Origin of the sequence: Pseudomonas sp. IPO3747 (assembly GCF_013385245.1) — a bacterium.
Taxonomy (GTDB): Bacteria; Pseudomonadota; Gammaproteobacteria; order Pseudomonadales; family Pseudomonadaceae; genus Aquipseudomonas; species Aquipseudomonas edaphica.
In genome coordinates this window covers 1-219984 of record NZ_JACAQL010000015.1, presented here as the reverse complement: position 1 = coordinate 219984, position 219984 = coordinate 1, and the positions used below count along the sequence as shown (strand labels likewise).

Genomic DNA, 219984 nt, shown 5'->3' with positions numbered 1-219984 from the left:
ACGAGCTGACTGCCGTCGTCGCCGTGTTCGGTTTTTTCCGCCAGGTTGCCGTTGAGGTCATACACGTAAGCCGTGCGCTGGCCGTCAAAGCCGATTTCCTGCTGGATCAGGCCGTTGGGGTGGTAAGCGAGTCGGTAGGTTTCGCCCACCTCGTTTTCGATCGAGGTCAGCAGCAGGCGCGCATTGTCGTAGCGGTACTTGACGTGGGTGCCATCGGCGTTGATACGGCGGCTGATCAGGTGCAGGCCGTCGGCGTATTCGTAGCGGGTGACGTGGGTAAGTTCGTCGTGTTCGGCGGTGATTTTTCCGTAGGCGTTGTAGCTGTATTCGCGTGTTGCACCGCCTGGCAATACGACACGAATCAACCGACCCACGCTGTCCCACTGAAACTGGGTCAGCGCTCCCTGTTCATCCTCGCGGGCAACCTGCCGACCAAGGTCGTCATAGCGATAACGCTTGATACCCCCATTGGGCAGCAGCTCCTCAAGCAACTGCCCACGCTCATTCCAAACCAGCCGATGGCAACTGTTATCGGGAAACCAAACCCCCGTCAGCTGCCCATATTTGTTGTAGCTGTAGTCCGTAATATTGCCGTCAGGATCGGTCTTGCGAATGACGTCGCCCTGATCGTTACGCTCATACTTCCAAACGGCCTCACCACGGCGTACAACCCGCACGAAACCGTTGTCATGCTCGTAGGACGTCGGCTCATCGTCCCCCGGAAACAGCGCCACCAAGCGTCCGGCGTCGTCGTACTGATACGCCGTCACCGCCCCAAGCGGGTCCTGCTCGACCGTCAGCCGGCCCTTGTCGTCATAAGACTTGAAGTGCTCAGCACCGTCCGGATCAATGCGCTGCACCAGCCGCGCACGGTCATCGTGGACATACACTTCCCGGCTGCCATCAGCGTTATGCACCGTGACACGGCCGTCATCCCCCCAGGCATACCGCGTATCCATCTGCGAGAAGCTGGCCCAGTGCCGAACACACCGCGCCGCCTTGCCAGCCCGTTCCCATGCCCAAAAGAAGCTCGCCCCACCGGCCAACCCACGCTCAAGAATGACGTGCTGCTCGTCGTAGCGATAAACCTCGCTTTCACCCACGGCATTGGTCGCAGAAACCAGTCGGCCAAGGTCGTCATAGGCGTAGGAAACAACCTTCTGCTCCGTCACCCATTCAAACGGTTCGTGCCCCTTGGCCCGATGAACCTGATAGTCCACCGCCACAATGCGGCCCAGCTCATAACGCAGAAACAGCGAGCGACCCACACCGTTATCCAGCCGCTCAACCCGCCCCAAACGATCGCGGAAAACCCGCAACCGGTTGTCATACGCATCGCTGATGGCGGTCAGCACACCCTCTTGAAAGTGGTAGAACAGCGACGCCTGGGCCAGCACCAGTTCATCGGGCAATTCACCCAAATAGATCGCCGCTTCAGCCAAGCTATTGGTAATCGCCGGTCGATTAGCGGTAGGCAGCACAAACTCAGTACGGCGGTTCTCATGATCCGTCCACACCACCGAATCACCCGAAACCACCAACCGCTGCGCCAGCGAATGACTCCAGCCAAACCCCAACCCGCAATCGACTTCCACCGCACTGGTGCGATACACCCGCGTCCACTCAAACGGCAAAACCCCATCCAGCGTGCCGTCTGTGAGCGTCAGCAATTCCTCGCCGGTGACCATCGAAACGGGGCAACCGTGGGTGACGGTTTTGTCCGCAGGGGCCGCCGCATCGCCGTTCAGGTTCTTGCCAGAAGCCGGCACATCATCCACAGGTTCCTGGCGCACCAACGCGGTCTGCTGCGTCTTGCCGCGCACCGCCGGCACCGGGTTGGCAACCAACTGATCCCCAGCCTTCAGCGGCGCAACCGGCACGGTCTTGATCGGCGTCGGGGCACTGCTCAGCAACAAGGGTTTAACCGCCGCTACATGTGGCTCCAACGTCGGCCCCACATGCTGTTTTGCCAGCAACTCGAGCAAACTCCGCGCCCGTCCAGACTTGATGTGCCCGAGGACTTGAGTGCCCAGGCGTACCGCCACGCCCATGCCCGCCGTCGCCCGAATCAACAGCAAGTTAATCAACACCTCGCCGGTGATTTCGCCCATCAGCTCCTGCATGTCTTGCGGCGGCAGCAGGCGCATCCAGCTGACCATCGCCGACACGTAAATGAACAACAGCGGCTCATCGCTGAGTACCAGCAGGCCGTTGGCGATCGCGTCATTGCTGAGTGTCAGCAGCTCATCAAGCTCGGCCTGGGAGATGTACTTGAGCAACTTTTCGCTGTTGGGCTTGATGTCCGCCAACATGTCAAACAGCTGCGTCAAGTTGTCCCAAAGGGTGTAGAGCGCCGTGCCCATGCCATTGAGAGCCGCTTTCTCCAGCATCCTGCGTTGATCAAGCGGTTTGGCGTCGGTATAAATTCTCCACTGCGCTTGGAAGGTGTCGTTCCACTCTTTACGCAGGCGCTCTTCCAACCCCGCAATCACTGACTGATAAGACGCGTACAGTGCCTTGACGTGATCTTTGGAAACATCGGGGTAAAAACTGATTCGGTACGATTGATTACGATCACACTCGGTGATTTCGAGAATGCCGCTGGGGCCGATGGTGTGGTGGATCGGCTCGCCCAATGGGCCGCCGTTGGGATCGACGCGTTGCAGCACCACCGGCGTATTGCCGATGGGCACAAAACGCGTGCTTTGGAACATATGCACCAGGGTCAACGTGCCATTGGCCTGGCACGTGGCAACGGTGCTACTGGGAATGATGGAGCGGTTGATCGGGGCGACCAGCGCCACCTCATCCCCGACCTTGAACACCTGCTCGACATCCAGCGCCGAGAAGCTCCAGAAGCTCGACGCCCATTCGTCAAAGGTATTCAGGCATTCGCGAAAATCACGGAAGACGCTTTCAACGTCGACCGTCTTCACGTCCATTGGGGTCAGGGCCAGCCTGCCAATGGCCGGGTTCAAGCGCTAGCCCCTTTGGCCCGGGCTCTAACTAACAAAACCATCTGCAATCCCTCGCACTGTGTGATCAGGCGAAGGACTTTGCAGCGGTTTTCAGGAAGGATCTGTAGAGCTTATCCGGGTGTTGGGTAGGAGGTTTCGCTAGTTCTTGTCAGCGCTGCGCAAACGCCAGGTTCAACCCCAACCCCGCAAAGGCTGCGGCAAAACTGCGGCGCAACCAATTCTGTACCCGTGGTGACTCGATCACGGCACGGCGAAACACATTGGCCAGCAGGCCGTACACCACAAACACCGCAAACGTCATCGCCATGAAAACGCCACTTAGTACCAGCATCTGCACAGCGGGCGCCGTGCTGCCGGGGGTGACGAATTGCGGCAGGAAGGCCAGGAAGAAAATCGTCAGCTTGGGGTTCAGGATATTCAGCAGAAAGCCGCGCAGCATCAGGCTGCGTGCAGTCGCGACCGCTGGTGTGTCGCTCATGGCGAAGGCCGAGCGGTCACGCCAGGTGGCATAGGCCAGATACAAAAGGTAGGCCGCCCCAGCGAATTTCAACGCCTCAAAGGCCAGGGCGCTGGTATGCAGCAGGGCGGAAAGGCCCAATATCGATGCGAGCAAGTGGGGAATGATCCCGGCAGTACAGCCCAACGCGGCGAACAGGCTGGCACGCTTGCCGGCAGTGAGGCCGGTGGACACGGTAAAGATCACCCCAGTGCCGGGGATCAGCACGACGATCAGGCAGGTGACGAAGAAGTTCAGGCTGAGCATGGCATTCAAACTCCTTGTACGAATGGTCGATGACCGATCCTGTCACGTTCAGTGATAACTGGCGAGTGCAACAGGTCGGCGAACCCCGGTTAGACTTACCTGTCGATATCCGCACAACCGGCCCGTCGTTATTCAAGGAAACCCCATGTATTCAAGCCGCCTGATCCTGTGCCTCACCACCTTGCTGGTGCTGGCCGGCTGCTCCACTCCACGCGGCCCGCAGCAGCCTGAGCGCAGCGAGGCCGAGGTGAAGGCGCAGATTGTGCGGCTGTTACCGGCCACGGTGGCGGACCGCAACGGCTGGGCCAAAGACATCTACACCGCCTTCGACACCCAGAAAATCTACCCCAGCAGCGAAAATATCTGCGCTGTGCTGGCGGTGACCGAGCAAGAGTCCACCTATCAGGTAGACCCGCCGGTGCCGAACATGGGCAAGATCGCCCAGGATGAAATCCTGCGCCGCGCCGGCAAGGTCCATGTGCCGGCCTTTGTGGTGCGTACCACGCTGCAACTGCGTTCGCCGACCGGCAAGACTTACGCCGAGCGCCTGAATGCCGCGCGCACAGAGAAGGACTTGAGCGGCATTTTTGACGATTTCATCAGCATGGTGCCACTGGGTAATACCTTGTTCGGCGGCTTTAACCCGGTGCACACCGCCGGCCCCATGCAGGTCAGCATCGATTTTGCGCAGCAACACGCCCGCGATTATCCCTACACCGTGGATGGCACAATTCGTCGCGAAGTCTTCACCCGTCGTGGCGGCATGTACTTCGGTATCACGCATCTTCTCGGTTACCCGGTGAGCTACGACCAGCCGCTGTACCGCTTTGCCGATTTCAACGCGGGGTGGTATGCCAGCCGCAATGCCGCGTTCCAGGCTGCTGTCAGCCGAGTCAGCGGCACCGAGCTGGCGCTGGATGGGGACCTGATTCGTTATGGCTCACTGCTGCCCGGCACCACCGAGTTGGCGGTGCGTTCCCTGGGCGCGAAGCTGGATATGCGCAACCCCAGCATCCGCAGCCAGCTGGAAAAGGGCGAGCAGCTCGACTTCGAAGAAACCACCCTCTACAAACGCGTATTTGCCCTGGCCGACAAAGCTGCCGGCAAGCCTGTGCCGCGCGCGATTTTGCCGGGCATCGTGCTCAAGAGTCCGAAGATCACCCGCAACCTCACCACCGCGTGGTTTGCCAAGCGTGTGGATGAGCGCTATCAGCGTTGCATGAAGCGTTAGCTGATTGTTGATCATTGGCTTGGCTGATCTTGATGGTGAACTTGGGGAGGCTGGGGTACACCTCGTGTTTTGGCCAAGGAAGAGCTCGCCATGATCACTTACACCGTGCCCGAAGGCTTTGTCTCGCTGCCACGCAGCAGCCCGTTGCTCGACCTGTTAGGTCCGGCGTATTGCCGGGGTGAAGGGTTGCAACTGGAAATCGGCCTGCGTGCCGACAACCGCCACGCCAATGGGCGCGGCACGGTGCACGGTGGGGTGTTGGCAACGCTGGCGGATGTCGGCATGGGCTATGCGATGGCGTTTTCCAGCGAACCGCCGTTACCGCTGATAACCGCTAGCATGACCCTGGACTACCTGGGTGTCGTGCAGGTGGGGGAGTGGATTGTTGTGCGGCTGGAGCACCACAAGCGTGGCAGGCAGATGGCGTTTGCCACCGTGAGCCTGCAAGTGGGGGACAAGGTGGTGGCACGGGCGAATGCGGTGTTTGCGGTACCTCACTCTGACGATGAAGATTAAATGTGGGAGCTGGCTTGCCTGCGATAGCGGTGTGTCAGCCAAGCAGTTGTTACCTGATACACCGCTATCGCAGGCAAGCCAGCTCCCACATGAGTATTGTTTTTTTTCAGGAAAACCGGGCAAAGAAAAGGCCCGATTTTTCGTGGAATCGAGCCTTTTCTCATGTTGCTCTTGTCGACAGGGGCTGCTGCGCAGCCCAACGGGAGCAAGCTCCCTCGCCACAATTAGCCTGTTGCTCTTTAGATCAACTGCGCTCGAGGGCCAGCGCTACGCCTTGGCCGCCGCCGATGCACAAGGTGGCCAGGCCTTTCTTGGCGTCGCGCTTGATCATTTCATGCAGCAGGGTCACCAGCACGCGGCAGCCTGAGGCACCGATCGGGTGGCCGATGGCGATGGCGCCGCCGTTGACGTTGACCTTGTTCGCATCCCACTCCAGCTCTTTGCCCACCGCCAGAGATTGCGCGGCGAAGGCTTCGTTGGCTTCGATCAGGTCCAGGTCACCCAGGCTCCAACCGGCTTTGTCCAGGCAGCGGCGGGTAGCCGAGACCGGGCCGATGCCCATGATCGCAGGGTCCACGCCGGCGTTGGCATAGCTGGCGATACGCGCCAGCACCGGCAGGCCGAGAGCCTTGGCTTTTTCGGCGCTCATCAACAAGACAGCGGCGGCGCCGTCATTGAGGCTGGAGGCGTTGCCGGCGGTGACGCTACCCTCTTTCTTGAACGCGGGCTTGAGCTTGGCCAGCGACTCGGCTGTGGTGCCGGCGCGCGGTTGCTCATCCACGGCGAAGGACAACGGATCACCCTTGCGCTGTGGAATCAGGATCGGAGTGATCTCATCGACAAACCGGCCGGCTTCGATAGCGGCGGCGGCTTTCTGCTGGGAGGCGGCGGCGAAGGCGTCCTGGGCTTCACGGCTTATGCCGTACTTGTCCACCAGGTTCTCGGCGGTGATGCCCATGTGGTAGTCGTTGAACGCATCCCACAGGCCGTCAGTGATCATGCTGTCGAGCATCTTGGCGTGGCCCATGCGCAAACCGGTGCGCGCAGCGGGTAATACGTACGGCGCCAGGCTCATGTTCTCCATGCCGCCGGCGATGATCACCTCAGCGTCACCACAACGGATGGCTTGGGCACCCAGGTGCAGGGCTTTGAGGCCCGAGCCGCAGACCTTGTTCAGGGTCAAAGCCGGCACCGCATGGGGCAGACCCGCCAGAATAGAGGCCTGGCGCGCCGGGTTCTGGCCGCTGCCTGCGGTCAGTACCTGGCCGAGGATCACTTCATCGACCTGAGCCGGGTCCAGACCGGTCTGCTCCAGCAGGCGACGGATCACGGCCGCGCCCAACTCCGGTGCCGGAATGCTGGCCAGCGCTCCTTGAAAGCTGCCCACGGCGGTGCGGGTGGCAGCAACAATCACGACGTCTTGCATGGAATCTGTCCTCACTGGAAGTGCATTTCTGGAACGTGGTCCGGGACGATCAGTTTACCGGCGGTCTTGCTCACAATCTCTTCAACGCTGACGCCAGGTGCGCGTTCCTTGAGGACAAAAGCGCCATTTTCGATTTCCAGGTACGCAAGGTCTGTCAGCACGCGCTTGATGCACTTGGCGCCGGTCAGCGGCAGGCTGCATTGGCTGAGCAGTTTGGACTCCCCGTCCTTGGACGCGTGGGTCATGATCACGATGATGTTTTCTGCACCGGCCACCAGGTCCATGGCGCCGCCCATGCCCTTGACCAGCTTGCCGGGGATCATCCACGACGCGATGTTGCCTTGCACGTCCACTTCAAATGCGCCGAGCACGGTGAGGTCGACATGCCCGCCGCGAATCATTGCGAAGGACTCGGCAGAGGAGAAGATCGAGGCGCCGATGCGTGCGGTCACAGTTTGTTTGCCGGCGTTGATCATGTCGGCATCGATGGTTTCTTCGGTCGGAAACGGGCCCATGCCGAGCAGGCCGTTTTCCGATTGCAGCATCACTTCCATGCCTTCGGGGATGTAGTTGGCCACCAGGGTCGGGATGCCGATGCCGAGGTTGACGTAGAAACCGTCCTGCATTTCGCGGGCGACGCGTTGAGCCATTTGTTCGCGGGTAAGAGCCATGTGTTGTCTCCTTATTATTTGGGCTGGCGGATTATTTGCGGACGGTGCGCTGTTCGATGCGCTTCTCGAAGGTGCCGCAAATGACTCGGTCGACGTAAATCCCTGGGGTGTGGATATGCGCCGGGTCCAGCTCGCCCGGTTCGACGATTTCTTCAACTTCGACCACGGTGATCTTGCCCGCAGTAGCCGCCAGCGGGTTGAAGTTCTGCGCGGTATGGCGGTAGATGACGTTGCCGAAGTGGTCGGCTTTCCAGCCTTTGACAATGGCGAAGTCGCCGGTGATGGACTCTTCCATCAAGTACGGGCGACCGTTGAACTCGCGGGTCTCCTTGCCTTCGGCCACCGGAGTGCCGACGCCGGTGGCGGTGAAGAAGGCCGGGATGCCGGCGCCGCCTGCGCGCATTTTTTCGGCCAGGGTGCCTTGGGGCGTGAGCACCACTTCGATTTCGCCGCTGAGCAGTTGCTTCTCGAACAGCGCGTTTTCACCGACGTAGGAGGCGATTACCTTGCTGATCTGCTTTTCTTCCAGCAGTACGCCCAGGCCAAACCCGTCAACGCCGCAGTTGTTGGAAACCACGGTCAGGTCGCGGGTGCCTTTGCGCTTGATCTCGGCGATGAGGTTTTCTGGAATGCCGCACAGGCCAAAACCACCGGAGAGCACGGTCATGCCGTCTTCCAGGCCTGCCAGTGCTTCTTCATAGGACGCCACGCGTTTATCGAAACCTGCCATATGCACCTCTTTTATTGTTTGTGGGCCAGCCAATGAACTGAGTGTTGCGCCGACGGATTGATTTGTTAAGTTGTTTTTTAAGGTTGATTGATTTAGAAAACAGCATAGTCCAATCGCCGCCCGGAGCAGCCTCATGACCGTCAAACAGATGCGCGCCTTTCTCGCCGTGGCCCAAAGCCTGAGTTTTGCCGCCGCCTGCGAGCGCCTGCACCTTTCCCAATCGGCGCTGAGCCTGACCATCAAGGGCTTGGAGGAGGGCCTGGGTGGGCGCCTGTTCAGCCGCAATACCCGCAACGTCGCACTGACACCCGAAGGTGAATCGCTGCTGCCGTTGGCGCGCCGGTTGATTGCCGACTGGGACAATGCCGAAGACGAACTGCGTCAGCGTTTCACCCTGCAGCGTGGCCGCGTCACCGTGGCGGCGATGCCTTCGTTTGCGGGCAACCTGCTGCCACCGATTCTTAAGATATTCCGCGCACGTTACCCGCAGGTGAATGTGACGGTGCATGACCTGATCAATGAACAGGTGCTGGAAATGGTCCGCGATCGCCAAGTGGAGCTGGGCGTGGCGTTCGAGCCATCCGAAGGTTCGTCCCTGGCATTCACGCCTTTATACCTGGACCGGTTTATTGCGGTGGTGCCCGGTGATTCGCCCTTGGCGCAATGTACCGAAGTCGACTGGAAAACCCTGTTGGAACACCCGTTCATCACCCTGCAACGGCCCTCGACGGTGCGCGTGATGCTGGAGGAGCACCTTGGGGCCTTGCAGATGAAATTGCCGGTGGCGTTGGAAAGCCATCAATTGGCCACGGTCGGCAAGATGGTTGCCAGTGGCCTGGGTGTCAGCGCCGTGCCTGCATTGTGCGCACGTCAGATGGAGGAGGCGGGCGCCCATTGCATCACCTTGAGCGATCCGGTGATCGAGCGGCCGATTGGCGTACTCACCAAACCCGGTCATGAACTGTCGGCGGCGGCGCAGGTGTTGTTTGATATTTTTCGCGACGAAGCCGCGAAGGGACGTTTCCCGACGTTTTGAGCGTGCCACAAAACAAATGTGGGAGCTGGCTTGCCTGCGATAGCCAGTTAACATTCAACAAAAGTGTTGGCAGTTAAACCGTTATCGCCGGCAAGCCAGCTCCCACAGTGGGCAAGTTTTACTTAGTAGTAGCGGTCGATCACTTTAACTTGCGAGTTATCCTTGAAAGATGCCCAGGCATTGTTAAGTGTGTCGAATACTTGCTCAATGAAGTTTCGATCGGCCGCCGCTTTCTTGCCGACATAACCCTGGCCGCGGCGGTACATCTTCAGGCGCGCCGCGAGTTCACGGTGAGTGCGGTCAAACTCGGCTTCTTCGGTGTGGGGCGCCAGGCAGTCAATTTTGACTTCGCCCGACTTGCCAACCCACAGGATATGGTCGTCGAGTTTGTCTTTTTGCGCTGCGAACATCTCAGCCAATTCATCGATAGTTGGTTGGTTGTTCAGATTCATGTGTAAGCCCCTTGACCAGTTGGCGATCTATCAGTTGGTTCGTTAAAACTGCTTAGTTGTCTCCGGTTGCGAAAACCGGGCGTCAGTAACGGTCTGCCGAATACGGGCAGGGTCTTGAACCTGATGCATGTAGTCTTGCTGATGAGCGGCTACGTAATGGTTTCATCACGAAGACAAGCAGCGTTTGAGCTCCTTGTACCGATCCTTGCGGGCCGGTCAGCTTCATCAATCTGCCTTGTGGGCAGTGCACATCCGGAAAAAACAGCTCGGCGGTCAGACGAGCTTGTTCAAAACGCGTGTTACCAACGCTCCCGATCCGGGAGACGTCTCGATAATGCAAGGACAAAAAGGTTACGTCAACGATTATGTAGTGATTATTTTTAGTCACTACATAAATTGCTGTGGGGACGGGAGAATGCGGGAAAACGTGACTTGGGCGTCATTTTTTGTGCGGTGGGTCGTGGTGGGCAGGTAGTCAATACGACGCGAGAACCCTGTGGGAGCTGGCTTGCCTGCGATCGCGGTGTGTCAGCCAAAGAGTTGTTAACTGATACACCGCTATCGCAGGCAAGCCAGCTCCCACAATTGAATTTGCAGTGTGCCTACTGACGCAATCGCTCGGCCAGCAGAGGCAACAACCGCTCGCATGACGCCTCGATTTTCACCTGCAACAGCTCATCCCCACGGGTCTTGCCCAGGTTGATGGCAATTACCGGCTTGCCTTGCTCCACCATCGCCTTGCACAGACGAAACGCCGAATAGGCCATTAGCGAAGAACCCACCACCAGCAGCCCGTCTGCATGCTCCACGGCGGCCATGGCCCTGGCTGCCGTAGCCGGTGCCACGTTCTCGCCAAAAAACACAACGTCTGGCTTCAAGCGCTCGCCATTGCAATGGGGGCAGCGCGGCACCTGGAAGCGTTCTTCAAAGGTCGGATCGAGCAGGGTGTCACCGTCGGGCGCCTGCACCGCGTGGACCTGCACCAGGTAAGGATTGTCGATTTCCATTTGCCGCTGAATCACATCGCGGGTACTGCGCTGCTGGCAGTCCAGGCACAGCACACGATGCAGGCTGCCATGCAGTTCGATCACATCATGGCTGCCGGCCTGATCATGCAGGGTGTCGACGTTTTGCGTGATTAGCCCGCTGATACGGCCACGCTGCTGCAGCGTGGCCAGCGCCAGATGAGCCTGGTTCGGCTGCGCAATACGCACCCGTGGCCAACCCAGCATGGCGCGTGCCCAATAGCGGCGACGCGCTTGCGCGGTGGCGAGGAATTCCTGGTACATCATCGGCGCCTTGCCACGGCGCACGCCTTCGCTGTCGCGATAATCCGGGATGCCCGATGACGTGCTGATACCTGCACCGGTCAAGACCAAAAAGCGTCGTTCAGCCATGGCCCGGTACAGGGTGTCGAGGTGATTTTCTTGATGGTCCAGCGTATCGAGCATGGGTTCCCCTATTCGCCGCGGATGTACTGCTCCAGCTGTTTGATCAGGTCGGTCTGTTCGGCAATGGCCTCTTTTACCAAGTCACCGATGGACAGCAGGCCCTTCAGTTCGCCGTCTTCGACCACTGGGAGGTGGCGCAAGTGACTGTCGGTCATGATGTTCATGCATTCTTCGACACTTTTATGGGTATCCACGGTGATGACCGGTGAACTCATCACCTCATGGACCTTTGTGGTAACCGAAGAGAGTCCCTTGAGGATGAGTTTGCGGGCGTAATCACGTTCGCTGATGATTCCGACAACCGCGCCGTCTTTGACCACCGGCAAGGCCCCGACGTTTTTCTCTGACATCCGCACCAGCGCCTCAAAGACCGTGTGGTCCCATTGAATGGTATGGACGTCCTGGTTCTTCTGGTCCTTGGCTTTGAGCAGTTGTGCAACGGTTTTCATGGCGGCCACTCCGGTGTTGTTATTAGGAAGTCAGCGAGTCCCTTACAGAATCCTAGACGGGCTACAGCGCCGCAAGGCCCAAAGCGGCGTTAAACCCGTCGAAAAACGTCATTCGCCGGATTATTTCGCTATTCAGCCGGCACTTTTCGGCTTTTTCGCCCGCTTTGGAGCGCCTGTCGTCTTGCGCGGTGCAGCCTTGCGCTTGTTTTTCCACGGCGTAGCACCTCGGCCTGCCGGGCTGGCTGGGCCGGTGATGGTCATGCGCATGCCATTGCAGCGTGCCACTTGTTTGCTCATCCAGGCCGCCTGCTTGGCGACGAATTCTTCCAGGCTCATTTCACCGCTTTGCACCATGTCCAGCGCCTGCTCCCAGATCGCGGTGGTGCCTGGGTCGGCAATCGCCCGAGGCACCGCGTCGATCAGGCTGAACGCCGCCGGAGTGGCTGACAGTGCCTTGCCGTTTTTGACCAGATAACCCCGGTCGAGCAAACCCTGGATAATCCCCGCGCGGGTGGCTTCGGTGCCGATGCCGGTGGTGTCCTTGAGCTTTTGCTTGAGCAGTGGGTCTTCCACCAGTTTGGCGACGTTTTTCATCGCCTTGATCAGGTCGCCCTCGGTGAAGGGCTTGGGCGGCTGGGTCCAGAGGTCCTTGAGGTTGACCTTGGCCACCGCGTAATTCTGGCCTTGCACCAAGGTCGGCAAGGCCTGCGGTGCAGGAGCTTCACGGCCTTTGGCAGGCGCCAGCGCCTCGGGCAGGGCGCGTTTCCAGCCCGGCTCGATGATGACTTTGCCTACCGCGCGCAAGGCTTGGCCGGCGCAATCGAAATCCGCCTGGGTGCGATCGTATTCATGGTTGGGCAGGAACTGCGCCAGGTAACGCGCGCGAATCAGCGTGTAGACCGCACGGTGTTTGCCGGCCAGTTGCGCGACGTCCTTACCGGCACCCGTAGGAATGATGCCGTGGTGCGCGCTGACCTTGGCGTCGTTCCAGGCCCGCGAGCGGCGTTGCGGGTTGATATGCGGCATCAACTCATTCACCGCCGCATCCGCGCGGGCCAGCGCGGCCAAGATCTTCGGCGCATCACTGTGTTGGCTGAGCGGCAGGTAGCCGCAATCACTGCGAGGGTAGGTGATGACTTTGTGGGTTTCGTAAAGGGACTGCGCGATGTCCAGGGTTTCCTGGGCGCCGAGGCCGAGCTTCTTGGAACAGATTTCCTGCAACGTGCCGAGGTCGAAGGGCAGGGGCGCCACCTCGCGCACGCGTTCGGTACGCAGTTTGACCAACCTGGCGCTGGCGGCGTTGGTCATCGCATCGGCAGCATCGCGAGCCAGTTGTGGGTTAAGACAGCGGCCTTGATCGTCGCAGGCATCCTCAGCGGCCCGCCATTGAGCCGTAAAGGTCATGCGCTCATGCCGCAAGTCGACATCAATGGCCCAGTAAGCCACCGGCACAAAGTCGGCGATGCTGCGGTCGCGGTCCACCACCAGGCGCAAGGTCGGGGTTTGCACGCGGCCCACCGGCAATACGCCTTGATACCCGGATTGACGCCCGAGCAAGGTAAACAAGCGACTCATGTTCATGCCGATCAACCAGTCGGCGCGTGAGCGGCCGAGGGCCGAGTGATACAGGCTGAAGGTTTCGGCGCCGGGTTTGAGGGCGGCGAGGGCTTTGCGAATGGAGGCGTCATCCAGCGCCGACAGCCACAAACGCTGGATCGGCCCGCGATAGCGGCAATGCTCCACCAACTCACGGGCGATCATTTCGCCTTCGCGGTCGGCGTCGGTGGCGATCACCAGTTCCTGGGCTTCCCCGAGCAAACGCTTGACGGCCTTGAACTGGCTGGCGGTCTTGGGCTTGACCAACATCTTCCATTTTTCCGGCACGATTGGCAGGTCGGCCAGCACCCAGCGCTTGTATTTGGCGTCGTAGGCGTCGGGTGGGGCGGTTTCCAACAGGTGACCGATGCACCAGGTGACTGTGACCCCGTTACCCAGCCAGCACCCGTCGCCACGCCGACTGGCGCCGAGCACGGCCGCGATATCCTTGGCCTGGGAGGGTTTTTCACAGAGGTACAGCCGCATGGTCATCACATCAGATCGGGTCGATGCCTTGCAGGATGCTCAGTCAAAGGCAATTGAGCAACTGTTATCTGTATGGATGTACAGCAATTTGTGTGGTCAGCACTCAGAAAAATGTGGGCACTAGCCTGCCTGCGATACGGACAACTCGGCACATCTGACACTCCGAGGTGATGCAATCGCAGGCAAGCCAGCTCCCACAGGGGGCTTCAGCGTTTTGAAGATCAGTTGTTATTGATATCCACGTTCTTGGTTTCTTTCAGGCAGAACAACCCCACAATCAAGCTCACGCCGGTTACCACCACCGGGTACCACAAGCCGTAGAAGATATCGCCGGTGTACACCACCAAGGCAAACGACACGGTCGGCAGGAACCCGCCAAACCAGCCGTTACCGATGTGGTAGGGCAGCGACATCGAGGTGTAGCGGATGCGCGTCGGGAACAGTTCCACCATCAGTGCTGCCAACGGGCCGTAGCACATGGCGGCGATCAGGATCAGCACCACGATCAGCACCACCACCATCACTTTGTTGACCTGGGCCACATCCGCCGAAGTCGGGTAGCCGGCCAGGGTTACCGCGCCGCGCAGGGCCGCTTCATCGTAACCGTCGATACGCACATCACCCACGCTCACCTGTACCGGGCTGCCGGCTGGCGCGGCGGCGCTGCTGTATGGCAGACCTTGCTTGACCAGGAAGGTCTTGACCTTGTCACACGGGCTGTCAAAACGCGCCTTGCCCACCGGGTCGAACTGGAAGGTGCAGGTGGCCGGGTCGGCCAATACGGTAATCGGCGCCTGGTGGCTGGCCTGGTCCATCGCCGGGTTGGTGTAATGCGCCAGCCCTTTGAAGATCGGAAAGTACAGTGCGGTGGCCAACAGCAAGCCGAGCATCAGCACCGGTTTGCGCCCAACCTTGTCCGACAGCCAGCCGAACAGGATGAAGAACGGCGCGCCGATCACTACGCTGATAATCAACAGCATATTGGCCAGGGCCGGGTCCATCTTCAGGAACTGCGTGAGGAAGAACAGCACATAGAACTGCGCCGCATAGAAGGTCACTGCCTGCCCGCCGTTGATGCTGAACAGCGCAATCAGCACCACCTTGAGGTTTTCCCATTTACCGAAGGATTCGCGGATCGGCGACTTGCTGGCCTTGCCTTCCTCTTTCATCTTCAGGAATGCCGGCGACTCATGCAGGCTCATGCGGATCCAGGTGGAAATGCCCAGCAGCACAATCGAGAACAGGAACGGAATGCGCCAGCCCCACACCTCGAACTGGTCGCCGGTGAAGTAACGGCAAGCCAGTACCACCAGCAGCGACAGCAGCAAGCCAAGGGTGGCTGTGGATTGAATCCAGCTGGTGTGCAGGCCGCGTTTGCCGGCCGGTGCGTGCTCGGCCACATAGGTGGCTGCGCCGCCATATTCACCGCCTAACGCCAGGCCTTGCAGCATGCGCAGCACGATCAGAATGATCGGCGCCGCAATGCCGATGCTGGCATAGGTCGGCAATAGCCCGACACAGAAGGTCGCGACACCCATCAGGATGATGGTGACCAAAAACGTGTACTTGCGCCCGATCATGTCGCCCAGGCGGCCGAACACCAACGCGCCGAACGGCCGCACCACAAAGCCTGCGGCAAAGGCCATCAAGGCGAAGATGAACGCCGTGGTGTCGTTGACCCCGGCAAAAAATTGCTTGCTGATCACCGCCGCCAGGGCGCCGTAGAGGAAAAAGTCGTACCACTCGAACACCGTCCCTAAAGACGAGGCGAAGATGACTTTCCTTGATTCGCTGCCGGTGCTCGCCTTGACGGCCGAGCCCAGGGGTTGAGCATGTTCTGACATCGGGTATCCCTCACAGTGATTATTTATTGTTGTTCCACTGTCGGCGCCGGGTGCGGCGCCGCTATTCAGATTGCATGAACCGTTTCTCTCTGCGGGGCGAGACTCCTTGTGTTCGGCGAAAGCATCAGCTGCGCTGCCTTTTCCGCAATCATCAGTGTAGGTGAGCAGGTGTTGCCGGATGTAATGCGTGGCATCACCGAGGCATCGGCAATACGCAGGCCCGGCACGCCATGTACGCGCAGTTGCGCATCGACCACTGCATCTTGGTCATCGCCCATGCGGCAAGTGCCCACCGGGTGGAAAATCGTCGTGCCGATACGCGCGGCGGCTTCATGCAGTTGTTCTTCGGTTTGCAGCGCGTCGCCCGGCAGGTATTCCACCGGCTTGAACTGGCTCAAGGCCGGTGCGGCGACGATGCGGCGGGTCAGGCGGATCGCGTCGGCGGCCACGCGCAAATCTTCGGGATGGCTGAGGTAGTTGGGCCGTATCAGGGGTGCATCCGCCGGGTTGGCGGAGCGAATATCAATGCGGCCACGGCTTTGCGGGCGCAGGTCGCACACCGACGCGGTGAATGCCGGGAAGGCATGCAACGGCTCGCCAAAACGCTCCAGTGACAGCGGCTGCACGTGGTATTCAAGATTGGCCGTAGTCTGTTCCGGGCCGGAGCGGGCGAAGGCGCCAAGCTGGCTGGGCGCCATGGACAACGGGCCGCTGCGGTCATACAGGTAGCGCAGGCCCATGCCCATTTTGCCCAACAGGGTGCCGGCGATCTGGTTCAAGGTGCGTGCGTTTTCCAGCTTGTAGATCAGGCGCAGTTGCAGGTGGTCCTGCAGGTTGCCACCGACACCCGGCAGTTCATGCAGCACGTTGATGCCCAATGGCTTGAGCACATGGGACGGGCCAATCCCCGAGCGTTGCAGGATACCCGGCGAGCCGACAGAACCGGCGCACAGGACGATTTCCTTGCGTGCCTTCCAGCTCAGTTGTTGCCCATGTTGACGCCCGACCACGGCCGAAGCGCGACCGTTTTCCAGCACTACACGATCGACTTCCACTTCGGTCAGCACGGTAAGGTTGGGGCGCTGGCGGATCGGCTTGAGAAACGCCTTCGCCGCGTTCCAGCGCACCCCGGCCTTTTGGTTGACCTGGAAGTAGCCGCAACCTTCATTGTCGCCCTGGTTGAAATCGCTGATCGGCGCGATACCACTCTGCGCCGCCGCATCGCGAAAGGCATCGAGGATCGGCCAGTGCAGGCGCTGTTGCTCCACGCGCCATTCACCGCCGTCGCTGTGAAATTCCGAGCCGCCGGCAAAATGGTTTTCGCTCTGTTTGAACAGTGGCAGCACGTCTTTCCAGGCCCAGCCGGGGTTGCCTGCGGCGGCCCAGCCGTCGTAATCCTGGGCTTGGCCGCGCATATAGATCATGCCGTTGATGGACGAGCAGCCGCCCAGCACTTTACCGCGTGGGTAACTCAGTGCACGGCCTTGCAGGCCTTCCTGGGCTTCGGTCTTGAAGCACCAGTCGGTGCGCGGGTTGCCGATGCAGAACAGGTAGCCGACGGGGATGTGGATCCAGGGGTAATTGTCGCGGCCACCGGCTTCGAGTAGCAGCACGCGGTGGGCGGGGTTGGCGGACAATCGATTAGCCAGCAGGCAGCCTGCGGGGCCGGCGCCTACGACGATGTAATCGTATTCAGCAGTTGCAATGGGCATCTGAGGTCTCGCTTGTTTTTCTTATTGGGCCCATCCTAGTTGTTAGTTTTCGTCTTAAAAATGTTAGTTTTTACCCAGCTGCTGTGCGTTTTTAAACAGCGGCACTTAAACCTCGAAGCAACGTTAGCCTGTGGCGAGCGAGCTTGCTCGCGCTGGGGCGCGAAGCGGCCCCCTCAGAGTAAGCGCGATGGTTCAGATGAAGTGTAGTGGCAGGCATTGGGGCCGCTGCGCAGCCCAGCGCGAGCAAGCTCGCTCGCCACAGTAAGCGCCAGCCACAGGTGCCGGGCCAGGCATTAGAAGGTACATTTGTCCAAGGGAGGCGACATGTTCGACTGGAATGACCTGCGGTTTTTTCTTGAGCTGCAACGCAGCGGCCGCCTGCTCACCGCTGCACAGCGCCTGAAAACCACGCACGCTACCGTGGCCCGGCATATCGAGGCCATCGAGAAAAGCCTCGGCACCGCGCTGTTCGTGCAGCATGCCCAGGGTTACGAACTGACGCCTTCCGGTGAAGCCCTGCTCAAGCACGCCGAGGCCATGGAAAACGTCGCGTTGCTGGCCGAAGACGAACTCACCCATTCCGCTGCGCCGCTGGGCAAGATCCGCCTTGGCGTGGCTGAGGGGTTGGGCGTGATGTTCCTCGCCAGCCGCATGGGCGGGCTGTTCGAGCGTTATCCGGGGCTGGAAGTGGAACTGGTGGCGGTGCCGCGCTTTGTGAGCATTCTCAACCGCGAAGCGGAAATCAGCATCCACCTCGAACGCCCCAGCGTCGACCAACTCGTCACGCGCAAACTCACCGACTACCGCCTGGCGCTCTACGCCAGCCGCGCCTACCTTGCGCGCAATCCGCCGATTGAAAAACGTGAAGACCTCGCCGCCCATGCATGGATCGATTACGTGGATGACCTGCTGTTCAGCCAGGAACTCAAGTTCCTCAGCAGCTTTTGCCGCAACCCCAAAGTGGTGTTCCACAGCACCAGCGTGATTGCTCAACACCAGGCGGCGCGTTCGGGATTGGGCATTGCGGTGCTGCCGTGCTTTATGGCTGCTGGCGACCCGGACCTGGTGCCTTTGCTGCCGGCAGAAAGCATCCAGCGCAGCTACTGGATCAGCTCGCGCCGGGAGCTGCACAAGTCAGTGCGGTTGCGGGTGTTGTGGGATTATGTGGTGGAGTTGTGTGCGCGCGAGCAAAGCTTGCTGTTAGGCGAAACCCACTGAAGAAACCGGATAAAAAAATGTGGGAGCTGGCTTGCCTGCGATGAGTCCCTGTCAGTCAACTTATTTGTTGAATGACACACTGCAATCGCAGGCAAGCCAGCTCCCACATTGGGTTTGTGTTGTGTCAGTTAGGGGTCAGAGCTTCACCACCTGATGCACCTGCTCAGCACACGCCCGCGCCTCGTCAATCATCTTGCCAAACGCTTCACTGGCGACTTCTGCATGGGGCAGCCAGCGTATCTTCTGGCTCAGGCGATAGTGATACTGCAGGCCGTTATCCGTGCGCTTGCCATCCAGATCCAGATCATACCAGGGCGAACGCACCTGGCAGCCGGGGATGGCTTTTTCCATCTGCCCACCGGTCAGCGTGAAACGGTAGTCGTAGGTTTCGGGGTTGCCCAGGTAAAGGTCGGCTTGTTGATCATGGCGACGGTAGTTGATGAAACCATCCCAACGGCCTTTGAGTGACTCGTCGGTGTAGACGTAGTCGTTCGCGAGCTTTTCCAGCGCGCGCTGGTCGTTCATGCTGGCGTTGACGGTGTAGCCGTCGTGCACCACGAAGGCGGTGGGTTGGCGGGTGATTTTGCAGTCGCTGATTTCGTTGCCAAAGTTGCCGCAGATGTTCTGGTCGGTGGCGGTGGTGCCTTGCTGGCGGTCGGCGACGCTCATTTGCATCAGCGGCAGGCGGCTGAAGGTGATGGTGGCCTGGGTGGCGCCATTGCCTTGCTTGTCGAAGTGCACTTTTTTGTCCAGGCGCAGGGTAGTTTCCGGGCGTTCCAGCGGGGTCTGTTCTTCGCGTACCTGGCCCTGAGCATCATTGACCAGCACCCAGCGGTCTTGAATGTCGGGCATGGTCTGGCCGGGTGCGAACACCGGGTTGGTCGGGTCGAGCCACCAGACCTGGCCATCGACTTCGGCACGCACGATGGCGTGGTTCGCTGCATTGGTGCCGGGGATCAACAATGAGAACGCCACGTCGCCACGGCTGACCCAGGCGGTTTCGGCCTTGATGCCGCTGGCCTTGAGCATTGCGGTCAGCAGGATCGCCAGGTCTTTGCAGTCGCCATAACCATGCTGCTCGATTTCCGCCAGGTTGAACGGCACATAACCGCGCTCGGTGGCGCGCCAGTCGCCCAGGTAGCGGTAGTGATCGTTGATGTGCTGCATCAGCGCTTCGACCTGTTGTGCCGGCGCCAGGTTGCGTGCGGCAGCTACGGCCGCGGCCGCTTGCGCCGGCAGGTTGGCGCCGAGGATCTGGTTGTAACGCTGGGCGAAATCACCGAAATACGCCTGGCGCTCCAGGGCGCTGCCCACTTCCAGGCGCGGGATGCGTTGCAGCGCGGCGCTGGAGGATTCGTTGATGTAATTGAGATAGGTCGGTTTTTTTTGCACCACGTCCAGGGTTTTGCCGTTGGCAGATGCCGTTACTTTGAAACCGTCGAACAACTCACTGCGCCACTGGATCGGGCGCTCGGCGGTAAAGCGCGCCTTGACGTGGTCGCGCCGGAATGCGCTGGGGCCAAACATGATTGCGTAGTGAAACTGGGTCACCAACGGTTTGGCGGCGCGACGTTCGCGCACGGTGTAGCGAATTTGCGTGCCTACGCGCAGGTTCGGGAAGGCCAGCGAGGTTTGCTTGTAGCGGCTGAAGCCCTGGTCCGGGTTGGGCGCGGTGCGCGTGTCGATTTGCGCGGCGTCCAGCGCGACCGGCTTGGCGCCTGGTTGGGTGGATTGCGCGCTGATCACTTCAAAGGTGTCCCCTTCGGAGTAATCGAAGTCGATGCGCGAGAGCATTTCGCGGCCGTTGGGCTTGAGGATGGTGTAGTGCTGGGTGGTGGTGCAGTCGGTGCTGGCGTCGCGGTTGAAGTGGCAGTGCAGCTCGGTGTCGCTGGCCAGCGGGGCTTCGGCCATGGGTTGCAGGGCGGCACTGACACCGTGGGAAACCAGCCCCAGGCTCAGGGCAAGCAAGGGTCTTTGAAACGAAAAACGATACAAACGATACAAACGGTACAAACGGTACATGGGCGCCTCGGGTGACACAGTGGAACAACTACCCGATGGGTAGTGAGAAGGCGCCGGATGATAATGGATCGCAACAACAAAAGCCAGGATTGTCTGACAATTAATGTGTCTGAAAGGCCCGTTCTAGAGCCTTTTGGTTGATTTTTGTCAGGGTTTTAGCAGTTCAAATTCGGCACTGGCGAGCTTTTCGCCGTTCACCAGCACATGCACCCAGTGCTTGCCTGCGTAATGCTTGCGCGTGGTCAACTCGCGAATATGTTGTTCGCGGCGGATGCTCTGATGTTCGCCCGCGCCCAGGGTAAATGCCTTGAGCTTGAACACTTTGGCCGCGCTATGGCCGGCACTTTTTACGTAGTCGATGGCGTAGTCGACCACCAGCTTCTGCGCGGCGGTGGCGGTGGATTCCAGACTGAACGACAGGTTGATCCGCTCGCCCAGGTTGATCACCGCCGGTGTGACTTTCAGGTGGTGAATGTTTACCTCGGCCTTGGCGCCGGCGCCCATGATCGTGAGTGCGCGGGTATTGCCTTGCTTGATCAGGCTGCGCAAGGCGTGCCGGGCGATCCAGGCCGTGTGCGGGTTGTCCAGGTTCCAGCCTTCGATCAGGCTGAGCACCCAGTCCGGGTGGTCCTTGGTGATGTCGTTGAGGTGGTTGGCCACCGACTTGCGCACATACAGGCTGCTGTCGGCCTTGAGGTTATCCAGGATCGAGGCGCACAGCTGCGGGTTGGCCTGCACCGCCGCCAAGCGAAAGGACCAGGGCAGGCGAGGGCGCGAGCCTTCACTGGCAAGGCGCCGCACATGTTCGTTGGCGTCCAGCGACCACTGCTGCATCACGGCCAGGGTACGCTCGAAGTCGTTCAACAAGAACGGGCGAATGGCGAACTCGGCCGAGCCAAATACGGTGAAGTATTTGAGCGCGGCCATGGAGCGCTTGAAGTCACTTTGCCCGTAACTGGCCACGTAGTGCGGCAGAAACAGGCACACAAATGAACTGTTCAGTCGCGGAGCCAGCGCATGCAGCAGCTTGAGGGTTTGCGCGTAATCCAGTGGGATTACCGCATGCAGGCTCTCACTGACCCGCGCCATGCGCTGCATCACCGACAACTCGGCCAGCCCGGCTTTGGCGTGCTTTAGAAACCCTTTTGCATCAAAGGCCGGGTACACCGCTGTCATTTCACTGGCGATGTGTTGCAGGCGTTCAACGTTGAAGATTTCCTTGAGGGCCGGGGCGCTTTGGTCGGTCATCGGTGATTCCATGGCTAGAGAAACCAGCGGTATTCCCGCGCGTTGATCTCTTGTTGAAAGGCCAAGTGGTCCTGGCGTTTGTTTTCGCAGTACACGTCGATAAATTCGGCGCCCAGCTTATCGCGCAATACCGCTTGATGCTGCATGGCGCGCACGGCATCGAGCATTTCCAGGGGGAAGTCGGCGCCGCTGTTACGGTCCTCATTCAGCGGGGCGATGGGTTCTTGCCTGGCTTCAAGGCCATGCTCCAACCCTGCCAGGATCGCTGCCAGCACCAGGTAGGGGTTGGCATCGGCACTGGCCAGGCGGTGTTCGATGCGCAGGTTGCGCGGGTCGGAATCGGGAATACGCACGCACGCGTCGCGGTCTTCAAAGCCCCAGCTGGCACGCGTTGCCGCGTTCACGGTGCCACCCAAGCGGCGGAAGGCGTTGTGGTTGGGCGAGAAAATCGGCATGCAGTGCGGCAACAATTCCAGGCAACCGGCCACCGCGTGGCGCAGCGGTTGCTGCTGGTGCGCCGCGAGTAAATTATTGCCCGCGCCGTCATACAGGCTGACATGCACATGCATGCCGCTGCCGGGAAATTGCAGGTAAGGCTTGGCCATAAAGCTGGCGCGGTAGCCATGCTTGAGTGCCACGCCACGCGTGCTACGGCAGAACAGCGCGGCCCAGTCGGCGGCGCGCAGGCCGTCGTCGCAGTGGCCGAAGTTGATCTCGAACTGGCCAGGGCCGAGTTCGGCGGTGATCACCGTGATGTCGATGCCTTGGGCCTGGGCGGTTTGCGCCATGTCGTCGAGCACTTCGCTGAAGCGCGACAACCGCTCGATGTGCAGGTTGGGCTGGTCGTCAGCGTCATCACTGAGCGGGTCGCGGGCGAATTGCGGCAGGCCGTCGTCGAGCTTTTTATCGAACAGGTAAAACTCCAGCTCAAACGCCACCACCGGGTGAATGCCCTTGTGCTGCAGGCGCTCCAGCACCTTGGCCAGGACTTCACGTGGTTCAAACTCGATGGGCGCTTCAGTGCCATCCGAGGTGATCAGCATCTGCCCCAGCGGTTGCGCTTCCCAGCTCACCGGCTTGAGCGTGCCCGGCACCAGGCGGCGATTGGCATCCGGGTCGCCGTCGTGGAAGCAATAGTCACCAATTTTGAACAGCCCGCCCTGGGCGCCCAGCAGCACGGCATTTTGCGGCAGCTTCAACGGGCTGCCGGCGGCGACTTTTTCGAGCATCTCCACCGGGTAGCGCTTGCCGTAGAAATGCCCGGGAATGTCCAGGGCGATCAGGTCGACGTAACGCACCTCGGGGTGGTTCTGGCGAAAGGTCCGTACTTCGGCCAGCAACGTGGAGGGTTGGCTTTTCACGGGTGTTGCTCCTAGTTGTAAACCCACAATACGCGGGCGGGCAGATCAGTCAGGTTGGCGTAGCGGCAATGGGCAAAACTGGCCAGGTGGAAGCTGTCGCCTTGGCCGAGGGTGACCGAATCGGCTTCACCTTCCACCCACAGCGTCAACTCGCCCTCCAGTACAAAACCGGCCTGTTCGGCGCGGTCGCTCATGGTGTGCTCGCCACTGTTGGCGCCGGGCGCCAACAGGCTGTCGAGCATCGAAAAGGCGCCGTGCATGCTTGGCGAAACCAGAATGTCGGTGATGCCATTGGCGTAATACACCGTGCGCCGCTCGTTGGGGCGTGTGACCCAGTCGACGGCCTTGGGTTTGGGCAGGCTGTAGAAGTAGGTGGTGGGCACATCCAGGGCGTGGCTGATGGCAGTCAGGTCGGCCACAGTAGGGCGTGACAGGCCGCGTTCGACTTGAGACAAAAAGCCCACCGAGCGCTCGATTTTTTGCGCGAGTTGGGCAAGGGTGAGTTTCTTGTGCTTGCGCAGATCGTGGATGAGCACAGCCAGGGCGTCGAGTTCTTGTTGTTGGTTCATGAAATTTATGTCGAGAAATTTCATGAAAAATTACACGGATTATTTCACGGTGGCAATGGGTGTGGCATAGCTTTTGTGGCGAGGGAGCTTGCTCCCGCTGGGCCGCGAAGCGGCCCCAATCGATCCACTGCGTTGGTTCAGGTATTACTCGGCCAGCCTTTTTGGGGCTGCTGCGCAGCCCAGCAGGAGCAAGCTCCCTCGCCACAGTGGGGGGCATGACATAGTGGGAAACTGAATGGTCCAGACCAGTGGAGGAGGGTGTTTTATCAGCGCACACCTGCTGCCTAGGCTTTTGTGGCGAGGGAGCTTGCTCCCGCTGGGCCGCGAAGCGGCCCCAATCGATCCACTGCGTTCGTTCAGGTGTTACTCGGCCAGCCTTTTTAGGGCCGCTGCGCAGCCCAGCGGGAGCAAGCTCCCTCGCCACAGTGGAGGGGCGTGACATATTGGGAAACTGAATTGAACGGAGGTATTGCTGTGGCTTGCTAGGGTGAATGGATCATTCATTCAATCGGAGAGCAAAGGATTGCTTCAGAAACCCAATTCTCACCTATTGCGACGTGGCCGTTATTCAGAGGCGGGTCGGGCTTACTTGGTAACTGCTGTGGTCTATCAGCGCCGCCCGGTGTTTGCCAATTTTCGCTTGGGGCGGTTGTTGGTGGCAGAGTTCAAACAGGCTCATGACCTTGAGATGGTTAACTCTTTGGCTTGGGTCATCATGCCAGACCATTTCCATTGGCTATTTGAACTCAGAGCCGCATCGTTGCCGCAAGTGATGAAAAGGGTGAAGTCGCGCAGCACATTGACCATCAATCGAGCCTGTCATGCACGGGGCGCGTTCTGGCAGTGCGGGTACCATGATCGCGCAGCGCGCGCTGAGGAGGATCTTATAAAGATCGCACGCTACATAATTGGCAACCCATTGCGCGCTGGGTTGGCTGAACATATCGGCGATTATCCGCTCTGGGACGCAGCCTGGTTATAGACCCGGCGCCCTTGTGGCGAGGGAGCAAGCTCCCTTGCCACAGGAAGGGTGCAAACTTGAATGATTCCATGCGCCTGCGGTCGGAACCTGGGTACGCATCAATCATTGAAGGAGCACCCATGAAGTCCAAGACCCTAGCCGCTTGCCTGCTGCTCACCGCTGGCCTGTCCACCGTCAGCTTTGTCGTGCAGGCCGGTGATACACCCCAGGAAACCGTGCAGCCTTCCAGCATCAATACGCGGGATCTGAAAGAAGGTGATCGCGCCCCGGATATCCTGATGCGCAAGGAATCGGCGGTCAGCGACTGGAAAAAACGCGGCCTCAAGCAGCCTGAGGCAGACAGCCAATGGGCGCGGGTGGGTGACAAGTTTGTGCTGCTCAAAACCACCAACGGCACCATTCTTGAGATCACCCCCGTCAAGCGGTGATCGGTCTGTTTTCCTCGCTCTTGCGTTAAGGTAACCGGCCACACCGGTCGTGTTACCTCACCCATCACTTCGGCCTCGGCGTCACCCAGGTCGACCTGGATATAAGCCTGCCTTCATTTTCATTGGGCCGTCGTTGAAGGCAGATCATCCAGTGTGAGCTTGCCGACGTTGTTGCTTTGCAGTTCGTAGCGCAACTCTTCAACCATCTTGGCCACTTCTTGCGCGGTTTGCAGCCGGTTGGTGCTGATGCCTGTCACCACCAGATCAACACGGCCGGTTTCGGCGTCGTAGACCTTGAGGGTCAGGGACGCGTCCCGGCACAGGGTGAACTCGCAGGTCAGCGGTGACAAACCTTCTTCGATGCAGTTGCGCAATTGAGAGAGGGTAAACATGGGCCTCTGCCTCCTCAACGACGACGCAGCAACAGACCCACGAGCAGGCCGATACCGGCGACGACCGCCACGGTAGTCAGGGGTTTGTTTTTGGCAAAATCACTGACAGTGTCCAGCGCGTCGCCGTACGTTTGCTGCAGTTGACCTGCGGCCTGACGCGCCACACCTTCAGCCTGCAATTGTTCATCGCCGGTGAGGTCGCCGATAAAACCCTGGGCCTTGCCGGCAACCTTCTCTACGGCGCCTTTGACTTGTTCGCTTTTCATCGTGCTTTCCTTGGAAGAGATCAAACCATTACGGCACGGGACCAAAGGCCCTGTGCCCACCCTTCAAGGTTAAGCAGCGTACGCCAGCGCAATAAGGCGAATTTGCACTGGTCGCACTAGTGCATTTGCACTCTATGGTTTGCTTTTGACGCGCAGTTCGCCGGCAAACAAGCCGCGCTCCCTGGCCCATACAATGGCCGCGCTGCGGCTGTGCACACCGAGTTTGGAGTACACCGTGGCCACATGATTACGCACCGTGTTGGGCGCAAGCTTCAGGCGCGAGGCAATTTCCTTGTCGGCCAGGCCTTCGCAGATCAAACCCAGCACATCACGCTCACGGGCGGTAAGGTCGGTGAAGGCTACGTTCGGCAGGTTGGGGCTGTTGACGCTCTTGGCGTTGGCCAGTTTCTCGATCAGGGTCTGGCTGAACCAGGAGGCGTCTTGCATCACCTCCTCAATGGCCGCCACCAGCTCCAGCTCCGAGCGTTTGCGTTCGGTGATGTTCATCAGCACCAACAGGTAGCAGGGCACGTCCTCGATAATCACTGTGTCGGCGGAGACCACGCAGTCGATCACCTCGTTGCCTTTCTTGCGCACCTTGAGGTCCTGGCCTTCGAGGTTGCCGGCTTTTTCCAGGGTGGCGAACAACTGCGCTCCAGCAGGGGCGCTGTCGATGAAGTTGATGTCCTCAACGTTCTTGCCGATCAGCTCTTCGCTGATGTAACCGGTGATGTTCATGAACGCTTCGTTGATGTCCACCACTTGCCGGTTGGCGGCGTTGCACACCAGGGTCGGCACCGGCGTGAGGCGAAAGGATTTGGCGAACCGTTCTTCGCTCTGGCGCAGGGCGATTTCTGCCTTGCGCCTTGGCTCCAGGTCGGTAAAGGAAAACAGCATGCAGTCTTCCTCGTTCATGTCCAACGGCTGGCCGGCGACAATCACCAGTTTGCTGCCGCCCTCGGGCAGGCGCAGTTCAGCCTGCATCTGCGGGATGGTCGCACCTTCGCTCAGGCGCTGAATGGCCAGGTCCTTGCGATCGGCGTGTTCCAGTACATCCAGTTCATAGACGGATTTGCCGATGACCTGATCGCGGTTGTAACCGGTCATCTCCAGGAAACCCTGGTTAACCTTGATGTAGCGCAGGTCGCTGAGGCGGCAGATCACCGCGGGTGCCGGGTTGGCGTTGAAGGTTTTTTCGAAGCGCTGCTCGGCGCTGGCCCACTCGGTGGCGTCGCTGAGGATCAGCACCAGCAGTTCCGGTTCACCGTGGGCGTCCGTCAGCACCAGGCTGCGCAAGCGATGCACCCAACTGCGGTCCTCGTCGTCAACGGGGGTGACTTCCACCACCACATCGCTGAATTCTTCACCGGCTGCGATTCGGCTGAGCGGGTAGCTGTCCAGCGGCAAGGGGTGGTTGTTGCGATAGCGCAAGGCGAAGCGCTTGGCGTATTGCTCGGTATTGGCGCCGAGCTGCTCGACCTCACTGACCCCGTGCATGGCCAGCGCGGCTTCGTTGGCCCACAGAATGGTCTGGTCGACTTCGGCCAGGATCACACCGTCCGATAACCCGGAGATGATCTGCTGCAATTGGCGGCGGTTGGTTTCTTTGGCAAGAACGTCCTGGGTCATGGTCTCTCCGGGGATGGGCGCATGAAGGGTACGACACCCAGGCATCAGGATAGTGCACACAGAGTGCCCGTTGAGGGGTGCGAATGCACCAGATGCTCTGGTGCATTTGAGCGGGGACGACCGGCAGCGGTCTCGCCAGACTGATACGGTCAACCACTCAAAGGATTAATCATGACAACTGTCTATGAAACCAACCGTTCACCGTTTCGCGTGTCCTGGAGCTCTGTGCTGGCCGGTAGTGCAATTGCCCTGGTGACCTACCTGGTACTCAGCGTGCTCGGCACGGCCATCGGCGCCAGTGCCGTCAACCCGATGGAAGCGGGCAACCCCCTGAGCGGCTTCGGCACCGGCGCCGGGATCTGGCTGTTTGTCTCCACCCTGGTGGCTGTCGGCCTCGGCGCCTTTGTGGCCGGGCGCACTGCACCGGACCGTGGCGGCTTGCACGGCGTATTGACCTGGACCTTCACCACCTTGCTCACCACCTGGCTGCTGGCTGGCCTGGCCGCCAGCGTGGTCGGCACCGCCGGTAACGTAGTAGGCAAAGGCTTGTCCGCCGCCGGCAGTGGTATCGCCGCTGCTGCGCCTGGGATCGGCAACAGCATCAAGCAGCAGTTGAACGAGCAGGGTATCCAACTGGACTGGAACAGCCTGCAAGGCCAACTCGACACCTTGCTCAAGCAAAGCGGCAAGCCTGAGCTGGACCCTGCCAACGTCGAGCAGAAAACCGACCAGGCCGCCGCCGACGGCAAGCAATCGGCCAAGGACGCCGCGACCAACCCTGCCCAGGCCGGTGATGAGTTGAAGCAGTGGTTCGAACGCGTCAAAGCCTCCGGCGAGCCTGCGTTGAATGCTGCGGACAAAGACGCGCTGGTCAACATCGTGGCCGCCCGTACCGGCAAGAGCAAAGCCGAAGCCACGCAGATCGTCGACAACTATGCCCAGGCTTATCAGCAAGCCATGCAGAAGGTCGATGAGCTGAAACAGCAAGCCGAACAGAAAGCCCGTGAAGCCGGTGAAGTAGCGGCTAAGCAGCTGTCCCGCGCTGCATGGAGCACCTTGGCCATGTTGCTGCTGGGTGCAGCCTTGAGCTTCTTTGTGGGTCGTACCGCGCTGACCACGCGTCGCGTGCCGTTGGCTTAAGCTGAGCATGTGCGGCATGGATGCCGCCTGTGGAAGCTGGTTATGGAGTGAACTCGCTACCCCCTGCGCTCGAATGAATGCGTAAAATACCGGCCTTTTACGTGTATCACGCAAAGGTGCCCCTTGAGCGCAGGCAAAGCTGTCGGACTGTTATTACTCACCTCCCTGTTGGCGGCGTGCGGTACTTCGCCGCCACGCACGCCAAACGACATCTGCGGCATCTTCCGTGAAAAAGATGACTGGTACGACGCCGCCAAGGTCACGCAAAAGCGCTGGGGCGTGCCGATCCAGGTGCCGTTCGCGATCATGTATCAAGAGTCGGGCTTCCGCCAGGATGCCAAGACACCACGCAAATACCTGCTATGGATCATCCCCTGGGGGCGCGTGTCCACCGCCGAAGGCTATTCCCAGGCCAAGGATGAAGTGTGGAACGACTACCGCAAGAGCACCGGCCGCAGCGGTGCGAGCCGTCAGGATTTCGATGACTCCATCGACTTTGTGGGTTGGTACATGGACAAGACCTACACCATCAACGGCGTGTACAAATACGACGCCTACGGCCAATACCTGAACTACCACGAAGGCTGGGGCGGCTATCGCCAGCGTACCTATGCGGCCAAAGCCTGGCTGCCGCCGGTGGCGAGCAAGGTGCAGGCGCGCTCGCAGATGTACGCGGCGCAATATGCGCGCTGTAAGGATGATTTGGGCCGGGGTTTCTGGAGCCGGTTCTGGCATTGGTTGTAATGAACGCTCGGCTGATCGCTCCCACGCTCCACGTGGTAATGCATCCAGAGACGCTCCGCGCCCGGCTGCCAGCGTAAGGCTCAAGCCTTGCACAAGGGTGACGCGGAGCGTCACAGACGGCATTCCCACGCAGAGCGTGGGAACGATCAGAGGTCACTTGCCACAAGAGTTACTCAGTGTGGCTGCATGCACTCCAATGATCGGTCGACCATCACACTGGCCATGTCCACCAAGTGCAATACCGAGATCACCAAGGCGCGTGTATCACCGGCCAGATGATCACTCGCCGTCTGCGCCGCGACAGCTGCGCAACGGAGTACGCTGCTGGCATGTGCCAGGGCGTCTTCAAAGCTAAGATCTTGGGTGGTGGTGAAGAAGTGCGGTTCTGATGCGGGTGGTGCAGGGACTAATTTGTCCATGGTTTCAACTCCTAACCAAAGCTGGAATGTCACCACCATCGCTACCAAACGACTTTAGGGTGGTGACCGTGCGCAGATTGGTAGACCGGTGATTAGGACCCGGTGCACCCGAAGGTGCCCTACGCACGGCCGCCATAACGCACGGCCGCCATAACGCAGGGCCGAAAAAAAGCGCCTTGCAGAAGGGGGCGCTTAGCGCCTAATCACTCGTGGTCTACCAAACCCCGAATCACTGAATTGCAGTGACCGACGCAGACTAGCCATGTAAGTTGAGCGGCGCAAGCGCTCGGGATTCTCTCGGAAACGTCCTGCAAATTAAAGGGAAATATCGCTAATTCCGCCTTTTTGATCGTTCCCACGCTCCGCGTGGTAATGCATCCAGAGACGCTCCGCGTCCGGCTGCCAGCGTAAGGCTCAAGCCTTGCACAAGGGTGACGCGGAGCGTCACAGGCGGCATTCCCACGCAGAGCGCGGGAACGCTCGGCATAAGGGTGTGGCGAGGGCGCACTTGCCAAGCTCATTTTATTCTGGGAAAACCCAGTCTTAACTCATCCAACGAGAGCCCCATGAGCAACGATGAACTCCAGATCACCGACACCCGCCTGGGCACCGGCAAAGCCGTGGTCAAGGGGGCGCTGATCACCACCCAATACACCGGCACCCTCGAAGACGGCACCGTGTTCGATTCGTCCTGGGAGCGCGGCAAGCCGTTCCAGTGCGTGATCGGCACCGGGCGCGTAATCAAGGGCTGGGACCAGGGCTTGATGGGCATGCAGGTGGGTGGCGTGCGCACACTGTTTGTGCCGGCGCACCTGGCCTATGGCGAGCGTTCGATGGGCGCGCATATCACGCCCAACAGCAATCTGCGCTTTGAAATCGAGTTGCTGGAAGTGCTGACGCGCGACGATTGAAGGAGAAGTAAACATGGAGGTTGATTGCGCACTCGAAGGTATTCGAGTGGTTGAACTGCACGACGGCGACGCGGCCGAACTGCAGTGTTTTTTTGACCAGGCACCCGAATATTTCATCGCGGTCAATGGTGAACCGGCCACACCGACCGAAGCGCACGAAGAGTTACAGGGTCAGTTGCCGGCAGGTTGGCGTTGCAGCCGGATGTACTGGCTGGGTTATCGCGATACGCAGGACCAACTGGCCGCCGTCGTAAACATCGCGGCCGACTTGCTGGCCGTCGGCGTGTGGCATATCGGTTTGCTGCTGGTGCATACGCGCCTGCATGGCACCGGGTTCGCGCGACAATTGCATGCCGATCTTGAAGCGTGGGCGGTGAGCAACGGTGCCCAGTGGCTGCGGTTGACGGTGGTGGTCGGCAATACCAAGGCCGAGCGCTTCTGGCCCAAGCTTGGGTATGTGCAGGTGCGCACGCGTGAAGGCATCAGGATGGGACGGCAGGTCAACAGGGTGTCTATTCAGGTCAAGCCGCTGGCAGGTGGGCAGATGGACGAGTACTTGAAACGGGTTGAGCGGGATCGGCCCGATATGCCGTAATAGCGGACGTGCACACTCCTTGTGGGAGCTGGCTTGCCTGCGATGACGCAGTGTCAGGCAATAAACCTCCAGCAGACAGACCGCCATCGCAGGCAAGCCAGCTCCCACAGTTGATCTTCGGCGTGACCCAAAAAACAGTTGCTGAACTCACCCTGAACAATCCACCTAAACCCCTATGGTAAATTCTCCTACGGTTTACTCCCTCGAAAACGCGGCGTAAACTCCGCGCGTTTTCATCAATAGCGGAGACCCTCAGTGGGTACTTGTTCGAGCGACAGTCGTCGGCCGGTTTCGGTAACTGGCACATACTTGGCAAGGTAACGCGCATTTTTCCTGATGCCGTTGTCTCGCCTCAAAAAGCGAGAAGCGGTATTCCGGCAGCGGCCAGTCCTGGCACCTGCCTGCATCCCTCTCATCGACGCTGACCAGCACCTCAAATCACTTGGGATGCTACGGACGCGCCTGCCTTTTACGGCGGGCGGGCCAAGCTGACCGTGCCTTTAAACGGGGACGGTGCAGTCGGTCGTACCTGCACTAAGGTTTCTGGCATGCGCAGCAGTCATGGAGAATTTTTATGCAGGCAATCAACAACATCAACCTCAACTCTTTAGTCGATACCGTGGTCAGCCTTACCGCGGCGTTTATCCTCGGTGGCTTGATCGGTTTCGAACGCCAGTACCGCCAGCGCACGGCGGGCTTGCGCACTAATGTGCTGGTGGCAGTGGGCGCGGCGATCTTCGTCGACATGGCCAACCGCCTGGGTGGCGCGGAAGGCGCGGTGCGGGTGGTTGCGTACGTGGTCTCGGGCATCGGCTTTTTGGGCGCTGGCGTGATCATGCGTGAGGAAGGCAACGTGCGTGGGCTCAACACTGCTGCGACGTTGTGGGCTTCGGCAGCGGTGGGGGCGTGTGCGGGGGCTGACCTGATCCTCGAAGCACTGTTGGGCACGCTATTTGTGCTGGCGGCCAACACCTTGCTGCGGCCGATCGTCAATAACATCAACCGTCAGCCTTTGGACGTGGTGTCGGCGGAGGTCACCAACATCCTCTATGTCATCGCCCAGCGCAGCCAGCAGCAGGCAGTGATGGTGCTGCTGGAGGCCGAACTGGCGCGGTGCAACTACCCGGCCAGCGACGTCGATGTGCGGCCGTTCGGCAGCGAAGAAGTGGAGATCGAGGCCACCCTGGCCGCGACCTCGGTAGACGGCGACGAACTGGACGCGCTGGTGGCGCGAATTTCCACCTCGACACTGGTGGTGCAAGCGTTCTGGAGCCCGAGTACCACTGACTGACACGCGCTCAACGGCTACTTTTGTGAAGAAAAATCCTACATCTGATTGGGATTGCCCCTTCGGTCAATACGTCATTTCGTTGTTAAGGTTGCGCACTTGCAGCTAGCCGGTGGTCACGGTTTGGCTATACGTGCTCGATGTGACTTCGATAGAAGCGGACCACCTGAGTGACGGCAGTACCGCTGGTCGAAACTGTCATTTCTCACAGGTAGTGGTGTCCCGTGTGATGTGTAAGGGTACTTATTCTTTTCAGGGTAGTGATATGAGCAAAGCGCTAAGTAGTGGGACCGTGTTAGTTGTGGACGATCATCCGTTTATACGGGCAACCGTCAAGCATTTGCTCAAGTGCGAAGGCTTCACTGACATCGAGGAAGCCGGTACGGGGGCGGACGCGCTTCAGAAGGTTAGAGAGAAGCGTCCAGTCTTGATTATTCTCGACCTGGCCATTCCAAAACTGGGTGGGCTGGAGGTGATCAGCCGGGTCAAGGCGCTGGGTGTGCCGTGCAAAATTCTGGTACTGACGTCGTATCTGCCGGAGTTTTTTTCCACGCGGTGCATGCGTGCAGGCGCCATGGGGTTTGTCGCCAAGACCGGAGAGCTGGAGGAGCTGCAAAAAGCCATTAAGGCGGTGATGTCCAACTACAACTGCTTCCCCAGTCTGCCGAGCAGTTCGGTGCGTCGTGATGATTTGCAGACCACCGAGCACGAACTGGTGCACTCGCTTTCAGACCGCGAGCTGGCAGTGCTGAGGATGTTGGCGTTGGGTTTTACCAACAACAAAATTGCTGCAGATATGCTGCTGAGCCACAAGACCATCAGCACCTACAAGACCCGGCTCAAGGAGAAGCTGCGGATGACGTCTGTGGTGCACATGGCCAAGTTTGCCCAGCGTAATCATCTGATCTGAATCGACATGATCCTTGCCCAGGTCCGACGGTTGATCATGCTGGTGTTGATGAGCCTGCTGCCGTTGCTCGCTGCGGCCCTTGATGAGCCCCACACCTTGCGGTTGCTGGGGCATTCCAGCCTCGACGAGAATGGCCCGCCCGTGGTGCTGGGGGACGCTGACTGGCACTGGCTGCGTGAGCGCCGCACGCTGTGGATGGGGGTTTCTGCGCCCGATTACGGGCCTTTCGAACTGACCAACAATAACGATGAACTGGAAGGCGTCACCGCCGACTATGCCAAGTTGCTTGCCCAGGCGCTCAACGTCAGCGTTGAAGTGCGCCGCTATGACACCCGTGATGAAGTGATTGAGGCGCTCAAGCAGGGCTCTATCGATTTCTTGGGGTCGGCCAACGGGTTTGAAGCGGGGGACCCGCAACTCGTCCTTTCGCGCTCCTATGCCAATGATCAGCCCATCCTGGTCACCCGTACCGGAGACACCCAGTCCCTGAGTGTCGACCTGGCCGGCAAGCGTGTGGCGATGCTTTATCACTATATGCCGCCCGATGTGGTCGAGGCGTTTTACCCCAAGGCCCATGTGGAACTGTTTGCGTCGGTCTTCGAAGCCATCGGCGCCGTGGCCTTTGGCCGTGCCGATGTCTACCTCGGAGACGCCATCACCGCCCACTACCAGATCAACCGCAACCACCTCAACAATGTACAGCTGGCGGACTTTTCCACTTTGGAGTCCAACGCCTTTGCGTTCGCGCTGGCCCGGGACAATATTCGCTTGCTGCGCATCATCAACAGCGCGCTGAGGTCGATTCCGGCTAACCAGCAGCTGGATATTTTGCGCCGTTGGAGTGCTGGCAATCTTGGTGTTCTGGGTACCGAGCGCCTGCGCTTAAGCACCAGCGAGCAACGCTGGCTGGAAAAACACCCACGGGTGAGGGTGGTAGCGTCCGACCAGATGTTGCCGTTGGCATCCTTCACGGCACAAGGGCAATCAGAGGGCTTGAGTGCAGACGTTCTATCCCGGATCAGCTTGCGCACCGGCTTGAAGTTCGATGTGGTCCCGGGCGGCTCAATGCCTCAGCAAATAGAGGCGGTCCGTTCCGGCCGGGCGGACATGATGGCGGTGGTCACGCCCAGCCTCGAAGGCTCTGACCAGGTGCGTTTTACGCGGCCCTACTTGACCAATCCACTGGTGCTGGTCACCCGTACCGACACGCCTGGTACCATGACACTGGAAAATATGCTGGGTAAACGCCTGGTAATACCCAGCGGCAATGCGCTGCGTGACGTCATCAATCGCGACTATCCCGGTATCCAGTTTGTGGAGGCGAAAAATCCTACGGATGCCATGGCTCTGGTGGCCAATGGCAGCGCCGAGGGTGCCGTCAGTTCACTGATCTATGCGCGTTACCTGATCGCCTTTGAGTACCGCGATCGCTTGCACGTGACCAGCACCGTCGGCTCTGAACCTGTGCGTATGACGTTCGGGGTCAACCGGGGGCAGTTGGAGCTGTACTCGATACTGGACAAGGCGTTGCTGAGCATCCCGCCTCAGGAAATGGATGAACTGATCAGCCAATGGCGCACCGATGTCATCATCGAAGACCATTGGCTACGCCATCGCCGCACGATTATCCAAGGATTCGGCCTGGCAGCGGTATTGCTGCTGATCACCCTGGGATGGGCGATTTACCTGCGCAGCCTGATACGCAAGCGTGCTCAGGCCGAACGCGCGTTAAGTGACCAGATGCGCTTTATGGGCGTGCTGATCGACGGTACGCCCCACCCGATCTACGTGCGTGATCGCCAGGGGCGGCTGATGGCCTGCAACAGTGCCTACCTGGACGTGTTTGGCTTCAAGCTTGAAGCGGTGATCGGCAAGACGGTGATCGAGACCGACACCGGCAACCCGCCGCAGGCCCAGTCATTCCATGAGGACTATCTGCGGTTGATGGAGCGGGGCGAACCGCAGATTCATGATCGGGTGCTCAGGTTGCCTGCGGGCAAGGTGTTGACCATTTACCACTGGATGCTGCCGTACCGTGATGGCGACGAAAATGTCGTGGGCATGATTGCCGGTTGGGTCGATGTGAGCGAGCGCCAGCGGCTGCTGGGCCAGTTGCAGGAAGCCAAGGAGGACGCTGACGCCGCCAACCGTGCCAAGACCACGTTCCTGGCGACCATGAGCCACGAAATTCGCACCCCCATGAACGCGGTGATCGGCATGATCGAGCTGGCGCTGGCCAACGCTGAACAAGGGCGCGCCGACCGTGACGCCCTGGAAGTCGCTTCGGTGGCCTCCCACGGCATGCTGGACCTGATCGGCGACATTTTGGATATTGCCCGAATTGAGTCCGGCCATTTGTCTTTGTCCCTTGAACCGGCCAACCTGCATGAGCTATTGAAGTCGGTGGCGCGGGTATTCGAAGGGTTGGCGCGCGCGAAAGGCCTGGCGCTGCAAGTAGAGCTTGATCCGCAGATGGATTGCGCGGTGTTGATCGACCCGTTGCGATTCAAGCAGGTAGTGTCCAACCTGCTGAGCAATGCCATCAAGTTTACCGACCACGGCCGGGTGCGCTTGGGCGGCCGCTGTGGGTTGGCATCGGACCCCGGCCAATTGAACCTCACCTTGTGGGTAGAAGACACCGGCATAGGCATCAGTGCCGAGGACCAGCAGCGGCTGTTCAACCCGTTTATCCAGGGCAGCAATACCGAGCAGTCGGCGCGCAGCGGCTCGGGCCTGGGGTTGGTGATCAGCCGCACGCTATGCGAAATGATGGCGGGGAAACTGCAGTTGAGCAGTACGCTGGGGCAGGGGACACGGGTGGACGTAGCACTCACGTTGGCCACCACAGCAGCAATAGCGGCCGAGGTTTCGGCTACGCCGGAACCTACCCGTCCCGTGCGTGTTTTGGACATTCTGGTGGTGGATGACTACCCGGCCAATCGCCTGCTGCTGGCCCGGCAGCTGAGCTTTCTGGGGCATCGCATCAGCACCGCCGAAGATGGCGTCCAGGGCTTGGAACGCTGGCAAACCCAGCGGCCGGATGTGGTAATCACCGATTGCAACATGCCCCTCAAGGATGGCTATGCCTTGGCGCGTGAAATCCGTGCGCAAGAGCGTGAGCATGGCTTGCCCGCCTGCCTGCTGCTGGGGTTTACCGCCAATGCCCAGCCGGAAGAAACCGAGCGCTGCCGGCAGGCGGGCATGGATGGTTGCCTGTTCAAGCCTGCCGGGCTTGAGGACTTGCGCTCTGCGCTGAGCGTCTATGCGCTCGGCCCTGAGTCACCCGACGCTGGTCCAGGGTTTGATTTAAAGGCTTTGAAGGTCGTCACGGGAGACGATCACGCCGCGCTCAATGAGCTTTTGAGCGCCTTGCTCGACAGTTTGGAGGCAGACCGCGCGATGCTGGCGTTGCTGGCGCGTCAGCATAGTTTTAGTGGGCTGCATGACCTCGCACACCGCGTCAAAGGTGGGGCGCGAATGGTCAAGGCCGAGCCATTGATAGCCAGTTGCGAAATGCTGGAGGCGGTGTGTGAGCGACAGGAGCGCAGCACATTAGGCGCGGCTGTTGCAACAATTGACACGGCAATTGCTGATTTGCACCAGCGCATGGGTGACTATTGCAAGCAGGCCTGACTGCAGTTGAGGGGCATTCGGTGAATTTGGGAGAACTCCTACATGAAGGGGGAACATGCCTGATTTTGTCTTCGGTATATGTCTGGAGAATGGGGCTCGCTCACTGACGAGCGCTGCCAGCCCAGGGGTTCGCCATGCCGAACAAAGCACTGACCATCCTGATTGCCGATGAACAACACCTGCAACGACTGTACATAGAAAAAATGCTCAATCAGTTGGGTTACCACCGCATTGTGCCGGTGCAAACCTACCAGGAAGTCCAGATACTCACCGCGATCCCTGCCGAGCCCTTCGACGTATTGATCATTAATGCGGGGCTGGCGCTGCAGGCTTGCGGGCCGCAGCCTCAGGTGCGGCATGTGCTGCTCTATGACCATCAGGAACTGGGCGAACCGGCTGATATTCAGCCTGCGGTGCTGGTGCGGTTGCCGGGTGTGCCGGACAGCGTCAACCTCGAACACTTCATGGACATCATCGACCCACCCGCAGCCACGGCGGGCCTGCGGGTGTTGCCATGGCTGCGGGAGTTATCGCGCAAACCGCTGGCCGGGGTTTAGTCCCACTTTGGCGCAATGCCCTTGGGGCTGGTCAAGCGGTGGCCACGCTCCAGGGCGGCAATCTGCGCCATGTCGGCAGCGCTCAAGGTCAGGTGCAGTGCCTTGAGATTGCTTTGCAGGTTGGCGCGTTTGGTCGACGACGGGATCACCGCGTAACCCAACTGCATGGCCCAGGCCAGCGTGACCTGCGCCGGTGTGGCTTGATGGCGCTCGGCGATCTGCTGGATCACCGGGTCTTTGAGCACTTCGCCGTAGGCCAGGGTCATGTACGAGGTGATCTGGATACCCTGGGCGGTGGCAAAATCCACAACCTTCTGGTTTTGCAGGTAGGGGTGCAACTCGATCTGGTTGGTGGCGATGTTCTCGGCACCCACCGCAGCGATTGCCTGCTTCATCAGGTCAATGGTGAAGTTGGAAATGCCGATCTGGCGTGTCAGTCCCAAGCGCTTGGCTTCCAGCAACTGGCCCATGAATTCGGCGACCGGCACCTGGTCTTCCGGCGATGGCCAGTGGATCAGCGTCAGGTCGAGATAATCGGTTTTGAGTTTGCGCAGGCTTTCGCGCAGGCTCGCAATCAACTGGCCTTCGGCGAAATTGGCGATCCAGATCTTGCTGGTGATAAACAGCTCATCACGCGCTACGCCGCTGTCGGCAATGGCTTGGCCGACATCGGCTTCGTTCTCGTAGATCTGCGCAGTGTCGATGACGCGGTAGCCCAGTTCCAGGCCGGTGCTCACCGAGTCGATCACCACCTGGCCTTGCAGGCGGAAGGTGCCGAGGCCGAAGGCGGGGACGTTTGGGGTTGGGGTAGACATCAGTAACTCCAGAGGGGGTGTGAACAATGGAGTCGAGTATCCGCCCGTCGTTCACTCGGAAAAACCGCCCATTGCGAAAAGGACTCTTAACCACAAGTCACGAATACCCGCGGCCTTGTCAGGGTGAGCAGGCTGTGCCCAGCACGCTGATTCACAACAGCACGGGTTCGCATGACCGCTGGTCAACTTTGTCACCCGATGCTTACCGGCTTCACTTGCCAGCCATGGGTGTGGCGCGGTATTCCAGAATGCTTTATGCCAGCCTTGGAAAGACCATGACCCAACACCTCACCGAATACGCCGACGCCAGCCCTGAAGTGCGTGCGGTTTACGACGACATCATGCAAACACGCAAGGTCGACCAGGTGAACAACTTCTGGAAATGCCTGGCCGCCCACCCGCCGACGTTGCGCCGCACCTGGGAAAGCCTCAAGGAAATCATGGCACCAGGAGCTCTCGACCCGCTGACCAAGGAGTTGCTGTATGTGGCGGTCAGCGTGACCAACAATTGCCCGTATTGCATCGCCTCCCACACCGCCGCCGCACGCAAGGCCGGCATGACAGACGAGATGTTTGGCGAATTGCAGGCCGTGGTCGGCATGGCCAATGAGACCAACCGCCTGGCTACCGGCTACCGTGTACCAGTGGACGATATGTTCAAGTGGCCGTGATACCCAGCTTCATGCGCAGATGCGCGACGCTTCTGCCGAGCGCGCAGGGCGGTGGTGATAGAACTGCCCCTGCTGCGCCTTTCGGCTTCTGCGGGACTGGGAACGGATCCATGTGGTGAAGTCAAAACGAGTGGCCGACACGACGTTTTCCTGAACCAGCAGGATCGGCCTGGGGCGGTTTATAGGGGCGTGGTGAGTGTGGAGCGTGACCTCCAATGTGTCCTTGTCCCGGTACCCGCTGAGTATGGGCACCAGGCTGAACCCCTGGCCAACGCCCTCGGACTCCGTGGGGGTGCCTGCGAACAATACAATCCCGACGTAGACCTTCCTGTCGCTCAAACTGAACATGCACGGCACACACTTGACGATGGACTCTCTCAATAAAAGCTTGAATGGCGTGCCCTCAAGAATACCCAGCGAAAGCACATGGTAGAGCTGCGTGTCGGTTTCCAGCTTCAGCATTTTCTTCTTCGCGCGTACATATAGCCTTGCCCAGAAAAAAGGAATCGCCAGAGTGGTCATACCCGCCTGCAACATGAAAACCCATAGCGTGCAGTTTTTCTCATTGGCAATGTCGAGTTGTACCAATAGCGTACCCAGTTTTTGGCTGTAGTCCGCCGCAACTTCATGCCCGGCGATAAAGGCTGCTTGTTTTGATAACGTCAGCAGGGCAGCACTCAAAAACGTGGCAACGATTAGGCAGAGCATTCCGAGCCTTGCTACCTGCAGGTAAAGCAACTGTCCCTGGAATCGGTGCAATCGCAAGTAGAAAAACGGGTGCCTGAGGCAGACCAGATAGCCACTGACCAGTAACGGCACAATGATCAGCAGGCCCATGAGTCGTCTGACTCCATTTTTTGCACTTGGCGCAGAGCGTCCTTGTAACCCTCTGACGCGATAACCTCATCGATGTCCAGGCCGATGCCTCCACGTACGACCTTCCAGGTTTTACGGGATTTGACATCCCTTACTCGATCCCAATCGTCCTGAGTCGGTTTCCCAAACAACAAATGCAATAAAGACATGGCGACAACCTCGAAAAGAAGTAGCCATTTTTATAGCAAGCGACTGGGTGCCTCACCACTGATGGCAAGCCGCGCCACTGTCGCCAGTTCCCGTAGGAAACGTCTGCATTTGCTACAGCGGTCTAAAATGTCGGGGGTGTAATCACCCAGATCACCACTGTATCCACCTTGCCCGGGTTGCCATACCGGTGCGGCTCGCTGCTGGCAAAGCTGAAACTGTCGCCTTCAGCCAGCAGAAAATGCAGCTCACCGACCCACAGCTCAAAGGTGCCGCTCAACACATAGCCCGCTTCTTCGCCTTCATGGCTGTAGCTTTGATGGCTGTAGGTGCCGGGTGGGAAGCATGAGTGCAGGATCTCCAGTTGGTGGTTGGGCAATGGCGTCAGCAGTTGGTCGACGATGCCATCTTCATAACGGATGCTTTGACGATTGTTTTTACGTACCACATAGCCTTCATCCGCTGGGGCAGGGGCGGCCTCGCTGGCAAAAAACCACTGGATAGTCACGCCCAGGCTGCGGGCGATATTGAACAGCGCCGGGATCGATGGGTACGCCAGGTTGCGCTCCAACTGGCTGAGATAGCCGGCGGTCAGTTCACTCAGTTGCGCCAGTTCGGTCAGCGTCAGGCCGCGTGCCTTGCGCAGGCCGCGAATGCGGGTGCCGAGAAACAGTGGCTGCGGTTCGTCGTTCAGAGTTTCCACGCTACCTTGAGTCCTTCGTAGATCGCCTCTTCGGCGGTGCGCGGCGCCAGGCAGTCGCCGATGCGTTCAAACGGCACCAGCCCGGCAAGCGCCGTGCCCAGAGTGTCCACTGGCTGATGGCCCTGGCACAACACCAGGCTGTCGACGTTCTCCAGCAGCATCGGTTCGCCGCTGGCGCTGTGTTGCAAGTAAACCGTGCTGTCGTCGCAGCCGTAGAGGCGGGCATAAGGGATGATGGGGATGCCCAGGCGGTGCAGCTCGCCCGCCAGTTGATCGCGCACATAGAGCGGCAGGTTTTCCCCGCAGTGCGTGCCATTGACCGCCAGTTGCACCTGATGGCCGGCGCGCACCAGACGCTCGGCGATGCCGGGGCCGATCCAGTCGCAGCGCCAGTCGACCACCACCACCGAGCGCCCCAAGGTGACCTGATTGCGCAACACCTGCCAGGCATCGACTACTTGCAGCTCGCCGCCTCGCTCGAACGCTGGCCAATAGGGTTCGGCGCCGGTGGCGATGATGACGTGATCAGGTCGCTGTTGTTCCACCAGGGCGCGGTCGACGCGGGTATTGCGCAGCACACGCACGCCTGCCAGCGTCATCTCTCGTTGCAGGTTGGTACTGGCGCCGCCGAATTCGCTGCGCCGTGGCAGCAACTGCGCCAACAGCACTTGCCCGCCCAATTGCCCGCTGGCTTCAAACAAGGTCACGTCGTGGCCGCGTTGCGCGGCCACAGCGGCAGCTTTCATGCCGGCCGGGCCACCGCCGACCACCATGATGCGGCGGCGTTTCAACGTCGGTTGCAGGTTACCAAAGTGCAGCTCGCGCCCCGTCTCGGGGTGCTGGATGCAGGAGATTGGCAAGCCCTTGTGAAAGTGCCCGATACAGGCCTGATTGCAGGCGATGCACGCGCGCACGTCTTCAGCGCGGCCGTCGAGGGTTTTGGCCGGCATCAGCGGGTCGCAGATCAGTGCGCGGGTCATGCCGCACACATCGGCCTGGCCGCGCGCCAGGATCAGCTCGGCCTCCTGCGGCTGGTTGATCCGCCCGGTGACAAACAGGGGTATCGACAGGCTGGCTTTGAACGTCGCGGCCGCATCGGTCAGGTACGCGGCGGCGATGGCCATGGGCGGCACGATATGCACTGCGCCGCCCGTGGACGCCGAGGTGCCGGCGACGATATGCACATAATCCAGCTGCGTTTGCAGGTGTTGCACGGCCTCCAGGGATTCGCTTTCGGTAAGGCCTTCGCTGTCGCGCTCATCGGCAGAAATGCGCAGGCCGATGATGAACTGCGCGTCGGTCGCGGCCCGCACGGCCGCAATAATTTCCCGCAGGAATCTCAGGCGTTGTTCAAGCACGCCGTTGTAGTCATCGGTGCGCCGGTTAACCCGTGGGTTGAGAAACTGCGCGGGCAGATAGCCGTGGCTGGCGACCACTTCCACGCCGTCAATTCCCGCCTGATGCAGGCGCCTGGCCGCCGCTGCGTAACCGCTGACGATCTCATCGATCATCGCCTGGTCGAGCGCCCGTGGCATCACCCGAAACCGCTCATTAGGCACTCCCGACGCCGAGTACGCCACCGCCAGCAACCCGTCTGCCGACTCCATGATCTCGCGGCCCGGGTGGAATATTTGCGACAGCACCACGGTGCCCTGAGCGTGGCAAATATCGGCTAACTCACGATAGCCGTCGATGCATTCGTCGTCGGTGGCCATCAGCACATGGGAGGTGTACCGCGCACTGTCATGCACGCCCGCCACCTGCAACACAATCAGCCCCACACCGCCTTCGGCGCGCGCACGGTGATAAGCGATCAATTGCGCATTGACCCGGTTATCCGTCGGCATCGAGGTGTCATGCCCGCTGGACATGATGCGGTTCTTCAGACGTTTGCCACGCAATACCAAGGGTTCGAACAGATGCGGGAAGGCAGCGTGCGACATGGTGCGGATACTCCAGGCGCTGTTATTGTTATTTTTCTAGTAAGAGGCGAGCGCCAGTAAAAAATCAACTTGTTTTTTTACTGACGGCTGGCTTAGCGTCGCCTTTACCAACCCCGTGCCTGGAGAATAAAAATGACTCACTCCACCGAGCAGCAACTGCGCGAAGAGCTCGCGGCCTGCTATCGATTGGTCGCGCACTACCGCATGAGCGACCTGATCTTCACGCATATTTCGGTGCGTATTCCCGGGCCGGAACATCACTTTCTGATCAATCCTTATGGGCTGATGTTCGATGAAATCACCGCCTCCAACCTGGTCAAGATCGGCCTGGACGGGCAGGCGGTCGAACCTTCTGCTTATGCCGTAAACCCGGCTGGTTTTGTCATTCACAGCGCCATTCATGGCGCTCGCGAAGACGCCCAGTGCGTGCTGCATACCCACACCCGCGCCGGCTGTGCGGTGGCGGCGCTGGAGTGCGGTTTGTTGCCGGTCAATCAGATCTCGATGGAGTTCTACGGCAAGGTTGCCTACCACGACTATGAAGGCGTCGCCCTGGACATGCACGAGCAACGCCGGCTGGTGCAGGACCTTGGCGACAAGCCGGTGCTGATGCTGCGCAACCATGGTTTGTTGACGGTGGGCGAGACGGTTGGTGAGGCGTTTCTGCGCATGTATTACCTGGACAAGGCCTGCGATATCCAGATCGCCGCGCAGGCCTGCGGCAAGCTGATCCTGCCGCCGGCTGAGGTTTGCGCTTACACCGAGCAGCAATTCAATAACCCCAACCGAGCGCTGGAGGAGGGCGAGCTGACCGATGTGAATGCCATGCAGCTGGCATGGGCGGCGTTGCTGCGGATGCTGGATCGGGTGTCGCCCGGTTACCGCGACTGAGGTAGAGTCGTGCAGCCGACTCAACCGAAGGACACCGCCCCATGACTCAGGAATCGCGTTTCTCCCGCATGGAGCCGCAATTGCGCAAGGCCAACCTGGTTCAGGCGACGCTGACGTGCCTCAAGCGCGATGGCTTCCAGGGCGCTTCGATCCGCAAGATCAGTGCTGAGGCCGGGGTGTCGGTAGGGCTGATCAGCCATCACTATTCGGGCAAGGATGAGTTGGTGGCCGAGGCCTATCGCACCATCACCGCCCAAGTCATGAGCCTGTTGCGCGAGACCATGGCCAAGGCGCCGCCGCAGCCGCGTGAGCGTTTATCGGCGCTGTTCCGTGGCTCCTTTTCAGATGAACTGCTCGACCCACAGCTGCTGGACGCCTGGCTGGTGTTCTGGGGCGCGGTCAAGACCGCGCCGGCGATCAACCAGGCCCACGAGCATTCCTATGGCGAGTACCGCACCATCATGCGTTCGGCGTTGGCGGACATGGCCAGGGAGGAAGGCTGGGAGCAATTCGACGCTGATTTGGCCGCCATCGGCTTGAGCGCGTTGCTCGATGGCTTGTGGCTGGAGTCGGGGCTCAACCCCGGCACGTTCACGCCGCAGCAGGGCATCCAGATCTGCGAAGCCTGGGTGGACGGCCTGCAAGGCGGCGGTCGCGCGCGCTACCAGCTCAAAGCCTGAACCTTCCCTTCAGCGCCTGAACGCTCTATTCGGGCGTTTTTTTTCGCCCTGAAAATATTTGCAGTTTGCCGATTGCCTCCTTGCTGAACACTCGTTTAGTATCTCGCCATGTCGCACCCCTCACGCCAATTAAAATAATTCGAGGAAGCCATGACTACCGATTCGCCCGTGCTCACTCAGGTGCAAGCTGGCGTTGCCTGGATCACGCTCAACCGTGGCCCGCAGCGCAATGCACTCGACATCCCGACCCTCAACTACCTGCATGCGGTGCTCGACGCGTTCAACACCGACCCCAGCGTGCGGGTGGTGGTGCTCACCGGCAGCGGCCGTAGTTTCTGCGCCGGTGCCGACCTGGCTGAGTGGGCCGACGCCGAGTCCCGTGGCTCCCTGGAAACCTACGGCTGGACCGAAACCGCTCACGCCCTGATGACCCGTCTGCATACCCTCGACAAACCTACGATTGCTGCGATCAACGGCACCGCCGTCGGCGCGGGCATGGACCTGACCCTGTGCTGCGACCTGCGCATCGCCGCCCAGTCGGCGCGGTTCAAGGCCGGCTACACCAGCATGGCGTATTCGCCGGACGCTGGCGCCAGTTGGCACTTGCCGCGCTTGATCGGCAGCGAGCAGGCCAAGCGCCTGCTGTTCCTCGATGAGCTGTGGAGCGCCGAGCGTGCACTGGCCGCCGGGCTGGTGGGCGAAGTGGTCGCCGATGAGCAACTGCATGCCCACGCAAGCGAGCTGGCCACGCGCCTGGCCAACGGGCCGACCTTCGCTTTCGCCCAGACTAAAACCCTGATCCGCGAAGGCGCCGGGCGCAGCCTGCCTGAACAGCTTGAGGCCGAACTGGCCGCCGGACTGTTGTGCGGGCGCAGCGACGACGGCGCCGAGGCGCTGCGTGCCTCGATGGAAAAACGCCTGCCGGTTTTCTCCGGTCGCTAAGCACACACACAGGTAGCGCCATGAATTTCCAACTCAGCCAAGAACAAGACATGTTGGTGGACGCGGTACGCAGCTTTGTTGCCAAGGAATTGCTGCCCCATGAGGACGCGGTGGACCGCGCCGACGCGGTTTCGCCCGAGCTGGCCGCGCAGATTCGCGACAAGGCTGTCGCTGCCGGCTTCTATGCTTTCAACATGCCCGAAGAGGTGGGCGGTGGTGGCCTGGATTACCTGTCCCAGGCGTTGATCGAACGCGAGTTGTCCAAAGTCTCGTGGGCGCTGCATGTGTTTGTCGCGCGCCCGTCCAAGATTCTCATGGCCTGCACCGGCGCGCAGGTCGAGGACTACCTGTTGCCGTGCGTGCAAGGCAAGAAAATTGACTGTTTCGCGCTGACCGAACCCGGCGCCGGCTCCGACGCCAATGCGATCAAGACCCGCGCCGTGCGCAGCGGCGATGACTTCATGATCAACGGCAGCAAGCACTTCATCAGCCACGCCGGCCATGCCGATTTTGCCATCGTGTTTGCCGTCACCGACACCTACGAACACAACGGCCGCCAGCGCAATGCGGTGACTGCATTCCTGGTCGATCGCGGCACGCCCGGCATGACCATCCGCCGTGGCCCCAAGTGTGTGAGCAACCGCGGTTATCACACCTATGAAATGTTCTTCGACGACTGCCGCGTGCCAGCCTCCAAAGTGCTGGGCGAAGTCGGCAAGGGGTGGGAGGTCGCCAACGCCTGGCTCACCGCTGGCCGGGTGATGGTCGCAGCCAACTGCGTCGGCCAGGCCCAGCGTGCGCTGGAGGTGTCGCTGCAATGGGCGGCGGACCGCAAGCAGTTCGGCCAGCCCATCGGCACCTACCAGGGCGTGAGTTTCAAGCTGGCCGACATGGCCACGCAGATTCGCGCCGCCGAGCTTCTGACCCTGCACACCGCCTGGAAGATGGACCAGGGCAGCATGACCGATGGCGAGGCCGGCATGGCCAAGCTGTTTGCCAGTGAAACCCTGGGCAAGGTAGCCGATGAAGCCGTGCAGATCTTTGGCGGCATGGGCTTGATGGATGAAGGGCCGGTGGAGCGCATCTGGCGTAACGCGCGGATCGAACGGATCTGGGAAGGCACGTCGGAAATCCAGCGGCACATTATTGCCCGTGAACTGTTGCGGCCGTTGTTGCGCTGATCGGCGCGGAGAACGCTTATGTCCCAGGCTATTCGCGACAACCTCAAGCGCCTGCTGGCGCCCCGGCACCTGGCTTTTGTCGGCGGGCGCAGCATGGCCCGCGCCCTCAAGCGCTGCGCCGACGGCGGTTTTACCGGGCCGATGTGGCTGGTCAACCCGCAGCATGACAGCCTCGACGGCATCCCGTGTGTGCGTCGGGTTGCCGATTTGCCTTACGGCCCGGATGCGGTGTTTATCGCGACTAACCGTGAGCTGACCTTGGCCTGTGTGGCCGAACTCGCCGCCATCGGCACCGGCGGCGCCATTTGCTACGCCTCCGGGTTTGCCGAAACGGGCGTCAGTGGTGCGGCCTTGCAACAGCAGCTTGTTTCAGCGGCGGGCGACATGGCCTTGCTCGGCCCCAACTGCTACGGCTTGTTGGACTATTTGCACAGCGCCGCGCTGTGGCCGGTGGCCCACGGCGGCAAGGCGGTAGAGAAGGGCGTGGCGGTGCTCACCCAGAGCGGCAACTTTGCCTACAACCTGTCGATGAGCGACCGCTCGCTGCCCATTGCTTATATGGCGTCGGTGGGCAACCAGGCGCAGTTGGGGGTTGCCGAGTTGATGGACGTGCTGCTCGATGAGCCGCGCGTGACCGCCATCGGCCTGCACCTGGAAGGCTTGAAGAATGTGCCGGGGTTTGCCCGCGCGGCGCACAAGGCGCTGGAAAAAGGCATCCCGATTATCGCGCTGAAAACCGGCGTGTCGCAGATCGGCGCCGAGTTGGCCCTGAGTCACACCAGTTCGCTGTCTGGTTCCGATGCGCTGTACGACAGCCTGTTTGCGCGCCTTGGCGTGATCCGCGTGAGTGGGCCGGTGAGTTTTGTCGAAACCTTGAAAGCGGCGGCCTGCGGCAATCTACCTGGCGGCAATTGCCTGATCGCACTGGCCTGTTCCGGTGGCGACGCGGGGCTGATTGCCGACTACGCCGAGCGCAACCAACTGGCCTTGCCGAAGCTCGACGCAGGCCAGCGCGCCGAACTGGCGCAGGTGCTGCCCAGCTATGCCAACCTGGTCAACCCATTGGACTTCACCACCGCCATCTGGGGCGACCGCGAGGCGCTCGAACGCATGCTCGAAACGGCCCTGCGCACCGATGCCGATGCGGCGATGCTGGTGCTGGATTACCCGGCCGAATTCACTGGCGAGCGCAAGGAATGCGACCTGTTGTTGGCGCTGTTTTGCGCCGCGCTCAGTCGTCATGGCAAAACCGGATTCGTCACCTCGGCCTTTCCCGAATTACTGCCGGCCCATGCCCGCGAACGCCTGCATGCCCACGGCATTGCCGCGCTGCAGGGGGTGGAAGATGCACTCGCTGCCTGGGGGCGGATTGCCGACTATCAAAACCATCGCCGTGTGTTGTTGGAACGCGGCGAGTCGATCCTTGCACCGCTGTGCCCTCAGCCTCTTGCGGGCCAAGGCCTGGCGCTGGATGAATGGGCGTCCAAACAAGCCTTGCGCGCCTTTGGCTTGAGCACGCCAGCGGCGGTGCTGAGCACGCCAGGGCGCGCCATCGCAGACGCCAAACTCTTGGGCTATCCGTTGGTGCTCAAGGCCGTCAGCACCGACCTGCCGCACAAAACCGAAGCCGGTGCAGTGGCGCTCAACCTGAAAGACGGTGTCGCACTGACCGCCGCGCTGGAGCAGATGCGCGAGCAAATCGGCGCTTATGCGCCGGGCATTGTCTTTGATCAATTGCTGTTGGAAAGCATGGCTACAAAGCCCTTGGCCGAGTTGATCGTGGGCATCAAGCGGGAAAATGACTTTGGCCTGGCCCTGGTGATTGGCGCTGGCGGGATCCTCGTGGAGTTGCTCAAAGACAGCCGCAGCCTGCTGCTGCCGACCACCGATGAGGCGATTCGCAACGCCGTGCTCAGCCTGCGCAGCGCGGCCTTGCTGCAAGGTTTTCGCGGGCGTGAAGTGGCGGATATGGATGCGTTGGTGGCGGCCATTCGCGCGGTGGCCGATTACGCCTGCGCCAACGCCGGGCAGTTGCTGGAACTGGATGTGAACCCATTGTTGGTCAATGCCCACGGCACGCTGGCGGTGGATGCGTTGATTCGCCTAGGAGATGAACATGCAAGATAAGATCCTGACCGGCGGCCAGGCCCTGGTGCGGTTGCTGGCTAATTATGGCGTCGACACCGTGTTCGGCATTCCCGGCGTGCACACCCTGGAACTGTATCGAGGCTTGCCCGGCAGCGGCATTCGCCACGTGCTGACACGCCACGAGCAGGGCGCCGGTTTTATGGCCGACGGCTATGCGCGGGTCAGCGGCAAACCGGGCGTGTGCTTTGTGATCACCGGGCCTGGCGTGACCAACGCCGCCACCGCCATCGGCCAGGCCTACGCCGACTCGATTCCGATGTTGGTGATCTCCAGCGTCAACCACACCGCCAGCCTCGGTAAAGGCTGGGGCAGCCTGCACGAAACCCAGGACCAGCGCGCCATCACCGCGCCGATCACCGCGTTTTCGGCGGTGGCCTTGAGTGCCGAGGATTTGCCCGAATTGATCGCCCGCGCCTATGCGGTGTTCGACAGCGAGCGGCCACGGCCGGTGCATATTTCGGTGCCGCTGGATGTGCTGGCAGCGCCGATCAAACGCGACTGGAGCCATGAAGTCGTGCGGCGCCCGGGACGCGGCCTGCCATCGGCCGAGGCGCTGGAGCTGGCCGTAGCCAAGCTCGCGGCGGCCAAGCAACCCATGATCATTGCCGGTGGCGGCGCGCTGGCGGCGGGTGATGCGTTGCAGCGCTTGAGCACGTTGTTGGCGGCGCCGTTTTTCAGCAGTGTGGCCGGCAAGGGTTTACTGCCGGTCAATGACCCGCTGAATGCCGGTGCCACCCTGTGCGTGGAACCCGGCTGGCAACTGATCAGCCAGGCGGATGTGGTGCTGGCCGTCGGCACGGAAATGGCCGACACCGATTACTGGCGCGAGCGCTTGCCCATCACCGGCGAACTGCTGCGCATCGATATCGACCCGCGCAAGTTCAACGATTTCTACCCTTGCGCCGTGGCGCTCAAAGGCGATGCCCAACAGACCTTGCTGGCCTTGCTCGAACGTCTGCCGCCTGCGCCGCGTAACGCCGATGCGGCAAGCCAACAGGTCGCGACATTGCTTGAGGCGGTCGAGCGGGGGCACGGCCCTTTGCAGACCATTCACCAAGGCATTCTTGAGCGTATCGAGGCCGAGCTGCCCGCCAACGCATTTATCAGCAGCGACATGACCCAGTTGGCCTACACCGGCAACTACGCCTACCGCAGCCGCGCCCCGCGCAGTTGGCTGCACCCTACCGGCTACGGCACCTTGGGCTATGGCTTGCCTGCCGGCATTGGCGCCAAGTTCGGCGCGCCGCTGCGTCCGGGCCTGGTGTTGGTGGGCGATGGTGGCTTCCTCTACACCGCCCAGGAACTGGCGACCGCGGTCGAGGAACTGCACAGCCCGTTGGTGGTGCTGCTATGGAACAACGACGCCCTCGGCCAGATCCGCGACGACATGCTCAGCCTGGACATCGAGCCCATCGGCGTGCTGCCACGCAACCCGGACTTTGCGCTGTTCGCCCAGGCGTTCGGCTGCACCGTGAACCAACCCAAAAACCTGGATGAGTTGCAGACGGACTTGCGCAACGGTTTCAAACGCAATGGCGTGACCTTGATCGAGCTCAAACATGCCTGTGCCTGTTGACCTTTAGAGGAGCAAGACCATGAGCGAAAACAACAACAAAATGACTCAAGCGATGCACCGAAGGGACTTTCTCAAACACAGCGCCGTGGCGGGTGCGGTGGCGGCAGCGTTTTCCATGGGCCTGCCGTTGCACGCGTTTGCCGAAGAGGCGACACCCAAAGCCGGTGGCGTGCTGCGCCTGGGCCTGGCAGGCGGCAGCACCACCGATTCGCGCGACCCCGGCTCCTGGGTCGACACCTTCACGTTCGTCGGCTTCTCGGCGGTGTACAACACGCTGACTGAAATCGCCGTCGACGGCAGCGCGATCCCCGAATTGGCCGAGCGTTTTGAGTTCACCCCGGATGCGCGGGTGTGGACCTTTCACTTGCGTCAGGGCGTGACCTTCCACAATGGCAAAAGCCTCAGCGCCGACGATGTGGTGGCGTCGATCAATCACCACCTGAGCAAAGACTCCACGTCGGCGGCCAAAACCGTACTGGGCGACGTCGCCAGTGTCAGCGCCAAGGGCAATGATACGGTGGTATTCGAGCTGCATTCCGGCAATGCCGACTTTGCTTATGTAGTCGCCGATTACCATTTGGTGATCATGCCCGCCAAGGACGGCGGCGCCGATTGGCAGGCCGGTGTGGGCACCAGCGGTTACCGCCTGAAAAGCTTTGAACCCGGCGTGCGCATGGACCTGGAACGCAACCCCGATTACTGGAAAACCGGCCGTGCACACTTCGCCAGCGCCGAACTGCTGGCCATCGCCGACGGCGCGGCGCGGGTCAATGCACTGGTCACCGGGCAAGTGGATGTGATCAACAAGGTCGACCTCAAAACCGTGGCCTTGCTCAAGCGCAACCCGAGTCTTGTGATCGAGGAAACCAAGGGCGCCCAGCACTACACCTTCCCGATGCTGTGCGACAGCAACGAGTTCAAGAACAACGACATCCGCCTGGCGATGAAGCACGCGATCAACCGCGAAACCTTACTGGCTTCGGTATTGCACGGCTACGGCCTGGTGGGCAACGACCATCCGATCCAGCCCGGCAGCCGCTTTATCAACGCGGCGCTGGAGCAGCGCACCTACGACCCGGACAAGTCACGCTTTTACCTGCGCAAAGCCGGTGTGGACTCGCTCAAGGTACGGCTGCAAGCCTCCGACGCCGCCTACACCGGCGCGGTGGACGCCTCGGTGCTGTTCAAGGAGCAGGCGCGCCAGGCCGGTATCGACATTGACGTGGTGCGCGAACCCGCTGACGGGTTCTTCTCCAATGTGTGGATGAAACAGCCATTCACCACCTCGTTCTGGTACAGCAGCCTGACCGCCGACCGCATGTTCAGTATCGGCTATGCCAAAGGTGCAGCCTGGAACGAAACCCACTGGGACAACCCACGCTTCAACCAACTGCTCACCGCCGCCCGTGGCGAGATGAACGCGCCGCTGCGCCAAGAGATGTACAACGAAATGCAGGCCCTGTGCCGCGATGACGGCGGCGCGATTGTGCCGCTGTTCGCCAGCTCCGTGGCAGCGCGTTCGAACCGCGTGAGTCATGGGCCGCTGACGGCGCCCTACGGCGAACTGGATGGGCTGCGGTTGATTGAGCGGTGGTGGCAGGCATAGAAACCCTCCAAACAATGAAGACTCAATGTGGGAGCTGGCTTGCCTGCGATGGCGGTGTGTCAGGCTAAAAATCTATCGCTGATGTACCGCTATCGCAGGCAAGCCAGCTCCCACACTGGATTTGTGGTGGCTTAGGAGTCAACACACACATGAATAGTCTGTTGAAACTGGTCCTCCAGAGATTGGCCCTCGGCCTACTGTCGTTGTTCGCCGTCTCGGTGATCATCTTCCTCGCCGTCGGCCTGCTGCCCGGCGATATCGCCCAGGCCATGCTCGGCCAGTCGGCCACGCCGGAAACCATCGCCGCTTTCCGCGCGCAGTTGGGCCTGGATCTGCCGCCGCTGACGCGCTTTGCGCACTGGCTGTTGCGGCTGTTACAGGGTGATCTGGGTGCGTCGCTGGCCAACCAGCGGCCCATCGCCGAGTTGATCGGTGCGCGGCTGGGTAACACCTTGAACCTGGCCGCCCTGGCGGCATTGGTGTCGGTGCCTACCGCGCTGGTACTGGGCATGCTTGCGGCGCTGTACCGCAACAGCTGGTTCGATCGCCTGCTCAACACCACGGCGTTGAGCGCAGTGTCGTTCCCGGAGTTCTTTGTCGCGTACCTGCTGATCCTGGTGTTCTCGGTGAAGCTGGGCTGGTTTCCCAGCCTGTCCAACCTGGCGACGGATGCCACGTTCGGCATGCTCCTGGAGCGCTCGGTGCTGCCGGTTGCCACCCTGAGTCTGGTGGTGATCGCGCAAATGATGCGCATGACCCGCGCCTCCTTGATCAACCTTTTGGCCAGCCCGTATATCGAGATGGCCCGGCTCAAGGGCATCAGCCAATCGCGGATTATCTGGAAGCACGCGTTGCCCAATGCACTGGCGCCGATCGTCAACGTGGTGGCGCTGAACCTGGCGTACCTGGTGGTGGGTGTGGTGGTGGTCGAGGTGGTGTTTGTCTATCCAGGGCTCGGCCAGTTGCTGGTGGACTCGGTGTCCAAGCGTGACATCCCGGTGGTGCAGGCGTGCAGCCTGATTTTTGCCGCCACCTACATCCTGCTCAATACCGGGGCGGATGTGCTGTCCATCGCCAGCAACCCACGCCTGATGCATCCCAAGGGGTAAGCCATGAGCCTGTTGAGCCAAGTGGCCCGGGCGCCGTTGAGCGCCAAGTTCGGCCTGCTGATTATTCTGTTATACGTCGCGCTGGCGCTGTTGGCGCCGCTGCTGGCGCCCTATGGCGAAACCCAGGTGGTGGGTGAAGGCTTCGCGCCGTGGAGCGGCCAGTTTTTGCTGGGCACCGATAACCTGGGGCGCGACATGTTCAGCCGCCTGATGTACGGCGCGCGCAATACCTTGGGCATTGCCTTCCTGACGACGACGCTGGCGTTTCTGCTCGGTGGTTTGAGCGGTTTGGTCGCGGCGATCAAGGGCGGCTGGGTCGACCAGGGGTTGTCGCGGGTGGTGGATATCCTCATGGCGATCCCGCAGCTGATTTTTGCCTTGTTGATTCTCAGCGTGGTCGGCACCAATGCCACCTCGCTGGTGCTGGTGATTGCGCTGCTGGATTCGACGCGGGTGTTTCGCTTGGCCCGCGCGGTGGCGATGACGGTGGTGGTGCAGGATTTTGTCGAAGCCGCGCGCCTGCGCGGTGAAGGCTTGTGGTGGCTGGTCACCCGCGAAGTGCTGCCCAACGCCGCGGCGCCGCTGATCGCCGAGTTCGGCCTGCGTTTTTGCTTTGTGTTCCTGTTTATCAGCGCGCTGTCGTTCCTCGGCCTGGGCATCCAACCGCCCACCGCCGACTGGGGCAGCATGGTGCGCGACAACGCGGTGTTGATTACCTTCGGCGATATCAGCCCATTGTTGCCCGCGTTGGCGGTGGCGTTGATCACCGTCAGTGTGAATTTTGTCGTCGACTGGATGCTGCACAAATCCAGCGGCCTGAAGGAGGGTTGAGGATGGACAGGCCATTGCTGGAAATCCGCAACCTGCAGGTGGAAGGGCATTACGAGGATGCCTGGCACCCGTTGATCAAGGGCATTGATCTGACCTTGCAGCGCGGTGAAGTGTTGGGGCTGATCGGTGAGTCCGGGGCGGGTAAATCCACCCTCGGGCTGGCAGCGATGGGCTATGCGCGCGACGGTTGCCGCATCATCGGCGGCTCGGTGTGTTTTGATGGCATTGAGTTGCTGCAGGCCAAGCCCGAAGCCTTGCGCAAGCTGCGCGGCTTGCGCATCGCGTATGTCGCGCAGAGCGCGGCGGCGTCCTTCAACCCGGCGCACCGCCTGATCGACCAGCATGTGGAAACGGCGGTGATCAACGGCGGCATCAGCCGCGCCCAGGCCGAGCACGAGGCGGTGGAGCTGTACCGCGTACTGCGTTTGCCCAACCCCGAGACCATTGGTCGACGCTACCCGCATCAAGTCTCGGGCGGGCAGTTGCAGCGGGTGATGACGGCCATGGCCATGGCCTGCCATCCGGACCTGATTATCTTCGACGAACCCACCACCGCCCTCGACGTCACCACCCAGATCGAAGTGCTGGCGGCGATCCGTGACGCGGTGAAAACCTTCGGCAGCGCCGCCTTGTACATCAGCCACGATCTCGCCGTGGTCGCGCAGATGGCCGACCGCATAATGGTGCTGCGCCACGGCAAGTTGGTGGAGGAGGCCGACACTCGCAGCATGCTCAGCCAGCCGCAGCAGGACTACACCAAATCGTTGTGGGCAGTGCGCAGCTTTCGCACCGAGCCCAAGGCATGCCCGGTGGCGCAGGTGCCGTTGCTGGAAGTGCGTCAGGCCTGCGCCAGCTATGGGCAGCAGCCGGTACTGCATGGGGTGTCGATGCAGCTGTATCGCGGCCAGACCCTGGCGGTGATCGGCGAGTCCGGCAGTGGCAAAAGCTCCACCGCGCGCTTGATTACCGGGCTGCTGCCGGCCACGGCGGGGCAGGTGCTGTATGACGGCGAGGCGCTGCCGGTGGATTTTCGGCGGCGCAGCAAGGAGCAATTGCGGCGCATCCAGATGATCTACCAGATCCCCGACACGGCGCTGAACCCGCGTCAGCGCATCGTCGACATCATCGGCCGGCCACTCACGTTTTACCTGGGCCTCAAAGGCAAGGCGATGCGCGCGCGGGTCGCCGAGTTGCTGGAGATGATTGAACTGGACCCGGCGGTGTTCATGGAGCGCCAGCCCCGTGAATTATCGGGCGGGCAAAAACAACGTATCTGTATCGCCCGCGCGCTGGCGGCCGACCCGCAACTGATCATCTGCGATGAAGTCACCTCGGCGCTTGATCAACTGGTGGCCGAGGGCGTGCTGAAACTGCTCAACCGCCTGCAGCAACAACTGGGCGTGGCCTACCTGTTTATCACCCACGACGTGGCCACCGTGCGGGCGATTGCCGACGAGGTGCTGGTGATGCAGCGGGGCAGGGTAGTGGACCAAGGCAGCCGCAATGCGATTTTTACTCCGCCGTACCAGGCTTACACCGGCCTGTTGTTTTCATCGGAGCCGGAAATGGACCCGGACTGGCTCGACCATTTGCTGGCCCAACGGGCGGCGCCCACTGTTTGAGGAATGCACATGAAGGTGTTGATTGTTCACGCTCACCCTGAGCCTCAGTCGTTTACCGCGGCGTTGCGCGACCAGGCGCTGGCTACGTTACAAGGCCAGGGCCATGATGTGCAGGTGAGTGACTTGTATGCCATGCAATGGAACCCTGTGGCGTCTGCCGCTGACTTTGCCACGCGGGAGAATCCGGATTATCTGGTGTATGCCCTGGAACAGCGCCTGGGCGTAAAAAAACAGTCGATCGCGGCGGACATCCAGGGCGAACTGGACAAGCTGCTGTGGGCCGACCTGCTGATCCTCAACTTCCCGATCTTCTGGTTCTCGGCACCGGCCATGCTCAAGGGCTGGATCGACCGGGTGCTGGTGTCCGGCGTGTGTTACGGCGGCAAGCGTTTTTACGATCAGGGCGGGCTTGCAGGCAAGCGCGCGCTGGTCGCCGTGACCCTGGGCGGGCGTGAGCATATGTTTGGTGAGGGCACGATCCACGGGCCGTTGGAGGAGATGCTGCGGCCGATTCTGCGCGGCACCCTGGCGTATGTCGGGTATGACGTGCTGGCTCCATTTGTGGCCTGGCATGTGCCGTATATCAGTGCCGAGGCGCGGCAGGATTTTCTGCTGGGGTATGAACAGCGGCTGCAAGGGCTTGCGGATGAGCAGCCCTTGGTGTTTCCGAAGCTGGCGCAGTTTGATGAGGCGTTGTATCCACTGTTCTGAACGCAACGATATTCAAATGTGGGAGCTGGCTTGCCTGCGATAGCATCAACTCGGTGTACCTGACACACCGAGGTGTCTGTATCGCAGGCAAGCCAGCTCCCACATTTTGATCTGCATGGATCAGTTGGCTGTGTGTTGCTGGCGGAGGCGCTCAGCCGCACTGCGCAGCAATTGCTCGGTGCCGTTCCAGCCCAGGCAACCATCGGTCACCGACACCCCGTACTTCATCGACGCGCTCAACGGTTGGCAGCCTTCGAACAGGTGGCTTTCGAGCATCATGCCGATCAGCGACGTGTCACCCTGCAGGCGCTGCTCGAGCACGTCGTTGAACACCGCCGGTTGACGCAGCGGGTCTTTGCCGCTGTTGGCGTGGCTGCAATCGACCATGATGCGCGCCGCGACCTTGGACTTGGCCAGGTCGTGTTTCACCTGCGCCACGCTTTGCGCATCGTAGTTCGGCCCACGGTGACCGCCGCGCAATACCAGGTGCGTGTCGGGGTTGCCCGGTGTCTGGATGATCGCCGGATGGCCTTGGCTGTCCACGCCGAAGTGACGATGCGGGTGGGAGGCTGAGCGCATCGCATCACAGGCAATCGCGACGCCGCCGTCGGTGCCATTCTTGAAGCCGACCGGCATGCCCAGGCCGCTGGCCATTTCGCGGTGGATCTGCGATTCGGTGGTGCGTGCGCCGATGGCGACCCAACTGAGCAGGTCATCGAAGTAGCCGGCGGCCATGGGTTGCAGCAGCTCGGTGGCAACCGGCAAACCCAGGCGCAGCATCTCGCGCATCAGTTCGCGCGACAGGGTCAAGCCTGCGGCCATGTCGTCGCTGCCATCCAGGTGCGGGTCGTAGGCCAGGCCTTTCCAGCCGATGGTGGTGCGCGGTTTTTCGACGTAGGCACGGATCACCAGCAGCATCTGGTCGCTGACTTCCAGCGCGAGCTTCTTGAGGTTGCGCGCGTATTCCATGGCCGACTCGGGGTCGTGGATCGAACACGGGCCGACAATCACCAGCAAACGCGAGTCTTCGCCATTGAGGATGGCGCGCACGGCTTGGCGATGGGCGTGGATCTGTTCGTTGAGGAACGGGCTGAGGGGCAACTGGTACTTGAGTTCAAGGGAACTGGGCAGGCGCTGGGTCAGGGCTTCATTGGCGCTGGACAGGTTGGCAACAGGCAAGGCGGCAGTGGCAGAGTTCATATTCAAGGCTTCCTGGGCAAGCGGCGGGCTGTTCCCGCACGCTCTGCCCTACTGGGGTGTTCGACAATTGGCCGTATTGGCTACGTGTGTTGGCTTGCCACCAATAGGTGACCGATCGGAGGCGGCAGGCTGTCCCGAACGGAGCTTGCTAAATCGCCATGCAGTCGAAGTGTCGTAACGGTAATAGGTGGCGTAGTTCATGTCGTGAGTCCTTTTAGTGTTCGGTGTGAAGCAGAATTATTGGGGCCTTAAAAAACAAAACCCCCGGTCGGGGAGCCGACCGGGGGTTAGATTTCTCTGGTAGGCGACCCCTTGAGTAGTGGGCGCCGATTTCAGGTATCAGGCGCGCCAGTGGCTAAACCAATACCCAAAATAAAAGCTGACCAGTGCGCTCAAACCGCTCACGCGGGTAGCCGATACCGAGCGCGTGGCGCTGGCAGCAGGGCAAACCTGAGAGTGGGTGAGTTGCAACATGGTGTGTCTCCAAATGATGGGGGGAGCTTACTAGAGGCACGCGGGTGGATTCAATCAGTAATTTCTATCGCGTGACCTACTTACGGCTATGGGGTAAGTGCCGATATGCTGGTAACACGTTAATAATGATTGCCAGGACGCGACCATGACTGCCTTGACCCTCGCCGCAGCTCAAACCACTTCCATCGCCGGCGACGTGCCGGGCAACATCCAGGGGCACCTGAGGTTCATGCAGGCGGCGGCGGAGCAGGGCGTGCAATTGTTGGTGTTTCCGGAATTGTCGTTGACCGGCTATGAACCCGCTTTGGCCGCCCAACTGGCAATTACGCCCGAGGACGTGCTGCTGGCGCCGCTACGTGAGATGGCGCAAGAGTTGCGAATGACCGCAGTGGTGGGCATGCCGATTCGCTTGGCACCCGGGACCGGTGTGTTTATTGGCGCCCTGGTATTGGGCGCAGATGGCTCGCTGGCGGTCTACACCAAGCAGCATTTGCACCCGGGCGAAGAGGTGGCGTTTGTCGCAGGGCAGGGCGGTGCAGCACTCGAATGGGCGGATGACCGGATTGCGCTGGCGGTCTGTGCGGACTTTTCCCACGCCAGCCATCCGCGTCTGGCAGCAGAGGCTGGCGCTACGGTGTACGCCGCCGGTGTGCTGATCAGCGAAGGCGGGTACGCGACCGACAGCGCGCTGCTTCAGGGGTATGCCGCAGAGCATCGCATGCTGGTACTGATGGCCAACCATGGTGGCCCGTCCGGCGGTTATACCTGTGCGGGGCGCAGCGCTATCTGGAGCGCTGATGGAACCCTGCTTGCCGACGTACCGGGCATTGGCGAGGCCTTGGTGATTGCTCGCCGCAACGGTGAGCAATGGACTGGCCAAGTGGTAGCCTTCTGATATGGCTTTTCACCTGCGCGCGGCGACGGACTGCGACCTGCCATTCGCACGAACGCTGACCCATGAAGCCATGAACCGCTATTACCTGCAGTACGATTTGTTGTGGTCTGACCATGGCTTTGACGTCGCCTGGGCTTCGCGTGAAAACTGGCTGATTTGCCAGAATGAAACCGTGATGGGGTTTATCAGCGTGAATCGTGACAGCCAGGCACTCTATATTCGCGAATTACACCTGCTCGAGCGCTGCCGCAAACAGGGCGCTGGCAGTTGGGTGTTACAGCAGATGGTGCTAAAGACGTGTGCGCAGGGCTTGGGCCTTTTACGCTTGACGGTTTTCAAGACCAACCCGGCGAGACGCCTGTATCAGCGCCAAGGGTTGAGTATTGTCGGGGAGGAGGACTGCTTTTGGCGCATGGAGCGCGAGTGTCGGGCGGCTGTCGTGGACTAAATCAGGCACGCTGTAGGAATAAGCGCATACTGCGCTCAGGACACACTGCTTGGATTAAGGTGTTGAGCGACGCGTTCATCCACGATAATCCCTTCTTTCATGCCCAGCAGCACCGCTACTTTATGGGCTTCCCCACGCCGTCCCTTTTTACGCCCAGCAAGCACTTGATACGTGGTGGCCGGATCAACGCCATGTTCACGTGCGAACGCTTGAACTGACTTTCCTTGATATTCCAGCCAGGCCTTGGCTTGTGCAGCGGTACGGATTCCGGGCATAGTTCAAAACCGTTCAAGTTTGTGTAATACGAGATGAATGTGTCACCTCTTGGGGTGTGCCAGATAGGATCATACATCCAAATGAGTGGAATCGGTTCGCGTTTGCGGCAAGAAAGAGAGCGACTTGGCTTGTCGCAAAAAGCATTTGGTGAAATTGGAGGGGTTGAGGCCAATGCCCAGGGTAAATATGAAAATGGGGGCCGGGCGCCTAAAGCCGACTACCTGTCACGGGTAGCCGAAAAAGGTGTGGACATCCTGTATGTGTTGACCGGCAACGCCACCCCGATTCAATTGGAAAACCTCAGCCAGATAGAAGAAAAGGTCCTCGGTGATTACCGCGCCATGTTCAAGGAAGACCAGGATGCAATCCGCCGCCTGACGTCTACCCTGGCCGAACATTCGGCTGCGTCGAATGGGAAAAGCAAACCGCAACCCCAGGATTCCTGACCTTTTACCCAGGAAATAGCGCTGCTTGTCATCCGACGGGCCGCCGCATCGCGTTGAAACTCTATATATATGACGCTAGCAGCTAGGTCTGCGCCTTGGTTTTTTGCTAAGGTGTTCAGCAACCTATAAGACCATATCGCGAGGTGTCTGCTTGATTAGGGTGCTAGTAGTCGATGACCATGATCTCGTTCGTACGGGCATTACACGAATGCTGGCTGACATCGATGGCCTGCAAGTAGTCGGCCAGGCTGAATCGGGGGAGGAATCCCTGATCAAGGCTCGGGAGTTGAAACCCGATGTGGTTTTGATGGACGTCAAGATGCCTGGGATTGGCGGTCTTGGTGCCACCACCAAATTGTTGCGCAGCCATCCGGACATCAAGGTCGTGGTGGTCACTGTGTGCGAGGAAGATCCGTTTCCTACACGGCTTCTGCAAGCTGGGGCAGCCGGTTACCTGACCAAGGGCGCAGGCCTGGCCGAGATGGTGCAAGCCATACGCCTGGTATTTGCCGGCCAGCGCTATATCAGCCCGCAGATTGCCCAGCAGTTGGCGATCAAATCGTTCCAGCCTACCAGCGACTCGCCGTTTGATGCGCTGTCGGAGCGGGAAATCCAGATCGCCTTGATGATTGTCGGCTGCCAGAAAGTACAGACGATCTCCGACAAGCTGTGCCTGTCGCCCAAAACCGTCAACACCTACCGCTATCGTATTTTCGAGAAGCTCGCCATCAGCAGTGATGTTGAGTTGACCCTGCTCGCGGTACGCCACGGCATGGTGGACGCCAGCGCCTGACATGACCACACCGTTTGATCCAAGTGCCTTTCTCTCAACCTGCAGTGGCCGCCCCGGCGTGTACCGCATGTTCGACAGCGAGGCACGCCTGCTTTATGTGGGCAAAGCCAAGAACCTGAAGAACCGCCTGGCGAGCTACTTTCGCAAGGCCGGGCTGGCGCCGAAAACCGCCGCGCTGGTGGCGCGTATCGCCCAGGTTGAAACCACCATCACCGCCAATGAAACCGAGGCGCTGCTGCTGGAGCAGACGCTGATCAAGGAGTGGCGGCCGCCCTACAACATCCTGCTGCGTGACGACAAATCCTACCCCTATGTGTATTTGTCCGACGGCAACTTCCCGCGCCTGAGCATTCACCGAGGCGCAAAGAAGGCCAAAGGCAAGTATTTCGGCCCGTACCCGAGCGCCGGTGCGATCCGCGAAAGCCTGAGCCTGCTGCAAAAGACCTTTTTTGTGCGCCAGTGCGAAGACAGCTTCTACAAAAACCGCACGCGGCCGTGCCTGCAATACCAGATCAAACGTTGCAAGGCACCCTGTGTCGGCTTGGTTGAACCTGCTGAGTACGCCGAAGACGTGCGCCATTCGGTGATGTTCCTCGAAGGACGCAGCAATGCCCTCACCGATGAACTCTCCGGCGCCATGGAGCAGGCCGCCAGCACCCTGGATTTCGAACGGGCCGCTGAGCTGCGCGACCAGATTTCGCTGTTGCGCCGCGTCCAGGACCAGCAAAGCATGGAGGGTGGCAACGGCGACGTCGATGTGATCGCTGCATTCGTCAACCCGGGCGGCGCCTGTGTGCACCTGATCAGCGTGCGTGGCGGGCGAGTGTTGGGCAGCAAGAACTTCTTCCCGCAGACCGGTATCGACGAGGAAGTGGCCGAAGTCATGGCCGCCTTCCTTGGCCAGTACTACGTCAGTAGCCCCGAGCGCGACTTGCCGTCCGAACTGATCGTCAACGTGGTGCATGAGGACTTCCCCACGCTGATCGAGGCGATCCACGAGCTGCGCGGGCGCGAGCTGGACATCAGCCACCGTGTACGCGGTACCCGCGCGCGCTGGCAGCAACTGGCGGTGACCAACGCCGAACAGGCCCTGGGCGCGCGTCTGGCCAATCGTCAGCACGTTGCCGCACGTTTCGATGCCCTGGCCGAGGTCCTCAACCTCGACGAGCCGCCCCAGCGCCTGGAGTGCTACGACATCAGCCACTCCAGCGGCGAAGCCACCGTGGCCTCCTGCGTGGTATTCGGGCCGGAAGGGCCGATCAAGTCCGATTACCGGCGCTACAACATCGAAGGCGTCACCGCCGGCGATGACTACGCCGCCATGCACCAGGCGCTCACACGTCGCTTCAGCAAACTCAAGGACGGCGAGGGCAAGCTCCCCGATATCCTGCTGGTAGACGGCGGCAAGGGCCAGTTGTCCATGGCCCGCGACGTGCTCAACGAACTGGCCGTGCCTGACCTGATCCTGCTCGGCGTGGCCAAGGGCGCCACGCGCAAGGCCGGTTTCGAGACGTTGTACTTGAATGATGCCGCCCATGAGTTCACTTTGAAGGGCGACTCACCCGCATTGCACCTGATCCAACAGATTCGCGACGAAGCCCACCGTTTTGCCATTACCGGCCACCGCGCCCGCCGTGGCAAAACCCGGCGAACCTCAACCCTGGAAGGGGTGGCGGGCGTTGGCCCGACGCGCCGTCGCGACTTGCTTAAACATTTTGGTGGCTTGCAGGAGCTATCCCGTGCCAGCATTGACGAAATAGCCAAAGCCCCCGGTATCAGTAAAAAGCTCGCAGAATTGATTTATGCAAGTCTGCACAGCGAATAGAATGCCTTCTCACCTCGTAGCCAGTTGTGCCGATGAATATCCCTAATCTGATCACCGTTCTACGCGTCCTGCTTATCCCGATTTTCATTTTGTTGTTCTATTTGCCCTACGAATGGAGCTACGCCGCCTCCAGTTCGGTGTTTGCCTTCGCTGCCGCAACCGACTGGCTCGACGGCTACCTGGCGCGCCGCCTGGAGCAGAGCACGCCATTCGGCGCGTTCCTTGACCCTGTGGCCGACAAACTCATGGTCGCCGTCGCCCTGGTCCTGCTGGTGCAGGAACATGGCAACCTGTGGCTGACCCTGCCGGCCGCCGTGATCATCGGCCGCGAGATCGTTGTCTCGGCCCTGCGCGAGTGGATGGCCGAAATCGGCGCCCGCGCCCACGTGGCCGTCTCCAACATGGGCAAATGGAAAACCGCCGCGCAAATGCTTGCGCTGGTGATTTTGCTGGCCAACCCATCGGACTTCTCGATTTGGGTTCTTATCGGTTACGCCTTGCTGCTCATCGCCGCCGGCCTGACCCTGTGGTCCATGCTTCAGTATTTGCGCGCCGCCTGGCCGCATCTGCGTACCACCGTTGAAAAGAAATAAAACTTTTTTGAATCAAGGGGTTGACGGGGGTTCTGGATTCTATAGAATGCACACCACCAAGACGCGGGAATAGCTCAGTTGGTAGAGCACGACCTTGCCAAGGTCGGGGTCGCGAGTTCGAGTCTCGTTTCCCGCTCCAAAATTTGATCCACAGATGTCCACTGGACGCTGGGATCCACGAAATAGACGCTTAGGCGTCTTTTTTCGTTCCTGCGGAAAACCACTGGAATCCAGGGCAATCCGGTACGTTTAAGTATCGTTTTAAGTACTGTCTAACCGACAGACTCGAATTCGTATTGTTGCTGGATCCCCTCAGGTCGCCAAACCACCCTCTCGCAAATCCTCAGGGTCTTCAAAAAAGACATTTTGCCGACCCTCGCTGAACGTCCTATCAAAAGCATCACCCGCCATGACCTGCTGGCCATTCTCAATACCATCGAACAACGCAAAGCCTTCATCATGGCTGAAAAATGCCGAACCTGGTTCAACCAGCTGTTTCACTATGCCCTGGTAAAGGTCGAAGGTATGGAACTCAATCCCCGGTGACGAACACCCCTATCTACTGATGGAGCATTCTTCCTGATTTGGTTTGCGAGCTGCGTCGAGCTGTTGGCTTCCTAGAGACGATATGGTGCCTCAAAACCTAGACAAATACCCCCATGGCCGAATCGTTATAAACATGTGTTTTCACACAGCCTGGCCAGAAGCAGGCGATGACATCAGGCATAAACCGACCGGGAGCGGAGGGTCACTTCAGAAAAAACAAGAGGGTTCCCTTTGTCGGTCGGAGAAGGCCTGAGCTGAGTTTATGGGGATAGTTTGGCAATCACCTTGATCTCGAAGTCGAAGCCGGACAACCAGGTCACGCCGATAGCGGTCGCCGTCGGGTAGGGAGCTTCGCCCCAGTACTCGGCCGCTACTTCCCAGATTGTTTCGAATGTTGAGTCGGGGTCGACCATGAAGATGGTCGTGTCCACCACATCCTCGAAACTACTGCCGGCCTCGGCCAGGATCGCGTTGAGGTTGTCGAAGGCCAGGCGAACCTGTGCCGCGAGGTCTGGCTCGGCCGAGCCATCCTTGCGGCTGCCGACCTGACCGGATACGAACAGAAAACCGTTGGAGCGAATCGCCGGTGAGTAGCGGTGGAGCTCGTACAGTGCATGGCGGTCAGGCGGGAAAACGACATCACGTTTGCGGGTCATTGCATACCTCCTTCGGGGGCCATCGCGGCCCGCTGTTTACGATGGAGCCAGTGTAAAAAGACGAGCGACCTGAATAAACGCGCAACGCTGGTCATGACTGTTTGTAGAATCCAAACTATCCAGATCCGAGTGAGGCGTGAAATGGACCGTTTCGATGCAATGCAGGCCTTTGCCCGAGTGGTGGAAACCGGCAGCTTCACCAAGGCGGCAGCCACCCTGCACATGAGCAAAACCACCGTGACGCAGCTCGTTCAGCAACTGGAAGCGAGGCTGCGTGTGCGTTTGCTCAACCGCACCACACGCAAGGTCAACGTCACCGCCGACGGCGCGGCCTACTACGAGCGCGTCATCCGGCTACTGGTCGATATGGACGACGCCGAGACCAGCCTGTCCAGCGCGTCGATGACACCGCGCGGGCGGCTGCGGGTGGATTTGCCCAGCCCGCTGGCGCGAATGCTGCTGATACCCGCCTTGCCGGGGTTCTTTGCACGCTACCCGGAAATCCAGCTGACCGTGGGCGCGAGCGATCGCATCGTCGATATCATTGGCGAAAACGTCGACTGCGTGTTGCGCGGCGGCGAGATCACCGATCAGTCCCTGGTGGCAAGGCATGTGGGCGATCTGAACATCGGCATGTATGCCGCGCCCGGCTATCTGCAGCGCTTCGGTACGCCGGCGCACCCTCGTGAGATGGAGGAGGGCAGGCACAGTACCGTTGGCTTCCTCTGGTTTCGTACCGGCAAATCCTTGCCCTACGCGATGCAGCGGGGTGAGGAACGCATTGAGGCCCAGGGTCGCCCGCAACTGACGGTCGACGACGGTAATGCGTACCTCGCCGCCGGCCTGGCTGGCCTGGGCATGCTTTGGCTACCGCAGTACATGGCCAAACCGCACCTGGTCAGCGGCGAGCTGCTGCCGCTGTTTGAGGACTGGCACATGGCGCCAATGCCGATGTATCTGGCATTCCCGCCGAATCGCCACGTCAGCGCCAAGGTGCGGGTATTTATCGACTGGGTAATAGAATTGATGGCCGAGCATGCGCCGGTGGTTAAGTGAAACAGGGCCCACAATGGGGGCCCGGCAGGATCAGGAAGAGCGGGCCCCTTGTTGGGTGGGTTTGGCGACGTTGCGCTCGAATAATCCGTGGGAAAACTCCAGTACCGCCAGCACCAGTTGAACGGCACCCAGCACCAGCAAGAACGGCGAAGCGCCACCGCTGACGGCCACTACCTGCAATACCACTACGATCACGCGTAGCAAGGCGCTGAGACGGGCGTGTTCGCGTGTGGGCGCTCGCCAACGCACAAAGCCCCACACGAGATATGCCCACGCACCGATGTTGAGCAGGAACATGGCCGTGGGGTCGAGCGTCGAGAAGGGGCTGTCGAAGCCCAGTTGATGATCGAGCCATTGGATCAGTGAATAGGCCCAGATGGACACCACCGGCAAGGCGAATGGAGCCATTGCAAGAACGTCGTATGCAGCGCCGACGCGTACGATTTTCTCATGTGTGGATTGGGTCATTGCGAGTCTCCTCCTGGAGTGGCTGGTTCAACAAGTCACGAATTTCTTGGAACTCTCCCGATTTCAGTCCATTACGATGGCGCTCGGCCAAGACGTAGGCGATATGCCCAGCGCGGGACTCGGCGTCGACGATGTAGCCGGGAGTTGCCGCTCGTTGTCGCAGCGCGACAAGGTCGCTGAAACGCTCATCCGCCGCCATGATGGTTCGTGCCACCGTTGTTTGGACGTTGCAGAGCCCCAGAACGGCAAAGAAGGTGTGTGGGTTTTCCAATTGATAGATTTTTGCCAGGGCGTTCAACGCCGCCTTGGATACCGAATATGAGAGCATCCCTGCACGTTGGCGCAGTGCCGAAATCGATGATGAGAAGACCACGGTACTGGGGGGCTGCGTCGCACTCAGCATAATGTCCAGGACCATTTTCACGGCGCCCAGGTTGAGCGCCAAGACGCTATTGAACTCCTGCATCGAGGTCTGCGTGGCCAGTTGGGGCGCGCTGCCGAACCTTCCCGCATTCAGGTAGACGGTCTCTACCGGGGTAGGGGTGCGCGATAGCAACGCCTGCAAGATTGCCGGCGCGCGCTCGATATCGGTCAAATCGCACCGCAGGAAGTGGAAGCGCTCCTGTGGCGGGATATTGGCCGCAGGGCTTCGTGACACCGCGAGCACTTCGTCGCCCCTGGCCAGGTGATAGCGCGCCAAAGCGTTGCCGATACCGGTGCTTACACCGGTGATCAATATGCTAGCCATGATTGCCCCTAGAATTTGCCGATGTGATAGCCGCCATCGGCGCTGAGCACCGTGCCGGTGATGTAGCTGGATCTCTTGCTCAGCAAAAACACGATCGCATCGGCGATTTCCTCTGGCTGGGCAAAGCGCTTCATGGCCGTCACGTCAAGCTTGCGCTGGGTGTTTTCCGGGTGGGCAGCCAGCCGTTCCGGAGAGTTCATACCTCCCAGTGTCGGCCCGGGCGCTACGGCGTTGACGCGCACGGCAAAGCGGGATTCGCTGTCGCAGGCATTTTCCATGGCGGCGACCTGCGTCAAGGCATTGAGTGCTGTCTTGCTGGCGACATAGGCCGCCTGATTGGCCATGGGCATCACGCCAGCGCACGAGGACACGTTGACGATCGCTCCATTGGGGTACTGGCTGATCAATGCCAGTTCTTTTTGCAGGCAGTAAAGGGGGCCGTTCAGGTTGGTGTGGATGACCCTGTTCCAGTCCTGCGGTTGGATTGTTGCGATCGGCGCGTAGGGGGCGGTAATGCCTGCGTTGTTGATTGCGTAGTGCAACCGATCAACCTCGCCAGCCACCGTCGCGAATGCCTCGGCTACTGACGTTTGCGACGCCACATCGCAAAAGATGAACTGCGCCGAAGCACCCAGTATCTCCAGAGCGGCGTCAGCCTTTTGCTGGTTCCTGCTCATCAGGAACAGCCGTGCGCCTGCTTCGGCCAGTTGCTTTGCCACCGCCAGGCCGATGCCGCTTGCACCGCCGGTAATGACGATGTTCTTGTCTTTAAATTCCATGTTATTGATTCCCGTAATGGATGTGAGCAGGACGCTTGTAATGCTCATTTACACAGCAATACACCCGATCGAGTTGCGGATTGCTCTTGTCCCGAAAGCAGTTACCGTCAAACCGGCATTGCTGGACCTGATCCTCGTGGCCGGCGAGCGACTTGCTGATCAGGTCGTTATCGGCAAAAAGGGCCCGGCTCATGCCGATCAGGTCGCAGTGACCAAGCCGCAGTTGATCTTCTGCCTCCTGCAGGGAGCCAATGAAACCGGCATAGCCGACCGGGAGCGAGGTGAACGACTTGATCAGGCGTACCCCTTCGACGAACTGTCGCTGAATTGTCGGATGGGCAGTAAGCATGTAGCGGAAGGTTTCCTTGATGGTGATCGAGCACATGATTGCCGACGTCCCCGCGTCCGCCAGGGCTGCCACCACGTCCTCGAGCAGTTCCGGTTGCTGCCCTCTGGCGCCCAGACAATCATCGATGCCCAGGCGCACGGAAACCTCCAGGTCTCCAGCGGTAACCCTATGAATGCGGTCGATGACTTCCAGCAGGAACCGCGCTCGCTTGATGGGGCTTGCGCCATAGGCGTCACGGCGATGGTTGGTCCAGGGCGACAGAAAACTGCTCAGCAGATAGCCGTTGGATGCCTGAAGCTGGACCATCCTGGCACCGGCCTGCCTGGCACGCAGAGCCGCTTGGGCAAACTGATCGCAGACAGCGTCGATGTCCTCGACACTCATCTCTACCAATAGATCGGCGCCGCTGCTGGCGGATAACGCACTGCGGCTCGGGCAAAGCAGCGGTTGGCCGCTGATCTGCGTGCCGCCTTGGGCTCCGTAATGCTGAAGTTGCACCACCACTGGGCAGTCCCGCTGGCGACCGTACTCCACCAGCGGCACGAGCTTTTCCAGGTTGGCATCGCTGTGCAGGCACAGGCCACGCGCATGCAGGCGCGTGGAGGGCGCTATGGAGGAGTTGCCCAGCACCACCATGGCGCAGCCACCGTCGATCACATGTTTATAGAAGGTGAGCATTTCCTCGGACAGCGAACCGTCCGAGGTGGCCAGGTCGATGCCCATCGGGGCGAAATACAAGCGGTTTTTCAGCGAAACGCTCTGGCCGATCACCAGTGGGCGTTGTGATATCTCATAGCTCATGGGCGCACGATCCTCATGCCACGATTTGCTCGTGGGCGAGAGAGGCAGGTGAAGGGGCAGCGGCAGCGGCCCATTGCATCTGCCCGGCAAAGAAGCAGTGGCACTTGATCGTTTCACGCAGTTCGCTGGCCTGGTTCTTGGACAGCTTGCCGAACACCAGCACTCGCTGGTCGGACTCGCTGGTGGAGCAGCTCGAAGCAACTGGCAGACTGAGGAAACCACCCCCTTCGATGTAGAGCGATACGGTACTGACCGTGCTCCAATCGATGGCCCCGGCTTGATGAGTCACCAGCACTCCCAGTACCGAGAGCAGGCTCAGCCTGGCTTGCAACACGCTATCGGCGTGATGCACGAGGATGTTCTTGGGCAAGCGATCAGAAGGGGCAAACCAATGATCCTGAGGGTAGTTCAACGAGCGCATGCGTTTGAACAGCGGTAACTTGATCACTGCGCCTTGTAGCCAAAGACGCGACACCAGCCGACCGTTCTGATAGAAGTTCGCGCACTTGTCGATGGACTTGGGTTGTGATCGCTTGAGGCCCTGGGCCTGCTGCACCACGACTTCGACTTCATAGGCCGATTCGGTGTAGGCATTGAAGGAAATGCGCAAGTCTTCGATAGAAATGGAAACTGCGCCGCGTTGGTGTCCCAAGTAGTTGTAGACGTAGTGGTACATGGCTTGCCTGGCCACTTCGATCAACATCAGGCCTGGTACATGTTCGTGCTGCTTGTTGTAGAAGTAGTAATTCTTGGTGTCGTTGATCAACAGATAAGACCCCTGCCTGGCCTTATCCCACTGCGCGAGCGCTTCAAGGCATTCGATCATGCGTAATACCTGGTCGGCCGGTATTTCGGCATCACCGCCCTGAAAATGCTGGGCCAGGTAGCGTTGGGCCTGCTGGGGGATGAACTCAGCCGTGAGGATGAAGTGGTCGCCGCACTCGGTATAGAAGTCAGTCAGGCGGATCTCGAAGGTGGAGAGTGTGCTCGCCTGCTGCGCGCTGATGGTCAAGGGCAGATAGCTCAGCACATACTGGCCATCTTGCGCACGGTACAGGGCCTTGAACAGGGCCTGATCCTGCGCGTTGCCAGCCAGTATTTCGGCACCGATCGGAGTGCTGAGAAAACTGGGCAGAAGCAGCCTTGGTCGAGCGATCAGGACATCCTTGGATGTGTCTTTGTGCAACAGATGAGGGTCAATCGAGTCTGCGCTGTTCATGAGTTGCGATCTCCAAGTGAGCGAGTTGGGGAATGTAGGGGGAGGTGGGACAGTAAAAGCTTGATGATGAGCCCATGCACCGGCGCCACCGGCAGCATGTACAGGCGGCCGAACGTGTTGAAGGTCTTGACGGAGGTGGTGATATGCAGGCAACGCGGTTGCGCGAGTGTTGCATCGATCGAGACCATGACCGCCAGATGGGTATCGCGTGAGGTCAGTACCAGCTTCTGTGCGCTGATGGCCTCGATGGTGAAGAAATCGAGCTTTTCGCCGACCGTCGGGACGCACTGTGGTGTGACGCCCGAGAACCCGCCGATCCTCTCGACGTGAAAGTGCTGGGAGATGCTGTCGCGCAGCCTGAACGCGCCTTTGAGCCAGGCGGGCGTCGCGGCCGTCATTTGGCAGTACAGTTCGAATACCGTGGATTCGGTGTCGATGATCGCGCTGGCCGAATGCAGAAAATTCAGCTCATGGTGCGCGGCCACCAGGCTGGCGCACGGTGGGATCTGGTCATTTGGCGTCTTCATCCTTGATGACGCCTTATTGCAGCAGGGCGATTTGCGCCTGCTCGGCCTGCAACAGCATGTTTTCGTAGAGCTGGTCGGCGGATGCCTGGTCCTCAATGACCTGTTCGGCGACATTCCGAGCGGTGACGTCGATTGATTCGTCATCGATGAATACCGATTCGTAAATCCCGACAACAGGCAGGTAGATACCTTTGACATACGCCACCGTCTGCTGCAAAGGCCTGAGCAATTCATCCAGTGTGTAACGGTTGAACCCGCCAGCGCGGTAGCCTGTGGATGGTGCACCCACCGTGGTGATGATCATGAACTCCTTGTTCTTGAGCTTGTCGCCGCCGCGTGCGTAGGCATAGCCGGGGGTGAACACTTCATCGATCCACTGTTTCATGATTGCCGGGCAGGAATACCAATACAACGGAAACAACAACACGATGCGGTCATGGGCATCGAGTAACGCTTGCTCTGCATGAATATCGAACCCGGTGGGCGTGACCGCGCTGGCCAGGCTATGGACCTTGACGCCACGATGGCTGATCTTGCTCATGATCGCGGTATTGACGCGGGAAACCGAGAGATCAGGATGGCCAGAAATGACAATGACGTTTTTCATGTAGGGCGCGTGTCCTTTATAGAGTCGGTTGGAATGCCGATGCAGCACTATTTAAGAGTAGGTGCCTGAGGTTGTAACCTAACCTTTTGGGGAGTCGGCTTGGCCAACTTGCCGGCAGCGGCAGGCCTTTCGTGGTGCCTCAGGCCACTGCTCGATCAACAAGGCTGGGCGGTACCCTGATCCAGTTGGCCATGATCTTATGCCCGTCGATTACGGTCAGCTTGCCCTCGCAATGCGCGTCGAAGCCCGCTTTGCGCAACAATCGGGCAATCCCCGGCGGAGAGACCGTGATCAATTGGCGAACCTCGTGGCGAGCCGCGACCTTGAGCACTTCGTGCAGTAGCGCCACGGCGTTCGGCGATGACAGTGAATGGCCAGTGAAGGTCTGTTGTTGCAGGTCGACGGCGGCAAAACGGGAGATTTCCCAGATGTCTGCGGAATGAGGGAGTGCCTGGCCGCCAATCACCTGGGGGAACACCTCTCCCAGCAGATAGGGCTTGTGCGTGGGCAGCAGCCGCGCTACGCCGACGATGCGCGGGCCTTGATGGGCGATCACGTATACCGTGTCGTCGCGGTCGAATTGATCCAGTTCCTCACCGATCGCACAATCCAGATGCCATCCAAGCTTCTCGACAAATACGCGATAGCGATAGAGCAACAGGGCCTGCCACAGTTCTATCGGTAATGTAAGGCGCGTACCCGTGGTCATATACATGAGGAACCCTCGGCAAATAATCGAGGGGCTATTCGGCAGAATAATCGAATGCTTAGGTACTGCTCTTTTGGGCAGGTGTGCCGCCAAGGTGCGAGTATCATTATTGTTGTTATCACTCAGCGACCTTAACGCATCAGAGGTGCGGAACTGAGTTGTGTGTCAGACGAGCAAGCCCAGTGAAGTGGCGCGCACTACGGTAGCGGTACAGTTATGGACGCCCAGTTTCGAGCCTGCATTGCGCAGGTGAAACTTGATGGTTTCCCGCGATAGCGAGAGGATCAAACCGATCTCGTGGGCGGTCTTGCCGTCGGCTGCCCACTTAAGGACTTCACATTCGCGCCGCGACAGCGATTTTTCCTGTGGTAATTGCCAGTGCGGTGTCAGCACGCGCAAGAAACCCTGATGGGCGACCTGCACCAAAAAACGCATGTATTTTTGATTGGCGGCAAGCTCTTGGGTAGTAATAGGGTCATTGGGGCGCGCCAGTGTCAGCATGCCGCCGCTGCCGCGGCCGTCCAGACAGGATTGCGCCCAACCGTGGGCTAGTCCGACGGCGCGGGCTTCCTCCCACATCTGCGGGTTTTGCTGGGTCATTTGCTCGTCCCAGACAATCGGTACCGTCGATTTCGTGCAGTGTTGTACCGTCGGGTCCACGGCGATGTATTCGCATTGGGTATAGCGTTGTCGCCACGAAGGCAGAAAGTTGTTGCTCATCACGACCTTGGGGCGGGTGACGGGTATAGGTATTCGGATCCCATAGGCGCAATAGTCAAACCCTAGATGTTTTGCAGTGCTTACGATCCGGGTCAACAATTCAACTTCGGTTCGGGCATTGTCGATCGTGTCTAGCAAATCATCCATCCACTTCACTGTCATTCTCCTTGAATTGACCTTGTTACGTTCTATCTGCGCCGAAAATCACTTTCGGAGGCACTGATGACGCAGGGCAGTGTTGTCATGGCTGGGTTGACTGATCGGCCACAACCACGCCGAGCCAGCAATGCCTGCCCCTGTCGTGCTACCGGTAGCTGGATAACTGAGGGCGGCTTTCGCCGAATTAACTAAATCCTTTACAGCGATGTCCTGGCAACCAATGGGCAATCAACTGGCTGGGCTCCGGATACGTCGAGGGCTTCGATCAGGTGCCGGGCGGCCCTGCGCCCGATCTCGTAGTACGGCAGTTGTACCGTTGTCAGCGGTGGGATGAACAGTTCAGCGATACCGATCATGTTGTCGTAGCCGAGTACTGCGACATCGTCTGGAATTTTCAGGCCACGGCCCAACAACAACTGATAGGCACAAAAGGCAATGCGGTCGTTGCCACAGATCAGAATGTCGAATTGGGGACGACCGTCCATGATGTGCCTGTCGAGGATGGCTGCGGTTTCACCATAGGCGTCATGATCAGAAAGGTCGTATTGCAGGAGTGCGTCAGGCGCCAGGCCGAATGCCTGACAGGCGCGCTGCATGCCTTTTTGTCGCAGGTGCCAGGCCAGGCTCTTTTTGGGCAAATTGATACACAGAGGGCGCCTATAGCCCTGGCTCAGGGCGTGGTGTACCGCCCGATACTGTCCCATTTCGTCGTCTGGCACATAACTGACCAGGTGACTGTCATCCGCCAGGCAATTGGCGAGTACCAGGGGTTTGCTCTTCAAGCGCTCAGGAATGCACACCTGGCGTAACCCCATGGCACTGAAGATCAACCCGTCGGGACGGTGCGATAGCATCAGGTCGATATTCTGGTCGCTGGGCGGGTTGCTTAGCAGATTGAGGATAAAGACATTCCAGCCAGCTTGCTGCGCGGTCTGTTCGATGGACAGCAGCAACTCGACGGCGAACGGTGTTGTAGCGGTGTCCAGTGCGAACACACCGATGGTTCGACTCTGGAGGTTGTCGCCGCGAATCTTTCGCGCCGACATGCTCGGTACGAATTGCAGTTCGTCAATGGCACGACGCACCCGTTGATAGGTTTCGGGGCTCAGTTTTTCCGGATTGCTGAGCGCTCGGGAAACCGTCATCAGGGACACGCCGGCCAGCCGTGCAACGTCTTTCACTGAAGTCATGCGAAGAGAAACCGGTCAGATTGACGACGAATCATGACACATGACACATGGTTTGCGCTTCTCGCGACTCCAATGACGCTGCTCATAACCATCCCGAGGCGAGAGACCATGCCCTGGAAATCGAGACACGTCCGCCACTCCCGCTTGCAACAAGCTTCACACCCAAACTACCGGGCTGTGGGTATAGGCGACTGCTGAGGCTGAAACGCCCGTTTTCGTCGAACACCTCAATGGACGAGCGATCGAGGAACACACGCAGTGCCAGCAAGCCTTGTGTCGGGTCTATCGCCACGCTGCGCTGACCGGTGACTTGCGCACCTGAGCGGCTGCGGTCAAGGACCAGGCGCTGCAACACCGCATCGTAGTAGAGCAGGGTCTGTTCATGGCCATCGTCGCTACAGCGCAAGGCGATCCCCAAGTGCCCATCGGTGCAGTCGAGCACATCCAGGTGCACATGGATTTCCAGCCTATCGCCATTCACGTGCGGCACGTCCCGGGTTCCCTGCTCATCCCACCAGGGCGTACTCGGCAACGCTGCCTGGCGCAGAGCGGTGAGCTCCCGTGCCGGAAACATGCAAAGGCGATCTGCGCTGAGTTCAAGCTCGCGTGGCAAACCGAGCATGCCGCACCAATGATGGGCCTGGCTTGGCATCGGGCTTTCCCACATGTCGAGCCACGCCCACACGAGGCGCCGACCATCGGGGGCCAATAGCGTTTGTGCGGCATAGAAGTCGTGGCCATTATCCAGCTCGATAAACGGCCCGCCAGTGAAGTGCCACTCGTTGTCGAGTCGGCCCACGCGGTAACCCGTCTGGTACTTGTTGAGCCGTTCGTAACCTTCGGACTGCATTCCTTGAGGGGAGTACAGCAGTACATCGTGTCCGTTTAGCCGAAACAGGTCCGGGCATTCCCACATATAGCCATCACCCTCGCTGCCGCTTGCCACATAGTCGAGAAACTCCCAGGCGTGCAGATCGGTGGAACGGTACAACGGCAGCAGCGGCGTATCGCCCAGGCGTGCGCCGACAATGAGGTACCAGCAGCCATTTTCCTTCCATACCTTGGGGTCACGAAAGTGCATGATGGTGTCTTGCGGTGGGGTCTCGATGACGGCGCCATGCTTGACGAACTGGATGCCGTCAGTGCTGGTGGCCAGGCACTGAACTTGACGGATCAAGCGTTCATCCCCCACTTCTCCCAGCCAGGTGTGGCCGGTGTAGATCAGGGCCAAGGTCTCTCCACACACCACGGCACTACCGGAAAAACAACCGTCACGGTCGAAGTCTTCGCCAGGTGCCAGCGCGATGGGCAGGTGCTGCCAATGAACCAGGTCGGCACTCTTGGCGTGCCCCCAATACATAGGGCCCCATTTGGCTTCGAAGGGGTAATGTTGATAGAACACGTGGTATTCGCCACGAAAGTACACGACCCCGTTAGGGTCGTTCATCCAGCCTGCCGGGGGGGCGATATGATAATCGGGTCGATAATCCTGGATGACGCGAGACAGGCCATCAGTCAGTGCACGCTGCGCAAGGTCGAGGCAGGAAGACATTGGATCGCTGATGTTATTTGACGGCATGGTCATAGGGCCTGTACTCGGACTGCGTGCAGGGAGACATCACTGCGCGGGTTTTCAACAGTGTGGGGGGGGCGCTTCAAGGCAGTGCCGTCCTCGCCGAACAGGTGCAGGTTGTCGATGTCCAGCTGCAGCTCGACCCGATCGCCAGCCTGCCAGCCGGCGCTGACCTCACAACGACAGATCAGTGGCTCGTCCTGACCTGTTTCGAGGTGCACATACGTTTCGCTGCCAAGGTATTCGACCCCGGTCACGACGATTCCGGCGTCTGCCTCTGCCGCTTTGAGCGAAATGTGCTCGGGGCGAACCCCCAGGGTCAGCAGCGTACCCGCCGCCAGGTCGGCGCTCTCGAAGGGCAGGGTGGTCATGCCCAACACGGGGGCGTCGACCAGGCTGGTGGCTCCCGGGGCCTGCAGGCGTGCCGCCAGAAAATTCATTTTGGGCGAGCCGAGGAAACCGGCGACAAAGCGGCTTGCTGGACGCTCATAGAGTTCACGCGGTGAGCCGACCTGCTCTACGCGACCGCCGTTGAGCACAACAATTTTATCCGCCAGGGTCATCGCCTCCACCTGATCGTGGGTGACGTAGACCATTGTCGAGCCAAGTCGATCATGCAGCCGGGCGATTTCGTTGCGCATCTGCACCCGCAAGGATGCATCCAGATTGGAGAGCGGCTCATCGAACAACAAAATGTCCGGTTCGCGCGCCATGGCCCTACCCATCGCCACACGCTGACGCTGCCCGCCAGACAGTTCCTTTGGCTTGCGTTGCAGCAGTTTGTCCAACTGCAGGATTTGCGCAGTTTTCAGCACGCGCTCGCGCAGACTGGTCTTTTCAGTCTTGGCCAGTTTGAGACCAAAGCTGATGTTGTCGTAGACGCTCATATGCGGGTACAGCGCATAAGACTGAAACACCATGCCGACGCCACGCTCGCGCGGTTCCAGGTCGTTGACCCTTCGCCCGTCGATCAACAAGTCGCCGCCGCAGATGGAATCCAGCCCGGCGATCAGTCGCAGCAGGGTCGACTTTCCGCAACCCGAAGGGCCAACGAAGACCACGAATTCACCCGCAGCAATCTCCAGGCTGACGTCGCGAAGAATCCGTGCGCCGCCCAATTGTTTGTTCACATTATCTAGCTTCAATTTGATCACGATGCTGTTCCTTGTAGTTGTTGGGCATCAACCCTTTAGCGCGCCGGCAGTGAGGCCGGAAACGATTCGACGCTGGAAGATCAGCACCAGGACCACCAGTGGGACGGTGACCAGTACCGATGCGGCCATCAACAGCCCCCAAGGCAGCTCATGGGGGCTCCCGCCGGAAATCAAGGCGATGGCAACAGGCACCGTGCGTTGTGAGTCTGTAAGGGTGAAGGTCAAGGCGAACAGGAACTCGTTCCACGCGGCGATAAAGGCCAACAAACCGGTGGTGACCAGTGCGGGCCATAGCAGTGGCAACAGCACCCGGGTAAGCGTGACCCAGGGCGAAGCGCCATCCATGATTGCCGCTTCTTCCAGTTCATGAGGGAGTTGACCCATGAACGTGGTCAGCACCCAGACGGTGAAGGGCAGGGTGAAAATGGTGTAGCTCAGGATCAACGCCCAAGACGTGTTGTACAGGCCCAGAGCGCGGATCACTTCGAACAGCCCCGACAGTACCGCGACCTGGGGAAACATCGACACGCCCAGCACCATCATCAATACCGTGCCACGCCCACGGAATTTCACTCTTCCCAAGGCATAGGCGGCAGTCACACTGAGGAACAGCGCCAGCGTCACCACGCAAAGCGCGACCGTCAGCGAGTTACCGATAGCCCGCAGGAATGAGGCTTGGTGGAGTACCGTCGCATAGTTGGAAAAGTCGGGATTGTCGACCCAGTAACTGACCTCGAACAAAGCGCTGGACGGCTTTAGTGACGTCACGATGGCGTAATAGAAAGGGAAGACCGCATACAGCAACAAAACCCCGATCAGGCACCAGAACCCGAAGCGCAACAGCGCTTTTTTGAGTAAGCGCAGGCTCATGCTCGAACCTCCATTTGACGGCGTCCGAGGTAGAGGTAAAGCATGGCGATTACCGCAACGACCAGAAACAGCAGAGTCGAGGCCGCGCTGCCATAGCCAACATCCTGGAACTCCACCAAGTGTTGGCGGGCATAGACCGACATGCTCATGGTGCTGGAAGAGTTTGAGGTCAGCACATAGATGACGTCGAATACCCGCAGGGAATCGAGGATGCGGAAGATCGCGGCCACCAACAAGGCTGGCATCAACAGTGGAAGCGTAACGCGCCAGAACACTTTCAGCGGATGAATACCATCGACCTTGGCGGCTTCGTAACAATCGCTCGGCAACATCTGCAAGGCAGCCAGCATCAGTAGCGTGACAAAAGGCACCGTCTTCCAGACGTCGACGATGATGACCGCCCACATCGACAGATCCGCATCTGCTGTCCAGGCCAGGGGAGCATCAATCAGGCCGACGCTCAGCATCATGTGATTGATGATGCCGAACTGGTCGTTGAGCATCCATGACCAGATCTTCGCCGAGACAATGGTAGGAATTGCCCACGGAATCAGAATCAGCGCACGCACCAGGGAGCGGCCGGTGAACTTGGTGTTCAGCAGCAACGCCACCAGCAGCCCCAGGACGACTTCCAGTCCCACCGACACCACGGTGAAATGCAACGTGTTGCGCACGGCGTTCCACCATTGTGGATCAACCAGGATGCCCGACCAGTTGGCGCCGTCGCGGGACAGATAATTGCTCAAGCCCACGAAGGATCCGCCACCGGTGTCCGCCAGGTCGGCGTCGGTCAGGCTGAACCAGAATGTCCGTAGCAGCGGCCAGGCGGCCACCAGGGCCAGACACAGCAACATCGGTGTCAGAAACAGCCAGGCAGCGCGTATTCGGCGACGCTCTATGGGGGTTTCCCTGATGAGCAGGCGCTCATCAGGGCAGGCATGGGTAATAGAGGCAGGCATGGTGATTTTCTTCCTTGTGGCTTACCAGTTCTTGCGTTTGATGCGCGTGAGTTCGCTTTCCAGTTCGGCCAGTGCCTGATCGACAGGCAACTCGCCTGCCAGCACGCCATGCACTCGATCGAAGAACGCATTGGAGACCCGTGGGTAACGCTCGGCGGTGATTGAGGCGGGGCGCATGACCCCGTCGCTGAGAATGCTGTGGAGCTGACTGTAATAAGGCATTGACGCGAGCAATTCGGGGTCCTGATACAGCGACTCGATAACCGGGTTATAGGCGCCGATCAGGGCACGGTGTTTTTGCTCTTGAGCACTGGTGAGGTAGCTCACCAACTCTGCCGCGAGTTTGGGATGAGCGCTGTAACGGGATACCGCCAGGCCCCAGCCGCCGAGCGTGGACGCATGGCTACCGGTCATGCCGCCTCGGGGCAGGGGAGCAACCCCAACCTTGTCCTTGACGACACTGTCCTGGCTTTGCACCAGGGCCCAGACATAAGGCCAGTTACGCATGAACAACGCATTTCCCGACTGGAATACGCCACGTCCTTCTTCCTCGGTGTAGTTGAGTACGCCGCGTGGGGAGATGTCGCCTACCCAGCTTTTCGCCAGGGCCAAAGCAGTTCTTGAGGCCTGACTGTTGACCACGATCTCTCCGCGTGGATTGACCAGCCCGCCTTCCGGTTGGCTGCTGATCCACTCCAGCGCATTACACGTCAGCCCCTCGTAAGCGCGTCCCTGGAAGATATAACCCCACGCATTGGCGTTCCCGGCGTTGCGTTCAGCCTGTTGAACCTCCCTGGCGGTAGTGGTCATTTCCTCCCAGGTCTGGGGAACCTGCTTGTTGTACTTCTCGAGCAAGTCCTTGCGGTAATACAGCAGGCCCGAGTCGGTGAACCACGGCATCGTTACTAGCCGTCCATTCACAGTCGCGTTATCCACCTGTGCCTGGAAGTAGCCTTGCGTCGCATCGGCGGGCAGCACGTCGCGCAAATCCAACAGATGTTTGGCCAGCATCCCGGGCCACACCATATCGATTTGAATGATGTCGATGTCAGTGGACTGCGCGCTGAGAATTTGTTGGTAGAACGACAACCTCTCGGTCGCCGAGTTAGGCGTGGAAACCACTTGGACGTTGTGGCCGGTCTGTTTGGACCATGCCTCGACTGCCTCTTTGCAGAGTTGCAGCTCCGCACCCACCGCGCCGCACGAGATCGTCAAATCGGCTGCGTTCGAGACGGATGGAAGTCCGACACAGAGGGTGAACAGTGCGGCAGGAAGAAGAGATTTCAGATGTTTCATTGATCGCCCTTTATTTTTGTTTTTAGAGAAGTTAACGTTAACACAGCCAAATGTATCAGCGTATTTGCGATAAGACATCCTTTTTTCGCCAATTGGAACAACTCGCAACTCACGCAAAAAAGCCCGGTCGCGGGAGCAAACAATAAAAAAATAGGAAATCCACCATGCGGAAAGGATCAAACTGGCTACTTGCAGGTGTGCTCGGCACATCGGCGGCAACCTCTCAGGCCATGACTCTGGAAGAGCGCATGGCCGCGTTTGAAGCCCGTGCCAGCGCAGCAGAACAGCGTGCAGCCGCGGCTGAACAGCAGACCCAAGCACTTGCCAGGGAACTGCAGCAGATCAAACTCGCCACACCTCCCTTGCAGCCCGCCGCGTCTACAGCGAAAGTCATTGCGGAGCCTGCTTTGGACACCCGGGTGGCGAAACTCGAAGCCCGTCAGCAAAGCCTGGAGAAAGAGGGCAATACCGGACACCTCACGGATGGGTTCAGCTTCCACGGCTATGCCCGCTCTGGATTGCTGGTCGACGAAGGGCTTGGTGGTGGCCGTGGTGGCCCTTATACAACGCCGGCCGGCTCGGTCGGTGGCGCAGTCGGGCGACTCGGTAACGAGGACGACACCTACATGCGTATAGACCTGTCGAAAGAAATCTATGCGCAAAACGGTACCCGTTCCAAATTCACGGTCTCCATCGCCGACGGGGTGGAAAGCTCCAATGACTGGACGGCCGACGAGAGCAAACTGAACGTACGCCAGGTGTTCACCGCGCTCGACCATGTGGCGGCGTTCAAAGGGAATTCAGTGTTCGAGAACGCCACGCTGTGGGCAGGCAAGCGATTTGATAGAGATAATTTCGATATCCACTGGTTGGACTCTGACGTTGTCTACCTGGCCGGCACCGGCGGTGGCATTTACGATGTGCAGATGAACAAGAATTGGCGCTCCAATTACTCCTTGATTGGGCGTAGCTACGGGGATTTCAGTCAGGGCGGTATTAATGCCAATGTGGAAAGCTACATCCTGACCTCCAACCAGTTCTTCGAGGAGGGTCAATGGCAGTGGATGTACAACGCCATCGGCGCAAAGAAAAACGATTTCGGTACCCGCACCAATAAGGCAGGTTTGACGCCTGCGAATTCCGGCTTGCACACCATGTTGGCCAATCACCAGAAAAACTTTTTCGGCAGAGAAGGCTTCTTCAAAACCGCGCTGCTCTATGGGCAAGGCCTGGGGGCCGAGGTCAAGAACGTTGGCTCGGACGGTGAACTGATTGACGACGCCCGCGCTCTGCGTCTTGCACTTTACGGTGAGACGCCTATTGCGCCTGACTGGCGCATCGGGCCCAGTTTGCTGGCCGAACAGAGCAAGGACAGATACGTCAAGGGTGACGACTACCGCTGGCTAACCCTCAACGTGCGATTGGCTAACCAAATCAACAGCAACTTCGAGATGGCCTACGAAATGAGTTGGCAAACCATGAAGCTCGACCCCAAGGGCTATCTACAACGTAATGCGGTCGACGGTAACTTCTGGAAATTCACTGTCGCCCCGACATTCAAACTTGACGTTGGAGATCTTCTCACACGCCCCGAATTGCGAGTGTTCGCAAGCTTCATGAACTGGTCTTCGGATCTGGACAGATTCAGTACCACAGACTCCTTTGGCATGACGGACTTCCACGCTGGAGGCGTATGGCAATACGGCATACAGATGGAAACCTGGTTTTAATATTTGAACGCGTCCGGCCAACCGCCTTCAGCGCACCTGTCGGCTGTTGTCGCAAACAGAGATGTCGGCTGCAGACATCTGCTTTGAAGTTGGCTATGAAGACCTCTCTAACTTCAACAGACACTTTCGCATCGAAATGGAACAGACACCGAGCGAATATCGTCGCGGAACAGGCAATGACGTTATTCAATCGAAACGGTGCTCATCAATCCCTGCCTTTCACCAAAGCGCATTGAGTAAGTGATTACCGGTCGAAGCTGATCAGCCAGCAGTTGTCCCTACGACAAGAAAATGAGGAAATGACGATGATATTGCCTCGCGCAGTGGTATTTGGCGAAGCCCTGACTGAATCGCCCCGGGTTTCGTAGACACCTCTTTGCCTTACATTGGATTAATATCGAGCCGTGTGAGTTGCATGGGATTAATCATTAAGATGGGGGGCCGTAACATAACGCATTTACGTCCCCCGGTAACCGGGGCAAGTTGGATTTCTTGCCTATACGGTTAAGTTATTTCAGCAAATGAATGCTTCATGAGTCTCCAGGTGGCGGCCTATTGGCCGCCCCTGATCCAAAAGTGCAGAAGCATTGAGTCTTAATAACAAGCTTCCGCAACCTATGAAGCCTCAATCTTCAATGTTGCCCATCGCTGTGGTATTGAAGCCGCCATCGACATACAGTATTTCGCCGCTAATTCCGGACGCCAGCTCCGAACACAAGAATGCGCCAGCGTTGCCAACTTCTTCGATAGTAACGTTGCGGCGCAGTGGAGTCTGCGCCTCGTTAGCCGCGAGCATCTTGCGGAAGTTCTTGATACCTGATGCGGCCAGCGTGCGTATCGGGCCAGCCGAGACGGCATTGACGCGAGTGCCTTGCGGGCCTAGTGAGCCGGCAAGATAACGTACACTGGCTTCGAGAGAGGCTTTTGCCATGCCCATGACGTTATAGTTAGGCATGGTGCGTTCCGCGCCCAGGTAGGAAAGACAGAGTGCACAATGCAGTCCAGGCTGTCCCAATGAGCGCCCAAGGCTCGCGGCGCAGTTGCTGTCCCAGGTTGATTCTCTCGGGCAGCAGGTCGACCGGATGGGCAAGAAGAACGACCGCTACCAAACCATCATCGAGCAGCTCACCCACGAAATCGCCTGGTTCAAACGTAACAAGTTTGCCAAGCGCAGTGAGCAATTGAGCCCTGCCCAAGGCTGCCTGCTCGACACCGACATCGCGGCCATCGAAGCCGAGCTGAAGGCGTTGAATCCGCCGGCCGCGCCGGCCTGGCTATCGCCCGCTCGACACTGGCGCAGTGGGTCGGCCAAACTGGCGTGCAGTTCCAACCCTTGGTCGACGCACTGCGCGAAACAGTGCTTGCTCAAGGCGTGATCCACGCTGACGAAACGCCGGTGCAGATGCTCACGCCGGGCGAGAAGAAAATCCATCGCGCTTATGTCTGGGCCGACTGCACTACGCCTTTTTCGGCGCTCCAGGCAGTGGTGTACGACTTCAGCCCAAGCCGTGCGGGCGAACATGCACGCAACTTTCTTGGCCCGTGGAATGGCAAGCTGGTTTGCGATGATTTTGCCGGCTACAAAGCCAGCTTCCAACAAGGCATCACCGAAATCGGCTGCCAGGCCCACGCCCGCCGCAAGTTTTTCGATTTGCACGCGACGAATAAAAGCCAACTGGCTGAGCAGGCGCTGCACTCAATTGGCGGGTTGTACGAAATTGAACGGCAAGCGCGGGAAATGACCGACGAAAATCGCTGGCGAATACGCCAGGAAAAAGCGGCCCCCATTATCGACGCACTGCATACCTGGATGTTGGCCCAGCATGATCTTGTGCCCGAAGGGTCGGCTATCGCGAAAGCTCTGGATTACAGCCTCAAACGCTGGACGGCACTGACTCGATATATCGAGGACGGGGCTGTGCCCATAGATAATAACGCGGTCGAAAATCAGATAAGGCCGTGGGCACTTGGACGCTCGAACTGGTTGTTCGCCGGGTCGCTACGCAGTGGTAAACGGGCAGCTGCGATCATGAGCTGGATTCAGTCCGCCCGCATGAATGGGCATGATCCTTATGCGTATCTGAAAGATGTGCTGACGCGCCTGCCGACGCAGCGAGCAAGTGAGATCGACCAACTGCTGCCAGAGCATTGGATCTCGGCCTGACGTTCTCAACGTGAGGGTGCTCTTGCATTAGAATGACCGCTCAACTCATATGGAACAGGATTGATCCGAATGGAAGCGCGAGCCACTTTTTCCTCCAAGAATTTCAAACCAACTGACCTGACTCTCACGCCCGAAATTACAACAGGCTTACCAGTGTCGATCAGCTCCATGGAAAAGTCCTATACAGGAGCTATCGATGGTATTTCTTCAACAGCCTTTACTGCGGCGTTCGACCAAGCGTCAAGAAGGGGCAGCTACATCGCGATGGAGAGTTTCAAGGGTACGGTGAATGGGGTAGAGGGTTCCTTTAACTTCATTCATTCCGCCTCCACTACCGGAATTGATCGTGCAGATGAGTTTTTCTGCATAGTTGGAGGCAGTGGTACGGACGGTTTGAAAGGGATATCAGGGTCAGGAGGGATCACAATTGACACCGATGGAACGCACCATATTTGGTTGAATTACCACCTCGAATAATTTAACAAACCGTAAGGGGCACCGCCCCTGACGCACCAGGGAGGTGTCCTGGCTAGGTGCTTACCGTGGCTTTGCCGGACGCTTACCTTTGATCGACGGTAACAATCCACGCAAAGGTAATGTGTGACCACACAGGCTGCAGTTGCCCCGGGCACTGCGTGCAAGGGGATATATTTTCATGGTAAAAAGTTTTATTGACTAAAATATTATATGGGGTAATTATTTCTCTGCATCTGCTTCATGCAGAGTCATCTTCAGGGTTACCCCGATGAGTCATAAAGCCCAATTCTCCCTCGCGACTTCTTATGTCGAGGCCAATGAGTCTTCATTGGCCACTCGCGTGGCGCCGCTGCTGATGCAGGGGTTTCCCGCCGCGCCGGAACACCGGGTAACGTGGAACAACTGGATGCGCACGCCCTTCAATCAGTGGGGGTTCCGTCATCTGGCGCGACTGCGCCCCAGCATTGATGTGTCGGCGGGGCCAGGGCCTGTCGGTCAGCTTCAGGAGGCCCCGCGCGCGCTGGATCAGCTGTGTTTCGACAGTGAGAGTGGGCTGGGCATCCGTGTGATCGAGCACCTTGTCGCCAGCCAGACGGACGCCTTTTTGGTGATGCAGGGTGACACGGTGTTGTACGAGCGCTACTTCAACGGTCAGCGCGCCTGTGACCGGCACATCATGTTCTCGGTCACCAAGTCGCTGATCGGTACCTTGGGTGAACAGTTGGTGACGAGCGGCGTGCTCAAGCCCGAGCGGCCGGCCGCTTACTACGTGCCTGAACTGGCGGGCAGCGCATTTGGCGATGCGACGGTGCGCCAATTGTTCGATATGGCGGTGGGCATCGACTACAGCGAAGTGTATGACGACCCCAATTCAGAAAGCTCGCAGTACGGCTATGCCTGCGGCTTTCAACCCGCACCGGCGCAGTACGCGCAGTTCGAATCGTTGTACCAGTACTTGCCATCCCTCAAGAAACGCGGCAGCCACGGGGGCTTTTTCCATTATGTGACGGCCACCACCGAAGCCTTGGCGTGGGTCATGGAACGTGCCTCGGGCAAGGCCTGCAGTCAGATGCTGGAGGAGGTCTGGGGGCGCCTGGGATGCGAGCGCGACGGCTATTTTTTGGCCGATCCCTGGGGCCGTAACGTGGCCGGGGCGGGCTTCAGCGCCACCTTGAGAGACATGGCGCGTTTCGGTCGCTTGCTGGCCAACAACGGTCGTCACGACGGTGTTGAGTTGTTGTCGCCCGAGACTGTGGCCCGTATCACCGCCGGTGCGGACCCGGCCATCTACACGCAAAATGTTGAGTTCTCCCGCTGGACGCCCGGTGCGTCCTATCGAAGCCAGTGGTACGTGTTCAACGACCACAGCCAGGCCCTGATGGCCGGGGGTATTCACGGCCAGTACCTGTTCATCGACAAGCCGTCCGGCGTAGTGATCGTCAAGCAGTCTTCGCTTACCGATGCGGTCAGCCCATTTGATACTGACAGCGTGCGCATGCTGCGCGCGATCGCCGCCCACCTGAGCCACTGACCCACGCCAAACAATAAGAGTTTTGCGTTCTATTCACCTGGCTTGCCCAGGTGTTGGCGGCGCCCTGCGTCGCCATTGACTGCCCTGTAACAACAATAATTCCACAGGAGCTTCTTATGGTATTCACCAAGCGTTTCTCTCGAGCGCTGTTGGCGGTCGGCTTACCCTTGACCACCCACGTCGCATTCGCGGGCTACACCTTTGAGGACGGCGATCTCAAGGGCGAAGTCAATCTCACCGCAGGCGGGGCAACGTTGTTTACCCGTGGGGTCAACTTCGGCAGCGGCCGGGTCGATGCGCGCAACGGTAAAAACGGCGGCGCCCGGATCAACTGGCAAGAGGTTTACGTAAAACCGGGGGTCAAACTCGAGTACGCGCTGCAACCGGATTTTAGCCTGCTCGCGGGCGGTTCCCTGGTGGCGGCGAGCACCTTTGGCGATGGTGACGCGGGTGGCTTCAGCCGCAGTTCCGATGGCAAGGCCGCCGCCGAAGAACTCTATGGCGGTTTTCGCGCCGGCGAGTGGAAGCTCACCGCCGGCCGCCAGAACTACATGATCGGTACGGGGTTCATCGTCATGGATGGCAACCTCGACCAGTTCAAGGATGGCGCCTACTGGCTCGGCCCGCGAACCGCGTTCAGGGATTCGGCGATCCTCGCCTGGGAGCATGGCGCGCTGAAGTCTCAGGCTTTTACCTTGCGCACCGATGATGACTTGGGCGATTTCCGCATGACCGGCGTCAACCTGGATTACAACCTCGATGATCAGCTGACGCTCGGCGCCATGGCCATGAAGGTCAATGCCCTTGGCCCCAGAGGCAGTACGCTCCCGCGCCGCCGGGACGGGATGCAGGTGTACAACCTGCGGGCGCTCAACGCCAAGGTGCCCGGCGTACAGGCGCTGACGCTGAATGCCGAGTACGCGCTGGAGCGCGGCAGCGGCGAAGGTGTCGACTACGCTGCCAACGCCTGGTATGCCCAGGCCGACTATGCCTTCACTACGTTGCCTCTGACGCCGATTCTCGGCTACCGCTACGCGAGCTTTTCCGGTGATGACAACCTCACCGACAACCGGCAAAAAGCCTGGGACCCACTGAGCAAAGGCTTCGTCGACTGGGGCACGTGGCTGGTCGGGGACGTGGTCGGCAATTACCTGCTGTTCAACAGCAACGAAAATGTCCAGCAGTTCTCCCTCAAGACCCACCTCAACGAAACCCTGACCCTCGGCGCGATTCACTACCAGTTCTGGCTGGATGAGAAAAACTACCTGGGCGCACCGGTCAGCGATCGGCGCTTTGCCGACGAAAGTGTGGTTTTCCTCGACTGGACACCCACGCCGTCGTTCTACACGTCGCTGTCCTACAACTGGGTCAAGCCACTGGCCGCCGCCAAACAGGTGTTTGGCGATGACCAGACGTTCAGTGCGCTGGAACTGTATTTCACCTACCGCTATTAAGTGCTGCGAGCCATCGCGGCCGCGCTGGAGTGTTTTGATCATGAACAGATTTCTGCGTAATACCGTGCTGGGCACTGTCGCCTCGTTGCTCATCAGTGGTGTTTGCCTGGCTGAAGAACGAACCGTACGGATCTACAACTGGATCGAATACCTGCCACCCGAAGTGCTGAAGAGCTTCGAGGAAGAAACCGGCATTCGGCCTATTTATGATGTGTTCGACAGTGCCGAAACCATGGAGTCCAAACTGTTGACGGGCAACTCCGGGTACGACGTGGTGTTCCCCGGCACCGCTAACCTGGGGCACTTGATCACGGCCGGTGCCGTGCAACCGCTGGACCGCAAGCAGTTGCCCAACTGGCAGCACCTGGACCCGCAGTTCATGCAGTCCCTGGAAGCCGTGGGTGACACCGGCAACCGCTACGCCGCGCCTTACCTGTGGGGCACCACATTGATCGGCTACAACGTCGACAAGGTGCGCAAAGCCCTCGGCCCCGACGTGCAAATGAACAGCTGGGACATCATCTTCAAGGAAGAAAACCTCGCCAAGCTCGCCAGTTGTGGCGTGGGTTTCCTCGACGCCGGCAACGAGATCCTGCCGATTGCCTTGCACTACAAGGGCCTCGACCCCAATAGCCAGAAGCGTGAGGACTATGTGCAAGCCCAGGCGGTGATGATGAAGATTCGCCCTTACGTGACTTACTTCAACTCGTCGCGCTACGGCATGGACCTGGCCAACGGTGATATCTGTGTGGGCGTGGGCTGGTCCGGCGGCGTCGCACTGGCCATGCGCCTGGCAGATGCCGCCGGCAAGGGCGTCAAGGTCCAGATGGCACTGCCCAAGGAAGGCGCGCCGATGTGGTCGGACGTGATGATGATCCCGGCCAAGGCCCCTGATCTGGCGGAGGCCCATGCGTTCATCAATTACATCCTGCGCCCGGACGTGATTGCGCGCATCAGCAACAAGATCGGCTACCCCAACCCGAACAAGGACGCCACTGCGCTGGTGGACGCCAGCATCCGCAACGACCCGAACATGTATGTGCCGGACGAAGCGCGCAAGACCCTGTTCGCCCTGGAGCCGATCCCGGCTGCCGCGGAGCGCATCCGCACCCGCACCTGGACCGCCATCAAGAGCAACCGCTGATCAGTGTGGCCCGGTGCGTGCGCGCCGGGCTTGGAGCTTGCCATGACTGAACGGATGGACATTGCCCCCAACTTGCAGCGGGTGCTGACCCTTCGCGTCGCGATAGGGCCGGGCGTGATGCTGGGCGACAGCGTTGAAGGCCTGCGCTGCAATTACCCGATTGTGGGCGGGGATTTCGATGGGGTCGGCATCAGCGGCCAGGTCCTGGCGGGTGGAGAAGATTGCTTTCTTTTGCGCCCCGATGGCATCGGTCAACTGGATGCCCGCTACAGCGTAAGGACCGACGAAGGCGAGGTGATCAACATCCGTAACCGGGGTGTGCTGAGCATGACTGAGTACGGACGCCAACTGGAGCGCGACGGCCAATGGCCGATTCCTGAGACGGAGTACCGCTGCACCTGTACGCCGGTGTTCCAGGTGCCCAAGGGGCGGCTGGACTGGCTCACCCGTTCAAGTTTTATCGGCTTGGTGCATTACCCGTGCGCCGACCAGGTGGTGATTCGTTGCTATCGCTTTTACTGAGGCCCGACCCTGGAAGCTCTCAGGCCTGCATGCCGTAGAACAGCAACTCGGTGATACGCCTGACCTGCATCGAGTGTGCGTCGATATCCGGGTGTTCCTGGTTCACCAGCCTGAACAATTGCAGGTGCGAATAGTCGTTCAACAGGAACGCGGCCAATTCCACATCGAGTTGCGCGCGCAGCTTGCCGGCCCGTTGCAGTTCCCGCAGCAGTTCGCTGATTTCGGCCCTGAGCGCATCGTTCATGGCCCGGTAGCCTTCGGGCAGTCCATTGCTGCCGCCGAACAGGATCAGCGGCAGCAGTTCACGCCACAGGCTGGGGTGCATGACCTCCAGGGCATAGCCCGTGAGCAGGCGTTCCAGGTGGCAGAGCGCTTCGACCGGGTCGTCTATTTGGTGGATCAGGCTGCGGGTGTCGCTGATCGCGCGTTGATCGGCGTGATGCAGGATCTCCAGGATGATTTCCTGCTTGTTGCCGAAGTACTTGAACACCGTCGGCGGCGACACTCCGGCCTGGCTGGCGATCTGTTCGATGGTGGTGTTCTGGAAACCCTGGCGCTCAAACAGTTCGACCGCAGCTTCACTGATAGCTTGCCGGCGCTCGGCTTTCTGACGTTCACGCAGTCCACTCACAGGAGATCCTTGTCACGAATAATAAAGAGGGGCGCGTGTCGGCCCCATACCCCTGCAAAATACTTAATTGGGTAAAGCTTTTAAAGCACTAATTGCCATTCAAGGAGTTTGCCGCCGGTGCTTCTTCATACGGTAAGCAAATTGAGCACGGCTGAGCCCCACGAGCCTGGCGGCCGCGGCCAGGTTGCCGGCGCTTTGTTGCAATGCTTCAGTGATCAGGCGCGATTCAAGGCCTTCAATGGAAACCCCCTGGTCCAACGGGTCGAGGGTATCCAGCAGCGTCGAGCGAGGCGCCTGCGCGGTATTTGACAGGCTGCCTTGGTCGTCGAGGCCATAGGGCTCGGCGGGCAGCGGTTCGTTGCGAAACAGATGCACCAGGTCAATGGCCTGGCCTTCGTCGCTGGCGATCAGGCCGCGTTCGATGAGGTTTTGCAGCTCGCGCACATTGCCCGCGAAGTCGTAGCGCAGCAACGTCTTCAGGGCGCGCATGGTCAGGCCTGCCGGGGTCCGGGCGTAGTCCTGGCAGAAGCGCGTCAGGAACGCATTGATCAGTAGCGGGATGTCGTCCCGGCGTTCACGCAGCGGGGGCAGGGCGATGGGGTAAACGTTCAGCCGGTAGAACAGGTCTTCGCGAAAGCTCCCGTCTGCCACCGCTTTACGCAGGTCGATATTGGTGGCGGCCACCACGCGCACATCCACCTTGATCCCGCGCACCCCGCCGACCCGTTCGATTTCCCGTTCCTGCAAGGCTCGCAGCAACTTGCTTTGCCCGGGCAGGCTGAGGCTGGTGATTTCATCCAGGAACAGGGTGCCACCCTGGGCCCGTTCGAATCGCCCGGGGCGCGAGTGCGTAGCGCCGGTATAGGCGCCGCGTTCGACACCAAAGAGTTCGGCCTCCACCAGGTTATCCGGGATGGCGGCGCAATTGAGTGCCACAAACGGGCTGTCATGGCGACGACTGAGCTGGTGCAGCTGGCGCGCAAACATCTCTTTGCCCACACCGGACTCACCGCTGATCAGCACCGTCGCGGGCGTCAGTGCAACCCTTTGCAGCGCTTGCATCGCCGCGTTGAACGCGGCACTGGCGCCTACCAACGGTTGCGGCTGGCGGGTTCCGCCACTGCTGCCCACGGGGCCTGCGAGCGTGGGGGTGGCAGGGCCAGTGACGGCCTGGGACACATTCAGGTAGCGCAGGTCCTGTTCGACATCACCCCATTGCTCGGCCGTCTTGCCAATCACGCGGCAACGGCGATGGCCCATGCCACGGCATTCCACTTCGCGGAAAATCACCATTTGCCCGAAGAGGCCACTGACGAAGCCGATGGCGTAGCCGGTTTCGGTCCAGCACACCGGGTCCTGGCCGATGCCGTAGGCCCCCACATGTTCATCGGCTTCGCACGAGTGGTGCCAGAGAAATTCCCCTTCATAGAACCCCGAGTCGGCATCGAACTTGAAGTGCAGCGGTTCGACCTTGGTCATGCCTTCCAGGGTGTGCAGGTGTGTCCCGGCGCGAAATACCGCGGCGGCATCGGCCTGTGGCCAGCGCTCGCGGATCAAGCGCGCATCCCGTGCGCCGGAGGCATAACCGGTGCGGGTGAACAGGCCCCGGGCCTGGTCCAGTCCCAGGCGCTCGATGACCTCGGCGCGCAGGGCGCCGAACGACGAACTGTGCAGCAACAACATGCGTTGATCGTTGAGCCAGATGCGCCCGTCTTCAGGGGAAAAGAACAGGCAGTCGGCCAGTTCCGCAGTGGTGGGCGAGCTGCTGTCACTGAGTTGGCGACTGTCGCCTCGCGGAGGGTAGGGCGCGCTGGCCACCCGGTCGTCGGGCAGCGCGCTGTGGGGATTAGTCATTGTTATGCCCCTGCAAAGCGAGTGATCGATATGAGCAACTGCTCAGATAGTTATAAAACATAACCTTATCAATTGAACAAGTGGCTGAGCCCGGGTTTTTTGCGGGTCAACGCCCCAGGCGTGTGAGCGTTGCGCGGCAGGCCTCGACCCAGAGCCCTCGCCGGTTTATGTGCGCGCCGTTGCGTGCAAGCGGCACAGCCTTTGCTCAAGACTGGATGCGGCGTTTGCACCCTGTGCAGACGATGACAATTACAAGAACCGGAGTTGCCAATGCCAGTGTCTGAAACCACCCCCTTTCTACAGCGGGCCATCGCGTCCGAATGCCTGTTCAACGGCGACTGGATTCCCGTGTCGGGATCTGTGATTGACGTGATTGAACCCGCCACCGGCGAACCCCTGATGCGCTGCGCCATGGCCAACGCGGCCGACATCGCCATCGCCTGCCGCAGTGCGGCCCTGGCGCAGCCGGCCTGGGCTGCGTTGGGCCCACGGGAGCGCGCCGAGGTGTTTCGCAAGGCGGCGGACCTGGCCCAGCGGTCCTTCGCCGAGCTGGCGCTGTACGTCGCCCGGGAAACCGGGGGCGCGTTGTTCAAGGGCGAGCACGAAGTGCGTGAAGCGATTGTGCTGCTGCATCAGGCGGCGGGGCTGTTGTCCCAACCTCACGGGGTGGTGCTGCCCAGTGCAGCCGGCCGACTGTCCTATGCACGGCGCCAGCCCCACGGCGTGGTCGGGGTGATTTCACCGTTCAACTTTCCGCTGGTGCTGTCACTTCGCTCAGTGGCCCCGGCGCTGGCGGCAGGCAATGCAGTGGTGCTCAAGCCTGACCCGCAGACCCCGGTCAGCGGGGGTTTTCTCATTGCCCGGCTGTTTGAAGAGGCGGGCTTGCCCAAGGGCCTGCTGCAGGTGATGCCCGGCGCGGCGCCGGCGGGGGAAGCGCTGTGCCGCGATCCGAATGTGCGGATGATTGCGTTCACCGGTTCGACGGCGGCGGGGCGCAAAGTCGCTGAAGTGGCCGGGCGACACCTGAAAAAGGTTGCGCTGGAGCTGGGCGGGAAAAACCCGCTGATCATTCTTGAAGACGCCGACCTCGACCTGGCCGCGAGCAATGCAGCCTGGGGCGCCTGGCTGCATCAGGGGCAAATCTGCATGGCGACCGGGCTGATTCTCGTGCATCAATCCATCGCTGAAAGCCTCACCCGCAAGCTGGTGGACAAGGCCCGGACACTCACGGTGGGCAATGCCGCCGGGGGTGAAGCGGCGCTCGGCCCGTTGATCAACCAACGGCAATTGCTGCGCGTGCACGAGATCGTCAGTGACAGCCTGCAGGCCGGCGCACGGCTCGAGGCGGGCGGCGACTATGACCGGTTGTTCTACCAGCCCACCGTACTCAGTGGCGTACGTCCGGGCATGCGCGCCTTTGAGGAAGAGCTGTTCGGCCCGGTGGCCACGGTTGTCAGTTTTACCACCGACGAGGAAGCGATCGAACTGGCCAACCGCACGGAGTACGGCCTCTCGGCCGCCATCATCTCGCCGTCGGTTGGGCGCGCCATGGCCATCGGTGAGCGGCTGGACTGCGGCCTGCTGCACATCAACGACCAGACCGTGGCTGACGAATGCATCAACCCGTTCGGCGGGCGCGGTGCTTCCGGCAACGGCGGCAGCGTCGGCGGGCCGGCCGACTGGGACGAGTACAGCCAGTGGCAGTGGGTCACGCTGAAAAATACGCCGCCTGTCTATCCATTCTGAGCCATAGCCGTTCTGGGCGCTGGCTCATCGCTTTGTTACACCTGTGCCTATACAAAAATAAGAGGGCTTGAACATGAACCTGTACAACAAAACCCTGATTGTCACCGGCGTCGCTTCAGGCATTGGCGCCGAACTGGCGCGGCTCGCGCGTTTCCAGGGGGCCACGGTGATCGGCGTGGATCGCCATGAACCGCAACTGACCCTGGATGGTTTCTTCCAGGCTGACCTGGGTGACCCTGTCAGCATTGATGCGCTGGTGGCGCGCCTGCCCGCGCGGGTCCACGGGCTGTGCAACATCGCTGGTGTGCCCGGTACGGCGCCCGTGCACGCGGTGGCCACGGTCAATTACCTGGGGCTGCGGCACCTGACTCAATCGCTGCTGCCACGCATGCCGGCGGGCGGCAGCATCGTCAATGTCGCCTCGGTGCTTGGCGCGCAATGGCCGCAACGGCTGGAGCTGCACAAGGCGCTGGCCGCGATACCCAGCTTCGAGGCCGGGCAGCAGTGGCTGGCGGCCAATCCGGTGGAGCAGGGCAGCTGTTATCAATACTTCAAGGAGGCGCTGATCGTGTGGAGCTTCCAACAATCCCAGGGCTGGTTTCGCGATCACTCGGTGCGTATCAACTGCGTGGCGCCGGGGCCGGTGTTTACCCCGATTCTCGGCGATTTCGTCAGCATGCTCGGGCCGCAGCGGGTGGCCGAGGACAGCCAGCGCATGACCCGTCCAGCCCTGGCCGATGAGGTAGCGGCGGTGATTGCCTTCCTCTGCTCGGATGCTGCGCGCTGGGTCAACGGGGTCAATCTACCGGTGGATGGCGGTTTGGCCGCCACCTACGTGTAGGGCCTGCCACAGCAATAAATCCCGGTGCGGCCCCTCGTGCCGGGAGTCTTGAACAACAACAAAAATACAGGACATACAAGATGCTCAAGCCTATCTTGCGGACGGTTGCGGCCACGACATTTGTCGCACTGACATCGACTGCACATGCTTACGACCTGCCCGGACTCAACCTCGGCACCACCAGTTTCTACGACGGCTCGCCAGCGCCGGCCGGCCCCGGTTGGTACCTGGAGGAGTACCTGACCTACTCGCGGGCCAGCCGTTTCAATGATGCCCACGGCAACAAGCTGGCGCTGCCCAGGCAGGACCTGGAAGTGGTGGCGCCCACCACGCAGATCATCTACGTCGGCCAACCCCTGGCCAATGGCGCGATGCCCGGCTTCACCCTGATCAACACTTCCCTGGCCCGGGTGAATGTCGACGATGGGTTGAACAATGTGGCGCTGAGTTCCCGTGCTGGCTTCGGTGACCTGACGGTCGGTGCCTTCCTGCAACTGCCAACCCTGAATCGCGCCGATGGCAGCCCGCTGTTGACCCAGCGTGTCGAGGCTGATGTCTCGATCCCGGTGGGGGCCTATGACCGCCATCGCTCGATCAACCCCGGCAGCAACTTCTGGTCATTCAACCCGTATTACGCGGCGACGTACTGGTTCAGCCCGACATGGTCGGCGAGCGGGCGTTTCATGTACCTGTGGAATGGCAAGAATGATGATCCGCAGGCTGGCTTCGGGGATGTTTCCGATACCCAGGCCGGCCAGGCATTGCATGCCAACCTGACGCTGCAATATGCCTTGAGCCAGCAACTGAGCGTGGGGGTGAACGGCTATTGGTTGAAGCAGATCACCGACACCCAGGTCGATGGGCACGCCGTGAGCGGGCGCCGGGAAAAGGTCTGGGCCATTGGCCCAGGCCTGGTCTATGCGTTCAGCAAGGAGGAGGTGCTATCGGTAAACGCCTACTTTGAACAGCAGGCGCAGAACCGCACCGAGGGCAACAAACTGGTGCTCAACTGGCTGCATAAGTTCTAGTAGGCGCGGTACGCACCATCACGCTGATGATGGTCAGTGCGGCAATCACCACCCCGGGGGACGTCGCCAGCAGTACCCCCGCGGTGCCGGCGCCGGCAGCGAGGAGTTGCCCGGCCGCCAGCGGCCCGGCCACCGAACCCAGGCGGCCCACTGCCACGGCGGCCCCGACGCCGGTGGCACGCACCGAGGTGGGATACGAGGGCGGTGCCGAGGCGTACAGCACCAACTGCGCAGCCATCACGAACAAACCGGCGGCAAAGCCGGCAATAGCCATGGGCACGATGCCCACTGACAGCCCGACCCCGGCCAGGGCCGCCAGCAGCCCGGCGTACACAGACAGCACCACTTTGAGGGCATTACAGCGGTCCAGCAGCACGCCGCCGAGCAGCGACCCCAGGGCGCCGCCGATATTGAAGAGCATCTGCACCATGCCCGCCTGGGGTTTGCTGAAACCCTGTTCCAGCAACAGCGACGGCAGCCAGTTAAGCAGCATGTACATCACGGTCAGGGTGAAGAAGTAGCTGAGCCACAAGGCCAGCGTGGTACGTGCGCGACCGTCGCCGAACAGCGCCTGGCCGGTGGAGGGGCGGGCGCCGTGCGTGTTGTCGAACTGTTGGCGAAAGGCGCTGGATTCAGGCAGCAGCAGGATCATCAGCGGCACGGCCAGCAAGGGCGCCAGGCCGCCGATAATAAACGTGGTCTGCCAGTGCTCACTGGAAAACATCGCCACCACCGCGGCCAATGCTCCCCCCAGCGGCACCCCGCAGTACATCACGCTGATGGCCGTGCCACGGTTGCGTTCGCTCACCGCTTCGGCGCACAGCGCGATCAGGTTGGGCAACGCGGCGCCCAGCCCCAGGCCGGTGAGAAAGCGCACCAGCAACAAGCTTGAGTAGCTCTCGACAAATGCGGTGCTCAGTGAAAACAACCCGAACAGCAGCACGGCGCTGACCAGGATTTTCTTGCGCCCGATCCGGTCGGCAACCCAGCCCCCGAAGAACGCCCCCGGCAGCAGGCCGATGATGCCGACGCTGAACACCCAGCCGAGCATCTTCGGATCCAGGGCGAAGGTTTGACGTAACCCAGCGGCGGCGGTGCCGGCGGCTTGCAGATCGAACCCTTCGATCAGCGCAACGATAAAGCACAACGCAATAGTCAGCGTCGAACGACGCGATGGACTGTCCATGGCAAACCTCATTGTTGTTTTTGTTGTGGTGGCGAGCTTGAGTGGCTGCTAAGGATTAAGATAACAAATATAACTAAAAAATGAATCGTGGAATAAAATCAGTAAAAAAACGGAATAAAGTCATTAAATTCAATTGATTGAGATATTTGTTTGTTCATGGATAAAAAATAGATAGCTTTATTAATGTTCGATTATCGGTCAGTTACGGTTGACGAGTACCGTCGGCTGTTTCCATTCTTGGTTTGCGAGGCTCACAGGGCCGCGCGTGCGCCAACCCAATAACAACAACAAAAATGGACATCGAACATGCCAGAACTCCCTATGGAGGACGCCGTTGCAGCGGCGTCCGTCTCCTGTGTGTCGAACAACACTCCACGCCGGCTGATGGCATTGTTGGCCTTGAGCGTGCTGCCCGGTTCGCTGTGGGCTGCAGGCTTTATCGACGACAGCCACGGCACCCTGACCTTGCGCAATTACTACCTGGACCGCGACTACAAGGATGACGGTGCGAAGACCGCCGCACGGGAATGGGCCCAGGCGTTCATCCTCAACCTGGAATCGGGTTACACCCCTGGCCCGGTCGGCTTTGGCCTGGATGTACGCGGGTTGATGGGGGTCAAGCTCGACTCTTCGCCGGACCGCAGCGGTACCGAGTTGTTGCCGGTGTCGGCCAGCGACAAGCGCGCCGCCGACGACTACTCGCGCCTGGCCCCAACCGCCAAACTGCGGTTCGCCCAAACCACGGTCAAGGCCGGCGATGTGTCGATCTTCCTGCCGTTTGCCTTTGCCAGTCCGTCGCGGCTGCTGCCGCAAACGTTTCGCGGCACCACGTTGAGCTCCAAGGACATCGATGGCCTGACCCTCAACACAGGCTATATCGACCGCATCAACAAGCGCGACTCCACCGACTACCAGGCCATGACCATCGCCTCGCCCAACCGGCGCTTCAACGCCACCGCCACCACCTCGCACCTGGCTTATGTGGGCGGTGATTACCAGGTCAATAAAGACCTCAGCCTGCGGGTTTATCACTCGCAGATCGCGGACCTCTATCAGCAGGACACCTTGGCGCTGCTGCACAACTTGCCGGTGGGCGATGGTGTGCTCACCAGCGACCTGCGCAGTTTTTTCAGCCGTGAGGATGGCAGTGCCAAGGCGGGCAAGGTGGATAACCGCAACCTCTCGGCGTTGTTTGGCTACCGCCTGGGCGGCCATCGCGTCAGCCTTGGCTACATGCACTCAAGCGGGGAGACGGCCACGCCCTATATCTCGGGAACGGAGTTGATGGGCATGAGCGAACTGACCATGAGTTCGGACTTTCTCAACGCCAAGGAGCGCACCTGGCAAGCCATCTACGACTATGACTTCGCGGCATCGGGTGTGCCGGGGCTCAAGACTCGGCTGCGCTATGTGCGTGGCGACCACATCGAACTGGCCGCTTTGAACGCCGAGGATCGCAAGGAGCGCGAGTTCCAGATGGAACTGGGGTATGTGATTCAGAGCGGCCCGCTGAAGAACGTCGGGTTCATGGCGCGCAAGTCGATCTACCGCAATGACTTCCCGAGCGGCGCGGCCTTTCGCGATGAAAACCAGACCCGTTTCCTGGTGCTCTACACCGTGGCGCTCTGGTAGGCCGATCAGTCCTGGTAGACCTTCTTCAGCAAGCGCAGCAGCTCTTCACGTTCCTGGCCGTCGAGGGCGGCCGTGGCGTCGAGGTCACTCTGGGCGGCGATGTCCTTGAGTTCCTTGAGCAGGGTTTCGCCGGTCTTGCTGAGGAAGATCCCGTAGGAGCGCTTGTCCGGTTTGCAGCGTACCCGCACGGCCAGAGCGCGGCTTTCCAGCTTGTTCAGCAATGGCACCACCTGGGGCGGCTCGATGGCCAGGGCGCGAGCCAGGTCGGCCTGCATCAGCCCGGGGTGCTGCTCGATGATTGCCAGGGCCGAAAACTGCGCCGGGCGCAGGTCGTGGTCCGACAACCGGCCGATCAGGTTCTGGAACAGCTTGAGCTGGGCGCGGCGCATGGCGTAACCGATCAGATCGTCCAGGGCTGAATCCAGCGGCGGCCTTACCTCGTCGTTGTCGGGCAGGGCCTGGCTGGCGGTGGCGATGGTGGAAGGCTTGGCCATTGGCAGTGCAATCCTCAGAAGGTGCAGGTTAATAAGAGTATCTAGTTTGCCGGTGTTGGCGCGCTATGGCTATGCCGGGTTTTGAAAGCGCCTGCACCGCGCGGGTTTTAAGCAGGAAAAATATTGGTTATTCAGATTAATAGTTAATTGACATAACTATATTTGCGGTTTAATTTCGAATCATCTTCACACCCAGAACAAGAGCGTACCGCCATGAGCAATTACGAAGGCCGTTGGACCACAGTCAAGGTTGAGATCGAAGAAGGCATCGCCTGGGTCATTCTCAATCGTCCGGAAAAACGCAACGCCATGAGCCCGACCCTGAACCGGGAAATGATCGACGTCCTGGAAACCCTCGAACAGGACCCTGCCGCCGGCGTGCTGGTCCTCACCGGTGCGGGCGAAGCCTGGACTGCGGGCATGGACCTCAAGGAATACTTCCGCGAAGTGGATGCCGGCCCGGAAATCCTCCAGGAAAAAATCCGCCGCGAAGCCTCGCAATGGCAATGGAAACTGCTGCGCATGTACGCCAAACCGACCATCGCCATGGTCAATGGCTGGTGCTTCGGCGGTGGCTTCAGCCCGCTGGTGGCGTGCGACCTGGCGATCTGCGCCGACGAAGCGACCTTCGGCCTCTCGGAAATCAACTGGGGCATCCCGCCGGGCAACCTGGTGAGCAAGGCCATGGCCGACACCGTGGGCCATCGTCAATCGCTGTACTACATCATGACCGGCAAGACCTTTGGCGGGCAGAAAGCTGCGCAAATGGGCCTGGTCAACGAAAGCGTGCCCCTGGCTCAACTGCGCGAAGTGACCATCGAACTGGCGCGCAACCTGCTGGAGAAAAACCCGGTGGTGCTGCGTGCCGCCAAGCATGGCTTCAAGCGCTGCCGCGAACTGACCTGGGAGCAGAACGAGGATTACCTCTACGCCAAGCTCGATCAGTCGCGCCTGCTCGACACCGAAGGCGGTCGCGAGCAGGGCATGAAACAGTTCCTTGACGACAAGAGCATCAAGCCTGGCCTGCAGGCCTATAAACGCTGAAGGGCGCGGCCGCCTGGCCGCGCCGTTGTACCCTGCTTGAACGTATTCCCGATAAAGACAATAAAGAGGAATCACCATGCTGGACGTGCCCCTGTTGATCGGCGGCCAGTCGTGCCCCGCCCGTGACGGTCGAACCTTCGAACGTCGCAACCCGGTGACCGGTGAAGTGGTCTCGCGGGTGGCTGCGGCGACCCTGGAAGATGCCGACGCCGCGGTCGCCGCCGCCCACGCCGCGTTCCCCGCGTGGGCGGCGCTGGCGCCCAACGAACGCCGCACCCGCTTGCTCAACGCTGCCGAGCAATTGCAGGCGCGCAGCAGCGAATTCATCGCCGCCGCCGGCGAGACCGGCGCCATGGCGAACTGGTATGGCTTCAACGTGCGTCTGGCGGCCAATATGCTGCGCGAAGCGGCGTCGATGACCACCCAGATTACGGGGGAAGTGATCCCCTCCGATGTTCCCGGCAGTTTCGCCATGGCCTTGCGTCAACCGTGCGGTGTGGTGCTGGGCATCGCGCCGTGGAACGCTCCGGTGATCCTCGCCACGCGCGCCATCGCCATGCCGCTTGCCTGCGGAAACACCGTGGTGCTCAAGGCCTCGGAGCTGAGCCCGGCAGTGCACCGCCTGATCGGCCAGGTATTGCAGGACGCCGGCCTGGGCGATGGCGTGGTCAACGTCATCAGCAATGCCCCGGCGGATGCCGCCGCGATTGTCGAGCGGTTGATCGCCAACCCGGCCGTGCGGCGGGTCAACTTCACCGGCTCGACCCATGTCGGGCGGATTGTCGGCGAGCTCTCGGCGCGTCACCTCAAGCCGGCGTTGCTGGAACTGGGTGGCAAGGCGCCGTTGCTGGTGCTCGACGATGCCGATCTTGACGCGGCTGTGGCGGCGGCGGCCTTTGGCGCCTATTTCAACCAGGGCCAGATTTGCATGTCCACCGAACGCCTGATTGTCGATGCCAGGGTCGCCGATGCGTTCACCGCCAAGCTGGCGGCCAAGGTCGCGACCCTGCGTGCGGGTGACCCCGCTGCGGCGGATTCGGTACTCGGTTCCCTGGTGGACGCCAGCGCCGGCACACGCATCAAGGCCCTGATCGACGATGCCCTGGCCAAGGGCGCGCGGCTGGTGATAGGCGGCCAGCTCGAGGGCAGCATCTTGCAGCCGACCCTGATCGATGGCGTCACCGAACACATGCGCTTGTACCGCGAAGAGTCCTTTGGCCCGGTGGCCGTCCTGCTGCGCGGAGACGGTGATGAAGCCTTGTTGCGCCTGGCCAACGATTCCGAGTTCGGCCTGTCGGCGGCGATCTTCAGTCGCGACACCGGGCGCGCGCTGGCACTGGCGCAGCGGGTCGAGTCGGGTATTTGCCATATCAACGGCCCGACCGTGCATGACGAAGCGCAGATGCCGTTTGGTGGGGTCAAGTCCAGTGGGTACGGCAGCTTTGGTGGCAAGGCGTCCATTGAGCACTTCACGCAATTGCGCTGGGTGACCTTGCAGAACGGGCCACGGCATTACCCGATCTGAGCAGTTGCTGCGACATAACAATAACAAGGCGGCTGTGATCCGCCTTGCTGGAGGACATCCTTGTGAGTTCCGAATTCCGACCGCAACCCCAGCCCGCACCGCGATACCGCGAGGTCTCCATCGGCCACGCACCGGTGGCGGTCACTGAAGAACACGGCGTGTTGCACATGCGCTCCCTGGAGCCCCTGGCTGAGTTGCCGGCGCGCCTGCTCGATCGCCTGGTGCATTGGGCTCGGGTACGGCCCGAGCAGACGTTTATCGCGGCACGCCAGGCCGGTGGGGATTGGCGCCGTGTCAGCTACCGCGAGATGCTCGACAGCGTGCGCGCAATTGCCCAGGGCCTGCTCAGCTACGGGCTGTCGGCGCACAAGCCGCTGGCCTTGCTGTCCGGCAACGACATTGAGCATTTGCAGGTCGCCCTCGGCGCCATGTACGCCGGTATTCCGTACTGCCCGGTCTCGCCGGCGTACGCGTTGTTGTCCCAGGATTTCGCCAAGCTGCGGCATGTCTGTGACCTGCTGCAACCCGGGCTGGTGTTCGTCAGCGATGCGGCGGCCTACCAGCGTGCGATCGAGGCCGTATTGCCGGCCGAAACCCCGTTGATCTGCGTGCGCGGCCAAGTGCCCGGGCGCAGCCAGATAAGCTTCGCCAGCCTGTTGCACACGCCGGGGGGCGCTGAGGCCGAGCAGGCCTTCAATGCCACCGGTCCCGACAGCATTGCCAAGTTTCTCTTCACCTCGGGCTCGACCAAATTGCCCAAGGCCGTGATCACCACCCAGCGCATGCTCTGCGCCAACCAGCAGATGCTGCTGCAGACGTTTCCGGTGTTCGGTGAGGAACCTCCGGTGCTGGTGGACTGGCTGCCGTGGAATCACACCTTTGGCGGCAGCCACAACGTCGGCATTGTGCTCTACAACGGTGGCACCTTTTATCTGGACGACGGCAAGCCCACGGTCCAGGGTTTTGCCCAGACCTTGCGCAACCTCAAGGAAATTTCGCCCACGGCTTACCTGACGGTCCCCAAGGGCTGGGAAGAGCTGGTCAACGCCCTGGAACAGGACGCCGAGTTGCGCGAGCGTTTTTTTGCGCGGATGAAACTGTTCTTCTTCGCCGCCGCCGGCCTGTCCCAAAGTATCTGGGATCGCCTCGATCGCGTAGCCGAACAGCACTGCGGTGAGCGCATCCGCATGATGGCCGGGCTGGGCATGACCGAAGCCGCGCCGTCCTGCACCTTCACCACCGGGCCGTTGTCCATGGCCGGCTATATCGGTTTGCCCGCGCCGGGCTGCGAGGTGCGCCTGGTGCCGGTGGACGGCAAGTTCGAAGGGCGCTTTCGCGGGCCGCATATCATGCCGGGATACTGGCGGGCGCCCCAGCAAACCGCCGAAGTGTTCGACGAACAGGGGTTCTACTGTTCAGGGGACGCGATCAAGCTCGCCGACCCTCGGCAGCCGCAACTGGGCCTGATGTTCGATGGGCGAATTGCCGAGGATTTCAAGCTCTCTTCCGGGGTGTTTGTCAGCGTGGGTCCGTTGCGCAATCGCGCAGTGCTCGACGGCTCGCCCTATGTGCAGGACCTGGTGATTGCCGCGCCCGATCGCGAGTGCCTCGGAGCACTGGTGTTCCCCAGGCTCTACGAATGCCGTCGGCTGGCGGGCCTGGACGCCGCCGCCAGCGACGCCGACGTGCTGGCCAGCGTGCCGGTGCGCCAGTGGTTCGGCGACTGGTTGCAGCGCCTCAATCGCGAGGCCACTGGCAATGCCAGTCGCCTGGAATGGATTGCCCTGCTCGACGAGCCGGCGTCCATCGACCGTGGGGAAATCACCGACAAAGGTTCGATCAACCAGCGCGCCGTGCTGCAATGGCGCGCAGCCAAGGTCGAGGCGTTGTATCGCGGCGAAGAGTCGACGATCCTGCGCGCCGAGCCGAAACCTTGAACGGGCAGTATTCGGCATTTGCCGATGTGGCGATTTTCGAGGCCGTGCGCACCCCCTGGATTGACCTGGGTGGAGCACTGTCTCAGGTCTCACCCATCGACCTGGGGATCAAGGTCGGCCGTGAGGTCATGGCCCGGGCGGGTATTGAACCGCAGGCAGTGGACAGCGTCCTGGCCGGCTCCATGGCCCAGGCCAGTTTCGATGCCTACTTGCTGCCACGGCATATCGGCTTGTACAGCGGGGTGGCGCAAGCGGTCCCGGCACTGGGGGTGCAGCGCATCTGCGCCACCGGTTTCGAACTGTTGCGCCAGGCTGCCGGGCAACTGCGGGACGGCGTGCAACTGGCCTTGTGTGTGGCCAGTGAATCCATGTCGCGCAACCCCATCGCGGCTTACACCCACAGGGGCGGGTTTCGTCTTGGCGGCGAGGTCCAGTTCAAGGATTTTCTGTGGGAGGCCCTGTACGACCCGGCTCCGGGCCTGGACATGATCGCCACGGCCGACAACCTGGCGCGCCTTTATGGTCTGGGCCGCGAGGCGGTGGACCGCTACGCCTGCGCCAGCCACCAGCGAGCGTTGCAGGCGCAGCGTGACGGCGCTTGGGTTGACGAGGTGGTGGCGGTCGATAACCAGCTATTCGAGCTTGAGGGATACCAGCCCAGAGGCATCAGCCTGGCGCGTCGGACCGCTGCCGTCAGCGAGGACAGCCACCCTCGGCCCACCGACCTTGCGAGCTTGAAACGCTTGCGCGCCGTGCATCCCGGCGGCGTGCAAACCGCCGGCAACAGTTGTGCCGTGGTGGATGGCGCGGCGGCGGCGTTGGTGGGCCGCGCCTCGGCCTGCACGCGGCCGGCCCTGGCGCGGTTGCTGGCCAGCGCGGTGGTCGGCGTGGCCCCCGAGTTCATGGGCATCGGCCCGGCACCGGCGATTCGTCTGCTGCTGCAACGCAGCGGGTTGAATCTGGATGACATCGGCCGCTTCGAGATCAACGAAGCCCAGGCCGCCCAAGTGCTGGCGGTGGCCCATGAACTTGAGCTGGACAGCGCCCGCCTCAACGTCCAGGGCGGTTCGCTGGCACTCGGGCATCCACTGGCTGCCACTGGCCTGCGCCTGGTCATGTCCCTGGCCCGACAACTGCGTCAGCACAACCTGCGCTACGGGATTGCCGCGGCGTGTGTGGGCGGCGGGCAGGGCATGGCGCTGCTGATCGAGAACCCTGCTTTTCGCGCTTGAGTACGTGATTCTTTTTAGTCGATGAGGTGTCCCGATGTGGAGCTATGAGGCGCCCCTGCGCGATATGCAATTTGTCCTCGAACACTGGTTGCAGGCGCCCGACAGCTGGCGACGCAACCCGGCGTTCGAGGCCCTCGACCTGCCGCTGGCATTACAAGTATTGGAGGAGGCGGCACGCTTCAGCCAGGGCGTGCTGGCGCCGTTGAACAGCCACGGTGATCGCCAGGGCTGCCGCTGGCAGGCGGGCCAGGTCAGCACCCCGGACGGCTTCGTCGAGGCCTATCGTGCTTACGTCGAGGGTGGTTGGCCGGCGCTGGCGTGCGCCGAAGAGCAGGGCGGGCAGGGCCTGCCGCAACTGCTTGATGCGGCGCTGCAAGAAATGCTCTACGCCAGTAACCATGCCTGGGCCATGTACACCGGGATCGCCCACGGCGCCTACCTGTGTCTCAAGACTCACGCCGACCCTTGGCTGCAGGCACGCTACTTGCCGGAGATTGTCAGTGGCCAGGCGTTGCCCACCATGTGCCTGACTGAGTCCCAGGCTGGCAGCGATGTCGGTTTGCTGCGCTGTCGCGCTGAACCCCAGGCGGATGGCAGCTATCGCTTGAGCGGCAGCAAGCTGTTTATCTCCGGCGGTGAGCATGACCTCACGGCCAATATTCTGCACCTGGTGCTGGCGCGCCTGCCCGATGCGCCGCCGGGCAGTCGCGGCATTTCACTGTTCCTGGTACCCAAGCAGCTGGACGATGGCCGGGCCAATGGTGTGCATTGCGACGGTATCGAACACAAGATGGGCATCAAGGGCAGCGCCACCTGCTCCCTGGTATTCAACGCCGCCCAAGGCTGGCTGATCGGTGATGCCAATCAGGGCCTGGCGGCGATGTTCGTGATGATGAATTCGGCGCGCCTGCATGTCGGCCTGCAAGGTCTGGGGCATGTCGAGGCGGCTTGGCAAAATGCCCGGCAGTACGCTGCCGAGCGTGTGCAGATGCGTGCACCGTCAAGGCCCGAAGACGTGGCGGCCCAGGCCGCTGACCCGATCCGTTATCACCCGGCCATGCGCCGCGTGTTGCTGGAGCTGCGCACCACCAGCGAGGGCATGCGCGCCATCGGCTATTGGGCGGCGCACCTGCTGGATCAAGCCGAGCATGGCCAGGATTCGTCGGCCGCCCGGTTGGCGCCTTTGCTGACGCCCATCATCAAGGCGTTTTTCACCGAGCAGGGCTTTCGTCAGGCGAGCAATGCGCTGCAGGTATTCGGCGGTTACGGCTATGTCACCGAGTTCGCCATCGAGCAAACCCTGCGGGACAGCCGCATCGCGATGATCTACGAGGGCAGTAACGAGATCCAGGCCAATGACCTGTTGCTGCGCAAAGTGCTGGGGGATGAAGGTCGAGCCTTTGGCCTGCTGCTGGCCGAGTTGCGTGCCGAGGCCGGGCAGGGCGTGCAATATGTCGAGTGCGCAGGGTTCTCCCGCGCATTGGGCAGCCTGTGCGACGCGCTGGCCAGTGTGGTGAGCGCCGTGCATGAACGCGCGCAGGAAGACAGTGAATACCCCTATCGGGCCGCGCCGGATTTCCTCCAGCTCTGTGGCGTGGCGTTGCTGGCCTTTGCCTGGGCGCGGGCTGCGCGGGTCTCCAGGGCATTGCCCGAAGACGATCCATTGCGTGCCACCAAGCTGCAAAGCGCCGGGTTCTTTTTCGATTACCTGCCGTCGCGGCTGGCGCAACACCTGGGTGCCATAGAGGGGGCGCGCGCCGCGCTGGCGTTCGTCTGACGGGATCGGATGCTTGCGGTACTATGGCAGGCCACGTTTTCTGGAAGTTGCCTGGATGAGTAAGCCCGGTCAATTGGTGCTGGTTGCACTGCGCAAGATGATTGCCAACGGGGAGTTGGTGGCGGGGGAGCGCCTGATGGAAACCCCTACGGCGCAACGCTTTGGTGTGTCGCGCATGCCGGTGCGCATGGCATTTCGTACCCTGGAGCAGGAAGGGCTGCTGGTGCCGTTTGGCGGGCGCGGCTATCAGGTGCGGTCGGTCAGCGCCAGCGACATTGCCGGCGCCGTCGAAGTGCGCGGTGTGCTGGAAGGCCTGGCTGCACGGCAAGCCGCCGAGCAGGGTCTTTCCGACGCGGCGCGTGCGGCGCTGGAGCGCTGCCTGGTGGAAGGCGACCAACTGTTCGAGAAAGGCTACGTGACCGAAGATGACCTCGAGGTTTACCACGACCTGAACATGCGCTTTCACCAGGTCATTGTGGAGGGCAGCCACAACCCCGCGATCACGGATGCGCTGGCACGCAATGATCACCTGCCCTTCGCATCGGTGACCGCGCTGGCGGTGGATCGTGAGGACATGGCTCGTGAATACCGACGCTTCAACTATGCCCACATGCAGCATCACTCGGTGTTCGATGCCCTGGTCAATCGCCAGGGCGCGCGCGCCGAAGCCATCATGCGCGAACACGCCAATGCGACATTGCGTTATGCCGAGATCTTCAGTTCAACCACCGCCGACGCGCGCATGAAGGTGATTTTGCCCGCGTCGTGACACGGTTCAGATGTCCAGCACCAGCAGTGGCGTTTTCGAGCGTGAGCAGCAGGGCGTGAACTGGTCATTCAGCGCCTGTTCCTGCTCGGTGAGGAACAGGTCGCGGTGCTCCGGGATGCCGTCCAGCACACGGGTCAGGCAGGTGCCACAGATCCCTTGTTCGCAGGACACGGCAATCTCGATGCCTTGGCTTTCCAGGACCTGGACCACGGTTTTGTCGGCGGGGATCGTGAAGACCTGGCCGCTGCTACCGAGCTTCACCGAAAAGCTCCCGTCGAGGCTGTTGTCCACTGGCGCCGCCGAGAAGTACTCGCGATGCAGGCAGTCCTCCTGCCAGCCCTGTGCCCGTGCGCTGTCGAGCACGTGTTGCATGAAGCCGCCGGGGCCGCAGACATACAAGTGCACATCGTCTGCGGGCGCAGCCAACACCTCGGCAGTCTTGAGGGCCGTGTGGGGCTGCTCATCGAAATGCAGGAACACGCGCTCGGCAAACGGTGACGCCTTGAGCCGCTGTACAAACGCAGCACGCTCACTGGCGCGAGCACAATAATGCAGGTCGAAGTCCGCACCTGCATGGGCCAGGCGCTCGGCCATGCACAGGATCGGGGTGATGCCGATGCCGCCGGCGAACAGCAGGCTGCGTCGCGCTTCATGGGCCAGGGGGAATAGATTGCGTGGTTCGCTGATCGTCAGGTGGGCGCCCTCGTGTACCTGCTCGTGCAAGCTGCGCGAGCCGCCGCGAGAAGCCGGGTCGTTGAGTACGCCGATCAGATAGCGATGACGCTCTTCGGGGTGATTGCACAGCGAATACTGGCGCACCAGCCCGTCCGGCAGATGCACGTCAATGTGCGCGCCGGCACTGAAGGCGGGCAGCGGCTGGCCATCGACCCTGGCCAGTTCATAGCTGCAAATGTCTTGGGCTTCGTTATTACGGGATACCACCACCACATCGATCATGTTCGGTCCTCGCAGTGTTGTCGCGCCGTTCAGGCGGTGGTGGTCGTGATCAGTTGTGGTTCGAGGGTGCGTTCCTTGGCGATCAGTCGCTCCAGGATTTTGCGCGACTGCACGCCGCCGGCATCGATATTCAACTTGAGCAGGTTGCGTTGCGGGTGGGCGAGCAGGTTCTGCTGCTGACGTTCGAGCATCTCCAGGTCTTCGCTGAAAATCTTCCCTTGGCCTTCGCGAATGCTGGCGGTCAGCGCCTCATCGTGAGGGTTGAAGTTGCGCGCCATGCCCCAGAAATACCAGATCGACGTCTCGGTTTGCGGGGTGATGAAGTCGACCACGATGCTTGCCGCCTTGTGTTCGGGCGCTGCGTGGTAGCCGCCCTTGCCGGCGTGGGCCACGCCGACTTCGATCAGCACATGGCTGGGCGGGGTGAAGCGACAGATCTGCCAGCGGTCCACCGGCACATCGTCGGCGAGGTTGTTGCCGCGCAGGGCCATGCGCCAGAACGGCGGAGCCATGATGTTTTCCATGTGCCGGGCGGTGACGACTTCGTCGCCTTCAACCGTGGTGACGGGAGGCGCTTCATCGATTTCCTTTTGGCCGATGCTGGAAGCGTGGACGTAGGTTTCGTGGGTCAGGTCCATCAGGTTGTCGATCATCAGGCGGTAATCGCACTGGATGTCAAACAGCCCGCCGCCGTACGCCCACTGGTCACTCACTGCCCACTCCAGGTGATGAATCAGCGCCGGGTCGGCAAGGGCCTGATCGCCGGGCCATACCCAGATAAAACCATAGCGTTCAACCGCGGCAAAGGTCTTGTTGCACGGAAAACCACGCACCCGCTGCCCGGGCATTTCGACGGTCTTACCGTCGGCCCCCATGACCAGGCCGTGATAGCCGCACACCAGGTTGCCATTTTCGACATAACCCAGTGAAAGCGGTGCGCCGCGATGGGGGCAGAAGTCTTCGACGGCTACGACGCTGCCTTGCGAGCCACGATAAAACACCATTTTTTCACCGCAGATCTGCCGACCCAGGGGTTTTTGGGCGATTTCATCGGGTGTGCAGGCGACGTACCAAGTGTTTTTGGGGTACATGGCAACTCTCTGGCTGGTTAATTATTTTTGTTTAATGGATCCATTAAATTTCCAGAGCTGCTATGAGTCAATATATATGGCAGTTATTTTGAGGTTATTATGGGCGATTATCGATCAATGGGTTTTTACTGGATCCATTGAGTGGGCGGCGTTTGGTGCGCTGATGGCAAAGAAAGGCCTGCCAAAAAATACCCTGTCTAGATCATCGGGCGTAACCAAGCCCTTCACCGGACATCCGCTACTTTTTTGCGCAGAAATGGGAAGTTGCTGCGTCATTTGGTAGCAAATCGCTTTACCCGCTTTGCGCAATTTCCCCCACCCGAACGGAAGACTTCATTTAAATCAATGACTAATGTTCTGCGGCAGGTGTTGGCACGCGTTATGCTTTTTTGTATTCGTGGATAATTGGATACAAAAATACAAAGAGGCTGCCAATGCAATTTGCCCCCGCTTACGTTGACCGCCAGCCCCTCACTGCCGAGGAGGAGGCCTACAACTTCCTCCTCGACGCCATCTGCGGTGGTCGTTTCCGCAAGGGCGATCGCCTGATCGCCGAGGATATCGCCAGCGAGATCGGCATGAGCCGCATGCCGGTGCGTGAGGCATTCCGCCGCCTGGACGCCCAAGGCCTGGTGACGCTGCGGCCCAATCGCGGTGCCATCGTCAGCGGCCTGGATATCGCTGAGCTGTACGAAGTGTTCGAGATGCGCAGCGCACTGGAAGGCCTGGCGGTGCGCGTCGCGGTCAGCCGCATCGGTGAGCGCCAGTTGGCGGCTCTGGAGCGGCTGCTGGACGAGATGGATGACTACCGCGACGAGAGCGCCGCGTGGGTCCGTTGCCACCGTGCCTTTCACGAATACCTGTGCGGGCTCAGCGGCCGGCCACGCTTGCTCAAGCAGATTTCGGCGTTGTATTCGCTGGTGGAAGCGCCCATGCGCTTGTGGCTGCAGCACAGCGAAAAACCCCTCGGTGCGCGCCAGGAACACGCCGTAATCCTCGACGCGATTCGCGCCGGTGACGCCGCCGGTGCCGAAGCTGTGGTACGCGAACACATCGAAAGCACCGTGCCGCTGCTGATTCAATTTCTGCAATTGGAAAAATAAAAGAGGCGGGCCCCAACCCGCCCATGTTTAGACGTTGATTCCTGCCCCGTTATTTAACGAAGTGGAGTGTCTGGTCATGCATAAACAACACCGCGCCTTGCTGGTGGCTGTCACCCTGGGTCTCTGTACACAATGGGCCTGCGCCGCAGTCCAGGTGCCTGAACGCCTGAAGAGCCTCGACAAACTCACCTATTGCTCGGGGATGGATTCACCGCCCCTGGTGTCCTTCGACGAATCCCAGAAACCGCGTGGGCTCACCGTCGACCTGGGCCTGGAAATCGCCAAGCGCCTGGGCAATAAAACCGTGCAATGGCGGGTCATTCCGTTTTCCGGCCTGGTGCCGGCGCTGCTTGCCCAGCAGTGCGACATGATCGTCGACCAACTGTTCGACAAACCCGAGCGGCGCCAGGTGATCGACATCGTCAACTACATGTACTCCAGCCAGTCGGTGGTGGTGCCCAAGGGCAACCCCAAAGGCATCAAGACCCTGGATGACCTGTCGACGCGCAAGGTGGCGGTGCTCAACGGCTCTACCATCAAGACCCTGCTCGACACCCAGAACGAGAGCCTCGCCAAGGCCGGCAAGCCACCGATGAAACTGGTGGTCTACAACACTGACACCGATGCGTTCCAGGCGCTGCGCATCAGCCAGGTTGACGCCTATGGCACCACCGTGGAAACCGCCGGTTACTACGCGGCGATGGCCCCGGAGCTGTTTCAGGAAGGGGTGCCTGCGTTCAGCCGCATCCTCACCGGCCTGGGCATGCGCAAGGACGACCCGCAACTGACCGCCGCCGTGCAGCAGATCATCAGCGACATGCGCAGCGACGGCAGCTATGTGCAATTGCTCAACAAATGGCATGTCAGCAGCGACACACTCGACTGAGGTTCTACCACGATGAATTTCAATTGGGATGTGTTCTGGCAATACCTGTTGCAACCCAGTGGGGTCTACCTCACCGGGCTGTGGCTGACTTGCCTGATCAGCGTGCTGGCGATGCTGCTCGGCTGTGCGCTGGGTCTGGCGGCGGCGCTGTTGCGCCTGTCGAAGAACCCGCTTTTGCACCTGCCGGTACGCCTTTATGTGTGGCTGATGCGCGGCACGCCGCTGCTGGTGCAGATCGTGTTTTTGTACACCGCACTGGCAGCGGGCGGGATCTTCCGCTTCGAGGACATCGAGCTGTTCGGGCTGATCATCCCCGGCAATATCCAGGCGGCGATCATCGCCCTGGGCCTGAATGAAGGCGCGTACATGGCCGAAATCATCCGCGCCGGCATCGGCGCGGTGGACAAGGGCCAGTACGAAGCCGGGCGTTCCCTGGGCATGGGGTTCGGCAAGCTGATGCGGCGCATCGTGCTGCCCCAGGCGTTTCGGGTGATCGTGCCGCCGCTGGGCAATGAGTTCAATGTGATGCTCAAGAACACCACGCTGGTGAGTGTGATCGGCGTGCAGGAGTTGTTGCTCAGCACGCAGATGGTGACCTCGGCGACGTTTCGCGTATTCGAGTTGTACCTGGTCGTCGCGATTTACTTCCTGACCCTGACCACGCTGTGGGGCTTTTTTCAACGCTGGCTCGAAAACCGTTTCGGCCAGTCCGATCGACCTTCGGCGCCACCTCCGGCCGCCAGCCGCATGTTCGGTCGCAGCACCCTGAAACTGCTGAGGGGACGTTAACCATGGCGCACCAAAGTGAAGAGCTGATCATTGACGCACAGGATATCCAGAAGTCGTTCGGCGAGTTGCAGATCCTCAAGGGCATCTCCCTGCAAGTGCGGCGCGGCGAAGTAGTGGTGCTGATCGGCGCCTCCGGCTCCGGCAAGACCACCTTTATCCGCTGCATCAACCTGCTGGAAGACATCCAGGGCGGGCGCATTCGCGTCAACGGCCGTGCCATGGGCTATCGCGAACGCGCCGATGGCAGCCTGGTGCGCGATTCGGAGCGCAACATCGCCCGCCAGCGCCGCGACATCGGCATGGTGTTCCAGCGCTTCAACCTGTTCCCGCACATGACCGCATTGGAAAACATTATCGAAGCGCCGATCCAGGTGCTCGGCGTGCCGCGTGCCCAGGCGCTGGAACAGGCTCGGGGCTTGCTGGCGCGGGTCGGCCTGGCGGACAAGGCCAGCCACTATCCGTCGATGCTCTCCGGTGGCCAGCAGCAACGGGTGGCGATTGCCCGTGCGCTGGCGATGAAACCCCAGGCGATGCTGTTCGACGAACCCACCAGCGCCCTCGACCCGGAAACCGTCGGCGAAGTGCTGCAGGTGATGAAGGAACTGGCCGAGGAGGGCATGACCATGGTGGTGGTCACCCACGAAATGGGCTTTGCCCGTGAAGTGGCCGACCGCGTGGTGGTGCTCGACCAGGGCGAGCTGATCGAACAAGGGCCGCCGGAGCAGATTTTCAGCCGTCCCAGCCATCCGCGTACCCGGGCGTTTCTCAGCCGCGTGTTATGACCTTTTTTTGAAGAGCCTTTGCCATGTTGAAATTCTCCGCTCACGAATACCCCTACCCGTCGCAACGCCAGAGCGTATTTGCCCGTCGCGGCATGGTCGCGGCGTCCCAGCCGCTGGCGGCCCAGGCCGGCATCGAAATCATGCAAAAGGGCGGCAATGCCATTGATGCCGCCATCGCCACCGCCGCTGCGCTGACCGTTGTAGAACCTACCGGTTGTGGCCTGGGTGGCGATGCCTTTGCGCTGGTGTGGTGCAAGGGGCAGTTGCATGGCCTCAACGGCAACGGCCATGCGCCGGCCGCCTTGAGTATCGAGGCGGTCAAGGCGGCAGGGCATCAACAGATGCCGCTGTACGGCTGGACCTCGGTGACGGTGCCCGGTTGCCCGTCGGCGTGGGCCGAGTTGTCCAAACGCTTCGGTAAGTTGCCGTTTGCTGATTTGCTGCAGCCGGCCATCAGCCTGGCGCGCGACGGTTTCCCGTTGTCGCCGGTGGTCGCCCATCAATGGCAGATCTCCTTGAACGAATTCAGCCCGCACCGCGATGACGTACTGCAAGCCTGGTTCGACACCTTCCTCATCGATGGGCGCGCGCCCCGGGCCGGCGAGATTTTCCGCAACCCGGCCCAGGCCCGTACCCTGGAAGAACTCGCCGCCACCGGCTGCGAAAGCCTGTATCGCGGCGCTCTGGCCGAGCGCCTGGATGCGCATTCGCGCGCCAGCGGTGGTTACCTGCGCGCCAGCGACCTCAAGGATTACCGCGCGCAGTGGGTGGAGCCGATCCACATCAATTACCGGGGCGTGGATGTTTGGGAAATCCCGCCGAGCGGCCAGGGCCTGGTTGCACTGATGGCGCTGAAGATCCTCGAAGGCTTCAACTTCGATCACCGCGACAGCCAGCAAACCTGGCATCGCCAGCTGGAAGCCATGAAGCTGGCCTACAGCGACGGCCTGCATTACATCACCGACCCAGCGCACATGCGCGTGGCGGTGGCCGACTTGCTGAGTGACGACTACAGCACCCGTCGCCGTGGCGAGATCGGCGAGCAGGCGCAGCCGCCCAAACCCGGCACCCCCCATGCCAGCGGCACGGTGTACCTGGCGACCGCCGACGCCGAAGGCAATATGGTTTCGTTCATCCAGAGCAACTACCACGGCTTCGGCTCCGGCGTGGTGCTGCCCGACAGCGGCATCGCCTTGCAGAACCGCGGGCAGGAATTCAGCCTCGATGAGTCCCATGCCAATTGCCTGGCACCGGGCAAGAAAACCTTCCACACCATCATCCCGGGTTTTCTCAGCAAGGACGGCCAGGCCCTTGGCCCGTTCGGCGTGATGGGCGGCTACATGCAGCCCCAGGGCCATGTGCAGATGGTGATGAACCTGGTGGACTTCGGCCTCAACCCCCAGGCGGCCCTCGACGCACCACGCTGGCAATGGCTGGGCGACATGAAGGTCGGCATCGAACACGGCGCGTCCCGCGACCTGGTCAATGCGCTGGCGCGGCGCGGGCACAAGGTGCAGACCGACAGCGACCTGACCGACTACGGGCGTGGGCAGATCATCCTGCGCGACCCGGCCACCGGCGTGTTGTGCGGGGGCACTGAGCCAAGGGCGGATTCGCATATCGCGGTTTGGTGAGCGGCTACACAAGCGCTGGGCCAGACGGCTAATAATGACGGGGTGATGAGTTGTTTGATCTTCGCGACGGCGGGTTGGCGCCGCCGCAAGCCTCAATGTGCACTTTGACTCATCAAATACGACGAGGCTCGCCCTGCGTAATTTCGCGTATCAGGCTCAGGTAACGAAGCGCGCCCAGTCCCAGGGGCCGGTTTTTTACCCAGATGATATCGACCCATAGCCGCATCTGACTCGGCATGTAGTCAAACACCACCTCCGTCAATGCGCCTGACGTGATGAGAGGGTGTACCAGCGATTTTGGAAGATATGCCCAGCCTAATCCTTGCTGCACCAGGTCCAGCGTGGCCAGATAATTGTCGCTGTGCCAAATCCGCCGCGACAGCACAACACGTGGATCAGAGTCTGCAGGCCCTCCTGTGGCGACGATGATCTGCCGAACGTTGACCAGTTGCTCCTCGCTCAAGGGGCTTTTCTTGCCGGCCGCCGCAGGGTGATCTGGAGCAGCAACCGCGACTAACAACTGGCTCCCCGCCTCAAGAAATGTTTCCCGCTCGTCAAGCCCTGGTCGTTCAAATCCAAGTGCCAATTGCACACGCCCTTCATGGAGCATGCGCATTGCCTCCGGATGGGACGCGGAGCGAATCTCGATTTCAAGCGTGGGAAACTCCCTGGCGATAATCGACAGCGGACGATTCCATACGCCTGTTTGCAACTCCGGCGCCATCGCAAAGACCAAGCGTTCCTCCAACCCCTGATGCAGCTGGAGGGCATGCGCATCCAGCAGGTTGATCTGGCTCGCGACCTGTCGTGCCTGGGGCTCAAGTGCCTTGGCGGCGGCGGTAGGAATGGCTTTGCGAGTTGATCGGTCAAACAGCAACAAATCCAGCTCTGCTTCAAGCTGCGACACCGCCATGTTGACGGCCGAGGGGACCCGGCCTAATTTTCGCGCCGCCGCCGAAAAGGATCCGCTGTCGATGACCGAAAGGAAAATCTTAAGTGACTCACTGGTAAACGCCATGGGGGTTGTCAGATTTTCTGATGATGATTGTCTTTATGTATCAGATTTATTCGCCTAGTTTCTACTCTCTTTCAAATGAAGTACGTGGGGCACACCATGTTGGATACGCAATTGAGAGGGTATGTTGCACTCGTCAGTGGTGCCGGGAGTGAATCCGGGATCGGCATGGCTATTGCTCGCAGGCTAGGTGCATCCGGAGCGAAGTTGATCATCACTGCCAGCAGCAACCGCATTGTGGATCGGGTTAAAGAGCTGCGCCGTGAAGGGTTTGAAGTTGAAGGCCGACCTGTAGACCTCACTGATGAAAACTTGGTGCGTGAATTCAGCCTGTGGGCAGAGTCAGTCTGGGGACGGGTCGATATTCTGGTGAACAATGCCGGGATGTCCATGCACGGCAGCCCTGAGATTTTCTCGGAATTGGCGTCGATGAAACTGCATGACTGGAACCTTTCACTGGCCCGAAACCTGACCACTGCCTTTCTGCTGACCCGAGCCGTGTTGCCCGGTATGAAGGCGAGAAGCTACGGGCGCATTGTCAATATCAGTTCCACCACGGGCACCCGCGGGAGCAATCCGGGGGAAGCCGCTTATAGCGCCGCCAAGGCAGCGATGGTGGGCATGAACATGGGGCTTGCGCTTGAAGTCGCCAGGCAGGGGATTACCGTCAACAGCGTGGCCCCCGGCTGGATCACCACGGGTTCAACCACCCCCGTTGAAGCCGAGGCGGGGCGTTTCACCCCGATTGGGCGCGCAGGCAGCCCCCGCGAAGTGGCGGCGGCGGTTGCATTTCTGGCATCGCCTGACGCCAGTTACATCACAGGGGACGTCCTTGTGGTGGATGGCGGGAACTGTCTGGTCGAGAACAAAGCCCCTCACGGCGATTATTAAGTTTGAATACGCGCCAGCGCGCTCAATCCACGAGGGTGGGCGGGGGCGATAACCGAGATTTATAAAAGCGTGATGTATCAAAGAACCTATGAGTTCTTTGAGCCGTATCCGGCTGTCAGTCAGCAACGGACTTTTAATTAATTTGATAATTAACATGGGGTATTGATCATGTCGAAAAGTGGAATCAGTGAATCAGCGATTGCTGCTTTTACCGCCTCCGAGCGTGCCCGGTTTATACAAAACAACCCCACTTCACTGGCGCTTGCCGAGCGCGCCAAGGCGAATCTGTTCAACGGTGTGCCCATGCACTGGATGAGCGACTGGTCGATGCCTTCGCCGCTCTTCGTTCAGCGTGCCAAAGGGGCGCGCTTCACCGATGTCGACGGTCATGAATACATCGATTTTTGCCTCGGCGACACCGGCACGATGTTTGGCCATTCACCTGATCCTGTTGCCCGCGCCATAGCCGAACAGGCGAACAATGGCTTGACCACGATGCTGCCGGGCGAAGACGCGGTGGTCTGCGGTGAGTTGCTGGCTGAGCGATTCGAGCTGCCTTACTGGCAAGTGACCGCCAATGCGACTGACGCCAACCGTTATGTGCTGCGCTGGGCGCGCGCTATCACCCGGCGCAAGGTCTTGCTGGTGTTCGATGGCTGCTACCACGGCACCGTGGATGACGTGATGGTGCGCTACCGCGACGGCAAGACAGTGCACCGTTCAGGTCTTGTGGGCCAAGCCTACGACTTGAGCCAATACAGTCGCTCCATCCCCTTCAACGATGTCGCCGCACTGGAGGCGGCGTTAGCCAAGGGCGATGTGTGCGCGCTGATGTGCGAGCCGGCGATGACGAACATTGGCATGGTCCTGCCGGATCCGGGGTTCATGCAAACGTGTCGAGAGCTGACCCTTAAATATGGCAGCCTGTTGGTCATTGATGAGACCCACACTATTTCCACCGGCCTCGGTGGATGCACGCGCCAGTGGGATTTGAAACCCGACTTTTTCGTGGTGGGTAAACCCATTGCAGGTGGCGTGCCTTGCGCGGTGTTTGGCGTTAGCGAGCCAGTCGCCTCGGCCATGCACGACGTCCAGAAGACCATCAGCGAAGAGAGCGGCGGGCATGGCCACAGTGGCATGGGAACGACGCTGTCCGCCAACGCACTGGCGATGCGTTGCATGCGCGTCAGTCTCGAAGAGGTCATGACCGAGTCTGCATACGAGCACATGCTGGCGCTGGCCTCTAGGTTGGCCCAGGGGTTTCGAGGGTTGTTCAAGCGGCACCAGCTGAACTGGTCGGTAACAGAGTTGGGCGCGCGTTGTGAATTTCAATTCTGTGCCACACCGCCAAGAACAGGCGCGCAAGCTGAGGCGGCTTTTCACGACAGCCTTCAAATGGCGTTGCATCTCTATTTGATCAATCGCGGAATCCTGATCACGCCTTTTCACAACATGACCCTGTGCTGTCCGCAAACAGGTGATGCGGATATCGACCGGCTGATCGCTGAGTTGGATAACGCGCTGACCACGCTGCTTGCCCTGCCTGGCGCGCGGGTTATCGCTTGATAACGGCACGTCTGAAAACGCCATTGTTCTTACATACTGCCAGTCGCTTGAATGAGCGCTAAGAGGTTTGACATGCAATTTGCGGATAAAAAAGAGGCCCTGGATTATCTGGCGGCCCACCCTGAAGTGCTGAGCATCGAGTTGTTCCTTATCGACGCGAATGGCGTTCCACGGGGCAAACTGTTGCATCGCGACGAACTGCTGGCGATCTACGAAAATGGCCGGCCATTGCCCAGTTCCATTCTCGCCTTGACCGTGCAGGGTGAAGACGTAGAAGACACAGGCTTGGTCTGGGAGGTTGCCGACGCCGATTGTTGGACATACCCCTTGGCGGGAAGCCTGACCTTGCAACCCTGGCGCACCAACCCCACCGGTCAAGTGCAGGTGAGCATGCACCCGACCCAAGGTATTCCCGCCGCACCGGCGGACCCGCGTCACGTACTGGTGAACACTATCGAGCGGCTGAAAGCCGATGGATTGCATCCGGTCATGGCGGTTGAGTTGGAGTTTTACCTGCTGGACCGACAACGCGACGTCAACGGTCGGCCGCAGCCGGCGTTGCAGGCCAATGGCGTACGCCCTGTGGCTCCACAGGTCTATGGCGTATACGAGCTGGAGCAGCTTCAACCGTTTCTGGATGACCTCTACGCGGCGTGCGCGCTGCAGGGCTTGCCGGTACGTACGGCGATATCCGAGTACGCGCCAGGCCAGGTCGAGTTGACGCTGGAGCATCGGTTCGACGCACTCCAGGCCATTGATGAAGGCGTACGTTACAAACGCCTGGTCAAGGGTGTGGCCAACAAACATGGGCTGCAAGCGTGCTTCATGGCCAAGCCATTCAGCGATCAGGCCGGCAGCGGTATGCACCTGCACGTCAGCCTTGCCGACGAGCACGGCAATAACCTGTATGCGAGCGAAGACCCACAGGGCACGCCATTGTTGCGGCACTCCATCGGCGGGATGATGGAGACCTTGTTTGACGCTCTGGCGATATTTTGCCCCCACGCCAATTCATATCGACGCTTTCAAACCGGTAGTTACGCGCCGCTGGCTAAAAGTTGGGGCGTCAACAACCGTACCGTTTCGTTCCGCGTGCCCGGCGGCCCTGCAATCAGTCGGCATATCGAACACCGCATTTGCGGTGCCGATGCCAACCCCTATCTCGCCGCTGCCGCGTTACTGGCGGGCATTCACTACGGCATCACGCATGAAAGCGATCCCGGCGCGGCGATTGTGGGGAATGGCTATGAACAGGCGACCGATTTTCTACCCACCGACTGGCTGACAGCCTTGCACGCACTGCAACGTTCAACCTGGGCACGTGAGGCGCTGGGCGCTGAGTTCCTGAAGGTGTTCCTGGCGATCAAGTGGCGCGAGTTCCGTGAATTCAATGCTGAAGTCGGAGAACAGGACTGGCGCTGGTACCTCACTCACGCATAAATGCTGGCCCGTCAGTTTGGGATTGCACGGCGTGCTCCGCTCACGCCTGCTGAGGTGCTGGATCAACTCAATGTGACACGTGTTGTGCCTTATGAAGCGCACTGCATGTCGATATCAGGCACTAGTGTGCCGTTATGAGGCTATTTTTGCGGTTGGAAGGCCGCGTATTGTGACTCGTCATTGGAGAATGATGATCGCCTGACCCTATAGTCAGAACGTCTTAAAGCCGATCACAGAGAACAATAAGAATGATCAACAGCCCAAGTTCGAAGGATGCAAGCGGCCAGCTGGCGCAGGGTTTCAAGCCGCGTCACGTCACCATGCTCTCCATTGCAGGGATTATCGGCGCAGGGTTGTTTGTCGGGTCTGGGCATGCCATTGCGGCGGCGGGCCCGGCGGTGATGCTGGCCTACCTGTTTTCCGGCCTGCTGGTGGTGCTGGTAATGCGAATGTTGGGAGAGATGGCGGTCGCCAACCCCGACACAGGCTCCTTCTCAACCTATGCCGATCAAGCCATCGGCCGCTGGGCCGGGTTCACCATCGGCTGGCTTTACTGGTGGTTCTGGGTGCTTGTGATTCCCATCGAAGCATTGGCCGCCGGGCATATTCTCAACCAGTGGTTCCCGCAGATCGACGCTTGGTTGTTTGCCTTGTTGTCGATCTTTTTGTTGGTGGTTACCAACTTGTTCAGTGTGTCCAAGTACGGCGAATTCGAGTTCTGGTTCGCGATGGCCAAGGTGGTGGCGATCATAGGTTTTATCGGCCTGGGGGGCGCGGTGTTGATGGGCTGGATTCCCGAACGGGAGGCCAGCGGTTTGAGTCGACTGATGGATGAGCATGGAGGCTTTGCGCCTAATGGTTTGTCGGCCGTCGTCGGCGCATTCATTACCATCATGTTCAGTTTTATCGGCACTGAAGCCGTCACTATTGCGGCTGCGGAGTCCAGCAACCCGGCGCAGAATATCGCCCGAGCGACACGTTCGGTGATGTGGCGCATCGGCGTGTTTTACGTGTTATCGATCTTCGTGGTTATTTCCGTGGTGCCCTGGAATGACCCGTTGCTGGCGTCGGTCGGCTCTTATCAGCGTGCACTGGAGTTGATGAACATTCCCCATGCCAAGCTGCTGGTGGATGTCGTCGTGTTGATTGCGGTGGCCAGTTGCATGAACTCCTCCATCTACATTGCTTCGCGCATGCTGTATTCACTGGGCAAGCGTGGGGACGCGCCAGCCTTGATGAAAAAGACCTCGGCACAGAGTGTGCCCAGGGCTGCGGTGATCGCCAGCACCATCCTGGGCGCGGGCGTGACCTTGCTCAGTTACTTCATGCCGGCTGGGCTGTTCCAGTTTTTGCTGGCCAGTTCGGGCGCCATCGCCTTGCTGGTGTACCTGGTGATCGCCGTTTCACAATTGCGCATGCGCAAGGTATTGCAACAGCGCAATATTCTGCTGACGTTCAAAATGTGGCTGTTTCCCTGGCTCACCTGGGCGGTAATTGTATTTATCTGCTGTGCATTGGCGGTGATGCTTTTAACGCCCGAGCATCGCTCCGAGGTGTCTTCGACGATCGGCCTGGCCTTGCTGATATCACTGGTCGGCGTCATCACCGCGCGGGAGCCCCACTCTGTACAAAAACCGATTCCCGCCGTCTCGCGCCCATGAAAGCACGGTCGGCGCACTGTTATTGGCTTATCCAGGGGGGAGTGGTTTTTTTGCCTGCGATTTACGTAATAGACACTTCGGTGTTTTTTTGTCTCGACCGTCACCCGAGTTTTCTACCCAGCAGCCAAGTGCTTATAGCCTCAACCAGTTCCGTCTTGCACTCCACCGGCAACCAATGCCCGCCGGACAAGCTGGTTACGCTGAGGTCTGCGCAAGCCGCACGCATGGGGTCGCCCAACCGATTGCCCTTGATGGTATTCATCGGGTCGTAGTCGCCGTTCACAAACAACACGGGCAATGACAGGCGGCCGCCATCGGGCGCTCGGTGCGCATAGTCGATATTGGCATCGTCGTTCAGATACCACGCGCAGGGCGCGCGGAAACCATGCGCTTCGAAACTGCGTACCAGTGCAGCGAAGTCCGCCTGCGGCCATAGCGCCAGGTCTGGTCGAGTAGGTGGCGCCCGATGCGCCTCGCCAAACCGTCCACCTTTGCGGGTCACTTCGGCATTTGACGTCACCTTGGAGATATTCGCCGGGTCGCCTCGCCGATAAATCGACGCCAGCGATGCGGCTTTATCCGCATCAAGATCAGCGACAGCTGACGCAAAGTGCGTGTTGTAGTAGCGGTAGTAATCCCATTGACCGTCAGGGTACTGGTCCGCCGGATAGAGCGTTCGGTCCACCAGCGGGACGAGCGTGGGCAGTGCATTGGTGCTCGGGAAGTACGGCACCGACACCAGCACCACGCCACGGCTGCGCTGCGGTTGATGGGCGGCCAGTTCACCTGCCACCACGCTGCCCCAATCATGGCCCACCCAGATGGCGGGTGCGCCACCGAGATGGTCATGCAGCTCTGCCATGTCAGCCACGATGTGTGCAAGGGTGTAGGCGTTGATGTCGGAGGGCGCAGAGGAGCCCCCATAGCCGCGCATGTCGGGTGCAACGCAGTGCCAACCTTGGGCAGCGAACGCCTCGATCTGCGCGCGCCAGATCAGGCTGAGCTCGGGCCAGCCGTGCAGGAAGATCATCAACGGCCCATCGGCCGGGCCCGACTCCAGATAGTGCGTGGTATGGCGGGGCGTGCTGTAAAAACGCGAAGTCAGCGTGGAAGTGGTCAAAGGAAATCCTCCTGATTAGCGCACGAACTTTACATAGACAAGCTCAGGGTCATGCTCATCAAGGTTCTCGATTCGCCCGCTCGGTATAAACCCGGCCTTGGCGAGCATGGCCTGGGACGCCAGGTTGGAGGCGTTGGTTGACGCAAACAACTTGGGCGTTTTGCACAACGCTTCTGCGCCCGCCAATAATTGCAGCGCCAGACCCTGGCGTTGATGTATCGGCGACACAACCACCAGCGCAACAAAGTCGTAGCTGAAAAACTCATCAGTCAACACCAGGTAGCCCGCGCATTCACCGGCAATGACGACGACCAGGCATCGCTGGCTAATTACCGCATCATGGATAAACACGCGTCGATGAGCGTGGGCTGTGGCGTAGGCGTCCAACTCCACCAGGGCGCGCACATCATCAGGCGTGGCCTGGCGGATTAGCCGGTTTTCATGGGCCGGCGAGTGTCGGTCTTGGGCCATTGGAATCACCGTTGGGGCGAATGGGTAAGGTATTAGTGTTGAAGGCGTTTGCAGTGTTCAAAAAAAGAACAGCGGGCAAGTGCATCAGCAGCATACAGCCAGCGCTGGCCTTGAGCGCCTCCTTGGCCAGCGCTTTGCTGTCAGCGTGTCAAGCACCAGGCCTGACGCGCAATGCCAGGAAGACCGGGCCGTCCTGGAAGGTACTGGCTTGCAGCTCATCGAGTGGATTGAGCGTATTTGTTCGCACCCCTGGGTTGCTAACGTGTGGAGGTATCAACCTGGTAGTCGATGTAATCTGTCGAGACGATGGTGCTGGTCGTGTTGGCGTCAGGTGTCCAGGTGAAATCCAGGACTCTTGCGGCTTTGATCTGCTCCTGCGAGACGGTGGCCTGGGTGGTAGTGGTAGCGCCTGACTGCTGCAAGTCGTCGTTCATGATACTCATCCTTAAGTAAAGTGCGTGCTTGAATGCGGGTCGACATGGCCCGAAGCGTATGACTGCCGTCATAGCGCTATTTTTCTACAGCGCAAGCGTGCTTCATTTTTTATGCTGTGTGGATAAACAGTGGTCTGAGTTTTGTCGCCTCGCAACTGTGGCGAGGGAGCTTGCTCCCGCTGGGGCGCGAAGCGGCCCCAAAAATGGGACTGCTACGCACTCCAGCGGGGCCAATCGCCCTCGCCACGGGTCAGTGATTGTCAGCTCGAACGCTTAACTGGCTGGCATTACGTAGGCTGGGTTGTTTTAACTCAGCTGCGCGCCGCCATCCGCACGTGCGTATTGCGCCAGCAGATCGGCCGCATCCTGGTAGCAACCCGTCCGCCAGTCGTGCGCTCAATACTGATCCACCAGGCGCTGCAACTGCGGGTCTCGAATCCTGAACACCTCGAACAGCCCAAGGGCACGTAACGCCGGGAGCAACGCCAGCAGGTCCTGCTCGGCGACGGTTCGCAGGTGTGCATCGGTGTTTGGATCACACCAGGCCTGGGCATTCACCAGAAAGGCTCCGACGCTGCCTTTGCGGATCACAACGCCGTGGCGTTCAGTCTGGTTCTGGTCATCGGGCAACAGTTCTTCGGCGCGCATGCGGTGTATTCCTGGGAGTTGAGGCTGCGACTATAGACGCACCCATGTGGCCTGGGTACGCTATTGAAGACAATCAATAGTCCGCTAAGGCCACTTATGTTCGCTCCGCTGATTCCCACTTCGGTATTAACGGCTGTCGATGACCCGCTGGTTGTCGCCGTGGTCCGAGTGGGCGCTGAACCGCGTATCACCGAACGCCATTGCCATGCGCGTGGGCAGTTGCTGGGCACACGCCAGGGCTTGTTATCGGTGGACGCCGGCGTCAGCCAGTGGGTGGTGCCGGCGACCCATGCGGTGTGGATCCCGCCGAATGTCGCCCATGGCGGGCGCTCCCATGGTCCCTTCGCGGGGTGGAGTGTCTACGTGTCGCCGCAGGGCTGTGTCGAGCTGCCGGATACGCCTTGCATCCTGGCCACCTCCGGCCTTTTGCGCGAGGCGGTGATGCGCGCTGCCGCCTGGCAGAGCCCTGAACTGGATGCTGCGCAGCAACGCTTGGCCGGGGTGATTGTGGATGAGATTCGAACCTTGCCGCGTGTGACCCTGGGCTTGCCGATGCCTCAGGATGCGCGCCTGCGCAAGATCGCTGAGGCGCTGTCCGATTGCCCGGATGACGAGCGCCACCTGCAGGAATGGGCGACATGGGCGGGCATCGCCCCGCGCACACTGACGCGTCGCTTTGCGCTGGAAACTGGGTTCAGTTTCACCGCGTGGCGCCAGCGCGTGCGTTTGTTGCGCGCGCTGGAGAGGCTGGCGGCGGGTGTGCCGGTCACGCGTGTGGCGCTGGAGTTGGGCTATGACAACGTCAGTGCTTTTATCGCGCTGTTTCGCCGCACGTTTGGGGTGACGCCTGGGCGTTACTTCACAACGCATGAGAGTTTATGAGTAAAAAATCAATACCTGAAGTTAGTGGTTTGCACTTTTAATGATGGTTATTCAGCTGTTGTTCAGGTCGAATTAAACTGAATAAACAGGGCGTATAACCTTTACAACTCTTTACCTTTGCAGTCTGGATGAGCGAAAAAACAACATGCTAGCCTGCGCGTTTTCGACAGGCAGCAGGCGCGCATGAAAAGGCTAAAGGAACTGGCTGTAAACAAGCCCTGTTCATCAATATTTATAGTGGCGTTTATTGTATTGGCTGTGCTGCAATACAAACCGGCCGTGCTCAACTACACCACACGCTTTGTCGACTTTGCCGAGTATATGCTCGCCCATGGCGTGACACTGTTTCCCATTGCTGATGACCTGCAGCCATACCCCGATTACACGGTGCTCAATACACTGCTTGTGTACCTGGTTTCCTTGCCGTTTGGGCGTGTATCCATACTGTCGATGGGGCTGCCTTTTTGCGTGGCGGCTGCCTTGATGCTGGTGTTTATTTACAAGTTGGGTGCCCTGCACGAAAAAAAATGGGGCGCCTATGCGGTGGTCTTTGCGCTGTTTACCTGGTCATTTCTGGACGGTGTGAATTCCTTGGCGCTGGACATCTACCCGGCGCTGTTTACCGTGATGTGTTTTTACCTGGCTTATGCGGGCCAACTGCACCCGCACCGTTTTCATGTGCTGCCGGTACTCCTGGGCCTGGCGCTGGGCTTTGCCTTTCGTGGCCCTATTGGCCTGATCGGCCCGGCGGGCGTGGTCGCCTCCTATTATCTGTTAAGTCGACAATGGCGCCTGCTGGTGGTGTTCTGCTTGCTCGCAGGCCTGGTGCTGGCCGCAGGTATCACAGTGCTGAGCGGCGCGGCCTACCTGCAAGGTGGGCAGGCTTTTGTGCAAGAGGTGCTGGTTATGCAAGGCTTGGGGCGCTTTGGCGCTGATCACGCCCCGCGTTATTACTTCTACTTCTCTGCAGGCTTGCTCACCTATGGCGTCACAGCCTTTATCGCATTAAACGTGATCATCAAGAAGGGCAAACACTTCTTGGATCGCTCGCCGGCGCCGGCCACTCAGATGCTGCTGTACCTGACCGGTTGGTTATTGGTAGTGATCGTACTGTTCACGATTCCAAGTTCCAAGAAAGCGCGTTACATTCTTTCGATTACGCCGGCGATTTCATTATTGGCCGCGTATATCTTCGTGGATCGCAGTCAGCGCTTTGCAAGTACCCGCGACAAGTTGCTGAAGTTCTGCCTCAACTTACCTATGGTCGGCCTGGGCATGCTGTTACTTGCCTTCCTCTATGGCGTGTTTGCAGCGACGCCGCTGCGGCCTAACTATCTTGGCGCGTGTGTCGGGTTGATCAGCCTTATTGCCATTCGCCCTTGGGTGACGTCACGGTTTCATGTACATCCACACCGGGAGTTCGTACTGTTGTGTTTTGGTGCTGCCGCCTTCCTGGTCCTGGATATGTTCTTCTTTAATTCGATTACTTACCACCTGGAGTTGGCCGATGAGCCGACCCCCAAGTTTCTGCCTTATTGGTTCTGGTAGGCGCGTTGCTATCGCAGTTTTAACTTTCGTTTGGCGACCCACAAGGCACTGATGCTCAGGGCGGCCGCCAGGATCAGATAAAAACTGGGGGCCAGTTGCGAACCTGTCAGCGCGATCAGCCCCGTGGCGATCACCGGCGCAAACCCGCCGAAAATCGTCACCGACAGGTTGTAGCTCAGCGACATGCCCGTGACGCGGGTCTGCACCGGGAACACATCGGCCATGAGTGAGGCCAGTGGTGCGAAGTACACGGCCTTGATCAACGCCATCATCGACACAACCAGCAGTAGCGACGTGGCACTGGGAACTGTATTGAGCCACATGAACGCCGGAACGATCATCAACATATAGAGGATCGAGGCCCACAGCATGATCTTGATACGGCTGACAAAGCCGGTAATGAAGCCGACAACCGGTGTGACCAGGGTCAGGATCAAGCCCCCGGTCAGGGTCGCCAAAAAGCCCGATGACTGGGGTATGTTCAAGGTGGTGGCGGCATAGGACGGCATGTATTTGATCATGAAGTTGGAGGCCGTCGACACGATCAACACGCCCATGGCCACCAGCAACAAGGTCTTCTGTGAATACAGTACGTCCCTTAACGGCTGCGAGCCCGGCTCGCTTTCCTTGAAGTCGGGGGACTCCTCCACCGTGCGGCGGATATAAAGCCCCACCGGACCCAGGATCAAACCAAAGAAAAACGGCACGCGCCAACCCCAGTCGAGCATCTGTTGATCGTTAAGGCAGGTGGTCAGGAAGTAGCCGAACAGCGAGGCAATCACCACACCAAAACCCTGGCTGGCAAATTGTAGGCTGGCGACGAAGTTGCGGGTCTTTTGCGGCGCGTGTTCCATCATGAACGCGGTTGAACTGCCAAACTCGCCGCCGGCGGAGAAACCTTGCAGCAGGCGGGCAAACAAAATGCCGATGGGTGCGATGATTCCGATGCTTGCATAGCCCGGCATTACCGCGATCATGGCGGTGCCGATCAGCATCAGCAATATGGACAGGCTCAAGGCTTTCTTGCGCCCTTGGCGGTCGGCATACGAGCCCAGCACCGCAGCGCCCAAGGGGCGAATCAGGAACGAAATACCGAAGGTTGCGAAGGCCAGGAACAACGAGACGGCCGGGTCGGCGGCGGGGAAGAATACCTTGCTGATGGTCAACGCAAAGTAGGCGTAGACCGACAGGTCAAACCATTCGAGGGTGTTGCCGATCAAGGCGGCGCCGACCGGTTTCCAGATGGATTTGGCCGGGTCGGTTGCCGGTGTCACAAGGGTAGGTGATAACGCTGTCATGTTCGACGCTCCTGGTTTTGTAAGTGTGTGAGCGGCAGAGGCAAAGGGTCGAGCCCATTGTTTTTATCAGGCGCGCGAGTGCGCGATGTCGCCCAGTTCCCAGAACAGGGCCGTCATGATCTGCAGGCCTTCGAGTACCACCGAACCCAGCAGGTGTTCATCGGGCGCATGCTGCGAACAGCCGGGGTAGGAGTGCGGAACCCACACGGTGGGCAGCCCCAGCACATCGGCGAAAATGTCGTTTGGCAGCGTACCGGCAAGGTTGGGCAGTACCGCGACCTGCCTGGGCGTGGTGTCGCTGATGACTTTTTTCGCGAAACGCACCCAGGCATTGTCCGGGTCCAGGCGCGTGCTGGGTGTGCACCGATCGATCACGATGTTCACGCTGTGAAAACCCTGCGCATCCAGGTGCTCGCGCAACAGGTGTTCCAGGTTCTGCCAGTCGGTGCCGACCACAAAACGCAGTTGGCAATGCGCGATGGCTGACGGTGGAATAGCATTCACCGGCTTGGCAGGGTTGCCGGCGGTAAACGCCAGAATCTCCAGGGTGTTCCAGGCAAACAGGCGTTCGCCCAGGGTCAGCCCTGGCTCACCCCAATCCACATCCAGTGGGCGGCCGAGCGCATGTTGATCGATGCCCAGGTCATGAATGGCGTCACGCACCGAGTCGGGGATCGAAGCGGGTACCAGCCCTCGGCAGCAAATGCGGCCATGCTGATCCACCAGGCTGGCCAATGCATTAGCCAGCACTATGGCGGGGTTGGACATCACGCCGCCCCAGTTGCCAGAGTGCAGGCCTTTGTCGCGGGCCTGCACCTGCAAGGAGAACAGTGCCGAACCGCGAGAACCGAGAAATAGCGTCGGGCGGCTGTCGTTCAGGCGTGGACCGTCCGAGGCGATAAATACATCGGCGTGCAGCAGCGCCTGGTGAGCCGTGCAGACCTCACGCAAACCGGGCGAACCGCATTCTTCCCCGGTTTCAAACAGCACCTTGACGTTAAACCCCAGGCGCCCCTGGCGAGCGTTAATCACCGCTTCCAGCGCCGCCAGGTTGATGCTGTGCTGGCCCTTGTTGTCGGCGGTGCCGCGCCCATACCAGCGATCACCTTCTATCGTCAGCACCCAAGGGTCGAGGCCTTCACGCCATTGCTCGGCGTAACCCAGGACCACATCGCCATGCCCATAGGTGAGCACGGTCGGCAGGTCGGCGCTTTCGTGGCGCTCAGCGAACAGCAATGGGCCTGCGCCTGTCGGGTTGTGCAGCGGCTGGCAGGCAAAGCCCATGCGCTCCAGCGCCGGTTGCATTTCCTCGTGCAGATAGCGCGCCAATTCGGGCGCCTGGCTGGGTGCCTGGCTTTCACTGCGAATCGCCACACGGCGACGCAGGTCGGTTTCGAAATGGCCGGCAGAGAAGTGCTGGCGAACACTGGCAAGTGCCTGTTGCTTGGACATGAGCGTTCCGATACGGCTAAAAGATTCAGGCCAATATAGAAGTCACCTAGCAGACTGTATATTGCTGTTTTTTGAAGACTGGCTTCTAATTAATAGATGCTTTTTTAAGGAAGACACCCGTGGATTACCGTTACTTTCTGGCCGTATTCGATTCTGGCTCCCTGGCCGCCGCTGGTGAGCGCTTGCACATCGCGCCCAGCGCGGTCAGCCGCCAGATCGCGTTGCTGGAAGAGAGTGTCGGCGTGGCGTTGTTCGAGCGTCGGCCACGGGGCATGGAGCCGACGGCGGCGGGTAACGCACTGGCCCACCATGCCCGACGTGCGTCGTTAGAAGAGCAAGCGTTGCTGTCGGAGCTGCGCGGCGGCGATTACCCTGGTGCGCGGGTAATTCGCCTGGTGTCCACAGAGGGCCTTTCGCGTTATTTCCTGCCCCATGTGCTGATCCAGCACTACCAGCAAGCCCCTGCCTTTCAGTACGTGCTGGAGGTGATGTCGCCGCTTGAGTGCGCAGAAAAAATCAAACGTGGCGATGCCGATGTAGGGCTGACGTTCAGCACCGCGCCCACTGATGGCGTCGAGATCCTCTACTCAAGTCGCTCGGCCATTCGCGCGCTGATGCGTGCCGGTCATCCGCTGTCGACGCTCAAGACATTGCCGCTGCGTGCGCTGCTGCCGTTCCCCTTGGCGCTGACCCCAAAAGGTACGACTCTGCGGCAGTTGTTCGATCTGGTGTGCGAAATGGAAGGGCTGCACTTCAACCATGTAATGACCTGCAACTACTCCGGCGCGATCCATGAGTTTGTTCGCCATTCCGACACCATCGCGTTTGGTGGTGCGATCAGCCAGCGGGTGAACGACAGCAGTGACCTGGTCTCGGTGCCGCTGTCGAACTCGCGATTTTCCGACCGCACCATTCAGGTGCTGACTATGCCTAAACGTACGCTGCCCGTTTCGTTGCAAGGCTTTATCGAGACCTTGATCGGCTGCCTGCAACGGGTCAACTGAACACTAACGTGTCAGGCTCGCGCCCGCGTGCCTGGCACGCTTGAACGCCCCCGCGGCGGCAATGTCGAGTAACCGCCGAAAGTTCGGGCATTGCGCGTGGTCGGGAGCAGGGCAGGCCGCAGCGTGGCGCAAGCCGCGGCTCATGGCTTGCAGTTGTTTGACCGTCGCGTCGAGTTCATCGGCCTTGGCCAGCAGCAGCGTTCTGTCCACCGTGGCCTGGCCATTGGGGGACAGCATGGCCTGTATCTCGTCCAGCGACAGGCCGCCCGCCTGGCCGAGGGCGATCACCGCCAACTGCTCAATCACCGCCGCGCCAAACTGACGGCGAGCGCCGGGCGGGCTGATGGAGGTGATGAGCCCTTTCTTCGCATAAAAACGCAAGGTGTGAGCCGGCACGCCCGTGCGTTTGACCACCTCAGTGATATCCATTACCAGACCCTTGACTTGAAGTTGACTTCAACTTCTATGATGCCTGCGCAGGTTAAATGGGTCCATGAATTAGAGGTCGATATGGCATCGCTGCACGTGGCTGCACAGGTAATTTTATTGGGGGCCGGGGCTACGGTCGTGATGGATATGTGGATGCTGTTGATGAAGGCACTGAAGGTGCCCACGCTGAATTTCGCCTTCGTGGGGCGCTGGGTCGGGCATGCGTGCCAAGGGCAGTTTACCCATCGCAGCATTGCCCAAGCGGCGCCCGTGCAGGGCGAGGTCGCCCTGGGCTGGATCGCGCACTACGTCACCGGGATTGTGTTTGCGCTGCTGCTGGTGGGGATAGAAGGAGTCGACTGGTTGCAGGCGCCCACATTCATGCCGGCATTGGTGCTGGGTATCGCCACCGTGGCTGTCCCGCTGTGTGTCATACAACCTGCCATGGGCGCGGGGTTTGCCTCCTCCAGGACACCCACGCCGGGCAAGAACTGCCTGCGCAGTCTGATCAGTCATGCGGTGTTCGGCGTGGGGCTTTATCTGGCTGGAGTATGTTCCAGCCACTGCTGGTAAGTGATACGGCTGATGTGCTCGGTCCGATAATCGTCGAAGAAGGCGTTGTAACGGTTTTCCTCGGTGTGATGAACGCGAAAGCCACACTTCGATTGAACGCTACAGGACTGGGTGTTATCGGCAAAGTAACCACACCAGAGCGCTTCAAGGTGCAAGGTTTCAAAGGCGTGTCGCATCACTTCGCGCACGGCTTCGGGGATCAGGCCTTTGCCCCAGTACGGCACGCCGATCCAGTAGGCGATTTCACCTTCACGCTCGCTGATCTCAAAGTTGCTGTGGCTGCCGATCAGGATGCCCACGCAGCCCACCGTGCGGTGGTTCTCTTTGAGTTCGACGGCGTAGACTTCTGGGTGATTGAAGACGGTGCGGATGATCTCGGCACTTTTCTGCACACTGGTGTGCGGCGGCCACCCAGCGATGGGGCCGACGCGGGTATCCTTGGCATATTCGTAAAGGTCGGCGGCGTCTGTGTCTTGCCAGGGGCGCAGCAAGAGTCGTTGTGTGTTCAGTGGCATGGCCTGTGTCCGTCAGCGATGGGTTCGTTTGGCACAGCCTAGTGACAGGCGCCTGATCGGTACACGCCAGTACCTTGGCGATTTCGGTACTTATCGAAACTCCTCTGTCCGCTGATGATAGGATTTACGCTCTTGCAGGTTGCAGCGCTGAGGCTTAATGCATCACATTCCGAAACTTTCTTCCCCCGATGACCCGCTACTGATGGGCGAGACCACCTTGGCCGAAGGGCTGGGGCTGCCGCTCGCTTTCGGTCATGCGTACCTGACCTTGCTGGTATGCCTGTCGGGCAGTGCGCGCCTTACTCTGAATTTCAAAGAGCATGCGGTAAGGCGCGGTGATGTGCTGGTTCTGGCTGAGGACACGATTGCCTTGTTCAAGCGCCACTCACGCCAGTTCAACGTGTTTTTTTGCCTGATACCCAAACGCTTTGCAGCGGAGGTGGCCTACCCACTGCCAAACCCCTTGTTTGTGTTTTTGCATGACCATCCCCATTGCGTGCTTGCCCCGTGCCACAGGCCGCTGATAGAGGGCTGGGTCGCACAGATGCGCGACATCGCGGGCAACTGTCCCACTTACCGGCACATCATGCTGCGCAACCAGCTGCAGACGTTTTTCCTGAAGATCGCCGAACAACTTCCGGCCCAACCAGCGGGCGGTCGGGCGTTCAGCCGCAAGGAAATGCTCAGTTGGCGGTTCTGGGAGCTGATTGGCAAGCATTGCACCCGTCATCGAGAAGTGAAGTTCTACGCCGATGCGTTGAGTATCACGCCGTTCTACCTGTCGCAGCTGACCAAGGCGTTTTTCAATGACAGCCCCAAGGGCTTGATCGATCGGCAGGTCACCCTGGAGATCAAGGCGCTTCTTTCTTACAGTAACCTGGCGATTGGTCGTGTGGCGGACGCTCTCAACTTTGCCGATGCTTCCTACTTGTGCCGCTATTTCAAGCGTCAAACCGGGGTTTCACTTTCCGGCTATCGCAGGCATCAGCATGCGGCAAGCGGGCAGGGTTGATCTGCGGCCCAGGGAAGAAGCAAGTACCAGGCAAGGGAGTTGTTTTAATGAACCAATACGATCTGATTATTGTGGGGGCCGGCATTCATGGTGCGGCTTTGGCCTATTACAGCGCCAAGGCCGGGCAGCGCGTGATGCTTATTGAAAAAGCCCGGCCTGCCAGCGGTGCCAGCGGCCATGCCTTTGGGTGGATCAATGCCAGTGCGTTGATTGAACCCGTGCAGCATCTGGCGCAAAACGTGATGGATGATTACCACCACCTTCAGGCTGCGTTGCCATCGTTCCCGTTGCGTTGGTGTGCAGAATTGACCTATGGCGTCTGCCCGGAAAATCCCCAAGCATCAGCAGCGGGCCTGAACCTTTCTTCCCTTCAACCGCGTACGGTTTCGCAGGCTGAAATCCGAGCACTGGAGCCCAATCTTGCTCACCCGCCTCTTCACGCCCGTTATACGCAGGCGGCAGGGATCATCTCGCCGGTCGAAGCCATTGAGTGCCTGGTTCTGGCCGCTGAAGGCTTTGGCGCACGGGTAGTCTGCGATTGTGCAGTCAGCCAGTTGCTCGTTGAAAATGGCCAGGTTGTGGGCGTCAGTACGCAGGCAGGCAATTGGTATGGCAAAAAAACGGTACTGGCTGCGGGCTTGGGAGTGCTTGATCTTTTAGTTGGCCAAAGCCTGCATCTGCCCATTCGACCGTCTCCGGCGATTCTGTTGAAGTTTGAAGTGGCGCAGGCGCTGCTCAATGGCATTGTTTCGAACGCCGATATGGAGGCTCGTCAAGGCGACACCTGTACGCTGATTGCGGCTGAAGACTACATCGACGATACGCCCGAAAATGGCCCCGCTGCCATTGGGCTCAGAGCCCTTGAGGCCATTCGTGGGCAGTTGAACGGTGCACAATCCATCGCGCTGAAGTCCGTAGCGGTGGGGTGGCGACCGCTGTCTGACGACCACCTGCCTATTGTGGGGCCAGCGGGCGACGACGGCGGGCTTTATATCTTGAGCGCCCATCCAGGCTTGACCCTGGCGCCCACCTTGGCGCGGCTCTTGAGCGAAGAGCTGATCACCGGTGTCGCTTCGCCATTGCTGGGCAACTTTCGGCCGATGCGTTTTCGGGTGTGAGCGTCAGAACCTTGTATCGTCAGCTGCCGTTTCAATCACTTTCAACATTCCATTGAAAGTCTATGCGCCCCGAGCGGATGGCTAACGCAGCCGGGGTTTCATTACGCTGGGTTTCTCCTTAACCACCTGCGGCGTATATCAACATGGTATTTAAAAACCTCATCACTTCTACGGGTGTGACGCTGCTTGCGCTGTTGATTGCAGGTTGTGCGAGCCATTCCCCTGACGGAGCGACCCCTGTGTCAAAACCCTTGGTTTCCATCGCCGTACTCAAAGCCAAACCTGGCAAACAGCAGGCACTCAAACACGGCCTGCTGGCCCTGGTTGCGCCAACGCGCACCGAGCCCGGTAACCTCGACTATGTGCTGTTTGAGCTGCGCGACGCCCCCGGCACCTTCTACATGCGTGAGTCGTTCAAGGACCAGGCGGCCCTCGATGCGCATTTTGCCACGCCGTACTTCAAGCAATTTGCAGCCACGGCCGACGACTTGCTTAGCGAGCCGCTGCAGCTGATTTTCCTTGAGCAAGTGTCGAACTGAGCCATTCGTCATCTTGCACCGTTATCGACATAACGGTGGTGCGACGCTGAACCTGTGGCAAGCAGGCTTGCCACAGTCAGAGTGTTCGTCCTTTCGCGCTGCAGATCAGTGCGTGCCGTTGCCGGCAAACATCTGTTTGGCGTGTGCAAAACACTTCTCGGCGATGGCCGAGCGCGGTTCGGTCTTGCGCATCACCAACCCCAGTGGCGCGAGCACGCTGGCGTCCGGCAAGTTGATAAAGGCGAGGTTCTCGATCGGGTTTTCCATGCCACTGTCCAGCGGCATGATCGCGCAGCAAAAACCTTCGTGGATCGCCTGGAACAACTGATAGGTCGAGTCGCTTTCGAGAATGGGCTGCGGGTCGAGGCCACGGCTGCGGAAACTCAGGTCAATGGATTTTCGATAATGCATGCCGTTGCTGATCATCCCCAGGGGCAACTGCGCGGCATCTTCCCAACTCATTTCGGTGCCTTCGAACTGGAAGTGGCGCGTGTCGTACAGCAGGCCGACGCGGGTTTCGCCCAGTTCAAAAACCTCCAGGTAATTGGGGTTTACGTGGTCCAGGTAGCACACACCCAAATCCAGTTGATTGGTGCCCAGGGCTTCGATGATCTTGTCCGAACTCATGGACGACAGGCTGAATTTGAGCTCTGGAAACGTCTGGGACAGACCTTGGATGTAGCTGATCGAGTTGAACCCGCTGAGCGGTACCAGCCCCAGGCGCAGGCTACCCACTAACTGCCCGCGACACGCCGCCGCTTCGGCAAACAAACCGTCATGGGCGGCGAGCAGGGTTCTGGCCCAGGCCAACACGCGTTCGCCGGCCTGGGTGAAGCCTTCGAAGCGCTGGCCACGGGTGACCAGCTCCAGGCCCAGCTCATCCTCCAGATTGCGCAGGCGCATCGACAGGGTCGGCTGGGTGATATGGCAGCGCGCAGCCGCCTGGCCGAAGTGCCGGGTCTGCTCCAGCGCGATCAGGAATTTGAGTTGCTTGATGTCCATTTAAAGCCCCAGCCTGGGAATAAGTGAGCGGTCAGGATAAGTGCCCGTGCCTGCACCCGCAGCAGACCCTCTCATTGTAAGGCCTGCGTGTCCAATCACCTGCATTGAAGTGATCCTCACCAACGGATAAAAAGCAGAGCAGCCACCTGATGTAACGCGATCTGAATGTGGGCTCGCGCGGCGTGATCGGTTTTTTTAGCGCCCACTGAAACCTGTACGCAATTTGAAACGTTTAAGTGGTTTAATGTTTATGTCGGCTTGCGATGGATCGCAGCCGCCGACAGACCTTCTGTCATTGAATCATCCCAAGGAGCTACACCATGCATGGAAGTATGAAGTCCAAACACCTCGCGTTTCTGTTGATCCCGCTGGTTGCCGCTTGTACCACACCGGACAGAACCCGTGAGTCGGCCGTCACACCGCAAGCCCAGCCCCAACAGGCCTGGCAGTTCGACAACTGCTCGGTCGGCTGCCCCAGCGGTGGCAGCCCACTGACGCTGAACCGCCAGGCGTACACCCTGAACAATAATGGCTCGACCAAGTTTGCCAACTGGGTGTCATACAAAATCACCAAGACCACCCCCGCCAGCGGCCGCTCGCGCGACTGGCAGACCGACCCGGACATTCCGGCCGGCGAAACCCTCGACCCGGTGGATTACAACGGCGCCAATGTCGCGCTCAAAGTCGACCGTGGCCATCAGGCCAACCTCGCCTCGATGGCGGGGGTAGCCGATTGGCAAAGCCTCAATTACCTGTCGAACATCACCCCGCAGAAGTCCGACCTCAACCAGGGGCCGTGGGCGCACCTGGAAGACCAGGAGCGCAACCTGAGCAAGCAGGCGGGGATCGACGCGGTGTATGTCGCCACCGGGCCGCTGTATGAGCATTTTGTCGGCACGCTGCCGGGTACGAACAAGGTGCACACCATTCCCAGTGGCTACTGGAAAATCATCTTTGTCGGCAGCTCGCCTGAAGGCGGAATGTACGCCTCGTTCGTCATGAACCAGGAAACGCCCAAAGGCGCGAACTTCTGCGATTACCAGGTGCCCGTGAGTCAAATCGAAGAGCGCTCCGGGCTGACGTTCTGGAGTGATCTGCCGCAGGCGGTGCAGGCCGCGTTGAAGGCCAGGCAAGGGCAGTTGCCGGGGCGCATTGGGTGCAAGCAAGCGTTGTAATAGTTAAGGATCCGTATCACTTCTGTGGCGAGTGAGCTTGCTCCCGCTGGGCTGCGAAGCGGCCCTGAAAAAAGGGACTGCTGCACAGTCCACCGGGAGCAAGCGCCCTCGCCACAGGTTACCGGTGCAGATACTGGCCTTTACTGTCAGCTTCGCTCGGCCTTCACATAGTCCAGGCGTAGTTCACGGACCTGAAGAATCTGCTGATCAAAATTGACTACGATGATTGCGCAAGGGCTCGCCAGCAACCTGCGCTTATCAACATAGATAGCGGTTGCGTGCTTCTCTGAGCAGGTCACGCATCTGGTCGACGCGCAATAACAGCGTCATTTGCCGCTCATCGACGATAATCTCCACCATGATCAATGCGCAGATCATCGGTGCGGTCACCAGCCAGTGCTCGTAACATTGGGTGGCCAGCGATATGAAGATGCCTGCAATCCACAACCCCAGCACCCACTTCGGGGCACGCCGTTGCAGCGGCACCCAGAAACGCTGCAACCTTTTCAAACGGGCCGTGTGCAGCCTTAACGAGGCTTCGAGTCGGGAAATGTCATTGCTCATGTTTACCCTCCCTCAACGGTACGCGCGCAGCCTGGGAGCGTGGTTCCCAGCCAAGACAGGTTGACCCGTTCGACTTCTATCCAATGCTCGCCGACAGGTTTTGTGCGGCAGCTTTTAAACGCAATACACACCTGCTTTGCGTCCAATAAAGCAAAGTGCCGATAACGGGGCGGGCGCTTAAACACCGAAAAAAACATACGCATCGCCGTGCCTCGCTCAATCAAACGTGCCAACTGAGTTCAAACAGCGTGCCGCCGTTTTCCATGCGGCGGCAGGTCACGGCGCCGCCATGGGCGAGGGCGATAGCGCGCACCACGGCCAGGCCCAGGCCACTGCCGCCCTGGGCGCGTGAGCGGGAGTTTTCACCGCGTTGGAAGGCGTCAAACAGGCGCGCGGCAAAACCTTCGTCGATGCCGGGGCCGTCGTCGCGCACGCGCAGGTAGTTGAAGCCGTCGCGGGTGCTCAGGTGGACGATGACATTGCCCGGTGTCGCGTGCCGCCGAATGTTATCCAGCAGGGCCAGCAAGGCCTGGCGAATGCGCGCCGGGTCGCAGCGCATCGTGCGGCGTTGCAGGTCCAGTTGCAGCACAAAACCTGCGGCCACCAGGCTCGGTTCGAACAACCGTACATCGTCTTCGATGCCTGTCGCCAGGTCGGCTTCTTGCAGGTTGAGTTCCAGGTAGCCACTGTCGGCCAGGCCCACCACGCGCAAATCCTCGATCAAGCGCGTCAAGCCTTCGACCTGGCCCAGCAGGCTGTAGAACTGTGCGGTGTCGGGTTCGAATACACCCTCGGCCAACCCTTGCAGGCGCCCGCGCAGAATAGTCAGGGGTGTGCGCAGTTCATGCGCAATGGCGGCATTCCAGAACGCTTGCTCCTGCGCCATGCGCTGCAAGCGTTTGGCCATGCTGTTGAAGTCATTGACCAGGATCGCCGCTTCGCCGATCGACTGGTCACCGGCAACGGCCTGTACGTCCAGGTCGCCGTCGGCCAGTTTGCGCAGGTTCTCGGCCACGGAGTTGAGCGGCATCAGGATTCGCCGCGACAGTTTCAGCGCCACAATCGAGCCCACCGCCAGGCTCACACACGTGGTCAGGCCCATCCACACCCATTCAGCCTTGGCCGGCAGCCAGGCATCCACTTCGGCGTCGGTGAGCGGCCAGTAGGTCCACAGCAATGCGTAAAAAATATACGAGCCGATCACCGCCAGGGCGATCACGCACAGCACCACGGCGCACATCGACAAGATGATCTGGCGGCTCAGGCCATTGAGCCCTTTCACACCATGCTCCCGAACCGATAGCCGACGCCACGGATACTGGTGGGCACACCCTGCACGCCGAGGTCTTCGAGCTTGCGCCGCAGTTTGCTGATATGGCTGTCGACCGTGCGCTCCAGGCTGTCGCTTTCCGGTGAACACTGGGCCAACAGCTCGGCGCGGGTGAACACCCGTTTCGGTGCCTTGGCCAGTTGCGCCAGCAGCCTGAATTCGGTGACGGTCAAGGCCAGCGGCACTCGGCGGCCGACCAGCGTCACCGTGGCTTCGTAGCTTTCCAGGTCAATTTCAAACGCGTCCACCCGCAGCACCGTGGGGCAGGCGCGGTCGCGATAAGCGATGGAGCGGCGCAGTACCGCCTGGGTGCGCGCCACCACTTCGGCGGGGTTGAACGGCTTGACGATATAGTCGTCGGCGCCGATGCGCAGGCCCATGAGCTTGTCCATGTCCTGGTCTTGCGCGGTCAGCATGATCACCGGCGTATGGCCGCGTTGGCGCACTTGCGCGAGCACTTGCCAGCCATCCACGTGGGGCATCAGCACGTCCAGCAACATCAGCTCCGGCTTGAGCGCCAGGTGCATGTCCAGCGCCTGTTGGCCGTCACGCGCGTGGGCGGTGCGAAAGCCGCTGCGTTTGAGGTAAGCCTCCAGAATGTCGGCGATTTGCGGCTCATCTTCGGCAATCAGCACGAGGGCCTGGGGTTCTCTGACGCAGTCCGGGCGGGGCATCGATGCAACGGGGAAATCAGTCATGGTCTGCTCGGTGAATACGCGGCGAGCCTGTGCATCCCTGCGCTCGTGCTTATCTGCCTTATCGTGGCTGCCGGTCCATGGCCACGTTTGCCAGTAGTGATCATAGCTTCTGGGTGAGGGTGCTGACCTCCAGAGCAGGAATCATCGTGTTCTCCTGGTAAATCTACGCAACGGTGAACGCAAGTGTGCGCAACCAACGTGCGCATTCATGGGAGGTTTTGTGGAGAAACGATGGAGGCGGGCACTAATTTGTGCCCGAGCGCGTAGGAGGCGGGATGGATTGACGGATAATACCTAAAAGTCCAATATGGAATTATAAGTACAAAAAGCCTATGCCTCTCTTTCTTCACGCTTGCCAAACCAACAACAACTTGCGAGATAACGACCATGAAGAAACCCGCGCTGATCGCTGCACTGGCCCTGGGCCTGTTTGCTTCAAGCCATGTGCTGGCCGCTGAGAAAACCTTGCGTATCGGCATTGAGGCGGCCTACCCACCGTTCGCCTCCAAGACCCAGGACGGCAAGATCGTCGGGTTCGACTACGACATCGGTAATGCCTTGTGCGCGCAGATGAAGGTCAAGTGCGTGTGGGTGGAAGGTGAATTCGACGGCCTGATCCCTTCGCTTAAAGTGAAGAAAATCGACCTGGCCCTGTCATCCATGACCATCAACGAAGACCGCAAGAAATCGGTGGATTTCACCCACAAGTATTACTTCACTTCCTCGCGCCTGGTGATGAAGGACGGCGCGGTGGTGGATGACCAGTACGCCAGCCTCAAGGGCAAGACCATTGGCGTGCAGCGCGCCACCACCACCGACCGCTATGCCACCGAGGTGTTCGAGCCCAAGGGCATCAACGTCAAGCGCTACAGCAATAACGAAGAGATCTACATGGATTTGGCGGCGGGGCGCCTGGATGCGATTTTTGCCGACACCATCCCGTTGAGTGACTTTTTGTCGATGCCACGCGGCAAGGGCTACGCCTTCGTCGGGCCGGAACTCAAGGACCCCAAATACGTGGGCGAGGGCGCCGGGATCGCAGTGCGCAAGGGCAATACCGAACTGGTCAGTGAGCTGAATACGGCCATCGACGGCATCCGCGCGAATGGCGAGTATCAGAAGATTTCACAGCAGTATTTCAAGTCCGATATCTACGGCGACTGAGCGTGAAACAGCAACAGTAGAGCCATACTCGGTCACATGTGGGAGCTGGCTTGCCTGCGATGCAGACACCTCGGTACATCAGGAATACCGAGTTGATGCCATCGCAGGCAAGCCAGCTCCCACAGTTGATGAATGATCGTTCAGCCCTTCAATTCCTTAAGGTGCTTGTACACCGTCGCCCGGCCCATCCCCAGCACATTCGCCACGTAGTTCGACGCGCTCTTGCCCTTGAACGCGCCCTCGGCATGCAATGCCAGCACCAGCTCACGCTTATGGTCGCGGGTCAGCAGGTTCAGGCTCAACTGACGTTCACGCATCCAGGCATGCAAGAAGGTGTTGATGCGCTCCTGCCAGTCATCACGAAACAGTGAATCCGGCTGTGGGATCAGCTTGCTCGGTGACAGGAACAGGTCCAGCGCCGCCTTGGCGTTTTCGAACAACGAGATATTCAGGTTGATGCACAGCACTGCCAGCCGACGACCTTTGTGGTCATGCAGCACCGTGCTCAGGCTGCGGATTTTCTGACCATCCCAGTTGAGCTTTTCGTACGGGCCGATATTCACTTCGCGGATGTCATCGCTGAGCATGTCCTCCAGGGAGGAGTCGTCACCAATGGCGCGTTTCGACAGGTTGTTGGCGATGTAATCGACCTTTTGCGTGCGCAAGTCATGCAGCACCACTTCGGCGTGGGGAAAGAACAGCGTGGCGATCGCATCGGCGATCGCCCGAAAGTTCTGCACAACGTTTTCTTGTTCAGCAATGCTCATCAATGCGGCTCCAGGCGGACGGGCGAGAGCATACCAGCGTCCAGGCCAAACCGCGTCAGCGGCTCCGGCAACGGTGCGCCGCGTACCAGCGCCGCGCTGGCCTGGCCCATGGCCGGTGAAGTCTGGATGCCATAACCGCCCTGCGCCGCGACCCAGAACAGCCCTGGCACCTGCGGGTCGAAGCCCGCGAGCAAATCACCATCAGGTACAAAACTGCGCAGCCCGGCCCAGGTGCGGGTAGGGCGGCGGATGGTCAAGGTGGTGGCTTCTTCGATCTGGTAGATGCCCATGGCAATGTCCAGCTCTTCGGGCTGTACATCCTGGGGTTCGACCGGGTCGGCGTTGGCCGGTGAGCCGAGGAACATGCCCGCGTCAGGCTTCATGTAAAAGGCTTCGTCGAGGGCCACCAGCATCGGCCACCCATGCGTGTCGACACCCTCTGGCCCGGCGAAGATAAACGCCGAGCGCCGTTTGGGCTGCAGACCGATGGACGCCGCGCCAGCGAGGCCGCCGATCTGATCGGCCCAGGCACCGGCAGCGTTGATGATGATCGGCGCGGTGTAGGTCGCGTCCTGGGTGCGCACCTGCCACAGGCCGTCGGCGTCACGGCTCAGGCCCAGCACATGGCTGTCGGTACGCACTTCGCCGTGGTGGCGGCGGATACCGCGCAAATAGCCTTGGTGCAGGGCATCGGTGTCGATGTCGCTGGCGGTCGGGTCGAAGATGGCGCCGTGGACTTTTTCACGACGCAAAATCGGCAAGCGTGCGCACGCCTCATCGACACTCAGCCGTTCCACCTGCGCCACCGTGGCCTTGGCGCTCTGGTATTGACGCTCCAGTTCCGCCGGGTCGCCGCTGAAATCCACGGTGATCTCCCCGCGTGGCGTCAGCAACGGGTGCTCACAGAAGCCTGCCGGCGGGTTATCAAAAAATGCACGGCTGGCCAGGGTCAACGCGCGCACTTGCGGTGTGCCATAAGCCGCGGTGTAGAGCGCCGCCGAGCGCCCGGTGGAGTGATAGGCCGGGTGACTTTCGCGCTCCAGCACCAATACTTTGCCATGCTGCGACAACCAGAACCCGGTGGATGCACCGGCAATGCCGCCGCCGATGATGATGAAGTCTGCATGGCTCATAAACATCTCCTTAAACAATGGTTAGCGCTGGGTTTGGTACAGGGCATTGGCCAGTGCGACGTCTTCCAGGCCCAGGCCGATCGAGCGGAAAAACACGTGGCGGTCATAGTCCGGGCGCTGCGCCATATCACTGAGCAACTCCGGCAGGTCGCCGATCACGGCGCGCTTGTCCCAAGCGTGTTGCTCGGCGGCGATCAGCATCTCACCGGCCGCGCCCGGCGTGGTCTGGCGATAGTCGCAGAACACATGCATGGCGTGCAGGCTGGCGGGTGGCACTTCATGGGCGCGTGGCGCATTGGTGCTGATGGAGGTGATCAGCGCTGGCTTGCGCAAACGCGCCGGGTTGAGCACCGGGCCGGCCGATGAGGTACACAGCAGGATCACATCGGCGTCTTCCACGGCGCTGTCACAGCTGTCGGCCAGGGTCAGGCGCGGGTCCAGGCCTTTGAGGTGGGCGAGGGTGTCGACGCTGGCGTGGCCCAGGCTCGGTGAATACAGGCGAATCTGCTGCCAGTCGCGCAGGTTGCGCACGTAGTGCAGGTGCGCTTGCGCCACCTTGCCACTGCCGATAATCGCCAGGCGCCGCGCGGCAGCAGGCGCCAGCACGTCCACCGCCAATGCAGTGGTGGCAGCGGTGCGCGCGGTGGTCAGCTCGGCCGCATCACACAGCATCAGCGGCTGGCCGCTGTGCATCGACATCAACAACGTCCAGGCCGTCACCAGTGGGCCTTGCTCGCGCACGATGTAGGGCGACGTCTTGACGCCATAAACGCCCTCATCGGCCAGCACGCCCAGGTAGTTGATAAAGTCGCCGGCCCCATGCGGGAACTCCACCAGCTGCTGCGCCGGCTGCACCGCCAGCCCGGCCGCCAGGTCGCGGAACAGCTTGTGCAGAATGTGGGGCACATCGACCTGGGCGAGCAATTCACGGGCCTGGGCCTGATTCATGACAAGGGGCGTGCTGGACATGGCAATCTCCGCAGATAAACTAATTTGTCCATTATGGACTTTTAGTTCTGTTGGGCAATATCCACGTCAGAAAAAACTGCACGTTACTTCGCCAGCCACACCGTGACACACAAGCCCCGTTGCGCAATGGCGTCAGTAAACGCGAGTTGCACCCGTGCGCCTGTGCGATCGGCAATCACCTTGACGATCGAGAGTCCAAGCCCGGAGCCGGCCTCGTCGGTGCCCAGGCTGCGATAGAACGGATCGAACACGCGCGCCTGTTCCTCTAGCGTAATGCCGGGGCCGGAATCTTTGATTTGCAGTTGAGCGCCGTCGGCAGTCAGCGCAACCGACAGGTCGATACGCCCACCCGGCGGGGTGTAGCGAATGGCGTTATCCACCAGGTTTTTCACCAGCGTAAACAGGTCCAATTCGTTGAACGTCACCTGCACATCCTGGGTGCTTTCAACGCCTATATCGATCTGTTTACTCTCGGCCAATGGCAGCAAATCTTCCAGTATCTGGCGGTACACGGTATGCACCGACAGTGTGGTTTGCGCCCGCTCAGACGCCGACTGCGCCGCCGCCAGGCTCAGCAATTGATCAATCAGTTTGCGCCCGCGTTGAATGCCGCGTGACAGCGGCTCAAACCGCTCGCGGCTGACGGGCGACAGCTCGGTGGCGGCCAGCCGGTCGGCTTGCAGCGCCAGGGCGGTCATCGGTGAACGCAGTTCATGGGCGGCATCGGCGACAAAGCGCCGTTGGCTGTCCATGGACAGCCCGACGCGTGCCAGCAGGCGATTGATCGCGACCACAAACGGGCGTACTTCGCTGGGCAGGTGTTGCTCTTCAATCGGGTGCAGTTCTTGCTCGGCCCGTTGGTCGATCTCTGCGGCAAGCACGCCAATGGGGCGAAACAACTTGCGCACCAAGTCGCCGACCACCAGTAACAACACCGGAAACAGAATCAGGAACGGCAACAAACTGCGCCAGGCGCTTTCGCGGGCGTCCTTGTCGCGGGCATCGGATTCCTGGGCCACGGCGATGCGTTCACCACGGGCGGTGGTGTGCACCAGCACGCGAAAATTTTCGCCGACCACGGCGACGGTGGACAGGCCATCGGCGAGGCTGGCCGGAAACGGCAAAGGCAAGGCTTCATCCGTGGTGCCCGTGGCCCTTGGGCTGTCACTCAGGTGCTGGATGATCACCCGGGTTTCTTCGTCATCGCCTTTAAGCGCCGGGCCTTGTGGGTATTGCAGGGTCATGTGCTGGCGGTCATACAGCATCGCCACCTGGCGCAAGGTGGCGTCCTGCTGTTCGTGGGTTTCTTCAAACGCCGAGACAAAGGTGAACACGCTGGCCACCAAGGCCACCAGCAAAATAGCGAGGGATAACGCCACCGACAGGCGCAGTTGCACTGACTCGCTCAGACGTTTTTTGAAACCATCCATCCCATGCCCCTGACGTTCTTGATCACGTGAGTGCCCAATTTGCGCCGCAAGGCGTGAATCAGGAATTCGATGGCGTTGCTTTCCACCTCATTGCCCCAGCCATACAAGCGGTCTTCCAACTCGCTGCGCGAAAGGATGGCGCCGGGACGAATCAACAGCGCTTGCAGCAGCGCAAATTCGCGACTGGAAAGGGCGACCTCATGCTGTTCTTGCGTACTGGCTTGCTTGGTGAGCAGGTTCAGCGTCACCACGCCATTGCCCAGCAACGATTGAGCGCTGCCGCCTTTGCGGCGTAATACCGCACGCATGCGTGCGAGCAATTCCGGGATATCAAAGGGCTTGAGCAAGTAATCATCGGCGCCGCCGTCAAGGCCCCGCAGGCGGTCGTCGAGGCTGTCGCGGGCGGTGATGATCAGCAAGGGTACGGGGTTGTTGCGTGCGCGAATCGTGTCCAGCACGTCGAGGCCATCCTTGCCAGGCAGGCCAAGGTCGAGCAGCACCAGGTCATAGGGATGGGTGTCGAGGGCGGCGAGGGCGGTGAGGCCATTCTTGACCCAGTCAGCGGCATAGCTCGCGTCGCTGAGCGCACGCTGGATCGCATCGCCAATCATCGGGTCGTCCTCGACCAGCAGTATTCGCATAAGTCTCTCCGCACAAAAAGCACGCGCGGCGAGGTGATCGCCGCGTGTGTATTGAAGCACCTGGGCAGGCATTTGTCCGATATCAGCCCTTCATCAGGTCGAAGGTCTTGAGCAGGTCGTCCATCGAGGCTTTGCACTCTGCCTGGTTAGGGTTGCCGTCACGCAGGGCCGAGAGGGCGCGGTCGATGGCTTTGTCGAGCACGTGCCAGTCGTTGGCGGCACGTGGCTTGATCCCGGCTTCAGCGCTGTCCCAGCTGGTTTCCAGGTCTTTGATGCGGGCTTTGGCACCTGCCAGGTCGTTCTTGGCGACAAGACCGGAAACGTCTACCGCGATGTTACGAAACGCCGACAGATCACCCAGTTGCGACATATGGCGCTGGCTGCTGGTGGGGTTGGCCGCGCTGGCAGGTTTGTCAGCCGGCTTGGAACAACCGGTGGCGATGCCCAGCATAAAAATCGCTGAAACAATGGCGGCATGGCGGATCACATTGCGAACTTTGCTCATGGCAGTTTCCTTGGAGTGAGAGTTTATTGAATGAGGGTTTTACGGCTGCCGATGCTGATTTGCGCCACGGCCACCAGCAACACGATCACGCACAAGAACAGCGCGCTGGTCCAACTGGCGCCCATGCCTAGGCCGCCATACGTCTTGGCTTGGGTGAGCAGGTCGCCGAGGGAGGCTCCGAACGGGCGGGTGAGGATGTAGGCGATCCAGAAGGTCAGCACGCTGTTGACGCCCAGGCGCCAGGCCAGCAGTATCACGCCGATTAAACCGGCGAAAATCACCGCGCCGAGGGTAAAGCCCAGGCCCAGGGCTTCGGTGGCCAGGTCACCGGCGGCGGTGCCTAAAGCGAAGGTGCACAGCACGGTGGTCCAGTAGAACCACTCGCGCCGCGGGGTCACGATGTCGCGGATCGACAGGCTGCGCTCGGTGCGATACCAGACGATGAAGTTAAGCGCGAGCAGCACCGAAAAAATCGCCGTACTGGTGTACAGGCTGACGTCGAGCTTATCGGTGAGGATATCGGTGATTTGCGTGCCGACGATGCTCACCAGCACCACCGTCAGCCAGTAGATCCACGGCGTGTAGGCCTTGGTGCGCAGTTGGCAGAACAACGCGAGCCCCAGCAAAGCGGCCATGCCGAAGCTGGTCCAGCCGGCGCCGAAGCCTGCATCCACGGCGAGGTAATCCGCGCCGGTTTCGCCCACGGTGGTGGACAGTATCTTGATCACCCAGAATGACAGCGTCACCTCGGGTACTTTGTTCAGCCAACGGGCTGCTGTGGCATTCATCGGGGTTACCTCTCCTTGACTGCGCAGTGGTTGGCGCAGGGGAGAAGGTAAGCCCCGACACTTAGCTGAGACTGAGGGCCTGGGTTTTTTTCAATACATGCGCCGTGCCGAGTGTCGTGAGGTGCACCACACTGCCGGTGGGCGGGGCTTGCAGGCCGGAACTGCGCACCAGAATCGCCTGGCCCGGTTCATCCTCGGCAGGCTGCAACACCACGGTCAACGTGCAGGTATTGCCGCCGAATTCGCGCTCGGTCACGACACCACGGCAGCCCGACAGGTCGGTGGTACTCAGCTGCAATTGCTCCGGGCGCAGCATGATCCGCGTTGCTGCGTGGTCCGCCGTACTGTCCACCGGCACACGGCCCAGCCCGCAATGCGCCCAGCCAGCTTCAATACGGGCGGGCATCACCACCGCTTCGCCGAGGAACAACGCGGTTTGCTCATCGACCGGGTATTGGTACAGGTCCATCGGGTGGCCCGCCTGCACCAGGCGCCCCTGACGCATCACTGCCAATTGGTCGGCAAACGACAGCGCTTCACTTTGATCATGGGTGACCAGGATCGTGGTGATGCCCGCGTCGCTCAGCAGGCGCGCGACCATTTTGCGCATGGCCGAGCGCAGGCCGGTGTCCAGCGCGGAAAACGGTTCATCCAGCAACATCAACCGGGGTTGCTGGGCCAAGGCCCGGGCGAGTGCCACGCGTTGCTGCTGGCCGCCAGACAGTTCATGGGGCCAGCGCCGGGCCATGTTGGCGTCGAGGGCCACGCTGTCCATCAGTTCGGCGATGCGTGTGTGCCGGGCTTCACCTTGGGTGGCCAGGCCAAAGCCGATATTGTCGGCCACCGTCATGTGCGGGAACAGCGCGCCATCCTGCGGCACATAGCCGATCTGGCGCTGGTGGGCCGGCACCGCGTGGGTGGCGTCGACCAATACCTGGCCGTTGAGCGTGAGGCTGCCGGTGTCGGGGAATTCAAAGCCGGCGATCATGCGCAGCAAGGTGGTCTTGCCCGAGCCCGAAGGCCCGACGATCACTGTGCGGCTGCCGGTGGGCACCGCCAGGGAGACGTCCGCCAGGGCACGCTGGGTGCCGAAGGTCTTGCAGAGGGCGTTGAGTTCGAGGGCGTTCATCGGCCTGCCGTGCGTTTGGATTGATGGTAGAGAAGGCCGGTTAACGGCAGTGACAACAGGATCATGATCAGCGCGTAAGGCGCGGCAGCGGCGTAGTCGATTTCGCTGGTCAGCGCCCAGAAACCGGTGGCCAGGGTGCGCGTGCCGTTAGGCGCCAGCAGCAAGGTGGCGGTCAACTCGTTGGTGATCGCCAGGAACACCAGCGCCGCACCCGCAGCCGCAGCAGGCGCGGCCAGCCGCAAAGTGATCAGCCACAGGGCGCGGCCCGGCGAACGGCCGAGGCTGCGCGCCATGTTTTCCAGTTCTACCGGCGCCTGGGCGATACCCGCGCGCAGGCTCACCAGCGCCCGTGGCAGGAACATCAGCAAATAGGCGAGCAGCACGGTGATGGTGGTCTGGTAGATCGGCCGGGCGAAATGAATGGTCACTGTGACCAAGGCCAGCGCCACCACAATGCCGGGCAACGAGCTGGTGATGTAGTTGCAGCTTTCCAGGATGCGCTGTAAACGCCCTGGCGCCCGAATCGACAGCCACGCAATCGGCACCGCCGCACAGGTGGTCAGCACGGCACCGGCCACGCCCAGTAGCACGGTCTGCTCCAGCGCGGGCAGCAGTTCGTTGAACTGCCAGACCTCACGGCCACCGGCGATCAGCCACTTGCCCAGGGTGATCAACGGCACACCCAGGGCCAGCGCGCAGGTCAGCCCTTGCAGGCCAAGGGCGAGCAGCGTGGTGCGCGTGCGCAGGCTCACAATACGTTGCTCGCGGGCGCTGCCGGAGCCGACCCGCGCATAACGCGCATGCCCGCGTGCAGCGGATTCCGCCGTGAGCATCGCCAAACAACACAGCGCCAGCACCGCCGCAAGCATATTGGCGGCAGGGCCGTTAAAGGTGGATTTGAACTGATCGAAAATCGCGGTGGTGAACGTATCGAAACGAATCATCGCGTACAAGCCGTATTCGGCGAGTAAATGCAGGCCTACCAGCAGTGCGCCGCCGCAGATCGCCAGGCGCAACTGCGGCAGCACCACGCGAAAAAATACCGCCCAGGGCTTGAGGCCCAGGGACTCGGCCACGTCTTCAATGGCAGGGTCGAGCCGGCGCAAGGTCGCCGCCACCGGCAAGTACAAAAACGGGAAATAGGCAATCACCGAGACCAGCACGCCGGCCGGCAAACCATGCATCGACGGCACCAGGCTGACCCAGGCGTAACTGTGCACAAACGCCGGCACCGCCAGCGGCGCAACCGCCAGCAGCGACCACACACGGCGCCCTGGCAGGTTGGTGCGCTCGGTCAGCCACGCCAGCGCAATGCCCAGCACCACGCACAAGGGCAGGGTGAACACCACCAGCAACACGGTGTTGACCAGCAGTTCACCCACACGCGGACGCCACACCAACGCTTCAATCTGCGCCCAGCCGATTTGCCAGGACACGCCGATCACAAACGCAATGGGCAGCAGCGCCAGCAGCGACACCACTACTGACAAACTGGTGACCCACGTGCCCCCACGGCTTTTAAACAAACCGTGGGCGCGTTTACGCGGTTGCGCCTGCGTTAAGGCGGGAGCTAAAGGTTCAGGCAGCAATCAGAGCAGTCCGGCTTGGGTCATCAGTTCGACGGCCTTTTTGCTGTTGAGCTTGGAGGCGTCCACTTTCGGCGCGTCCAGCTGGGCCAGCGGTGTCAGCTTGGGGTTGGACTGTGCGCCCTGGCCCACGGCGTATTCGAACGAGTTGCCGTCCTTGAGGATCGCCTGGCCGTCTTTGCCGGTGATCCACTTCAAGAAGGCCTGGGCTTCTTCTTTATGCTTGCTGGAGGCCAATACACCGGCGCCGGAGATGCTCACAAAGGCGCCTGGATCCTGGTGTTTGAAGTAGTGCAATTGGGTGTTTTTGCTGTTTTCGCCGGTCTTGGATTGGTCGACAAAGCTGTAGTAGTGATAAATAACGCCGCTGTCGACCTGGCCGGCGTTGACGGCTTTAAGCACCGCGCTGTTGCCACGGTAGATGCTCGCGTTGGCTTTCATCGCCTTGAGCCAGTCGAGGGTGGCGGCTTCGCCTTTGAGTTCCAGCACGGCGGCGACGATAGCCTGGAAGTCGGCACCGGCCGGTGAGGCAGCCCAGCGGCCTTTCCAGCTTGGCGAGGCCAGGTCCAGCAGGGACTTTGGCAGCTCGGCTTCTTTGAGTTTGCTCGGGTTGTACACGAACACCGTCGAACGTGCGGCGATGCCCAGCCACTTGCCGTGGGCGGGGCGGTAGGCGGCGTCCACTTGTTCCAACGTGCTCGGCGCTACTGGCGCGAACAGCCCGGCGTTGTCCACCAGCACCATGGCCGGGGAGTTTTCGGTGAGGAACACGTCGGCCGGTGAGGCTGCACCTTCCTGCACGAGCTGGTTGCCCATCTCGGTGTCGTCGCCATTGCGGATGGTTACCGGAATCCCGGTTTCCTCGGTGAAGCCCTCAACCCAGGCCTTGGTCAGGCTTTCGTGCTGGGCGTTGTACACCACGATGCCGGCGGTTTCGGCGGCATACACTTGCCCGGCGCCAACCAATGCAGTGGCGAGCAGGGCTTTAGTGAGGAAAGACGGTAGACGGGAAGCCATACGTTGAATGCTCCGGTTTTTATGTAGGCACGGGAAGCCCGTGAGGGGTCGACTGAGACTAGACCAATAGGAATCATTTGCATATTGAGGCGCGGCGAATGTAGAGGCGCAGATGAGAAAAAAACGTCAAATAAACGGTTAACAAATGTGATGAGGCCTATTAAATGACGCAGGTCAAATGTGGGAGCTGGCTTGCTCGCGGATGCAGTGGTTCAGTCAGCATCTCTGGGTCTGACCCACCGCATTCGCGAGCAAGTCGAATCGTCGCACCGCCGCTCCCACCGTTTTTATTGTGTTCAGGCAGGCGGGGCTGTGGGTTTAAGGCACTCGATGGATCGGTCCACGGTGGTCTTGGCCATCTCCAGCAAATGCCACACCGCCAGAATCTTCGCGCGCTGGGGACTGGCCAGCAGATCACCGCAATTGAGTGCGGTAGCTGAAGCACTGTCGAGCAAGCTGGCGGTGTAGAGCAGGGCGTCTTCGAAGCTCAGGTCTTCGATTTTAACGCCGTTGGAGGGTAGGTAATGGTCGATGGCGCGGTTGAAGGCGGCGCGGTCTTTGGTGGTGTTGCGGGGTGGGTCGGGGACGACTTTTTTCATTGTTTAGCTACCTTTTGGATTCAAGGAGCCGAACCGTTCGCGACTAAACGTAGGGTGGCGGCTGTACGCAGGTTAGTCGACCGGACCAAAAGGTAAAAACCGGCGCACCCGAGGGCGCCCTGCGCACAGCCACCATAAAACCTCATGGAGGGCCATGCACCTTTTGGAATACCGAGCGACTAAACCCGATCACTGATAAGCAGTGACGGATCGCAGACTAGCCATCGATTCCAACAGGCACAAGGCGGCAAGGATTGTCTAGGAAACGTCCTGCAATTTAAAGGGACGCGCCCTGCTGGCCCTTTAAAAACCATGACCAAATGCCACTAATCTCGCCACAGATCGTTCCCACGCGGGAGCGTGGGAACGATCTATCAAGTCCGGCCATTTTTGTAGGCGTTAATTTCTAGTGATGTAGGCAACTTCCCAAATATCACTCAGCCTTCCCGACCTTGTGTCCGAGCCCTGTTCGCCTGCTTATATTCCAACGCCATCTTCATTGCATTCAGGGATACGAAGCATGGCGCAGGGCTATATCAACGACCGCCTCACGGACTACATCAGCTTGAAAAACCAGTTGATGGGTCATGCCCCGGGACGGCAGCGTGCCGATCATTATGATGTGCTGAACCGGCACCTGCGTCATGGGCTGGTGAGGCCTGGGCAGTTGGTGATTATTCCCGATCCCTACAGCGTGATCTGCTCGCTGGAAGAGGCCTGGCTTGTGCGCCATGCCGAGGCAATCGGTCGGGAGCTGGACGCGCGCGCCGCCACCCAAGTGGTCAACAACTATGACCTGCTGCAAAGTCTTCTCGGGTACGGCTCGTTGGGAGTGGGCAGCTCAACATCGGCGTGGGCGCGGCATCTGGACGAAGTGGCGCAGACGCTGGAAGAGATTGAGCGGCTGCACCAGCGCCTGAAAACCGCAGGCTTGGAGCGTGAGGCTTTTTTGCGCCAGCGCCAGGCGCTGTTTGGGCTGCTGGATACCCAGTTGCAAGGCGCGGCGCGATTTGGCACGGGGTTGCGAGGTAATCAGGCGCTGAAAAAGATATTGGGGGTTTCAACCAAAAGCTATCTGCACAAGGGTGAGATTGCCGGGTATGCGCAGCGGATGCGGAGCATTGCGCAGACCTCGAAGTGGTTGGGGATGGGCACCTATGTGGGCTTGGCACTGGACGTGGGCGTGGCAGGGTTGGAGATCAAGGAGGCGTGTGTGGAGGGACGCGAGGCGCAGTGTCGGCGGGCGAAGTATGTGGAAACGGGGAAGTTGGTGGGTGGCGTAGGGGGCGCTTATGGCGGAGGGAAGGCGGGCGCGAAAATAGCCCGTCTCGGCTGCAAGGTTTTTTTGGGCGTCGTGGCTAAAGGAAACGGTGACCTGGCTTGCGCAGTGATCGGCGGCGCTGCGGGAGGGTTTGCAGTAGGCAATGTAGTTGGCGATTTCGGTGCGTTTCTGGGCGGGCAAATCGAAGAGATCGACGGTGATCTGATCTTTCAGCCAGAGGGCGCATAAGCATGGATTTTCAACTCATCCTTGCAATCATTCTATCCATAGCGACGTTCGTTTTTGGCGGACTCACTTTCTACGCCGAGTGCACAAAGCTCGAAGCCCTGGAAAGCTACTTCAGCGAAAACGAGGTGGTCTGCGCCAACAAACGGTTTTGGGGCAGAAACAAGCACATCGACAGGTTTCATCGCATGCTCGTGATCAGTGACCTGTTGGGCATGCCTAAATTTCACATTAAAAGAGGCGAGGTGACCGAGGCAGAGGTGGCGGCCGTCCCCCTGTCCCTCAAGCGTTGGGCGGTGTGGCCGTATCATTTTGGGATGGTATGGTTTGCTGGCTGTATCCTCTGGACCCTCTTGTATGGCTGGTAGCCTGCGGCCATCAGATCGTTCCCGCGCTCTGCGTGGGAATGCAGCCTGGGACGCTCTGCGTCCCGCTCACAACATTCAAGTTTTGCGCAGCTGTGACGCGGAGCGTCACGGCTGCATTCCCACGCGGGAGCGTGGGAACGATCTGTTAGCGCATGTGCAGGATAATCGGGCTACTACTGGCCGGGTCCGTATGCCCGCGCAGCTTGTTCACCGCCGCAGCCTCCACCGCGCCGCCGTTGTTGCCCCATGTACCGCGCACGTAGCTCAACACTTGGGCGATTTCCTGGTCGGACAATTGCTCGCGGAATGCCGGCATGCGGTACGCGTCCGGCATTCCGGCGGTCACGATGCGTTGCGAGCCATTGAGGGTGATGTTGATCGCCGAGGCGCTTTCCTTGGCCAAGGCTGAGGTGGCACCGGCCAACGGTGGCATCCACTCCGGCTGGCCTTTGCCGTCCAGGCCATGGCAGGAGGCGCAGCGGGTGGCATAGGTGTGGGCACCCGCTGCGCTCGTGTCGAGCGCTGCCGTCTGGTATTGCCACGGCGAACCGTCACGCTGCGGGTCGCCCGGCAGTGATTTGAGGTAACGCGCAATGGCGGCCAGGTCGTCGTCTTGCATGAACTGCGTGGAGTTGTTGAACGCCTCGGTCATCGAGCCATACACCACTGCGTGTTTATTACGCCCGGTCTTGAGGAACTGCACAATCTCCGGCTCGCTCCAGCGGCCCAAACCGGTGTTGTGGTCCTGGCGCAGGCTGGGTGCGTACCAGCCGTCGAGCAAGGCACCGGCGAGGAACGGCGCGCCGGACTCGTCCAATGCCTTCTCGTTGAACGCCAGCCCACGCGGCGTGTGGCAACTGCCGCAATGGCCGGGGCCTTGGACGATATAGGCGCCACGGTTCCACAATGCGTCCTGCTCGGGTTTGGCGGCATAGGTTTTAGTCGGCGCGAACACGCCGTTCCACAGCGCGATGGGCCAGCGCATGTTCAGTGGCCACGGAATGCTGCTGGGGATGTTCGGCTCGCTGGCCGGTTGCACGCCTTGCATGAAAAACGCATACAGCGCGCGCATGTCGTCGTCGCTGAGTTTCACGTAGGACGGGTAGGGCATGGCCGGGTAGAGCCGTCGCCCACCCGGCGCCACGCCGTGGCGCACGGCGCGGTCGAAGTCAGCCAGGCTGTAGGTGCCGATGCCGACGTTTTTGTCGGGCGTGATGTTGGTGGCATGAATGGCGCCCAGCGGCGTGGCCATCTCCAGGCCGCCGGCAAACGGCGCTTTGCCCGGCAGGCTGTGGCAGGCCACGCAATCACTGACGCGGGCGACGTATTCACCACGGCTGACCAGTGTCGGGTCAGCCGTGGCGTTGGCCTGTTCAAACGGCGAAGCAGGTTGACGGGTGACGTACCAGGCCAGCAGGCCGGCGGCGACTGCGCCGGCCAGCACCAGCCAGCCAGCGGTTCTAGCCAATCGTTGGTTGTTCATAGGCGTTCCTTGTCGGTCAGGCGAAGGTGTATCGGCTCAGGGGCAGGCTGCGGATGCGCTGGCCGGTCAAGTGCGCCACCGCATTGGCCACGGCAGGCGCCACTGCGGGTAGCGGCGGCTCGCCGATACCGCCCATCTTTTCGCCGCTCTCGACGATCTTTACGTGCACCTTGGCCATCCGCGAGGGTGGCAGGATCGGGTAAAGGTCGTAGTTGCGCGCCCGTGGTTTACCGTCCACGTACACCGCTTCTTCCACCAACGTTTGTGACAAGCCCAACGCTACGGCGCCGTTGACCTGGGCCTCGATGATCGCCGGGTTGACGATGCTGCCAGGGTCGATGGCTTCCCAGATGTTATGCACCTTGACCTGGCCGTTTTCGATCGACACTTCGGCAACCACCGCCGCATGCGAGCCAAAGGGCGAGGCCATGGCCACCCCACGGGCGCGCCGGCTGCCGTCTTCTGCGGTATACGGGCCACGTTTCCAGCCACCGGACAACTCGCCCACCGCTTGCAGCAACGTGGTCAGGCGTTTGTTGTCGCGCAGCAGGTGCAGGCGCAACTCATACGGGTCATGGCCGCCTTTGTCAGCCAGTTCATCGAGGAAGGCTTCGTAGAAAAAGTCATTCAGCGAGTTGCCCACCGAGCGCCAGTAGCCGAGCATGGCCGGGCCTTTGACGTAGATCTGGGCGATGCGTTTGTTGGGAATCGCGTAGGATTTGCCCGACAACCCTTCAAGAGCCGTCGGGTCGATTTTGTCGCCCTGTTTGCCGGCGATGGCTTCGGATGGGCCTTCGGTGGCGCTCACGGCTTCGATGGCCACCGGCAAGCCTTTGTCATCCAGCGCCGCGCGGAATTTGACCACCGCGACCGGGCGCAGCACATCGCGCAGGAACTCTTCTTCGCGGCTCCAGATCAGCTTGACCGGGCGTCCCACAGCCTTGGCCAATGCGACGGCCTGCGGGTACGGGTTGGCTGAGTCGTACAGGAAATGCCGACCGAAAAAGCCGCCCAGCAACGGCGAATGCAAGGTGATCTTTGACACATCCAGCCCGGTGCGCTTGGCGATGTCGGCGCGGAACATGTCTGGCGCCTGGTTGGGCAGCCAGACTTCCAGCGTGCCGTCCGGGTTATAGCGCGCCAGGGCCGATGGCGGCTCCAGTTGGGCATGGTTGACGTACTGGTTGTGGTAGGTGGCTTCGACCTTGGTCTTGGCGTTTGCCAGCGTGGCGTTGACGTCGCCTTCGTTTTCTTCGTCGCGGGCCGGGCCTTGCTGGGCGGCGAGGAAGTCACGGTATTTGTCGCTGGAAAAGTCTGCCGGCATGGCGCGCACTGTAGAGTCAGCGGCGGCTTCCAGCCATTCGACCTGAGTAGCTTCTACTGCACGCTTGGCGTGCCACCAGCGCTCGGCCACCACGGCCACGGCGCCAGGCAGTTGATGCACCGAGTGCACGCCTTTCATGGCCTCAACTTGCGCCTGATTGCGCAGGCTGCCCACGGTCATGCCCAGGCGCGGCGCATGCTGCACGGCGGCGTGGAGCATGCCGTCGACCTTGAGGTCGATGCTGTATTGCGCCTTGCCGGTGGATTTGTCGTAGGCATCCAGGCGTTTGACCGGCTTGCCGATCCAGCGGAACTGGCTCGGATCGCGCAGGGTGATGGTGGACGGGTCAGGCACCGGCATGTCGAGGGCGCGGCTGGCGAGTTCACCGTAGCCCAGCGAGCGGCCCGAGGCGGCGTGTACCACGCGGCCGGGGGTGGTGGTCAGTTGCGCGACCGGCACGCCCAGTTGCTCGGCGCCGGCCTGCAACAGCATGGCGCGGGCCAGGGCGCCCAGGCGGCGCATTACCGGGTAACTCATGCGCACCGACATGCTGCCGCCGGTGATGCGCATGCCGTTTTCCATCACCACATAGGCATCGCCCGGTGGCGCGGCTTCGACGACAAAGGTGGCAGGGTCGGCGTCCAGTTCTTCACCGACAATTTGCGCCATGGCGGTGTGGGTGCCTTGGCCGCCTTCCATAAAGGGGCTGAGCAGGCGCACCGTGCCGTCCGGGCGAATCTCGAGAAACGCCGGCACCTGCGTGCCGCGCTCCGCAGGGTTGGCGGTGGCCGCGAAGGCGCGGCCGCCACCCAGCGGCAGGCCGAAACCAATCACCAGCGCGCCCACGGCGGTGCTGGCCAGAAAGCGCCGGCGCGACAGGTTGACCGGGTCGCCCAGGGCCACATCCAGCAGTTCGTTGCGCGTATTCATCATGCGCGCTCCTTCTGCTGCGCCAGATCCTGCATGGCGGTGTGGATGGCGTTATAGGTGCCGCAGCGGCACAGGTTGACCATCGCGGCATCGATTTGCGCGACCGTCGGCGCGGGGGTGTCCTTGAGCAGCGCCGTGGCCGCCATCACCTGCCCGGACTGGCAATAACCGCATTGCGCCACCTGATGCTCGACCCAGGCGGCGACCACGTGCTTGCCCACCGCATCGTCCTCAATGGCCTCGATGGTCGTGACCTCGCGGCCGACCACACCTGCCACCGGGGTAACGCAAGAGCGCACCACATTACCGTCTACCAGTACCGAACAGGCGCCGCACTGGGCCAGGCCGCAACCGTACTTGGTGCCGGTCATGCCGAGGTCGTCGCGGATCACCCACAGCAGCGGCGTGTCGGCGTCGGCATCGACCTGGTAGGTCTTTTGGTTGATACGTAATTCCATGGCGGGTTCACCTGCTGATCATCGGTTGGTGGTGCTGAGCTCTTTTGAGCCCTTATAAGAAGAGTGGGACTTGTGGCCCATCGTTGCACTCTAGACCACGGCGCAAGGGCTATCTATCCGCCAGTCGATAAGTCGGAGGATCAGGCAAGTATTTCGCAGGAATGCACTACCGGCAGCTTGACCGTTCCCACGCTCCGCGTGGTAACGCATCCTGTGACGCTCTGCGTCACGGCGTCAGAAGCGGGACGCGGAGCGTCCAGGGCGGCATTCCTTTGCGGCGCGTGGGAACGATCCTATAGGCACTCCTTTGTGTGTAGGCAACCTCTGATCCGACCCGGCTCGCCGCACTTTTTTTGATTCTCCTGATCTATCCCTGTCACGACCCCACTCATTCAGAGTGTGGGCAACAGAATCAGACCCGGTGCCGATGGATCGAACGTCACATACTTGTATCTCCCGCTGGCCGTTGTTTTTGGTTGTTCTTTTGGCACTGTTTACCAGTGGTTGCAGCCAGCAGCAGGGCCGCGACATCGCCAGCCAGTTCAGCAATGGCAGGCCCGATGAGTTCTTTCAGACCAGCGTTGACCGCATGGCAACCCTGAGCATGCGCGACAACTTGCAAAGCCTGTATCTGCTGATGAGCAAGCTCTACCTGCGCAACCCCAGCCAGTGGCGCCAATCCGGTTACCCGGATGCGGTGAGTGCCGCGCGGGAAATCCGCCAGGCCATCGAGCATCAGCAACCGCTGCCGGCCCTCGGCGAGCGGCGCGATCTCGCGGCCTTGAGTTACTCGTTAAGCCCCGACTTCAAAGGCGGGTGCGTTTATCTACGCGATCGGCAGCATGCTGGTGACCGCCCACGGCGGCCGCACCCAGTTTTATATGACTGACTCGATCAACCCGCAGTTTGTCAGCAACGCCGCACGTAATATCGAGAAAGCCACCTGGCTGCTCAGCCAGCGCCAGGACGCCAACGGGGTATTGCTGCTGTTTTCCAACGAGATATCGGAGGAGGGCAGTAACCTGAGCTTTGCGGTCGAGTTCGGCAAAGTGGTTGCGCGCCTGGACTTGCTCGCGCAGATGCTCGATGAACGCTACCGACGTGTGGCGCTCAACTACGCGCAGAGTTTGCTGCTGATGAATTTCTTGCCGGTGCAGTAATGTAGGTACGGTATTTCCCTTTCAGGTGTAGGAAGTGGCCTATCTTAAGTCCCCACGCTTGAAACACCCCTCGGTGGGCAATAGCCTCGGACTTTTCTCAACGGATGAGTGCCTACCTTGGGTAAGCGAAAAACGGTTTGGCCTACGGATCGCGAAGTTCGTCTGCGATTCATTCTCTTTGCGGTGATCGACGTGGCAAGCGCCCAGGGTGTTCCTGCCGAGGTGTTATTGACCGCACATAAACTGCTGCGCGACTCGCCGGCGGAGTCTCAGTTACGTAAAGCCCTGGCTGACATCCTGGCCTGCGATGAAATGGCAGGGTTCAGTTTCCTCAGGGGGTCTGAGGCGGATGATTTTATGCGCACGATCGAACCGCTCACGGACGCGACTGATCACCAGGTTTTGCTCTCGGGTTAGATCGTTTATTTCCTTAAGTGAGGTAGCAAGGCTTTAATCGCATATCCATCCTGACGTTTATGCGGTGCCAGTAGCGGCTTTAAACGTCTTTACGGCGATTTATCTGTTATCACGCCCGGTGTCGCTGTCCTGGTCACCCAAGCACGCTCCCGAACAGCCATTTGTGCTGCTCTGCCGTCGTCTTGCGCCGTCGGCCGGTGTCTCTAGAATCGGCGCCAGAACTTAGCCATTTCCTGTCGATTACGGAGTTTCGAACATGATGAACGCAATGCAGATGCCGATGAACACGTCCATGCCAATGATGCCGATGATGGGCATGCCGATGATGATGGCGACCATGAAGTGCGAAATGGCGGGCGACGCCATGATGTGCACCATGAAGCCGGCGGCCGGTATGGACATGGCGCAGTTCAAGACCAATGCCGACATGATGGCGATGATGATGAACTGCGGCATGCCGATGATGATGCAGTGCGCAAACATGTCGATGCTGTGCATGTCGGCCGATGCCATGAAGATGATGGCTGACATGAACATGCCGATGATGACCATGGGCATGTCGATGCCGATGATGAAATGCATGATGGAATGCAGCGTGATGGGCGACAGCATGATGTGCAAAATGATGCCAATGCCAGGCATGAGCATGGCCATGATGGAAAACTGCTGCATGCTCATGAACAAACTGATGAATGACTGCGCCATGCCGATGATGATGAGCTGCAACGGCATGCCGATGATGTGCTGCACCTGCTGACCGCTGCTGCCTAAAACGCAAAAAAAAGCCCCGACTTGTCGGGGCTTTTTGCATTCAGTCCAGGCGTTCCGGGTAGGTGATCACCAAAAATGCCACCGCCTCGCTGTCCGCCGGGTTGCGGTAGCGGTGGGGCTGGTCGGCGTAGAACAGGATCGAGTCGCCGGTGGAGAGCAAGTAGCGCTCATCGTTGACGCTGACTTCCAGTACGCCCTGGGCCACCACCAGGTTTTCCTGAATGCCGGGGCCGTGACCGGCAGAAATTTCCTCGCCGAGCGCACGCAAGCGGATTTCGTAAAATTCCGATTGGCGGGCGGTATCAAAGGGAAACAACGCACGGCTGACGAATGCCCCGTCGGCACTTACCAGGCGTTTGCTTTGTCGCGCCGGCAACACCTCGACGCCTTCAAAGGCACGGTCCTCCAGAAAGGCCGCGACCGACACCTTCAAGCCTTTGGCGATTTTGCACAGCACCTTGATCGACGGCACGCTGCGGCCCGACTCGATCTGCGCCAGCATCGCCCGGCTCACGCCACACGCGCGTGCCAACCCGTCCTGCGAGAGGTGGCGCTTACTGCGCAAACGTTGCAGGTTCTGCGCCACGCACAGGCTGGTGTCGTCATCCTCAATCGCAGGTTTTGGCAGTGCTTGGGCTGATTCGGGCAGTACCTGTAAAAAATTCATCGGCGTTACGCCCGGCGCGTATCACTGGCGGTTGCGGTGTGGGCGGAGAACACCGCAAGCCCCGCGCGTGCCGCGTACATCGCCCACATCAGCTCGGCCGCGGCACGCGCCTGGCGGCGTTTACGGTGGAGGGTGAAGTCAATAACGCTGGCGGATGTTTGCATGGGGGAAATCTCGTGGGCGACTCAATGCCTCCACAGTAATGCGTGCTGGTTATTTCTTTAAATACTGAGTTTGCATGTGTTAATGCGATTTTGGACTTAGAAAATAATCCCGGTCCGATGCTGTTGTGGGAAGGGTCTGGTCCGTTAATTAAGCGTGACCTGGTGAGCCTGCCTGGCTTCCCATCACTGTTCGCGTGATGGCCCAGGCTTTGTCACGCCCCCGAATGCCAAGGATTTACCCCATGCTGTTGCGCCAACCCCCACTACTGTTTACCGCCCTGACCCTCAGTTCACTGGCGCACGCCGACACCCTGCAACTGGCCCCGGTCGAGGTCTCCAGCAGCGAAGCCAGCGCTGGCGAGGTGGCCCAGGCGCAGCTCAAGAGCGTGCCCGGTGGCACCAATTTCATCGATATGAGCAGCGTGCAACAGGGGCGCGTCAGCACCAACGAAGACGTGTTCAAGTACCAGGCCGGCGTCTATGCCAAGGCGGCGAATAATGAAGGCGTGAAGCTGTCGATCCGCGGTTCCGGCCTGAACCGCAGCCCCGGCTCCCACGCCTCGGGCCTGTATGAAATGCTCGACGGTTTGCCGCTCACCGGCCCCGGCGGCACGCCCTATGAACTCAAGGATCCGCTGTGGCAAAGCCGCGTCGAGGTGCTGCGCGGCGCCAACGGTTTTGACCAGGGCGCCCTGGCCCTGGGTGGCTCGGTCAACTATGTCACGCACACCGGCTATGACGCGCCGAAGTTGCAGGTGCGCTATGAAGTGGGCAGTCGCGGTTATGCCCAACGCGAAATCAGCTCCGGCCAGGTGCTGGGCGACGCCGACTACTACATCAGCCTCACCGACTCCGAATCCGACGGCTACCAGCACCAGAGCGCCGGCACCGGCAAGGGCATTGCGGCCAACTTTGGCTACCGGTTCAACCCGGACCTGGAGACGCGCTTCTATTTTCGCTACCGCGAAACCACCAACGACAGCCCCGGCAAGCTGACGCGCTACCAGATCAGCCACGATCCAACCGCCGCCAACAGCCTCAACGCCGCCCGCGACTCGAAACGCCTGCAGCCGGGCTCGACCTGGATCGCCAACAAGACCACCTTGCAGCTCGATGACACTTCCCGCGTCGAGGTGGGGCTGGCCTATCACGACTACCCGATGGATTTGCGCGAAGGGCTCAACCGCCTGAAAGTCGCCTACACGGATGTCAGCGGCACCCTGAACTACATTCGCCAGGACAGTTGGTTCGGCCACGACAGCAAAACCACCATTGGCCTGCGCACCACCCAGGCGATGCCCAACAACGGTGCCTCGGAATATGTGCGCGTACCGTCGAGCAACCCCGCCACCTATTACGCCCCCGGCACCAAGACCCGCGACTACAGCTACCTGGGTTCCGACACGGTGTTGCATATCGGCAACGAGCTGGAACTGGTGCAAGACCTGTGGCTGACCACCGGCCTGGCTGCGATCTACACCCGCCGCGAAACCCAGGTCAGCTACCCGCAAGGGCAGGCGCCGCTCAGCCAGCATGATTGGGACTACGCGCCGCGCATTGGCCTGCGCTATGACTTCACCCCGCAGTTGCAGGTGTACGGCAACCTGAGTCGCTCGGTCGAACCGCCGCACGCGTGGTCGATGATTTGGGGCTCCAACAAGTATTTCACCGGCGGCCCGGCCAAGGGGCTGGCCCGCGAAGGCGTGAGCTTGCGCAATCAGACCGCCACTACCCTGGAGATAGGCGGGCGTGGTGAGCAATGGTTCGGCCAGTGGGATTTGGCGTTGTATCGCTCCGAAGTGCGTCACGAACTGCTCACAGTGGAGACCCAGGCGCAGACACAGAGCAGCAGCGCCGTCGTGGCCGAAGCCAACGCCAGCCCCACCGTGCACCAGGGCGTGGAGTTGAGCCTGCTCAGCCCATTGTGGGACGGCGGTGGTAATGGCCAGTTGGCCTTGCGCCAGGCCTACACCTACAGCGATTTCCACTACCGTGACGACGACCGCTTCGGCGCCAACACCTTGCCGGGCATCCCCAAGCATTATTACCAGGCGCAAGTGCGCTACAGCCACCCGACTGGTTTCTACACCAGCCTCAACACCGAGCACGCTTCACGGGTGGCGGTGGATTACGCCAACTCTTACTACGCGGCGGCGTACACAACGCTGGGCGCCACTTTCGGCTATGACGCGCCGAAACAGGACTGGCAAGCCTGGGTTGATCTGCGCAACCTCACCAACCGGCGTTATGCCAATACCGTCACGCCGGGGTATGACGACAAGGGGTTGGATGTGGCCCGCTCCACGCCGGCCGATGGGCGCGGTATCTATACCGGTGTGTCGTGGAGCTGGCGCTAAGCCAATTTAACTGTCAGCCAGGTCTAACTGTGGGAGCGAGCTTGTGTGGGGGGCTGGCTTGTGTGGGAGCTGGCTTGCCTGCGATGCAGGCGCCTCGGTCATTCAGTTGAACTGAGGTGATGCCATCGCAGGCAAGCCAGCTCCCACAAAAGCCAGCTCCCACACAGACCAGCATCCACTCAGACCAATTCCCACACAAGCCCGCCCACGGCATCCAGCCCACCCGAGTGGCCCTTGCCCCGCCACAGTTTTACTGGCATTGTTCGCTCAATTGGTAATCTTTCCCATTTGAGAAGTTTTTGCGCATGCATGACATTCCGGCCGCGCCGGGCGATTGCGCCCGTCAGCAGACCCTTACGGCGATGTACAGCGAGCACCATGGCTGGTTGCACGGCTGGCTGCGCAAAAAACTCGGGTGTTCCCAGTACGCTGCCGACCTGGCCCACGATGCGTTTATCCGCGTGTTGATGCTGGCCGATCCGCACACCATCAAGGAGCCTCGCGCCTTTCTCGCCACCACCGCCGGGCGCCTGTTGATCGATGGGGCGCGGCGCCGCCGGATCGAAAAGGCCTACCTGCAAGCCCTGCTGGTGCAGTGTGAAGACGCCGGCATGCCCGACCCGGCCGCGATCCATGTGGCGCTGCAAGCCCTGGAGCGCATCGCCGAGATGCTCGCCGGCCTGCCGGCGAAAACCCGTGAAGCCTTCCTGTTAAGCCGCCTGGACGGGCTCACCTACAGTGAGATCGCCACGCGTCTTGAGGTGTCACCCAGCACGGTCAAAAACTACCTGTCCACCGCGCTGGTGCATTGCTACCACAGCCTGTACGGGGCGGACCCGTTGCCGTGAACGCCGAACAGATCATTCAACAAGCGGCGAATTGGCTGACGCGGCTGCACGACGAAGACGTCAGCGATGCCGAGCGCCACGCCTTCAATACCTGGTGTCAGGCCGACCCGCGCCATGCAGTAGCCATTGAGCGTATGCGCTCGCTCTGGGGTGGCTTCGATACGTTGCCCGCGCAACCGGCACGCATCGCCCTGAATCGCGCCTTTGCGCCCCAACGTTCGCGCAGGGTGCAGGCCTTGGGGGTGCTCGGCGTAGTGCTGTGCGGCTGGTTCGGTGTGCAGCACATGCCGGTGTGGACGGCCGACCAGCGCACCGGCATCGGCGAGCGCCGCCAGGTTGCTCTTGAGGACGGCAGCCAGTTGCAGCTCAACAGCAACTCGGCGGTGGACGTGAAATTCGACGGCCACCAGCGCGTGATCGAACTGCTGCAAGGCGAGCTGTGGGTTGACGTGGCCAAGGACGCGCAACGGCCGTTCGTGGTACGCACCGATCAAGGCACGGCCACGGCCTTGGGCACGCGCTATCTGGTTAAGCGCGCGGCGGACGGCAGCACCCTGGTCACGGTGATCGAGTCCACCGTGGCGGTCCAAGGTGACACGGGCGAGGGCGTCAAGGTCACGGCCGGGCAGCGCGCGATTCTTGATCATGGCCACGCGGGGCCTGCACAGGCCAGCGGCAGCGCCGACCCGGATGCCTGGACCCGTGGCCTGCTCAAGGTCAACGACCAACCGCTGAGTGAGGTGCTGCAAACCCTGGCCAGCTACCGCCACGGCTTGGTGCGCTTTGATGCCCAGGCGTTGAAAAACCTGCGTGTGTCCGGGGTGTTCAAGCTCGACGACACGGCGGCGGCGCTCTCGGCGCTGGCCGATAACCTGCCGATTCGGGTGGAGTACTTCACCGACCTGATGGTGGTGGTCAAACTGCGCTAGATCAACCTTCGTGCTGGCGCAGGCGCTTGTACAGGGTGTTGCGGCTTACGCCCAGTTCACGCGCCAGGTGGGAGATGTTGCCGCCCGCTGCTTTCAAGCGTTGGCTCAGGTCGCTGTTGTCTTCCAGGCTTGGCTGGGTGGGCAAGGGCGCGGTCACGTTCAGGTCGACAAAGAAATCATCCGGCAGATGCTCCGGTCGCACCGGCTGCTCCTCGGCCATCGCCAGCGCCACCTGCAACACGCTGCTGACCTGGCGCAGATTGCCCGGCCACGGGTGTTGCTCGAACAACGCCAGCACTTCGGCACTCAGCCCGGCCCATTGGGTCGGTTCACGGTGCTGCTGCCACAGCTGCTGGAACAGTGCCTGCTTGTCGGTGCGTTCGCGCAGGGGCGGCAGTTCCAGGGTCAGGCCACCGATGCGGTAGTACAAATCCTCACGAAAGCGCCCGGCCTGCACCCAGTCGCGCAGCACACGGTTGGTGGCCGAGATAATGCGCAAGTCCACCGGGAACAGCTCGCTGCTGCCTACCGGCTGCACGCAGCGCTCCTGTAGCACCCGCAGCAAGCGGGCCTGGGTCGGCAAGGGCATGTCGCCAATTTCATCCAGAAACAGCGTGCCCTTGTCCGCCTTGCGGATCAGGCCGATGCTGCCTTTCTGGTTGGCACCGGTAAAGGCGCCTTTTTCATAGCCAAACAGCTCGGACTCGACCAGTTCGGCGGGGATCGCTGCACAGTTCACCGCAATGAACGCCTGTTTGCTGCGCGAACTGGCCTGGTGCAGGGCTTTGACGAACACCTCTTTGCCAACGCCGGTCTCGCCGTGTATCAACAACGGAATGTCTTTTTCCAACAAACGCTCAGCCTGGCGCACGGCCTTTTCTACGCGCACATCGCCAAAATGCAGGGTCTGGATGCCCATCGGCGCAGGTTTTGTGGGCTTGGGCTCAGCAAAGACCCGCGCCTGCACCGGCATCTTCTGCGGCCGCTTCAATAAACACTGGAACCGATTGCGGCCCGCGGCCTGTAACGAGAACGGCAAGCCCTCGGGTTGATTCAACAATTCCAGCAGCGAGACTTTAAACAAACTGTCGATCAGCACCCGCGACAAACTGATGCCCAGCAAGTTGTCGGCGCGGCGGTTGGCCGACAGCACCTGGCCGCTGTCATCAAAGATGATCAGGCCCGCCCACTGGCTGTCGAGGTTGTTCAGGCCGGTGTTGAAGGTCAGTTGGAAATGCTCGCCGCGAAACAGGTTGAGGATCAGCCGGTTCTCGACGGTCTGGCTCATCATCTTGACCATGCCCAAAGTGTGGGAGGGCGGCAGGTAGCTGTCGCTGGACACATCCAGCACCGCGATGATTTCACGCTGGGCATCGAAAATCGGCGCCGCGGAGCCGGTCATGAAGCGGTTGGCCTTGAGAAAGTGTTCATCGTGCTCGATATGCACCGCCTGGGCACAGGCCAGCGCAGTGCCGATGGCATTGGTGCCGCTTGAGCGCTCCCTCCAACTGGCACCGGCACTGAAGCCGCGCGCCAGCTTCGGCTCGATAAAACGCTGGGTGCCCCACGAGGTCAGCACCTGGCCCTGGTTGTCGGCCAGCATGATCAGGCAGTTGGAATTGCTGAGGATGTTTTCGTAGTAGGGCAGCACTTCCTGATGGGTGGTCTGCACCAGGGAATGCTGGCTTTCGAGCAACTGGCTGATGCCTTCGGCGGGCAGTTGATCAAAGCTGGGGGTGCTCTGGTGGTCCAGTCCAAAGGCGCGGCAACGGCGCCAGGATTCCTGGATAAGGGTGTCGTGTGCGAGGGGTTCGGCCATGGGGGCGACCTTTTTTTATTTTTATTGTTATCAAGCCTTACGCCGTCCAACTGTGGGAGCTGGCTTGCCTGCGATGGCGGTTTGTCAGCCACCGAATTGGCAAGCTGGACCATCGCTATCGCAGGCAAGCCAGCTCCCACATTAAATCTGTGGCGCCCATCGATTGTTGTTCAGAACTGTTCAATGTCAACCCGCTTAATGTTCAGTTGTTCAGCGCTGGTTGTTCATTTGTGTTCATGCCTGAACATCCTGTTCAACCCATTTCCTTACAGATCAACCACCTGCCACTTCTGGCACGAAACTCGCTCTTACGAATGGCCAGAATCATTCCAATAATAAAAAGGGCGTGTCATGTCATTGACCCTGGAACATGTCTCCCGCGTTGTCGAAGGCCAGACCTGGATCGACGACGCCAACCTGCGTTTCGAAGCCGGTTCTTTCAACGTATTGCTCGGCCGCACGCTGTCCGGCAAGACCAGCCTGATGCGCCTGATGGCCGGGCTGGACAAGCCCGACAGCGGCCGCATCCTGATGAACGGCGTAGACGTCACCCACAAGCCGGTGCGCCTGCGCAACGTGTCGATGGTCTACCAGCAGTTCATCAATTACCCGACCATGACCGTGTTCGAAAACATCGCCTCGCCGTTGCGCCAGGCCGGTGTGTCCAACGAACTGATCCACAGCAAAGTGCTGGAAACCGCGCAGATGCTGCGCATCGAGAAGTTCCTGCAGCGCCACCCATTGGAGCTGTCCGGTGGCCAGCAGCAACGCACGGCCATGGCCCGCGCCTTGGTCAAAGACGCTGAGCTGATCCTGTTCGATGAGCCGTTGGTGAACCTGGACTACAAACTGCGCGAAGAGCTGCGTCAGGAAATGCGCGAACTGTTCAAGGCGCGCCACACCATTGCCATCTACGCCACCACCGAACCCAATGAAGCCCTGGCCCTGGGTGGCACCACCACCATCCTGCACGAAGGCCGGGTGATCCAGAGCGGCAGGGCCGCCGAGGTGTATCACCAGCCCCAGACGGTGCTGGCCGCCGAGCTGTTTTCCGAGCCGCCGATCAACCTGATGCCGGGGCGTATCAGCGGCAATGAAGTGAGTTTTGCCAATGTCGTGCACTTCCCGTTGAACGTGGATCTGCGTCCCATCGGCGAAGGCGAGTTCCGGTTTGGCGTGCGCCCCAGCCATATCAGCCTGGTGCCGAGCAACGACGATGACCTGGAACTGGCGGTGACCGTAGAGGTGGCCGAGATCAGCGGTTCGGAAACCTTCCTGCACGTGCGCAGCGAGCATTTCCTGTTGGTGCTGCATTTACCGGGGGTGCATGAGTACGACGTCGACGCGCCGATCCGCGTGTATATCCCCACCCATAAACTCTTTGTGTTCGATGGCCAGGGCCGTTTGGTCCAGGCCCCCGGGCGCCGCGTCGCGAGGGTTGCCTGATGGCCGAGATCCATTTGCAGAACCTCGCGCACAGCTACAGCCCTACACCCAATGGGCCTGAGGACTACGCCATTCGGGCCATGAACCATGTGTGGGAGCAGGGCGGTGCCTACGCCTTGCTCGGGCCATCGGGCTGCGGCAAGTCGACATTGCTCAACATCATCTCCGGCTTGCTCAGCCCGTCCGAAGGCCAGGTGCTGTTTGACGCTAAAGTGGTCAACGAGCTGACCCCGGAGAAACGCAATATTGCCCAGGTGTTCCAGTTCCCGGTGGTGTACGACACCATGACGGTGTTCGACAACCTGGCGTTTCCCCTGCGAAACCAGGGCATGGCTGAGGCGAAAATCCACAGCAAGGTGCAGGAAATTGCCGAAGTCCTCGACCTGCAAGCCCTGCTGAGCAAAAAAGCCCGCAACCTCACCGCCGATGAAAAGCAAAAAGTTTCCATGGGCCGTGGCCTGGTGCGCGATGACGTGTCGGCGATCCTGTTCGACGAACCGCTGACGGTGATCGACCCGCACCTCAAATGGAAACTGCGCCGCAAGCTCAAGCAGATTCATGAGCAATTCAATATCACCATGGTCTACGTCACCCACGACCAGCTTGAGGCGTCGACCTTCGCTGACAAAATCGCGGTGATGTATGGCGGGCAGATCGTGCAGTTCGGCACGCCGCGTGAGTTGTTCGAGCGGCCGAGCCACACCTTTGTCGGCTATTTCATTGGCAGCCCTGGGATGAATCTGATCGAGGTGCAGGCCGAAGCCGGTGGCGTGCGCTTTGCCAGTACGTTGCTGCCGTTATCCGAGGCGTTGCAACAGCGCCTGCGCGAGGCGGACTACAAAAAGCTGCAGGTGGGTATCCGCCCGGAATTTATCCACGTGTGGGACGAGTACAACCCTGACGCGCTGCAGGCCGACGTCGTGCATGTGGAAGACCTCGGCACCTACAAGATCATGACCCTCAACCTCGACGGCGCGTCGTTGAAAGTACGCCTGGCCGAAGACAAACCGGTGCCCGAAGGCAAAGCCTCGATCAGTTTTCCCGCGCAGTGGTTGATGGTGTACGCCGACGATTACCTGCTGGAGGTGCAGCCATGAACAAGGTGCAGAACAACAAGGCCTGGTGGCTGGTGTTACCGGTGTTCCTGCTGGTGGCGTTCAGCGCGGTGATCCCGATGATGACCGTGGTCAACTATTCGGTGCAGGACATTTTCGACCAGTCCAGCCGCTATTTTGTCGGTGCCGACTGGTACAAACAGGTGCTGCTCGACCCCCGCCTGCATGACTCCTTGCTGCGCCAGTTCATCTACTCGGCCTGCGTGCTGTTGATCGAAATCCCGCTGGGCATCGTCATCGCCCTGACCATGCCCACCAAGGGCCGCTGGTCGTCACTGGTGTTGATCATCCTGGCGATTCCGCTGCTGATCCCGTGGAACGTGGTCGGCACCATCTGGCAGATTTTTGGCCGCGCCGACATTGGCCTGTTGGGTTCGACGCTCAACGCCATGGGCATCAACTACAACTATGCGGCCAACACCATGGACGCCTGGGTGACGGTGCTGGTGATGGACGTGTGGCACTGGACTTCGCTGGTGGCGCTGCTGTGTTACTCGGGGCTGCGTGCGATTCCGGACGTGTACTACCAGGCAGCGCGGATTGATCGCGCATCCGCTTGGGCGGTGTTCCGACATATCCAATTGCCAAAGATGAAAAGCGTGCTGCTGATCGCGGTGATGTTGCGCTTTATGGACAGCTTCATGATCTACACCGAGCCTTTCGTGCTGACGGGCGGCGGGCCGGGTAACGCCACCACGTTCCTCAGTCAGACCTTGACCCAAATGGCCGTAGGCCAATTCGACCTGGGCCCGGCGGCGGCGTTTTCCCTGGTGTATTTCCTGATCATCCTGTTGGTGTCATGGCTGTTCTACACCGCCATGACCCACTCCGACGCCAACCGCTGAGGCCGCCAACATGAGCAAGCGCAAGGTTATCCCGCTGCTGATCTACATCCTGTTTCTGCTGGTGCCGATCTACTGGCTGCTGAACATGTCCTTCAAGAGCAACACCGAAATCCTCGGCGGGCTGACCCTGTTTCCGCAGGACTTTACCCTGGCCAACTACAAGGTGATCTTCACTGACCCGAGCTGGTACACCGGCTACCTCAACTCGCTGTACTACGTGAGCCTGAACACGGTGATCTCCCTGAGCGTGGCGCTGCCGGCGGCCTATGCGTTTTCGCGCTATCGGTTCTTGGGCGACAAGCACCTGTTCTTCTGGCTGCTGACCAACCGTATGGCGCCGCCGGCGGTGTTTTTGCTGCCGTTTTTCCAGCTGTATTCGTCCATCGGGCTGTTCGATACGCACATCGCCGTGGCGCTTGCGCATTGCCTGTTCAACGTGCCGTTGGCGGTGTGGATCCTGGAAGGCTTTATGTCCGGCGTGCCCAAGGAAATCGACGAAACCGCCTACATCGACGGCTACAGTTTTCCCAAGTTTTTCGTGAAGATTTTTATCCCGTTGATTGGCTCCGGTATCGGTGTGACGGCATTTTTCTGCTTCATGTTTTCCTGGGTCGAACTGCTGCTGGCGCGCACCTTGACCTCGGTTAACGCCAAGCCGATTGCGGCGGTGATGACGCGCACGGTCTCGGCCTCGGGCATTGATTGGGGCGTGCTGGCAGCGGCGGGGGTGTTGACCATTCTGCCGGGCATGCTGGTGATCTGGTTTGTTCGCAACCACGTGGCCAAGGGCTTTGCCCTGGGCCGGGTCTAGAGGATTCGATGATGGAATGGATGGCCTGGACCACCCCCACCGCACTGTTCTTTGTGACGATTGGCCTGCTGCTGGCAGGCATGACCACCTGGGAACTGCGTTCGCCGAGTATTCCTCGGCGCGGTTTGTTGCCGATCAGCACCACCCGTGGTGATCGTTTGTTTATCGGTCTTCTCGGCAGCGCCTACCTGCATTTGCTGGTGATCGGCGTTACCGACTGGAGCATCTGGGTGGCGTCTGCGCTATCCCTGGTATGGCTGTTGAGTGTGATGCGTTGGGGCTAGTGCCCTTATGAATAAACCACCAGGAGGTCTCTATGTTGAATAAAAACAATAAGCTGCGACATAGCATTTCATTGGCCGCCGTACTGGCCTTGAGCGGTTTGAGCGCCACGGCCTGGGCCGATGCGTACGAAGATGCCGCGAAAAAATGGATCGGCAGCGAGTTTAAACCGTCCACCCTTACCGAAGCCCAGCAGCTCGAAGAGTTGAAGTGGTTTATCAAGGCGTCGGAACCGTTCCGTGGGATGAAGATCAACGTGGTGTCGGAAACCCTCACCACCCACGAGTACGAATCCAAGGTACTGGCCAAGGCCTTCAGCGAAATCACCGGCATCAAGCTGACCCACGACCTGCTGCAGGAAGGCGACGTGGTGGAGAAGCTGCAAACCCAGATGCAGTCCGACAAGAATATCTATGACGGCTGGGTGAACGATTCCGACTTGATCGGTACGCACTTTCGCTATGGCAAGACCGAATCCATCACCGACCTGATGGCCAACGAAGGCAAGGCCTTCACCTCGCCGACCCTGGATATCAAGGACTTTATCGGCATCTCGTTCACCACCGCGCCAGACGGCAAGATCTACCAGTTGCCCGACCAGCAGTTCGCCAACCTCTACTGGTTCCGCGCCGATTGGTTTGAGCGCGCGGACCTCAAAGCCAAGTTCAAGGAAAAATACGGCTACGAGCTGGGTGTGCCGGTGAACTGGTCGGCCTATGAAGACATCGCCAAGTTCTTCAGCGAAGACGTCAAGGAAATCGACGGCAAACGTATCTATGGGCACATGGACTACGGCAAAAAAGACCCATCGCTGGGCTGGCGCTTCACCGATGCCTGGTTCTCCATGGCCGGCGGCGGCGACAAGGGGCTGCCTAACGGCTTGCCGGTGGACGAGTGGGGCATTCGCGTGGAGGACTGCCACCCGGTAGGCTCCAGCGTGACCCGTGGCGGCGACACCAATGGCCCGGCCGCGGTGTTTGCCACGCAAAAGTACGTGGACTGGATGAAAGCCTACGCGCCTCCGGAAGCGGCGGGCATGACCTTCTCCGAATCCGGGCCGGTGCCGTCCCAGGGCAATATCGCCCAGCAGATCTTCTGGTACACCGCGTTTACGGCCGACATGACCAAGCCGGGCCTGCCGGTGGTGAACGCCGACGGCACGCCGAAATGGCGCATGGCGCCGTCGCCGGTCGGGCCGTATTGGGAAAAGGGCATGAAAAAGGGCTATCAGGACGTGGGTTCCTGGACCTTCCTGAAGTCCACGCCCGAGAAGCAAAAACTCGCGGCGTGGCTGTACGCGCAGTTCGTGACCTCGAAAACCGTGTCACTGAAGAAAACCATCGTTGGCCTGACGCCGATTCGTGAGTCCGACATCAACTCCCAGGCCATGACCGACATGGCGCCGAAACTCGGCGGGCTGGTGGAGTTCTACCGCAGCCCGGCGCGGGTGGAGTGGACGCCGACCGGCACCAACGTGCCCGACTACCCACGCCTGGCGCAGTTGTGGTGGAGCAACATCGCCGCAGCGGCCAGTGGCGAGAAAACCCCGCAACAGGCGCTGGATAACCTGGCCAAGGAACAGGACGCGATCATGACGCGCCTGGAGCGTTCCAAGGTGCAGCCGGTGTGCGGCCCAAAAATGAACCCGGAGCGGGATGCGCAGTACTGGTTTGACCAGCCGGGCGCGCCGAAGCCCAAGCTGGCGAATGAGAAGCCCAAAGGGGAGACCGTGGCTTATGGTGATCTGTTGAAGCAGTGGGAGGCGGCGCGTAAATAACCCATAGGCCGAAACACTGTACCTGTGGCGAGGGAGCTTGCTCCCGCTGGCCTGCGTAGCAGGCCCATTTTTGGGGCCGCTGCGCAGCCCAGCGGGAGCAAGCTCCCTCGCCACAAGGGCAGGTAAACACTAGGTCAGGCGGCCTGCGGCTGAACCTGCAACTGCCCATCCACATCCTTGACCAGCTCACTGGCCAAAAACAGCGGCGCCAAGCGCTTGTGAAGTTGCGGCTCGACAAACTCCTTCACCGTCTCCAGCACCAATACGCCACTGAGCGGCAGCTCGGCCTTGGTGTATGACAGCCACGCCTTCTTCAACACCATCAACACATCGCTGCCCGCCGTGGAGGCAAAGCGGCGGTGCGTGGGTTTGCCGTCGAAGTTGAAGGTGTGCTGGAACGCGTAGCCGGTTTCGTCACCGTTGGCGGCGCTGCAGCGCACGCAGGTGCATGGGCCATCGCCGAATGCGCTGCGCAGGTAAGCGTTGAAGTCCACCACGGGCTTGAGTGACAGGCGCTTATCGACCTCGAACAGATCCCCAGTCATTTTATCGTCAGTGTTCAACGTCCATTTCCTCGCAGGTTGGCAGGTGTATTTCAAAGCGCGGCACAATAACAGCCACACGGCATTTTGGGGATGATTAGCATAACAATAGATCCCGATATTCTTTTCCAGTCTTAAAATTCGTCGCTAGGCTCTATCACCTTCTCGAAAACGCGGCAGATTCCCATGACTTTCAAGCGTTCCTCCCTGACCCTGTTGGCCGCGTCCCTGGCGGCCGCGAGCGCCTTGCTCAGCCCCGGCGCCCAGGCCGAAGGCAAGATCAGCATTGCACAGCAATTCGGTATCGGTTACCTGATCCTCGACGTGGTGCGCGACCAGCACCTGATCGAAAAACATGGCAAGGAGCAGGGCCTGGATATCAAGGTGGAATGGAACAGCATTTCCGGCGCCACCGCCATGAATGAATCGCTGCTGGCCGGCGCCCTGGATGTGGTCTCGGCGGGTGTGCCGCCGATGCTCACCCTGTGGGACCGCACCAAGGGCAAGCAGAACGTCAAGGCCATCGCCTCCCTGGGTTCGATGCCCAATTACCTGCTGACCAATAACCCCAACGTGAAGACCATGCAGGACTTCACCGACAAAGACCGCATCGCTGTGCCGGCCGCCGGCGTGGGTTTCCAGTCGCGCACCTTGCAGATCGAGACGGCCAAGCTGTTCGGCGATGCCAATTTCAAGAAGTTCGACGACATCTCCATCAGCCTGGCCCACCCGGATGCCACGGCGGCGTTGATTGCCGGTGGTTCGGAGATCAATTCACACTTCTCCAGCCCGCCGTTTCAGTATCAGGAGTTGTTGAACCCTAACGTGCACAAGGTGCTCAGTTCCTACGACATTCTTGGCGGGCAGGCGTCGTTCAACGTGCTCTACACCACGCAGAAATTTCACGATGACAACCCCAGGACCTACAAGGCGTTTTATGACGCGCTGGCGGAGGCCGAGAAGATCATCAAGGCCGATAAACCTGCGGCCGCCAAGACGTATATTCGCGTAGAGGAATCCAAGCTGCCGCTGGACCTGGTGGAGAAAATCGTCCAGGACCCGGAAATCGACTTCACCATCGTGCCGCAGCGTACGTTTATCTATGCCCAAAAGCTGCAGGAATTGGGCGTGCTGAAGAACAAGGCGGCGAGCTGGAAGGATTACTTCTTTGAAGAAGCCCATGGTGGTGATGGCAGCTGATTTGTAATTGGGAGCCAATGTGGGAGCTGGCTTGCCTGCGATAGCATCAACTCGGTGTACCTGACACACCGAGGTGCCTGCATCGCAGGCAAGCCAGCTCCCACAGTGGATCGTTGTTGTCTATGTGTCAGCGGAAGAATTCGCCCGGCGTAGACTCAAACTGCTGCCGAAACGCATTGATAAACGCCGACGTCGACTCATACCCACACCCCAGCGCCACATCCGTCACCCGCTCGCCTTGCTCCAGCGCGGGCAGGGCGCTGAGCAAGCGCAGGCGCTGACGCCAGGCGCGAAAGGTCAGGCCTGTATCACTCAAAAACAACCGGCTCAGGGTCTTTTCACTGACCCCAAGCTTGTGGCTCCAGTCACCCAGGGTGGTCTGCTGCTCCGGGTGCAGGTTCAGGCTGCGGTAAATCTGCCGCAGCCGTGGGTCATGGGGCAACGGCAGCATCAAATCCACCTGGGGCGCGGCCGCCAGTTGGTCGAGCACCACCTGGGCCAGCCGCCCGTCCGGGCCGTCCTCGGCATACTCCACCGGCAACTCGCTGAAACTGCGGATCAACTCGCGCAACAAACTGCTCACCTCCAGCACCTGGCAACGCTCGGCCGCCCAGGCGGTGACGCTGCAATCGAGGTACAGGCTGCGCATTTCCGTGTGCGGTGAACTGAACACCCTGTGTGGCACGCCCGCCGGAATCCACACGGCGCGCTGGGGCGGGGCGACGAAACGGCCGACACTGGTCTGGATCTCCAGCACCCCCGAAATCGCATACGACAACTGCACCCACGGGTGGCTGTGCCGGCGGGTCAGCGCGCGGTTGGGCAGCGATTCGGTGCGGCCATACACCGGGCGTGGCAGGCTGGAAAGCCCGGGCACACTGCGCCTAACCGTCTTGTCATGTCCTTTAGGCGGCATTTACTGGCTCATTGGCGTTAGTCGGTAACAGGCCGTTAAGTTAGAGTCGCAGCGATGCTCTTGGCAACCCCTGGAAGATTTGCTTATGACCCGCCCGCGTTTTCTACCTGACAACTTCACCCTGACCCTGATCGCCACGGTGATCCTTGCGTCACTGCTGCCGGCCAGCGGCCAGACCGCCGTGGCCTTCGGCTGGGTGACTAACCTGGCCATCGCGCTGCTGTTTTTCCTGCACGGCGCCAAGCTGTCGCGCCAGGCCATCGTCGCTGGTGCCGGGCACTGGCGCCTGCATTTGCTGGTGTTCAGCCTGACTTTTGTGCTGTTCCCATTGTTGGGCCTGGCGCTCAAGCCGCTGCTGTCGCCGCTGATCGGCAACGACCTGTACATGGGCATGCTGTATCTGTGTGCGCTGCCGGCCACGGTGCAATCGGCGATTGCCTTCACCTCGCTGGCCCGCGGCAACATCCCGGCAGCCATCTGCAGCGCGGCGGCCTCCAGCCTGTTCGGCATCTTCCTGACGCCGTTGCTGGTGACCTTGCTGCTTAACGTACACGGCGATGGCGGCTCCACGGTCGATGCCATCCTGAAAATCAGCGTGCAGCTGTTGCTGCCTTTTGTGGCCGGGCAGATCGCCCGGCGCTGGATTGGCGAGTGGGTGGGGCGTAATAAATCCTGGCTGAAGTTCGTCGACCAAGGCTCGATTCTGCTGGTGGTGTATGGCGCTTTCAGCGAAGCGGTCAACGAAGGCATCTGGCACCAGATCCCGTTGTGGGAGCTGGGCGGTCTGGTCGTCGCCTGCTGCGTGTTGCTGGGCTTGGTGCTGGTGGCCTCCGCCGTGCTGGGCAAGGCATTTGGGTTTAACCAGGAAGACCGCATCACCATCTTGTTCTGTGGCTCGAAGAAAAGCCTGGCCACCGGTGTACCGATGGCCCAGGTGCTGTTCGCCGGGGCGACCATGGGCGTGCTGATTTTGCCGTTGATGCTGTTTCACCAGATCCAGTTGATGGTCTGTGCGGCGTTGGCGCAGCGTTATGCCAAACGCCCGGAAAGCATCCCCGAGATGATGGGCCAGGTCGATCCGTGATCCAGCGCACACCTTGGGAAGATTGACCTCAAGTTAACGCCCGAGCAGACGACTTCCTTATTGAGAGCCCAATAAGGAGTGTCGGCATGAACGTTAAAGGTATTTCGGTATTAACCGGCCTGTTTTGCCTATGGGCGGGAGCCTGTGGTGCCGCGCAGACCATAGGGCAGGGCACCATTCAATTTCGCGGCGCCATCGTCGAACCTGGCTGTGCGACAAATGCGCGCAGTGGCGCGGTGATGGAGTTGACCGGGTGCGCCAGTTCCAATCGCGGCAGTCGCTTCGAGGTGCGCAATATTGCGCCAGTGGCCAGCGTCAACGCCGCCCATGTAAAGCTGGTGGCAGACAGCGGCGATGGGCGTTATTACAACCAGAGTTACTTGCTGGTGGATGCCGCTGGCAAGGCGATCCAGTCGGGCAACTACGTGATTACCATGACCTCGCCCTAAGCCTTCGGGCGACGATCCGCGTCAACAGCGGGCCAAGAAACCTATAGAATGCCCGGCGGCGGCGCTGTTCTGCGCGGCCGTTGGATCATCGCCAGAGTATCTCGCCCGCCAATGAGCATTTCAGCCGCAACGCCCCAAGCCAATTGGCAACCGGTCATCGCCTTGGCGCTGGCCGCCTTTGTGTTCAATACCACCGAATTCGTGCCCGTGGGGCTGCTCAGCGCCATCGGTGCGAGCTTCGACATGCCCATCGCCAGCGTCGGCTTGATGCTCACCATCTATGCCTGGATCGTTTCGCTGACCTCGTTGCCGGTGATGCTGCTGACGCGCAACGTCGAGCGGCGCAAGTTGCTGATCGTGCTGTTCGGCCTGTTTATCGCCAGCCATATCCTCTCCAGCGTCGCCAACAGTTTTGGCCTGCTGATGGTCAGTCGCATCGGCATTGCGTTGTCCCACGCGCTGTTCTGGTCAATTACCGCGTCCCTGGCCGTGCGCCTGGCGCCGGAAGGCAAGCAGGTGCAAGCCCTTGGGTTATTGGCCACCGGCACGTCCCTGGCGATGGTGTTGGGCATTCCGCTGGGCCGCCTGCTCGGCGAAGCCATGGGCTGGCGCACCACCTTCCTGGTGATCGCCGCGTTCGCTGGCGCGCTGGTGTTCTGGCTGGCGCGCACCTTGCCGCCGCTGCCGAGCCAGAACTCCGGCTCGCTGCGCAGCCTGCCGTTGCTGTTCAAACGCCCAGCACTGGTGGCGCTGTACGTGCTCACCGCCATGACCGTCACCGCGCAATTCACCGCCTACAGCTACATCGAACCCTTCGTCGAAGGCGTGGCCGGTTTGGGCGGTGGCGCCGTAACCCTGATTTTGCTGGTGTTCGGCGGCGCGGGCATCATCGGCTCGCTGCTGTTCAGCCTGGTGCACCGTTTCAACCCGCATATTTTCGTGGTCAGCGCAGTGTTCCTGCTCGCGGCCTGCTTGACCCTGCTGCTGCCCTTGAGCGGCGCCGAGTCGTACCTGGTGATACTGAGCATTTTCTGGGGCATGGCCATCATGGGCTTCGGCCTCGCCATGCAATCGAAGGTGCTGGTGCTGGCCCCCGACGCCACCGACGTGGCCATGGCAATGTTCTCCGGCATCTACAACATCGGCATCGGCGGCGGCGCCCTGATGGGCAGCTGGGTCGGCAGCCACTTCGGCTTCGCCTGGATCGGCGTGGCGGGCGGGGCGTTGGCAGCGGTGGCGTTGATCGGGTATTGCCTGGCGATTCGCAAGTTTGGGACGGGTGTGGTGCGTAGCTGAGGAGTAACGATTGATGATCAAACCTGCTGTTTTCGCGATGCTTGCCAGCGTGTCTGCGCTGTTGCTCAGCCCTTCGAGCGTTGCCGCCAGCTTCGACTGTGGCAAGGCCAAAGCGCCTGACGAAATTGCGATTTGCAAGAACGTCAGCCTCAACGACCAGGACGTGACCATGGCGTTGCTCTACGACCTGAACAAGCACTTCATGGCCATGGGCGGGCGCGGGTCATTGATGGACGGGCAGGCCGAATGGCTCAAACAGCGGCATGCCTGCGGGGCGAAAGTCAGTTGCCTGAGCGCTGCTTATACGCAGCGGATCGGCATGTTGCGCGGGTTCATTGATGAGCGGGTGATGACGAAAGGGCCGTTTTGAGCCAGCAATCCTAGGCAAAAAAGCAACCTGTGGGAGCTGGCTTGTTGTGGCGAGCAGGCTTTTCTGTGGGAGCTGGCTTGCCTGCGATAGCGATCTGTCAGCCACCACCGCTATCGCAGGCAAGCCAGCTCCCACATTTGACCGCATGCGGTTTTAGTACCTTACAGCGCAGCCAGCACCGCCTCGAGCTTCTCCTGATCCCGCGCAAACTGGCGAATGCCTTCGGCGAGTTTTTCAGTCGCCATCGCATCTTCATTCGACGCCCAACGGAATTGCGCTTCGGTCAATGGCTGACGCGCTTCGCCTTCTACGCCCGGCGCCAATTTGCGTTGCAGCACGCCGTTATCGTCAGCCAGTTTTTGCAGCAGGTCAGGGCTGATGGTCAGGCGGTCGCAACCGGCCAGCTCTTCGATCTGGCTCAAGGTGCGGAAGCTGGCGCCCATCACCACGGTGTCGATTTTATTGGCCTTGTAGTAGTTGTAGATACGCGTCACCGACTGCACGCCCGGGTCTTCGGCACCGGTGTAGTCCAGGCCGGTGTTTTTGCGATACCAGTCGTAGATGCGGCCCACGAACGGCGAGATCAAAAACACCCCGGCATCCGCGCAGGCCTGGGCCTGGGCGAAGGAAAACAGCAGGGTGAGGTTGGTCTGGATACCGGCTTTTTCCAGGCGCTCGGCGGTGCGGATGCCTTCCCAGGTGGAGGCCAGTTTGATCAGCACGCGGTCGCGGCCGACACCGGCCTGGTCATACAGGGCGATCAGCTGGTTGGCCTTGGCCCACAGCGCGTCTTCGTCGAACGACAAACGCGCGTCGACTTCAGTGGAAATACGCCCCGGAATCACCTTGAGAATGCCCGCGCCCACCGACACCGCAAAGTGATCGCAGGCCAGGTCCACATCGCCTTTGGACAGGCTCACGGCATTGCGCAGCAGCTCGGCGTATTCCGGGATGGCGGCGGCCTTGAGCAGCAGCGACGGGTTGGTGGTGGCGTCCACCGGGCGCAGGCGGCTGATGGCTTCCAGGTCGCCGGTGTCGCAGACCACGGTGGTGAATTGCTTGAGTTGTTCGAGCTTGGACGTCATGAGTGGCGGTCCCCAGGAAAAGAGTGAAGGTAGCTGTTGTACCATTTCCGGGGCGCCCTGTTTACCGCGCGTGCAAACCTGTCGCGGCCTTAAGGCTTCCAGGTCTGCACATCCTGCGCATCCACCGCCTTGGCGTAAGGCGTGCCTCTCATCACCGCGATTTTCTTGCGAAATAGCGCCAAGCTTAAAGTTATGAAAAGCATTCGATAAATACTCTTTCGATCTGAGCTTAGGGCGCTTTTTGCAGCGTCCGACGAATCGGGCATAACCATAGAGTTATATGATTCTTTCATAATCGTGCGTGATTAATATAATCAAAAGCGAACTTTCCCGCGAAGACGCTTTATGACCTCACGCCGCCAGATCCATTTGTCAGCCTTCCTGTTGAGCGGCCCGGTGGTGCACAGCCACGCGGTATGGCGCCACCCCGAAACCGTCGGCAATTACCTCGACCCCGAGTACTACACGCGTATCGCCAAAGTCGTGGAGGAAGGCTTGTTCGACTTCCTGTTTTTCGCCGATCGCCTGGCCGTGGGCGACCAGATGGGCGGCTCCCGTGAGTTTGCCTTGCGCTACGGCGCCCAGGACGCCACGCGCCTCGACCCGCTGCCGATCCTGTCGTACCTGGTGGGCCAGACCACCAAACTCGGCCTGGGCGCGACCCGTTCCACCACCTATTACGAACCGGCGCATATTGCCCGCGAATTCGCCACCTTGGACCACTTGTCCAAGGGCCGCGCGGCGTGGAATATCGTCACCTCGATGAATGACAGCGAAGGGCGCCTGTTCGGCAAGGCCAAGCACCTGGAGCATGACCTGCGCTACGACCGCGCCGATGAGTTTGTCGAGGTCGCGCTGAAACTCTGGAACAGCTGGGGCAAGGACGCGCTCAAGCTCGACCGCGAAAGCGGCGTGCTCGCCGACCCGGCATTGATTACCTCGGTGCAACACCAGGGCGAGTGGTTCCGGGTTGAAGGCCCGCTGAATATCCCGCGTTCGCCCCAGGGCCGGCCGGTGCTGATCCAGGCCGGGTCTTCCGGGCGGGGTCGGCGCTTTGGCGCACGGTGGGCCGAGGCGATTTTTACCATTCACCCGCACCTGGCGGCGATGCGGGCCTTTCGCGATGACGTGCGCGCCCAGGTGGTGCAACAAGGCCGCGCCGCCGACAGCTGCAAAATACTCACCGCGGTGATGCCGTTTATTGGCGGCAGCGAAGCCGAAGCCCGCGCCAAACGCGACCAGCACAACGCCCTGGCGCGGCCGGAGTTGGGGCTGGTGACACTGGCTTCGCAACTGAATGTGGACCTGTCGCCGTTCCCGCTGTCGGCCACCTTGGCCGAGGTGGCGCAATCGCCGCTTATCCACGCGGCGGCCGCTGAAAAGCTGCTGATGCAAGGCTCTGAGCTGACCCTGGAACAACTCGGCCGGATCTTCGCCAGCAGCGTGCGCGTGCCGCAACTGGTGGGCACCGGCGCGCAGATCGCCGACCAATTGGCTGAGCTGTTCGAGCAAGGCGGTTGCGACGGCTTTGTGATTTCGCCGGGGTACTTGCCGGGCTCGTTCACCGAATTTGTCGAGAGCGTGATTCCGCACTTGCAGCGCAAGGGCCTGTTCCGCACGGCGTACGAAGGTTCGACGTTGCGTGAGCACCTCGGGCTCGACTGAATGCGTTCTATGTGGGAGCTGGCTTGCCTGCGATAGCGGTGGGTCAGTTTGCACCGTTGTTGACTGACACTGCGCTATCGCAGGCAAGCCAGCTCCCACATTTGGGCGGCGGTGTTTTTTATTGGGTACATCAATTTAAAAAGGGAATTGCGCATGGTTGCTTTCGATCACTTGACCCGTCGCCGTTTGCTCGGCATAGCGGGCATTTCCATGGCCGGCCTGGCGCTGCCCAGCCTGGGCTTTGCGGCCGACGAGCACGCCGGGCACGGCACGCCTGCGGAACCTGCAGGCACCGGCGAGTTCATCCGCCTCGACGCGCCGCGCAAGCTCAAACTGGCGGTCAACCTCAACGCCGTGTGCCTGGCGCCAGTGGTGATCGCCCACGGCCAGGGCTTTTTCACCAAGCACAACCTCGATGTGGAACTGGTCAACTTCGGCAACTCCACCGAAGTGCTGCTCGAAGCCATCGCCACCGGCAAGGCGGATGCGGGCATCGGCATGGCGCTGCGTTGGCTCAAGGCGCTGGAACAAGGCTTTGACGTCAAGCTCACGGCCGGCACCCACGGTGGTTGCCTGCGCTTGCTGAGTGCCGCGAACGGTGGCGTGAATAAGCTCGAAGACCTCAAGGGCAAGGCCATCGGTGTCACCGACATGGCCAGCCCCGACCGCAATTTCTTCTCGATCCTGCTGAAAAAGCACGGCGTCGACCCGGTGCGCGACGTCGAATGGCGCCTGTACCCGGCCGACCTGCTGGGCACCGCGCTGGAGCGTGGCGAAGTGCAGGCGGTCAGTGGCAGCGACCCGTTCATGTACCGTCTGATCAAGTCCGGCGTGGCGCGGGAGTTGTCCACCAACCTGGTGGAGGCATACGCCAACCTCAGTTGCTGCGTGGTCGGCGTCACCGGCAAGCTGGTACGTGAAGACAAGCGCGTGGTCGCGGCGCTGACCCAGGCGATTCTGGAGGCCCACGACTATTCCGTGCAGCACCCCGAAGAAGTCGCCAAGGGCTTCCAGGCTTATGCGCTCAATACTACGACAGAAGAAGTGCAGGCGATCCTGCACGATCATACCCACGGCCACCATGCGGTCGGCGCGGCGCTGACGCAGGAAATCACCACTTATGTCACCGACCTGAAAACCGTCGAGGTGATCAGCAAAGGCACCGACCCGGTGGAGTTCGCCAAGGAGATCACCGCTGATGTCTTCAGTTGATGCAACCACCCTGAACCCAAGCCTGACATTCAAGGCCGGCTGGCAGGGCGCCACGGTGGTGGCTGCCTGGGTGGCCGTGGCGCTGTTGATCAGCTATTGGCCCAATGCCGTGCGCAATTGGCCGATGACCCAGGGGCTGGCCAATGTGTGCGTGGCGGTGGCTGCGCTGTTCATTCTGTTGAGCCTGCTGGGCCTGCGTTTTTCGCGGCTCGGCCAGCGCTTGCAAAAGACCGGGCCTTGGTTGATTGCCTTGCCGGTATTACTGGGTGTCTGGGAGCTGCTCACCGCCAAACTGGCGCTGCTGCCGGTGCCGTTTTTCGCGCCGCCCCAGGCCTTGCTTGCGGTGTATGTCGAAGACTATGCGCGCCTGGCCGACAGCCTGCTGCATTCGGCCTTGCTGCTGGGTTCGGGCGTGGCGCTGGGCGCGGCGACTGGTTTTGTCGCGGGCGTCTCCATCGGCTGGTCCACGCGCATCGGCTACTGGTTGCACCCGGTGCTGCGTATCCTCGGGCCGGTGCCGTCGACGGCGTTGCTGCCGCTGTGTTTTTTCCTGTTTCCCAGCAGTTGGAGCGCAAGTGTTTTCCTGATCGCCCTGGCCACCTGGTTTCCGGTCACGGTGCTGACCTGGTCCGGCGTGGCGAGTGTCGATAAAGCCTATTACGACGTGGCGCGCACCTTGGGTGCCAAACCGGGCTTCCTGATTTTCAAAGTGGCGATTCCCGCTGCGTTGCCCCACGTGTTTGTCGGCTTGTTCATGGGCCTGGGGGCCTCGTTTTCGACCTTGGTGGTGGCGGAAATGATGGGGGTTAAATCCGGCATCGGCTGGTACTTGCAATGGGCTCAAGGCTGGGCCGCCTACGCGAACATGTACGCGGCATTATTGATCATGGCACTGGCCTGTTCGGGGTTGATCACCGGGTTGTTCCTGGTGCGTGACCGCTTGTTGGCCTGGCAGAAAGGAGCGATGAAATGGTAGCGCTGGCACAAGCAATCCAACCCGCGCCCGGGCTGGCGCTGCGGATTGAGAACCTCAGCCATGGCTTTGCACTGGACGGGCAGCATTTGCCGGTATTGGAGCGGGTTTCCCTGGAGGTGGCGCCCGGAGAATTCGTGGCGTTGCTGGGGCCTTCGGGGTGCGGCAAATCCACTTTGCTGCGCCTGGTGGCCGGGTTGGAACCGGCTGACTCCGGGCGTTTGCTGGCCGATGGGCACGCCATCACCGGCCCCGACCCGAGCCGCGTGGTGGTGTTCCAGGACCCGACCCTGTACCCGTGGCGCCGCGTGTGGGACAACGTCGCGCTGGGCCTGGAGGCTCAAGGCTTGCTCAAGACCCATTCGGCCAAGGTCGATCAAGCCCTGGAAAAAGTCGGCCTCAGCGCCTTCGCGCACGCCTACCCTCGACAACTTTCCGGCGGCATGGCCCAGCGCGTGGCGTTGGCCCGTGCGCTGGTCAACCAGCCACGGCTGCTGATTCTGGATGAACCCCTGGGCAAGCTGGACTCGCTGACGCGCATCACCCTGCAAAAGGAGCTTATCGACCTGTGGCAGCGCCAGGGCTACACGGCGTTGCTGGTGACCCACGACGTGGAAGAAGCCTTGCTGCTGGCCAACCGCGTGATCGTATTCAGTGACCGCCCGGCGAAGATCCAGGCGCAGTTGACCATCGACCGGCCCTATCCTCGGCATCGCGATGATGCCTATCTGGTGGATTTACGCCGGCAGATTCTGGGGTTGTTGGGGTTGGGGGAGAGCTGGTAGTTGTCGGTCTGATCGTTCCCACGCTCTGCGTGGGAATGCCGCTTGGGACGCTCCGCGTCCCGCAACCCCACAGTCTGACTGCATAGCCCTTGACACCGCCAACCCCATGCGCAAGGAACAACTCAGTTTTCGAAAATTGAGTTTCAGCGATGGCGAGAACCCATAAGCCAACCGATTTCGCAGATTTGCTAAAGCAATACGGCTTGGAAGTTATCGAGCTGGCGGGCCTCTGCAAAGCGGTCGACGGCAAAAGTCGGTACTTGCACTGGGATGAATTTCGTCGATACTCCACCTGGCCAGGGATGACGCCGAAGCCAACCTGAAGAAACTCGTATCCAAGGCCTAGGTGCGCTCAAACCTGCTCCTGCGCCCGCAACTGCACGCTCATCTCATCACAACTGTTTGCCCAGTCACTCAGCCACTGCGGCATGGGCGGTGACGCTTCGGCCAAGCCGAGTTCGCGCACAAAGTCGGCCGGGGGCAGGGTGCCCTTGGCGGAGCGGAACAGGCCGCGCATCACCACCACGCCCACCACTCGGCCCCGGCTGATAAAACGGTGCTCCATCAGGCTCCATTTGTGGTCCCAGCCGAGCATGCGCGTGTGTACCTCGAACACTTCAAAGAGCTTCAGCTCGCGGCGGAACTTGCCCCAGGTGTCGCCCACAATCGGCAACGCCTTGTTGCGCAGGGCCACGCGAAAAGCGCCGGTACGCAGCACAAAATCCATCCGCGCAACGTCTGCCAGGGTGAAGTACCGGCCGTTGGTGACGTGCCGGTTGATATCCAGGTCCAGCGGCCACACCCGCATGCGCACTACAGTGGTGTCCAAACCCTGCACGGGCTTGCGCCAGGGACGACGGAACAACATGAACAGCAATCGAAACCAGAGATTCATAAACGTGCCAGGCAGTTGATCAGAAGCCGCACTGTACGCAGCCGGAATCGGCTAAGGTAGGTGCGCAAATGACTTATTACATGCGAAAAACGCAAACAGGCTTTTTATGCACATTACCTTGCTCCTGGCCGATGATTGTTCTGCCGCCAACGCCACCCTGGTCCTGGAAATGCTCAGCGCCGCCAATCTGTTTGCCGACAGCCCACCCTTTGAGGTCGTGGTTGTCTCCCTGGACGGCCAGCCCGTCACCACGTGGAGCGGGCAGTGCATGCAGGTGGCGTGCGCGGCGGCGCAGGTGCGCCGCACCGACCTGATCCTGATCCCCGGTTTCCTGTTTACCCTCAAGCAGGCCTTGCCCACTTTTCCTGCCTACGGCCCGTGGCTGCGTGAGCAATATGCCCAGGGCGCGGTGCTGGCATCGATGTGCACCGCAGCTTTTTTGCTGGCCGAAAGCGGCCTGTTGCAAGGCTTGCGCGCTACCACCCACTGGGCGTTTGCCGAGCTGTTCCGGCGCCGTTACCCCGACGTGAGCCTGGAGGACGCGCAGATCCTGTGTGAAGAAAACCGTGTAATCACCAGCGGTGGCGCCAGCGCGGCGATGGACCTGATGCTGCACCTGATCCGCCGCTTCGGTTCACCAGAGCTTGCGCATACCTGTGGCAAATACCTGTTGATCGACGGCGTGCGTACCGAGCAGTCGGTGTACGCCCTGTGGTCGTTGCCCAAGAACCACGGCGACGGCGAGATCCTGCGGGTGCAGCATTGGCTGGAGCAGCACTTTGCCCAGGCGTTGGTAATTGACGACGTGGCGCGGCGCTTTGGCTTTGGTGTGCGCAATTTCAAGCGGCGTTTCAAGGAGGCGACCGGCTATACGCCCGTGGGTTATGTGCAAACCCTGCGCCTGGAGCGGGCCAAGCAGATGCTGGAGTCCACGCGCATGACCCTCGAAAGCATCACCTACGCGGTGGGGTATGAAGACAGTAATTCGTTTCGCCGCCTGTTCCAGCAGCGCGTGGGGATGCTGCCGGCGGCGTATCGCAAGAAATTCCTCGCCACGGCCTGAATCAGCGACGCAGCTGCGCCTGCACTTCAATACATTCCACCAGAAACTCCATCACCACTTTCACCGACGGTGAGCGGCGCATATCCGGGTAGACCGTCAGCCAGATATCACGCACCGGGCCGTCGCTGGGCGTAGGCAACCGGGTCAACAGCGGGTCGTGGTCGCCCACCAGGGTCGGCAGCACTACCGCGCCGACCTGCGCGCGCGCGGCCATCTGCTGGGTGATCAACTCGCTGGCGGCAAATACGATAGGGCGAGGGCCGCGCAGTTGGTGCAGCCAGGCTTGCTGGGGCAGGTGGTCGCGGCTGGCGTCGTAGGCGATGAAGGTCCATTGCGCTGCCGGCAAGTGTTCGAGCGCAGGTGCGGCGTACAAGCCGAAGCGCACCACGCCGACTTTGCGCCGCACCAGGGCTGCTTCGTCGGGGCGCAGGGTGCGCAAGGCGATGTCGGCTTCGCCCTTGTCCAGCGCGGCCAGTTGAGTGGACGGCATCAGCACCAGATTCAGCTGCGGGTAGTGGGCGCGTAAACGCGCAAGCTGAGGTGCAATGCAGTGGTTGGCGATGGACGGCGGGCAACTGACGCGCACAGTGCCGGCCAGTTCAATGGAGGCCACGCGCGACAAGCGCATCACCTGCGTGGCCATATCGCCCATGCCCGCCGCCACTTGCGCCAAGGCCAGGCCTTGCGCCGTGAGCGGGCGGCTGCGGGGCAGGCGGTCCACCAGCTTTACGCCCAGGGCTTTTTCCAGTGCATCGACCCGGCGCCCGACGGTGGCGTGCTCCACCTGCAGCTCGCGGGCGGCGGCCGACAATGACTGGGTGCGGGCCAGCACGGTGAAGTAGTAGAGGTCCTGCCAATCGAACATCGGGTTATTTCCGCACAGAGGCTGGGAGGGATTGGGGAATATTGCAACCGAATAATCCCTTTTACCATGGCCGCTTCCCAGTGCAAACGGAGTTGTTCCCTGATGAAAGCCATTACCCTGCAAGCCTACGGCGGTCCCGATGTCGCCCAACTGCGCCATGATGTGGCCAAACCCCAGGTCACGGCCGGGCATGTGCTGGTCAAGGTGGCCTGCGCCGGGATTAATTTCATGGATATTCATACCCGCCAGGGCAAATACGCGGCGTCGGTGACTTACCCGGTGCGCTTGCCTTGCACCTTGGGCATGGAGGGCGCCGGCGTGGTGGTTGAGGTTGGCCCGGGCGTGGGCCACCTGGCCGTGGGCGACCGGGTGGCCTGGTGCATTGCCTGGGGCGCCTATGCCGAATACGCCAACGTGCCTGCCGACAAAGTCGCGCAGATTCCGACGGCCATCGGCTTCGATCAGGCCGCAGCCGCGATGTTTCAGGGTTGCACCGCGCACTACCTGGTTGAGGACGTGGCACGCTTGCAGGCCGGCAGCAGCTGCCTGATTCACGCGGCGTCCGGCAGCATCGGCCAGTTGTTGGTGCAGATGGCGCGGCGGTTGGGCGCGACCGTGTTGACCACCGGCAGCAGCGCCGAAAAATGCGCGATTGCCCGGCAACGTGGCGCCCACCAGGCCTGGACCTATGACGGCTTTGCCGATCAGGTGCTGCAAGCCACGGATGGCCGCGGGGTGGATGTGGTGTTTGATTCAGTCGGCAAAAACACCTTGCGCGAGAGTTTCCGTGCTTGCCGCACGCGGGGTTTGATCGTCAATTATGGCAACGTGTCGGGCTCACTGAGCGATTTGGACCCGATTGAATTGGGCGAGGCGGGCTCGCTGTTTTTGACCCGACCACGTCTGGCGGACCACATGGCCGACGGGGCGACCGTGCAGCGGCGTGCCAATGCGGTGTTCGCGGCGATGCTGGAAGGGTCGTTGAGCGTGGAGATCGAGGGCCATTACAGCCTGGAGACGGTGCAACAGGTACACGCGCGCATCGAGGCGCGCCAGCAGATCGGCAAGGCTGTGTTGTGGGTGGACCGCGACCTGCGCTGATCGGTGTGGCGAGCAGTCTTGTTGTGGCGAGCAAGCTTGCCACAGGCACTGCGTTAACCAGAAGTTGGGTGGGTACATGGCCAGATCGCAGGCGAAAAAAAACCGGCTGATCAGGCCGGTTTGGGGTGCCTCGCCAACAGCGGGGGTTATACGTGGTTGCTCTGCAGGCGATCCGAACCACCTTCAGCCAGGCCGCGTTCCTGCAGGCGATCAGCACCGCCTTCAGCCAGGCCACGTTCCTGCAAGCGATCAGCGCCACCTTCGGCTATACGGCGTTCCTGCAGACGGTCAGAACCATTTTCGGCTACGTGGTTGCCTTGCAGGCGATCCGCGCCGCCTTCAGCGACAACCGGGTGGGCAAAAGCGTTGGCAGCCAGTACCGAGAAAGCGAGGCTAAGCAAGAGTTGGCGTTTCATGGTGGTGTGCTCCGAGAGTTGTAGTTGGGTGTTGCCGGGTATGGGTTTGATGGTACGCGTTGGATTTTTTAAGAGAACTTCATTGCGCTGATGGTGACTATCGACGCCAGCGATGGCCCGTTGTGGCGGGCCATCGTGCAGGCGCTCAAGGCATCTGCGGCAGTTCCTGAGGGCGCAGGTCAAACACCAGCACCTCGGCGTCTTCGCCCTGGCTCAGGCGGATCTGCCGCTCATTGCGCAGCCGTGCGCCATCGCCTTCCTGCAAGCGGTGGCCATTGAGTTCGACGCTGCCGCGGGCCACGTGCACGTACACATGGCGGTCCGCCGGCACGTCCAGGGTTGCGGTTTCGTCGCCGTTGAACAGCCCGGCATACACCCGTGCATCCTGGCGAACGTTGAGCGAGCCATCCGTGCCTTCCGGCGAGATGATCAACTGCAAGCGCCCACGTTTTTGCGCTGCGCTGAAGTGCTCCTGTTGGTAGCGCGGTTCGGCGCCGACCACATTCGGCACAATCCAGATCTGCAGGAAGTGCACGCCATGGCTCTGGCTGTGGTTGAACTCGCTGTGGGCCACGCCGCTGCCGGCGCTCATCAGTTGCACGTCGCCAGGGCGGATCACCGAACCGGTGCCCAGGGTGTCCTTGTGTTCCAGGGCGCCTTCGAGCACATAGGAGAAAATCTCCATGTCCCGATGCGGGTGCTGGCCGAAGCCTTTGCCGGCGGCGACGCGGTCATCGTTGATCACCAGCAGGTCGGAAAAACCCTGCTCCTTGGGATCCCAGTAGTTGGCAAACGAGAAGGTGTGGAACGACTTCAACCAACCGTGATTGGCGGCGCCGCGTTCCGAGGCTTTGCGAAGGGTCAGCATGGTCTTGTCCTCAAGTGAGCGCTGGCTGCGAAATGCAGGGCGCTTGCGTTGAGAAGAAGGTTAATGGTTTTCCAGTGATTCATTAATAAGCTGAAAATTGAATTAATGTCTCATTTTAGTTGACAGTTTCAAGCGTGCCATAATGCCGTCCCGACTCCCGTTACGATGGACTTGCTCTTGATGAAAACCGTGGCCATGGCGCTGTTTCCAGACTTCCTGCTGCTCGATATGGCCGGGCCGCTGGAGGTGTTTTCCATAGCCAATCGCTACTTGCCGGCGTCGGAGCATTATCGGATCCTGACGATCGGTACCGAGCCCGGTCCGCTGCGCGCCTCCAATGGCGTGCACGTGCATGCCGACCTGCAACTGGCGCATGCCGATGAGGCCTACGACCTTCTGCTGGTGCCCGGCGGGCCTGGCGCTTATAACGAATGCCATCCGGCTCTGCTGCCTTGGCTGCGGGCCGCAGCGCCTCGGGCACGGCGCTTCGGTTCGATCTGCACCGGCGCCTTTGTGCTGGGGCACGCCGGGCTGCTGGACGGCCACCGCGTCACCACGCACTGGCACTACACCGACCGCCTGATCAAAGGCTTTCCCAAGGCCACCGTCGAGACCGATCGCATTTACTTGCAGGATGGCCGCTTGATTACCTCCGGCGGGGTCACTGCCGGCATCGACCTGGCGCTGTCGATCATCGCCCAGGACCATGGCCGGCAGGTGGCGGTCGACGTCGCCAAGGTGCTGCTGGTGGTGATGAAACGCCAGGGCGGGCAGGCTCAGTTCAGCCCGATGACCGCCGCCGTCGCGCCGCTGGAAACCCCGATCACCCGCGTGCAGAACCAGGTGCTGGCGCAGTTGGATCAGCCATTGAGCATCGTGTCCATGGCCGCGCTGGCGGGCATGAGCGCGCGCCATTTTGCGCGGCTGTTCGCCAAAGAGGTGGGCATGACGCCCATGGCCTTTGTGCAAGGCGCGCGTATCGACCGTGCCCGGCACCTGCTGGAAAGCACAGACCTGCCGCTCAAGACCGTGGCTTTCCGCGCAGGGTTCGGCAGCGTGCGGCATATGCGCTTTCTGTTCAGTGAAAAACTCGGCCTTAACCCCACGCAGTACCGACAACAGTTCAGTTGACGCCGAAATGTCCGTCTGGCTGCCCTGATTGTCCGTGTCGCTCCCTGTGCCAGCATTGTCCTGTCACGCATAGCTGGCAAGATAGCCCCAGGCCCCTTGAAAGGAGGCGCAGGCGCCCAAGGCCGGGTGTTCCAGCGCTGTCAGCAGATGAACAATGCACACTCGGTGAGCTTCGGCCCCTATACCTTTCATCGTGATCAACGTCTGGTCAGCAAGACCGGCCAGCCGGTGCCATTGGGTGGGCGTGCGCTGGATATCCTCGCGATACTGTTGGAGACGCCGGGGCAATTTGTCAGCAAGGACACCTTGATCGGCCGGGTCTGGCCGAACAGCGTGGTGGAAGACAATAATTTGCGCGTGCACATCGCCGCCCTGCGTCGTGCGCTGGACGGACAACGCTATATCCTCAATGAACCGCAACGCGGCTACTGTTGCGTGGCGCCGTCACCGGCACCGCGGCCTCGGCACAATCTGGCCGCACGGCTCAGCCCGGTGATCGGCCGCGACGAACTGCTGGGCAGCCTGGTTCGACGCCTGGGCGGCCAACGGCTGATGATGCTCACCGGTTGCGCCGGAATCGGCAAGAGCAGCGTGGCGCTGGCCCTGGCCGAACGGGTGTTGCCGCGTTATCGCGATGGCGTGTGGTGGCTGGACCTGGCAACTGTGCAGGCGCCGAACCGGTTGCTGGACTACCTGAGCGAAACCCTGCACCTCCAACCCTGTGTCGGCGCCCATGCACTGTGCGAGCAATTGGCCGCCCGGCAACTGTTGCTGGTGCTCGATAATGCCGATTTGTTGCTGGGCGCCTGCCGTCATCTGGTGCATACACTGCAAGCCAAAGCGCCTCAGGTGAGCGTGCTGCTGACCAGCCGCGAAACCTTGCAGGTGCCCGGCGAATGGGTGCACCACGTGCCCCGGCTGGCGTTGCCGACGTCGGCTGACCGGGGCGGTGTCGAGCAGGCCATGCTGTATCCGGCCCTGCAATTGTTTGTGGCGCGGGTGCGTGCCGGTCAGCAGGGATTTGTACTGCGGTCTGAGGACCTGGCGCCGTTGTGCGATATCTGCCGGCGTCTGGACGGCATCCCGCTGGCGCTGGAACTGGCGGCGGCCCAGGTTGAAGCCCTGGGAATACGCGGGTTGCAAAAGCAGTTACACAACGGCGTGCAAGTGTTAAGGCGTGGCCGACGCACGGCGGTCGAGCGCCATCAGTCGCTGACGGCGGCGCTGGATTGGACGTATCAACGCCTGAGCCTGCCGCAGCGTTGGCTGTTCCTGCAATTGGCGCTGTTCAAAAGCGCGGTGACGTTGCCAGCCTTGACCGAACTGGTGGCCGGCACTGAACTTGCGCACGCCGACCTGGCTTACCTGCTGGCACGCCTGGTCGCGACGTCTTCCCTGGTGGTCGAGCCCGGCCCCGGCCCGCGGCGCTATCGGCTGCTCAACAGTGTGCGCAGCTACGCCCTGGCGCAGCTGCGTGACCCGTTGCAGGTGGCGCGTTTGCAGCAGGGCTATGGGCATTATCTGGGGCCATTTTCAGGCCGGCCGTTTGTCCTGCAACTGGTCGAGCAGGCTGCGCACGCGGACTAGATCCTGGGTGGCATAGCCTTCGGTAAATTGCCCGTAGACCGAATTCAACAGCTCACGTGCTGCCCGCACACGGCCCTGGCTTTGCCACAGGCAAGCCAGTGAGGTCGCGCAGCGCAACTGCCAGGCCAGTGCGCCTTGCTCGTGCGCCAAGCCCAATGCCTCCAGCAGCAGCGATTCGCGCGCGCGCAGGTCGGGCAGGGCCTCGGCGCGCACCCTGAGAATCTCGGCCGTGCACCAACCGGCCGCGCCGTTTCTTGCGCGCTCAAATACCGTGTCATCTACCTGCGCGGCATTGAAGGTCACCAGTATGTCCTGAACCAGGCCCAGGCCTTGCAATGTCGCATGGGGTGCGGTGCCCTCGTAATGCCGCGCCCAGGTATGAAACAACTGCACCGAATGTTTCTGTGAGTGCTCCAGCAACAGCGCCAGCAGCGCGTGCGCCGCGCCGCTGCCACCGTTGTAGTGGGTAATCGGTACGCTGGCCAGGGCCAGGGTGTAGCAGATAGAGGTGCCGTGGTTGATCTGCAACGCCAGCTCCAGCGCCTGGTTTGCCATTCGTGCGGCCCGCTCTGGAAACCCGCGCAGCCACAGGATGCGCGCCAGCACCGTCAGCGACGCCACACTCTGGTCGTATTGCACGCCAAAGCCATGGGTGAAACGGTTGAGATGGCCACTGTGGGCCATGCGCTGTAGTACTTGTTCGGCATTGTGCAGGGCCAGGACCTGGTTGCCCGCGAAATGCTGGGCCAGTACCCGTAAGCGCTGGGCACTCAAATCCAGCAGCGGATCGGTGCGCGGGTCGAGGCGGTCGAACTGCATGCTCTGCTCCAGCGCCTCACGGTAGCGGCCGGCACACAGGTTGACCGCCATGTGCCCGGAGACGGCTCGCAACTGGCCCCCATTGTCTTGGAGCGCTTGCGCCAGGCGCCGGGCCGCCACAAACGCAGCGATGGTCTGCGGTGCGCCGCCCAAGGCGTGATAGGACAGGCTGCCCAGGGCCAGTTGCAGTTGCATGGTCAACTGCGTGCAGGGCGCGCCCGATTGCGGCATCAGCGCCAGGGCCTGGTCTACGTACAGCCCATGTTCGCGCAGCAGCGACAACTCCTGCCACAAGGGCATGGCGCTGACCGTCAGGCGAATGCCAAGCAGGTGCGCGCCGTGTTCGCCCAAGCCCCAGTCGAGGGCGGCGCGAATGTCCTCGCGCAACGGCGCATAACGGTTGATCCACAGCTCGGTGGCAGTGAATTCCCAGTCTTCCCGCGCCTGGTCCATCAGCGCCAGACAGCGCGCCGCATGGCGTTCGCGTGTGCTGTCGAGTTCAGCTGCGTGGTCGAGCTTTTCCAGGGCATAGCTGCGGGTGACATCCAGCAGACGATAGACCATGTCATCATCGCCGGCCTCGACGTTGAGCAGCGACTTGGCCACCAGTTGGGTGATCGAACCCAGCACTTCGGCCGGTGCGATCTGCTCCCCGGCGATCACCGCCGCCGCGCTTGCCAGGCTGAACCCGCCGCGAAACACCGCGAGGCGGCGCAGGCAGATCTGTTCGCACGCGGTGAGCAGGTTAAAACTCCAATCCAGCGTGGCGCGCAAGGTTTGCTGGCGGGGCAGGTCGCTGCGCAGGCCACGGTTGAGCAGGCGCAGATTGTCCTCCATCTGCACCAGCAAACCCGGCAAGCCGAAGCGCTCGATCTGCGTGGCGACCAATTCGATTGCCAGGGGAATGCCGTCCAGGCGCTTGCAGATCTCGATCGCCAGGGGCAGTTGCGCCTCGCTGAGCTCAAAACTGTCCTGGTGCGACATGGCACGCTCGATCAGCAGTTGCAAGGCCGGGTAGCCGAGGGCCTGGGCGCGGTTCCCGGTGGCGGGTGGGCAGGCCAGCGGCTCCAGGCGTTGCACGTACTCGCCCTCGGCGCGCAGGGCTTCGCGACTGGTGGCCAAAATGTGCAGGTGTGGCAGGTGACGCAGTAAGGTTTCGCTGATCAGCGCGATGTCGTCCAGCAGGTGTTCGCAGTTGTCGATCACCAGCAGCAACTGCCGCGCGTGCAGGCTTCGGGCCAAGGTCAGCAGCGGGTCATGTTCGGTGGGTGCGAGATGGAGCAGGGCGGCCAGGTTGGGCAGGATCATTGACGGCGCGCTGAGCGGCGCCAGATCCAGCAGGTGAATGCCGTCGCGGTAATGGCCGATCAATAATTCCGCCACACGCAGCGCCACGGTGGTCTTGCCGATACCGCCCGCGCCGGTCAGGGTGATGAAGCGTTGCTGCGGCAGTTGCTGCACCAGTGCGTCGATCAACACCTGGCGGCCAATCATCCGCGTACGGCGCAGCGGCAGGTTATGGCCCTGGTTGTGGGGAATACCGTCGATGGCTGTCGTCATCGGTTCAATGCTCAGGGGGGCGACAAAGCTGTAGCCGCGCTGGGCGACGGTGACGATATAGCGCTGCCCGGCCTGGCCATCGCCCAGGGCCTTGCGCAACGCGGCCATATGCACACGCAGGTTGCCGTCTTCGACCACCGTTTTGGGCCATACCCGCGTGATCAGTTCCTGCTTGCTCACCACATTGCCGGCGTGCTCCAGCAAAATCAGCAAGATTTCTAGCGCGCGTCGGCTCAGGCGCAAGGGGCGGCCAGCCTCCAGCACCAGGCGCTGGCGCGGGTGGACACGGTAGGGACCGAAATGCACGGCCTGGTCGTTGAGGTCACGCATAGTGGCCCCTGTTCAGGAAAAGAGTTTGGCCAGCATATTCCAGGCCGGTGCAGACCACTAGGCTGCAATCACCTGTGATTTTTGACGGATGTGGTGACTTCGCCAGGTCATCGGGTTCACGCCCTCGCTGCGCGTGAACATATGGCAGAAGTGCGCCTGGTCGCAGAAGCCGCATTCGACGCTGATCTGGGTCAGGCTCAGGGACGATCCGGTGATCAGTTCCTTGGCCCGCTGAATGCGCTGTTGGCGAATCCACTCCTGGGGCGACAGCCCGGTGGTGCACTTGAACGCACGGGAAAAATGGCTGCGCGACAGCGCACAGGCCTGCGCCAAGTCGGCAATTGCCAGGCTTTCGCCGAGGTTGGCGAGGATCAGTTGCTTGGCAACTCGCTCGCGCCGGGGGCACAAGCCACCGGTGACGCCAAGGCGAGGGGCACAGTCATCAAGTCGGGCCATGACAAATATCCGTAGTCGATGGGAGCGTTCCCGGTGAATGGATGCAGTGTAGACCGCTGTATTTTTGGCGCCGGGCCGTCTGGCTGGCGAGTTAATCGTTGTTAATTTCGCCAGGTGCGCGCCCGGAAAAGACAGCACAGGCATGCAATCTGCGATCTGTCCGGCATGCTTACCTGACGGCCTGATAACCGTTTGGATACCGCCATGAACCGCAACGACCTGCGCCGCGTCGACATGAACCTGTTGGTGATTTTCGAGGCGCTGATGTTCGAGAAGAACCTGACCCGGGTCGCCGAAAAGCTTTTCATGGGCCAGCCGGCCGTGAGTGCCGCGCTCGGGCGCCTGCGCGATTTGTTCGACGACCCGTTGCTGCTGCGCAACGGGCGCGGCATGGAGCCCACGCCACGGGCGGTGGCGATACTCAAGGAGCTGCAACCGGCGATGGACACCATTTCAGGCGCGGTCAGCCGCGCCAAGGATTTCGACCCTTCCACCAGCTGCGCGGTGTTTCGAATCGGCCTGTCCGATGATGCCGAGTTCGGTCTGTTCCCGCCGTTGCTCAGCCAGCTGCGCGAAGAGGCACCGGGGATCATCGTGGTGGTACGCCGCGCCAATTACCTGTTGATGTCTTCGTTGCTGGCCAGTGGCGAGATTTCCGTGGGCGTCAGCTACACCACCGAACTGCCGGCGAATGCCAAGCGCAAGAAGCTGCGGGATATTCCCTGCAAGGTACTGCGCGGCGACGACGGCGCGGCGCCGTTGACACTGGATGACTACTGCACGCGGCCCCACGCGATGGTGTCGTTTTCGGGGGACTTGAGCGGCAATATCGACCTTGACCTGGCCCGCATCGGCCGGGCGCGCAGGGTGGTGCTGGCGGTGCCGCAATTCAGCGGCTTGCGCGCACTTTTGGCGGGCACGCAAATCATCGCGACAGTGCCCGACTACGCCGCCTGTGCCTTGACCGAAGGCACCGTGCTGCGCGCCGAGGACCCGCCGTTCGCGATTGAAGCCTCGGAATTGTCGATGGTCTGGAGCGGCGTGCATGACAACGACCCGGCGGAGCGCTGGTTGCGCTCGCGCATCGGTGAGCATATGGCGCGGATGGCGTGAGCGCGCCAGGCGAGACAGCACAAACATCCAATTCCCGCCCCCGGTTCCCCGCCAGACTCCCCCCATCGCTCAACTCTCCAGGGGGGAAACACACCATATGGACCCGACACCTGAAACCAGCCCCGACGAAGTCGTCACCCTGGTCGTCAAACACCTGATCAAGGCCGGCCGTGAAGCCGATTACGAGGCCTGGCTGCGGCGCATCGTGCGCATCGCCGGTGAGCGCCCCGGCCACCTCGGTGTGGATGTGGTGCGCGGCAAGCAGGGCGGGCAGGCGCTGTTTACCTGCGTCTTGCGCTATCGCTCCACCGACGCGCTGCAACGCTGGCTCGACTCCCCCGAACGCCAGGCGCTGATCGCTGAAGCGGCGCCGATGCTGGCCGACGGCGACAAAACCGAAATCGGTGCCGCCAACGAGTTCTGGTTCGCGCCCCTGGCCGACAGCGCCGCCAAACCGCCGCGCTGGAAGCAGGCCGTGGTCAGCCTGTGCGTGATCCTGCCGCAAACCCTGCTGTTGCCGTTTATCTGGGGCCCGATCCTGCGCTTGCACCCGTTCCTGTCCAACTATGTGGTGTCCACTTTTCTGGTGACGCTGACCATCGTGTTGCTGGTGGTGTACCTGCTGATGCCGGCCGCCACCCGCCTGTTCGCTCCCTGGCTTGAAGCCTCTGTAAAGGACACCCTATGAACGCCGATCTGATTCTGTTCAATGGCCAGTTCCACACCGTGGACCGCGAAAACCCACGGGCCACTGCGGTCGCAATCCACAAGGGCCGCTTTGTCGCGGTCGGCACCGACGGCGAGGCCATGGCCCTGCGCGGCAGCGGCACCCAGGTCATCGACCTCAAGGGCCGCACCGTGATCCCCGGCCTTAACGACTCGCACTTGCACCTGATCCGTGGCGGGCTGAACTACAACCTTGAACTGCGCTGGGAAGGCGTGCCGTCACTGGCCGATGCGTTGCGCATGCTCAAGGATCAAGCCGATCGCACGCCGACGCCGCAATGGGTGCGTGTGGTGGGGGGCTGGAACGAATTCCAGTTCGCCGAAAAACGCATGCCGACCCTGGAAGAGTTGAATCAGGCCGCGCCAGATACGCCGGTGTTCGTGCTGCACCTGTATGACCGTGCCTTGCTCAACCGCGCCGCCCTGCGCGTGGCCGGTTACACCAAGGACACGCCGAACCCGCCGGGCGGCGAGATTGTGCGCGACAGCAACGGCAACCCCACCGGCATGCTGGTGGCGCGTCCCAACGCGATGATCTTGTATGCAACCCTGGCCAAGGGCCCGAAACTGCCGCTCGAATACCAGGTCAATTCGACCCGCCAGTTCATGCGTGAACTCAATCGCCTGGGCCTCACCAGCGCCATCGACGCCGGCGGTGGTTTCCAGAACTACCCCGATGACTACGCGGTCATTGAACAACTGGCCAAGGACCAACAGCTGACGGTGCGCATCGCCTACAACCTGTTCACCCAAAAGCCCAAGGAAGAACTCAGCGATTTCAAGCAATGGACCGGCAGCGTCACCCTGCACCAGGGCGACGATTACCTGCGCCACAACGGCGCAGGCGAGATGCTGGTGTTTTCGGCGGCGGACTTCGAAGATTTCCTTGAGCCACGCCCCGACCTGCCGTTGACCATGGAGCAGGAACTGGAACCGGTGGTGCGCCATTTGGTTGAGCAGCGCTGGCCGTTCCGGCTGCACGCCACGTACGACGAATCCATCTCGCGCATGCTCGATGTGTTCGAGAAGGTCAACCGCGACATTCCGTTCAATGGTCTGCCGTGGTTCTTCGACCACGCCGAAACCATTACGCCGAAAAACATCGAGCGCGTCCGGGCCTTGGGCGGTGGTATCGCGATCCAGGACCGCATGGCGTTCCAGGGCGAATATTTTGTCGAGCGCTACGGCGCCAAGGCCGCCGAAGCCACGCCACCGATCAAGCGCATGCTGGCCGAAGGCGTGCCGGTAGGGGCGGGCACCGACGCCACGCGGGTCTCGAGCTACAACCCCTGGACTTCGCTGTACTGGATGGTCAGCGGCCGCACCGTCGGCGGCCTGGAGCTGCACGCCGAAGGCCTGCCGCGCCTCACCGCGCTGGAATTGTTCACCCACGGCAGCGCCTGGTTCTCCTCGGAGCAGGGCAAGAAGGGCCAGATCAAGGTCGGCCAGTTGGCGGATGTGGCGGCCCTCTCGGCGGACTTCTTCAGCGTCGATGAAGAAGCCATCAAATGGATCGAGTCGGTACTGACCGTGGTCGGCGGCAAGGTGGTGTACGGCGCCGGCGACTTCGAAGATTTCGCCCCGCCCCAAGTACCGGTGCTGCCGGACTGGTCGCCGGTGGTCAAGGTGCCGGGGCACTGGCGCCCAGGTTCACCGGTGCAAGCTCAAGTACACCACTGCAGCGGACCGTGCGGCGTGCACGCCCACGGCCATGAAAAAGCGCGGCTTTCCAGCGTACCGGTCAGCGATTTCCAGGGTTTCTGGGGCGCGTTTGGTTGCTCGTGCTTTGCCTTCTGATTTTAAAAACACCCAAAGGAGTTCACCCATGACTTACAAGCGCTTGAACAAAGATGACGCCGTTGTATTGCTGGTCGATCACCAGACCGGCCTGATTTCCCTGGTGCAAGACTTCTCTCCGAACGAGTTCAAGAACAACGTGTTGGCCCTGGCCGACGTGGCCAAGTTCTTCAACCTGCCGACCATCCTCACCACCAGTTTCGAAAGTGGCCCTAACGGCCCGTTGGTTCCGGAACTCAAGGCACTGTTCCCGGACGCGCCTTACATCGCCCGCCCTGGCCAGATCAACGCGTGGGACAACGAAGATTTCGTCAAGGCCGTCAAGGCCACCGGCCGCAAACAGATCATCATTGCCGGCGTGGTAACGGATGTGTGCGTCGCGTTCCCGACCCTGTGCGCCCTCGCTGAAGGCTTTGAGGTGTTCGTGGTGACCGACGCCTCGGGTACCTTCAACGAAACCGTGCAACAAGCCGCTTGGGCACGCATGACGGCCGCCGGCGCACAATTGGTGAACTGGTTCTCTGTCGCCTGTGAACTGCAAGTTGACTGGCGCAACGACATGGAAGGCCTGGCCAACCTGCTGTCGCCGCGCATTCCGAACTACCGTAACCTGATGAACAGCTACTCGGCGTTTACGGCCAAGTAAGCTGCGTTTGAAGGGGTAGATTAACCCTGTAGGAGGGGGCAAGCCCCTCCTGCATTTGATTGTGTCGTAGCGGCTGACAGGCTATAAACCAGCCAAATGTCCACCGAGAAGCGACAATGAACCCCTTCGAAGACATGCGCCTGTTTTGCCAGGTCATGGAGTCCGGCAGCTTCACCGCCGCCGCCGAGCAACTCGGCCTGTCCAAGCAGTTCGTCAGCCGCCGCCTTATCCAGTTGGAAGACCGCCTCGGCGTGCGCCTGCTCAACCGCTCCACGCGTCGGCTGGACGTCACGCCACTGGGCCAGAGTTATTACGAATCCGCTTTGCGCCTGCTCGGTGAAGTCGAGCAAGTGGAGCAGGGCATCGCCGGCCAGAACAGCGAACCGCGGGGCACGATTCGGCTCAGCGCGCCGTTGTCGTTTGCCATGGCCCATCTGGGCTGCCTGTTGCCGCAGTTCCTGCAACGCCACCCGCAGGTGTCGGTGGAAGTCGACTTGAGTGATCGCCCGGTGGACCTGATCGGCGAGGGCTACGACCTGGTCTTGCGCATCGGCACGCTGGAAGACTCAACCCTGATTGCCCGGCGCATCGCCAGTGTGCAGCGAGTGTATTGCGCCAGCCCTGATTACCTCGCCGCCAAGGGTACGCCGCTCAGGCCTGAAGACCTGGCCGACCACGACTGCCTGCCCTACGGCCATGGCCGCCAAGTGCAATGGCGCTTCAAAGGCAAGTTGCAGGCGCTCAGCGTCAGTGGACGAATGCGCGTAAACAATGGCGAGTTGCTGCGCGACACTGCGATCGCCGGGTTGGGCGTCACTTATTTGCCGACCTTTATCGTCGCCGAGGCCTTGAAGGACGGGCGTTTGGTGACGTTGCTGGATGACTTCGCCCCCGAGGCCCTGACGCTCTCGGCGGTCTATCCACAGCACCGGCAAAGTTCGCGGCCAGTGCAGGCGCTGGTGGAGTTTTTGCGCGAACGCCTGGCCAGCGGTTGCTGACTCACACGCATCTATTGTGAAGACTGGCTTATGTGGGAGCTGGCTTGCCTGCGATAGCATCACCTTGGTGTGACTGACACACCGAGGTGACTGCATCGCAGGCAAGCCAGCTCCCACACAAGCCAGCTCCCACACATATTCAAGGGGCGACAAGATTGGCCAACGTTGAACCGTCCACATACCGCTGCAGATTCGCCAGGAACGTATCGGCAATCTCCTGCTGGCTGTTGGTCGAAATCGCCGAGGTATGCGGCGACAACCGCACCCGCGCATGGCTGTACAACGGGTGGCCCTGCGGCAGTGGCTCCGGCTCGGTCACATCCAGCGAGGCAAGGCCGATCTGACCGTTATCCAGGGCTTCCAGCAGGGCCTCCTGATCCAGCAAACCACCGCGCGCAATATTGATCAGGTGCAATCCCGGCTTGGCGCTGCCGAGCACATCGCGGTCGACAATATGCCGCGTGGCCTCGGTGAGCGGCGCCGCCAGCACCAGGTGGTCGGCGCGGGCAAACAGGTCGTGGATGTCCTTGGCGGCCTCAACATGGTCCACCTCAAAGGGTGCCTGGCTCTGGCGCAGCGCAACCACGTTGATCCCCAAGGCCTGGGCTTTTTGCGCCAGGCTCTTGCCGATCGCACCAAAGCCGAGAATGCCCAATGTGCTGCCCTTGAGCGGGCGCAGCGCGGTGAATGTCCACTGGGCATCCTTCACCCAGATAGCCGGCAAATGCTTGGCCGCCGCAAAGATCGCCGCCAGGGCGAACTCGGCAAGGTTATCGGCCGCACTGCCCCGTGAGGTGGTCACCGGCGGGCCGTTGAACAGCCACTGCGGGTAGAAATCGATGCCCGACGACACCAGGTGTACCCACTGCGCGCCATACGGCCAGCCCGGCGGCGGAGTATCGGGCGCGGTGTAGCCGCGCACATTGATAGGGCGCAGCAGCAGGATATTGGCCTGGGGCGGCAGGTCGCTGGGTACACCGGCCGGCACGCCGATCACCTGGGCATGGGGGTGGATCGAGGCAAGGCGTTCGCGCAATACCTGGTTGTAATCTTCGTCCAGCTGGCTGGCGATAATCACCTGACTCATGAGCGTTCCTTATTCATTGTTGCGCACGTTGAGCGAACACCGCTTTACCCACACCTTGCAGCACCGCGTCGTTCTGCGGCGTATGCACGCGGCTGCACAGCACGTCGCGGTAATGCCGTTGCAGCGGGCTATGGCGCGACAGGCCAGGGTTGCCCGAGGCTTCGATGGCCAGCTCCACGGCGCGGATCGCATTGCCGGTCACCAGGTATTTAAGCTGCGCCGCATTGGCGGCTGGCGTGTGGCCCTGGGCGGCGGCCTCGAGCAGGCTGCGGTTGGCAAACAGCAGGGTGTCGATATGGCCGACGGTTTCCTGAAAACGCGGCAGGCTCGACAGCGCGGCGCCGAGGTTGGACGGCTTGCGCTGCTCCAGCCAGTTCACCAGCCAGTCCCGCGCCGCCTGGGCCACGGCGTCGTACACCGACGACAGCAGCACCGACATCCACAGGAACCCCTCGCCATCCAGCTCAGGTTGCGGTGCGCTCCAGGGGCTGACGCTGACGGCATGGTCCAGCGGCACCAGGACATTATCGAGCACCACTTCGTGGCTGCAGGTGGCGCGCATGCCCAGATGGTCCCAGGTGTCGATGATGCTCACGCCGGGGCTGTTTTTCGGCACCAGCCAGGCGCCCACCAGCGGGTCGGCATCATCACTGCGCGCCCACACGCTGAACCAGCTCAGGCCGTGGCTGCCGGTGGAGTAAATCTTGCGGCCGCTGATGCGCCAGCCGTCGGCGGTGCGCACCGCCGTGGTTGCCGGCAGCCCGCCACGGGCCGGGGTGCCCAGGTCAGGTTCGACGCGCAGCGCATTGATCAATGCACCGTTGCGCACGGCGTCTTCGGCGACTTGTACGCGCAGGTGCTGCGGCCAGGTTTTGCTGTCTTGCAGGCGTGTGTGTTGCAGGTACTGCATCACCAGAATCAGCGCGGTAGACGGCTCGCCCCTGGCAATCGCGCTGATGGCCTTGCGCGCCTGCGCCAAGCTTGCGCCGCCACCGCCCAGGGCCTTGGGCACGGTGAGGGCGACCAGGCCATGTTCATGCAGCCGCGTGAAGTTGGCGTGGGGGAAGGCGCCGCTTTCGTCATACAGGTGCGCGCTGCTGGCCAGCTCGGCGCTGAGGCGTTCGAGCAGGGCGTCGAATTGCGCCGGCCCGTGTGGGAGCTGGCTTGCCTGCGATGGCGGTGGATCAGCCACCCGCAATGCAGGCCCGCAGACCGCTATCGCAGGCAAGCCAGCTCCCACCTTGGCTAGTCGGTTGAGAGGTTCACTCATGCCAGCGCTTCCTGTTGCACTTCAACTTCGCTGTACCGATTGGTCGGCACCTCCAGCCCCAGGTTATCGCGCAAGGTCTGGCCGCTGTATTCGCTGCGAAACAGCCCGCGTTGTTGCAGCACCGGCACCACCAGTTCGGTGAAGTACTGCAAGCCATCGGGCAGTACCGAGTTGATGATGAAGCCGTCGCTGGCGCCGGACTCGAACCAGGTTTGGATGGCATCGGCAACCTGCTCCGGAGTGCCGACAAACTCGCGCTTGGGCCGCGAAAAACGCAAGGCCACTTCGCGCAGGGTCAGGCCTTCGTCCCTGGCCAGTTGCTTGACACGGTCGGAACCGCCTTTCTGGCTGTTGCTGCCCAGGTCGCCAAGCTCCGGGAACGGTGCGTCCAGCGGGTATTGGCTGAAGTCGTGGTCGTTGAACGGGCGGCCCAGCGCCACAATCGCATCTTCGACGGTGACCAGGTCCACGGCCTGCTGATAGCGGCTTTCCACCTCGGCAGCATCGCGCCCGACAATCGGACGAATGCCCGGCAAAATCGACAGGCTGCCCGCATCACGGCCAAAACACTTGGCACGGCGTTTTAAATCAGCCGAGTAAGCCTTGGCTTCTTCGAGCGTCTCGACATGCACAAAAATCGCATCGGAATGCTCAGCGGCAAAGTTGCGCCCATCTTCAGAGGTGCCCGCCTGGAAAATCACCGGCTGGCCCTGGCGCGAGCGGGCGATGTTCAGCGGGCCTTTGACCGAGAAAAACTCGCCCTTGTGGTTCAGCGCATGCAGCTTCTCGGGGGTGAAAAACTCGCCGCTCTGCTTGTTGTAGGCAAAGGCGTCGTCTTCCCAGGAATCCCACAGGCCCTTGACCACGTTCAAGTGTTCCTTGGCGATGCGGTAGCGCACGGCGTGGGGCGGGTGCTCGGCTTTGCCGAAGTTGTCGGCGGTGCCGCTCAGCCAGGAAGTGACCACGTTCCAGCCGGCGCGGCCGCCGCTGATATGGTCCAAAGAGGCGAACTGGCGCGCCACCTGGTAGGGCTCGGTGTAGCTGACGGTCACGGTGGCGACCAGGCCGATGTGGGTGGTCAACGCGGCAAGGGCCGAGAGAAGGGTCAGCGGCTCGAAACGGTTGAGGTAGTGCGGGCTGGATTTGGCGTGAATGTGCAGGCTGTCGGCGATAAACACGAAGTCGAACTTGGCCGCTTCGGCCAGCTCGGTCTGCTGCTTATAGAAACCAAAGTTGGTGCTGGCATTCGGTTGCGCCTGCGGGTGGCGCCATTCGCCCCAGCCGTGACCGACACCGTGGACCATAGCGCCCAGTTTCAGATGACGTGGCGTGCTCATGTGCGGCTCCTTGCTTAGCGCGATGCTTGGGAAGTGGGAAAACGTTCGGCGTTAAAGCTGGTGTCGAAACCCTGGGACACGTCGATGCGCTTGGGCAGCAGGCCTTCTTGCTGATAGGTGTCGGCGGTGGCTTGCAGGCCCTTGATCACGCTGTCGTCAATCACCACGGGGTTCAGTTGCGTGTCTTTGGCCACCTCCAGGTGCACCGCCAAGGGCAGGCCGGTAATTTTGGCTTGGGCAGCGGCGTATTCATCCGGGTGTGTGTTGGCCCAGGCGTAGGCACGGTCGACGCGGGCCACGAAGTCATCCAGTTGCGGGCGTTTGTTGGCGATGGCCTGGCTGGTGGCGGCGAAATACAGGTGGTTGCTCAACAACTGTTTGCCGCTGACCAGGACGCGGGCGTGGCTTTGTGAGGTGACCACCGTGGTGTAGGGGTCCCATGTCGCCCAGGCATCAACGGTGCCGTTATCGAGTACCAGCCGGGATTCAGCGGGCAGCAGGAAAATGAATTGCACATCCTTGGTCGTCAGGCCTGCGCTGGCCAAGGCCCTGATCGCCAGGTAGTGCCCGATGGAGCCGCGTCCGGTGACAATTTTTTTGCCCTTGAGGTCGGCGGCCGTCTTGATCGGCGAGTCCTTGGGCACCACCAGGGCGGTGGTGTTGCGCCCTTCGGCGTGGATGATGCTGACCACCTTGAGCGCGGCCCCGGCGCCCAAGGCGAACACATACGGCGCGTCACCGAGGGCGCCAATATCGACGGCGCCCGCGTTCAGGGCTTCGCCCAGCGGCGAGGCGGAAGGGAACTCCGACCACTGGATTTGATAGGGCACGTTGTTGGTTTCGCCCGAGGCTTCCAGCAATGCCTTGATCGTGGATTTCTGGTTGGCCACGCGTAGCGGTTGCAAGTCGGCGGCGTGTGCAGTGCTGATCAGGCCGAGGGCCAGGGCGCTGCTCAGCAGCAGGTGTTTGAAGGGCGTGCTAAAGACCATGATGGATAAATCCCAGGCAAATTGAAAAGGTGTGGGTTACCTCCGCCTGGCAAGGGGTCGGTGCGGCCTGCCCCGGTGTGGGGCAGGCGTGAAGGTGGTTCAGATCACGTAGAAACCGTGGGTACCATCGCGTGCCAGTTGGTCGACCAGGCCGAATTCCCAGTCCAGATACGCCTGCATGGCTTCTTTCGGGCTGTCGGTGCCTTCGTACGGGCGGCGATAGCGGTCGATACGCGGTGACGCGAGATGGGTTTCGCCTTCTTCCAGCGGCAGTTTTTCGGCGATCCAGTTAAGCGTGCCCCCTTGCAACAGGAACACCGGCTTGCCGGTGATGGCTTCGACGTCGGCGACCGCCAGGCGCGCCAGTTGGCTGGTGCCGCAGGTCAGCACATAACGTTCGGCAGGCGGCACCTTGGCCAGGGCGTTGGCCAATTGCGCACGCAAGACCCAGAAGGCACCGGGGATATGGCGTTTGACGTAGTTGGCGCTGGGGGTGAAATCCAGCACCGCCGTGTCGCCATGGGGCAGCCACTCGGCAAGGGTGTGGGGGCTGATCAGTTCGGCCTGCAAGGGTGCCGGGACCGGCGCTACCCAGGCGCCTTGTTCGCTGAAGTTCGCCGCTTGCAGGTCGTCCAGCACGTACACCTCCCAGCCCAATTGCGCGAGCCATGAGGCGGACATGTTCGCCCGCACGCCGTCGTCATCGGCCAGCACCAGGCGCGCTCCGCGCACGCTGGCCACATGGTCGGTTTCCTGCACCAGCTGGCCGCCCGGTGTGGAGCGCGCGCCCGGCAGATGGCCGGCTTCGAATTCCTCCGGCGTGCGCACATCGAACAGGTAGGTGGTGCGGGTCGGCTCCTGCTGCCAGCGTTGCAGGTCGTTAAGTGTGGCGCGGCCGACGCGTGCTTTGTCGGCGACGCGGCGTGCGTCTGCGGCGGCGATTTGACGGTGTTCTTCCGATGTCGGCGCAAAGCGGCGCGCTTGGCCATGGGCGAGTTTCTGCCCGGCCAGGGTCCAGCCGATAGTGCCGTTACGCAGTGCCGACACCGGGTTGGCGATGCCTGAGTTGATCAGCGACTGCGTGCCGATAATGCTGCGGGTGCGCCCGGCGCAGTTGACGATGATACGGGTGGCCGGGTCCGGTGCCAGTTCACGGGCGCGTAGCACCAGTTCGGCACCCGGCACACTGATGCCGGTAGGAATGCTCATGGTCTGGTATTCGTCGAAGCGGCGCGCGTCGAGCACCACCACATCGGCCTGGCTGTCGAGCAGCGCCTGCACTTCTTCGGCGGCCAAGGAGGGCGTGTGGCGCTCGCTCTCAACCAACTCGCCGAAGGCTTTGCTCGGTACGTTGACGTCGATAAACAGCTCGCCACCGGCACGGCGCCAACCGTCCAGGCTACCTTCGAGCAAGCTGACCTGGGTGTAGCCCAACGCAACCAGGCGTGCGGCGGCACGTTCGGCCAACCCTTCGCCATTGTCATAGACCGTCACTTGGGTATCGCGACGGGGAATGCGCGCATACACCTCCAGCTCCAGCTTGGACAGCGGGATATTCGCAGCGAACAGCGGGTGCGACTCGGCAAAGGGCGCTTCTTCGCGCACGTCGACCAAGGCGACTTCTTCACGGTCCAACAGGGCCTGGCGAATCTGGGCGAAGCTGCGGTTCGATACGGTGGTCATAGGGCAGGGCTCTTTTCTTTGGACAAATCCCAGATGTTCGGGAGGTAGGCGTTGGAATAACCGGAGATAAACAGTTTCTCGCTGCCGTCGGGCTGATACACCGCACGGCGCACGGCACCAATATTGGCGCCGTACACGTGAATACTGATCGACACCTGGTCGCTGTGGGCATTGCTGACCTGATGGATATCGCCGATTTTGGGCGACACCGCCTCAACCTGGCCGGGCAGCAGTTGAACCGGTGTGCCTTCGGCCACCAGGCTGCCATCGGGCGCACGCTCAAAACCCTGGGAGAACTCCGCACCACGCAACATGCCGATCAGGCCCCACACCCGATGGTCGTGAATCGGCGTGCGCTGGCCCGGCCCCCAGACAAAGCTGACGATGCTGAAACGCTGGCGCGAATCGGCATGCAGCAAAAATTGCTGGTAGCGCTCGGGATCCGGTTGGGCGTACTCGTCGGGCAGCCAGTCGTCATGGCTGACCAGTTGCGCCAACAGCTTGCCGCCACGGTGCAACAGGTCGCCTTCGCGCGGGTTGCCGTCGATCAGTTCCGCCAGGGCGCCTATAAAGGCTCTGAGTCTTTCGGGGTGTCGGGACTGGGTCATGGCAATTCCATCATGGCGGTTATGGGGATGGCTTGATGGGTTTATATAAGCATAATGTTTATAGTTAATATGCTATTTTTTAATGATTAGCTTATAGCTTTAGGTAATTTAGAACCGGTCTGAATAGCGTTAGACGTTATCGATCACAGCGCAGGCTATCCAGACCGCCGTGTGGCAACTATGCTTGCCACACATCTTAATGACTGTTCTCTATGTGCGGCCCAAATGAAAATTGACGATATCGATGCCTTTGTCGAAGTGATTCGTTGCCAGTCCATCAGCCACGCCGCCGAGTCGTTGCAGTTGACTCAACCGGCCATCACCCGCCGCGTGCAGAACTTCGAGCAGGCGCTGGGCGTGGAGCTGTTCGACCGCAACACCAAGCCGCTCAAACCTACGCTGATCGGCACGCGGGTGTATGAACAATGCCGGTTGATCCTGCGCGAGATGGATGCCCTGCGTGAGCTGGTGGCCACCGATGCGCCGCCCACCGGCGTGTTGCGCCTGGGCGTGCCGCAGACCATCGGCGATGTGGTGCTGCTGGATGCGCTCAAGCACTTGCGCAGTGAATACCCCGACTTGCGCGCCCAGGTCGCCACCGGTTGGGGCAGCCAATTGGTCGGCAAGATCGAGCGCGGCGAGCTGGATGCGGCGGTGGCGTTGTTCCCGGCGGGCAAGATCTTCCCGGACAACATTGTCGGCGAGTCCATCGGCAAGATGGAGTTAGTGGTGGTGTGTGCCAAGGCACAGTTGCCGAAAAAGCCCTGCAAGTTGGCTGATGTGTACCAGGGCGGCTGGATTCTCAACCCGGATGGCTGTGGTTTTCGTGCCGGGTTGCAGCGCACCTTGTCCGACCAGGGTTTGGCGCTGCGAGTGAACCTGGAAACCTTTGGCACTGAGTTGCAACTGGGCCTGGTGGCGGACGGCCTGGGCTTGGGGCTGGTGCCGCGGCCGCTGCTGGAGCGCAGCGCGCACCTTGAGCAACTGGCGGTGGTGCCGCTCAAGGACTTCAAACCGGTGATGGATTTGTGGCTGATCTACCCGCACTTCCTGGGTAACCTGCAAGGGCCGGTGGATGCGTTCGGGACGCTGGTGGCGGCCTCCTTACACAAGATCCGCAATGCTGCGTGAGTGCAGACTGATCGTTCCCACGCTCTGCGTGGGAATGCCTCCTGTGACGCTCTGCGTCACGCTTTGGGACGCGGAGCGTCCAGGGCTGAATTCCCACGCGGAGCGTGGGAGCTATCTATGTGGTAGCTGGTTTTATAAAAAAAAATAATAATTAGCTTAGATTAAAATGTGCTTTTTATTATTTTTGGCCATCCCCTAGGCTGACTGGAAGTCCTTAAGGCCATCCAGGAAGTTTTGCCATGAGCAGCGTCACCTCGCTTTCCAGTGTTTCCAGCAACGTCCGCCAGCGTGTCACGCCAGAAGAGTGGGAGGTGCGCGTCAAGCTGGCGGCGGCCTATCGGCTGGCGGCGCTGTATAAGTGGACCGATCACATCTACACGCACTTCTCCGCCCGTGTGCCGGGGCCGGATGAGCATTTCCTGATCAACGCCTACGGGCTGTTGTTCGATGAAATCAACGCCTCCAACCTGGTCAAGGTCGACCTCGACGGCACGATTGTCGACGACCCGACCGGCCTGGGTATCAACTACGCAGGTTACGTGATCCACAGCGCCATCCACGGCGCGCGTCATGACCTGCAAGCCGTGCTGCACACTCACACCCGCGACGGCATTGCGGTGTCGGCACAGAAGGATGGCCTGCTGCCGATCTCCCAGCACGCCATCGCGTTCTCCGGGCGCGTGGCGTACCACGGTTATGAAGGCGTGGCGTTGGACCTGGATGAGCGCGAGCGCTTGGTGGCTGACCTGGGCGATAAGAGTGTGATGATTTTGCGTAACCATGGGCTGTTGACTGCCGGTATCAGCGTGGAACACGCCTTCCAGCAACTGCAAGGGCTGGAGCGCGCGTGCAATATCCAGATCGCGGCGCAGGCAGGCGGCAATGCCGAGCTTGTCTTCCCGCCGGCAGAGGTGGTGGCCAAGGTGGAGCAGCAGGCCAAGGTGTTCAGCAATGGCGCAGGGCCGGGTGTGGTGCGGCATTGGAATGCGTTGGTTCGGCAGTTGGAGCGTACGGATACCGACTACAAAAACTGAACTTGAAACTACTGAAGATCAAAAATGTGGGAGCGGGCTTGCTCGCGAATGCGGTGGATCAGTCAATATTTGCGTTGACTGACCCGCCGCATTCGCGAGCAAGCCCGCTCCCACATGGGTTGTGTGGTGTTCTTTAGTTAGGCGACCTGTTTGGCTTGTTCGCGCTCGGCGACCAGCTGGCGGGTCAGTGGGATCAGCTGCTTGCCGTAGTCGATTGCGTCGTTGAGCGGGTCGAACCCGCGTATCAGGAAGGTGGTGATACCCAGGTCGTAGTAGTCCAGCAATGCCTGCGCGACTTGTTCGGCGGTGCCGACCAATGAAGTGGAGTTGCCCTGTGCGCCCAGCAACCCGGCGATCCCGGTCCATAGGCGCTTATCCAGGCGCGAACCCTGCGCTGCCGCTGCCAGCAAGCGGCGCGAGCCTTCGTTGGGTGGTTCACGGCGCACAAAGCCCTGCTTGTCAGCCAGTGCGGTCGCCTGTTGCAGGATTGTCTCGGCACGTGCCCAGGCCAGCTCCTCGGTTTGCGCGAGGATCGGGCGCAACGACAAGCTGAAGCGAATCGTGCGCCCGTGCTTGGCCGCTTCTGCGCGCACCTGGGTCACCACTTCGCGCACCTGCTCGTAGGTTTCGCCCCACAGCGCATACACGTCGGCATGTTTGCCGGCCACCGCAATCGCGGCCGCGGAAGAGCCGCCGAAGTACAGCGGGATATGCGGTTGCTGCGGCGACTTCACCGTCGAGTGTGCGCCTTCGACCTGGTAGTAGGTGCCTTTGAAATCGAAAGGCTGCTCGTGGGTCCATTCCTGGCGCACCACGCTGAGGTATTCGTCGGTGCGTGCGTAACGTTCGTCCTTGCCGATATGGCTGCCATCGGCGCGCAGTTCACGGTCATCGCCGCCGGTGATGATATGCACGGCTGTGCGCCCGCCGTTGAACACGTCCAGGGTCGCGAACTGGCGTGCGGCCAAGGTCGGCTGGGCGAAACCTGGACGATGGGCGATCAGAAACTGCAGCTTTTGGGTCACGCTGGCGGCATGCGCGGCGATCAGCGTGCTGTCCGGGCTGTTGGAATGAAACGCCACCAACGCGCGGTCGAAGCCGGCCGCTTCGTGGGCGCGGGCCACGGTTTCGACGTAGTCTGGCTGCAGGGTAGGGCCGCTGCGCGGGTGAATCTCGGAAGCGTGATGGCCGCCGATATAACCGATAAATTCGATGCTCATGGTCTGTCCTTGTCGATTGCGCGATTAACACCTCCTCCGGGCGTGGGGTCGGTCACTCGGGTCAAAAGTAAGGGCCGTGGCGGGGTCTGTAAAATGCCTGTTGGTTCTAACCTAATTATAAAAAGCAGAATTATCATGCGTAAATTTTATTAAAGCTGTGCACTCAATGTGGCGAGCCTGCTCCCCACAGAACAGGGCGCTAAAGACTCAAACGAATCTCGGCGCACAAGCCGCCTTCAACCCGATTGCTCAAGGTCAGCGTGCCGCCGATCGCCACCGCCAGTTGCTGGGCAATCGCCAACCCCAGCCCGGTGCCGCCGGTGCCGCGATTGCGTGAGCTTTCTACCCGGTAGAACGGCTGCAGCACCTGCGCCAATTCGTCTTCGGCAATTCCGGGGCCTTGGTCCAACACCTTGATCGACAACTGCCCATTGGCTGTCGAGCCGACTTCCAGCTCGGCGTTGCCGGCGAATTTAAGGGCGTTGTCCACCAGGTTCACCAACACGCGGCGCAGCGCGTGGGGGCGGGTGTCGAGGATCAGCGCGCTTTTGCCGCGCAGGCTGACCTGCTTTTGCATGTCCTGATAGTCAAACACCAGGCTGTCGAGAAAGGCGTCCAGGTCAATGCGGTGGCTGGCCTCGGTGGCGCCGTGAACGCTGCGCGCATACGCCACGCCTTCACGTACCAGGTGCTCCATTTCGCTCAGGTCGCTCCACAGTTTTTCGCGGTCGGCGCTGTCGTCCATAAACTCGGCGCGCAGTTTCATGCGGGTGATCGGCGTTTGCAGGTCATGGGAAATCGCGGCGAGGATCTGCATGCGTTCCTTGAGGTATTCGGCAATGCGCTGTTGCATGGCATTGAACGCCGCGGCGGCATGCGCGACTTCACTCGGGCCGGTTTCGTCCAGGGGGGTGGGGTGAGCGTTCGGGTCGAGGGTTTCGACCGCACGGGCCAGGCGTGTCAGCGGGCGCACGGCCAGGCGCACCGCGACCCAGGTGCAGCCGAGCAGCAGCGCCAGTTGCAGCACCAGCACCACCGGCAACCAATAGGCTACGGGCAGGGCGGCGGGGCGTACGTCGAGGGTGATCGGGTTGCCATCGGCCAGGGTCAGGTGCACCTGGAAGTGTTTCTGGATGCCTGGAATATCGCGAAAGGTCAGGGCGTAATGCTCGCCCAGTGCGTCCGCAATCGAGGTGGCGGCCATTGGCACATCGTTGCTAGTCATCGGTTCACCGGCCTCGCCGGCGTTGAGCAAGTACCGGTAATTCTGCCGGTCGAGACGCGCCAGCCAACTGGCGCGTTCGTTGGCGGGCAGGCGGTCGAGGATGGCCACCGAGGTGGACACGTCGTTTTCCAGGTTGCCGAGCATCACCGTGCGCGCACTGATATAGCGCTCGTAGAACTGCGCACTGAATGACAACCCATGGGCACACACCAGGCTGATCAGAAAAATCAGCGACAGTTGGGACGCCAGTGTGCGCGGCCAGCCAAACCGCCATGGCCTCATTGCTCGGCCCCGAGGATTTGCACCGGCAGTGAAAACACATAACCCTCGCTGCGCACGGTCTTGATATAGGCCGGTTCGCGGGCGTCATCCAGCAAGCGTTGGCGCAAGCGGCTCACCAGCAGGTCGACGGAGCGATCGAACAAGTCGGCGTCACGCCCCTGGGTCAGGTTCAGCAATTGGTCGCGGTTGAGTACGCGCTGCGGGTGGTCGAGAAACACCCGCAACAGACGGTATTCGGCGCCGCTGAGGGCCACCAGGGTGTCGTCCTCGTCGAGCAGGTGGCGGGCGGTGGTGTCCAGGCGCCAGCGACCAAAGCGAATCAGCCGCCCGGTTTCACTCACTATCAGGTTCGGTGGCAGCATGCGTGTGCGGCGCAATACCGCATTGATGCGTGCGAGCAATTCACGCGCGGCGAAAGGCTTGACCAGGTAATCATCGGCGCCCATTTCCAGGCCGATGATGCGGTCGGTTTCATCGTTGCGCGCCGTGAGCATCAGCACTGGCGTGGCTTTGTGCTTGCCCACCCGCAGTTCGCGGCACAGCTGCAAGCCGTCGTCGCCGGGCATCATGATATCCAGCACGATCAAGTCCACGGGGGTAGTGTCGAGGAAGCTGCGCATCTGGCGGCCGTCGGCGACTACGGTGGTGCGCATGCCGTTTTTCTTCAGGTAATTGCCCACCAGTTCGCGGATTTCCCGGTCGTCATCGACGATCAGGATGTGATCGACATGATCCATGCTGCCTTCCTCGTTAAATGCTCTTGGCCGCAGTCTAGCCATCGCCGCAGCCTTTGCCTTGTGCGCTTTGTATTGCAGTGTATCTGGCGCTGACCAGATACACGGCGAAGCAAAAATCAGTGGCGCACGGCCTTGAGCAACAGCGCCTCGAACACCCGCTGGGCGCGCGGCTCATCAGTGTGGGCGACATTGAAGCGCATCGAATTGAGGTGCGCCGGGTCGTAGCCGAACAGCGCGCCCGGCGCCAGCACCAGGCTGCGTTTCAACGCCTCCTGGGCCAGCAGTTCACCGTTTACGCCCTTGGGCAGGCGCGCCCAGATAAACATCCCGCCTTCATACGCCATCGGCAGCTCGCAGCCACAGCGCTTGAGCCATTGTTCGACGCGCCCGCCGGACTCCATCAAACGCTGGACCATACGCTTGCGGTGCTTGGCGTAGCTGCCTTCGCTGAGCATGCGGTAGACGATCTGCTCGAACAGCTCCGAGGTCACGCCGCCGCTCATCAGCTTCATGTTGGTGAGGTTGGCGGCCAATTGCGGCGCGGCCACCACGTAGCTGACGCGGGTGTTGGCGCTGAGGATCTTGGAGAACCCGGACAGGTAGGTGACCTGATCCAGCCCGGCGAGGGCGGCCAGGCGCGGCGGCGGGTTGGGGTGCAGGTCGCCGTAGAGGTCGTCCTCGACGATATGGCAATGGTACTGCTGGGTCAGTTGCAGCAAGCGAAACGCCTGGCCGGGGCTGAAGGAATGGCCGGTGGGGTTATGCAGCACGCTGGTGGTCAGGTACAGGCTGGGGCGATGCTCGGCCAGCAGCTGTTCGAGGGCAGTAAAGTCAAAACCGTCGGGGCGCCGCTCGATGGTCACCACTTTGACCCCGTGCAGGGCCAGGTTGGCGTGGAAGTTGAAGTAGCACGGCGCGTCCAGCAGCACCGTGTCGCCGGGGCGTGCGAGCAGGCGCATGAGCATGTCCAGGCCCTGCACGGTGTTGGGCGTGGTGATGATCTGTTCCACCGGCACCGACAAGCCTTCGCCGTGCAGCTTCTGTTGCAGGGCTTGGCGCAAGGGCAGCAACCCGGCCGGCGTGCCCAGGCCGGCGATGCGCAGTGACGGCGCACGCACCACGCTGCGCATCGTTTGGCGGATGGCCTCGCCGTTCAACCAGTCCTCCGGCAAGTGCCCGCCACCGGGGCGCAGCTCGCCGCTGGCGGTGACCAGCGGGCGGCGCAGCACGCTGAGCAGGTCTTGGGGCAGCAGGTCGACCCAGGTCGCGGCGGCCGGGCGTGCGGTTTCCATCGCCACAAAATAGCCGCGGCCCTGGCTTGAGGTCAGCAGGTGGCGCCCGCGCAGGCGGTCCAGTGCTTCGTTGAGGGTGAACTTGCTGACGCCCAGGGTCTGGGTCAGCTCACGCACCGACGGCAACTTGCTGCCGGGTGCCCATTCACCGGCCTCGATGGCCTGGCTGAAGGCGTCGACGATCTGCTGCACCTTGGGCGTGCCTTCCACAAAAGCGATGGCGGATACAAACATAAACCTTCCTTGTCTTTGCCGGTGCTTTTACCGGTGAAGTTAGGCCGGATTAGGCACCACTTTACCTGCCTTGTGCAATGACGCTGCCCTAGACTGCGCGCCATCTCGCCGGAAACTGGCGAAGTTTCTTACACGCGAGCAATGGATTTCGCATTCTCATGAAGACTTATATGTGCGCCCCCTGCGGTTTTATGTACGTAGAAGAATTGGGTATTCCGGAGGACGGAATCCCGGCCGGCACCCCTTGGGAAGAAGTGCCGGAAGACTGGACATGCCCTGACTGCGGCGTGACCAAGGCCGACTTTATGGCCATTGAACTCTAATCCTCCATCAACGAAAGGAATCGCTCCATGGAAAGCAAACTGATCAACCCCACCGTGCCGTTCTGTACCGGTGTGGCGCACCAGAAATACCTCAGCGCCGAAAAAGGCCTGCAAACCGCTATCGAGGGTGATTGCACCCATTGGTACATCGACGGCAGCCTGTTCGGCGAGATGGTCGACGACTGGACCGATGCACGCATTGAGAGCCTGCAGGCGCAAATCGCCGCCACCGGCGTCAAGCCGATCTTCCACGGCAACTTCAAGGCGCCGCTGGGCAGTGACGTCGAGGCGTTCCGCGCAGCGGCGGTGGACTACGTAAAAAAAGAGATTGATATCGCCAGCCGCCTGGGCGCGCCGTTGATCATCCACGGCGGCTGCATCGTTGAGCCAAAAATGGTGCTGATGGCCAAGAAAGTTGCGCTGGAACACTACCTCAAGTCGGTACAGGAACTGGCGAGCTACGCCGAGGCCAAGGGCACGGATATCTACCTGGAGAACCTGTCCAACTACGTCAACTACCGGCCGTTCCACTACATCTTTACCCATGAGGCCGAATACGCGTTTGTGTTCGAGTGCTTGAAGGCCCATGGCAACGTGTACTTCTTCCTGGATGCGGGCCACGCCAACATCGAGAACGGCCTGCCGGCCGACGTGGTGCGCAAGTATCACCACTTGATCAAGGGCATTTCTTTCAGCAACAACAATGGCGTGCAGGATCAGCACTTCGGCATTCATGACGGCAACTGTGATTACGCCGACGTGGTGCAGGCAATAGTAGAAACCAACTGGAAGGGCCTGGTGGCGTTCGAAACCCGCAACCAGACCGCGAAGGCCGCCCTGGCCGACCTGGCGCTGATGTACCGTGAATCCCTGACCACTGAAATTGCCGTTGCCTGACAGGCGCAGGGGCGTGCGTTTCAAGCGCGCCCCGTTGTTGTTTTTACCATTCCAAGGTTCTGGCCCATGACAAGTGCGTTAACGCTGTCTTCGTTTCTCTACTTTCTGCTGTTTTGCGCCACCATGACCTTCAGCCCCGGCCCCATGACCCTGTTGCTGTTAAGCCTGGGCTTGAAGGACGGCTTGCGCAGTTCGATCCCGGCCCAGATCGGCGCCAGTGTGTCCTACCTGATTTCCATCCTGATCTTTGCCGTGGGCTTTTCGGAACTGATCAAGGGCAACCTCGCCATTACCCAGACCATCCAGTTTGTCGGTGTGGCCTATATTCTGTACCTGGCCTACAAGCAGTGGACCAGCAGCGGCGTGTCGATCAACCAGGGCGGCGCCGTGGAAGGCTCGCGCAGCCTGTTCGGCAAGGGGTTGCTCACCGGGTTTTCCAACCCCAAGACCATCATCATGTTCAGCGCCGTGTTCCCGCAGTTTGCCGGTGCAGGCGAGCACAGCTCGGCGGCGGATATCGCCATCCTCGGGTTGACGTTTCTGACCCTGCAGTTTGCCAGCGGCTGCCTGTACTGCTATTTCGGCCAGCGCATCAAGCACGTGCTGGAAAACCCCAAGCGCCGGGTGCTGTTGCAGCGGATCACGGCGGTGCTGCTATTGGGTGTTGCGTTGATGCTGGCGCGCGGGTTTTCGCACTGAAGTATTAGCAGGTAAGCAGTAGTGGCGCTTTGACGTTGCCCTGTTAGACTCCAGGCACTCATCCAGGATTACACCCCACCATGTCAGCCGCCGGAGGAAATGGACTTCCGCTCGCTTCGCGCCTGTTCAAATCGCGGCTCTTGGGGCTGACGCTCGGTTTTGTCTGCGTGGTATTTGGCATGTACCCCTTGCACCCGTCGCTGTGGGTGTGGGCCTGGATGCTGATTAACGCGTTTGTGTGGCCGCACCTGGCCTACCAGTTGTCGCGCCGGGCGAGCAACTCACTGCGCAGCGAACGGCGTAATTTACTCTTCGATTCGTTCTGCGGCGGCTTCTGGGTCGGTGCCATGCACTTCAACCCGCTGCCCAGCGTGACCACGCTGTCGATGATGACCATGAACAACGTCGCCATCGGCGGGCCGCGCTTTATGCTCGCCGGCTGGGTGGCGCAGGGGCTGGGCATCGGCGCCGCCCTGCTGGTGTTCGCGCCGGCGTTTGTCGCGGTGACCAGCGAGGCGCAGCTGTATGCGTGCCTGCCGATCCTGATGCTGTATCCCCTGGCGCTGGGCTGGATCTGCTACCGCCAGGCCGTGACCCTGGCCCGCCACAAGCGCGAGTTGCTGGCCTTGAGCCGCACCGACAGCCTGTCCGGCCTGCTCAATCACGGCGCCTGGAAGGACCATCTGGAAATCGAGTTCCAACGTTGCCGCCGTGAACAGGTGGGCGCGGCCATTGCGCTGATCGACATCGACCATTTCAAGACCATCAACGACACCTACGGGCATGTCACCGGCGACATCGTGCTGCGCCAACTCAGCAAGGTGTTGCGCCAGAACCTGCGGGCGTCCGACCTGGCCGGGCGCTATGGCGGCGACGAGTTCTGTGTGATTTTGCCAGGCATGCCGCTCAATCGCGCCACCGAAGTGATGGACGCTTTGCGTGATCGCTTCAGCGCACTGGCCTATGTGCAAGACCCGACCCTGCGCGCCAGCTTGAGCATTGGCCTGGCGCCGTACCAGCCGGCGCACGCCGACTCCACCAGTTGGCTCAACGACGCCGACCAGGCGCTGTATGAAGCCAAGAGCAGCGGGCGCAACCGCGTCAGTTCGGTGCAAGGCAGTTGGTTACGCTCGGTTTAGTAGGGTAGCGCAGCACACCCCCACAACAACAAGGACCGGTCCATGCTCTTCACCTTCTCCCGTACCCTGCTGGCCGCCACCCTGGCCCTGACCTTCACCGTGCCGGCCTACAGCGACGAACCCCACAAGCAAATCCAGGCGGATGCCGAACAGTACAAGGCCGAGGCCCTGAAACTGCTCGAACGCCTGGTGAACATCGATTCGGGTTCTGGCTACGAGCCGGGCCTGACCCAAGTGCGCGACATTGCCGTGGATGAGCTCAAGCAGCTCGGTTTCAGCATTGAGCTGGTGCCCGACAAAGCGGCTAACAACAGCCATGTGATCGCCACCCTCAAGGGCACCGGTAAAGCCAAAATCCTGCTGATGGCGCACATGGACACCGTGTTCAAGGAAGGCTCGGCCGCCGAGCGACCGTTTCATATCAAGGATGGTCGCGCCTACGGCCCCGGCGTGATGGATGACAAGGGTGGCATCGTCGCCGGCATCTACGCGCTCAAAGTCCTGAAAAACCAGGGCTTCAAGGACTACGCACAAATCACCTTCCTGCTCGATGCCAGCGAAGAAACCGGCTCAGAAACCGCCTCCGAACTGATCCGCAAAACCGCCAAGGCCCACGACGTAACCTTGAACCTGGAACCCGGCCGCCCAGCCGACGGCCTGGTGGTATGGCGCAAAGGCAGCGCCACCGCCGTGGTCGAAGTCAAAGGCAAAGCCGCCCACGCCGGCGTCGCCCCCGAACTGGGCCGCAACGCCGCCATGGAAGCCGCGCACCAGATTCTGCAACTGGGCAAACTCGGCGATGAAGAGAAGAAAACCACCATCAACTTCACCGTGATCAAGGCCGGCGACCGCACCAACGTCATCCCCGACCAAGCCACCGCCAAAGCCGACGTGCGCGCGGCACTGCCGGAAGAGTTTGATCGGATCGAAAAAGACCTGGCGCGGGTGTCAGCCAATAAGCTGATCCCGGACACTGAAGTGAAAACGAGTTTGTTGCGCGGCCTGCCGCCGATGCCACAGACGCCGCAGTCGGACAAATTGGTCGCAATTGCCCAGGGGATCTATGGCGAATTGGGTCGTAAATTGACCATTGAAGGCAGCGGCGGGGCCGCAGATGCGAGCTTGTCAGCTGGGGTCGGGACGCCGACGTTGGATGGGTTTGGGATTGTCGGTGGGAATATTCATACGCCGGAGGAATATGCCGAGGTGGAGAGCGTGGCGCCACGGGTTTATTTGTTGAGTCGGATGATTATGGAGCTGTCGAAGCGGTGAGAGGTTCGCAGGGCTCACTCAATAGGTGAGCCTTCCTGTTCGCAAACTTATTATTTGGGTGAGCAGGCTTGTTGTGGCGAGCAGGCTTGCCCTGCGTTGGGCTGCGCAGCAGCCCCAAAACAGACGACACGGGTTTACGCTAGTATCTCGTTTTTTCCTATTGGGGCTGCTTCGCAGCCCAACGCAGGGCAAGCCTGCTCGCCACAGTGATGGGGGTGTTTCAGTAAGATGGGTGGTGTTTTCACCATGTTGATGGGTCTTCCTGGCTGGCTTTTTGGAGGTCACATTTTCCACACTCATTCGTCGTAGGCTGTTTTGTGGTAAGCGAGGTTTTCGTTGTAAGTGAGGTTTTTGTGGCGAGCGAGCTTGCTCGCGCTGGGCTGCGTAGCAGCCCCAAAACCGTTACCCCCGATACACCTGGAAAAACGTGCTGCCCTCATTGGGACCGCTTCGCGGTCCAGCGCGAGCAAGCTCGCTCGCCACAGTGATGGGGGCGTTTCGGTGAGGTAAGTGGTGTTTTCTATTTAATGGTTTTTAATAAGTACATATCGAATTTGTTTACTATGTGATTCAGCCATAGTGGGCCTGATACCCATTGGTTTGGGTAGTAGTAATAGCAACTATATACTTGCAACAATTTTTCTTGAAGGTCCAGCTCGTTCTTATATGAGCTTATCAATTCTAAAATTTCCTGTTTTACTGTGATGATTACGTCTCTCGACGAGTCCAGCAGAAATGAATCGATAACCTCATCAGCAGAGGAGTGCTCTTCTACCCAGTCCTGGTGGAAATAGGCACCCAAAAACTGTTGGAGCTCTGTCAGTAGTTCATTCATTTTTCTGGGAATCCGGTCAGCAATAGATAGCCATCTGGCATCCTTTGGGCGCGTTTCAACACTAACACAAAATTATAAACGGGTATGGGTTCTGTAGTTTCTTTTAAAATGCTTACTCCTACGGGGTTGGTTGAGTTGTCTTTAATTATGAGTTTGCTTTTATTTCCGTTTTTGAAGTTTATTATTTCTTGCTGATGTTTTGCCAAGCTTTTAGAAACTATAGTCTCAGCCTCCTCTAGAGACTTGAACGAAGATGATGCAGGGAGATTTGGCTCTGACTCGAATCTCGCCGCCAGCTGTTCATCTGTCCTTCCTACATGTTTTCTAATCAGGTGTCCTCCTGCCCTCTCGTGGGTGACTAACAACCCGGCAGGTGGCTTGTTTTTTTGTTTTCCCTTTGGACCGGGGCAATCTCCAACCTTACAACTTAGTCCTAACGGATCCACCCACCCCGTAGGGTTAGGCACATACCGGTACGTATTAATCCCACCCGCCAGCTTCACCGGGTCCGGCGTCAGGTAACGACCAATATTCGGATTGTAGTAGCGATGACGGTTGTAGTGCAGCCCGCTTTCGGCATCAAAATATTGGCCCTGGAAGCGCAACGGATTGTCGATTTTTCCGACGTCTAGACGTGCGATTTCACCGTAGGCGCGGTAGTGCGCGGACCAGACGATTTCGCCTTCGGGGTTTGTCAGTTCCTGCGGCGTGCCCAGGTGGTCGAGTTGGTAGTGGAAGGGTTTGGTGTCTTGAGGGCCAAAGCCTTCCAGCAGTACCAACGGGCGAAAACTGTCTGGCTCGTAGAGGTAGCTGCGATGCCGATCCGCGTGGTGTTCTGCCACCAGCTTGTCGCCTTGCCAGAAAAACTCCGTGGTTATGTCGTTAACGGTTTTGCTGATCCGCCGACCAAACGGGTCGTAGCGATAGCTGGCGGTTTGCCCGTTGGGCCGTGTGATCCCTATCAACCGATGCTGGCAGTCGTAGCGGTATTCCGTAACTAGCTGATGACCCTTGCCACGTCGCTGGCGGATCAAATTGCCGAAGGCGTCATAGTCATAATGATGATCGCCTTGGATCATCAACCTGTTCCCCGCCACGATGTCCGGGCCGGGGCGGTCTTGCATGAGCAGGTTGCCAGCCGGGTCGTGGCCGAAGCGTTCCTGCACGTCTTGCGAGTGGTCGGCGCGGGTCAGGCGGGCGAGGGGGTCGTAGTGGTAGTGGTGTTCGCCTTTGCGGGTGTCGAGCAGGCGGGCGAGGTTGCCGCTTTTGTCGTAGTCGTATTGGCGTTGGTAAAGGGTGTGTTGCTGTTGGCTGACCGCGTGGGTGTGCAGGCGGTTTTGGTCGTCGTAGTGGTAGTGACTGAGGAGCTGGCCCTGCTGGCGTTGGTGTTCGCGGCCGGTTTTGAACAGGTGGGAGGTGAGGGTTTCGCCATTCAGCTCGACGGTGGAAAGGTGGCCGCCTTTGTCGTGGTTGAAGGTAAGGCGGTTGTTGTCTGGCAGGCGCAGTTTGTGCAGTTGGCCGCAGGCGTCATAGCCGTAGCGCAAGGTGCCCCAGCCTTGGTGTTCGGCGGTGAGGCGGTTTTGTGGGTCGTATTCGTAGGCCAGCGCCCAGCGGCCGTCGTCGACGCTTAGGAGGTTGCCTTGGCGGTCGTAGGCATAGTCGACAATATTGCCGTCTGGCAGGGTTTTTCTTACGAGGCGGCCGGCGTGGTCTCGCTCGTAGCGGGTGACGAGCTGACTGCCGTCGTCGC

The 219984-nt window shown here is 60.7% G+C and carries 203 protein-coding genes, 1 tRNA gene and 5 pseudogenes; 109 read left to right on the top strand and 100 right to left on the bottom strand.

Features of this window, described 5'->3' with window-relative positions; all coding sequences use genetic code 11:
- Together HX790_RS20195 and HX790_RS20190 are read right to left on the bottom strand one after the other, a co-directional pair.
- Nucleotides 1-2942: DUF6531 domain-containing protein (locus HX790_RS20195; RefSeq protein WP_176992005.1), on the bottom strand; the 2942-nt coding region annotated here is incomplete at its 3' end.
- A 184-nt stretch (nt 2943-3126) separates the two neighbouring features.
- A complete protein-coding gene (locus HX790_RS20190; RefSeq protein ID WP_017134642.1) occupies nt 3127-3741 on the bottom strand; it encodes a LysE family translocator in 615 nt (204 codons plus the stop codon).
- A gap of 145 nt (nt 3742-3886) precedes the next feature.
- Here HX790_RS20190 and HX790_RS20185 point away from each other — a divergent pair, with 145 nt between their 5' ends.
- Nucleotides 3887-4972 carry a DUF1615 domain-containing protein gene (locus HX790_RS20185; protein WP_099547657.1) on the top strand — a complete coding sequence of 362 codons (1086 nt, stop codon included), beginning with the start codon at nt 3887-3889 and terminating at the stop codon, nt 4970-4972.
- Between the two features lie 90 nt (nt 4973-5062).
- The gene (locus HX790_RS20180) at nt 5063-5488 is read left to right on the top strand and encodes a PaaI family thioesterase (RefSeq protein WP_017134644.1); all 426 of its coding nucleotides are present in this window, start codon (nt 5063-5065) and stop codon (nt 5486-5488) included.
- Between the two features lie 244 nt (nt 5489-5732).
- Here the strand turns inward: HX790_RS20180 and HX790_RS20175 are convergent, their stop codons facing one another.
- From HX790_RS20175 to HX790_RS20165, 3 genes are read right to left on the bottom strand one after another with little or no spacing between them, the layout of a single operon-like run.
- A complete protein-coding gene (locus HX790_RS20175) occupies nt 5733-6914 on the bottom strand; it encodes an acetyl-CoA C-acetyltransferase (RefSeq protein WP_017135010.1) in 1182 nt (393 codons plus the stop codon).
- 11 nt (nt 6915-6925) lie between these two features.
- On the bottom strand, nt 6926-7585 hold the full coding sequence (locus HX790_RS20170; protein ID WP_017135011.1) for a CoA transferase subunit B: 660 nt from the start codon (nt 7583-7585) through the stop codon (nt 6926-6928).
- A 31-nt stretch (nt 7586-7616) separates the two neighbouring features.
- Nucleotides 7617-8315 carry a CoA transferase subunit A gene (locus HX790_RS20165; RefSeq protein WP_017135012.1) on the bottom strand — a complete coding sequence of 233 codons (699 nt, stop codon included), beginning with the start codon at nt 8313-8315 and terminating at the stop codon, nt 7617-7619.
- Between the two features lie 133 nt (nt 8316-8448).
- On the opposite strand from HX790_RS20165, the gene HX790_RS20160 reads away from it, so the two are divergent.
- The gene (locus HX790_RS20160; protein ID WP_017135013.1) at nt 8449-9351 is read left to right on the top strand and encodes a LysR family transcriptional regulator; all 903 of its coding nucleotides are present in this window, start codon (nt 8449-8451) and stop codon (nt 9349-9351) included.
- Between the two features lie 122 nt (nt 9352-9473).
- On the opposite strand, the gene HX790_RS20155 is transcribed toward HX790_RS20160, so the two are convergent.
- From HX790_RS20155 to HX790_RS20130, 6 genes are all read right to left on the bottom strand, one after another.
- Nucleotides 9474-9803 carry a hypothetical protein gene (locus HX790_RS20155; protein ID WP_017135014.1) on the bottom strand — a complete coding sequence of 110 codons (330 nt, stop codon included), beginning with the start codon at nt 9801-9803 and terminating at the stop codon, nt 9474-9476.
- 602 nt (nt 9804-10405) lie between these two features.
- On the bottom strand, nt 10406-11254 hold the full coding sequence (locus tag HX790_RS20150) for an NAD-dependent protein deacetylase (RefSeq protein ID WP_176992001.1): 849 nt from the start codon (nt 11252-11254) through the stop codon (nt 10406-10408).
- Between the two features lie 8 nt (nt 11255-11262).
- Nucleotides 11263-11703: a CBS domain-containing protein gene (locus tag HX790_RS20145; RefSeq protein WP_017135016.1), complete on the bottom strand. Its 441-nt coding sequence runs from the start codon at nt 11701-11703 to the stop codon at nt 11263-11265.
- 132 nt (nt 11704-11835) lie between these two features.
- On the bottom strand, nt 11836-13785 hold the full coding sequence (locus tag HX790_RS20140) for a DNA topoisomerase III (RefSeq protein WP_176992000.1): 1950 nt from the start codon (nt 13783-13785) through the stop codon (nt 11836-11838).
- A 221-nt stretch (nt 13786-14006) separates the two neighbouring features.
- Complete coding sequence (locus HX790_RS20135) at nt 14007-15629, bottom strand: MFS transporter (RefSeq protein ID WP_017135018.1); 1623 nt, start codon at nt 15627-15629, stop codon at nt 14007-14009.
- A 65-nt stretch (nt 15630-15694) separates the two neighbouring features.
- The gene (locus HX790_RS20130; protein ID WP_169987072.1) at nt 15695-17341 is read right to left on the bottom strand and encodes a GMC family oxidoreductase; all 1647 of its coding nucleotides are present in this window, start codon (nt 17339-17341) and stop codon (nt 15695-15697) included.
- A 324-nt stretch (nt 17342-17665) separates the two neighbouring features.
- On the opposite strand from HX790_RS20130, the gene HX790_RS20125 reads away from it, so the two are divergent.
- Complete coding sequence (locus HX790_RS20125; RefSeq protein ID WP_099547661.1) at nt 17666-18559, top strand: LysR family transcriptional regulator; 894 nt, start codon at nt 17666-17668, stop codon at nt 18557-18559.
- Between the two features lie 135 nt (nt 18560-18694).
- Here the strand turns inward: HX790_RS20125 and HX790_RS20120 are convergent, their stop codons facing one another.
- The 4 genes from HX790_RS20120 to HX790_RS20105 form a co-directional block, all read right to left on the bottom strand.
- Complete coding sequence (locus HX790_RS20120; RefSeq protein WP_026013520.1) at nt 18695-20554, bottom strand: DUF3857 domain-containing transglutaminase family protein; 1860 nt, start codon at nt 20552-20554, stop codon at nt 18695-18697.
- A 174-nt stretch (nt 20555-20728) separates the two neighbouring features.
- The gene (locus HX790_RS20115) at nt 20729-21829 is read right to left on the bottom strand and encodes a DNA alkylation repair protein (RefSeq protein WP_176991999.1); all 1101 of its coding nucleotides are present in this window, start codon (nt 21827-21829) and stop codon (nt 20729-20731) included.
- Between the two features lie 14 nt (nt 21830-21843).
- On the bottom strand, nt 21844-23190 hold the full coding sequence (locus HX790_RS20110; RefSeq protein WP_099547663.1) for a glutamine synthetase family protein: 1347 nt from the start codon (nt 23188-23190) through the stop codon (nt 21844-21846).
- A gap of 11 nt (nt 23191-23201) precedes the next feature.
- Nucleotides 23202-23759, bottom strand: coding sequence for a helix-turn-helix domain-containing protein (locus HX790_RS20105; RefSeq protein WP_017135024.1), 558 nt, complete (start codon nt 23757-23759; stop codon nt 23202-23204).
- A gap of 523 nt (nt 23760-24282) precedes the next feature.
- On the opposite strand from HX790_RS20105, the gene HX790_RS20100 reads away from it, so the two are divergent.
- Both HX790_RS20100 and HX790_RS20095 read left to right on the top strand, forming a co-directional pair.
- The gene (locus HX790_RS20100; protein WP_099547842.1) at nt 24283-24741 is read left to right on the top strand and encodes a transposase; all 459 of its coding nucleotides are present in this window, start codon (nt 24283-24285) and stop codon (nt 24739-24741) included.
- 119 nt (nt 24742-24860) lie between these two features.
- Nucleotides 24861-25169 carry an RcnB family protein gene (locus HX790_RS20095; protein ID WP_017138987.1) on the top strand — a complete coding sequence of 103 codons (309 nt, stop codon included), beginning with the start codon at nt 24861-24863 and terminating at the stop codon, nt 25167-25169.
- A gap of 119 nt (nt 25170-25288) precedes the next feature.
- Here the strand turns inward: HX790_RS20095 and HX790_RS20090 are convergent, their stop codons facing one another.
- The 3 genes from HX790_RS20090 to HX790_RS20080 form a co-directional block, all read right to left on the bottom strand.
- Nucleotides 25289-25561 carry a DUF1652 domain-containing protein gene (locus HX790_RS20090; RefSeq protein ID WP_017138988.1) on the bottom strand — a complete coding sequence of 91 codons (273 nt, stop codon included), beginning with the start codon at nt 25559-25561 and terminating at the stop codon, nt 25289-25291.
- Nucleotides 25562-25575: 14 nt separating this feature from the next.
- A complete protein-coding gene (locus HX790_RS20085) occupies nt 25576-25827 on the bottom strand; it encodes a CsbD family protein (protein ID WP_176991998.1) in 252 nt (83 codons plus the stop codon).
- A gap of 132 nt (nt 25828-25959) precedes the next feature.
- Entirely contained in the window at nt 25960-27456 is a 1497-nt protein-coding gene (locus HX790_RS20080) for a PAS domain S-box protein (RefSeq protein ID WP_017138990.1), read from the bottom strand.
- Between the two features lie 171 nt (nt 27457-27627).
- On the opposite strand from HX790_RS20080, the gene HX790_RS20075 reads away from it, so the two are divergent.
- A complete protein-coding gene (locus tag HX790_RS20075; RefSeq protein WP_017138991.1) occupies nt 27628-28596 on the top strand; it encodes a hypothetical protein in 969 nt (322 codons plus the stop codon).
- A 123-nt stretch (nt 28597-28719) separates the two neighbouring features.
- A complete protein-coding gene (locus HX790_RS20070) occupies nt 28720-29340 on the top strand; it encodes a hypothetical protein (RefSeq protein ID WP_017138992.1) in 621 nt (206 codons plus the stop codon).
- A 173-nt stretch (nt 29341-29513) separates the two neighbouring features.
- Here HX790_RS20070 and HX790_RS20065 read toward each other — a convergent pair whose 3' ends face one another.
- Nucleotides 29514-29759 carry a DUF6124 family protein gene (locus HX790_RS20065; RefSeq protein WP_017138993.1) on the bottom strand — a complete coding sequence of 82 codons (246 nt, stop codon included), beginning with the start codon at nt 29757-29759 and terminating at the stop codon, nt 29514-29516.
- A gap of 566 nt (nt 29760-30325) precedes the next feature.
- Here HX790_RS20065 and HX790_RS20060 point away from each other — a divergent pair.
- The 6 genes from HX790_RS20060 to HX790_RS20035 all read left to right on the top strand — a co-directional run bounded on the left by HX790_RS20060 (nt 30326) and on the right by HX790_RS20035 (nt 37653).
- A complete protein-coding gene (locus HX790_RS20060; RefSeq protein WP_017138994.1) occupies nt 30326-30670 on the top strand; it encodes an FKBP-type peptidyl-prolyl cis-trans isomerase in 345 nt (114 codons plus the stop codon).
- A gap of 13 nt (nt 30671-30683) precedes the next feature.
- Nucleotides 30684-31265 (top strand): GNAT family N-acetyltransferase, encoded by a 582-nt coding sequence (locus tag HX790_RS20055; RefSeq protein WP_017138995.1) that lies wholly within the window; start codon nt 30684-30686, stop codon nt 31263-31265.
- A 574-nt stretch (nt 31266-31839) separates the two neighbouring features.
- A complete protein-coding gene (locus HX790_RS20050; RefSeq protein WP_017138996.1) occupies nt 31840-32556 on the top strand; it encodes an MgtC/SapB family protein in 717 nt (238 codons plus the stop codon).
- A 262-nt stretch (nt 32557-32818) separates the two neighbouring features.
- A complete protein-coding gene (locus tag HX790_RS20045; protein ID WP_026013841.1) occupies nt 32819-33463 on the top strand; it encodes a response regulator transcription factor in 645 nt (214 codons plus the stop codon).
- A 6-nt stretch (nt 33464-33469) separates the two neighbouring features.
- On the top strand, nt 33470-37096 hold the full coding sequence (locus HX790_RS20040) for a transporter substrate-binding domain-containing protein (RefSeq protein WP_099547669.1): 3627 nt from the start codon (nt 33470-33472) through the stop codon (nt 37094-37096).
- A 134-nt stretch (nt 37097-37230) separates the two neighbouring features.
- Nucleotides 37231-37653: a chemotaxis protein CheY gene (locus HX790_RS20035; protein ID WP_176991997.1), complete on the top strand. Its 423-nt coding sequence runs from the start codon at nt 37231-37233 to the stop codon at nt 37651-37653.
- On the opposite strand, the gene dkgB is transcribed toward HX790_RS20035, so the two are convergent.
- Nucleotides 37650-38468 carry a 2,5-didehydrogluconate reductase DkgB gene (gene dkgB, locus HX790_RS20030; RefSeq protein ID WP_017139000.1) on the bottom strand — a complete coding sequence of 273 codons (819 nt, stop codon included), beginning with the start codon at nt 38466-38468 and terminating at the stop codon, nt 37650-37652. The two genes, HX790_RS20035 and dkgB, sit on opposite strands and share 4 nt — an antisense overlap.
- 275 nt (nt 38469-38743) lie before the next feature.
- Between dkgB and HX790_RS20025 the strand changes: the two genes are divergently transcribed.
- Nucleotides 38744-39139 carry a carboxymuconolactone decarboxylase family protein gene (locus HX790_RS20025; protein ID WP_058420656.1) on the top strand — a complete coding sequence of 132 codons (396 nt, stop codon included), beginning with the start codon at nt 38744-38746 and terminating at the stop codon, nt 39137-39139.
- Nucleotides 39140-39148: 9 nt separating this feature from the next.
- Here HX790_RS20025 and HX790_RS20020 read toward each other — a convergent pair whose 3' ends face one another.
- From HX790_RS20020 to HX790_RS20010, 3 genes are all read right to left on the bottom strand, one after another.
- Nucleotides 39149-39976, bottom strand: a complete 828-nt coding sequence (locus tag HX790_RS20020; protein ID WP_176991996.1) for a hypothetical protein — start codon at nt 39974-39976, stop codon at nt 39149-39151.
- A gap of 310 nt (nt 39977-40286) precedes the next feature.
- Complete coding sequence (locus tag HX790_RS20015; RefSeq protein WP_176991995.1) at nt 40287-40865, bottom strand: cupin domain-containing protein; 579 nt, start codon at nt 40863-40865, stop codon at nt 40287-40289.
- Nucleotides 40853-42808, bottom strand: coding sequence for an FAD-dependent oxidoreductase (locus HX790_RS20010; RefSeq protein ID WP_176991994.1), 1956 nt, complete (start codon nt 42806-42808; stop codon nt 40853-40855). Before HX790_RS20010 ends, HX790_RS20015 begins: the two co-directional genes overlap by 13 nt.
- A gap of 132 nt (nt 42809-42940) precedes the next feature.
- On the opposite strand from HX790_RS20010, the gene HX790_RS20005 reads away from it, so the two are divergent.
- From HX790_RS20005 to HX790_RS19955, 11 genes are all read left to right on the top strand, one after another.
- Nucleotides 42941-43699: a class II aldolase/adducin family protein gene (locus tag HX790_RS20005; RefSeq protein WP_138450339.1), complete on the top strand. Its 759-nt coding sequence runs from the start codon at nt 42941-42943 to the stop codon at nt 43697-43699.
- Between the two features lie 41 nt (nt 43700-43740).
- Nucleotides 43741-44379: a TetR family transcriptional regulator C-terminal domain-containing protein gene (locus tag HX790_RS20000; protein ID WP_017139007.1), complete on the top strand. Its 639-nt coding sequence runs from the start codon at nt 43741-43743 to the stop codon at nt 44377-44379.
- A gap of 150 nt (nt 44380-44529) precedes the next feature.
- Nucleotides 44530-45321: an enoyl-CoA hydratase/isomerase family protein gene (locus tag HX790_RS19995; RefSeq protein ID WP_017139008.1), complete on the top strand. Its 792-nt coding sequence runs from the start codon at nt 44530-44532 to the stop codon at nt 45319-45321.
- 20 nt (nt 45322-45341) lie between these two features.
- The gene (locus HX790_RS19990; RefSeq protein WP_176991993.1) at nt 45342-46502 is read left to right on the top strand and encodes an acyl-CoA dehydrogenase family protein; all 1161 of its coding nucleotides are present in this window, start codon (nt 45342-45344) and stop codon (nt 46500-46502) included.
- A gap of 18 nt (nt 46503-46520) precedes the next feature.
- The gene (locus HX790_RS19985) at nt 46521-48629 is read left to right on the top strand and encodes an acetate--CoA ligase family protein (protein WP_176991992.1); all 2109 of its coding nucleotides are present in this window, start codon (nt 46521-46523) and stop codon (nt 48627-48629) included.
- Nucleotides 48619-50226, top strand: a complete 1608-nt coding sequence (locus tag HX790_RS19980) for a 5-guanidino-2-oxopentanoate decarboxylase (protein ID WP_176991991.1) — start codon at nt 48619-48621, stop codon at nt 50224-50226. The genes HX790_RS19985 and HX790_RS19980 overlap by 11 nt, the downstream gene beginning before the upstream one ends.
- Before the next feature lie 19 nt (nt 50227-50245).
- A complete protein-coding gene (locus HX790_RS19975; protein WP_176991990.1) occupies nt 50246-51832 on the top strand; it encodes an ABC transporter substrate-binding protein in 1587 nt (528 codons plus the stop codon).
- A gap of 149 nt (nt 51833-51981) precedes the next feature.
- On the top strand, nt 51982-52941 hold the full coding sequence (locus HX790_RS19970) for an ABC transporter permease (protein WP_176991989.1): 960 nt from the start codon (nt 51982-51984) through the stop codon (nt 52939-52941).
- A 3-nt stretch (nt 52942-52944) separates the two neighbouring features.
- On the top strand, nt 52945-53772 hold the full coding sequence (locus HX790_RS19965; protein ID WP_099547681.1) for an ABC transporter permease: 828 nt from the start codon (nt 52945-52947) through the stop codon (nt 53770-53772).
- Between the two features lie 2 nt (nt 53773-53774).
- Nucleotides 53775-55394, top strand: a complete 1620-nt coding sequence (locus HX790_RS19960; protein ID WP_176991988.1) for an ABC transporter ATP-binding protein — start codon at nt 53775-53777, stop codon at nt 55392-55394.
- Nucleotides 55395-55403: 9 nt separating this feature from the next.
- Nucleotides 55404-56105 carry an NAD(P)H-dependent oxidoreductase gene (locus HX790_RS19955; RefSeq protein WP_176991987.1) on the top strand — a complete coding sequence of 234 codons (702 nt, stop codon included), beginning with the start codon at nt 55404-55406 and terminating at the stop codon, nt 56103-56105.
- A gap of 120 nt (nt 56106-56225) precedes the next feature.
- On the opposite strand, the gene HX790_RS19950 is transcribed toward HX790_RS19955, so the two are convergent.
- Nucleotides 56226-57305 (bottom strand): 3-deoxy-7-phosphoheptulonate synthase, encoded by a 1080-nt coding sequence (locus tag HX790_RS19950; RefSeq protein WP_176991986.1) that lies wholly within the window; start codon nt 57303-57305, stop codon nt 56226-56228.
- 619 nt (nt 57306-57924) lie between these two features.
- Here HX790_RS19950 and HX790_RS19945 point away from each other — a divergent pair.
- A complete protein-coding gene (locus HX790_RS19945) occupies nt 57925-58674 on the top strand; it encodes a carbon-nitrogen hydrolase family protein (protein WP_017139019.1) in 750 nt (249 codons plus the stop codon).
- A gap of 1 nt (nt 58675) precedes the next feature.
- Nucleotides 58676-59122 carry an N-acetyltransferase gene (locus HX790_RS19940; RefSeq protein ID WP_176991985.1) on the top strand — a complete coding sequence of 149 codons (447 nt, stop codon included), beginning with the start codon at nt 58676-58678 and terminating at the stop codon, nt 59120-59122.
- 35 nt (nt 59123-59157) lie between these two features.
- Here HX790_RS19940 and HX790_RS19935 read toward each other — a convergent pair whose 3' ends face one another.
- Nucleotides 59158-59397: a DNA-binding protein gene (locus HX790_RS19935; RefSeq protein ID WP_017139021.1), complete on the bottom strand. Its 240-nt coding sequence runs from the start codon at nt 59395-59397 to the stop codon at nt 59158-59160.
- Nucleotides 59398-59478: 81 nt separating this feature from the next.
- On the opposite strand from HX790_RS19935, the gene HX790_RS19930 reads away from it, so the two are divergent.
- The 6 genes and pseudogenes from HX790_RS19930 to HX790_RS29610 form a co-directional block, all read left to right on the top strand.
- The gene (locus tag HX790_RS19930; RefSeq protein ID WP_099547685.1) at nt 59479-59844 is read left to right on the top strand and encodes a helix-turn-helix domain-containing protein; all 366 of its coding nucleotides are present in this window, start codon (nt 59479-59481) and stop codon (nt 59842-59844) included.
- A gap of 151 nt (nt 59845-59995) precedes the next feature.
- The gene (uvrY, locus tag HX790_RS19925) at nt 59996-60637 is read left to right on the top strand and encodes a UvrY/SirA/GacA family response regulator transcription factor (protein ID WP_003190387.1); all 642 of its coding nucleotides are present in this window, start codon (nt 59996-59998) and stop codon (nt 60635-60637) included.
- A 1-nt stretch (nt 60638) separates the two neighbouring features.
- Nucleotides 60639-62462 carry an excinuclease ABC subunit UvrC gene (gene uvrC, locus HX790_RS19920; protein WP_017139022.1) on the top strand — a complete coding sequence of 608 codons (1824 nt, stop codon included), beginning with the start codon at nt 60639-60641 and terminating at the stop codon, nt 62460-62462.
- Between the two features lie 32 nt (nt 62463-62494).
- Nucleotides 62495-63055 (top strand): CDP-diacylglycerol--glycerol-3-phosphate 3-phosphatidyltransferase, encoded by a 561-nt coding sequence (gene pgsA / locus HX790_RS19915; RefSeq protein ID WP_099547687.1) that lies wholly within the window; start codon nt 62495-62497, stop codon nt 63053-63055.
- 63 nt (nt 63056-63118) lie between these two features.
- Nucleotides 63119-63194 (top strand) — tRNA-Gly (locus HX790_RS19910).
- Nucleotides 63195-63361: 167 nt separating this feature from the next.
- Nucleotides 63362-63595, top strand: a pseudogene (locus HX790_RS29610) (integrase); the annotation flags it as partial.
- A gap of 266 nt (nt 63596-63861) precedes the next feature.
- Here the strand turns inward: HX790_RS29610 and HX790_RS19900 are convergent.
- Entirely contained in the window at nt 63862-64257 is a 396-nt protein-coding gene (locus HX790_RS19900) for a RidA family protein (protein ID WP_099547688.1), read from the bottom strand.
- A gap of 141 nt (nt 64258-64398) precedes the next feature.
- Here HX790_RS19900 and HX790_RS19895 point away from each other — a divergent pair, with 141 nt between their 5' ends.
- Nucleotides 64399-65313: a LysR family transcriptional regulator gene (locus HX790_RS19895; protein WP_176991984.1), complete on the top strand. Its 915-nt coding sequence runs from the start codon at nt 64399-64401 to the stop codon at nt 65311-65313.
- Nucleotides 65314-65343: 30 nt separating this feature from the next.
- On the opposite strand, the gene HX790_RS19890 is transcribed toward HX790_RS19895, so the two are convergent.
- From HX790_RS19890 to HX790_RS19820, 15 genes are all read right to left on the bottom strand, one after another.
- Complete coding sequence (locus HX790_RS19890) at nt 65344-65781, bottom strand: hypothetical protein (RefSeq protein ID WP_017139026.1); 438 nt, start codon at nt 65779-65781, stop codon at nt 65344-65346.
- Complete coding sequence (locus HX790_RS19885; protein ID WP_099547690.1) at nt 65762-66529, bottom strand: SDR family oxidoreductase; 768 nt, start codon at nt 66527-66529, stop codon at nt 65762-65764. The genes HX790_RS19890 and HX790_RS19885 overlap by 20 nt, the downstream gene beginning before the upstream one ends.
- An 8-nt stretch (nt 66530-66537) precedes the next feature.
- Nucleotides 66538-67308 carry an SDR family NAD(P)-dependent oxidoreductase gene (locus HX790_RS19880; RefSeq protein ID WP_017139028.1) on the bottom strand — a complete coding sequence of 257 codons (771 nt, stop codon included), beginning with the start codon at nt 67306-67308 and terminating at the stop codon, nt 66538-66540.
- 1 nt (nt 67309) lies between these two features.
- Nucleotides 67310-68458: a hypothetical protein gene (locus HX790_RS19875; RefSeq protein ID WP_017139029.1), complete on the bottom strand. Its 1149-nt coding sequence runs from the start codon at nt 68456-68458 to the stop codon at nt 67310-67312.
- 13 nt (nt 68459-68471) lie between these two features.
- Nucleotides 68472-69677 carry an AfsA-related hotdog domain-containing protein gene (locus HX790_RS19870; RefSeq protein ID WP_176991983.1) on the bottom strand — a complete coding sequence of 402 codons (1206 nt, stop codon included), beginning with the start codon at nt 69675-69677 and terminating at the stop codon, nt 68472-68474.
- Nucleotides 69674-70204: a DUF2867 domain-containing protein gene (locus tag HX790_RS19865; RefSeq protein WP_099547692.1), complete on the bottom strand. Its 531-nt coding sequence runs from the start codon at nt 70202-70204 to the stop codon at nt 69674-69676. Before HX790_RS19865 ends, HX790_RS19870 begins: the two co-directional genes overlap by 4 nt.
- Nucleotides 70205-70217: 13 nt before the next feature.
- Nucleotides 70218-70811 (bottom strand): NAD(P)H-dependent oxidoreductase, encoded by a 594-nt coding sequence (locus HX790_RS19860; protein WP_017139032.1) that lies wholly within the window; start codon nt 70809-70811, stop codon nt 70218-70220.
- Nucleotides 70812-70950: 139 nt separating this feature from the next.
- Nucleotides 70951-71526 carry an acyl-homoserine-lactone synthase gene (locus HX790_RS19855; protein ID WP_017139033.1) on the bottom strand — a complete coding sequence of 192 codons (576 nt, stop codon included), beginning with the start codon at nt 71524-71526 and terminating at the stop codon, nt 70951-70953.
- Nucleotides 71527-71685: 159 nt separating this feature from the next.
- Nucleotides 71686-72402 carry an autoinducer binding domain-containing protein gene (locus HX790_RS19850; protein ID WP_017139034.1) on the bottom strand — a complete coding sequence of 239 codons (717 nt, stop codon included), beginning with the start codon at nt 72400-72402 and terminating at the stop codon, nt 71686-71688.
- 194 nt (nt 72403-72596) lie between these two features.
- Complete coding sequence (locus HX790_RS19845) at nt 72597-73589, bottom strand: LacI family DNA-binding transcriptional regulator (protein WP_017139035.1); 993 nt, start codon at nt 73587-73589, stop codon at nt 72597-72599.
- Nucleotides 73590-73671: 82 nt separating this feature from the next.
- A complete protein-coding gene (locus HX790_RS19840) occupies nt 73672-75141 on the bottom strand; it encodes a sucrose-6-phosphate hydrolase (protein WP_080593801.1) in 1470 nt (489 codons plus the stop codon).
- A 29-nt stretch (nt 75142-75170) separates the two neighbouring features.
- Nucleotides 75171-76316: a sn-glycerol-3-phosphate ABC transporter ATP-binding protein UgpC gene (locus HX790_RS19835; RefSeq protein WP_017139037.1), complete on the bottom strand. Its 1146-nt coding sequence runs from the start codon at nt 76314-76316 to the stop codon at nt 75171-75173.
- Between the two features lie 27 nt (nt 76317-76343).
- Nucleotides 76344-77186 (bottom strand): carbohydrate ABC transporter permease, encoded by an 843-nt coding sequence (locus HX790_RS19830; RefSeq protein WP_017139038.1) that lies wholly within the window; start codon nt 77184-77186, stop codon nt 76344-76346.
- Entirely contained in the window at nt 77183-78145 is a 963-nt protein-coding gene (locus tag HX790_RS19825; RefSeq protein WP_099547696.1) for a carbohydrate ABC transporter permease, read from the bottom strand. Before HX790_RS19825 ends, HX790_RS19830 begins: the two co-directional genes overlap by 4 nt.
- A gap of 21 nt (nt 78146-78166) precedes the next feature.
- Nucleotides 78167-79441, bottom strand: a complete 1275-nt coding sequence (locus HX790_RS19820) for an ABC transporter substrate-binding protein (protein WP_026013843.1) — start codon at nt 79439-79441, stop codon at nt 78167-78169.
- A 164-nt stretch (nt 79442-79605) separates the two neighbouring features.
- On the opposite strand from HX790_RS19820, the gene HX790_RS19815 reads away from it, so the two are divergent.
- Both HX790_RS19815 and HX790_RS19810 read left to right on the top strand, forming a co-directional pair.
- The gene (locus tag HX790_RS19815; RefSeq protein WP_017139041.1) at nt 79606-81171 is read left to right on the top strand and encodes a carbohydrate porin; all 1566 of its coding nucleotides are present in this window, start codon (nt 79606-79608) and stop codon (nt 81169-81171) included.
- 22 nt (nt 81172-81193) lie between these two features.
- A pseudogene (locus tag HX790_RS19810) lies at nt 81194-81407 on the top strand (helix-turn-helix domain-containing protein); the annotation flags it as partial.
- A gap of 389 nt (nt 81408-81796) precedes the next feature.
- Here the strand turns inward: HX790_RS19810 and fabI are convergent.
- Nucleotides 81797-82159 (bottom strand): annotated as a pseudogene (gene fabI / locus HX790_RS19805) (enoyl-ACP reductase FabI); the annotation flags it as partial.
- 52 nt (nt 82160-82211) lie between these two features.
- Here fabI and HX790_RS19800 point away from each other — a divergent pair.
- The 6 genes and pseudogenes from HX790_RS19800 (at nt 82212) to HX790_RS19775 (ending at nt 88463) form a co-directional block, all read left to right on the top strand.
- A pseudogene (locus HX790_RS19800) lies at nt 82212-83335 on the top strand (IS66 family transposase).
- A 69-nt stretch (nt 83336-83404) separates the two neighbouring features.
- Nucleotides 83405-83812: a DUF3224 domain-containing protein gene (locus HX790_RS19795; protein ID WP_017139043.1), complete on the top strand. Its 408-nt coding sequence runs from the start codon at nt 83405-83407 to the stop codon at nt 83810-83812.
- 268 nt (nt 83813-84080) lie between these two features.
- A complete protein-coding gene (locus HX790_RS19790; protein ID WP_169987122.1) occupies nt 84081-85343 on the top strand; it encodes a serine hydrolase in 1263 nt (420 codons plus the stop codon).
- Between the two features lie 116 nt (nt 85344-85459).
- Entirely contained in the window at nt 85460-86797 is a 1338-nt protein-coding gene (locus HX790_RS19785; RefSeq protein WP_176991982.1) for a hypothetical protein, read from the top strand.
- A 40-nt stretch (nt 86798-86837) separates the two neighbouring features.
- On the top strand, nt 86838-87941 hold the full coding sequence (locus HX790_RS19780) for a polyamine ABC transporter substrate-binding protein (RefSeq protein WP_176991981.1): 1104 nt from the start codon (nt 86838-86840) through the stop codon (nt 87939-87941).
- A gap of 42 nt (nt 87942-87983) precedes the next feature.
- Nucleotides 87984-88463 carry a DUF3237 domain-containing protein gene (locus HX790_RS19775; RefSeq protein WP_017139047.1) on the top strand — a complete coding sequence of 160 codons (480 nt, stop codon included), beginning with the start codon at nt 87984-87986 and terminating at the stop codon, nt 88461-88463.
- Between the two features lie 19 nt (nt 88464-88482).
- On the opposite strand, the gene HX790_RS19770 is transcribed toward HX790_RS19775, so the two are convergent.
- A complete protein-coding gene (locus HX790_RS19770; RefSeq protein ID WP_176991980.1) occupies nt 88483-89094 on the bottom strand; it encodes a TetR/AcrR family transcriptional regulator in 612 nt (203 codons plus the stop codon).
- A 99-nt stretch (nt 89095-89193) separates the two neighbouring features.
- A complete protein-coding gene (locus tag HX790_RS19765; RefSeq protein ID WP_017139049.1) occupies nt 89194-90948 on the bottom strand; it encodes a sigma-54-dependent Fis family transcriptional regulator in 1755 nt (584 codons plus the stop codon).
- Between the two features lie 270 nt (nt 90949-91218).
- Here HX790_RS19765 and HX790_RS19760 point away from each other — a divergent pair, with 270 nt between their 5' ends.
- The 3 genes from HX790_RS19760 (at nt 91219) to HX790_RS19750 (ending at nt 94563) form a co-directional block, all read left to right on the top strand.
- On the top strand, nt 91219-92694 hold the full coding sequence (locus HX790_RS19760; RefSeq protein WP_176991979.1) for a benzaldehyde dehydrogenase: 1476 nt from the start codon (nt 91219-91221) through the stop codon (nt 92692-92694).
- 73 nt (nt 92695-92767) lie between these two features.
- On the top strand, nt 92768-93535 hold the full coding sequence (locus HX790_RS19755) for a coniferyl-alcohol dehydrogenase (protein ID WP_099547703.1): 768 nt from the start codon (nt 92768-92770) through the stop codon (nt 93533-93535).
- An 80-nt stretch (nt 93536-93615) separates the two neighbouring features.
- Nucleotides 93616-94563, top strand: a complete 948-nt coding sequence (locus HX790_RS19750) for a transporter (protein WP_176991978.1) — start codon at nt 93616-93618, stop codon at nt 94561-94563.
- On the opposite strand, the gene mhpT is transcribed toward HX790_RS19750, so the two are convergent.
- Nucleotides 94541-95749 carry a 3-(3-hydroxy-phenyl)propionate transporter MhpT gene (mhpT, locus tag HX790_RS19745; RefSeq protein ID WP_176991977.1) on the bottom strand — a complete coding sequence of 403 codons (1209 nt, stop codon included), beginning with the start codon at nt 95747-95749 and terminating at the stop codon, nt 94541-94543. The two genes, HX790_RS19750 and mhpT, sit on opposite strands and share 23 nt — an antisense overlap.
- 306 nt (nt 95750-96055) lie before the next feature.
- Here mhpT and HX790_RS19740 point away from each other — a divergent pair, with 306 nt between their 5' ends.
- A complete protein-coding gene (locus HX790_RS19740; protein WP_176991976.1) occupies nt 96056-97381 on the top strand; it encodes an OprD family porin in 1326 nt (441 codons plus the stop codon).
- Between the two features lie 5 nt (nt 97382-97386).
- On the opposite strand, the gene HX790_RS19735 is transcribed toward HX790_RS19740, so the two are convergent.
- Entirely contained in the window at nt 97387-97875 is a 489-nt protein-coding gene (locus tag HX790_RS19735) for a MarR family winged helix-turn-helix transcriptional regulator (RefSeq protein ID WP_069552231.1), read from the bottom strand.
- 213 nt (nt 97876-98088) lie between these two features.
- Between HX790_RS19735 and HX790_RS19730 the strand changes: the two genes are divergently transcribed.
- The 6 genes from HX790_RS19730 to HX790_RS19705 all read left to right on the top strand — a co-directional run bounded on the left by HX790_RS19730 (nt 98089) and on the right by HX790_RS19705 (nt 106159).
- Nucleotides 98089-98919: a p-hydroxycinnamoyl CoA hydratase/lyase gene (locus tag HX790_RS19730; RefSeq protein ID WP_017139056.1), complete on the top strand. Its 831-nt coding sequence runs from the start codon at nt 98089-98091 to the stop codon at nt 98917-98919.
- A gap of 76 nt (nt 98920-98995) precedes the next feature.
- Nucleotides 98996-100444 carry an aldehyde dehydrogenase gene (locus HX790_RS19725; protein ID WP_099547708.1) on the top strand — a complete coding sequence of 483 codons (1449 nt, stop codon included), beginning with the start codon at nt 98996-98998 and terminating at the stop codon, nt 100442-100444.
- A gap of 62 nt (nt 100445-100506) precedes the next feature.
- Nucleotides 100507-102381 carry a feruloyl-CoA synthase gene (locus tag HX790_RS19720; RefSeq protein WP_176991975.1) on the top strand — a complete coding sequence of 625 codons (1875 nt, stop codon included), beginning with the start codon at nt 100507-100509 and terminating at the stop codon, nt 102379-102381.
- Nucleotides 102378-103613 carry a thiolase family protein gene (locus HX790_RS19715; protein ID WP_176991974.1) on the top strand — a complete coding sequence of 412 codons (1236 nt, stop codon included), beginning with the start codon at nt 102378-102380 and terminating at the stop codon, nt 103611-103613. The genes HX790_RS19720 and HX790_RS19715 overlap by 4 nt, the downstream gene beginning before the upstream one ends.
- 34 nt (nt 103614-103647) lie before the next feature.
- Nucleotides 103648-105390 (top strand): acyl-CoA dehydrogenase, encoded by a 1743-nt coding sequence (locus tag HX790_RS19710; protein ID WP_017134658.1) that lies wholly within the window; start codon nt 103648-103650, stop codon nt 105388-105390.
- 55 nt (nt 105391-105445) lie between these two features.
- On the top strand, nt 105446-106159 hold the full coding sequence (locus tag HX790_RS19705; protein WP_017134659.1) for a GntR family transcriptional regulator: 714 nt from the start codon (nt 105446-105448) through the stop codon (nt 106157-106159).
- Between the two features lie 6 nt (nt 106160-106165).
- Here the strand turns inward: HX790_RS19705 and HX790_RS19700 are convergent, their stop codons facing one another.
- Both HX790_RS19700 and HX790_RS19695 read right to left on the bottom strand, forming a co-directional pair.
- Complete coding sequence (locus HX790_RS19700) at nt 106166-107116, bottom strand: PDR/VanB family oxidoreductase (protein ID WP_058420702.1); 951 nt, start codon at nt 107114-107116, stop codon at nt 106166-106168.
- A gap of 29 nt (nt 107117-107145) precedes the next feature.
- Entirely contained in the window at nt 107146-108207 is a 1062-nt protein-coding gene (locus HX790_RS19695; protein ID WP_099547712.1) for an aromatic ring-hydroxylating dioxygenase subunit alpha, read from the bottom strand.
- A 434-nt stretch (nt 108208-108641) separates the two neighbouring features.
- On the opposite strand from HX790_RS19695, the gene HX790_RS19690 reads away from it, so the two are divergent.
- From HX790_RS19690 to HX790_RS19670, 5 genes are all read left to right on the top strand, one after another.
- Nucleotides 108642-109310 (top strand): GntR family transcriptional regulator, encoded by a 669-nt coding sequence (locus tag HX790_RS19690; protein WP_138449148.1) that lies wholly within the window; start codon nt 108642-108644, stop codon nt 109308-109310.
- Nucleotides 109311-109386: 76 nt separating this feature from the next.
- Nucleotides 109387-110196 carry an ABC transporter substrate-binding protein gene (locus tag HX790_RS19685; RefSeq protein WP_017136334.1) on the top strand — a complete coding sequence of 270 codons (810 nt, stop codon included), beginning with the start codon at nt 109387-109389 and terminating at the stop codon, nt 110194-110196.
- A gap of 12 nt (nt 110197-110208) precedes the next feature.
- Entirely contained in the window at nt 110209-110985 is a 777-nt protein-coding gene (locus HX790_RS19680; RefSeq protein ID WP_003236553.1) for an amino acid ABC transporter permease, read from the top strand.
- 2 nt (nt 110986-110987) lie between these two features.
- Nucleotides 110988-111767 (top strand): amino acid ABC transporter ATP-binding protein, encoded by a 780-nt coding sequence (locus HX790_RS19675; RefSeq protein ID WP_065888097.1) that lies wholly within the window; start codon nt 110988-110990, stop codon nt 111765-111767.
- Between the two features lie 23 nt (nt 111768-111790).
- Nucleotides 111791-113401, top strand: coding sequence for a gamma-glutamyltransferase family protein (locus tag HX790_RS19670; RefSeq protein ID WP_099547715.1), 1611 nt, complete (start codon nt 111791-111793; stop codon nt 113399-113401).
- A 112-nt stretch (nt 113402-113513) separates the two neighbouring features.
- Here HX790_RS19670 and HX790_RS19665 read toward each other — a convergent pair whose 3' ends face one another.
- Nucleotides 113514-114419, bottom strand: a complete 906-nt coding sequence (locus tag HX790_RS19665; protein ID WP_017136660.1) for a LysR family transcriptional regulator — start codon at nt 114417-114419, stop codon at nt 113514-113516.
- A gap of 96 nt (nt 114420-114515) precedes the next feature.
- On the opposite strand from HX790_RS19665, the gene HX790_RS19660 reads away from it, so the two are divergent.
- The 4 genes from HX790_RS19660 (at nt 114516) to gabP (ending at nt 119974) form a co-directional block, all read left to right on the top strand.
- Nucleotides 114516-115307 carry an SDR family NAD(P)-dependent oxidoreductase gene (locus tag HX790_RS19660; RefSeq protein WP_176991973.1) on the top strand — a complete coding sequence of 264 codons (792 nt, stop codon included), beginning with the start codon at nt 114516-114518 and terminating at the stop codon, nt 115305-115307.
- Nucleotides 115308-115475: 168 nt separating this feature from the next.
- Nucleotides 115476-116873 carry an aspartate aminotransferase family protein gene (locus HX790_RS19655; protein ID WP_170038639.1) on the top strand — a complete coding sequence of 466 codons (1398 nt, stop codon included), beginning with the start codon at nt 115476-115478 and terminating at the stop codon, nt 116871-116873.
- Between the two features lie 72 nt (nt 116874-116945).
- Nucleotides 116946-118313: a glutamine synthetase family protein gene (locus HX790_RS19650; protein WP_176991972.1), complete on the top strand. Its 1368-nt coding sequence runs from the start codon at nt 116946-116948 to the stop codon at nt 118311-118313.
- A 248-nt stretch (nt 118314-118561) separates the two neighbouring features.
- Entirely contained in the window at nt 118562-119974 is a 1413-nt protein-coding gene (gene gabP / locus HX790_RS19645; RefSeq protein ID WP_218174697.1) for a GABA permease, read from the top strand.
- A 100-nt stretch (nt 119975-120074) separates the two neighbouring features.
- Here the strand turns inward: gabP and HX790_RS19640 are convergent, their stop codons facing one another.
- From HX790_RS19640 to HX790_RS19625, 4 genes are all read right to left on the bottom strand, one after another.
- On the bottom strand, nt 120075-121094 hold the full coding sequence (locus HX790_RS19640; RefSeq protein ID WP_176991971.1) for an alpha/beta hydrolase: 1020 nt from the start codon (nt 121092-121094) through the stop codon (nt 120075-120077).
- A gap of 15 nt (nt 121095-121109) precedes the next feature.
- Complete coding sequence (locus HX790_RS19635; RefSeq protein WP_017137681.1) at nt 121110-121565, bottom strand: GNAT family N-acetyltransferase; 456 nt, start codon at nt 121563-121565, stop codon at nt 121110-121112.
- Nucleotides 121566-121822: 257 nt separating this feature from the next.
- Complete coding sequence (locus HX790_RS19630) at nt 121823-121999, bottom strand: hypothetical protein (protein WP_017137682.1); 177 nt, start codon at nt 121997-121999, stop codon at nt 121823-121825.
- Between the two features lie 396 nt (nt 122000-122395).
- The gene (locus HX790_RS19625) at nt 122396-122647 is read right to left on the bottom strand and encodes a hypothetical protein (protein WP_017137683.1); all 252 of its coding nucleotides are present in this window, start codon (nt 122645-122647) and stop codon (nt 122396-122398) included.
- A gap of 96 nt (nt 122648-122743) precedes the next feature.
- On the opposite strand from HX790_RS19625, the gene HX790_RS19620 reads away from it, so the two are divergent.
- The gene (locus HX790_RS19620; RefSeq protein WP_176991970.1) at nt 122744-123529 is read left to right on the top strand and encodes a helix-turn-helix transcriptional regulator; all 786 of its coding nucleotides are present in this window, start codon (nt 122744-122746) and stop codon (nt 123527-123529) included.
- Nucleotides 123530-123712: 183 nt separating this feature from the next.
- Nucleotides 123713-125077: a glycosyltransferase family 39 protein gene (locus HX790_RS19615; RefSeq protein ID WP_176991969.1), complete on the top strand. Its 1365-nt coding sequence runs from the start codon at nt 123713-123715 to the stop codon at nt 125075-125077.
- Nucleotides 125078-125085: 8 nt separating this feature from the next.
- Here HX790_RS19615 and HX790_RS19610 read toward each other — a convergent pair whose 3' ends face one another.
- Together HX790_RS19610 and HX790_RS19605 are read right to left on the bottom strand one after the other, a co-directional pair.
- A complete protein-coding gene (locus HX790_RS19610) occupies nt 125086-126375 on the bottom strand; it encodes an MFS transporter (protein WP_017137686.1) in 1290 nt (429 codons plus the stop codon).
- 66 nt (nt 126376-126441) lie between these two features.
- Nucleotides 126442-127827 carry a M20 family metallopeptidase gene (locus HX790_RS19605; RefSeq protein WP_017137687.1) on the bottom strand — a complete coding sequence of 462 codons (1386 nt, stop codon included), beginning with the start codon at nt 127825-127827 and terminating at the stop codon, nt 126442-126444.
- A 119-nt stretch (nt 127828-127946) separates the two neighbouring features.
- On the opposite strand from HX790_RS19605, the gene HX790_RS19600 reads away from it, so the two are divergent.
- Nucleotides 127947-128831, top strand: a complete 885-nt coding sequence (locus HX790_RS19600) for a LysR family transcriptional regulator (protein ID WP_017137688.1) — start codon at nt 127947-127949, stop codon at nt 128829-128831.
- A gap of 3 nt (nt 128832-128834) precedes the next feature.
- Here HX790_RS19600 and HX790_RS19595 read toward each other — a convergent pair whose 3' ends face one another.
- Nucleotides 128835-129260: a helix-turn-helix domain-containing protein gene (locus HX790_RS19595; protein WP_017137689.1), complete on the bottom strand. Its 426-nt coding sequence runs from the start codon at nt 129258-129260 to the stop codon at nt 128835-128837.
- Between the two features lie 81 nt (nt 129261-129341).
- Between HX790_RS19595 and HX790_RS19590 the strand changes: the two genes are divergently transcribed.
- Nucleotides 129342-129833 (top strand): DUF2938 domain-containing protein, encoded by a 492-nt coding sequence (locus HX790_RS19590; protein WP_026013751.1) that lies wholly within the window; start codon nt 129342-129344, stop codon nt 129831-129833.
- Here the strand turns inward: HX790_RS19590 and HX790_RS19585 are convergent.
- Nucleotides 129797-130348: a GNAT family N-acetyltransferase gene (locus HX790_RS19585; RefSeq protein WP_017137691.1), complete on the bottom strand. Its 552-nt coding sequence runs from the start codon at nt 130346-130348 to the stop codon at nt 129797-129799. The two genes, HX790_RS19590 and HX790_RS19585, sit on opposite strands and share 37 nt — an antisense overlap.
- A 157-nt stretch (nt 130349-130505) precedes the next feature.
- Here HX790_RS19585 and HX790_RS19580 point away from each other — a divergent pair, with 157 nt between their 5' ends.
- The 3 genes from HX790_RS19580 (at nt 130506) to HX790_RS19570 (ending at nt 133017) form a co-directional block, all read left to right on the top strand.
- Nucleotides 130506-131360 carry an AraC family transcriptional regulator gene (locus HX790_RS19580; RefSeq protein WP_099547730.1) on the top strand — a complete coding sequence of 285 codons (855 nt, stop codon included), beginning with the start codon at nt 130506-130508 and terminating at the stop codon, nt 131358-131360.
- Nucleotides 131361-131407: 47 nt separating this feature from the next.
- A complete protein-coding gene (locus HX790_RS19575; protein ID WP_176991968.1) occupies nt 131408-132478 on the top strand; it encodes an FAD-binding oxidoreductase in 1071 nt (356 codons plus the stop codon).
- A gap of 239 nt (nt 132479-132717) precedes the next feature.
- Nucleotides 132718-133017, top strand: a complete 300-nt coding sequence (locus HX790_RS19570) for a putative quinol monooxygenase (RefSeq protein WP_017137694.1) — start codon at nt 132718-132720, stop codon at nt 133015-133017.
- 105 nt (nt 133018-133122) lie between these two features.
- On the opposite strand, the gene HX790_RS19565 is transcribed toward HX790_RS19570, so the two are convergent.
- Nucleotides 133123-134019, bottom strand: coding sequence for a LysR family transcriptional regulator (locus tag HX790_RS19565; protein ID WP_017137695.1), 897 nt, complete (start codon nt 134017-134019; stop codon nt 133123-133125).
- A 320-nt stretch (nt 134020-134339) separates the two neighbouring features.
- Here HX790_RS19565 and HX790_RS19560 point away from each other — a divergent pair, with 320 nt between their 5' ends.
- Nucleotides 134340-135194, top strand: coding sequence for a DNA/RNA non-specific endonuclease (locus HX790_RS19560; RefSeq protein ID WP_099547733.1), 855 nt, complete (start codon nt 134340-134342; stop codon nt 135192-135194).
- 258 nt (nt 135195-135452) lie between these two features.
- Here HX790_RS19560 and HX790_RS19555 read toward each other — a convergent pair whose 3' ends face one another.
- From HX790_RS19555 to HX790_RS19545, 3 genes are all read right to left on the bottom strand, one after another.
- The gene (locus HX790_RS19555) at nt 135453-135758 is read right to left on the bottom strand and encodes a hypothetical protein (protein ID WP_176991967.1); all 306 of its coding nucleotides are present in this window, start codon (nt 135756-135758) and stop codon (nt 135453-135455) included.
- Nucleotides 135759-135978: 220 nt separating this feature from the next.
- On the bottom strand, nt 135979-137040 hold the full coding sequence (locus tag HX790_RS19550) for an ATP-binding protein (protein ID WP_017137699.1): 1062 nt from the start codon (nt 137038-137040) through the stop codon (nt 135979-135981).
- A complete protein-coding gene (locus HX790_RS19545) occupies nt 137037-137786 on the bottom strand; it encodes a response regulator (RefSeq protein WP_138450006.1) in 750 nt (249 codons plus the stop codon). Before HX790_RS19545 ends, HX790_RS19550 begins: the two co-directional genes overlap by 4 nt.
- Nucleotides 137787-138173: 387 nt before the next feature.
- Here HX790_RS19545 and HX790_RS19540 point away from each other — a divergent pair, with 387 nt between their 5' ends.
- Nucleotides 138174-138950 carry an ABC transporter substrate-binding protein gene (locus HX790_RS19540; RefSeq protein ID WP_138450004.1) on the top strand — a complete coding sequence of 259 codons (777 nt, stop codon included), beginning with the start codon at nt 138174-138176 and terminating at the stop codon, nt 138948-138950.
- 140 nt (nt 138951-139090) lie between these two features.
- On the opposite strand, the gene HX790_RS19535 is transcribed toward HX790_RS19540, so the two are convergent.
- From HX790_RS19535 to HX790_RS19485, 11 genes are all read right to left on the bottom strand, one after another.
- Nucleotides 139091-139717, bottom strand: a complete 627-nt coding sequence (locus HX790_RS19535) for a transcriptional regulator (protein WP_017137702.1) — start codon at nt 139715-139717, stop codon at nt 139091-139093.
- A complete protein-coding gene (locus HX790_RS19530) occupies nt 139717-140850 on the bottom strand; it encodes an FAD-binding oxidoreductase (protein ID WP_176991966.1) in 1134 nt (377 codons plus the stop codon). Before HX790_RS19530 ends, HX790_RS19535 begins: the two co-directional genes overlap by 1 nt.
- Nucleotides 140851-140871: 21 nt before the next feature.
- Nucleotides 140872-141819, bottom strand: coding sequence for an ornithine cyclodeaminase family protein (locus HX790_RS19525; protein ID WP_099547737.1), 948 nt, complete (start codon nt 141817-141819; stop codon nt 140872-140874).
- 83 nt (nt 141820-141902) lie between these two features.
- A complete protein-coding gene (locus tag HX790_RS19520; RefSeq protein WP_176991965.1) occupies nt 141903-143249 on the bottom strand; it encodes an ATP-binding protein in 1347 nt (448 codons plus the stop codon).
- Nucleotides 143225-143890 (bottom strand): response regulator transcription factor, encoded by a 666-nt coding sequence (locus HX790_RS19515; RefSeq protein WP_017137706.1) that lies wholly within the window; start codon nt 143888-143890, stop codon nt 143225-143227. Before HX790_RS19515 ends, HX790_RS19520 begins: the two co-directional genes overlap by 25 nt.
- 82 nt (nt 143891-143972) lie before the next feature.
- The gene (locus tag HX790_RS19510; RefSeq protein ID WP_017137707.1) at nt 143973-144395 is read right to left on the bottom strand and encodes a hypothetical protein; all 423 of its coding nucleotides are present in this window, start codon (nt 144393-144395) and stop codon (nt 143973-143975) included.
- A 23-nt stretch (nt 144396-144418) separates the two neighbouring features.
- Complete coding sequence (locus tag HX790_RS19505) at nt 144419-145183, bottom strand: hypothetical protein (RefSeq protein WP_176991964.1); 765 nt, start codon at nt 145181-145183, stop codon at nt 144419-144421.
- A 61-nt stretch (nt 145184-145244) separates the two neighbouring features.
- Nucleotides 145245-146312, bottom strand: coding sequence for an ABC transporter ATP-binding protein (locus HX790_RS19500; protein ID WP_099547740.1), 1068 nt, complete (start codon nt 146310-146312; stop codon nt 145245-145247).
- Nucleotides 146309-147898, bottom strand: a complete 1590-nt coding sequence (locus tag HX790_RS19495) for an iron ABC transporter permease (RefSeq protein WP_026013755.1) — start codon at nt 147896-147898, stop codon at nt 146309-146311. Before HX790_RS19495 ends, HX790_RS19500 begins: the two co-directional genes overlap by 4 nt.
- Before the next feature lie 3 nt (nt 147899-147901).
- Complete coding sequence (locus HX790_RS19490; RefSeq protein ID WP_017137711.1) at nt 147902-148915, bottom strand: iron ABC transporter substrate-binding protein; 1014 nt, start codon at nt 148913-148915, stop codon at nt 147902-147904.
- Nucleotides 148916-149211: 296 nt separating this feature from the next.
- On the bottom strand, nt 149212-149514 hold the full coding sequence (locus tag HX790_RS19485; protein ID WP_099547742.1) for a DUF6124 family protein: 303 nt from the start codon (nt 149512-149514) through the stop codon (nt 149212-149214).
- A 520-nt stretch (nt 149515-150034) separates the two neighbouring features.
- Here HX790_RS19485 and HX790_RS19480 point away from each other — a divergent pair.
- Nucleotides 150035-151024: a hypothetical protein gene (locus HX790_RS19480; RefSeq protein ID WP_017137712.1), complete on the top strand. Its 990-nt coding sequence runs from the start codon at nt 150035-150037 to the stop codon at nt 151022-151024.
- Nucleotides 151025-151026: 2 nt separating this feature from the next.
- Complete coding sequence (locus HX790_RS19475) at nt 151027-151389, top strand: hypothetical protein (RefSeq protein ID WP_017137713.1); 363 nt, start codon at nt 151027-151029, stop codon at nt 151387-151389.
- Nucleotides 151390-151534: 145 nt separating this feature from the next.
- Here the strand turns inward: HX790_RS19475 and HX790_RS19470 are convergent, their stop codons facing one another.
- The 3 genes from HX790_RS19470 to HX790_RS19460 are packed head-to-tail and all read right to left on the bottom strand — an operon-like array spanning nt 151535 to nt 155584.
- Nucleotides 151535-152872 (bottom strand): cytochrome c, encoded by a 1338-nt coding sequence (locus tag HX790_RS19470; protein ID WP_176991963.1) that lies wholly within the window; start codon nt 152870-152872, stop codon nt 151535-151537.
- Between the two features lie 16 nt (nt 152873-152888).
- Nucleotides 152889-155126, bottom strand: coding sequence for a molybdopterin cofactor-binding domain-containing protein (locus HX790_RS19465; protein ID WP_176991962.1), 2238 nt, complete (start codon nt 155124-155126; stop codon nt 152889-152891).
- Nucleotides 155126-155584, bottom strand: coding sequence for a (2Fe-2S)-binding protein (locus HX790_RS19460; RefSeq protein ID WP_169987192.1), 459 nt, complete (start codon nt 155582-155584; stop codon nt 155126-155128). Before HX790_RS19460 ends, HX790_RS19465 begins: the two co-directional genes overlap by 1 nt.
- Nucleotides 155585-156011: 427 nt before the next feature.
- On the opposite strand from HX790_RS19460, the pseudogene HX790_RS19455 reads away from it, so the two are divergent.
- A pseudogene (locus tag HX790_RS19455) lies at nt 156012-156744 on the top strand (hypothetical protein).
- A gap of 117 nt (nt 156745-156861) precedes the next feature.
- Entirely contained in the window at nt 156862-157161 is a 300-nt protein-coding gene (locus tag HX790_RS19450; protein WP_169987194.1) for a hypothetical protein, read from the top strand.
- 240 nt (nt 157162-157401) lie between these two features.
- Here HX790_RS19450 and HX790_RS19445 read toward each other — a convergent pair whose 3' ends face one another.
- The 3 genes from HX790_RS19445 to HX790_RS19435 all read right to left on the bottom strand — a co-directional run bounded on the left by HX790_RS19445 (nt 157402) and on the right by HX790_RS19435 (nt 158763).
- Nucleotides 157402-157911, bottom strand: coding sequence for a hypothetical protein (locus tag HX790_RS19445; protein ID WP_176991961.1), 510 nt, complete (start codon nt 157909-157911; stop codon nt 157402-157404).
- Between the two features lie 61 nt (nt 157912-157972).
- Nucleotides 157973-158599, bottom strand: a complete 627-nt coding sequence (locus tag HX790_RS19440) for a helix-turn-helix domain-containing protein (RefSeq protein WP_256349357.1) — start codon at nt 158597-158599, stop codon at nt 157973-157975.
- 5 nt (nt 158600-158604) lie between these two features.
- Complete coding sequence (locus HX790_RS19435) at nt 158605-158763, bottom strand: hypothetical protein (protein WP_017137721.1); 159 nt, start codon at nt 158761-158763, stop codon at nt 158605-158607.
- A 242-nt stretch (nt 158764-159005) separates the two neighbouring features.
- Here HX790_RS19435 and HX790_RS19430 point away from each other — a divergent pair, with 242 nt between their 5' ends.
- The 3 genes from HX790_RS19430 to HX790_RS19420 all read left to right on the top strand — a co-directional run bounded on the left by HX790_RS19430 (nt 159006) and on the right by HX790_RS19420 (nt 162897).
- Entirely contained in the window at nt 159006-161120 is a 2115-nt protein-coding gene (locus HX790_RS19430) for a TonB-dependent receptor domain-containing protein (protein WP_176991960.1), read from the top strand.
- 305 nt (nt 161121-161425) lie between these two features.
- Nucleotides 161426-161968, top strand: a complete 543-nt coding sequence (locus tag HX790_RS19425; RefSeq protein ID WP_017137723.1) for a sigma-70 family RNA polymerase sigma factor — start codon at nt 161426-161428, stop codon at nt 161966-161968.
- Entirely contained in the window at nt 161965-162897 is a 933-nt protein-coding gene (locus HX790_RS19420; protein ID WP_176991959.1) for a FecR family protein, read from the top strand. Before HX790_RS19425 ends, HX790_RS19420 begins: the two co-directional genes overlap by 4 nt.
- Before the next feature lies 1 nt (nt 162898).
- Here the strand turns inward: HX790_RS19420 and HX790_RS19415 are convergent, their stop codons facing one another.
- On the bottom strand, nt 162899-164716 hold the full coding sequence (locus HX790_RS19415) for a sigma-54-dependent Fis family transcriptional regulator (RefSeq protein ID WP_017137725.1): 1818 nt from the start codon (nt 164714-164716) through the stop codon (nt 162899-162901).
- A 351-nt stretch (nt 164717-165067) separates the two neighbouring features.
- Here HX790_RS19415 and HX790_RS19410 point away from each other — a divergent pair, with 351 nt between their 5' ends.
- The 6 genes from HX790_RS19410 to HX790_RS19385 are packed head-to-tail and all read left to right on the top strand — an operon-like array spanning nt 165068 to nt 170992.
- Nucleotides 165068-166162, top strand: coding sequence for an ABC transporter ATP-binding protein (locus tag HX790_RS19410; RefSeq protein WP_017137726.1), 1095 nt, complete (start codon nt 165068-165070; stop codon nt 166160-166162).
- Nucleotides 166162-167259 carry an ABC transporter ATP-binding protein gene (locus HX790_RS19405; RefSeq protein ID WP_017137727.1) on the top strand — a complete coding sequence of 366 codons (1098 nt, stop codon included), beginning with the start codon at nt 166162-166164 and terminating at the stop codon, nt 167257-167259. Before HX790_RS19410 ends, HX790_RS19405 begins: the two co-directional genes overlap by 1 nt.
- Nucleotides 167256-168122, top strand: coding sequence for a carbohydrate ABC transporter permease (locus HX790_RS19400; RefSeq protein WP_176991958.1), 867 nt, complete (start codon nt 167256-167258; stop codon nt 168120-168122). The genes HX790_RS19405 and HX790_RS19400 overlap by 4 nt, the downstream gene beginning before the upstream one ends.
- A 10-nt stretch (nt 168123-168132) precedes the next feature.
- Nucleotides 168133-168933 carry a carbohydrate ABC transporter permease gene (locus tag HX790_RS19395; protein WP_003174634.1) on the top strand — a complete coding sequence of 267 codons (801 nt, stop codon included), beginning with the start codon at nt 168133-168135 and terminating at the stop codon, nt 168931-168933.
- Nucleotides 168934-168944: 11 nt separating this feature from the next.
- Nucleotides 168945-169217, top strand: coding sequence for a DUF2160 domain-containing protein (locus HX790_RS19390; RefSeq protein ID WP_026013758.1), 273 nt, complete (start codon nt 168945-168947; stop codon nt 169215-169217).
- Between the two features lie 32 nt (nt 169218-169249).
- On the top strand, nt 169250-170992 hold the full coding sequence (locus tag HX790_RS19385; protein ID WP_017137730.1) for an ABC transporter substrate-binding protein: 1743 nt from the start codon (nt 169250-169252) through the stop codon (nt 170990-170992).
- Between the two features lie 134 nt (nt 170993-171126).
- Here HX790_RS19385 and HX790_RS19380 read toward each other — a convergent pair whose 3' ends face one another.
- Nucleotides 171127-171555, bottom strand: a complete 429-nt coding sequence (locus tag HX790_RS19380; protein WP_017137731.1) for a hypothetical protein — start codon at nt 171553-171555, stop codon at nt 171127-171129.
- Nucleotides 171556-171720: 165 nt separating this feature from the next.
- Here HX790_RS19380 and HX790_RS19375 point away from each other — a divergent pair, with 165 nt between their 5' ends.
- On the top strand, nt 171721-172734 hold the full coding sequence (locus tag HX790_RS19375; protein WP_176991957.1) for an ABC transporter substrate-binding protein: 1014 nt from the start codon (nt 171721-171723) through the stop codon (nt 172732-172734).
- Between the two features lie 127 nt (nt 172735-172861).
- On the opposite strand, the gene HX790_RS19370 is transcribed toward HX790_RS19375, so the two are convergent.
- Nucleotides 172862-173650 carry a helix-turn-helix domain-containing protein gene (locus HX790_RS19370; RefSeq protein ID WP_017137733.1) on the bottom strand — a complete coding sequence of 263 codons (789 nt, stop codon included), beginning with the start codon at nt 173648-173650 and terminating at the stop codon, nt 172862-172864.
- Between the two features lie 85 nt (nt 173651-173735).
- On the opposite strand from HX790_RS19370, the gene HX790_RS19365 reads away from it, so the two are divergent.
- From HX790_RS19365 to HX790_RS19350, 4 genes are all read left to right on the top strand, one after another.
- Complete coding sequence (locus tag HX790_RS19365) at nt 173736-174734, top strand: bile acid:sodium symporter family protein (protein ID WP_099547751.1); 999 nt, start codon at nt 173736-173738, stop codon at nt 174732-174734.
- An 86-nt stretch (nt 174735-174820) separates the two neighbouring features.
- Complete coding sequence (locus HX790_RS19360) at nt 174821-175183, top strand: hypothetical protein (RefSeq protein ID WP_017137735.1); 363 nt, start codon at nt 174821-174823, stop codon at nt 175181-175183.
- A 111-nt stretch (nt 175184-175294) separates the two neighbouring features.
- Nucleotides 175295-176479 carry a sugar transporter gene (locus HX790_RS19355; RefSeq protein WP_176991956.1) on the top strand — a complete coding sequence of 395 codons (1185 nt, stop codon included), beginning with the start codon at nt 175295-175297 and terminating at the stop codon, nt 176477-176479.
- A 13-nt stretch (nt 176480-176492) separates the two neighbouring features.
- Complete coding sequence (locus tag HX790_RS19350) at nt 176493-176849, top strand: lysozyme inhibitor LprI family protein (RefSeq protein ID WP_169987214.1); 357 nt, start codon at nt 176493-176495, stop codon at nt 176847-176849.
- A gap of 161 nt (nt 176850-177010) precedes the next feature.
- On the opposite strand, the gene tal is transcribed toward HX790_RS19350, so the two are convergent.
- Nucleotides 177011-177934 carry a transaldolase gene (tal, locus tag HX790_RS19345; RefSeq protein ID WP_176991955.1) on the bottom strand — a complete coding sequence of 308 codons (924 nt, stop codon included), beginning with the start codon at nt 177932-177934 and terminating at the stop codon, nt 177011-177013.
- Nucleotides 177935-178279: 345 nt separating this feature from the next.
- Here tal and HX790_RS19340 point away from each other — a divergent pair, with 345 nt between their 5' ends.
- The 4 genes from HX790_RS19340 (at nt 178280) to HX790_RS19325 (ending at nt 182569) form a co-directional block, all read left to right on the top strand.
- On the top strand, nt 178280-179599 hold the full coding sequence (locus tag HX790_RS19340) for an LLM class flavin-dependent oxidoreductase (protein WP_138454001.1): 1320 nt from the start codon (nt 178280-178282) through the stop codon (nt 179597-179599).
- Between the two features lie 153 nt (nt 179600-179752).
- Entirely contained in the window at nt 179753-180811 is a 1059-nt protein-coding gene (locus HX790_RS19335) for an ABC transporter substrate-binding protein (protein ID WP_176991954.1), read from the top strand.
- The gene (locus tag HX790_RS19330; protein ID WP_176991953.1) at nt 180798-181787 is read left to right on the top strand and encodes an ABC transporter permease; all 990 of its coding nucleotides are present in this window, start codon (nt 180798-180800) and stop codon (nt 181785-181787) included. Before HX790_RS19335 ends, HX790_RS19330 begins: the two co-directional genes overlap by 14 nt.
- Entirely contained in the window at nt 181781-182569 is a 789-nt protein-coding gene (locus tag HX790_RS19325; RefSeq protein ID WP_176991952.1) for an ABC transporter ATP-binding protein, read from the top strand. Before HX790_RS19330 ends, HX790_RS19325 begins: the two co-directional genes overlap by 7 nt.
- Nucleotides 182570-182921: 352 nt before the next feature.
- Here HX790_RS19325 and HX790_RS19320 read toward each other — a convergent pair whose 3' ends face one another.
- The gene (locus HX790_RS19320; protein WP_017137744.1) at nt 182922-183464 is read right to left on the bottom strand and encodes an acyl-CoA thioesterase; all 543 of its coding nucleotides are present in this window, start codon (nt 183462-183464) and stop codon (nt 182922-182924) included.
- A gap of 106 nt (nt 183465-183570) precedes the next feature.
- Between HX790_RS19320 and HX790_RS19315 the strand changes: the two genes are divergently transcribed.
- Nucleotides 183571-184527, top strand: a complete 957-nt coding sequence (locus HX790_RS19315) for a GlxA family transcriptional regulator (RefSeq protein WP_176991951.1) — start codon at nt 183571-183573, stop codon at nt 184525-184527.
- A gap of 1 nt (nt 184528) precedes the next feature.
- On the opposite strand, the gene HX790_RS19310 is transcribed toward HX790_RS19315, so the two are convergent.
- Nucleotides 184529-185392, bottom strand: coding sequence for a LysR family transcriptional regulator (locus tag HX790_RS19310; protein ID WP_176991950.1), 864 nt, complete (start codon nt 185390-185392; stop codon nt 184529-184531).
- Nucleotides 185393-185494: 102 nt separating this feature from the next.
- Here HX790_RS19310 and HX790_RS19305 point away from each other — a divergent pair, with 102 nt between their 5' ends.
- Nucleotides 185495-186493 carry a quinone oxidoreductase gene (locus tag HX790_RS19305; RefSeq protein ID WP_017137747.1) on the top strand — a complete coding sequence of 333 codons (999 nt, stop codon included), beginning with the start codon at nt 185495-185497 and terminating at the stop codon, nt 186491-186493.
- Nucleotides 186494-186639: 146 nt separating this feature from the next.
- On the opposite strand, the gene HX790_RS19300 is transcribed toward HX790_RS19305, so the two are convergent.
- A complete protein-coding gene (locus tag HX790_RS19300) occupies nt 186640-186909 on the bottom strand; it encodes a hypothetical protein (RefSeq protein ID WP_017137748.1) in 270 nt (89 codons plus the stop codon).
- A gap of 145 nt (nt 186910-187054) precedes the next feature.
- The gene (locus HX790_RS19295; protein ID WP_017137749.1) at nt 187055-187777 is read right to left on the bottom strand and encodes a pirin family protein; all 723 of its coding nucleotides are present in this window, start codon (nt 187775-187777) and stop codon (nt 187055-187057) included.
- 180 nt (nt 187778-187957) lie between these two features.
- On the opposite strand from HX790_RS19295, the gene HX790_RS19290 reads away from it, so the two are divergent.
- Complete coding sequence (locus tag HX790_RS19290) at nt 187958-188908, top strand: GlxA family transcriptional regulator (RefSeq protein ID WP_017137750.1); 951 nt, start codon at nt 187958-187960, stop codon at nt 188906-188908.
- A 147-nt stretch (nt 188909-189055) separates the two neighbouring features.
- Nucleotides 189056-190495: a winged helix-turn-helix domain-containing protein gene (locus HX790_RS19285; RefSeq protein WP_032865759.1), complete on the top strand. Its 1440-nt coding sequence runs from the start codon at nt 189056-189058 to the stop codon at nt 190493-190495.
- On the opposite strand, the gene HX790_RS19280 is transcribed toward HX790_RS19285, so the two are convergent.
- Together HX790_RS19280 and HX790_RS19275 are read right to left on the bottom strand one after the other, a co-directional pair.
- Nucleotides 190442-193204, bottom strand: coding sequence for a winged helix-turn-helix domain-containing protein (locus HX790_RS19280; RefSeq protein WP_169987226.1), 2763 nt, complete (start codon nt 193202-193204; stop codon nt 190442-190444). The two genes, HX790_RS19285 and HX790_RS19280, sit on opposite strands and share 54 nt — an antisense overlap.
- 57 nt (nt 193205-193261) lie before the next feature.
- Nucleotides 193262-193660, bottom strand: coding sequence for a helix-turn-helix domain-containing protein (locus tag HX790_RS19275; RefSeq protein WP_017137753.1), 399 nt, complete (start codon nt 193658-193660; stop codon nt 193262-193264).
- A gap of 204 nt (nt 193661-193864) precedes the next feature.
- Between HX790_RS19275 and HX790_RS19270 the strand changes: the two genes are divergently transcribed.
- The 5 genes from HX790_RS19270 (at nt 193865) to HX790_RS19250 (ending at nt 198940) form a co-directional block, all read left to right on the top strand.
- The gene (locus tag HX790_RS19270; RefSeq protein WP_056857896.1) at nt 193865-194773 is read left to right on the top strand and encodes a LysR substrate-binding domain-containing protein; all 909 of its coding nucleotides are present in this window, start codon (nt 193865-193867) and stop codon (nt 194771-194773) included.
- A 97-nt stretch (nt 194774-194870) separates the two neighbouring features.
- The gene (locus HX790_RS19265; RefSeq protein WP_017137755.1) at nt 194871-195461 is read left to right on the top strand and encodes an antibiotic biosynthesis monooxygenase; all 591 of its coding nucleotides are present in this window, start codon (nt 194871-194873) and stop codon (nt 195459-195461) included.
- Nucleotides 195458-197296 (top strand): amidohydrolase, encoded by a 1839-nt coding sequence (locus HX790_RS19260; RefSeq protein ID WP_176991949.1) that lies wholly within the window; start codon nt 195458-195460, stop codon nt 197294-197296. Before HX790_RS19265 ends, HX790_RS19260 begins: the two co-directional genes overlap by 4 nt.
- Before the next feature lie 28 nt (nt 197297-197324).
- On the top strand, nt 197325-197942 hold the full coding sequence (gene ycaC / locus HX790_RS19255; RefSeq protein ID WP_017137757.1) for an isochorismate family cysteine hydrolase YcaC: 618 nt from the start codon (nt 197325-197327) through the stop codon (nt 197940-197942).
- 116 nt (nt 197943-198058) lie between these two features.
- Nucleotides 198059-198940 (top strand): LysR family transcriptional regulator, encoded by an 882-nt coding sequence (locus tag HX790_RS19250; protein ID WP_176991948.1) that lies wholly within the window; start codon nt 198059-198061, stop codon nt 198938-198940.
- A gap of 139 nt (nt 198941-199079) precedes the next feature.
- On the opposite strand, the gene HX790_RS19245 is transcribed toward HX790_RS19250, so the two are convergent.
- From HX790_RS19245 to HX790_RS19220, 6 genes are all read right to left on the bottom strand, one after another.
- Nucleotides 199080-200027, bottom strand: a complete 948-nt coding sequence (locus tag HX790_RS19245; RefSeq protein ID WP_017137759.1) for a D-isomer specific 2-hydroxyacid dehydrogenase family protein — start codon at nt 200025-200027, stop codon at nt 199080-199082.
- Nucleotides 200028-200040: 13 nt separating this feature from the next.
- Nucleotides 200041-201297 (bottom strand): acyl-CoA dehydrogenase family protein, encoded by a 1257-nt coding sequence (locus HX790_RS19240; RefSeq protein WP_256351606.1) that lies wholly within the window; start codon nt 201295-201297, stop codon nt 200041-200043.
- A complete protein-coding gene (locus tag HX790_RS19235) occupies nt 201294-202634 on the bottom strand; it encodes an LLM class flavin-dependent oxidoreductase (RefSeq protein ID WP_176991947.1) in 1341 nt (446 codons plus the stop codon). The genes HX790_RS19240 and HX790_RS19235 overlap by 4 nt, the downstream gene beginning before the upstream one ends.
- 14 nt (nt 202635-202648) lie before the next feature.
- Nucleotides 202649-203623 (bottom strand): ABC transporter substrate-binding protein, encoded by a 975-nt coding sequence (locus HX790_RS19230; protein ID WP_170038563.1) that lies wholly within the window; start codon nt 203621-203623, stop codon nt 202649-202651.
- Between the two features lie 99 nt (nt 203624-203722).
- Nucleotides 203723-205306, bottom strand: a complete 1584-nt coding sequence (locus HX790_RS19225) for a rhodanese-related sulfurtransferase (protein WP_176991946.1) — start codon at nt 205304-205306, stop codon at nt 203723-203725.
- Nucleotides 205303-205914, bottom strand: a complete 612-nt coding sequence (locus tag HX790_RS19220; protein WP_017137764.1) for a cysteine dioxygenase — start codon at nt 205912-205914, stop codon at nt 205303-205305. Before HX790_RS19220 ends, HX790_RS19225 begins: the two co-directional genes overlap by 4 nt.
- 225 nt (nt 205915-206139) lie before the next feature.
- Between HX790_RS19220 and HX790_RS19215 the strand changes: the two genes are divergently transcribed.
- Complete coding sequence (locus HX790_RS19215; RefSeq protein WP_017137765.1) at nt 206140-207045, top strand: LysR family transcriptional regulator; 906 nt, start codon at nt 206140-206142, stop codon at nt 207043-207045.
- A 239-nt stretch (nt 207046-207284) separates the two neighbouring features.
- Complete coding sequence (locus tag HX790_RS19210) at nt 207285-208079, top strand: class II aldolase/adducin family protein (protein ID WP_176991945.1); 795 nt, start codon at nt 207285-207287, stop codon at nt 208077-208079.
- Nucleotides 208080-208216: 137 nt separating this feature from the next.
- On the opposite strand, the gene HX790_RS19205 is transcribed toward HX790_RS19210, so the two are convergent.
- The 4 genes from HX790_RS19205 to HX790_RS19190 all read right to left on the bottom strand — a co-directional run bounded on the left by HX790_RS19205 (nt 208217) and on the right by HX790_RS19190 (nt 213069).
- A complete protein-coding gene (locus HX790_RS19205; protein WP_176991944.1) occupies nt 208217-209299 on the bottom strand; it encodes an LLM class flavin-dependent oxidoreductase in 1083 nt (360 codons plus the stop codon).
- Between the two features lie 199 nt (nt 209300-209498).
- On the bottom strand, nt 209499-210806 hold the full coding sequence (locus HX790_RS19200) for an ATP-binding protein (protein ID WP_017137768.1): 1308 nt from the start codon (nt 210804-210806) through the stop codon (nt 209499-209501).
- Nucleotides 210803-211543 carry a response regulator gene (locus tag HX790_RS19195; RefSeq protein WP_176991943.1) on the bottom strand — a complete coding sequence of 247 codons (741 nt, stop codon included), beginning with the start codon at nt 211541-211543 and terminating at the stop codon, nt 210803-210805. The genes HX790_RS19200 and HX790_RS19195 overlap by 4 nt, the downstream gene beginning before the upstream one ends.
- A 116-nt stretch (nt 211544-211659) precedes the next feature.
- Entirely contained in the window at nt 211660-213069 is a 1410-nt protein-coding gene (locus HX790_RS19190) for a PLP-dependent aminotransferase family protein (protein ID WP_138452299.1), read from the bottom strand.
- A 158-nt stretch (nt 213070-213227) separates the two neighbouring features.
- On the opposite strand from HX790_RS19190, the gene HX790_RS19185 reads away from it, so the two are divergent.
- From HX790_RS19185 to HX790_RS19165, 5 genes are all read left to right on the top strand, one after another.
- Nucleotides 213228-213392: a rubredoxin gene (locus tag HX790_RS19185; protein ID WP_016968943.1), complete on the top strand. Its 165-nt coding sequence runs from the start codon at nt 213228-213230 to the stop codon at nt 213390-213392.
- A gap of 27 nt (nt 213393-213419) precedes the next feature.
- Nucleotides 213420-214289, top strand: coding sequence for a sugar phosphate isomerase/epimerase (locus HX790_RS19180; RefSeq protein WP_169987244.1), 870 nt, complete (start codon nt 213420-213422; stop codon nt 214287-214289).
- A gap of 66 nt (nt 214290-214355) precedes the next feature.
- Nucleotides 214356-214988 (top strand): LysE family translocator, encoded by a 633-nt coding sequence (locus HX790_RS19175; RefSeq protein WP_017137772.1) that lies wholly within the window; start codon nt 214356-214358, stop codon nt 214986-214988.
- Between the two features lie 80 nt (nt 214989-215068).
- Nucleotides 215069-216127: a diguanylate cyclase gene (locus HX790_RS19170; RefSeq protein ID WP_176991942.1), complete on the top strand. Its 1059-nt coding sequence runs from the start codon at nt 215069-215071 to the stop codon at nt 216125-216127.
- 42 nt (nt 216128-216169) lie between these two features.
- On the top strand, nt 216170-217399 hold the full coding sequence (locus HX790_RS19165) for a M20/M25/M40 family metallo-hydrolase (RefSeq protein WP_176991941.1): 1230 nt from the start codon (nt 216170-216172) through the stop codon (nt 217397-217399).
- A 520-nt stretch (nt 217400-217919) separates the two neighbouring features.
- Here the strand turns inward: HX790_RS19165 and HX790_RS19160 are convergent.
- Both HX790_RS19160 and HX790_RS19155 read right to left on the bottom strand, forming a co-directional pair.
- Nucleotides 217920-218234, bottom strand: a complete 315-nt coding sequence (locus HX790_RS19160) for a contact-dependent growth inhibition system immunity protein (protein WP_176991940.1) — start codon at nt 218232-218234, stop codon at nt 217920-217922.
- Nucleotides 218231-219984: RHS repeat-associated core domain-containing protein (locus HX790_RS19155; RefSeq protein ID WP_176991939.1), on the bottom strand; the 1754-nt coding region annotated here is incomplete at its 5' end. The genes HX790_RS19160 and HX790_RS19155, both read right to left, overlap by 4 nt.

Coding starts and splice junctions, on each gene's coding strand:
- HX790_RS20190 (WP_017134642.1), bottom strand. CDS start 3,741: ATGCTCAGCCTGAACTTCTTCGTCACCTGCCTGATCGTCGTGCTGATC.
- HX790_RS20185 (WP_099547657.1), top strand. CDS start 3,887: ATGTATTCAAGCCGCCTGATCCTGTGCCTCACCACCTTGCTGGTGCTG.
- HX790_RS20180 (WP_017134644.1), top strand. CDS start 5,063: ATGATCACTTACACCGTGCCCGAAGGCTTTGTCTCGCTGCCACGCAGC.
- HX790_RS20175 (WP_017135010.1), bottom strand. CDS start 6,914: ATGCAAGACGTCGTGATTGTTGCTGCCACCCGCACCGCCGTGGGCAGC.
- HX790_RS20170 (WP_017135011.1), bottom strand. CDS start 7,585: ATGGCTCTTACCCGCGAACAAATGGCTCAACGCGTCGCCCGCGAAATG.
- HX790_RS20165 (WP_017135012.1), bottom strand. CDS start 8,315: ATGGCAGGTTTCGATAAACGCGTGGCGTCCTATGAAGAAGCACTGGCA.
- HX790_RS20160 (WP_017135013.1), top strand. CDS start 8,449: ATGACCGTCAAACAGATGCGCGCCTTTCTCGCCGTGGCCCAAAGCCTG.
- HX790_RS20155 (WP_017135014.1), bottom strand. CDS start 9,803: ATGAATCTGAACAACCAACCAACTATCGATGAATTGGCTGAGATGTTC.
- HX790_RS20150 (WP_176992001.1), bottom strand. CDS start 11,254: ATGCTCGATACGCTGGACCATCAAGAAAATCACCTCGACACCCTGTAC.
- HX790_RS20145 (WP_017135016.1), bottom strand. CDS start 11,703: ATGAAAACCGTTGCACAACTGCTCAAAGCCAAGGACCAGAAGAACCAG.
- HX790_RS20140 (WP_176992000.1), bottom strand. CDS start 13,785: ATGCGGCTGTACCTCTGTGAAAAACCCTCCCAGGCCAAGGATATCGCG.
- HX790_RS20135 (WP_017135018.1), bottom strand. CDS start 15,629: ATGTCAGAACATGCTCAACCCCTGGGCTCGGCCGTCAAGGCGAGCACC.
- HX790_RS20130 (WP_169987072.1), bottom strand. CDS start 17,341: ATGCCCATTGCAACTGCTGAATACGATTACATCGTCGTAGGCGCCGGC.
- HX790_RS20125 (WP_099547661.1), top strand. CDS start 17,666: ATGTTCGACTGGAATGACCTGCGGTTTTTTCTTGAGCTGCAACGCAGC.
- HX790_RS20115 (WP_176991999.1), bottom strand. CDS start 21,829: ATGACCGACCAAAGCGCCCCGGCCCTCAAGGAAATCTTCAACGTTGAA.
- HX790_RS20105 (WP_017135024.1), bottom strand. CDS start 23,759: ATGAACCAACAACAAGAACTCGACGCCCTGGCTGTGCTCATCCACGAT.
- HX790_RS20095 (WP_017138987.1), top strand. CDS start 24,861: ATGAAGTCCAAGACCCTAGCCGCTTGCCTGCTGCTCACCGCTGGCCTG.
- HX790_RS20090 (WP_017138988.1), bottom strand. CDS start 25,561: ATGTTTACCCTCTCTCAATTGCGCAACTGCATCGAAGAAGGTTTGTCA.
- HX790_RS20085 (WP_176991998.1), bottom strand. CDS start 25,827: ATGAAAAGCGAACAAGTCAAAGGCGCCGTAGAGAAGGTTGCCGGCAAG.
- HX790_RS20080 (WP_017138990.1), bottom strand. CDS start 27,456: ATGACCCAGGACGTTCTTGCCAAAGAAACCAACCGCCGCCAATTGCAG.
- HX790_RS20075 (WP_017138991.1), top strand. CDS start 27,628: ATGACAACTGTCTATGAAACCAACCGTTCACCGTTTCGCGTGTCCTGG.
- HX790_RS20065 (WP_017138993.1), bottom strand. CDS start 29,759: ATGGACAAATTAGTCCCTGCACCACCCGCATCAGAACCGCACTTCTTC.
- HX790_RS20060 (WP_017138994.1), top strand. CDS start 30,326: ATGAGCAACGATGAACTCCAGATCACCGACACCCGCCTGGGCACCGGC.
- HX790_RS20055 (WP_017138995.1), top strand. CDS start 30,684: ATGGAGGTTGATTGCGCACTCGAAGGTATTCGAGTGGTTGAACTGCAC.
- HX790_RS20050 (WP_017138996.1), top strand. CDS start 31,840: ATGCAGGCAATCAACAACATCAACCTCAACTCTTTAGTCGATACCGTG.
- HX790_RS20045 (WP_026013841.1), top strand. CDS start 32,819: ATGAGCAAAGCGCTAAGTAGTGGGACCGTGTTAGTTGTGGACGATCAT.
- HX790_RS20040 (WP_099547669.1), top strand. CDS start 33,470: ATGATCCTTGCCCAGGTCCGACGGTTGATCATGCTGGTGTTGATGAGC.
- HX790_RS20035 (WP_176991997.1), top strand. CDS start 37,231: ATGCCGAACAAAGCACTGACCATCCTGATTGCCGATGAACAACACCTG.
- dkgB (WP_017139000.1), bottom strand. CDS start 38,468: ATGTCTACCCCAACCCCAAACGTCCCCGCCTTCGGCCTCGGCACCTTC.
- HX790_RS20025 (WP_058420656.1), top strand. CDS start 38,744: ATGACCCAACACCTCACCGAATACGCCGACGCCAGCCCTGAAGTGCGT.
- HX790_RS20020 (WP_176991996.1), bottom strand. CDS start 39,976: ATGGGCCTGCTGATCATTGTGCCGTTACTGGTCAGTGGCTATCTGGTC.
- HX790_RS20010 (WP_176991994.1), bottom strand. CDS start 42,808: ATGTCGCACGCTGCCTTCCCGCATCTGTTCGAACCCTTGGTATTGCGT.
- HX790_RS20005 (WP_138450339.1), top strand. CDS start 42,941: ATGACTCACTCCACCGAGCAGCAACTGCGCGAAGAGCTCGCGGCCTGC.
- HX790_RS20000 (WP_017139007.1), top strand. CDS start 43,741: ATGACTCAGGAATCGCGTTTCTCCCGCATGGAGCCGCAATTGCGCAAG.
- HX790_RS19995 (WP_017139008.1), top strand. CDS start 44,530: ATGACTACCGATTCGCCCGTGCTCACTCAGGTGCAAGCTGGCGTTGCC.
- HX790_RS19990 (WP_176991993.1), top strand. CDS start 45,342: ATGAATTTCCAACTCAGCCAAGAACAAGACATGTTGGTGGACGCGGTA.
- HX790_RS19985 (WP_176991992.1), top strand. CDS start 46,521: ATGTCCCAGGCTATTCGCGACAACCTCAAGCGCCTGCTGGCGCCCCGG.
- HX790_RS19980 (WP_176991991.1), top strand. CDS start 48,619: ATGCAAGATAAGATCCTGACCGGCGGCCAGGCCCTGGTGCGGTTGCTG.
- HX790_RS19975 (WP_176991990.1), top strand. CDS start 50,246: ATGAGCGAAAACAACAACAAAATGACTCAAGCGATGCACCGAAGGGAC.
- HX790_RS19970 (WP_176991989.1), top strand. CDS start 51,982: ATGAATAGTCTGTTGAAACTGGTCCTCCAGAGATTGGCCCTCGGCCTA.
- HX790_RS19965 (WP_099547681.1), top strand. CDS start 52,945: ATGAGCCTGTTGAGCCAAGTGGCCCGGGCGCCGTTGAGCGCCAAGTTC.
- HX790_RS19960 (WP_176991988.1), top strand. CDS start 53,775: ATGGACAGGCCATTGCTGGAAATCCGCAACCTGCAGGTGGAAGGGCAT.
- HX790_RS19955 (WP_176991987.1), top strand. CDS start 55,404: ATGAAGGTGTTGATTGTTCACGCTCACCCTGAGCCTCAGTCGTTTACC.
- HX790_RS19950 (WP_176991986.1), bottom strand. CDS start 57,305: ATGAACTCTGCCACTGCCGCCTTGCCTGTTGCCAACCTGTCCAGCGCC.
- HX790_RS19945 (WP_017139019.1), top strand. CDS start 57,925: ATGACTGCCTTGACCCTCGCCGCAGCTCAAACCACTTCCATCGCCGGC.
- HX790_RS19940 (WP_176991985.1), top strand. CDS start 58,676: ATGGCTTTTCACCTGCGCGCGGCGACGGACTGCGACCTGCCATTCGCA.
- HX790_RS19935 (WP_017139021.1), bottom strand. CDS start 59,397: ATGCCCGGAATCCGTACCGCTGCACAAGCCAAGGCCTGGCTGGAATAT.
- HX790_RS19930 (WP_099547685.1), top strand. CDS start 59,479: ATGAGTGGAATCGGTTCGCGTTTGCGGCAAGAAAGAGAGCGACTTGGC.
- uvrC (WP_017139022.1), top strand. CDS start 60,639: ATGACCACACCGTTTGATCCAAGTGCCTTTCTCTCAACCTGCAGTGGC.
- pgsA (WP_099547687.1), top strand. CDS start 62,495: ATGAATATCCCTAATCTGATCACCGTTCTACGCGTCCTGCTTATCCCG.
- HX790_RS19900 (WP_099547688.1), bottom strand. CDS start 64,257: ATGACCCGCAAACGTGATGTCGTTTTCCCGCCTGACCGCCATGCACTG.
- HX790_RS19895 (WP_176991984.1), top strand. CDS start 64,399: ATGGACCGTTTCGATGCAATGCAGGCCTTTGCCCGAGTGGTGGAAACC.
- HX790_RS19890 (WP_017139026.1), bottom strand. CDS start 65,781: ATGACCCAATCCACACATGAGAAAATCGTACGCGTCGGCGCTGCATAC.
- HX790_RS19885 (WP_099547690.1), bottom strand. CDS start 66,529: ATGGCTAGCATATTGATCACCGGTGTAAGCACCGGTATCGGCAACGCT.
- HX790_RS19880 (WP_017139028.1), bottom strand. CDS start 67,308: ATGGAATTTAAAGACAAGAACATCGTCATTACCGGCGGTGCAAGCGGC.
- HX790_RS19875 (WP_017139029.1), bottom strand. CDS start 68,458: ATGAGCTATGAGATATCACAACGCCCACTGGTGATCGGCCAGAGCGTT.
- HX790_RS19870 (WP_176991983.1), bottom strand. CDS start 69,677: ATGAACAGCGCAGACTCGATTGACCCTCATCTGTTGCACAAAGACACA.
- HX790_RS19865 (WP_099547692.1), bottom strand. CDS start 70,204: ATGAAGACGCCAAATGACCAGATCCCACCGTGCGCCAGCCTGGTGGCC.
- HX790_RS19860 (WP_017139032.1), bottom strand. CDS start 70,811: ATGAAAAACGTCATTGTCATTTCTGGCCATCCTGATCTCTCGGTTTCC.
- HX790_RS19855 (WP_017139033.1), bottom strand. CDS start 71,526: ATGTATATGACCACGGGTACGCGCCTTACATTACCGATAGAACTGTGG.
- HX790_RS19850 (WP_017139034.1), bottom strand. CDS start 72,402: ATGACAGTGAAGTGGATGGATGATTTGCTAGACACGATCGACAATGCC.
- HX790_RS19845 (WP_017139035.1), bottom strand. CDS start 73,589: ATGACTTCAGTGAAAGACGTTGCACGGCTGGCCGGCGTGTCCCTGATG.
- HX790_RS19840 (WP_080593801.1), bottom strand. CDS start 75,141: ATGTCTTCCTGCCTCGACCTTGCGCAGCGTGCACTGACTGATGGCCTG.
- HX790_RS19830 (WP_017139038.1), bottom strand. CDS start 77,186: ATGAGCCTGCGCTTACTCAAAAAAGCGCTGTTGCGCTTCGGGTTCTGG.
- HX790_RS19825 (WP_099547696.1), bottom strand. CDS start 78,145: ATGCCTGCCTCTATTACCCATGCCTGCCCTGATGAGCGCCTGCTCATC.
- HX790_RS19820 (WP_026013843.1), bottom strand. CDS start 79,441: ATGAAACATCTGAAATCTCTTCTTCCTGCCGCACTGTTCACCCTCTGT.
- HX790_RS19815 (WP_017139041.1), top strand. CDS start 79,606: ATGCGGAAAGGATCAAACTGGCTACTTGCAGGTGTGCTCGGCACATCG.
- HX790_RS19795 (WP_017139043.1), top strand. CDS start 83,405: ATGGAAGCGCGAGCCACTTTTTCCTCCAAGAATTTCAAACCAACTGAC.
- HX790_RS19790 (WP_169987122.1), top strand. CDS start 84,081: ATGAGTCATAAAGCCCAATTCTCCCTCGCGACTTCTTATGTCGAGGCC.
- HX790_RS19785 (WP_176991982.1), top strand. CDS start 85,460: ATGGTATTCACCAAGCGTTTCTCTCGAGCGCTGTTGGCGGTCGGCTTA.
- HX790_RS19780 (WP_176991981.1), top strand. CDS start 86,838: ATGAACAGATTTCTGCGTAATACCGTGCTGGGCACTGTCGCCTCGTTG.
- HX790_RS19775 (WP_017139047.1), top strand. CDS start 87,984: ATGACTGAACGGATGGACATTGCCCCCAACTTGCAGCGGGTGCTGACC.
- HX790_RS19765 (WP_017139049.1), bottom strand. CDS start 90,948: ATGACTAATCCCCACAGCGCGCTGCCCGACGACCGGGTGGCCAGCGCG.
- HX790_RS19760 (WP_176991979.1), top strand. CDS start 91,219: ATGCCAGTGTCTGAAACCACCCCCTTTCTACAGCGGGCCATCGCGTCC.
- HX790_RS19755 (WP_099547703.1), top strand. CDS start 92,768: ATGAACCTGTACAACAAAACCCTGATTGTCACCGGCGTCGCTTCAGGC.
- HX790_RS19750 (WP_176991978.1), top strand. CDS start 93,616: ATGCTCAAGCCTATCTTGCGGACGGTTGCGGCCACGACATTTGTCGCA.
- mhpT (WP_176991977.1), bottom strand. CDS start 95,749: ATGGACAGTCCATCGCGTCGTTCGACGCTGACTATTGCGTTGTGCTTT.
- HX790_RS19740 (WP_176991976.1), top strand. CDS start 96,056: ATGCCAGAACTCCCTATGGAGGACGCCGTTGCAGCGGCGTCCGTCTCC.
- HX790_RS19735 (WP_069552231.1), bottom strand. CDS start 97,875: ATGGCCAAGCCTTCCACCATCGCCACCGCCAGCCAGGCCCTGCCCGAC.
- HX790_RS19730 (WP_017139056.1), top strand. CDS start 98,089: ATGAGCAATTACGAAGGCCGTTGGACCACAGTCAAGGTTGAGATCGAA.
- HX790_RS19725 (WP_099547708.1), top strand. CDS start 98,996: ATGCTGGACGTGCCCCTGTTGATCGGCGGCCAGTCGTGCCCCGCCCGT.
- HX790_RS19710 (WP_017134658.1), top strand. CDS start 103,648: ATGTGGAGCTATGAGGCGCCCCTGCGCGATATGCAATTTGTCCTCGAA.
- HX790_RS19705 (WP_017134659.1), top strand. CDS start 105,446: ATGAGTAAGCCCGGTCAATTGGTGCTGGTTGCACTGCGCAAGATGATT.
- HX790_RS19700 (WP_058420702.1), bottom strand. CDS start 107,116: ATGATCGATGTGGTGGTGGTATCCCGTAATAACGAAGCCCAAGACATT.
- HX790_RS19695 (WP_099547712.1), bottom strand. CDS start 108,207: ATGTACCCCAAAAACACTTGGTACGTCGCCTGCACACCCGATGAAATC.
- HX790_RS19690 (WP_138449148.1), top strand. CDS start 108,642: ATGCAATTTGCCCCCGCTTACGTTGACCGCCAGCCCCTCACTGCCGAG.
- HX790_RS19685 (WP_017136334.1), top strand. CDS start 109,387: ATGCATAAACAACACCGCGCCTTGCTGGTGGCTGTCACCCTGGGTCTC.
- HX790_RS19680 (WP_003236553.1), top strand. CDS start 110,209: ATGAATTTCAATTGGGATGTGTTCTGGCAATACCTGTTGCAACCCAGT.
- HX790_RS19675 (WP_065888097.1), top strand. CDS start 110,988: ATGGCGCACCAAAGTGAAGAGCTGATCATTGACGCACAGGATATCCAG.
- HX790_RS19670 (WP_099547715.1), top strand. CDS start 111,791: ATGTTGAAATTCTCCGCTCACGAATACCCCTACCCGTCGCAACGCCAG.
- HX790_RS19665 (WP_017136660.1), bottom strand. CDS start 114,419: ATGGCGTTTACCAGTGAGTCACTTAAGATTTTCCTTTCGGTCATCGAC.
- HX790_RS19660 (WP_176991973.1), top strand. CDS start 114,516: ATGTTGGATACGCAATTGAGAGGGTATGTTGCACTCGTCAGTGGTGCC.
- HX790_RS19655 (WP_170038639.1), top strand. CDS start 115,476: ATGTCGAAAAGTGGAATCAGTGAATCAGCGATTGCTGCTTTTACCGCC.
- HX790_RS19650 (WP_176991972.1), top strand. CDS start 116,946: ATGCAATTTGCGGATAAAAAAGAGGCCCTGGATTATCTGGCGGCCCAC.
- gabP (WP_218174697.1), top strand. CDS start 118,562: ATGATCAACAGCCCAAGTTCGAAGGATGCAAGCGGCCAGCTGGCGCAG.
- HX790_RS19635 (WP_017137681.1), bottom strand. CDS start 121,565: ATGGCCCAAGACCGACACTCGCCGGCCCATGAAAACCGGCTAATCCGC.
- HX790_RS19630 (WP_017137682.1), bottom strand. CDS start 121,999: ATGAACGACGACTTGCAGCAGTCAGGCGCTACCACTACCACCCAGGCC.
- HX790_RS19625 (WP_017137683.1), bottom strand. CDS start 122,647: ATGCGCGCCGAAGAACTGTTGCCCGATGACCAGAACCAGACTGAACGC.
- HX790_RS19620 (WP_176991970.1), top strand. CDS start 122,744: ATGTTCGCTCCGCTGATTCCCACTTCGGTATTAACGGCTGTCGATGAC.
- HX790_RS19615 (WP_176991969.1), top strand. CDS start 123,713: ATGAAAAGGCTAAAGGAACTGGCTGTAAACAAGCCCTGTTCATCAATA.
- HX790_RS19610 (WP_017137686.1), bottom strand. CDS start 126,375: ATGACAGCGTTATCACCTACCCTTGTGACACCGGCAACCGACCCGGCC.
- HX790_RS19605 (WP_017137687.1), bottom strand. CDS start 127,827: ATGTCCAAGCAACAGGCACTTGCCAGTGTTCGCCAGCACTTCTCTGCC.
- HX790_RS19595 (WP_017137689.1), bottom strand. CDS start 129,260: ATGGATATCACTGAGGTGGTCAAACGCACGGGCGTGCCGGCTCACACC.
- HX790_RS19590 (WP_026013751.1), top strand. CDS start 129,342: ATGGCATCGCTGCACGTGGCTGCACAGGTAATTTTATTGGGGGCCGGG.
- HX790_RS19585 (WP_017137691.1), bottom strand. CDS start 130,348: ATGCCACTGAACACACAACGACTCTTGCTGCGCCCCTGGCAAGACACA.
- HX790_RS19580 (WP_099547730.1), top strand. CDS start 130,506: ATGCATCACATTCCGAAACTTTCTTCCCCCGATGACCCGCTACTGATG.
- HX790_RS19575 (WP_176991968.1), top strand. CDS start 131,408: ATGAACCAATACGATCTGATTATTGTGGGGGCCGGCATTCATGGTGCG.
- HX790_RS19565 (WP_017137695.1), bottom strand. CDS start 134,019: ATGGACATCAAGCAACTCAAATTCCTGATCGCGCTGGAGCAGACCCGG.
- HX790_RS19560 (WP_099547733.1), top strand. CDS start 134,340: ATGCATGGAAGTATGAAGTCCAAACACCTCGCGTTTCTGTTGATCCCG.
- HX790_RS19555 (WP_176991967.1), bottom strand. CDS start 135,758: ATGAGCAATGACATTTCCCGACTCGAAGCCTCGTTAAGGCTGCACACG.
- HX790_RS19545 (WP_138450006.1), bottom strand. CDS start 137,786: ATGACTGATTTCCCCGTTGCATCGATGCCCCGCCCGGACTGCGTCAGA.
- HX790_RS19540 (WP_138450004.1), top strand. CDS start 138,174: ATGAAGAAACCCGCGCTGATCGCTGCACTGGCCCTGGGCCTGTTTGCT.
- HX790_RS19535 (WP_017137702.1), bottom strand. CDS start 139,717: ATGAGCATTGCTGAACAAGAAAACGTTGTGCAGAACTTTCGGGCGATC.
- HX790_RS19530 (WP_176991966.1), bottom strand. CDS start 140,850: ATGAGCCATGCAGACTTCATCATCATCGGCGGCGGCATTGCCGGTGCA.
- HX790_RS19525 (WP_099547737.1), bottom strand. CDS start 141,819: ATGTCCAGCACGCCCCTTGTCATGAATCAGGCCCAGGCCCGTGAATTG.
- HX790_RS19520 (WP_176991965.1), bottom strand. CDS start 143,249: ATGGATGGTTTCAAAAAACGTCTGAGCGAGTCAGTGCAACTGCGCCTG.
- HX790_RS19515 (WP_017137706.1), bottom strand. CDS start 143,890: ATGCGAATACTGCTGGTCGAGGACGACCCGATGATTGGCGATGCGATC.
- HX790_RS19510 (WP_017137707.1), bottom strand. CDS start 144,395: ATGAGCAAAGTTCGCAATGTGATCCGCCATGCCGCCATTGTTTCAGCG.
- HX790_RS19505 (WP_176991964.1), bottom strand. CDS start 145,183: ATGAATGCCACAGCAGCCCGTTGGCTGAACAAAGTACCCGAGGTGACG.
- HX790_RS19500 (WP_099547740.1), bottom strand. CDS start 146,312: ATGAACGCCCTCGAACTCAACGCCCTCTGCAAGACCTTCGGCACCCAG.
- HX790_RS19490 (WP_017137711.1), bottom strand. CDS start 148,915: ATGGCTTCCCGTCTACCGTCTTTCCTCACTAAAGCCCTGCTCGCCACT.
- HX790_RS19485 (WP_099547742.1), bottom strand. CDS start 149,514: ATGAAAAAAGTCGTCCCCGACCCACCCCGCAACACCACCAAAGACCGC.
- HX790_RS19480 (WP_017137712.1), top strand. CDS start 150,035: ATGGCGCAGGGCTATATCAACGACCGCCTCACGGACTACATCAGCTTG.
- HX790_RS19475 (WP_017137713.1), top strand. CDS start 151,027: ATGGATTTTCAACTCATCCTTGCAATCATTCTATCCATAGCGACGTTC.
- HX790_RS19470 (WP_176991963.1), bottom strand. CDS start 152,872: ATGAACAACCAACGATTGGCTAGAACCGCTGGCTGGCTGGTGCTGGCC.
- HX790_RS19465 (WP_176991962.1), bottom strand. CDS start 155,126: ATGAATACGCGCAACGAACTGCTGGATGTGGCCCTGGGCGACCCGGTC.
- HX790_RS19460 (WP_169987192.1), bottom strand. CDS start 155,584: ATGGAATTACGTATCAACCAAAAGACCTACCAGGTCGATGCCGACGCC.
- HX790_RS19440 (WP_256349357.1), bottom strand. CDS start 158,599: ATGAATTTTTTACAGGTACTGCCCGAATCAGCCCAAGCACTGCCAAAA.
- HX790_RS19435 (WP_017137721.1), bottom strand. CDS start 158,763: ATGCAAACATCCGCCAGCGTTATTGACTTCACCCTCCACCGTAAACGC.
- HX790_RS19430 (WP_176991960.1), top strand. CDS start 159,006: ATGCTGTTGCGCCAACCCCCACTACTGTTTACCGCCCTGACCCTCAGT.
- HX790_RS19425 (WP_017137723.1), top strand. CDS start 161,426: ATGCATGACATTCCGGCCGCGCCGGGCGATTGCGCCCGTCAGCAGACC.
- HX790_RS19415 (WP_017137725.1), bottom strand. CDS start 164,716: ATGGCCGAACCCCTCGCACACGACACCCTTATCCAGGAATCCTGGCGC.
- HX790_RS19410 (WP_017137726.1), top strand. CDS start 165,068: ATGTCATTGACCCTGGAACATGTCTCCCGCGTTGTCGAAGGCCAGACC.
- HX790_RS19405 (WP_017137727.1), top strand. CDS start 166,162: ATGGCCGAGATCCATTTGCAGAACCTCGCGCACAGCTACAGCCCTACA.
- HX790_RS19400 (WP_176991958.1), top strand. CDS start 167,256: ATGAACAAGGTGCAGAACAACAAGGCCTGGTGGCTGGTGTTACCGGTG.
- HX790_RS19395 (WP_003174634.1), top strand. CDS start 168,133: ATGAGCAAGCGCAAGGTTATCCCGCTGCTGATCTACATCCTGTTTCTG.
- HX790_RS19390 (WP_026013758.1), top strand. CDS start 168,945: ATGGAATGGATGGCCTGGACCACCCCCACCGCACTGTTCTTTGTGACG.
- HX790_RS19385 (WP_017137730.1), top strand. CDS start 169,250: ATGTTGAATAAAAACAATAAGCTGCGACATAGCATTTCATTGGCCGCC.
- HX790_RS19375 (WP_176991957.1), top strand. CDS start 171,721: ATGACTTTCAAGCGTTCCTCCCTGACCCTGTTGGCCGCGTCCCTGGCG.
- HX790_RS19370 (WP_017137733.1), bottom strand. CDS start 173,650: ATGCCGCCTAAAGGACATGACAAGACGGTTAGGCGCAGTGTGCCCGGG.
- HX790_RS19365 (WP_099547751.1), top strand. CDS start 173,736: ATGACCCGCCCGCGTTTTCTACCTGACAACTTCACCCTGACCCTGATC.
- HX790_RS19360 (WP_017137735.1), top strand. CDS start 174,821: ATGAACGTTAAAGGTATTTCGGTATTAACCGGCCTGTTTTGCCTATGG.
- HX790_RS19355 (WP_176991956.1), top strand. CDS start 175,295: ATGAGCATTTCAGCCGCAACGCCCCAAGCCAATTGGCAACCGGTCATC.
- HX790_RS19350 (WP_169987214.1), top strand. CDS start 176,493: ATGATCAAACCTGCTGTTTTCGCGATGCTTGCCAGCGTGTCTGCGCTG.
- tal (WP_176991955.1), bottom strand. CDS start 177,934: ATGACGTCCAAGCTCGAACAACTCAAGCAATTCACCACCGTGGTCTGC.
- HX790_RS19340 (WP_138454001.1), top strand. CDS start 178,280: ATGACCTCACGCCGCCAGATCCATTTGTCAGCCTTCCTGTTGAGCGGC.
- HX790_RS19335 (WP_176991954.1), top strand. CDS start 179,753: ATGGTTGCTTTCGATCACTTGACCCGTCGCCGTTTGCTCGGCATAGCG.
- HX790_RS19330 (WP_176991953.1), top strand. CDS start 180,798: ATGTCTTCAGTTGATGCAACCACCCTGAACCCAAGCCTGACATTCAAG.
- HX790_RS19325 (WP_176991952.1), top strand. CDS start 181,781: ATGGTAGCGCTGGCACAAGCAATCCAACCCGCGCCCGGGCTGGCGCTG.
- HX790_RS19320 (WP_017137744.1), bottom strand. CDS start 183,464: ATGAATCTCTGGTTTCGATTGCTGTTCATGTTGTTCCGTCGTCCCTGG.
- HX790_RS19315 (WP_176991951.1), top strand. CDS start 183,571: ATGCACATTACCTTGCTCCTGGCCGATGATTGTTCTGCCGCCAACGCC.
- HX790_RS19310 (WP_176991950.1), bottom strand. CDS start 185,392: ATGTTCGATTGGCAGGACCTCTACTACTTCACCGTGCTGGCCCGCACC.
- HX790_RS19305 (WP_017137747.1), top strand. CDS start 185,495: ATGAAAGCCATTACCCTGCAAGCCTACGGCGGTCCCGATGTCGCCCAA.
- HX790_RS19300 (WP_017137748.1), bottom strand. CDS start 186,909: ATGAAACGCCAACTCTTGCTTAGCCTCGCTTTCTCGGTACTGGCTGCC.
- HX790_RS19295 (WP_017137749.1), bottom strand. CDS start 187,777: ATGCTGACCCTTCGCAAAGCCTCGGAACGCGGCGCCGCCAATCACGGT.
- HX790_RS19290 (WP_017137750.1), top strand. CDS start 187,958: ATGAAAACCGTGGCCATGGCGCTGTTTCCAGACTTCCTGCTGCTCGAT.
- HX790_RS19285 (WP_032865759.1), top strand. CDS start 189,056: ATGAACAATGCACACTCGGTGAGCTTCGGCCCCTATACCTTTCATCGT.
- HX790_RS19280 (WP_169987226.1), bottom strand. CDS start 193,204: ATGCGTGACCTCAACGACCAGGCCGTGCATTTCGGTCCCTACCGTGTC.
- HX790_RS19275 (WP_017137753.1), bottom strand. CDS start 193,660: ATGGCCCGACTTGATGACTGTGCCCCTCGCCTTGGCGTCACCGGTGGC.
- HX790_RS19270 (WP_056857896.1), top strand. CDS start 193,865: ATGAACCGCAACGACCTGCGCCGCGTCGACATGAACCTGTTGGTGATT.
- HX790_RS19265 (WP_017137755.1), top strand. CDS start 194,871: ATGGACCCGACACCTGAAACCAGCCCCGACGAAGTCGTCACCCTGGTC.
- HX790_RS19260 (WP_176991949.1), top strand. CDS start 195,458: ATGAACGCCGATCTGATTCTGTTCAATGGCCAGTTCCACACCGTGGAC.
- ycaC (WP_017137757.1), top strand. CDS start 197,325: ATGACTTACAAGCGCTTGAACAAAGATGACGCCGTTGTATTGCTGGTC.
- HX790_RS19250 (WP_176991948.1), top strand. CDS start 198,059: ATGAACCCCTTCGAAGACATGCGCCTGTTTTGCCAGGTCATGGAGTCC.
- HX790_RS19245 (WP_017137759.1), bottom strand. CDS start 200,027: ATGAGTCAGGTGATTATCGCCAGCCAGCTGGACGAAGATTACAACCAG.
- HX790_RS19240 (WP_256351606.1), bottom strand. CDS start 201,297: ATGAGTGAACCTCTCAACCGACTAGCCAAGGTGGGAGCTGGCTTGCCT.
- HX790_RS19235 (WP_176991947.1), bottom strand. CDS start 202,634: ATGAGCACGCCACGTCATCTGAAACTGGGCGCTATGGTCCACGGTGTC.
- HX790_RS19230 (WP_170038563.1), bottom strand. CDS start 203,623: ATGGTCTTTAGCACGCCCTTCAAACACCTGCTGCTGAGCAGCGCCCTG.
- HX790_RS19225 (WP_176991946.1), bottom strand. CDS start 205,306: ATGACCACCGTATCGAACCGCAGCTTCGCCCAGATTCGCCAGGCCCTG.
- HX790_RS19220 (WP_017137764.1), bottom strand. CDS start 205,914: ATGACCCAGTCCCGACACCCCGAAAGACTCAGAGCCTTTATAGGCGCC.
- HX790_RS19215 (WP_017137765.1), top strand. CDS start 206,140: ATGAAAATTGACGATATCGATGCCTTTGTCGAAGTGATTCGTTGCCAG.
- HX790_RS19210 (WP_176991945.1), top strand. CDS start 207,285: ATGAGCAGCGTCACCTCGCTTTCCAGTGTTTCCAGCAACGTCCGCCAG.
- HX790_RS19205 (WP_176991944.1), bottom strand. CDS start 209,299: ATGAGCATCGAATTTATCGGTTATATCGGCGGCCATCACGCTTCCGAG.
- HX790_RS19200 (WP_017137768.1), bottom strand. CDS start 210,806: ATGAGGCCATGGCGGTTTGGCTGGCCGCGCACACTGGCGTCCCAACTG.
- HX790_RS19195 (WP_176991943.1), bottom strand. CDS start 211,543: ATGGATCATGTCGATCACATCCTGATCGTCGATGACGACCGGGAAATC.
- HX790_RS19190 (WP_138452299.1), bottom strand. CDS start 213,069: ATGTTTGTATCCGCCATCGCTTTTGTGGAAGGCACGCCCAAGGTGCAG.
- HX790_RS19185 (WP_016968943.1), top strand. CDS start 213,228: ATGAAGACTTATATGTGCGCCCCCTGCGGTTTTATGTACGTAGAAGAA.
- HX790_RS19180 (WP_169987244.1), top strand. CDS start 213,420: ATGGAAAGCAAACTGATCAACCCCACCGTGCCGTTCTGTACCGGTGTG.
- HX790_RS19175 (WP_017137772.1), top strand. CDS start 214,356: ATGACAAGTGCGTTAACGCTGTCTTCGTTTCTCTACTTTCTGCTGTTT.
- HX790_RS19170 (WP_176991942.1), top strand. CDS start 215,069: ATGTCAGCCGCCGGAGGAAATGGACTTCCGCTCGCTTCGCGCCTGTTC.
- HX790_RS19165 (WP_176991941.1), top strand. CDS start 216,170: ATGCTCTTCACCTTCTCCCGTACCCTGCTGGCCGCCACCCTGGCCCTG.
- HX790_RS19160 (WP_176991940.1), bottom strand. CDS start 218,234: ATGAATGAACTACTGACAGAGCTCCAACAGTTTTTGGGTGCCTATTTC.